Source organism: Microbacterium sp. R1, from assembly GCF_015159725.1.
In the GTDB taxonomy this organism is placed as follows: domain Bacteria; phylum Actinomycetota; class Actinomycetes; order Actinomycetales; family Microbacteriaceae; genus Microbacterium; species Microbacterium oxydans.
This window is the reverse complement of record NZ_JADDUD010000002.1, coordinates 1-225,816: the sequence shown is the minus strand read 5'-3', so window position 1 is coordinate 225,816 and position 225,816 is coordinate 1. Positions and strand designations below refer to the sequence as shown.

Annotated in this window: 219 protein-coding genes, 3 tRNA genes and 1 riboswitch (1 of these 223 only partly in view); of the genes, 122 read left to right on the top strand and 100 right to left on the bottom strand. The window is 67.9% G+C overall.

Annotation, left to right across the window (positions count from 1 at the left end):
* Together ILP86_RS12915 and ILP86_RS12910 are read right to left on the bottom strand one after the other, a co-directional pair.
* Nucleotides 1-470: the start of a beta-propeller fold lactonase family protein gene (locus ILP86_RS12915; RefSeq protein WP_193762143.1), read on the bottom strand. 640 nt of this gene lie to the left of the window's left edge; only the first 470 of its 1,110 coding nucleotides appear in the window; its start codon is at nt 468-470; its stop codon lies beyond the left edge, outside the window.
* Between the two features lie 10 nt (nt 471-480).
* Complete coding sequence (locus ILP86_RS12910) at nt 481-1,767, bottom strand: adenylosuccinate synthase (RefSeq protein ID WP_193762142.1); 1,287 nt, start codon at nt 1,765-1,767, stop codon at nt 481-483.
* Nucleotides 1,768-2,013: 246 nt separating this feature from the next.
* Here ILP86_RS12910 and ILP86_RS12905 point away from each other — a divergent pair, with 246 nt between their 5' ends.
* Together ILP86_RS12905 and ILP86_RS12900 are read left to right on the top strand one after the other, a co-directional pair.
* Nucleotides 2,014-2,997 (top strand): DMT family transporter, encoded by a 984-nt coding sequence (locus tag ILP86_RS12905; protein WP_227751226.1) that lies wholly within the window; start codon nt 2,014-2,016, stop codon nt 2,995-2,997.
* Nucleotides 2,998-3,056: 59 nt separating this feature from the next.
* Nucleotides 3,057-3,752, top strand: a complete 696-nt coding sequence (locus ILP86_RS12900; RefSeq protein WP_113680353.1) for a Pr6Pr family membrane protein — start codon at nt 3,057-3,059, stop codon at nt 3,750-3,752.
* Between the two features lie 50 nt (nt 3,753-3,802).
* Here ILP86_RS12900 and ILP86_RS12895 read toward each other — a convergent pair whose 3' ends face one another.
* Nucleotides 3,803-5,227 carry an NAD(P)/FAD-dependent oxidoreductase gene (locus ILP86_RS12895; protein ID WP_308431935.1) on the bottom strand — a complete coding sequence of 475 codons (1,425 nt, stop codon included), beginning with the start codon at nt 5,225-5,227 and terminating at the stop codon, nt 3,803-3,805.
* A gap of 287 nt (nt 5,228-5,514) precedes the next feature.
* On the opposite strand from ILP86_RS12895, the gene ILP86_RS12890 reads away from it, so the two are divergent.
* The 19 genes from ILP86_RS12890 to ILP86_RS12800 all read left to right on the top strand — a co-directional run bounded on the left by ILP86_RS12890 (nt 5,515) and on the right by ILP86_RS12800 (nt 24,323).
* Nucleotides 5,515-6,621 carry a radical SAM protein gene (locus tag ILP86_RS12890; RefSeq protein ID WP_193762141.1) on the top strand — a complete coding sequence of 369 codons (1,107 nt, stop codon included), beginning with the start codon at nt 5,515-5,517 and terminating at the stop codon, nt 6,619-6,621.
* Nucleotides 6,618-7,754 carry a DegT/DnrJ/EryC1/StrS family aminotransferase gene (locus ILP86_RS12885; RefSeq protein WP_193762140.1) on the top strand — a complete coding sequence of 379 codons (1,137 nt, stop codon included), beginning with the start codon at nt 6,618-6,620 and terminating at the stop codon, nt 7,752-7,754. Before ILP86_RS12890 ends, ILP86_RS12885 begins: the two co-directional genes overlap by 4 nt.
* A gap of 91 nt (nt 7,755-7,845) precedes the next feature.
* Nucleotides 7,846-8,250, top strand: a complete 405-nt coding sequence (locus ILP86_RS12880; protein ID WP_193762139.1) for an NUDIX hydrolase — start codon at nt 7,846-7,848, stop codon at nt 8,248-8,250.
* Between the two features lie 118 nt (nt 8,251-8,368).
* Nucleotides 8,369-8,587, top strand: coding sequence for a hypothetical protein (locus ILP86_RS12875; protein ID WP_058630877.1), 219 nt, complete (start codon nt 8,369-8,371; stop codon nt 8,585-8,587).
* A 24-nt stretch (nt 8,588-8,611) separates the two neighbouring features.
* Nucleotides 8,612-9,643: a hypothetical protein gene (locus tag ILP86_RS12870; protein WP_058630878.1), complete on the top strand. Its 1,032-nt coding sequence runs from the start codon at nt 8,612-8,614 to the stop codon at nt 9,641-9,643.
* Between the two features lie 54 nt (nt 9,644-9,697).
* The gene (locus tag ILP86_RS12865; RefSeq protein WP_058630879.1) at nt 9,698-10,417 is read left to right on the top strand and encodes a hypothetical protein; all 720 of its coding nucleotides are present in this window, start codon (nt 9,698-9,700) and stop codon (nt 10,415-10,417) included.
* Nucleotides 10,418-10,553: 136 nt separating this feature from the next.
* A complete protein-coding gene (locus tag ILP86_RS12860; protein WP_193762138.1) occupies nt 10,554-10,877 on the top strand; it encodes a hypothetical protein in 324 nt (107 codons plus the stop codon).
* Nucleotides 10,874-11,872 (top strand): NAD(P)-dependent oxidoreductase, encoded by a 999-nt coding sequence (locus tag ILP86_RS12855; RefSeq protein WP_193762137.1) that lies wholly within the window; start codon nt 10,874-10,876, stop codon nt 11,870-11,872. Before ILP86_RS12860 ends, ILP86_RS12855 begins: the two co-directional genes overlap by 4 nt.
* Nucleotides 11,817-12,800 (top strand): Gfo/Idh/MocA family protein, encoded by a 984-nt coding sequence (locus tag ILP86_RS12850; protein ID WP_058630882.1) that lies wholly within the window; start codon nt 11,817-11,819, stop codon nt 12,798-12,800. Before ILP86_RS12855 ends, ILP86_RS12850 begins: the two co-directional genes overlap by 56 nt.
* 1 nt (nt 12,801) lies before the next feature.
* Nucleotides 12,802-13,458, top strand: coding sequence for a deoxynucleoside kinase (locus tag ILP86_RS12845; protein WP_061018800.1), 657 nt, complete (start codon nt 12,802-12,804; stop codon nt 13,456-13,458).
* An 80-nt stretch (nt 13,459-13,538) separates the two neighbouring features.
* Nucleotides 13,539-13,832, top strand: a complete 294-nt coding sequence (locus tag ILP86_RS12840) for a hypothetical protein (RefSeq protein WP_046748057.1) — start codon at nt 13,539-13,541, stop codon at nt 13,830-13,832.
* 335 nt (nt 13,833-14,167) lie between these two features.
* A complete protein-coding gene (locus tag ILP86_RS12835) occupies nt 14,168-15,133 on the top strand; it encodes a MoxR family ATPase (protein WP_046748192.1) in 966 nt (321 codons plus the stop codon).
* 26 nt (nt 15,134-15,159) lie between these two features.
* A complete protein-coding gene (locus ILP86_RS12830) occupies nt 15,160-16,047 on the top strand; it encodes a DUF58 domain-containing protein (protein ID WP_058630885.1) in 888 nt (295 codons plus the stop codon).
* Nucleotides 16,034-16,525 (top strand): hypothetical protein, encoded by a 492-nt coding sequence (locus tag ILP86_RS12825; RefSeq protein ID WP_058630886.1) that lies wholly within the window; start codon nt 16,034-16,036, stop codon nt 16,523-16,525. Before ILP86_RS12830 ends, ILP86_RS12825 begins: the two co-directional genes overlap by 14 nt.
* Complete coding sequence (locus tag ILP86_RS12820; protein WP_227751225.1) at nt 16,516-17,502, top strand: VWA domain-containing protein; 987 nt, start codon at nt 16,516-16,518, stop codon at nt 17,500-17,502. Before ILP86_RS12825 ends, ILP86_RS12820 begins: the two co-directional genes overlap by 10 nt.
* Nucleotides 17,499-18,539, top strand: a complete 1,041-nt coding sequence (locus ILP86_RS12815) for a VWA domain-containing protein (protein WP_061018804.1) — start codon at nt 17,499-17,501, stop codon at nt 18,537-18,539. Before ILP86_RS12820 ends, ILP86_RS12815 begins: the two co-directional genes overlap by 4 nt.
* 215 nt (nt 18,540-18,754) lie before the next feature.
* Nucleotides 18,755-22,261 carry a PKD domain-containing protein gene (locus ILP86_RS12810; RefSeq protein WP_193762136.1) on the top strand — a complete coding sequence of 1,169 codons (3,507 nt, stop codon included), beginning with the start codon at nt 18,755-18,757 and terminating at the stop codon, nt 22,259-22,261.
* 170 nt (nt 22,262-22,431) lie between these two features.
* Entirely contained in the window at nt 22,432-23,223 is a 792-nt protein-coding gene (locus ILP86_RS12805; RefSeq protein ID WP_193762135.1) for a hypothetical protein, read from the top strand.
* Nucleotides 23,220-24,323: a hypothetical protein gene (locus ILP86_RS12800; protein WP_227751224.1), complete on the top strand. Its 1,104-nt coding sequence runs from the start codon at nt 23,220-23,222 to the stop codon at nt 24,321-24,323. The genes ILP86_RS12805 and ILP86_RS12800 overlap by 4 nt, the downstream gene beginning before the upstream one ends.
* Nucleotides 24,324-24,339: 16 nt before the next feature.
* Here ILP86_RS12800 and ILP86_RS12795 read toward each other — a convergent pair whose 3' ends face one another.
* Both ILP86_RS12795 and ILP86_RS12790 read right to left on the bottom strand, forming a co-directional pair.
* Nucleotides 24,340-25,335 (bottom strand): hypothetical protein, encoded by a 996-nt coding sequence (locus ILP86_RS12795; protein ID WP_227751223.1) that lies wholly within the window; start codon nt 25,333-25,335, stop codon nt 24,340-24,342.
* Nucleotides 25,336-25,402: 67 nt separating this feature from the next.
* Nucleotides 25,403-26,374 carry an alpha/beta hydrolase gene (locus ILP86_RS12790; RefSeq protein ID WP_193762134.1) on the bottom strand — a complete coding sequence of 324 codons (972 nt, stop codon included), beginning with the start codon at nt 26,372-26,374 and terminating at the stop codon, nt 25,403-25,405.
* A 203-nt stretch (nt 26,375-26,577) separates the two neighbouring features.
* Between ILP86_RS12790 and ILP86_RS12785 the strand changes: the two genes are divergently transcribed.
* Nucleotides 26,578-26,988 (top strand): pyridoxamine 5'-phosphate oxidase family protein, encoded by a 411-nt coding sequence (locus ILP86_RS12785; RefSeq protein WP_046748050.1) that lies wholly within the window; start codon nt 26,578-26,580, stop codon nt 26,986-26,988.
* Between the two features lie 36 nt (nt 26,989-27,024).
* On the opposite strand, the gene ILP86_RS12780 is transcribed toward ILP86_RS12785, so the two are convergent.
* Entirely contained in the window at nt 27,025-27,732 is a 708-nt protein-coding gene (locus ILP86_RS12780; RefSeq protein WP_046748049.1) for a ZIP family metal transporter, read from the bottom strand.
* A gap of 194 nt (nt 27,733-27,926) precedes the next feature.
* On the opposite strand from ILP86_RS12780, the gene ILP86_RS12775 reads away from it, so the two are divergent.
* Together ILP86_RS12775 and argG are read left to right on the top strand one after the other, a co-directional pair.
* The gene (locus tag ILP86_RS12775; RefSeq protein ID WP_141368099.1) at nt 27,927-29,192 is read left to right on the top strand and encodes an MFS transporter; all 1,266 of its coding nucleotides are present in this window, start codon (nt 27,927-27,929) and stop codon (nt 29,190-29,192) included.
* Nucleotides 29,193-29,400: 208 nt separating this feature from the next.
* Nucleotides 29,401-30,846, top strand: coding sequence for an argininosuccinate synthase (argG, locus tag ILP86_RS12770; protein ID WP_113680344.1), 1,446 nt, complete (start codon nt 29,401-29,403; stop codon nt 30,844-30,846).
* 76 nt (nt 30,847-30,922) lie between these two features.
* On the opposite strand, the gene ILP86_RS12765 is transcribed toward argG, so the two are convergent.
* Nucleotides 30,923-31,591, bottom strand: coding sequence for a GntR family transcriptional regulator (locus ILP86_RS12765; RefSeq protein WP_113680357.1), 669 nt, complete (start codon nt 31,589-31,591; stop codon nt 30,923-30,925).
* A gap of 233 nt (nt 31,592-31,824) precedes the next feature.
* On the opposite strand from ILP86_RS12765, the gene ILP86_RS12760 reads away from it, so the two are divergent.
* The 5 genes from ILP86_RS12760 to ILP86_RS12740 all read left to right on the top strand — a co-directional run bounded on the left by ILP86_RS12760 (nt 31,825) and on the right by ILP86_RS12740 (nt 38,633).
* Nucleotides 31,825-32,475, top strand: coding sequence for a TetR/AcrR family transcriptional regulator (locus ILP86_RS12760; RefSeq protein WP_193762133.1), 651 nt, complete (start codon nt 31,825-31,827; stop codon nt 32,473-32,475).
* The gene (locus ILP86_RS12755; RefSeq protein WP_193762132.1) at nt 32,472-33,182 is read left to right on the top strand and encodes a hypothetical protein; all 711 of its coding nucleotides are present in this window, start codon (nt 32,472-32,474) and stop codon (nt 33,180-33,182) included. The genes ILP86_RS12760 and ILP86_RS12755 overlap by 4 nt, the downstream gene beginning before the upstream one ends.
* Entirely contained in the window at nt 33,179-35,014 is a 1,836-nt protein-coding gene (locus ILP86_RS12750; RefSeq protein ID WP_193762131.1) for a YhgE/Pip domain-containing protein, read from the top strand. The genes ILP86_RS12755 and ILP86_RS12750 overlap by 4 nt, the downstream gene beginning before the upstream one ends.
* A 137-nt stretch (nt 35,015-35,151) precedes the next feature.
* Nucleotides 35,152-37,815: a penicillin acylase family protein gene (locus ILP86_RS12745; protein WP_374706396.1), complete on the top strand. Its 2,664-nt coding sequence runs from the start codon at nt 35,152-35,154 to the stop codon at nt 37,813-37,815.
* A 56-nt stretch (nt 37,816-37,871) separates the two neighbouring features.
* Nucleotides 37,872-38,633, top strand: coding sequence for an alpha/beta fold hydrolase (locus tag ILP86_RS12740; RefSeq protein WP_046748041.1), 762 nt, complete (start codon nt 37,872-37,874; stop codon nt 38,631-38,633).
* Nucleotides 38,634-38,680: 47 nt separating this feature from the next.
* Here ILP86_RS12740 and mnhG read toward each other — a convergent pair whose 3' ends face one another.
* Genes mnhG through ILP86_RS12710 form a run of 6 tightly spaced genes read right to left on the bottom strand, consistent with a single transcriptional unit; the run spans nt 38,681 to nt 45,035 of the window.
* A complete protein-coding gene (gene mnhG, locus ILP86_RS12735) occupies nt 38,681-39,070 on the bottom strand; it encodes a monovalent cation/H(+) antiporter subunit G (protein WP_046748040.1) in 390 nt (129 codons plus the stop codon).
* Nucleotides 39,067-39,336 carry a monovalent cation/H+ antiporter complex subunit F gene (locus ILP86_RS12730; RefSeq protein ID WP_021200077.1) on the bottom strand — a complete coding sequence of 90 codons (270 nt, stop codon included), beginning with the start codon at nt 39,334-39,336 and terminating at the stop codon, nt 39,067-39,069. Before ILP86_RS12730 ends, mnhG begins: the two co-directional genes overlap by 4 nt.
* A complete protein-coding gene (locus tag ILP86_RS12725; protein ID WP_058630899.1) occupies nt 39,333-39,923 on the bottom strand; it encodes a Na+/H+ antiporter subunit E in 591 nt (196 codons plus the stop codon). The genes ILP86_RS12730 and ILP86_RS12725 overlap by 4 nt, the downstream gene beginning before the upstream one ends.
* Nucleotides 39,923-41,473 (bottom strand): Na+/H+ antiporter subunit D, encoded by a 1,551-nt coding sequence (locus tag ILP86_RS12720; protein WP_045262651.1) that lies wholly within the window; start codon nt 41,471-41,473, stop codon nt 39,923-39,925. The genes ILP86_RS12725 and ILP86_RS12720 overlap by 1 nt, the downstream gene beginning before the upstream one ends.
* A complete protein-coding gene (locus ILP86_RS12715; RefSeq protein ID WP_046748038.1) occupies nt 41,470-42,066 on the bottom strand; it encodes a Na(+)/H(+) antiporter subunit C in 597 nt (198 codons plus the stop codon). Before ILP86_RS12715 ends, ILP86_RS12720 begins: the two co-directional genes overlap by 4 nt.
* Nucleotides 42,066-45,035 (bottom strand): Na+/H+ antiporter subunit A, encoded by a 2,970-nt coding sequence (locus tag ILP86_RS12710; RefSeq protein WP_193762129.1) that lies wholly within the window; start codon nt 45,033-45,035, stop codon nt 42,066-42,068. The genes ILP86_RS12715 and ILP86_RS12710 overlap by 1 nt, the downstream gene beginning before the upstream one ends.
* 120 nt (nt 45,036-45,155) lie before the next feature.
* Here ILP86_RS12710 and ILP86_RS12705 point away from each other — a divergent pair, with 120 nt between their 5' ends.
* Entirely contained in the window at nt 45,156-46,655 is a 1,500-nt protein-coding gene (locus tag ILP86_RS12705; RefSeq protein WP_193762128.1) for a hypothetical protein, read from the top strand.
* Between the two features lie 19 nt (nt 46,656-46,674).
* On the opposite strand, the gene ILP86_RS12700 is transcribed toward ILP86_RS12705, so the two are convergent.
* On the bottom strand, nt 46,675-47,736 hold the full coding sequence (locus ILP86_RS12700; RefSeq protein WP_193762127.1) for a LacI family DNA-binding transcriptional regulator: 1,062 nt from the start codon (nt 47,734-47,736) through the stop codon (nt 46,675-46,677).
* A 60-nt stretch (nt 47,737-47,796) separates the two neighbouring features.
* Between ILP86_RS12700 and ILP86_RS12695 the strand changes: the two genes are divergently transcribed.
* The gene (locus tag ILP86_RS12695; RefSeq protein WP_193762126.1) at nt 47,797-49,035 is read left to right on the top strand and encodes an MFS transporter; all 1,239 of its coding nucleotides are present in this window, start codon (nt 47,797-47,799) and stop codon (nt 49,033-49,035) included.
* A gap of 3 nt (nt 49,036-49,038) precedes the next feature.
* Here the strand turns inward: ILP86_RS12695 and ILP86_RS12690 are convergent, their stop codons facing one another.
* Nucleotides 49,039-49,686 carry a response regulator transcription factor gene (locus ILP86_RS12690; protein ID WP_179516375.1) on the bottom strand — a complete coding sequence of 216 codons (648 nt, stop codon included), beginning with the start codon at nt 49,684-49,686 and terminating at the stop codon, nt 49,039-49,041.
* Nucleotides 49,683-50,879 carry a sensor histidine kinase gene (locus ILP86_RS12685; protein ID WP_193762125.1) on the bottom strand — a complete coding sequence of 399 codons (1,197 nt, stop codon included), beginning with the start codon at nt 50,877-50,879 and terminating at the stop codon, nt 49,683-49,685. The genes ILP86_RS12690 and ILP86_RS12685 overlap by 4 nt, the downstream gene beginning before the upstream one ends.
* A 115-nt stretch (nt 50,880-50,994) precedes the next feature.
* Between ILP86_RS12685 and ILP86_RS12680 the strand changes: the two genes are divergently transcribed.
* Both ILP86_RS12680 and nucS read left to right on the top strand, forming a co-directional pair.
* Complete coding sequence (locus tag ILP86_RS12680) at nt 50,995-51,873, top strand: GAP family protein (protein WP_058630906.1); 879 nt, start codon at nt 50,995-50,997, stop codon at nt 51,871-51,873.
* Nucleotides 51,874-51,929: 56 nt separating this feature from the next.
* Nucleotides 51,930-52,625: an endonuclease NucS gene (gene nucS / locus ILP86_RS12675; protein WP_045262658.1), complete on the top strand. Its 696-nt coding sequence runs from the start codon at nt 51,930-51,932 to the stop codon at nt 52,623-52,625.
* A gap of 10 nt (nt 52,626-52,635) precedes the next feature.
* Here the strand turns inward: nucS and ILP86_RS12670 are convergent, their stop codons facing one another.
* The gene (locus tag ILP86_RS12670; RefSeq protein WP_113680437.1) at nt 52,636-53,058 is read right to left on the bottom strand and encodes a response regulator; all 423 of its coding nucleotides are present in this window, start codon (nt 53,056-53,058) and stop codon (nt 52,636-52,638) included.
* 143 nt (nt 53,059-53,201) lie between these two features.
* Between ILP86_RS12670 and ILP86_RS12665 the strand changes: the two genes are divergently transcribed.
* Nucleotides 53,202-53,867 (top strand): HAD hydrolase-like protein, encoded by a 666-nt coding sequence (locus tag ILP86_RS12665; RefSeq protein ID WP_058630908.1) that lies wholly within the window; start codon nt 53,202-53,204, stop codon nt 53,865-53,867.
* A 125-nt stretch (nt 53,868-53,992) separates the two neighbouring features.
* Here ILP86_RS12665 and ILP86_RS12660 read toward each other — a convergent pair whose 3' ends face one another.
* Nucleotides 53,993-54,199 carry a cold-shock protein gene (locus ILP86_RS12660; RefSeq protein ID WP_017203899.1) on the bottom strand — a complete coding sequence of 69 codons (207 nt, stop codon included), beginning with the start codon at nt 54,197-54,199 and terminating at the stop codon, nt 53,993-53,995.
* Nucleotides 54,200-54,844: 645 nt separating this feature from the next.
* Here ILP86_RS12660 and ILP86_RS12655 point away from each other — a divergent pair.
* Nucleotides 54,845-55,669: a shikimate 5-dehydrogenase gene (locus ILP86_RS12655; RefSeq protein WP_258546250.1), complete on the top strand. Its 825-nt coding sequence runs from the start codon at nt 54,845-54,847 to the stop codon at nt 55,667-55,669.
* A gap of 25 nt (nt 55,670-55,694) precedes the next feature.
* The gene (locus ILP86_RS12650; RefSeq protein WP_193762124.1) at nt 55,695-56,438 is read left to right on the top strand and encodes an aspartate/glutamate racemase family protein; all 744 of its coding nucleotides are present in this window, start codon (nt 55,695-55,697) and stop codon (nt 56,436-56,438) included.
* On the opposite strand, the gene ILP86_RS12645 is transcribed toward ILP86_RS12650, so the two are convergent.
* The gene (locus tag ILP86_RS12645) at nt 56,409-56,846 is read right to left on the bottom strand and encodes an SRPBCC family protein (RefSeq protein WP_046748027.1); all 438 of its coding nucleotides are present in this window, start codon (nt 56,844-56,846) and stop codon (nt 56,409-56,411) included. The two genes, ILP86_RS12650 and ILP86_RS12645, sit on opposite strands and share 30 nt — an antisense overlap.
* Nucleotides 56,847-57,039: 193 nt before the next feature.
* Between ILP86_RS12645 and ILP86_RS12640 the strand changes: the two genes are divergently transcribed.
* Both ILP86_RS12640 and ILP86_RS12635 read left to right on the top strand, forming a co-directional pair.
* Nucleotides 57,040-58,368, top strand: a complete 1,329-nt coding sequence (locus ILP86_RS12640) for a cytochrome P450 (RefSeq protein ID WP_193762123.1) — start codon at nt 57,040-57,042, stop codon at nt 58,366-58,368.
* Nucleotides 58,369-58,473: 105 nt separating this feature from the next.
* The gene (locus ILP86_RS12635) at nt 58,474-59,658 is read left to right on the top strand and encodes a zinc-dependent alcohol dehydrogenase (protein WP_058630980.1); all 1,185 of its coding nucleotides are present in this window, start codon (nt 58,474-58,476) and stop codon (nt 59,656-59,658) included.
* A gap of 56 nt (nt 59,659-59,714) precedes the next feature.
* Here the strand turns inward: ILP86_RS12635 and ILP86_RS12630 are convergent, their stop codons facing one another.
* Complete coding sequence (locus ILP86_RS12630) at nt 59,715-60,017, bottom strand: hypothetical protein (protein WP_193762122.1); 303 nt, start codon at nt 60,015-60,017, stop codon at nt 59,715-59,717.
* Complete coding sequence (locus ILP86_RS12625; protein WP_156172634.1) at nt 60,014-60,184, bottom strand: hypothetical protein; 171 nt, start codon at nt 60,182-60,184, stop codon at nt 60,014-60,016. Before ILP86_RS12625 ends, ILP86_RS12630 begins: the two co-directional genes overlap by 4 nt.
* Before the next feature lie 153 nt (nt 60,185-60,337).
* Here ILP86_RS12625 and ILP86_RS12620 point away from each other — a divergent pair, with 153 nt between their 5' ends.
* Together ILP86_RS12620 and ILP86_RS12615 are read left to right on the top strand one after the other, a co-directional pair.
* Nucleotides 60,338-60,580 (top strand): hypothetical protein, encoded by a 243-nt coding sequence (locus ILP86_RS12620; RefSeq protein ID WP_046748024.1) that lies wholly within the window; start codon nt 60,338-60,340, stop codon nt 60,578-60,580.
* The gene (locus ILP86_RS12615; protein ID WP_193762121.1) at nt 60,580-61,575 is read left to right on the top strand and encodes a Clp protease N-terminal domain-containing protein; all 996 of its coding nucleotides are present in this window, start codon (nt 60,580-60,582) and stop codon (nt 61,573-61,575) included. Before ILP86_RS12620 ends, ILP86_RS12615 begins: the two co-directional genes overlap by 1 nt.
* A 268-nt stretch (nt 61,576-61,843) precedes the next feature.
* Here ILP86_RS12615 and ILP86_RS12610 read toward each other — a convergent pair whose 3' ends face one another.
* A complete protein-coding gene (locus ILP86_RS12610; protein WP_193762120.1) occupies nt 61,844-62,425 on the bottom strand; it encodes a hypothetical protein in 582 nt (193 codons plus the stop codon).
* A complete protein-coding gene (locus ILP86_RS12605; RefSeq protein ID WP_193762119.1) occupies nt 62,403-64,118 on the bottom strand; it encodes a cytochrome bc complex cytochrome b subunit in 1,716 nt (571 codons plus the stop codon). Before ILP86_RS12605 ends, ILP86_RS12610 begins: the two co-directional genes overlap by 23 nt.
* Before the next feature lie 179 nt (nt 64,119-64,297).
* Nucleotides 64,298-64,362, bottom strand: a riboswitch (guanidine-III (ykkC-III) riboswitch).
* A gap of 138 nt (nt 64,363-64,500) precedes the next feature.
* On the opposite strand from ILP86_RS12605, the gene ILP86_RS12600 reads away from it, so the two are divergent.
* Together ILP86_RS12600 and ILP86_RS12595 are read left to right on the top strand one after the other, a co-directional pair.
* Nucleotides 64,501-64,785, top strand: coding sequence for a hypothetical protein (locus tag ILP86_RS12600; RefSeq protein WP_046748021.1), 285 nt, complete (start codon nt 64,501-64,503; stop codon nt 64,783-64,785).
* A gap of 138 nt (nt 64,786-64,923) precedes the next feature.
* On the top strand, nt 64,924-66,075 hold the full coding sequence (locus ILP86_RS12595) for a calcium:proton antiporter (protein ID WP_193762118.1): 1,152 nt from the start codon (nt 64,924-64,926) through the stop codon (nt 66,073-66,075).
* Between the two features lie 24 nt (nt 66,076-66,099).
* Here ILP86_RS12595 and ILP86_RS12590 read toward each other — a convergent pair whose 3' ends face one another.
* Nucleotides 66,100-67,944: an MOSC domain-containing protein gene (locus tag ILP86_RS12590; protein ID WP_193762117.1), complete on the bottom strand. Its 1,845-nt coding sequence runs from the start codon at nt 67,942-67,944 to the stop codon at nt 66,100-66,102.
* Nucleotides 67,945-68,145: 201 nt separating this feature from the next.
* Here ILP86_RS12590 and gap point away from each other — a divergent pair, with 201 nt between their 5' ends.
* Together gap and ILP86_RS12580 are read left to right on the top strand one after the other, a co-directional pair.
* Entirely contained in the window at nt 68,146-69,177 is a 1,032-nt protein-coding gene (gene gap, locus ILP86_RS12585) for a type I glyceraldehyde-3-phosphate dehydrogenase (RefSeq protein ID WP_061016303.1), read from the top strand.
* Nucleotides 69,170-69,724 (top strand): peroxiredoxin, encoded by a 555-nt coding sequence (locus ILP86_RS12580; RefSeq protein WP_193762116.1) that lies wholly within the window; start codon nt 69,170-69,172, stop codon nt 69,722-69,724. Before gap ends, ILP86_RS12580 begins: the two co-directional genes overlap by 8 nt.
* Before the next feature lie 9 nt (nt 69,725-69,733).
* Here the strand turns inward: ILP86_RS12580 and ILP86_RS12575 are convergent, their stop codons facing one another.
* Complete coding sequence (locus ILP86_RS12575; RefSeq protein WP_193762241.1) at nt 69,734-75,709, bottom strand: LPXTG cell wall anchor domain-containing protein; 5,976 nt, start codon at nt 75,707-75,709, stop codon at nt 69,734-69,736.
* Between the two features lie 236 nt (nt 75,710-75,945).
* Between ILP86_RS12575 and ILP86_RS12570 the strand changes: the two genes are divergently transcribed.
* From ILP86_RS12570 to ILP86_RS12555, 4 genes are all read left to right on the top strand, one after another.
* Complete coding sequence (locus ILP86_RS12570; protein WP_058630918.1) at nt 75,946-76,443, top strand: MarR family winged helix-turn-helix transcriptional regulator; 498 nt, start codon at nt 75,946-75,948, stop codon at nt 76,441-76,443.
* The gene (locus ILP86_RS12565) at nt 76,440-77,243 is read left to right on the top strand and encodes an SDR family oxidoreductase (RefSeq protein ID WP_113680422.1); all 804 of its coding nucleotides are present in this window, start codon (nt 76,440-76,442) and stop codon (nt 77,241-77,243) included. Before ILP86_RS12570 ends, ILP86_RS12565 begins: the two co-directional genes overlap by 4 nt.
* Before the next feature lie 305 nt (nt 77,244-77,548).
* Nucleotides 77,549-77,815, top strand: a complete 267-nt coding sequence (locus ILP86_RS12560; RefSeq protein WP_193762115.1) for a hypothetical protein — start codon at nt 77,549-77,551, stop codon at nt 77,813-77,815.
* Nucleotides 77,812-78,114 (top strand): hypothetical protein, encoded by a 303-nt coding sequence (locus tag ILP86_RS12555; RefSeq protein ID WP_058630921.1) that lies wholly within the window; start codon nt 77,812-77,814, stop codon nt 78,112-78,114. The genes ILP86_RS12560 and ILP86_RS12555 overlap by 4 nt, the downstream gene beginning before the upstream one ends.
* A 17-nt stretch (nt 78,115-78,131) precedes the next feature.
* Here the strand turns inward: ILP86_RS12555 and ILP86_RS12550 are convergent, their stop codons facing one another.
* Complete coding sequence (locus ILP86_RS12550; protein WP_193762114.1) at nt 78,132-78,770, bottom strand: hypothetical protein; 639 nt, start codon at nt 78,768-78,770, stop codon at nt 78,132-78,134.
* A 146-nt stretch (nt 78,771-78,916) separates the two neighbouring features.
* Here ILP86_RS12550 and ILP86_RS12545 point away from each other — a divergent pair, with 146 nt between their 5' ends.
* Nucleotides 78,917-79,885: a GNAT family N-acetyltransferase gene (locus ILP86_RS12545; RefSeq protein ID WP_193762113.1), complete on the top strand. Its 969-nt coding sequence runs from the start codon at nt 78,917-78,919 to the stop codon at nt 79,883-79,885.
* Nucleotides 79,886-79,938: 53 nt separating this feature from the next.
* On the opposite strand, the gene ILP86_RS12540 is transcribed toward ILP86_RS12545, so the two are convergent.
* Nucleotides 79,939-80,154 carry a hypothetical protein gene (locus tag ILP86_RS12540; protein ID WP_193762112.1) on the bottom strand — a complete coding sequence of 72 codons (216 nt, stop codon included), beginning with the start codon at nt 80,152-80,154 and terminating at the stop codon, nt 79,939-79,941.
* 171 nt (nt 80,155-80,325) lie between these two features.
* Nucleotides 80,326-81,744: an MFS transporter gene (locus ILP86_RS12535; RefSeq protein WP_193762111.1), complete on the bottom strand. Its 1,419-nt coding sequence runs from the start codon at nt 81,742-81,744 to the stop codon at nt 80,326-80,328.
* A gap of 95 nt (nt 81,745-81,839) precedes the next feature.
* On the opposite strand from ILP86_RS12535, the gene ILP86_RS12530 reads away from it, so the two are divergent.
* Complete coding sequence (locus tag ILP86_RS12530; RefSeq protein WP_058630926.1) at nt 81,840-82,895, top strand: LacI family DNA-binding transcriptional regulator; 1,056 nt, start codon at nt 81,840-81,842, stop codon at nt 82,893-82,895.
* Nucleotides 82,896-82,898: 3 nt separating this feature from the next.
* Here the strand turns inward: ILP86_RS12530 and ILP86_RS12525 are convergent, their stop codons facing one another.
* Nucleotides 82,899-83,831, bottom strand: a complete 933-nt coding sequence (locus ILP86_RS12525) for a nucleoside hydrolase (protein ID WP_141368124.1) — start codon at nt 83,829-83,831, stop codon at nt 82,899-82,901.
* 113 nt (nt 83,832-83,944) lie between these two features.
* On the opposite strand from ILP86_RS12525, the gene ILP86_RS12520 reads away from it, so the two are divergent.
* The gene (locus tag ILP86_RS12520; protein ID WP_193762110.1) at nt 83,945-84,793 is read left to right on the top strand and encodes a ribokinase; all 849 of its coding nucleotides are present in this window, start codon (nt 83,945-83,947) and stop codon (nt 84,791-84,793) included.
* 136 nt (nt 84,794-84,929) lie between these two features.
* Here ILP86_RS12520 and ILP86_RS12515 read toward each other — a convergent pair.
* Nucleotides 84,930-85,012: transfer RNA gene (locus ILP86_RS12515), tRNA-Leu, on the bottom strand.
* A gap of 145 nt (nt 85,013-85,157) precedes the next feature.
* On the opposite strand from ILP86_RS12515, the gene ILP86_RS12510 reads away from it, so the two are divergent.
* The 7 genes from ILP86_RS12510 to pknB are packed head-to-tail and all read left to right on the top strand — an operon-like array spanning nt 85,158 to nt 94,018.
* Nucleotides 85,158-85,883: a DUF3662 and FHA domain-containing protein gene (locus tag ILP86_RS12510; RefSeq protein ID WP_058630930.1), complete on the top strand. Its 726-nt coding sequence runs from the start codon at nt 85,158-85,160 to the stop codon at nt 85,881-85,883.
* Nucleotides 85,880-86,398, top strand: coding sequence for an FHA domain-containing protein (locus ILP86_RS12505; protein WP_046747993.1), 519 nt, complete (start codon nt 85,880-85,882; stop codon nt 86,396-86,398). The genes ILP86_RS12510 and ILP86_RS12505 overlap by 4 nt, the downstream gene beginning before the upstream one ends.
* A 7-nt stretch (nt 86,399-86,405) precedes the next feature.
* Nucleotides 86,406-87,710: a PP2C family serine/threonine-protein phosphatase gene (locus tag ILP86_RS12500; RefSeq protein ID WP_046747992.1), complete on the top strand. Its 1,305-nt coding sequence runs from the start codon at nt 86,406-86,408 to the stop codon at nt 87,708-87,710.
* Nucleotides 87,707-89,092: an FtsW/RodA/SpoVE family cell cycle protein gene (locus ILP86_RS12495; RefSeq protein WP_046747991.1), complete on the top strand. Its 1,386-nt coding sequence runs from the start codon at nt 87,707-87,709 to the stop codon at nt 89,090-89,092. Before ILP86_RS12500 ends, ILP86_RS12495 begins: the two co-directional genes overlap by 4 nt.
* Nucleotide 89,093: 1 nt before the next feature.
* Nucleotides 89,094-90,548 carry a penicillin-binding protein 2 gene (locus tag ILP86_RS12490; RefSeq protein WP_046747990.1) on the top strand — a complete coding sequence of 485 codons (1,455 nt, stop codon included), beginning with the start codon at nt 89,094-89,096 and terminating at the stop codon, nt 90,546-90,548.
* Complete coding sequence (locus ILP86_RS12485; RefSeq protein ID WP_218867881.1) at nt 90,545-92,284, top strand: serine/threonine-protein kinase; 1,740 nt, start codon at nt 90,545-90,547, stop codon at nt 92,282-92,284. Before ILP86_RS12490 ends, ILP86_RS12485 begins: the two co-directional genes overlap by 4 nt.
* Before the next feature lie 45 nt (nt 92,285-92,329).
* Entirely contained in the window at nt 92,330-94,018 is a 1,689-nt protein-coding gene (gene pknB / locus ILP86_RS12480) for a Stk1 family PASTA domain-containing Ser/Thr kinase (protein ID WP_058630932.1), read from the top strand.
* 48 nt (nt 94,019-94,066) lie between these two features.
* On the opposite strand, the gene ILP86_RS12475 is transcribed toward pknB, so the two are convergent.
* Genes ILP86_RS12475 through ILP86_RS12465 form a run of 3 tightly spaced genes read right to left on the bottom strand, consistent with a single transcriptional unit; the run spans nt 94,067 to nt 95,674 of the window.
* Nucleotides 94,067-94,699: an aminodeoxychorismate/anthranilate synthase component II gene (locus tag ILP86_RS12475; protein WP_061016328.1), complete on the bottom strand. Its 633-nt coding sequence runs from the start codon at nt 94,697-94,699 to the stop codon at nt 94,067-94,069.
* Nucleotides 94,696-94,851, bottom strand: a complete 156-nt coding sequence (locus tag ILP86_RS12470; RefSeq protein WP_046747986.1) for a membrane protein — start codon at nt 94,849-94,851, stop codon at nt 94,696-94,698. The genes ILP86_RS12475 and ILP86_RS12470 overlap by 4 nt, the downstream gene beginning before the upstream one ends.
* A gap of 28 nt (nt 94,852-94,879) precedes the next feature.
* The gene (locus tag ILP86_RS12465) at nt 94,880-95,674 is read right to left on the bottom strand and encodes a class E sortase (protein WP_058630934.1); all 795 of its coding nucleotides are present in this window, start codon (nt 95,672-95,674) and stop codon (nt 94,880-94,882) included.
* 103 nt (nt 95,675-95,777) lie between these two features.
* Between ILP86_RS12465 and ILP86_RS12460 the strand changes: the two genes are divergently transcribed.
* On the top strand, nt 95,778-96,017 hold the full coding sequence (locus ILP86_RS12460; protein ID WP_045263578.1) for a cell division protein CrgA: 240 nt from the start codon (nt 95,778-95,780) through the stop codon (nt 96,015-96,017).
* Between the two features lie 323 nt (nt 96,018-96,340).
* On the opposite strand, the gene ILP86_RS12455 is transcribed toward ILP86_RS12460, so the two are convergent.
* Both ILP86_RS12455 and ILP86_RS12450 read right to left on the bottom strand, forming a co-directional pair.
* On the bottom strand, nt 96,341-97,237 hold the full coding sequence (locus ILP86_RS12455; protein WP_193762109.1) for a rhomboid family intramembrane serine protease: 897 nt from the start codon (nt 97,235-97,237) through the stop codon (nt 96,341-96,343).
* Between the two features lie 21 nt (nt 97,238-97,258).
* Nucleotides 97,259-97,816 (bottom strand): peptidylprolyl isomerase, encoded by a 558-nt coding sequence (locus ILP86_RS12450; protein WP_046747983.1) that lies wholly within the window; start codon nt 97,814-97,816, stop codon nt 97,259-97,261.
* Nucleotides 97,817-97,963: 147 nt separating this feature from the next.
* On the opposite strand from ILP86_RS12450, the gene ILP86_RS12445 reads away from it, so the two are divergent.
* Nucleotides 97,964-98,470 carry a hypothetical protein gene (locus ILP86_RS12445; protein ID WP_046747982.1) on the top strand — a complete coding sequence of 169 codons (507 nt, stop codon included), beginning with the start codon at nt 97,964-97,966 and terminating at the stop codon, nt 98,468-98,470.
* 56 nt (nt 98,471-98,526) lie between these two features.
* Nucleotides 98,527-98,982 carry an aminoacyl-tRNA deacylase gene (locus tag ILP86_RS12440; protein WP_171011004.1) on the top strand — a complete coding sequence of 152 codons (456 nt, stop codon included), beginning with the start codon at nt 98,527-98,529 and terminating at the stop codon, nt 98,980-98,982.
* A gap of 22 nt (nt 98,983-99,004) precedes the next feature.
* Here ILP86_RS12440 and ILP86_RS12435 read toward each other — a convergent pair whose 3' ends face one another.
* On the bottom strand, nt 99,005-99,427 hold the full coding sequence (locus tag ILP86_RS12435; RefSeq protein ID WP_058630936.1) for an NUDIX hydrolase: 423 nt from the start codon (nt 99,425-99,427) through the stop codon (nt 99,005-99,007).
* Nucleotides 99,428-99,584: 157 nt separating this feature from the next.
* Between ILP86_RS12435 and ILP86_RS12430 the strand changes: the two genes are divergently transcribed.
* From ILP86_RS12430 to ILP86_RS12415, 4 genes are all read left to right on the top strand, one after another.
* The gene (locus tag ILP86_RS12430; RefSeq protein WP_061016333.1) at nt 99,585-100,031 is read left to right on the top strand and encodes a DUF1801 domain-containing protein; all 447 of its coding nucleotides are present in this window, start codon (nt 99,585-99,587) and stop codon (nt 100,029-100,031) included.
* Between the two features lie 45 nt (nt 100,032-100,076).
* Nucleotides 100,077-101,201, top strand: coding sequence for a Xaa-Pro peptidase family protein (locus ILP86_RS12425; RefSeq protein ID WP_061016335.1), 1,125 nt, complete (start codon nt 100,077-100,079; stop codon nt 101,199-101,201).
* A 103-nt stretch (nt 101,202-101,304) separates the two neighbouring features.
* Nucleotides 101,305-101,589 (top strand): HNH endonuclease signature motif containing protein, encoded by a 285-nt coding sequence (locus ILP86_RS12420; RefSeq protein WP_308431933.1) that lies wholly within the window; start codon nt 101,305-101,307, stop codon nt 101,587-101,589.
* 31 nt (nt 101,590-101,620) lie between these two features.
* Nucleotides 101,621-102,067 (top strand): GNAT family N-acetyltransferase, encoded by a 447-nt coding sequence (locus ILP86_RS12415; RefSeq protein WP_061016339.1) that lies wholly within the window; start codon nt 101,621-101,623, stop codon nt 102,065-102,067.
* Nucleotides 102,068-102,122: 55 nt separating this feature from the next.
* On the opposite strand, the gene ILP86_RS12410 is transcribed toward ILP86_RS12415, so the two are convergent.
* The 5 genes from ILP86_RS12410 to ILP86_RS12390 form a co-directional block, all read right to left on the bottom strand.
* A tRNA-Ala gene (locus ILP86_RS12410) sits at nt 102,123-102,195 on the bottom strand.
* Nucleotides 102,196-102,220: 25 nt separating this feature from the next.
* Nucleotides 102,221-102,294, bottom strand: a tRNA-Ile gene (locus ILP86_RS12405).
* 84 nt (nt 102,295-102,378) lie between these two features.
* Nucleotides 102,379-103,296, bottom strand: a complete 918-nt coding sequence (locus ILP86_RS12400; RefSeq protein WP_193762106.1) for a hypothetical protein — start codon at nt 103,294-103,296, stop codon at nt 102,379-102,381.
* The gene (locus ILP86_RS12395; RefSeq protein ID WP_058630950.1) at nt 103,293-103,982 is read right to left on the bottom strand and encodes a response regulator transcription factor; all 690 of its coding nucleotides are present in this window, start codon (nt 103,980-103,982) and stop codon (nt 103,293-103,295) included. The genes ILP86_RS12400 and ILP86_RS12395 overlap by 4 nt, the downstream gene beginning before the upstream one ends.
* Entirely contained in the window at nt 103,970-105,238 is a 1,269-nt protein-coding gene (locus ILP86_RS12390; RefSeq protein ID WP_046747974.1) for a histidine kinase, read from the bottom strand. The genes ILP86_RS12395 and ILP86_RS12390 overlap by 13 nt, the downstream gene beginning before the upstream one ends.
* 126 nt (nt 105,239-105,364) lie before the next feature.
* Between ILP86_RS12390 and ILP86_RS12385 the strand changes: the two genes are divergently transcribed.
* Nucleotides 105,365-106,075 carry a VIT family protein gene (locus tag ILP86_RS12385; protein WP_046747973.1) on the top strand — a complete coding sequence of 237 codons (711 nt, stop codon included), beginning with the start codon at nt 105,365-105,367 and terminating at the stop codon, nt 106,073-106,075.
* 70 nt (nt 106,076-106,145) lie between these two features.
* Here the strand turns inward: ILP86_RS12385 and ILP86_RS12380 are convergent, their stop codons facing one another.
* From ILP86_RS12380 to dnaA, 7 genes are all read right to left on the bottom strand, one after another.
* Nucleotides 106,146-106,550, bottom strand: coding sequence for a DUF3566 domain-containing protein (locus ILP86_RS12380; protein ID WP_017829919.1), 405 nt, complete (start codon nt 106,548-106,550; stop codon nt 106,146-106,148).
* Nucleotides 106,547-109,102, bottom strand: a complete 2,556-nt coding sequence (gene gyrA, locus ILP86_RS12375) for a DNA gyrase subunit A (protein ID WP_046747972.1) — start codon at nt 109,100-109,102, stop codon at nt 106,547-106,549. Before gyrA ends, ILP86_RS12380 begins: the two co-directional genes overlap by 4 nt.
* Before the next feature lie 43 nt (nt 109,103-109,145).
* Entirely contained in the window at nt 109,146-111,236 is a 2,091-nt protein-coding gene (gene gyrB / locus ILP86_RS12370) for a DNA topoisomerase (ATP-hydrolyzing) subunit B (protein ID WP_082108635.1), read from the bottom strand.
* Between the two features lie 118 nt (nt 111,237-111,354).
* Nucleotides 111,355-111,873, bottom strand: a complete 519-nt coding sequence (locus ILP86_RS12365; RefSeq protein WP_058630953.1) for a DUF721 domain-containing protein — start codon at nt 111,871-111,873, stop codon at nt 111,355-111,357.
* Nucleotides 111,866-113,056: a DNA replication/repair protein RecF gene (gene recF / locus ILP86_RS12360; protein WP_058630954.1), complete on the bottom strand. Its 1,191-nt coding sequence runs from the start codon at nt 113,054-113,056 to the stop codon at nt 111,866-111,868. The genes ILP86_RS12365 and recF overlap by 8 nt, the downstream gene beginning before the upstream one ends.
* Nucleotides 113,057-113,151: 95 nt before the next feature.
* On the bottom strand, nt 113,152-114,294 hold the full coding sequence (gene dnaN / locus ILP86_RS12355; protein ID WP_046747969.1) for a DNA polymerase III subunit beta: 1,143 nt from the start codon (nt 114,292-114,294) through the stop codon (nt 113,152-113,154).
* 494 nt (nt 114,295-114,788) lie between these two features.
* Nucleotides 114,789-116,183 carry a chromosomal replication initiator protein DnaA gene (gene dnaA / locus ILP86_RS12350; protein WP_046747968.1) on the bottom strand — a complete coding sequence of 465 codons (1,395 nt, stop codon included), beginning with the start codon at nt 116,181-116,183 and terminating at the stop codon, nt 114,789-114,791.
* A 316-nt stretch (nt 116,184-116,499) separates the two neighbouring features.
* On the opposite strand from dnaA, the gene rpmH reads away from it, so the two are divergent.
* The 11 genes from rpmH to ILP86_RS12295 all read left to right on the top strand — a co-directional run bounded on the left by rpmH (nt 116,500) and on the right by ILP86_RS12295 (nt 125,632).
* Complete coding sequence (gene rpmH, locus ILP86_RS12345; RefSeq protein ID WP_013584598.1) at nt 116,500-116,637, top strand: 50S ribosomal protein L34; 138 nt, start codon at nt 116,500-116,502, stop codon at nt 116,635-116,637.
* Nucleotides 116,638-116,643: 6 nt separating this feature from the next.
* Nucleotides 116,644-117,000 (top strand): ribonuclease P protein component, encoded by a 357-nt coding sequence (gene rnpA / locus ILP86_RS12340; protein ID WP_082108634.1) that lies wholly within the window; start codon nt 116,644-116,646, stop codon nt 116,998-117,000.
* Nucleotides 116,997-117,347, top strand: a complete 351-nt coding sequence (yidD, locus tag ILP86_RS12335) for a membrane protein insertion efficiency factor YidD (protein ID WP_046747966.1) — start codon at nt 116,997-116,999, stop codon at nt 117,345-117,347. The genes rnpA and yidD overlap by 4 nt, the downstream gene beginning before the upstream one ends.
* 3 nt (nt 117,348-117,350) lie before the next feature.
* Nucleotides 117,351-118,421, top strand: coding sequence for a membrane protein insertase YidC (gene yidC / locus ILP86_RS12330; protein ID WP_058630955.1), 1,071 nt, complete (start codon nt 117,351-117,353; stop codon nt 118,419-118,421).
* On the top strand, nt 118,418-118,909 hold the full coding sequence (locus ILP86_RS12325; protein WP_046747964.1) for a R3H domain-containing nucleic acid-binding protein: 492 nt from the start codon (nt 118,418-118,420) through the stop codon (nt 118,907-118,909). Before yidC ends, ILP86_RS12325 begins: the two co-directional genes overlap by 4 nt.
* A gap of 36 nt (nt 118,910-118,945) precedes the next feature.
* The gene (rsmG, locus tag ILP86_RS12320; protein WP_058630981.1) at nt 118,946-119,569 is read left to right on the top strand and encodes a 16S rRNA (guanine(527)-N(7))-methyltransferase RsmG; all 624 of its coding nucleotides are present in this window, start codon (nt 118,946-118,948) and stop codon (nt 119,567-119,569) included.
* Nucleotides 119,570-121,399: 1,830 nt separating this feature from the next.
* On the top strand, nt 121,400-122,275 hold the full coding sequence (locus tag ILP86_RS12315; protein ID WP_227751222.1) for a ParA family protein: 876 nt from the start codon (nt 121,400-121,402) through the stop codon (nt 122,273-122,275).
* On the top strand, nt 122,275-123,246 hold the full coding sequence (locus ILP86_RS12310; protein WP_174799742.1) for a ParB/RepB/Spo0J family partition protein: 972 nt from the start codon (nt 122,275-122,277) through the stop codon (nt 123,244-123,246). The genes ILP86_RS12315 and ILP86_RS12310 overlap by 1 nt, the downstream gene beginning before the upstream one ends.
* 60 nt (nt 123,247-123,306) lie before the next feature.
* Nucleotides 123,307-124,755 (top strand): sugar porter family MFS transporter, encoded by a 1,449-nt coding sequence (locus tag ILP86_RS12305; RefSeq protein WP_227751221.1) that lies wholly within the window; start codon nt 123,307-123,309, stop codon nt 124,753-124,755.
* Between the two features lie 9 nt (nt 124,756-124,764).
* Entirely contained in the window at nt 124,765-125,100 is a 336-nt protein-coding gene (locus tag ILP86_RS12300) for a hypothetical protein (protein ID WP_046747959.1), read from the top strand.
* Nucleotide 125,101: 1 nt separating this feature from the next.
* Nucleotides 125,102-125,632, top strand: a complete 531-nt coding sequence (locus tag ILP86_RS12295) for a GrpB family protein (protein WP_179516369.1) — start codon at nt 125,102-125,104, stop codon at nt 125,630-125,632.
* 85 nt (nt 125,633-125,717) lie between these two features.
* Here ILP86_RS12295 and trxA read toward each other — a convergent pair whose 3' ends face one another.
* From trxA to ILP86_RS12275, 4 genes are all read right to left on the bottom strand, one after another.
* Entirely contained in the window at nt 125,718-126,041 is a 324-nt protein-coding gene (gene trxA, locus ILP86_RS12290; protein WP_021201395.1) for a thioredoxin, read from the bottom strand.
* Nucleotides 126,042-126,106: 65 nt separating this feature from the next.
* Nucleotides 126,107-127,087 (bottom strand): thioredoxin-disulfide reductase, encoded by a 981-nt coding sequence (trxB, locus tag ILP86_RS12285; RefSeq protein ID WP_046747958.1) that lies wholly within the window; start codon nt 127,085-127,087, stop codon nt 126,107-126,109.
* A 118-nt stretch (nt 127,088-127,205) separates the two neighbouring features.
* Complete coding sequence (gene murJ, locus ILP86_RS12280) at nt 127,206-128,822, bottom strand: murein biosynthesis integral membrane protein MurJ (protein ID WP_193762102.1); 1,617 nt, start codon at nt 128,820-128,822, stop codon at nt 127,206-127,208.
* The gene (locus ILP86_RS12275; RefSeq protein ID WP_227751220.1) at nt 128,815-131,037 is read right to left on the bottom strand and encodes a DUF6049 family protein; all 2,223 of its coding nucleotides are present in this window, start codon (nt 131,035-131,037) and stop codon (nt 128,815-128,817) included. The genes murJ and ILP86_RS12275 overlap by 8 nt, the downstream gene beginning before the upstream one ends.
* Before the next feature lie 97 nt (nt 131,038-131,134).
* Between ILP86_RS12275 and ILP86_RS12270 the strand changes: the two genes are divergently transcribed.
* The 5 genes from ILP86_RS12270 (at nt 131,135) to ILP86_RS12250 (ending at nt 136,947) form a co-directional block, all read left to right on the top strand.
* A complete protein-coding gene (locus ILP86_RS12270; RefSeq protein WP_193762101.1) occupies nt 131,135-132,646 on the top strand; it encodes a methyltransferase in 1,512 nt (503 codons plus the stop codon).
* A gap of 28 nt (nt 132,647-132,674) precedes the next feature.
* Nucleotides 132,675-133,730 (top strand): LLM class flavin-dependent oxidoreductase, encoded by a 1,056-nt coding sequence (locus ILP86_RS12265; RefSeq protein WP_141368138.1) that lies wholly within the window; start codon nt 132,675-132,677, stop codon nt 133,728-133,730.
* 111 nt (nt 133,731-133,841) lie between these two features.
* Nucleotides 133,842-134,492: a dihydrofolate reductase family protein gene (locus ILP86_RS12260; protein ID WP_193762100.1), complete on the top strand. Its 651-nt coding sequence runs from the start codon at nt 133,842-133,844 to the stop codon at nt 134,490-134,492.
* Nucleotides 134,493-134,527: 35 nt separating this feature from the next.
* Nucleotides 134,528-134,950, top strand: coding sequence for a GNAT family acetyltransferase (locus ILP86_RS12255; RefSeq protein WP_061015202.1), 423 nt, complete (start codon nt 134,528-134,530; stop codon nt 134,948-134,950).
* 50 nt (nt 134,951-135,000) lie between these two features.
* Nucleotides 135,001-136,947 (top strand): collagen binding domain-containing protein, encoded by a 1,947-nt coding sequence (locus tag ILP86_RS12250; protein ID WP_179516368.1) that lies wholly within the window; start codon nt 135,001-135,003, stop codon nt 136,945-136,947.
* A 20-nt stretch (nt 136,948-136,967) separates the two neighbouring features.
* Here ILP86_RS12250 and ILP86_RS12245 read toward each other — a convergent pair whose 3' ends face one another.
* From ILP86_RS12245 to ILP86_RS12200, 10 genes are all read right to left on the bottom strand, one after another.
* Nucleotides 136,968-138,734 carry an alkaline phosphatase family protein gene (locus ILP86_RS12245; RefSeq protein ID WP_193762099.1) on the bottom strand — a complete coding sequence of 589 codons (1,767 nt, stop codon included), beginning with the start codon at nt 138,732-138,734 and terminating at the stop codon, nt 136,968-136,970.
* Between the two features lie 41 nt (nt 138,735-138,775).
* Nucleotides 138,776-139,822: an ABC transporter ATP-binding protein gene (locus ILP86_RS12240; RefSeq protein WP_193762098.1), complete on the bottom strand. Its 1,047-nt coding sequence runs from the start codon at nt 139,820-139,822 to the stop codon at nt 138,776-138,778.
* Nucleotides 139,822-140,622, bottom strand: a complete 801-nt coding sequence (locus ILP86_RS12235) for an ABC transporter permease (protein WP_218867878.1) — start codon at nt 140,620-140,622, stop codon at nt 139,822-139,824. The genes ILP86_RS12240 and ILP86_RS12235 overlap by 1 nt, the downstream gene beginning before the upstream one ends.
* Before the next feature lie 2 nt (nt 140,623-140,624).
* Nucleotides 140,625-141,452, bottom strand: coding sequence for an ABC transporter permease (locus ILP86_RS12230; RefSeq protein WP_046748493.1), 828 nt, complete (start codon nt 141,450-141,452; stop codon nt 140,625-140,627).
* Nucleotides 141,449-142,531, bottom strand: a complete 1,083-nt coding sequence (locus tag ILP86_RS12225; protein WP_193762097.1) for an extracellular solute-binding protein — start codon at nt 142,529-142,531, stop codon at nt 141,449-141,451. Before ILP86_RS12225 ends, ILP86_RS12230 begins: the two co-directional genes overlap by 4 nt.
* Before the next feature lie 41 nt (nt 142,532-142,572).
* Nucleotides 142,573-143,043 carry a DUF3830 family protein gene (locus ILP86_RS12220; RefSeq protein WP_017829890.1) on the bottom strand — a complete coding sequence of 157 codons (471 nt, stop codon included), beginning with the start codon at nt 143,041-143,043 and terminating at the stop codon, nt 142,573-142,575.
* Nucleotides 143,040-143,798 carry a gamma-glutamyl-gamma-aminobutyrate hydrolase family protein gene (locus tag ILP86_RS12215; protein ID WP_058630969.1) on the bottom strand — a complete coding sequence of 253 codons (759 nt, stop codon included), beginning with the start codon at nt 143,796-143,798 and terminating at the stop codon, nt 143,040-143,042. The genes ILP86_RS12220 and ILP86_RS12215 overlap by 4 nt, the downstream gene beginning before the upstream one ends.
* Entirely contained in the window at nt 143,795-145,285 is a 1,491-nt protein-coding gene (locus tag ILP86_RS12210) for an aldehyde dehydrogenase family protein (protein WP_193762096.1), read from the bottom strand. Before ILP86_RS12210 ends, ILP86_RS12215 begins: the two co-directional genes overlap by 4 nt.
* Nucleotides 145,286-145,400: 115 nt before the next feature.
* The gene (locus ILP86_RS12205) at nt 145,401-146,426 is read right to left on the bottom strand and encodes an Lrp/AsnC family transcriptional regulator (protein WP_046748496.1); all 1,026 of its coding nucleotides are present in this window, start codon (nt 146,424-146,426) and stop codon (nt 145,401-145,403) included.
* A 239-nt stretch (nt 146,427-146,665) separates the two neighbouring features.
* Nucleotides 146,666-149,266, bottom strand: coding sequence for a fibronectin type III domain-containing protein (locus ILP86_RS12200; RefSeq protein WP_193762095.1), 2,601 nt, complete (start codon nt 149,264-149,266; stop codon nt 146,666-146,668).
* Nucleotides 149,267-149,527: 261 nt separating this feature from the next.
* Here ILP86_RS12200 and ILP86_RS12195 point away from each other — a divergent pair, with 261 nt between their 5' ends.
* Nucleotides 149,528-150,955, top strand: a complete 1,428-nt coding sequence (locus tag ILP86_RS12195) for a CCA tRNA nucleotidyltransferase (protein ID WP_127012890.1) — start codon at nt 149,528-149,530, stop codon at nt 150,953-150,955.
* A gap of 42 nt (nt 150,956-150,997) precedes the next feature.
* Here ILP86_RS12195 and treZ read toward each other — a convergent pair whose 3' ends face one another.
* From treZ to ILP86_RS12170, 5 genes are all read right to left on the bottom strand, one after another.
* Complete coding sequence (gene treZ, locus ILP86_RS12190; RefSeq protein ID WP_193762094.1) at nt 150,998-152,749, bottom strand: malto-oligosyltrehalose trehalohydrolase; 1,752 nt, start codon at nt 152,747-152,749, stop codon at nt 150,998-151,000.
* A 78-nt stretch (nt 152,750-152,827) separates the two neighbouring features.
* Nucleotides 152,828-155,176 carry a malto-oligosyltrehalose synthase gene (gene treY / locus ILP86_RS12185; protein ID WP_193762092.1) on the bottom strand — a complete coding sequence of 783 codons (2,349 nt, stop codon included), beginning with the start codon at nt 155,174-155,176 and terminating at the stop codon, nt 152,828-152,830.
* Nucleotides 155,173-157,347, bottom strand: a complete 2,175-nt coding sequence (gene glgX / locus ILP86_RS12180; protein ID WP_141368149.1) for a glycogen debranching protein GlgX — start codon at nt 157,345-157,347, stop codon at nt 155,173-155,175. Before glgX ends, treY begins: the two co-directional genes overlap by 4 nt.
* Nucleotides 157,344-157,646: a hypothetical protein gene (locus ILP86_RS12175; protein ID WP_046748502.1), complete on the bottom strand. Its 303-nt coding sequence runs from the start codon at nt 157,644-157,646 to the stop codon at nt 157,344-157,346. Before ILP86_RS12175 ends, glgX begins: the two co-directional genes overlap by 4 nt.
* A gap of 135 nt (nt 157,647-157,781) precedes the next feature.
* A complete protein-coding gene (locus ILP86_RS12170) occupies nt 157,782-158,354 on the bottom strand; it encodes a dihydrofolate reductase family protein (RefSeq protein ID WP_058631916.1) in 573 nt (190 codons plus the stop codon).
* 70 nt (nt 158,355-158,424) lie between these two features.
* On the opposite strand from ILP86_RS12170, the gene ILP86_RS12165 reads away from it, so the two are divergent.
* The 4 genes from ILP86_RS12165 (at nt 158,425) to ILP86_RS12150 (ending at nt 162,491) form a co-directional block, all read left to right on the top strand.
* The gene (locus ILP86_RS12165) at nt 158,425-158,991 is read left to right on the top strand and encodes a TetR/AcrR family transcriptional regulator (RefSeq protein WP_113680729.1); all 567 of its coding nucleotides are present in this window, start codon (nt 158,425-158,427) and stop codon (nt 158,989-158,991) included.
* A gap of 76 nt (nt 158,992-159,067) precedes the next feature.
* Nucleotides 159,068-160,396 (top strand): transcriptional regulator, encoded by a 1,329-nt coding sequence (locus ILP86_RS12160; protein WP_193762091.1) that lies wholly within the window; start codon nt 159,068-159,070, stop codon nt 160,394-160,396.
* A gap of 110 nt (nt 160,397-160,506) precedes the next feature.
* Nucleotides 160,507-162,072, top strand: a complete 1,566-nt coding sequence (locus ILP86_RS12155) for an aldehyde dehydrogenase family protein (RefSeq protein ID WP_061017535.1) — start codon at nt 160,507-160,509, stop codon at nt 162,070-162,072.
* A gap of 62 nt (nt 162,073-162,134) precedes the next feature.
* Nucleotides 162,135-162,491, top strand: a complete 357-nt coding sequence (locus ILP86_RS12150) for a DUF779 domain-containing protein (protein WP_231728823.1) — start codon at nt 162,135-162,137, stop codon at nt 162,489-162,491.
* 68 nt (nt 162,492-162,559) lie between these two features.
* On the opposite strand, the gene ILP86_RS12145 is transcribed toward ILP86_RS12150, so the two are convergent.
* From ILP86_RS12145 to ILP86_RS12120, 6 genes are read right to left on the bottom strand one after another with little or no spacing between them, the layout of a single operon-like run.
* Nucleotides 162,560-163,315: an ABC transporter ATP-binding protein gene (locus tag ILP86_RS12145; RefSeq protein ID WP_193762090.1), complete on the bottom strand. Its 756-nt coding sequence runs from the start codon at nt 163,313-163,315 to the stop codon at nt 162,560-162,562.
* Entirely contained in the window at nt 163,312-164,109 is a 798-nt protein-coding gene (locus tag ILP86_RS12140; RefSeq protein WP_058631920.1) for an ABC transporter ATP-binding protein, read from the bottom strand. The genes ILP86_RS12145 and ILP86_RS12140 overlap by 4 nt, the downstream gene beginning before the upstream one ends.
* Nucleotides 164,106-164,966, bottom strand: a complete 861-nt coding sequence (locus tag ILP86_RS12135; protein ID WP_058631921.1) for an ABC transporter permease — start codon at nt 164,964-164,966, stop codon at nt 164,106-164,108. Before ILP86_RS12135 ends, ILP86_RS12140 begins: the two co-directional genes overlap by 4 nt.
* On the bottom strand, nt 164,963-165,925 hold the full coding sequence (locus tag ILP86_RS12130) for an ABC transporter permease (RefSeq protein WP_046748510.1): 963 nt from the start codon (nt 165,923-165,925) through the stop codon (nt 164,963-164,965). Before ILP86_RS12130 ends, ILP86_RS12135 begins: the two co-directional genes overlap by 4 nt.
* A 52-nt stretch (nt 165,926-165,977) precedes the next feature.
* Nucleotides 165,978-167,474: an ABC transporter substrate-binding protein gene (locus ILP86_RS12125; RefSeq protein ID WP_193762089.1), complete on the bottom strand. Its 1,497-nt coding sequence runs from the start codon at nt 167,472-167,474 to the stop codon at nt 165,978-165,980.
* A 28-nt stretch (nt 167,475-167,502) separates the two neighbouring features.
* Nucleotides 167,503-168,198, bottom strand: a complete 696-nt coding sequence (locus ILP86_RS12120; RefSeq protein WP_193762087.1) for a DUF1684 domain-containing protein — start codon at nt 168,196-168,198, stop codon at nt 167,503-167,505.
* Nucleotides 168,199-168,313: 115 nt separating this feature from the next.
* On the opposite strand from ILP86_RS12120, the gene ILP86_RS12115 reads away from it, so the two are divergent.
* Together ILP86_RS12115 and ILP86_RS12110 are read left to right on the top strand one after the other, a co-directional pair.
* Nucleotides 168,314-168,598: a DUF1778 domain-containing protein gene (locus tag ILP86_RS12115; RefSeq protein ID WP_113680745.1), complete on the top strand. Its 285-nt coding sequence runs from the start codon at nt 168,314-168,316 to the stop codon at nt 168,596-168,598.
* Nucleotides 168,552-169,094, top strand: a complete 543-nt coding sequence (locus ILP86_RS12110; protein ID WP_193762085.1) for a GNAT family N-acetyltransferase — start codon at nt 168,552-168,554, stop codon at nt 169,092-169,094. Before ILP86_RS12115 ends, ILP86_RS12110 begins: the two co-directional genes overlap by 47 nt.
* A 16-nt stretch (nt 169,095-169,110) precedes the next feature.
* On the opposite strand, the gene ILP86_RS12105 is transcribed toward ILP86_RS12110, so the two are convergent.
* Entirely contained in the window at nt 169,111-169,392 is a 282-nt protein-coding gene (locus ILP86_RS12105) for a DUF1905 domain-containing protein (protein ID WP_193762083.1), read from the bottom strand.
* Nucleotides 169,393-169,409: 17 nt separating this feature from the next.
* A complete protein-coding gene (locus tag ILP86_RS12100; protein ID WP_193762082.1) occupies nt 169,410-169,790 on the bottom strand; it encodes a DUF1761 family protein in 381 nt (126 codons plus the stop codon).
* 75 nt (nt 169,791-169,865) lie between these two features.
* Between ILP86_RS12100 and ILP86_RS12095 the strand changes: the two genes are divergently transcribed.
* Entirely contained in the window at nt 169,866-170,483 is a 618-nt protein-coding gene (locus ILP86_RS12095) for a TetR/AcrR family transcriptional regulator (RefSeq protein ID WP_308431932.1), read from the top strand.
* Nucleotides 170,484-170,725: 242 nt separating this feature from the next.
* On the opposite strand, the gene ILP86_RS12090 is transcribed toward ILP86_RS12095, so the two are convergent.
* On the bottom strand, nt 170,726-171,805 hold the full coding sequence (locus ILP86_RS12090; RefSeq protein WP_061018301.1) for a hypothetical protein: 1,080 nt from the start codon (nt 171,803-171,805) through the stop codon (nt 170,726-170,728).
* Nucleotides 171,806-171,815: 10 nt separating this feature from the next.
* Entirely contained in the window at nt 171,816-172,784 is a 969-nt protein-coding gene (locus ILP86_RS12085; protein WP_193762080.1) for a hypothetical protein, read from the bottom strand.
* Between the two features lie 135 nt (nt 172,785-172,919).
* On the opposite strand from ILP86_RS12085, the gene ILP86_RS12080 reads away from it, so the two are divergent.
* On the top strand, nt 172,920-173,933 hold the full coding sequence (locus ILP86_RS12080; RefSeq protein ID WP_193762078.1) for a hypothetical protein: 1,014 nt from the start codon (nt 172,920-172,922) through the stop codon (nt 173,931-173,933).
* Nucleotides 173,930-174,517 carry a GNAT family N-acetyltransferase gene (locus ILP86_RS12075; protein ID WP_193762076.1) on the top strand — a complete coding sequence of 196 codons (588 nt, stop codon included), beginning with the start codon at nt 173,930-173,932 and terminating at the stop codon, nt 174,515-174,517. Before ILP86_RS12080 ends, ILP86_RS12075 begins: the two co-directional genes overlap by 4 nt.
* Before the next feature lie 50 nt (nt 174,518-174,567).
* Here the strand turns inward: ILP86_RS12075 and ILP86_RS19920 are convergent, their stop codons facing one another.
* Together ILP86_RS19920 and ILP86_RS19915 are read right to left on the bottom strand one after the other, a co-directional pair.
* Nucleotides 174,568-175,614: a hypothetical protein gene (locus tag ILP86_RS19920; protein ID WP_350502269.1), complete on the bottom strand. Its 1,047-nt coding sequence runs from the start codon at nt 175,612-175,614 to the stop codon at nt 174,568-174,570.
* Nucleotides 175,509-176,843, bottom strand: a complete 1,335-nt coding sequence (locus ILP86_RS19915; protein WP_350502268.1) for a sulfatase-like hydrolase/transferase — start codon at nt 176,841-176,843, stop codon at nt 175,509-175,511. Before ILP86_RS19915 ends, ILP86_RS19920 begins: the two co-directional genes overlap by 106 nt.
* A gap of 128 nt (nt 176,844-176,971) precedes the next feature.
* Between ILP86_RS19915 and ILP86_RS12065 the strand changes: the two genes are divergently transcribed.
* Nucleotides 176,972-177,328 (top strand): hypothetical protein, encoded by a 357-nt coding sequence (locus tag ILP86_RS12065; protein WP_225855694.1) that lies wholly within the window; start codon nt 176,972-176,974, stop codon nt 177,326-177,328.
* A 6-nt stretch (nt 177,329-177,334) separates the two neighbouring features.
* Here ILP86_RS12065 and ILP86_RS12060 read toward each other — a convergent pair whose 3' ends face one another.
* Complete coding sequence (locus ILP86_RS12060; RefSeq protein WP_045262446.1) at nt 177,335-177,925, bottom strand: Lrp/AsnC family transcriptional regulator; 591 nt, start codon at nt 177,923-177,925, stop codon at nt 177,335-177,337.
* A gap of 150 nt (nt 177,926-178,075) precedes the next feature.
* On the opposite strand from ILP86_RS12060, the gene ILP86_RS12055 reads away from it, so the two are divergent.
* Genes ILP86_RS12055 through ILP86_RS12035 form a run of 5 tightly spaced genes read left to right on the top strand, consistent with a single transcriptional unit; the run spans nt 178,076 to nt 183,290 of the window.
* Nucleotides 178,076-179,659: an ABC transporter substrate-binding protein gene (locus ILP86_RS12055; RefSeq protein WP_046748521.1), complete on the top strand. Its 1,584-nt coding sequence runs from the start codon at nt 178,076-178,078 to the stop codon at nt 179,657-179,659.
* Between the two features lie 11 nt (nt 179,660-179,670).
* Nucleotides 179,671-180,732: an ABC transporter permease gene (locus tag ILP86_RS12050; protein WP_058631931.1), complete on the top strand. Its 1,062-nt coding sequence runs from the start codon at nt 179,671-179,673 to the stop codon at nt 180,730-180,732.
* Nucleotides 180,729-181,640: an ABC transporter permease gene (locus tag ILP86_RS12045; RefSeq protein ID WP_017203805.1), complete on the top strand. Its 912-nt coding sequence runs from the start codon at nt 180,729-180,731 to the stop codon at nt 181,638-181,640. Before ILP86_RS12050 ends, ILP86_RS12045 begins: the two co-directional genes overlap by 4 nt.
* On the top strand, nt 181,637-182,458 hold the full coding sequence (locus tag ILP86_RS12040) for an ABC transporter ATP-binding protein (protein WP_193762074.1): 822 nt from the start codon (nt 181,637-181,639) through the stop codon (nt 182,456-182,458). The genes ILP86_RS12045 and ILP86_RS12040 overlap by 4 nt, the downstream gene beginning before the upstream one ends.
* Nucleotides 182,451-183,290: an ABC transporter ATP-binding protein gene (locus ILP86_RS12035; protein WP_058631932.1), complete on the top strand. Its 840-nt coding sequence runs from the start codon at nt 182,451-182,453 to the stop codon at nt 183,288-183,290. Before ILP86_RS12040 ends, ILP86_RS12035 begins: the two co-directional genes overlap by 8 nt.
* Nucleotides 183,291-183,449: 159 nt before the next feature.
* Here the strand turns inward: ILP86_RS12035 and ILP86_RS12030 are convergent, their stop codons facing one another.
* Complete coding sequence (locus tag ILP86_RS12030; RefSeq protein ID WP_227751218.1) at nt 183,450-184,154, bottom strand: hypothetical protein; 705 nt, start codon at nt 184,152-184,154, stop codon at nt 183,450-183,452.
* 255 nt (nt 184,155-184,409) lie between these two features.
* Between ILP86_RS12030 and rpsF the strand changes: the two genes are divergently transcribed.
* The 4 genes from rpsF (at nt 184,410) to rplI (ending at nt 186,092) form a co-directional block, all read left to right on the top strand.
* On the top strand, nt 184,410-184,778 hold the full coding sequence (gene rpsF / locus ILP86_RS12025; RefSeq protein ID WP_021201450.1) for a 30S ribosomal protein S6: 369 nt from the start codon (nt 184,410-184,412) through the stop codon (nt 184,776-184,778).
* 5 nt (nt 184,779-184,783) lie between these two features.
* Nucleotides 184,784-185,296, top strand: coding sequence for a single-stranded DNA-binding protein (locus ILP86_RS12020; protein WP_045262453.1), 513 nt, complete (start codon nt 184,784-184,786; stop codon nt 185,294-185,296).
* 77 nt (nt 185,297-185,373) lie between these two features.
* Nucleotides 185,374-185,628 carry a 30S ribosomal protein S18 gene (gene rpsR, locus ILP86_RS12015; RefSeq protein ID WP_017829850.1) on the top strand — a complete coding sequence of 85 codons (255 nt, stop codon included), beginning with the start codon at nt 185,374-185,376 and terminating at the stop codon, nt 185,626-185,628.
* 11 nt (nt 185,629-185,639) lie between these two features.
* Entirely contained in the window at nt 185,640-186,092 is a 453-nt protein-coding gene (gene rplI, locus ILP86_RS12010) for a 50S ribosomal protein L9 (protein ID WP_045262454.1), read from the top strand.
* Nucleotides 186,093-186,163: 71 nt separating this feature from the next.
* On the opposite strand, the gene ILP86_RS12005 is transcribed toward rplI, so the two are convergent.
* On the bottom strand, nt 186,164-186,862 hold the full coding sequence (locus ILP86_RS12005; RefSeq protein ID WP_046748527.1) for a YafY family protein: 699 nt from the start codon (nt 186,860-186,862) through the stop codon (nt 186,164-186,166).
* Nucleotides 186,863-186,935: 73 nt separating this feature from the next.
* On the opposite strand from ILP86_RS12005, the gene ILP86_RS12000 reads away from it, so the two are divergent.
* Nucleotides 186,936-187,676 (top strand): alpha/beta fold hydrolase, encoded by a 741-nt coding sequence (locus ILP86_RS12000; RefSeq protein WP_193762072.1) that lies wholly within the window; start codon nt 186,936-186,938, stop codon nt 187,674-187,676.
* 13 nt (nt 187,677-187,689) lie between these two features.
* Here ILP86_RS12000 and ILP86_RS11995 read toward each other — a convergent pair whose 3' ends face one another.
* Nucleotides 187,690-191,373, bottom strand: a complete 3,684-nt coding sequence (locus ILP86_RS11995) for an efflux RND transporter permease subunit (protein ID WP_193762070.1) — start codon at nt 191,371-191,373, stop codon at nt 187,690-187,692.
* Between the two features lie 370 nt (nt 191,374-191,743).
* Here ILP86_RS11995 and ILP86_RS11990 point away from each other — a divergent pair, with 370 nt between their 5' ends.
* Nucleotides 191,744-193,879: a CapA family protein gene (locus ILP86_RS11990; protein ID WP_193762069.1), complete on the top strand. Its 2,136-nt coding sequence runs from the start codon at nt 191,744-191,746 to the stop codon at nt 193,877-193,879.
* 240 nt (nt 193,880-194,119) lie between these two features.
* Entirely contained in the window at nt 194,120-194,464 is a 345-nt protein-coding gene (locus ILP86_RS11985) for a hypothetical protein (protein WP_141368162.1), read from the top strand.
* 252 nt (nt 194,465-194,716) lie between these two features.
* On the opposite strand, the gene ILP86_RS11980 is transcribed toward ILP86_RS11985, so the two are convergent.
* Together ILP86_RS11980 and ILP86_RS11975 are read right to left on the bottom strand one after the other, a co-directional pair.
* Complete coding sequence (locus tag ILP86_RS11980; protein WP_193762067.1) at nt 194,717-196,294, bottom strand: chaplin family protein; 1,578 nt, start codon at nt 196,292-196,294, stop codon at nt 194,717-194,719.
* A 104-nt stretch (nt 196,295-196,398) separates the two neighbouring features.
* A complete protein-coding gene (locus tag ILP86_RS11975) occupies nt 196,399-197,415 on the bottom strand; it encodes a hypothetical protein (RefSeq protein WP_193762065.1) in 1,017 nt (338 codons plus the stop codon).
* Nucleotides 197,416-197,972: 557 nt separating this feature from the next.
* Here ILP86_RS11975 and dnaB point away from each other — a divergent pair.
* The gene (gene dnaB, locus ILP86_RS11970; RefSeq protein WP_082066285.1) at nt 197,973-199,346 is read left to right on the top strand and encodes a replicative DNA helicase; all 1,374 of its coding nucleotides are present in this window, start codon (nt 197,973-197,975) and stop codon (nt 199,344-199,346) included.
* 55 nt (nt 199,347-199,401) lie between these two features.
* On the opposite strand, the gene ILP86_RS11965 is transcribed toward dnaB, so the two are convergent.
* Nucleotides 199,402-200,238 carry a hypothetical protein gene (locus ILP86_RS11965; RefSeq protein ID WP_193762063.1) on the bottom strand — a complete coding sequence of 279 codons (837 nt, stop codon included), beginning with the start codon at nt 200,236-200,238 and terminating at the stop codon, nt 199,402-199,404.
* Between the two features lie 119 nt (nt 200,239-200,357).
* On the opposite strand from ILP86_RS11965, the gene ILP86_RS11960 reads away from it, so the two are divergent.
* Together ILP86_RS11960 and ILP86_RS11955 are read left to right on the top strand one after the other, a co-directional pair.
* Nucleotides 200,358-200,816, top strand: a complete 459-nt coding sequence (locus tag ILP86_RS11960) for a VanZ family protein (protein WP_193762061.1) — start codon at nt 200,358-200,360, stop codon at nt 200,814-200,816.
* A 182-nt stretch (nt 200,817-200,998) separates the two neighbouring features.
* Nucleotides 200,999-201,298 (top strand): DUF1330 domain-containing protein, encoded by a 300-nt coding sequence (locus tag ILP86_RS11955; protein WP_046748534.1) that lies wholly within the window; start codon nt 200,999-201,001, stop codon nt 201,296-201,298.
* 62 nt (nt 201,299-201,360) lie between these two features.
* Here the strand turns inward: ILP86_RS11955 and ILP86_RS11950 are convergent, their stop codons facing one another.
* The 4 genes from ILP86_RS11950 to ILP86_RS11935 form a co-directional block, all read right to left on the bottom strand.
* Nucleotides 201,361-202,482, bottom strand: a complete 1,122-nt coding sequence (locus tag ILP86_RS11950; protein ID WP_141368166.1) for a hypothetical protein — start codon at nt 202,480-202,482, stop codon at nt 201,361-201,363.
* Nucleotides 202,469-203,092 (bottom strand): RNA polymerase sigma factor, encoded by a 624-nt coding sequence (locus ILP86_RS11945; RefSeq protein WP_193762060.1) that lies wholly within the window; start codon nt 203,090-203,092, stop codon nt 202,469-202,471. The genes ILP86_RS11950 and ILP86_RS11945 overlap by 14 nt, the downstream gene beginning before the upstream one ends.
* 66 nt (nt 203,093-203,158) lie before the next feature.
* The gene (locus ILP86_RS11940; RefSeq protein WP_308431931.1) at nt 203,159-204,358 is read right to left on the bottom strand and encodes an MFS transporter; all 1,200 of its coding nucleotides are present in this window, start codon (nt 204,356-204,358) and stop codon (nt 203,159-203,161) included.
* A complete protein-coding gene (locus tag ILP86_RS11935; RefSeq protein ID WP_227751215.1) occupies nt 204,355-204,891 on the bottom strand; it encodes a Chromate resistance protein ChrB in 537 nt (178 codons plus the stop codon). Before ILP86_RS11935 ends, ILP86_RS11940 begins: the two co-directional genes overlap by 4 nt.
* 86 nt (nt 204,892-204,977) lie before the next feature.
* Here ILP86_RS11935 and ILP86_RS11930 point away from each other — a divergent pair, with 86 nt between their 5' ends.
* On the top strand, nt 204,978-205,592 hold the full coding sequence (locus tag ILP86_RS11930) for a trans-aconitate 2-methyltransferase (RefSeq protein ID WP_113680564.1): 615 nt from the start codon (nt 204,978-204,980) through the stop codon (nt 205,590-205,592).
* Nucleotides 205,593-205,617: 25 nt separating this feature from the next.
* Here the strand turns inward: ILP86_RS11930 and ILP86_RS11925 are convergent, their stop codons facing one another.
* Nucleotides 205,618-206,754 carry an epoxide hydrolase family protein gene (locus ILP86_RS11925; protein WP_193762057.1) on the bottom strand — a complete coding sequence of 379 codons (1,137 nt, stop codon included), beginning with the start codon at nt 206,752-206,754 and terminating at the stop codon, nt 205,618-205,620.
* 61 nt (nt 206,755-206,815) lie between these two features.
* Between ILP86_RS11925 and ILP86_RS11920 the strand changes: the two genes are divergently transcribed.
* Nucleotides 206,816-207,526: a YafY family protein gene (locus tag ILP86_RS11920; RefSeq protein ID WP_208644282.1), complete on the top strand. Its 711-nt coding sequence runs from the start codon at nt 206,816-206,818 to the stop codon at nt 207,524-207,526.
* Here ILP86_RS11920 and uxaC read toward each other — a convergent pair.
* Together uxaC and ILP86_RS11910 are read right to left on the bottom strand one after the other, a co-directional pair.
* Entirely contained in the window at nt 207,521-208,948 is a 1,428-nt protein-coding gene (uxaC, locus tag ILP86_RS11915; RefSeq protein WP_193762055.1) for a glucuronate isomerase, read from the bottom strand. The genes ILP86_RS11920 and uxaC overlap by 6 nt on opposite strands.
* The gene (locus tag ILP86_RS11910; RefSeq protein ID WP_193762053.1) at nt 208,945-209,991 is read right to left on the bottom strand and encodes a LacI family DNA-binding transcriptional regulator; all 1,047 of its coding nucleotides are present in this window, start codon (nt 209,989-209,991) and stop codon (nt 208,945-208,947) included. Before ILP86_RS11910 ends, uxaC begins: the two co-directional genes overlap by 4 nt.
* A gap of 116 nt (nt 209,992-210,107) precedes the next feature.
* On the opposite strand from ILP86_RS11910, the gene ILP86_RS11905 reads away from it, so the two are divergent.
* The 9 genes from ILP86_RS11905 to ILP86_RS11865 are packed head-to-tail and all read left to right on the top strand — an operon-like array spanning nt 210,108 to nt 219,073.
* Entirely contained in the window at nt 210,108-211,466 is a 1,359-nt protein-coding gene (locus tag ILP86_RS11905; RefSeq protein WP_193762052.1) for an extracellular solute-binding protein, read from the top strand.
* Between the two features lie 18 nt (nt 211,467-211,484).
* Entirely contained in the window at nt 211,485-212,414 is a 930-nt protein-coding gene (locus tag ILP86_RS11900) for a carbohydrate ABC transporter permease (protein WP_046748543.1), read from the top strand.
* A complete protein-coding gene (locus ILP86_RS11895) occupies nt 212,411-213,322 on the top strand; it encodes a carbohydrate ABC transporter permease (RefSeq protein ID WP_046748544.1) in 912 nt (303 codons plus the stop codon). Before ILP86_RS11900 ends, ILP86_RS11895 begins: the two co-directional genes overlap by 4 nt.
* The gene (locus tag ILP86_RS11890; protein ID WP_193762050.1) at nt 213,319-214,152 is read left to right on the top strand and encodes a sugar phosphate isomerase/epimerase; all 834 of its coding nucleotides are present in this window, start codon (nt 213,319-213,321) and stop codon (nt 214,150-214,152) included. The genes ILP86_RS11895 and ILP86_RS11890 overlap by 4 nt, the downstream gene beginning before the upstream one ends.
* The gene (locus tag ILP86_RS11885; RefSeq protein ID WP_193762048.1) at nt 214,149-215,267 is read left to right on the top strand and encodes a Gfo/Idh/MocA family protein; all 1,119 of its coding nucleotides are present in this window, start codon (nt 214,149-214,151) and stop codon (nt 215,265-215,267) included. The genes ILP86_RS11890 and ILP86_RS11885 overlap by 4 nt, the downstream gene beginning before the upstream one ends.
* Nucleotides 215,264-216,124, top strand: a complete 861-nt coding sequence (locus ILP86_RS11880; RefSeq protein WP_113680559.1) for a sugar phosphate isomerase/epimerase — start codon at nt 215,264-215,266, stop codon at nt 216,122-216,124. The genes ILP86_RS11885 and ILP86_RS11880 overlap by 4 nt, the downstream gene beginning before the upstream one ends.
* Complete coding sequence (locus tag ILP86_RS11875; protein ID WP_193762047.1) at nt 216,121-217,347, top strand: mannitol dehydrogenase family protein; 1,227 nt, start codon at nt 216,121-216,123, stop codon at nt 217,345-217,347. The genes ILP86_RS11880 and ILP86_RS11875 overlap by 4 nt, the downstream gene beginning before the upstream one ends.
* Nucleotides 217,344-218,582 carry a D-mannonate dehydratase ManD gene (gene manD / locus ILP86_RS11870; RefSeq protein WP_193762045.1) on the top strand — a complete coding sequence of 413 codons (1,239 nt, stop codon included), beginning with the start codon at nt 217,344-217,346 and terminating at the stop codon, nt 218,580-218,582. The genes ILP86_RS11875 and manD overlap by 4 nt, the downstream gene beginning before the upstream one ends.
* Nucleotides 218,579-219,073, top strand: coding sequence for a gluconokinase (locus ILP86_RS11865; protein ID WP_308431930.1), 495 nt, complete (start codon nt 218,579-218,581; stop codon nt 219,071-219,073). Before manD ends, ILP86_RS11865 begins: the two co-directional genes overlap by 4 nt.
* Before the next feature lie 26 nt (nt 219,074-219,099).
* Here ILP86_RS11865 and ILP86_RS11860 read toward each other — a convergent pair whose 3' ends face one another.
* Nucleotides 219,100-219,555, bottom strand: a complete 456-nt coding sequence (locus tag ILP86_RS11860) for an Lrp/AsnC family transcriptional regulator (protein ID WP_113680556.1) — start codon at nt 219,553-219,555, stop codon at nt 219,100-219,102.
* A 98-nt stretch (nt 219,556-219,653) separates the two neighbouring features.
* Between ILP86_RS11860 and ILP86_RS11855 the strand changes: the two genes are divergently transcribed.
* On the top strand, nt 219,654-220,277 hold the full coding sequence (locus ILP86_RS11855; protein ID WP_193762044.1) for a LysE family translocator: 624 nt from the start codon (nt 219,654-219,656) through the stop codon (nt 220,275-220,277).
* Between the two features lie 133 nt (nt 220,278-220,410).
* Nucleotides 220,411-220,899 carry a hypothetical protein gene (locus tag ILP86_RS11850; protein ID WP_193762042.1) on the top strand — a complete coding sequence of 163 codons (489 nt, stop codon included), beginning with the start codon at nt 220,411-220,413 and terminating at the stop codon, nt 220,897-220,899.
* A 343-nt stretch (nt 220,900-221,242) separates the two neighbouring features.
* Here the strand turns inward: ILP86_RS11850 and ILP86_RS11845 are convergent, their stop codons facing one another.
* The 6 genes from ILP86_RS11845 to ILP86_RS11820 form a co-directional block, all read right to left on the bottom strand.
* A complete protein-coding gene (locus tag ILP86_RS11845) occupies nt 221,243-221,470 on the bottom strand; it encodes an RNA-binding S4 domain-containing protein (RefSeq protein WP_017829834.1) in 228 nt (75 codons plus the stop codon).
* Between the two features lie 139 nt (nt 221,471-221,609).
* Nucleotides 221,610-222,467 carry a hypothetical protein gene (locus ILP86_RS11840; RefSeq protein ID WP_227751214.1) on the bottom strand — a complete coding sequence of 286 codons (858 nt, stop codon included), beginning with the start codon at nt 222,465-222,467 and terminating at the stop codon, nt 221,610-221,612.
* Nucleotides 222,468-222,538: 71 nt separating this feature from the next.
* Entirely contained in the window at nt 222,539-223,855 is a 1,317-nt protein-coding gene (locus ILP86_RS11835; RefSeq protein ID WP_308431929.1) for a HAMP domain-containing sensor histidine kinase, read from the bottom strand.
* A complete protein-coding gene (locus tag ILP86_RS11830) occupies nt 223,848-224,525 on the bottom strand; it encodes a response regulator transcription factor (RefSeq protein ID WP_193762039.1) in 678 nt (225 codons plus the stop codon). Before ILP86_RS11830 ends, ILP86_RS11835 begins: the two co-directional genes overlap by 8 nt.
* Nucleotides 224,526-224,575: 50 nt before the next feature.
* Nucleotides 224,576-225,139, bottom strand: a complete 564-nt coding sequence (locus tag ILP86_RS11825; protein ID WP_179515694.1) for a putative immunity protein — start codon at nt 225,137-225,139, stop codon at nt 224,576-224,578.
* A 5-nt stretch (nt 225,140-225,144) separates the two neighbouring features.
* Nucleotides 225,145-225,603 (bottom strand): DUF6194 family protein, encoded by a 459-nt coding sequence (locus tag ILP86_RS11820; protein WP_113680810.1) that lies wholly within the window; start codon nt 225,601-225,603, stop codon nt 225,145-225,147.
* Nucleotides 225,604-225,688: 85 nt separating this feature from the next.
* Here ILP86_RS11820 and ILP86_RS11815 point away from each other — a divergent pair.
* The coding region (locus ILP86_RS11815) for a MerR family DNA-binding transcriptional regulator (protein ID WP_193762225.1) at nt 225,689-225,816 on the top strand (128 nt) is incomplete at its 3' end.

Below are 225,816 nucleotides of genomic sequence, written 5' to 3'. Positions count from 1 at the left end.
TCTCCGGGAGGGGTGGGAGCGGGAGCATCGGGATCCGCGTCGTCCCCGAACAGGGCCGCGCGGAGTGCCGCCGCCGCATCCGCCTTCGCGGGGACGATGCGCCCTTCCGCGTCCAGCCCGAGTCTCACGACACGACCGTCGCCGTAGCAGCTGGCGATCAGCGCCGAGCCGTCCGGGGCGACCGCCACATGACACACGTACTGGCCGACCGTCGCGGGCGCACCCAGCGGGGCCAGCACACCCTCACCCGCACGGACGAACGCCTGCACCGCGGAGTCACCCTCCAGTGCCGCGTAGACGATGTCGAGGGTCGGATGCTGCGCCAGCCAGGACGGCGACGGAACCTCCACCGCAGTGCCACGGTAGGCGAGGGTGGATGCCTCGCGGCCCTCGTCCCCCGCGAGCAGGCCGATGCCCTCGGCCGAACCGTCCATCGCGGGGCCGTAGCCGCCGAGCCAGAAGCGCGTCATCGGGTGCGGATCAGTCGAGCAGGTCGTGACGGACGATGACCTGGTCGCGCTCCGGGCCGACACCGATCACCGAGATGCGCGTGTTGCTCATCCTCTCGAGCGCCAGCACGTAGTCCTGCGCCGTCTGCGGCAGGTCCTCGAAGGTCCGAGCGACCGAGATGTCCTCACTCCAGCCGGGGAAGTACTCCAGGATCGGCTTCGCGTGGTGGAAGTCGGTCTGGTTGACCGGCACCTCGTCGAATCGCTCGCCATCGACGTCGTAGGCGACGCACACGGGGATCTGCTCCAGGCCCGTGAGGATGTCGAGCTTGGTGAGCACGAGGTCGGTGATGCCGTTGATGCGCGTGGCGTAGCGCGTGATGGGGGCGTCGTACCAGCCCACCCGGCGCGGGCGGCCGGTCGTGGTGCCGAACTCGAAGCCCTGCTTGCGCAGCCACTCGCCCTGCTCGTCGAACAGCTCGGTCGGGAACGGACCCGAGCCCACGCGGGTCGTGTAGGCCTTGACGATGCCGACGATGCGGTCGAGCGCACCGGGACCGACGCCGGAGCCCGTCGCCGCTCCTCCTGCTGTCGCCGAAGACGAGGTCACGAACGGGTAGGTGCCGTGGTCGATGTCGAGCATCGTGGCCTGACCACCCTCGAACACCACGACCTCATCGCGGTCGAGCGCCTCGGCGATCAGGTAGCCCGTGTCGGCGAACATCGGCCGCAGCCGCTCGGCGTAGGAGAGCAGGTCTTCCACGATCTCGTCGCACGTGACCGCACGGCGGTTGAAGACCTTCACCAGCAGGTGGTTCTTCTGGTCGAGAGCGCCCTCGACCTTCTGGCGCAGGATGTTCTCGTCGAACAGATCCTGCACCCGGATGCCGACACGGTTGATCTTGTCGGCGTACGCAGGGCCGATGCCGCGGCCGGTCGTGCCGATGTTGCGCTTGCCGAGGAACCGCTCCGTCACCTTGTCGAGCGTGCGGTGGTACTGCGTGATGATGTGCGCGTTGGCGCTGACCTTCAGCCGCGAGACGTCGATGCCACGGGCGGCGAGCGCCTCCAGCTCGGAGAACAGCACCTCGAGGTCGATGACCACGCCGTTGCCGATCACCGGAGTGACGCCGGGCGACAGGATGCCGGAGGGCAGCAGGTGCAGCGCGTACTTCTCGTCGCCGACGACGACGGTGTGTCCGGCGTTGTTGCCGCCGTTGAACTTCACCACCCAGTCGGTGCGCTCACCGAGCAGATCGGTGGCCTTGCCCTTTCCTTCGTCGCCCCACTGCACGCCGACGATAACGATTCCTGGCATGGGTAACCCCCTGGCTTTCGCCGGGTTTGCACCGGCCGATGAGCTGGCCCTCTTCGGGCCGTCCCATCCTATCGAAGGGTTCCTCGACGACCCTCCGGCCGCTCGACCGCTCCGGTCGCGATATGACAGCCTCGGCGGCCGTTGAAGATGGAATATCGCGACCGGAGCGGTCGTCGTCCGAAATACGACGGGGGATGGCACTCGCGCGGCTCGCTCGATGTCGGACACCCCTGCCAGGATCGGAGGATGCCAGCAGCCGCATCCGGCGACCCCGAGATCACCTCCGACGGGATCCGTGCCGACGACGGAGCACCCGAGAAGCCCCGGATGCCCGCGAACCCCGGGACGCCGAAGAAGCAGGGTGCGCTCGTCCTCGCCGCCGCACTGGTCACAGTGGTGCTGTGGGCGTCGGCGTTCATCGGCATCCGCGGAGCGGGTCCGCACTACGACCCGGGCGCTCTGGCGCTGCTCCGCATGGCCGTCGGCACGGCCGTGCTGACGATCATCGCGATCCGACACGGCATCCGCATCCCCGCCCGACGCCACTGGCTGCTCATCGCGGTCTGGGGCATCGGCTGGTTCTGCGTCTACAACCTCGCGCTCAACAGCGCGGAACTGACCCTCGATGCGGGCACCGCTGCGATGGTCGTTAACCTCGCACCCCTCATGGTCGTGGTGTTCAGCGGACTGTTCCTGCGTGAGGGATTCCCGAAGCCGCTCGTGATCGGCGCACCCATCGCCTTCCTCGGGGTCGTGCTCATCGGCATGAACTCCACCTCCGGCGCCGGCCCCGACATCACGGGACTCCTGCTCGCCCTCCTCGCCGCTGTCATGTACGCAGGCTGCACGCTCGTGCAGAAGCGTCTGCTCACCTCGGGTGTCGACGCCACCACCCTCACGTGGCTCGGCGCGGGGGTCGGCACCGTCGCGCTGCTGCCCTGGATCGGCAACCTCATCGGCTCGCTCCAGACGGCACCGCTCGATGCGACGCTCTGGGTCGTCTACCTCGGCATCTTCCCCACGGCGATCGCTTTCACGACGTGGGCGTACGTTCTGCAGCGCAGCACTGCGGGGCAGACGTCGGCCACCACCTATGTCGTGCCGGCAATCGCGATCCTGATGTCGTGGGCGATCCTGGGGGAGGTGCCGACGCCGCTGATGTTCCTCGGCGGCGCGCTCTGTCTGCTGGGCGTGCTGATCACGCGTCTGCGGTGGCGGCGACGCGCCTGAGTCATCGCCCCCCACCGCCGCGGCCCGCGAGTGACGCTACAGTTTCGCTCGGAGGCGAAATGACGACCTGGTGGCCCTACGTACGACTGGCAGCATCGGTTCTGGCCGTGGCGGCGATCGTCGCCCAGCTGGTGCGCACTCTCGAGATCGCCCTCAGCTCGGAGACCGCGTGGGGCTCGCATCTGCCCACGGTCGTGGCGAACTTCTTCAGCTTCTTCACGATCCTCTCCAACGTGCTGGCGGCCGTGGTCCTCGCCATCGGCGGCATCTGGGCTCTCGCGAACCGGAAGACCACGTCGGCCGAACCGCGGTGGCTGGCGGTGCTCCTGGTGTGCGCCAGCACCTACATGATCGTCACCGGCGTCGTCTACAACACGCTGCTGCGCGGGATCGAGCTGCCCCAGGGCTCGACCGTCCTCTGGTCGAACGAGGTGCTGCACGTGGTCATCCCGGTCATCATGCTCGTCGACCTGCTCTTCGCGCCTCGCCGTCGGGCGCTCGGCTGGAGTGCGGTCGGGATCGCCGCGATCTTCCCGATCGTGTGGGTCGCCTACACGCTGATCCGGGCGAACCTCGTGATCGCGCCCGCGACAGGCGAACCATGGTGGTATCCGTATCCGTTCCTGAATCCCCACCTCAACGGCGGCTACGGGGGCGTGGCGCTCTGGGTGCTGCTGATCGCCGCGATCATCATCGCCACCGCCGCCTTCGTGGTCTGGGTCGGCCGGTTTCGGGGCACGCGCGACACCGCGTGACGATGCCCCTCCCCTCCACAGACGGAGGGAAGGGGCATAGACCGAGAGGCTCAGACTGCGGCGAGCGCCTCGCGGTCATCATCACGCGGCTGACCCGCGATGATCCGTGTCGTCTCGGTGGCGTCCGGATCGACGTCGAGATAGCGCTCGAGCGAATCGTCGAGCTCTTCGAGCCACGGCGTGTGGTGCACGACGGCGATCGTGCCCGTCATGACCGACTCGTAAGTGCGGTCGCGATAGCCCACGATGTCTTCCTTCTTGTCGTGCTTCCACGCGAGGAAGATCTCCACGACCCGGTCGATGTCGAACTCCGGGTAGTCGGTGAGCTGGAGGAGATCACGGATGTAGTCGGCCTGGAAGCGGATCTCCGCCGCGGCCGAGTCGATCTGAGCGAAACGGGCGCGCCACTCGGCGATGGAGGCCGCGCGCTCCTGCTCGTCGGGCAGTTCGAGACGGCCGAGGATGAGGTCGCGCACGTACCACGCCTGCACGTCGAACATGTTGAACGTGAACCACTGGTCCTGCGCGCCCAGGTAGGTCAGACGCGGATTCCCCTGCCACACGACACCCCGGTACAGCCCTTCGGGGTAGACGTTGTTGGGCGACGACAGGGCCAGGTCATCGGGCAGGAACGGGTACTTGTGCAGATATCCCGTACACAGGATGACCGCGTCGACATGCTTCGAGGTCCCGTCGGCGAAGAATGCCGTGCTGCCCTCGAAGCGCTCGACGACCGGACGCTCCTCGATGCCTTCGGGCCAGTCATAGCCCATCGGTGCCGAACGGAAGCTCGCCGTGACCGAACGGGCACCCATCTTGAACGCCTGGCTGCCGATGTCCTCCGCCGAGTAGCTCGACCCGATCACGAGCACATCGCGATCTGCGAAGGCCTCTGCGCCTCGGAAGTCGTGGGCGTGGCTGATGTAGCCGGGGAAGGTCTCGATCCCGGGGAAGTCCGGCACGTTCGGGAAGGAGAAGTGCCCGGTGGCGACGATGACGCGATCGAACTCCTCGACGTGCGACCGGCCGCTCGGCAGATCCTCACTGGTGAGGGTGAAGACCTCGCGCTCCTCGTCGAACTCGATCCAGCGCACCACGGTCTGGAAGCGGATCAGCTCCCGCACATCGCTCTTCTCCAGGCGTCCGGCGATGTAGTCCCACAGCACGGGGCGCGGCGGGTACGAGGAGATGGGACGGCCGAAGTGCTCGTCGAAGCTGTAGTCGGCGAACTCCAACGCCTCCTTCGGGCCGTTCGACCACAGGTTCCGGTACATGCTCGAATGCACGGGTTCCCCGAACTCATCGAGTCCTGTGCGCCAGGTGTAGTTCCACTGTCCGCCCCAGTCGGCCTGCTTCTCGAAGCAGACCAGCTCAGGGATCTCCGCCCCCGCGCGGGCTGCGGATTCGAAGGCCCGCAGCTGTGCCATGCCCGAGGGGCCGGCGCCGATGATCGCTACTCGTTCTCTATTCGTCACGTATCGTCCTCACACTTGCGTCATATATCGATGAGCGGCCGCATCCGAGCGAGGAACAGGTCTGTCCCGGTGGGAGCGGAAAGCTCGACCGACCCGGAAAGCGGCTGCTCTTCGACGTTAGCAGGGCCGGTGATCGGCCCCGGAAGCGACTTCGATCACCGGTCCGACTAGTCCTCTCCCGTCGAGGCAAGAGGACCTCCTGTCGATCTGGACCATCTGGATCTCGCATATCGAACGCTTCAGATCGGCGGGTTGCTCCGTGTGGATGAAGTGCTAGATTCGGTCGCGTGAATCCGATTGAGGCGTCTTTATACACACGCGGCCCGCTACGCGCAGTGATCGACCTCAACGAAACATGCAATCTGAAGTGCGACTATTGCCACGTCAACGCGGGGTTCATTCCGAAAGACGGCGTCGGCCCGACGCTGCCTCAGGCGCACTTCCGCTCCATTCTTGATGAGCTCAGCGAGATGGGCACTTTCGAAGTCACGCTCACCGGCGGCGAAGTGACGACGATGAAGGATTTCCACGAATACCTCGACATCGTGGCCGATTATCCGCACCTGACGTTTCAGATCATCACCAACGGCACGCTCCTGATGCCGAAGATGTTGAACCACATCGTCGGCTCAGGGGTCAGGCGCATCTCGCTCTCCCTCGACGGCGCAGAGGCGGCGAACGACAAGCACCGGGGCCAAGGATCATGGACCCGCGCCGTCCGAGGAATGCGGGCGGCTATCGAGTCCGGCATCACGGTGAACATCATCTCCGTCCTGACGAAAGACAACTTCCGTGAGTGGCGGAGCTTCGTGACGGACATGAAAGCGCTCGGCGCTTCGTCGATCGATCTCAGCCCGATGTGCCAGCTGGGGAGAGCACAGTCGTTGGACAGTGCCGCCCTCGACCTTCAGGATCTGCAGTGGTTGGAATCGGGTTTCCGCGCCTATCAGGATGATCTCCCCGAGAAGTCGACCAGCGTCAGGCTCAACCTGGGTTCGACGCGAGTCGGGCAGTGGGACGGCGAGCCCGCCCCGATCCACATCGTCCAGGACATGTATCCCGGAACTCAGATCGTCTTCCGTCTGAGCGGTACGACGACGTCGAACCGCATCATCGGCAAGAGTCAGGTGCTCGGGAACCATTACACATCCTCGGTGCGCGAGATGTGGAGTTCCTCCCACTCGGACAGACTTGCCTCCTTCCTGAACGCTCAGCAGGACGCCTCGCAGAATCTCACCAGCTACTACGGCATCAGCGTGCTCGCCCCGGAACGCGTCATCGACGCCGAGCTGCAGGCACTCCCCACCCCCGCCGACGGCTCTGCCGAGATCAATTGGAATGCGGATGAGTACCTCATCAGCGCCGGTATCGAGAGGAATGTGAACAACCGATGATCGAAGACTCCCTTGCACAGGAAGCCGGCGTGCCGTGGGCCGCACCGAGGCTCCGGTTCGACGATGTCAAGGGAGACCTGCAGAGCGTGGTCGAGGGTGACCAGTGGACCAGGGGGATGTACACCCGCATCCTCGAAGACCGCCTAGGGGATGCCGTCGGGCGGTACTGCGTGCTGACCTCCTCCGGCACCTCTGCGCTGATGGCCAGCCTGTTCCACGCGGCCGATCGCGGAGGCAGGAGAGTGGCAGTGCCCGACTTCGGCTATCACGCTGCTGCGCGGGCGGCGGCCCTGTCCGGCGCGACGCTCCATCTTCTGGATTCCTCGGCCGATACGCCGACGATCGACGCCGCAGCCGCCCTGAGCCTGAACGCCCCCATCACCGTGGGCATGCACTACATGGACATCCTGTTCAGCTCGTCGCTCGGAGATCTGCGAACGAAGAAGCGTCTGCTGATCGAGGATTCGGCAGCAAGTCTGCTCGTCCAGGACCGCGATCGTCGTGCAGGGACTCTCGGAGACATGTCTGTCATCAGCCTGCACGCGAGCAAACCGATCGCGGCCGGCGAGGGCGGGGCGATCTTCGTCGACGACCGCCAGGAAGCGGATGCCCTACGGCGGATCGTGCAGAGAAACGGTCTCATCGAGTCCACCACGTACAAGGTGGGAAGCTCCCAGTCGCTCAACGCCAACATCAGCGAGCTCAACGCCGTTCTGGGTGCCGCTTCGCTCGCACGGGCGCAACGCCATCTTCCCGACTTGGTGTCCTTGCGAAAGGACTTCATCTCCGCACTCGGTGCGGTGCTCGACGAGTCGTTCCCTGCGACGACCGTCCTCCGGTCGACCGATGCCGACTTCGGTCCGGTGTCGCTTCTCATGGAGAACGAGAGCCAGCGGGATCACGTGCTGCGCACCCTGCGCTCTCGGGGCATCCAGGCACGCGCGATGTGGTTGTACGCGGCCCATGATGACCCCGCGATACGCGCTGCGGTCGAGGGACCGATCGCGACGTTCCCCCGGGCGGACGACTGGCGACGCCGCCTCCTCAACCTCCCCTTCCACTGGGGGTTCACCTCTCAGCACTCGCGAACGATTCTGGAGGCGTTCGAGAGCATGTCGACGGAGACCCCCTAGCCGCATGTTGCGGATGCATCTGCTCCGGCTCCTCTTCCGGAGCAGTCACGTTCGCTTCCGATCGCCTACGGGAACCGCCAGATTCGCACCATTGAAGGCGGCGCAGCTGCGCGAATCCGCCTACGTGATCGCGTTCACCGCCGACGGGTCGCATGTGCTGCTCGCACCACGAGACGACGGTGCAGGGCTGGAGATCCCCGGAGGCGGACGGGACGCAAGGGAGTCGATCCGGGATGCGGCCCTGCGTGAGACTTTCGAGGAAACGGGCGTCACGATCGCGGGCGAGCTGAGAAAGCTGCTCGTGCATCTCGATTGGTTCTTCGACGAGTCCGATGGACGAATGTACGTCTCGAAGCAGCATTTCTTTATCGCATCGCTGCCGCCAAGAACACCTGTCAGCGACCAGTCCCTGCTCACCAAGACAAGCTCTGCCGGAGATCACCTGAATCCCAATGATGCAGACGTGATCGCGCTTGCATTTCAGAAGAGACTGTAATCGGGTGACCTTTCGCAAGAGCATCCTCTACTTTCGACCCCATTGCGATCGACATCCGCTGTGGTAGCGTCGCAGGCGTTGACCAGCTGTTGCTATAAGAGTTTGAAAGGTACGCATCATGAAGACGATCTCGAAAACCCTCGGAACCACCGCTGTCGCTGCCGGCGCGCTCGCACTCTCGGCTGTTCCGATCACGGTGCAGGCCGTGGTCAATTCCTCTGATGTCCCCAGCGCGGCCAACCGGGCAGGGCAGACGTCCGGCACGTCCTCCGTCGGTCCGACGGTGACGAACGGCCAGCACGTCACCACGCTCGCCGACCGGAAGATCATTCCGTAAGCAATCGTCAAGCTCGTCCCTCCGGTGGTAACCGCCCCCAGCTCCACGGCACTGACGCAGGCACTGTCGGCCGCGAACGAAGCCGTCACCGAGTACTCGATTCGCGAAGGTGTGAATCCTGCATTCGCGCTCCTCGTCGGCAGCGTCCCTACGGGTCTCGCCAACAGCAAGAGCGACATCGACGTCTTCCTCGTCACCCTCGACAACCCCGGCGGAGCCGCTGGGGGTGAATTGTATGCGAATCAATTCACCATCGGGGACAAGCGCGTCGATATCGAGACCTGGACGATCGGAGAGTTTGGCCGAACCGTTGCGCGTATTGTCGATGCTCTCCGCGTCGGGCAATCGCGAGTGCACGCGCTGGGGGAGATGAGATCACCCGATTTCGACTTCCTCAGTCGCGTGGTCTCCGCTGTCCCTGTGATCGGCGAAGGCTTCTACTCGTCGTGGGTGAGCGCGAACCTCCCCCGAGAGGGAGAGTACGAGCAGGTGCTGTCTGCACGATTCGCTCTCGAGGCCGCCGCAACGCTGGAGGATGCCGAAGGTTTCGCGGAGGCCGGGAACCGGGACGGTCTTGGATTCTCCGCCTCTCGGGCCACCAACTTCGCCGTGAAGTCGTGGGTGGCAGCGACCGGCGATGTGTACTTCGTCGACAAGTACGCCTTCACCCAGGCAGTTCGGCAGGGTATGCCCTCGGAGCAGTTGGCGCGCGCGCGAAGATTCGGTCAGTACGAGTGGATTCGTGAATCGGATCCGCGGTTCATGGAACTCCAGACGTTCCTGCAGGATTTCCTCATCGCCAGCCAGATCCTGTCCAACCGATTCCCGGTCGACCGATCGACCACGACTCCGAGCTTCCGCTCGAATCACATGCCGATTCAGATCGCGGACGGAGTCCTCCTGAATGAGGAGGGGAAGAACCATGTGCTGCTCTCCGTCGTCGCCGCGAAGGTCTGGCAGGCGCTGATCACCGGCGACGAAGCGTCCCTTCCTCCTGCGGACGTCGATCTCATCAGACCGCAGCTTGAGGCTGCCGGAGTGATCGAGCGCATCTAGACGGCGCTCGGGAAATCGTTCATCTGAACGCCGAACAACAAGAGGGATAAAAGCGTGAGCGGATACATCGTCGAACTCGAAGGCACGGACGGCACAGGGAAATCGACCGTCGCCGGCTCGCTGGCCTCGGAGCTCGGCGGGACGGTCTTCTCGCGCGTCACGGCAAACGCGGACACGTCGCTCGACCGCCTGACCCGAAGCGTCGGCACCTTCTTCGGTGAATCGCTGGACGATGTACCGGCGTTGGAGGTGCTCGCCCTTGCCGCCATCACTCAAGACGCGGCCATCCTCGAGAGTCAGGTCCTCCCCCACGTGCGCGCAGGTGGGGTCGCGGTTCTGGACTCGTGGTGGTTGAAGACGTCGTGCCGTTTCGTGATCGAAGCGGAGAATCTCGGCTATGAGCAGAGCCGCATCCACCGGATCGCCGGCTGGATCGACGATCTGGCCTACTGGCGCACGTGGCCGGATCTCACCGTCTACACCGCCGTCCTCGAACTCGACGACTCGACTGTGCGCGCACGTTACGAGCAACTCCCGGAGGAGCGGCGTGACATCGTCATCGGCAGGGACGGACGCAATTCCGTCGACCCCGATGAGTTCGTCGACTTCGTCTCACGCATACGACACCTCATCAGGAAGAAGTCGGAGGGGATCGATACATCGCGCACGTTCATGAACACCTCGGACGATCACGGTATCGCGTGCTCGAACGCGATCGCCGAGTGGATCCGCCTCGCGCAGAACGCAGACGGTTCCGGTGCGAGTGGTCATTGACTCCCGCAGCACCCTCGTCATCGATTTCGACGGGGCCATCGTCGATTCCGAGCCGATTCGGCGACGAGAGACGGAACGCTCGCATCGAGAGGGCGCGCCGAGGCAACAGACCTACGCACGCATCCAGGCCCTCATCATGCAGACGCCCCCGCGACCGGAAGCCCTCTCCTTGATCGCGCGTTTCCCCACGAAGGACATCGTGATCGCCACGAACAACCTCTCTGCCAACGTCCGCGAGTATCTGGATGCGTGGCTGCCCTCGCTCTCTGCCGCGTCCATCTTCAGTCGCCTCGACCTCGGCTTGGCCAAGGAGACCGAGGACTTCTGGCGACGGCTGGGAGCGATCCTGAATCGCCCCTCCGACACACTCCGCGTTTACGACGACAGCGCGGACGTCTGCGCGATCGTTGCCAAGGTCGGCATGCAGGTTCACCGCGTCGAGACCGGGGTGGCCGGATGAACGACGGCGCAGCTCCTCGCGTGCTCGTGGCCGGCGGGGCCGGTTTCCTCGGGAGCCATAGCGCGAAACGTCTGCGCCGAGATTTCCCCGAGTCCGTGATCACTGTGCTCGATCGCGAGGAAGGTCAGAACACCGACATCCGCGTCGACCTGACCGACGACCGAGCAACCATCGATGCCCTGAGAGACAGCGCGGACTACGACTGGGTGCTCAACTTCGCCGCTCTCTCTTTCGTTCCGTCGAGTTTCACCGAGCCTCGTCGGTACCTGACGAACAATGTCCTCGCCACCCAGAACCTCCTGGACGCTCTGAGCACGGGCGGCTTCCGCGGGAAGCTTCTGCATTTCTCGTCGTGCGAGGTGTACGGAGACGCCACGAGACCATCGACGAAGGCACCGCTGGTGCCGAAGAGCCCGTACGCCGCGAGCAAGGCGGCTCAGGAGCTGGTGCTTCGTGCCCACCACATCGCCTCCGGGGGCGCCTACGCGGCGACCATCATGCGGCTCTACAACATCTATGGGCCCGGGCAACAGCACAATCGGCTGTTGCCGTCCGTCGTCCACGCGGCCGCGACCGGCGAGTCGCTCGCGCTGTCCGGGGACGGCGAGCAGACGAGAACGTTCCTGCATGTCGACGACCTCATGGATCTGCTCGTCTCCGTGGTCACGGCTGACGCGACGCGCACCGCTGAGGAGCTGCGGATCTACAACGTCGCTGGACCCGACGTGTTGAGCGTCAATGATGTCGTCACCCTCGCCCGGCGAGATGCCGCCATCCCCACCGTGACGGCGCCCAGCACTCCGGCAGCGTTGCGAGTGTCGGTGGGGGACCCGATGAACGTCATGGACGATTTCCGGTGGAGCCCGTCGAGGACGGTCGCGGATTTCATACGGAAGTCGATCTCAATTGTTGTCCAATCCGAAGAAGTGGGGATAGATCGTGCGTCTGGGAATCTATGGTCTCGGTCAGGTCGTGTTGGAGAGGCACCTCGATGAGCTACGCGCTATCCCGGAGATCTCCGTCACCCACATCGCGACGCGGGACAGCGCGCGCTTCTATCGTGCGATGGAGACCTACCGTGGAGACATGACCCGCGTGGGGTCCCTCTCCGCGCTCGCAGGCCACCCCGACATCGATGCCGTGCTGATCGCGACCCCCGCGTCGGATCTCCTGTCATCGGCGGAAGTGGCGCTCCGAGCCGGCAAGCTGGTCTACCTGGAGAAGCCTCTGGGCGCGTCCTACGCCGATGCCCTGCGCATCACCGCATTGGAGGGCGCCCGGGATCGAATGGTGGTCGGCGACAACTTCTATTTCCAGGAGAGGTTCGTCGCGGCCATCGGTCACACGCACGCCGCATGGCTCCCGGAAAGCACCTCGGCCGATATCGTCGATTATCTGAGAAGGGGAGATCGGGTCCGCTTCCGGTCCGACATGGATCTCTTCAAGGAGCATATCGTCCACCCCCTGGCGGCGCTGCACAGGCTGGGCCAGCCGGTGCTCGACGCACATGTGCGATCTGCCCGGGTCATTCGTGACATCGAGATCGGACAGATCGTCGACATGCACCTCGTGTCCGGCGAATGGAACGGCACGATTCGAAGTGTCATCACCGACGCCTGGTCGCGAGACAGATACGTCTTCCGCGGCGAACGCGGCGAGGTCGTCATCGAGCATGTCCATGACTTCGAAACGGCAGCTCAGCTGGGCAGGAGCGTCTACAACGACTTCCTCGATGTCGACGGCGACTCGGTGCCATTGCGCTCTCCCGCCCCCAGTGGCATGTTCGAAGCCTGGAACGTGCTTCTCGGGCTCTCGGCCGGAGACCGCAAAGCCACCGCCGAGGCTCACCGCGTGCTCGAGGCGAGCCTCAACGCCGTTCGCATACGGGATGAGGCGCTTGCCCTGCTTCACGAAAGCAGCTGAGTTGCCTTCGGTCAGCATCCTCGGCTCGAGTGGAGCGGGTAAGTCGGTCATCCTCGATCGCTGCGCCGAGCTGGGCCCTCTCGCCTCCGGGCACGGCGAGTATTCGGTGGTCGGCATCGCGTGCCACGAGTGGGAAACCTGGGAGAGCTTCCTCACCGACCCCGGGCGTTACGCCTTCGCAAACCAAATGGAAGCACTGCGCAAGACCGTCGACACTCTCGTCTGCGTCGAACGACTCAGCGGCCCGTTCGATTACGTCGTGACCGATGCCTCGCCGATGCGCGTGAAGATGTACACGGAGATCATGTTCGACGTCGATCTTCTGTCACCGGAGGAGTTCGGCCGATGGCAGTCCGAATACCGTCACCAGCTCACGAGAATTCCTCGTTCCGCGGCGTTTCTGTATCTGGTTCTGGACACGGGAGAACGGGCCCTCCGAGATGGTGCGGGAGGACACGATGGACGCTGGTCCAACGGCGATCAGCTGAAGGCACTCCTCGACGCACGCTTCGACGATCTGCTCGCTGAGCGGCGAGCGACCGGCGAGCTCGGCGCCACGGTGGTCGCGTCGGCGACGCCGGCCGAGATGCTCGCGGACTTCCGGAAGCGACTTCTCGAGGATGCGCGGACCCGACACGATGGTCGAGCACGGGAGTAGACGAGATCATCCGCTGGATGTACGACGCCGGCACTCAGGGCCGATGCCCTGTGCTGCGGCCCCGTCCTAGCGTGGAAGACATGTCAACCACCGTCTCCCCTTCAGCCCTGTCCGCCCCTGCGACCTCGACCGCGAAAGGGACGGTCAGTCTCGTTCTCGGGATCTGCTCTCTCTTCGCCGGCTGGACCTTCTTCGCGCCGGTCATCGGACTCATCTTCGGCATCCTCTCGCTGCGTCACGAGCCGCAGGCACGCACCAGGGCCGGCTGGGGAGTCGCCCTCAACGCGATCGCCATGAGCCTCTGGGTCATCACGCTCGTCGTCGTCCTCGCATTCGGAGGGGTCGCGGCCGTCGCGACGATGTTCGGCCAGTGACGTCCGCCGCATGCATGACGCTTCGACGGATGCAGGGGGTCTGCACGACGAAACCTCCTGCATCCGCGATCGGTTCATGCAGGTGAGCGGAGCGTGATCGTCAGACCGCACACAGCCGGCCGCTCCGTCGTTGCGATTACGCTGGTCCGCGGGGGACAGCCGCGACGCGGGTCCCCGAACGAGGGAGCCTACCGATGACCGAGTCCTCCACGCCGGACCTGCGGACGATCTCCGCACCGCCGCCTCCGCCCGGCCCCGCGCAGACGCACCCGCCGACAGCTCCCGCCGCGCCCACCAACAGCGCACCCACCAACGCCGCGCCCACGGACGCCGAGATGGCCAGGGCCTCCGAGGTGCTGCGAGTCATCTCGACCTCGTACTCCGCGAAGATGGTCGGCCAGGACCGTCTTCGCACCAGCCTGCTCGTCGCCCTCATCGCGGGCGGACACATCCTGCTCGAGAGCGTGCCGGGACTCGCCAAGACCACCGCGGCGAGCACCCTCGCCGACACCGTGAAGGCGCAGTTCAAGCGCATCCAGTGCACCCCCGACCTGCTGCCGAGCGACATCACGGGCAACCAGATCTACGATGCGGCGACCGGCTCGTTCCGCACGGTGCTCGGCCCCGTGCATGCGAACTTCGTGCTGCTCGACGAGATCAACCGCTCCAGCGCCAAGACGCAGAGCGCCATGCTCGAGGCGATGCAGGAGCATCAGACCACGATCGGCGGAGAGATCCACCACCTGCCCAAGCCGTTCCTGGTGATCGCGACGCAGAACCCGATCGAGCAGGAGGGCACGTACGAGCTGCCCGAGGCGCAGATGGACCGCTTCCTGCTCAAGGAGATCGTCGAGTACCCGAGCCCCACCGAGGAGCTCGAGGTGCTCAGCCGCATCGACTCCGGCGTGCTCGACCCCGACCGGCACGTGACCAGCGCCGTCAGCCTCGACGACGTGCACCTGCTGCAGGATGTCGCGAGCCGCATCTACGTCGACCCCGCGATCCGCAACTACATCGTGTCGATCGCCTACGTCACCCGCAATCCCGCGCCGTACATCGGCGAGGAGCGCGCCCGCTTCATCAAGTACGGCGCGAGTCCGCGCGCGAGCATCGCCTTCCTGCAGGCCTCGCGCGCGCTGGCGCTGCTCAAGGGACGCGCGCACGTGCTGCCCGAAGACATCCGCGAACTGCGGCACCTGATCCTCCGGCACCGCGTGCTGCTGACGTTCGAGGCCGACGCCGAGGGCATCCGCAGCGAGGAGATCATCGACCAGATCTTCGCCTCGGTCCCGACCCCCTGACCCGGCGCCTCGGGACTCATCGCCACATGCCCAGCCTGATCACGCAGGTGAAGAGCAAGCTCTTCATCCATTCGACGCGCAAGTCGCTGCACGCGCTCGACGGCGCCTACGCGTCGTTGCTGCGCGGACGGAGCCTCGACTTCGAAGACCTGCGCAAGTACGAGTACGGCGATCAGGTGCGCGACATCGACTGGCGTGCGACCGCCCGGCTGGGGACGCCCCTCGTGAAGCGCTCGCGCGCCACCCGCATGCACACCGTGCTGTTCGTCGTCGACACCGGGCGCTCGATGTCGGCCCTCGCGGCGGACGAGCAGTCGAAGAAGCAGCTCGCGATCCTCGCGACGGGTGTGCTCGGCGTGCTGACGCTGCGTCACGGCGACGACTTCACCACTGTCTACGGCGACTCCGCGAAGGTGCGCCGCCTCGCACCGGGACGCAGCGAGGGCGCCCTCGAACACGCGCTGCGCACGATCGACAGGGCCGTGGACGAGAGCAGCGCCCCGAGCGATCGCGATGCCCTGCTCTCCTTCGTCACACGCACGATCGCCCGCCGCATGATCGTGGTGGTGATCACCGACGAGGCTCCCCTCACGAGCGAGACCGAGCGGATGCTGCGCCGACTTCGAGTGCAGCACGACGTGCTGTGGCTCACGCTGCGCGATGCCGAGCCCGTGCTCGATCACGCCACGGGGCGCATCCGCAGGGACGTCGACAGCCGATGGCAGGTGCCGGGTTTCGTGCAGGGCGACCGCGAGATCGTGCAGGAGCTGACCGCCCAGCGCGAGGCCGAAGCCGCGCACCTCGACGATCTGCTCACCCGCATGGAGATCAGCCACTCCACGCTGGACGGGCAGGACCATGCCGTCGCCCAGCTGCTGACGTTGCTGAACCGGAGGTCGAATGCCCGGCTCTGACGACCTCTACCCGCCGGCCCAGTACGGCTGGGGGTGGCTCCTGCTCGCGATCGGCATCCTCGCGCTGCTGGTGCTCGGTGCGTGGCTGTTGATCGCGCTCACGCGACCCCGTCGCACCCTCGCCACCGCGGACCCGAATGCCGGGCAGGCTCCGCTCATCATCGACGTGCTGTCGCAGCTGCGCACCGAGTACCTGGCCCGAATCCAGCAGATCGAGACGGACTACCGGGAACGGCGCCTGTCGGCGCGGCAGGCGAACGTCGAGTTGAGCAGGGTCGTGCGCGCCTTCGTGAACGAGTACAGCGGTCTGGAGGCGCCGGTGCTCGCACTCGACGACCTGGTGGCGCGCGGCGTCCACCCGGCTCTCATCGACGCGCTGGGCAGGCACTACTATCCGAGCATCTTCCGACCCGGCCCGGTGATCGACCCCGTGGCCGGCGCCGAAGCGGCGAGGACGGTGGTGCGCACATGGCACTAGCGAACATCTGGATGCTGGTGGGCGCGGTCGCCGTCGTGCTGGTGGCGCTCGCGATCGGGCTCGTTCTCGGACTCCGACGCGAGGGGCGTGCCGGGGCCGGAGACGCCGCCCGCGTCGCCCGCGCCGAACGCCTGCGCACACTGCCCTCGTTCCGCCGTGCCCTGACGCGACGGGCACTCGCGCTGTCCGGCGTCCTCGCGCTCGGCGCGGCAGCCGCGATCGTGTCGGGGGTGGTTGCCGCGCGGCCGATGTCGGCGCAGACCGTGCAGGCCGTCAACACGAGCCGCGACATCATGCTGTGCCTCGACGTCTCCGGCTCCATGACCGAGGTCGACGTCGAGGTGCTGAACGTCTTCGACGAGCTGTTGGACAGCTTCGAGGGGGAGCGCATCGGCCTGACGATCTTCAACAGCTCGCCCGTGCAGATCTTCCCCCTCACCGACGACTACGACTTCGTCCGCGAGCACCTGGCCAGCATGACCGAGAGCTTCGACTTCGTCGACCAGGTTCCGGAGCACTGGATCGGCACGCTCAACGGCAACGGCGCCTCCCTGATCGGCGACGGCCTCGCGGCCTGCGCGATGGGCTTCGACCACCCGGACGATGAGCGTTCGCGCTCGGTGATCTTCGCCACCGACAACGAGGTCAACGGCGCCTCGATCGTGACGCTGGAGGAAGCCGCCGCCTACGCCGCCTCGAAGGACGTGCGCGTCTTCGCACTGAACCCCGTCCAGGGCAAGGACGCCGATGTGAGCGCCGAGCTCAGCGCGGCAGCAGAGGCGACGGGGGGCGCCGCGTTCGGGCTGCGCGACACGACCACCGTCTCCGACATCGTGGACCAGGTGCAGGAGCAGGAGGCGACCGAGCTGCGCGGAGAGGCGCAGGTGGTCTGGACCGACACCCCAAACCTGTGGATCGTGGTGCTCTGCCTCAGCGTGCTCGGGTTCGTCGTGGTGCTGTGGAGGGTGCGACTGTGATCTTCCAACCCGTGCTCAACCCACTGCTGATCGCGCTGCTGTGCGCACCGGTCCTCGCCGTCGCCGTCTGGGTGCTTGTCCGTGCGCCGAAATCGGGCGGCGTGCCGATCGCGGACGGGCGCGCACTCGCCGGGCATCGTGCGCTGTGGGCCATGCGGCTGCTGCTGGTGCTCGCCTGCGTCGCGCTCCTGCTTCGTCCCGGCATTCCCGGCGGAGCCACGCAGACCCTCGCGACCGACACCGACATCGTGTTGGTGGTCGACACCACGGCGAGCATCGTGGCCGAGGACTGGGGCGACGGGGAACCGCGGCTCGACGGCATCCGCGAGGACGTGCGCGCGCTCGTGGAGGAGTACCCGGGAGCACGCTTCGCGCTCATCACCTCGGATGCCGCCGCCCAGCTGCGGGTTCCCCTGACCACGGACACCACCGCGCTCATGGGTTCGCTGCAGGTGCTGCGCCCCGAGGTCACCAGCCAGTCACGCGGAAGCTCGATCGGCATCGCCGCTCCGCTGCTTTCGGAGACGCTCGCCTCGGCGGCCGAGTCGTCTCCCGACCGCTCGCGCATGGTGTTCTACTTCGGCGACGGAGAGCAGACGGTCGACACGCCGCCGGAGTCGTTCAGCGCAAGCGAGAAGTACACCGATTCGGGAGCCGTGTTCGGCTACGGCACAGCCGAGGGCGGGCCGATGCGCATCACCACGGGCGGCGTCTCGGATCAGGGAGGCGACTACATCCAGTACCAGGGCGCCGATGCGCTCTCGGTGATCGACGAGTCGACCCTCGAGACGATCGCCGACGACCTCGGTGTGGAGTACTCGCATCGGACGGCGGACACCGCGCCCGTGCTTCCCGCTGCCCCGTCCACCACCACCGACTACGCCGATTCGGGCGAGGTCGGCAACGTCATCGAGCTGTACTGGATCGCCGCGCTCGTCGCCCTGGCCATCCTGGGCGTGGAGCTCGGGCGGGCGACCCTGCTGATCGCGCGACTGCGGCATCTCCGTGCTCCTCGGTCCGACGCAGCAGCGCGATAGCGAGCAGCCCTTCCATCTGGAAGCTGACACTCAGCAACCTCCGGATATCGGATGCTATTGTTTTACACGTCGCGGACTATCTCGGACGCGACGGGGGTTCGCAGATGCGATCCGACCGCGGAGTCACATGAGCTTGGGGAAGCTCCCGCGGTCGTTTCACGCTGCGATGTCATGTCGACTCTCACGTCGGCATCAGATCACTGGGGAAGCAAAACATGGGGAACAAGCGTGTTCTGAAGCGCGCCCGAAAGACCGTCATCGCGACGGTCGTCGGAGCCTTGGTCGTCAGCGGGCTCGTGTCGTTCGGTGGTGGAGCCGCCGTGGCTGCCGACGCACCGCCGACGTTGCCACCGCTGCTGCAGCGTGATGACAACGTCGTCACGTCGGATCCGATTCCGACGGTGCAGATCGACAACGGGTACGTCTGGGCGCAGACGACCATCGGCTCGACCGTGTACGCCGTCGGCAAGTTCGACAACGCCCGCGAGCCGAAGGCGAAGCCCGGCACCGCGCTCACAGCACGGTCGAACGTGCTCGCGTACGACATCAACACCGGCGCGCTCCTTCCGTTCGCCCCCACGGTCAACGGGGTGATCAAGGCCGTCGCCGCCTCCCCCGACGGCAGCCGCATCTACATCGGCGGCTCGTTCAACAAGGTCAACGGCAAAGACCGGTGGAACATCGCAGCCATCGACGCGAAGACCGGCGAGCTCGTGCCCGGCTTCATCCCCTCCATCGGCGGATCAGGCGTCTACGCGCTGGCGACTTCGGGCACGAGCGTCTACGCCGGCGGTCTGTTCTCGCAGGCCAACGGCACCGCGCGGAAGAACCTCAGCGCGTTCAACACCGCCAACGGAGCACTCCTCCCCTGGGCACCTCAGACCGATCAGCAGGTCGACGCCCTCGTGATGGACCCGGCCGGGATCGACACGATCATCGGCGGACGCTTCTCGCAGATCAACGGCGACACGGGGCTGCGCGGCATCGGTGCCGTCGACAAGGTCACCGGCGCAGTCGACACCGCATGGGAGCTTCCCGACACGGTCAAGAACGGTGTGGGCACGGGCCCTTCCGCGGGAAAGTCCGGAATCTTCGGCCTCGCGACCGATGCCACCGGGGTCTACGGCACAGGCTGGGCGTACGCGAACGCCGATGTCGCCAACCTCGAAGGCACGTTCGCTGCTGAAGCCGGGACGGGCAAGGTCCGCTGGATCGCAGACTGCCTCGGTGACCACTACGGCGTCTACTCCACCGGCAAGGTCATCTACACCACCAGCCACACTCACGCCTGCAGCACCATGGGCCTGCACCCGGAGCAGTCGCCGCGCACACACCGCTACTCCGAGGCCTTCACCGCCGATGCGCGCGGGACGCTCGGAACTCAGCCGGCGACGCCTCAGTACAAGGACTGGGCCGGAACGCCCTCGCCCTCTCCCTACGTGTGGACGCCCGACTGGGCTGTCGGTACCACGACCGGACTCGGCCAGGCCGGGTTGTCGATCACCGGCACGGGCAACATGATCTCCATCGGCGGCGAGTTCCGCTCCGTCAACAACGGACAGTTCGAAGGGCTCGTCCGCTTCTCGACCACGCCTCCCGAGGGCCCGAAGGACGGCCCCCGCCTCGCCGGCGAGAAGTGGGTGCCGACCGCGACTTCGCTCGTCCCCGGCCGCGTGAAGGTCACGATTCCCGCCAACTGGGACCGTGACGACCTCACGCTCACATACGAGCTGCGCCGCGCCGGCTCGACCACGCCGTTGTTCACCACGAAGATGGACTCCACCTGGTGGAACCTGCCAGCGGTGACCTTCGAAGACACGACAGCGCCGGCAGGTTCACAGCAGCAATACACGTTCACGGCCACGGACAGCAACGGCCACACGGTTTCGAGCAAGACGACGACTGCCACGGTGGCCGAGTCCACTCCGGCGTACTCCAACGCCGTGCTCGCTGACGGCCCCGAGTTGTACTACCCATTGGGAACCGTCGCACAGGATGTGGCGGGAACGAACAGTCCGATCCTCCGCTCAGGAGCAACTCCTCAGTCGTCAGGTGTGCCGAAGGGCGTAGCCGGTGCGACAGCCCTCGACGGCACAGTGACCGGGCGAGTCGACACGACCACGAAGGTCGCGGCGCCCTCGTCGTTCTCGGCCGAGCTGTGGTTCCAGACCTCGACGACCAGCGGCGGGTTGTTGTTCGACTTCCAGAGCTCGGCCACCGTGCTCTCGAAGAACTTCGACCGAACCGTCTACATGTCAGACGACGGCCGCCTGAACTTCGGGGTCTACAACGACGGCACGAAGGTTCTCACGACCGCGACGGCATACAACGACAACCGCTGGCATCATGTCGTCGCGTCGGTGAGCCCCGACGGAATGAAGCTCTTCATCGACGGGAAGCTCGACGGACACCTCCCCGGAGTGACCAAGGCGCAGGACTACAACGGCTTCTGGAAGATCGGCAACGGCAACCTGACCGGCTGGGCGAACGCACCGAAGACGACTCCCCTCCTCGGCAACGTCGATGAGTTCGCGGTCTACCCGTATGGCCTGACCGCGGGACAGATCAAGACCCACTACAGCGTCGGAAACGGCTCCACAGCCCCCGTCGCCGCCTATACGGCAACGGCGACCGGGCTCGACGCGGCCTTCGACGCGAGCTCCTCAGTACCCCCTGGCTCTACGACGATCGCGGAGTACCGATGGGACTTCGGTGACGGTTCGACCGCGGCCGGCAAGACTGCGGCGCACACTTATGCGGCGCCCGGAACCTATGAGGTCAAGCTGACGGTCACCGACAGTCAGGGACTCGTGGGATCCATCAAGAAGCCGGTTGTCATCCAAGGAGCCAACGTGGCGCCCACCGCATCGTTCGCACTCTCCGCGTCGGCGCTGACCATCACAGCCGACGCCTCGGCATCGTCCGACTCCGACGGCACGATCAAGAGCTACAGCTGGAACTGGGGCGACGGCACGACCGGCGAGGGCGCGGCGGCGAACCACACCTACGCGACGGCAGGCACGCGCACCGTCACCCTCACCGTGACCGACGACCTGGGCGGCGTGGCAACCACCACCCGGGAAGCCATCGTGACGGCTCCCGCAGCGCTCGCGAGCGATGAGTTCGAGCAGCCTTCCACTCGCGGCTGGGGTAATGCCATCGTGGGCGGCGCCTGGAAGATCGCAGGTGGAACGACGACGACGACCACAGTCGCCGACGGTTTCGGGAAGCTGAATCTGGCCGCAGGCGACACCCGGCACGCGACGCTGAACACGCCGTCGATTCCGAGCCCGGCTCTGGAGACGACCTTCCGCCTCGACCAGGCTCCCGCCGCGGGTGGTGCCTACATCGGCGTCATCGCACGGGACTCGACCGCCGGGAAGTACCTCGTTCGCGCGTGGCTCCGCCCCGACGGAACGATCTGGCTCGTCGCGCACCGCGACGGCACCGTGCTCGCCACCCAGGCCGTGTCCGGGCTCGCCTTCGCGGCGAACACCTCGTACACGCTCAAGGTCACGGTGACGGGCACAGCACAGGCGTCGATCAAGGCGAAGATCTGGGCGACCGGAACGACAGAGCCGACCGACTGGCAGCTCAAAGCGACGGACAACACGCCTCTGCAGCCGGGGGGTGGGGTGGGCCTGAGCGGCAACCGCTCCGGTAGCTCGACTGCCGCGGCAATCGTGTCCTTCGATTCCTTCCGCGTCACCGCGGCCGAGTAGCGCTCGGGGACGGGCATCGTCCCTCCTCATGATTCAGCCGGCCTCGGCACCCGAGGTCGGCTGAATCGCATCCTGAGGATCCCCGGATAGGATGTTCAGCGCTTCGTCCTGCCGCTTCGGGGACCAGAATCCTCGCGCTGAGCAGTCGTCGATCGGTAAGGGGGTTGGGCGTGACAGATCCGTCGGCACCCTCGACGACCGAGGTCGGACCCTCGACCACCACCGCCCGGGCGGCCGACCGCGCCGCCGCCCTTCTCCGGTCCAACCGCCACCGTCGCCGCGTCCGCCGCTGGGTGGCGATCGGGACGATTCCGCTCACACTCGCCGCGCTTCTCTTCGTGGGCAAGCTGCTGAGCATGTACGCCTTCGCGCACCAGGCCATCACCGCCTACGTCGTCGACGACTTCGCCGGCGCTGAGGCCTCCGCGCGTGGACAGGACTTCCTCAACTGGTTCGAGCCGTACAAGGCGCCCTTCAACATCGGCACGGCACTCGGTGCGGCCGAGCAACTCCCCGAAGCCCGTGTCCAGCTCGAAGAGGCGCTCGACCTCGCGACCGGCCTCGAAGTGTGCGCGGTGCGGATCAACCTCGCGCTGATCATCGAACGCATGGGCGATGCGGCCCGTGCGGACGGCGACGGCACGGGCGCAGCGGCGCTCTACGGCGAGGCGCTCGGAATCACCGTCGACACCCCGGAGGAATGCCGCAGCGACGAGGCACAGCAGCAGTCCCCCGACCCGCAGCGCGACATGTCCGACTCCCTCGACGGCACGGCGGACCGGCTGAAGCAGAAGCAGCAGGAGGAGCAGCAGCCCCAACCGCAGCCACAGACCGGCGAGAAGGAGCAGCCCTCCGAGGACAAGCTGCAGGGCCTCCAGGACAAGCTCGAGCAGGGCACGCAGGAGCGTGACCAGCAGCAGGGCGACGACCCCGGTGGCTCGGGGACGGAGAAGCCGTGGTGAGCGACCACGAGAGGCAGCGCGCTCGCTACCTCTCGGGCACCGAGGGCGCTCCCCCCGTTCCTCCGCCCGGGGGGTATCGCGGGGCGCGTCGTGAGGCCTGGGGATCGACGCCCGCCCCGCCCGTGGCGGTTTCCATGCCTGCGGAGGAGTCGAAACAGCCCGCGAACGCCCTCGGCTGGATCGCCCTCACCGCATCCATCCTCTTCGCGCTCATCCTGCTCGGCACCTTCGTCGCCGGCGGCACCGATCTCCTCTACGGGGTCACGATGCTCGCACTGCAGCTCGTGGTCGCCGGCGTGATCATCGCGGCGCTTTTCTCCGTGCGCGGACGGAAGCTCGGGGCGATCGGCCTGGTCATCGCGATCCTGTTCAACGTCGCGACGGTCGGCGGCATGAGCGCACTGCAGACCTCGGCCTCGGGCAACTACGAGGGCACGAAGACGGCCGCCCAGAGGCACGCGGAAGCCTATCCCGGGATCAAGGGCACCGATCCGCAGAAGGCGTTGTCTCAGCAGTCGCTCGACGAGGTGCGTGCGCAGACCGAGACGCTGTTCGCCGACATCCGGGCGCGACTCACCGACGAGTTCGGCTTCACCTGGACGCAGGTGGGCGATGAAGACCTGCGCCCGGAGCGCAACGGCTACGGCGGGGAGTCGATGCTGGTCGAGTTCACCTCCGCCGCCTGGGCGACCAACGAGCCTGTCCAGGGCTACGACCGAAAGCGCGCCGTGATGGCCGTGATCAGTGAGGTGGTCGTCGACCACGGGCTGTGGGACCTGTACTCGTTCAATGATCCCGCGGTGTCGGGCATCGACCCCGCGATGATCGCGAAGCTGTACGGCAGCGACGACCCGCGCACGCAGACCACGTGGGAGTACTACACCGAGAACTTCCCCGACCCTCTCCGCTTCTACGCCACGATCAATGACCTCTCGAACGATTCGGACGGCGGCTTCCGCACGGCACGGGAGGCGCAGAACGCGCGCACCGGCGAGCCGCTGGAAGGGCTCCAGCTGACGGCGATCGCGAGCGGGGTGCTCAGCGAGGCGGATCGTGCCGAGTTCCAGGAGAAGCTGAAGGACTACCCCGGCTTCGAGTGAAGCGCTCGACGGCCGTTCAGGAGCCGAGGGTCAAGAGCATCCGCGCCACCACGTACCTGGCGTGGCCGCGGGACGTGCGCGGGTCATACCCGAGCGCATCGACGAGCACGCTCAGGCGTTCCTGCACGCTGGAGTGGTGCCGCCCGAGCCGCGCGGCTGCGGCGCGCACGCTCCGTTCCTCGCTGACGGCGTCGAGAAGCTCCCGACTGCGCTCATCGAGTGCCGCGAGTGCCGCCGCATCAGGGTGGAGGGGCCCCCGCCCCGCAGCCTCGGCGACGAGCAGCAGACCACCGAGGTCGGCGGCATCGACCACCGGCTCCTCCGGGCTGGTCAGTCGCACGGCCACGAGCGCCGACGCCCACGACGCGGGAAGACCCTCCGCCGGGCCGACGATGCCGAGCCCCAACCGCAGGTCGACACGGTGCGGCCAGGCATCGACGGGCTGCATCTCGGCGTCGAGGATCGTCGCTCGCGTCAGGCCGTGCCGGGTGGCGACGACAGCCGAGGGATGCACCGGCAGCGGAGCGGGGTCGGGAGGAGAGGCGACGAGCCGCAGGGAGTCCGCAGCGATGCGGAGTCGAGGCAGTGCCGCTGCCCTCTCCTCCGCACCGGCATAGGAGCTGATGGCGAGTTCGACCGCGCTCTCGGGGCCGACCGATCGGCGCGCCCTGATGATCCCGAGGGCGAGACTGAGCCGTTCCAGGATCATCGCGTCGTTCGTGTGCGCATCGCCTTCGCGCTCGATCCAGGCGACCGCATCCGGTCCGCTCTCCCGTACCGGCCAGGAGTGAGACGGCTCGACGGGATCGATGCGCACCCCGTCGGCCCGCACACGCATGATCTGTCTGCCGTCACGCTGTCCGACGGTCGCGCCGCTCAGCACCGCCGCACCTCGCAGCATGCTCTCGACACCCACGGAGCGGGCGACCAGGGCGTCGAAGTAGGTGACGACCTTGAGCGTCTCGCTCGCATCCGGGTCGAGGGCGGTGAGACGCCCCAGCAGATCTTGCATGTCGGGCTCCATCGCACGGGGATTCCACCCTATGGGGTGGGAGTTCCCTCTTCCGGTCGACGCGGGCTCAGGAGAGCAGCCGGTTCACCCAGTCGTCGCGGGCGGCGAGCATGGCCTGCGCGACGGCCGTGTGCGGAGCGAACATGTCGAAGCCGTGGAACCCCCCTGCCCAGACGTGCAGTTCCGCCTGCACCCCGGCCTCCCAGAGCTTCGTGGCGTAGGCGACGTCCTCGTCGCGGAACACCTCCGCGCTGCCGCAGTCGATGAAGGCGGGCGGCAACCCGCTCAGGTCGGTCGCGCGCGCCGGGGCGGCGTACACGGAGACGTCGTCCGTCCCGACGCGATCGCCCAGGAGCGCGGTCCACCCCGTCACGTTCGAGCCCCGGTCCCAGACGCCGATCCCGTCGATCTGGCGCGTCGACACGGACTCGTCTCGGTCGTCGAGCATCGGGTAGATGAGCAGCTGGCCGACCAGTTCAGGGCCACGTCGATCGCGGGCGAGAAGGGCGGTGCCCGCGGCCAGCCCACCCCCGGCACTGCCTCCGCCGATCAACAGCCGGGAGAGGTCGATGCCGAGCTCCTCGGCGTGCTCCGCGGTCCACAGCAGGCCCGCGTAGCAGTCCTCCACCGGGTACGGATCCGGGAACTCGGGGGCGAGCCGATACTCGACGGTGACGATCACGCCGTTGAAGCGCTCCGCCCAGTCGAGGAAGCCGGCCACGCCGAGCCAGCGGTTGCCGATGATCATGCCGCCGCCGTGCGTGTGGAAGAACCCGGGGCCGGTGCCGGTCCTGCCCTCCTTCTCGATCACGGAGACGACGATCTCATCGCCACCATGACCCGCGATCGAGACGTCCCGTCGGGTGAAGCCGCGATCGGCGAGCACCGCGAAGATCTCGTCCTCCCCGCTCACCGGCGACTGGCGCAGCAGCGGGATCATCTCTGCCGTCAGGGTCGGCGGCAGCTGGTCGGCGACGAGGGCGAGAGCGGCCTCGAGCTCCGGGTCGAACGGCGGTCGCGCCAGGGTGGTGTCGGTCATCAGAACTCCTTTGTCCTCGGCCGCCATCGCAGCGGCTTCCCGCCAGCCTCGTGCACACCGCACCCGAGGGTAACCCGCCAGCCGAGGCCGATCCTGCGCCGTGCGTCCGCCGAGTGGCGGGTTCTCCTGCGCCGAGGGTGAGGACTCCCTTGAAGGGCATCGACGCCCTGGCTAGCCTGGCGCCACAGGGAAGGAGTGCACGCATGATTCGAGTACTCGACGAACAGCAGGCCTATGAGCTGCTGACCACGACCACGATCGGGAGGATCGGCTTCGTCCACGAGGAGCGGGTGCAGATCTATCCGGTGAACTTCGCGCTGTCAGGGCGCGATCTGGTGCTGCGCACATCGCCCGAGGGCGTCCTCGCCGATCTCACGCGAGAAGCCGCCACGCCGGCCGCGTTCGAGGTGGACTACCACGACCCGCTCGGCAGCACGGCATGGAGCGTGCTGGTGCACGGCACACTGTCTCGGGTGGCGGACGACGACGTCGCCGGCGTCGCCGCGCGCGTCAATCCGTGGGCGGGAGAGGATCGCGATCTTCCCCTCGCCCTCCAGATCGAGAGCATCGCCGGACGCAGCGTGCGCCGCGAATCCACGCGGGGGAAGATCTGAGCCGACCGCTGTGACGTCCTCCTGCTGAACGCGTGATCAGGAAGCGAGCGCCAGCCCCGCGGCGAGCGCGAAGCCCAGCACGGTCGCGAGTCCCGTGGATTCCTTGGCCTTGGACTGCGCCTCGGGGACCATCGAGTCGACCAGCATCACCAGCAGCGCCCCGGCTGCGAAACCGCTCGCCGCCGAGCGGAAGTCGTCGCCCGTGATGCTCGCGAGGCCGAACCCCGCGACGGTCGCGAGCGCGCAGACCACGGCCACGCCCGCCCACAGCAGCAGCACCCGCGACTTCGCCATGCCGCCTTCGAGCAGGTCGGCAGCCGAGCCGATCGACTCCGGCAGGTTCGAGACCAGGATGGCGACCACGAGCGCGATGCTGACCGGCTCACCGGATGCGAGTCCGATGCCGAGCACGAGCTGCTCCGGGATGCCGTCGAGCAGGGCGCCCACCGCGAGCTGTCCTCCGCCGGCCTGCTCCTTGGTCTTCGCCGCTCGGGCATCGAGGATGCGGTCGGCGATGTAGTAGCTGATCGCTCCCGCCGCGACACCCACCACGAGAGGGATGGGACCGGCGAGGTCGAGCCCTTCCTCCCACAGCTCGAAGGCGATCGATGCCATGAGAGCGCCGGCGCCGAAGCCCAGCACGATGCCGAGCCACTTCGGCGGCCACGTACGCAGCAGTGCGAGCACTGCACCGACGAACAGCGGTGCTGCTGCCACCGCGCCCCACAGGATTGCTGCGCCCATGTCCGACCTCCGTGCGCCTACTCTCCCACTTCGTCGCGCCTCCGCCGGCCCAGCCTCGGCGAAAACGGAGACGTGTCGCGCGTACCGCGGCGAGCCGCACCATGACACACCGTGTCGCGGGCGATGCTCCTCCGTTTTCGCATGGCGCGCGCACCGCCGATGCATAGGATGACGGGAACGGGAGCGAGGCGGAGATGCACGACAGACCGACCGAGGTGCTGCGCGTTCCGGCGTTCGCCCTCTTCTGGTCGTCGTCGACTCTCGGCGCGTTCACCGGCTCCGTGACCGCCGTCTCCTTCCAGGTCCTGATCGTCACGACACTGGGGGCCTCTGCGTTCGAGATCGGTCTGCTCAACGCCGCGAACGTCGTGCCGTACCTGCTGTTCGGGCTCATCGTCGGCGCCCTGATGGACCGCTGGCGGCGCAAGCCCGCCATGGTCATCGCGAGCATCGGCCGCGCGCTCACGCTGGGTCTCGTGCCGGTGCTGTGGTTCACGGGGACTCTGTCCGTGTGGTCGTTCGGCGCCCTGCTCCTGCTCTACGGCGCGCTCACGCTCATCGCCGATTCCGCTGCGCAGCCGATGCTGCCCCGCCTCGTCGGCCGCGATCAGCTGTTGGCGGCGAACGCGAGACTCGGTCAAGCAGGCACCGTCGCCCAGACGACGGGGCAGGCCTTCGGCGGCGCACTCGTCGGCTGGCTGGGGGCACCGTTCGCCATCCTGATCGATGCCGTCGCGTACGTCGTCAACGCCGTTCTCCTGAGCCGCATCCGTGTCGAGGAGGTGAAAGCGTCACGCCGCACCGACGGCCGGCACCTAGGGCACGACATCATGGAAGGCCTGCGCTGGACCTACTCCCACCGAACGCTTGCGCCCATGGCCGTGTCGGTGAACGTCTGGTTCCTGGGCAACAGCATCGCGCTGACGGCATTCGCGCCGTACGCGCTGCGAGAGCTCGGCGTCGGCGCACTGCTGTTCGGCGTCGTGCTCGCGATGGGTGGGCTCGGCGGCCTGATCGGGGCACTCCTCGCCCCCACGGCGGGTCGCCGGTTCGGAGTCGGCGGCGCGGTCCTCGCGGGGCGCCTGCTCTCGGCACTCGCGTGGACGACGGTTCTCGTCATCCCGCACGCCGAGAACACGACGCTCCTCGTCGTCGCCATCCCCCTGGGCGTGGGGCAATTCCTGTTCGGCCTCGGGATGGGGGTGGAGGATCCGAACGAGATGGGATACCGCCAGGCGGTCGCCCCCGACCAGATGCAGGGACGGCTGAACGCATCGATTCGCACCGTGAACCGCGTCACCTTCCTCGTCGGGGCCCTGATCGCCGGCGGTCTGGCGACGGCGTACGGCTATCGCGTGACGATCGCGGTCAGCGTGGTCGTCTTCCTCGTGGCGGCGATGATCGTCCTGTTCTCGCCGCTGCGCACCGCACGCCACGAGGATTCCGCTCAGTCGGGGTAGCTTCGTCGCAGCTCACCGGGCCGTGCCCGGCGAAAACGGAGACGTGTCCGGCGTGCCTCGGCGTGCCTCACCACGACACACCGTGCCGCAGCCGGTGCTCCTCCGTTTTCGCCGGAGGCCACACCAGACGAAGCCAGACCAAACGAGACCAGACGAGCCAGCTGAGGCGAGACGGGGCGACACGCCGCCCGCGGATAGACTGGGAGCCATGTCCAAGGTCCTCCAGTCCCTGCCCGTCGGCGAGCGCGTCGGCATCGCCTTCTCCGGAGGACTCGACACCTCCGTCGCCGTCGCTTGGATGCGCGAGAAGGGTGCCGTCCCCTTCACGTACACGGGCGACCTCGGTCAGTACGACGAGGACGACATCGCCTCGATCCCGGGCCGCGCGCTGGAGTACGGCGCCGAGGCGTCGCGCCTGATCGACTGCAAGACCGCCCTGGTCGAAGAGGGCTTCGTCGCCCTGTCCTGCGGGGCCTTCCACATCCGCTCCGGCGGCAAGACCTACTTCAACACGACGCCCCTCGGACGCGCGGTCACCGGCACGATGCTGGTGCGCGCCATGAAGGAGGACGGCGTCGACATCTGGGGCGACGGGTCCACCTACAAGGGCAACGACATCGAGCGGTTCTACCGCTACGGCCTGCTCGCCAACCCGCGCCTGCGCATCTACAAGCCGTGGCTCGACGCCGACTTCGTCACCGAGCTCGGCGGCCGCAAGGAGATGAGCGACTGGCTCGTCGCCCGCGACTTCCCGTACCGCGACTCCGCCGAGAAGGCGTACTCGACCGACGCGAACATCTGGGGCGCGACGCACGAGGCGAAGACGCTCGAGCACCTCGATGTCTCGCTCGAGACCGTCGACCCGATCATGGGTGTGAAGTTCTGGGACCCCTCGGTCGCGATCGAGACCGAAGACGTCACCGTCACGTTCGAGGCGGGACGTCCGGTCGCGATCAACGGCGTGGAATACTCCGACCCGGTCGCCCTGGTCATGGAGGCGAACACGATCGGCGGACGCCACGGCCTCGGCATGAGCGACCAGATCGAGAACCGCATCATCGAGGCGAAGTCGCGCGGCATCTACGAGGCACCCGCCATGTCGCTGCTGTTCATCGCCTACGAGCGCCTGGTCAACGGCATCCTCAACGAAGACACCCTCGCCACCTACCACGAGCAGGGGCGACGCCTCGGTCGCCTCATGTACGAGGGACGCTGGCTCGAGCCGCAGTCGCTCATGCTGCGCGAGTCGATCCAGCGCTGGGTCGGCCTCACGATCTCGGGCACCGTCACCATCCGCCTCCGCCGCGGCGACGACTGGACCATCCTCGACACCGTCTCGCCGAACCTCTCGTACGGCCCCGAGAAGCTGTCGATGGAGCGTGTCGGCGATGCAGCCTTCGGGCCGGTCGACCGCATCGGCCAGCTGACCATGCGCAACCTCGACATCGCCGACTCGCGCGCACGCCTCGAGCAGTACGCGGGACTCGGCCTCGTCGGAGGTGCGACCGGCGAACTGGTCGGCCGCGTGACCGCCGGGGAGTCCAGCGAGATCACCGAGTCCGTCCAGGGCTCGATCTCCGAAGCCGACGAGACGTTGGCCGACGCCGTCGACTCGGCCTCCGAGGGCGCAGCCTTCGACTCCGGCACCGACTGACACGACGACGGATCCACCGATGCGCCGGCGCCCTCGGGGTGCCGGCGCATCGTGCTTTCAGAGGTGCGGCTCGGGATCAGCGCGCTCGCGCCGCGGTGCGGTCGACGACACCCGGCAGCACATCGTCGAAGAGGATCACCAGGGCGGCCCGGACCTGCACCGCATCACGACGGACGATCGCCTCGCGGATCTCGCGCGTGGACCTCTCGTTCGCCGCCCAGTCGAACGACCCCGCAGAGCGCTGCGTGAAGCGCCGGATCTGCGGCCCGAGCAGTTCGATCACGGACTCCCGCAGGGCATTCCCCTCGAGACGGGCGAAGCCGATGGCGATGGTGCGCAACGCGACTCCGTAGGCCAGGACATCGCGCGCTCGTCCCGCGGCGGACATATCGTCGGTCAGCTCCACGAGATAGGCGACGTCATCCTCCTGGACGTGCGGCATCGCATGGCGCACCGAGCCGATCCAGCTGTCGCCGAAGAGGGCGATGGCATCGCGGATGTGGTCGAGATCGAGCGGCGCCACGCGGGTGGCGCCGTTGCGGTGCATCTCGACGAGCCCTTGTTCCGCCAGGCGCGCCAGGGCATGTCTGACGGGCGTGGCGGAGGCCCCCAGGCTCTCCGCCAGCTCCGCGTCGCGAAGGCGCTCCCCCGGCCGCAGCTCACCGTCGACGATCGCATCCCGCAACCGGCGATAGACATCATCGCTCTTCGTTCGGCGTTCCCGCACGACATCGATGCCTGCCAAAGCACACTCCCCCTCGACCACAGCGGTCCCCCACCACTTGAAAACGGTCGACACTCGCGTACCGGACGCTCACGCGTCCGAGACCGGCGCCATCCCCCGTGCGCGCTCACGCGCAACGCGTAACATAACACGCTTGGCTCCGTGACGGCTGCGCGGAAGCGGCACCTGAGGACGCTCTCCGAATGTGAAGAATAATCTTGCACAGCTATGTGCATGATCCGTAGCATGAGGTCATGACCACTCGTGCACCTCGTCGCGACGCCGTCGAGAACCGCGCCGGCATCCTCTCCGCCGCGCGCTCGACCCTGGCCGTCCAACCGCACGCCTCCATCGACGTCATCGCTCGTCGTGCCGGGCTCTCGCGTCGCACCCTCTACGGACACTTCGAGGACCGTGACGCCCTCATCCGGGAGCTCATCTCCAGCGGCACTCAGCGGTTCAACGCCATCGCCACCTCGATCGACGACATCGACGCCCGTCTCGCCCTCGCCCGCCTCGCCGCTCTGCTCTGGCACGAGGCCGCGCACGTGCAGGTGGCCGCGGCTCTCGCTCTCGATGAAGCGCACGTCGAGCACACGGCCGCCGCGCTGGCCCCGTTGCGCCGCACGGTGTCGGCACTCGTGCGACGCGGTCAGGACGACGGCAGCTTCCGCACGGACCTCGCCGCCCCCACCCTCGCGCGCCTCATCGAGGAGATGGCCCGCACCGTGATCTCGCGCACGGACGCGACCAGCACGGGTGCGGCTGACGTCGCCGTGCGGACCGTGTTGAGCATCGCCGGCCTCTCCTGGCGCGAAGCTGACGAGCTGCTCGCCTCGCACCCCGACATCGCCGCGGCCGCCGCTCCCACAGACTCCCCCATCGATCCGGAGGACCGCGCATGAAGATCTCGCTGCGCGATGTGAGCAAGGGCCGCAACGGCCAGGCGCTGCCCCCCATGTCGCTCGAGTTCCACACCGGAGCAGTGCGTTTCGCGATCGCCGAGACCGAACAGCGACCGACCGTGCTCGGCTTGATCGCGAGCGGCCGCATGCGTCCGGAATCCGGGCGCGTGAGCATCGACGACGCGGTCGACGCGAAGTCCCTGCGTCGACGCGTGGCCCTGGTCGACGCTCCGGATGTCAGCGACCCTCATCCCGACGTCGCCCTGGTCGGCGTCGTCGAGGAGGAGCTCATGTTCGCGGGCCTCGGCGCCACCCCGCTCCACGCACGGCGCTGGCTCGCTCGTCTGGGGTACAGCGAGCTCGCCGCCGCCCCCATCGGCACCGTCGATCCGGCGGCACGCGTGCGCATCCTGTGCGAGCTGGCCGTGCTCCGCTCCGGCGTCGAGGGCATCGTGCTCGTGTCGCCCGACCGTCACGGCGGCAGCCCCGATGGATGGTGGCGCATCGCCACGGAGTTCGCCGACCGCGGTTACGCGATGCTCGTGATCGTCGGCGGATCCGCTGCCGTGGCCCTGGAGCGGATGCACGAGTTCGACGCGATCAATGCCTCCGGACCGGTCGAGCCGCTCGTGTGGGACGAACCGGCGGACGATGCCGTCCCCGACATCGCGGACACCCACGCAGACGAGAACGGAGGCACGCGATGAAGGTTCCCGCCATGATCGCCGCCGAGCTCCGACGACTGACAGCGAGCAGGATGGGCATCATCGCCCTGGTCGCGCTGATCTGCGTGCCGATCCTCTACGGCGGTCTGTACCTCTGGGCGAACCAGGACCCGTACGCCAAGTTCCCCGAGGTTCCCGTCGCCCTCGTGGTGGACGACGAGGGCGCGCCCGCACCCACGACCGGCACGGAACCCGCGACGGGCGAGATCGTCAACTACGGCGAAGACGTGGCGGAGAACCTGATCAAGGGCAACGCGTTCGACTGGCAGCTGATGTCGGCGGACGAAGCCTCGGAAGCACTGCGCCACGGCACGGTCGACTTCACGGTGACGATTCCCAGCGACTTCTCCTCGGCCCTCACCTCGGCGGCGGGAACCGACCCGCACCAGGCGCGCATCGATCTCGAGACCAATGACGCGAACAACTACCTCGCATCGTCGATGGGCACGCAGGCGGTCGAGAAGATCCGCAGCTCGGTCGCCGAGATGGTGGGCAGCCAGGCCGCAGAGCGCCTGCTCACGGGCCTGAGCGACGTGCGCGACAAGCTCATCACGGCGACGGACGGCGCCACCAGGCTCGCCGACGGCGCCGGCACGGCGGCGACCGGGAGCATAACTCTGGCGGAGGGCACCGCGAAGCTGGCCGACGGCACGGCGCAACTCGCGACCGGGGCGCAGAGCCTCGCGAGCGGAGCCCAGCAGGTGAGCGCGGGCAACCGACAGCTCGCCGACGTCGCCGACCGCGCGGGGTCAGCGGTGCAACAGGCCGCGAACGCCTTGCCGCAGGTGCGCTCCGACATCGCGAACGCGCTGGCGCAGCAGGGCCTCACCCCCGAAGAGATCGACCAGGTGCTCGCCCGGCTCGATCCGCTGGGCGCGCGTCTGCAGGAGGGGAACACGCAGGTGCAGGCCGCGGTCGGCAAGGTCGATCAGCTCGCTGCCGGCGCCGCATCCCTCGCCGCGGGTGCGAACGAGCTCGCCTCCGGCGCCGGCACGGTCGCCACCGGCGCCTCCGCGGCGAACGACGGCGCGACGCAGCTGCGTGACGGACTGGCCACGCTGGCCTCCGGTACGGCCGAACTGCGCGACGGGCTCGCCCAGGGGGTGGACGCGATCCCCGCCTCGACACCCGACCTGCGTGCCCGTCAGGCCGACACGATCGCCGATCCCGTGAAGGTGTCGAGCGACAAGGTCGCCTCCGCGGAGGACTACGGCGCCGGGCTCGCCCCGTTCTTCGCCGCACTGTCGGCGTGGATCGGCATCTACGCGCTCTTCCTGATCGTCAAGCCGATCTCACGGCGGGCCATCACGGCCCTCCATTCCCCCGTCCGCATCACGCTCGCCGGCTGGCTCACCCCTGCGATGCTCGGCGCGGTGCAGATGCTCGGGCTCATGGGAATCCTCGCCGTCACGCTCGGCTTCACGTTCGACCACCCGCTCGGAACCCTCGGTGTGATGATCTTCGCGTCGGCCACCTTCACGGCGATCATCCTCGCGTTGAACGTGTGGCTCGGCTCGGTCGGACAGTTCCTCGGGCTGGTGCTCATGGTGCTGCAGCTCGTCACGGCCGGTGGGACCTTCCCCTGGCAGACGCTGCCGGCACCACTCGCCGCCCTTCATCATGTGCTGCCGCTGGGATACGTGGTCGATGCGATGCGCCAGCTGATGTACGGCGGCGACTACGCGCGGGCCGGGTGGGATCTGGCAGTGCTCGGAGTCTGGCTCGTCGGTGCGCTGCTGCTCGCGATGATCGGGGTGACCCGGATGACGCACCGCCGCACGCTGCGGGATCTGCAGCCGAGCCTGATCGGGTGATCGGTCGGGCGCTCGCGGCGGAACACCTCGCGGCGAGCGCGGAGGTGGATATGATGCGAAGGCGCGACCCTGACACGCGCACCGGGGCTCGGTGGGACTGAGTTCCACCTGTCTACCCGAAAGAGTTCTCGACGATGATGACCGATTCGCAGGAGTCCGCCGCACCCTCACGCCCCTCGCTGGGTGTCCGCATCGGACGCGTCGCGTTCCTCGTTGTGGCCGCGATCGTCGTGGTGGCCGTGGCTGCCGCGTTCTTCGTGACCTGGACGATCCAGCGCTCCTTCCCGCAGACCGACGGATCCATCGAGCTCGACGGCCTCCAGGCCGAGGTCACCGTGCAGCGCGACGACCGCGGCATCCCGACGATCACCGCCGACTCCACGGACGATCTGTTCTACGCCCAGGGCTTCGTGCACGCGCAGGACCGCTTCTTCGAGATGGACTTCCGCCGCCACGTGACGTCCGGACGGGTCGCCGAGATGTTCGGGGAGTCGCAGGCCGGAACCGACGCCTTCCTCCGCACCCTCGGCTGGCGCAAGGTCGCCGAGGCCGAGGTCGAGGCCATGGACGACACCACCCGCGGCTACTACGAGGCGTATGCGGATGGGGTGAACGCCTACCTGGCCTCGCGTTCGGGTGCCGAGCTCTCGCTCGAGTACGCCGTGATCGGACTGCAGAACCCCGACTGCGCCCCAGAGCCCTGGGAACCTGCCGATTCCGTGGCCTGGCTCAAGGCCATGGCCTGGGATCTCCGCGGCAACATCGAGGACGAGACCGAGCGATCGCTCCTCGCCGCCGGGCTGAGCACCGCTACCGACGGCAATGCCCCGGATGCCGCGACCACCGCGGACATGCTGGCGAAGCTCTACCCCGAGTACCCGTTCGCTGAGAACCCCGTGATCGTCCCGAAGATCTCGACCGTTCCGGCGCTCGGCACGGGAGCGGAACCCGCAGCCTTCACCCCCGGCGAGACCGAGGGTGAGGCGCAGCAGGCGTCGACCACCATCGACTGGGAGGAGACCTCGAACGTCATCGAGGCCGCCAGCGTGCTGGTCGGCGACGTGGGCGAGGGCATCGGCTCGAACTCGTGGGTCGTCTCCGGAGACCTCACCGAGACGGGGATGCCGCTGCTCGCGAACGACCCGCACCTCGGAGCCTCCCTCCCCTCCGTCTGGTACCAGGTGCAATTGAAGTGCTCGACCGTGGACGAGGAGTGCCCGTTCGATGTGGGCGGCTTCTCGTTCTCCGGGCTGCCCGGCATCGTGATCGGCCACAACCAGAAGGTCGCGTGGGGGTTCACGAACCTCACCACCGACGTCACCGACCTCTACCTCGAGCGGGTCGAGGGCGACCAGTACTGGCGGGACGGAGCCCTGGTGCCGCTGGAGGAGAGCACGGAGACGATCAAGGTCGCCGGCGGCGATGACATCGATCTGACCATCCGCTCCACCGTGCACGGCCCGATCATCTCCGGACTCACGGACGACTTCACGGAGATCGCCGATGACCCAGAGCCCGCGCTGGGCGTCGAGGCCTCCGCGCCGACCACTCCCGTCCCCGGGTCGGAGGACGCCGAGTACGCCGTGAGCCTGCGGTGGACGGCGCTCGATCCCGGGACGGCCGCGACGGCGATCTTCGCCCTCTCCACCGCGCAGGATTTCGATGACTTCCGCTACGCCGCGTCGCTCTTCGACGTGCCGGCGCAGAACCTCATCTACGCCGACACCGAGGGCAACATCGGATACCAGGCCCCCGGCCGCCTCCCCATCCGCGGTGCTGGCGACGGATGGATGCCCCAGCCCGGATGGGACAGCAGCTACGACTGGACGGGCTTCATCCCGTTCGAGGAGCTGCCGGTGTCGTACAACCCGAACTCGGGGTACATCGTCACCGCGAACAACGCGATCGTGACGGACGACTACGCCTACTTCCTCTCCCGCGACTGGGACTACGGCTACCGGGCGGCGCGGATCGCCCACCTCATCGAACGGCGGGCGGCGGTCGCCCCACTGACCGCCGACGACATGCGCGACATCCAGATGGACAACGAGATGTGGATCGGAACGCAGCTGGCGACCGCCATGGCCGAGGTCGACGTCTCCGGGGCAGACGCGTCCGATGCCGTCGACCTCTTGGAGGCCTGGGACGGTCAGAACAGCGCATCGTCGGCGGCCGCCGCCTATGCGAACGTGCTGTGGTCGAACCTGGTGCAGAACATCTTCGCCGAGCGCGAGCAGCCCCTCCCGATCGATGGTCAGGGGCGCCTGTTCACGGTCGTCTCCGCCATGCTGACCGATCCGTCCGACCCGCTCTGGACCAACGAGCAGCTCGACGTCGACGGGATGGAGCAGATGCTCGCGCTGTCGGCGGAGGAGGCCTACGACGAGCTCGCAGCCCTGCAGGGGACCACGATCTCGCGATGGAACTGGGGTGACCTGCACGCGATCACCCTCACCAGCGACACGCTCGGCTCGTCGGGGATCGCCCCGATCGAAGCACTGTTCAATCGCGGGCCGTTCCCCGTGAGCGGAGGAGCGTCCGTCGTGAACGCGACCGGATGGGAGCTCGGCGTCTCGTATGCGACGACGACGGTGCCGTCGATGCGGATGGTGGTCGATCTCTCCGACTTCGACGCCTCGACCTGGAACCACCTGACCGGTGCCTCCGGACACGCGTTCCACGAGCACTACACCGATCAGACCGCCGACTGGGCGGTAGGCGCCCAGAAGCCGTGGGCGTACTCGACGCAGGCGGTGAAGTCCGCAGCCGTCGACACGCTGGTGCTCAGCCCGGCCGACTGAACCCGAGGGTCGGAGTATCCGAGCACTGCCCCAGAATGCTCGGCTAGCGTGGATGGGTGCCAACCAGCTACCTCGCCCCCAAGGGCACCCCCGTCACGCTCCTGGAGTTCGAGCACGGAGGCGCGACCCTCATCGCCGAGACGTTCGGAGAAGGACCGCACACCTACCTGCTCCTGCACGGTATCGGCATGGGGCGCAGCGTCTACCTCGACGTGGTGCAGCGGCTCGATGGACGAGTCATCGCGGTCGATCTGCCGGGCTTCGGGGAGGCGCCAGAGCCCACGCGCACCCTCACGATGGAGCGGCACGCCGACCTGGTCGCGGCCTACCTCCAGCACGTGGACTCCGGTCCCGTTCTCGTGATCGGCCACTCCATGGGGAGCCAGATCGCTGCCGAGCTCGCCGCACGCCATCCGTCCCTCGTCGAAGGAGTGGTGCTCGCCGGTCCCACCGTGAACAAGGCGGCACGCAACATCGGAGCGCAGGCCCGCTACCTGCTGACCGACCTCATCGGCGAGCGGCCGCTGGTCATCTGGCGGGGAGCCCGCGAGTACCTCCGCGGCGGACCACACCTCTTCCGCAAGATGCGCGCAACGATCGTGCACGAGCCGGAAGACGCCTTCGTGCGCATCGAGTGCCCGGTGCTGGTGCTGCGCGGAGAGAGCGACCCGCTGGCACCGATGAGCTGGTGCCGCGAGATCATCGACGCGATCCCCGGAGCCGACCTCGAGGTGATCCCCGACCACGGTCACGGCACCCTGATCAGCGACTCCGAGCCCGCGGCACGCCTGATCCACGAGTTCGCCGCCCGCATCTGACGCCCGCGGGCTCTCCGTCGAGCGGCTCCCGGGATCAGACCTCGAGGTCAGCCGGCGGCGGGCGGGGTCTGCTTCGACTCGGCGAGTTCGTCGACCACGAGACCGCGCTGCTCGATGGTGCCGTTGCGATACGCCTGCCGTCCGACCATGTGCGCCGAGAGCGGAGCGGTCGCGAACTGCATGAGCACCACCGGGGCGACCAGCACGAACCCGAGCAGGATGCCGCCGATCGAGCGCTGCGACAGTGCGATGGCGATGCAGATGAGGAGGAGACCGAGAACCTGCGGCTTGGTCGCCGCGTGCAGTCGCGAAGGCACATCGCGGAAGTGCAGCAGCCCGACCGCAGCCGACAGGCACAGCACGGCGCCGAGCAGGATGAGCACGAGCACCGCCACGTCGATGACGGCGTCGGGGATCATGAGACCGAACACGTTCATGGTGTCGTGTTGTCCCTTCTCGCGACGAAGCGGGCGACGGCGATCGAGCCGAACACCCCGATGGCCGCGATGATCAGGAGCACCGGGATGTTGCGGGTGTGACCGTTGATGGCCATCTCCGCACCGATCACGCACATCACCTCGGTGAGGAGCACGTCGGAGGCCACGGCCCTGTCGAGGATCGACGGCCCGCGCACGATCCGGATCAGGGCGAGCACGGCGGCGATGCCGAACACCACCATGATCAGCAGCAGGAGGATGTTCATCGGGCACCGCCCTTCGTCAGTCCGAGGCCCGCACGCTCGTCGGCCTTGAGGGCACGATACTGAGCGGGGTCTCCGAGCGCACGCACGACCCGCTGCTCCCAGCGCAGCACGCCCGCACGCTGCTTCTCCACGTCGTCGAGGTTCCGGACGCCGATCACGTGCAAGTACAGGATCCGGCGGTCGCGGTCGGTCTCCACGACCAGCGACCCGGGGATCAGCGACGACACGACAGCGACGTGCGTCATGACGAGGTCGTCCGCGTAGCGCAGCGGCACCGCGATGATGGCCGTCCCCGGCTGTCGGCGGAAGTCGAAGACCTGCACGGTGACCGAGAGGGCGCCGCTCAGCACGGCGAACAGGAACTGCACCACGAAGAGCGCCGCGTACCAGAGGTTGATCCGGCCGGAGAGCGCGACGGTCGGCAGGCGGAACACGCGGGTGACGAAGATCGCGACGACGAGTCCCGTGAGGAACGACAGCACCGTGAACTGCGCCCACAACAGCATCCAGAGCACGACGAGCCACGCGAGGAACGGCAGCTGCACGCGGATGTCGCGCCACAGGTGACGCCGGGTGTCACGCGCCATCAGCCCACCTCGTCTTCCAGTTGCACGAGGCTCACGGGCTGCAGCAGTCCGGCGCCGATGCGGTCGCAGAGGGCGTACAGGGGACCGGCGAACACGGTCAGAGCGAGGGTCACAGCGACCATGCCTCCGGTCGCGAGGGTCATGATCTTCGGGATGCGGCGACGCTCCTGCTGCTCGTCGGCGGCGGGGGCGTTACCCAGGTAGGAGATGCGGCCCTCGGTCTCGGTGGAGTCCTCCTCCTCGCGCCAGAAGGCGAGGTTCCAGGCGCGCATCAGCGCGTACAGCGTCAGCAGCGAGGTGATGATACCGCCGAAGATCAGCACGATCATGATCGGAGTTCCGACGGAGGCCGCAGCTTCGAACAGCGCGAACTTGCCGATGAACCCCGAGAAGGGTGGCAGGCCGCCGAGGTTGATCGCGGGAACGAAGTACAGCACCGCGATGACCGGGGCGACCTTCAGCAGCCCCTTGACCCGCAGGATCGACGTGCTTCCCGCTCGGCGTTCCACGAGCCCGACGGCGAGGAACAGCGTCGTCTGCACGACGATGTGGTGAACGATGTAGTACACCGTCGCGCCGATAGCGGCGGGCGTCGCTATCGCGAGCCCGAAGATCATGTAGCCCACGTGGCTGACCAGCGTGAACGACAGGATTCGTTTGAGCTCTGCCTGCGCCACGGCGCCGAGCACTCCGACGATCATGGTCGCGAGCGCGATGATCAGCAGCAGGGTGTCGATGCTGTTCGAGGCGAAGAGCTGCGTCTCGGTGCGGATCAGCGCATACACGCCGACCTTCGTCAGCAAGCCGGCGAACACGGCGGTGACCGGGGCCGGAGCGGTCGGGTACGAGTCGGGCAACCAGAACGACACCGGGAAGATGGCAGCCTTGATGCCGAAGGCCACCACGAGCATCAGGTGCAGCACCAGCTGCGTCTCCTGGGGGAGCTCCGACATCCGCTCGGCGATCTGGGCCATGTTGACCGTGCCGAGCGCGCCGTAGATCATGGCGATCGAGGCGAGGAACAGGATCGACGAGACCAGCGAGACGACGATGTAGACCGCGCCGGTGCGGATACGGGACTCGGTGCTGCCCAGCGTGATCAGGACGTAGGAGGCGACGAGCAGGATCTCGAATCCGACGTACAGGTTGAACAGGTCCCCGGCGATGAAGGCGTTGAAGATACCGGCCGCGAGGATCAGGTACGACGGGTTGAAGATGGAGATCGGCGTCTCGTCGGTGCCGTCCGCCGCACCTTGGCCGATGGAGAAGAGCAGCACCGCGAGCAGCACGATGCTGGAGATCAGCACCAGGAGCGCGGCGAGCCGGTCGACATAGAGCACGATGCCGAACGGAACGGGCCATCCGCCGACCGACACCGCGAGCGGAGCACCCGAATCGACGACGACCAGGAGCACGGCGGCGATGATCGAGACGGCGGCGAGGGTGGCGACGGTGACGACGACCTGGAGGCGCGCGTTCCGGCCGAACACGAGAGTGACGGCGGCACCGAGCAGTGGCAGTGCGACGAGGAGGGGGACGAGGGCGGTCATGGCCTGCCCTCCTCGTTCTCGTCGTGGTCATCGGGTTCGTCGGGGCGCGGTTCTCGACCCTCGTCCGCAGCAGAGGGTTCGCTCCCCCAACCGGTCGGAGCGTCATACGGCGCATCGTCGTGGATGGAGGGGTGGTCCCGCATGTGCAGCACCGTGATCGGCGCGGTCTGCACGCCGACGAAGTCCGTGGTCGCCTCGTCGTCGTCCGTCTCGGATTCGTCGTCCATGAGGTCTTCGTCGGCATCGGTGCGCTCGCGCAGGGCGATGTCTGCCTCGTCGTCCTCGACCGTGTCGGCCTGTCCGAGCTGCCAGGAGCGATAGATCAGTGCGAGGAGGAAGGCCGAGACCGCGAACGTGATCACGATGGCCGTGAGGGTGAGCGCCTGCGGGAGGGGGTCGCTCATCTCGCCCTCGGTACCGAAGAACGGGGCGTTGCCCGGCACGCCCATCACGATCAGCAGCAGCAGATTGGTGGCGTTGCCGAGCAGCAGGAAGCCGATCAGCACGCGGGTCAGGCTGCGCTCCAGCATCGCGTAGACACCGCATGCGAAGAGGATGGCCATGATGACGATCAGGGTGAGGGAGACATCCATCAGCTGCTCCTCCCGCCCCGCGAGAGGAATCCTTCAGGACCGGGCGTGGTGCGCAGGGCGGCCTGACGGTCGACCTCGGCCCCGAGGCTGCGGAGCACGTCGAGCACGAGTCCGATCACGACGAGATAGACGCCCACATCGAAGATGGTCGACGTGACGAACTCCATGTGTCCGATGAGCGGGATCTCCCACTCCCAGAACGTGCTGGTCAAGGGGGCGAGGCCGAAGAACAGGGGCACCACGGCCGTGCCGACGGCCAGGATGAGGCCGGTGCCGAGGAGGCGTCCCGCGTCCGTCGGGGCCGCGGCTCCCAGCTCCCAGCGACCGCCGGCGATGTAGCGCATCACCAGCGCCATACCCGCGACGAGACCGCCGGCGAACCCGCCACCCGGCAGGTTGTGCCCGGAGAACAGCAGGAAGATCGACACCACGATGATCGTGTGGAACAGAATGCGGACGATCACCTCGAGCAGGATCGACCTGTTCTCGGGCTTCATCTTCTGGCCGCCGACGAGCCATGCCCGCGGGCTGCTCTCGTTCTCGGACGTCTGGAAGCGGATGCCCTCGGTCGTCTCGACGAGGGGGCGGCTGCGCGCGGCCTTGCGCGTGGCTCGCGGCAGGTTCTTGGTGGCGGCCAGCAGATCGGCGCGGTGCGTGACGAATACGAGGGAGGCGACGCCCGTCGCGGCGAGCACGAGCACCGAGAGCTCGCCCATGGTGTCCCAGCCACGCAGGTCGACGAGCGCCACGTTGACGACGTTCTTGCCGTGGCCGATCTCGTACGCGAGCTTCGGGAACGCCTCCGAGATCGGGTCGGCGACGCGGGACTGGGTGGCGACGACGGCCACGAAGGCCATCGTGACGCCCACGCCGATGGCCAGCAGGGCGCGGGGGATGCGCCCGACCGAGGCGTTGTGCTCGCCCATGCGCGCGGGAAGACGACGCAGCACGAGGGCGAAGGTGACCATCGTGACCGTCTCGACCAGGATCTGCGTGAGCGCGAGGTCGGGGGCGCCGCTCGTCGCGAAGAGCACGACCATTCCGAGTCCAGTGACCGAGACCAGCACCACGCCGGTGTAGCGCTTGCGCGCACGGACCGCGAAGATGCCGGCGATCGCCATGATCGGCGCGACGGCGATCTGCGCCGGAGTGTGCCAGAGGGACAGGTTGTACCGATCGATGTCGCTCGCGATCAGCGCCGTGACCTCGGCGGCGACGAACACCACGAAGATGGTGCCGACGTACACGGGCAGCGAGCCGCGCTGCGTGAGCGTCGTGCTGAGCACCGAGAGACGGTCGACGCCGCGCATGACGAAGTAGTACACGTCGGCCGCGGTGAAGCGCAGGATGCGAGCCTTGCGGTCCCAGGCGGTCCTGCGGGTGAGCAGGAACAGCCCGATGCCGAGCAGGATCGACAGGATCGAGATGCCCAGCGCCGGTTCGAAGCCGTGCCAGAGCGCCAAGTGGCCAGGGCCCTCGACGGCTTCCCCGGAGTGATCGAGGCCGGGAGTCGCCGTGAGGGCGTATCCCTGCAGAGCGGTGTCCAGGGCGGGAGCGCCGATGCCGGTGGCGAGGGTGACCCCCGCGAGGATGATCGGCGCGGACAGGAAGCCCACCGGCGGATCGGGCCATGCGGTGTCGGGAAGCTGCTGGCCCTGGTCGTCGCGCTTCTTCCAGAACGCACCCCAGAGGAAGCGCACACCATATGCCGCAGTCAGCATGGAACCGAGGACGATCCCGATCAGCGCGCCGAGACCCCAGGCGGAGCCGCCCTGCGCGTCGTCGAGGAGCGCGGTGAGCGTCGATTCCTTGGCGACGAAGCCGATGGTCGGCGCGATACCCGCCATGGAGGCGACGGAGATGAATGCCGCTGTGGCCATGACGGGCGCCTGCCGACCGACACCGGAGAGCTCGTTGATGTCACGGGTCGACAGTTGGCGGTCGATCACACCGACGATGAGGAACAGCGCCGACTTGAACAGCGCGTGGCCGATGACCAGGGCGAGACCGGCGAGGGCGGTCGCCTGCGTGCCGTAGCCGACGACGATCGCGAAGAAGCCGAGCTGGCTCACGGTGCCGAAGGCGAGGATGCGCTTGAGGTCGGTCTCCCGAAGCGCCTGGATTCCGCCGAGCAGCATCGTGACGATGCCGAGCGTGATGACGATCGGTCGCCATGTCGTGCTGAACGCGAAGATCGGGGCGAAGCGGGCGATCAGGTAGATGCCGGCTTTCACCATCGCGGCCGCATGCAGGTAGGCGCTGACCGGGGTGGGAGCCGCCATGGCACCCGGAAGCCAGAAGTGGAAGGGGAACAGCGCCGACTTGCTGATGGCCCCGATCAGGAGCATCACGATCGCGGCATCGATGAGCGGCCCACTGGGCGCGAGCTCGAGGATCTCGCGGATGCTCGAGGTGCCCGTGTCGACGACGAGCAGCACGACGCCGACGAACATCACGAGACCGCCGAGCGTGGTCACGAGCAGCGCCTGCAGTGCGGCACGACGGCTGGCAGCGCGCCGACGGTAATGGCCGATGAGGAGGTAGGAGAGGATGCTCGTGACTTCCCAGAACATGACGAGCATCACGAGGTCGTCGGTGAGCACGAGCCCGTACATCGCCCCGGCGAAGCCGAGCAGGACACCGGCGAACTGGCCGACCCCCGCGGAGTCCTCGTAGAAGTACCAGCGGCAGTAGAGGAGCACGAGCGCGCCGACGCCGGTGACGATCAGCGTGAGCACCCAGCCGAGCACGTCCATGTCCATGGAGAGGTTGAGTCCCAGCTGCGGGATCCACTCGACCGATTCGAACGGGACGGGGCCGTCGAGCACCCGCGGCGTCATGACGAGCGCGTGCACGAAGGCGGCTGCCGGAACGAGGGCGGCGATGGCGAAGGCCTGAGCTCCGAGCCAGCGCACCAGAACGGGCATCAGCAGCGACCCGAGGAGGAACACAGCGAGGAGCATCAGCATATACGCGGCTCCCTCAGGGCTCGTCGGCCATTTCGGCACAGGCGGGCGGGTGTCAGACCAGTTTACCGGCGCGAGAGGTTCCTGCGGTCCACAGTTGCACGATCGTGCGAGAGTTGGCCCATGCGGCGGGTCTGGGTGCGAGAGCTCGCGGGCTGGTCGGGAGCACTGGTCGTGGCGGTCATCACCGTCGCTCAGGTGGCTTCATCCGCCCGCGCTGAGCTGCTGTTCCGAGACGGAGATTCCCTGGTCGTGGGCATGTTCGCTCGGTCGCTGCTCTCCGGCGCACCCCTCGACTGGGCGATGTCGAGCGTACTGTTCCTGCCCGAGTCCGCGGTGTTCTCCGGGCTGGACGCCGCGCTCGGGCTCGATGTGAACGGATTGCTCACGGTGAATGCCGTGGTCAACATGCTGGCCCTCTACGGTGCACTCCGCGTCGCCGTAGGGCGTCGGCGGCACAGGACAGCCCCCGTCGCATGGGCGCTGCTCGGGATGGGCACCTTCGCGATCCTCGCCATGACCGATCTCTCGGGGTCCCGAGACGCCCTGGAGCTGGCCTCACTGCTGCTGACGACCACCTACTACGCCGCCACCGTGGTCGCCGTCGTCCTCTGTGTGGGACTGGTCCGTCGTGTGCTCGACCGAAGCGCAGGGGGTATCGGCGCACTGATCGCGCTCGGGGCGATCGCCGCCGTGTCGACGCTCTCGAATCCCCTCTTCGCCGCCTGGGCCACGGTTCCGCTCTCGCTGCTGCTCCTCGTGATGCTCCTTCGCCCGCCACGACGAACACGCACCGCAACGATCCTCGTCGTGCTGGTCATCGGCACCGCGCTGGGCTTCCTCGGACGCATTCCGCTTCGGGCATGGATCGCCAACTCCGGTGCCGGCTACATCCAGCCCGAACTCTGGACGGAATCCGCGGGCTACTACGGCGGCCTTCTCCTCGACCGCCTTGCGACGCCCGCAGGGATCTTCGGAGTCGTGGTCGTGGTGGCTCTGGTCGGCTGGGCGATCGCGAACACGGCACGCGTCGGAGACACCGGCTCCCGTTTCGTCGCCACGGTCGCGTGGGCCATGCCCGCTCTCGTCCTGGTCGGGGCGATCGCCCTCGGTACCCACGCCGCCCGTTACCTGCAGCCGCTCGCGTTCGGACCCGTGCTCGTGATCGTGGCCGCTCCCCATATCCCGCGGATGCCCGCCCGGGCACCCCGTGCCCTCACGGCCACCGCGGCCGTGCTCCTGCTCGTGGGCGGGGCGCTGAGCGTGCCTCGGCTCGTCGCGGCGAGCACGACGCCCGACCCCGATCTCACCTGCGTGACCGACTGGGTCGATGCCTCGGGCCGCATCGGCGGCGGACAGTTCTGGACCGTGCGGCTGCCGAAGCTGCATGTCGCCGATCCCCGCCACCTCGTGCAGGTCGATCACGAGCTCAACGCGTACGCATGGTTGGTGAACCGCGAGGACTTCGACGTCGACGGAGTCTCGTTCCTCGTCGAGGACTCCCAAACCGTCGCGTGGCAGCTCTCCACACCGGCGATACCCGACGATGTCGTCGAGTGCGGGCGATATCGCATCCTCGACTTCGGCGAACGCGTTCTGCCGCTCGGCTCACAGCACAGCTGAGCACTCGGCGAGGACGCCGCTAGCGCGGGACGGGGCCCGTCGTGGTGCCGGCTCGGAACACGCAGGTGAGGTGCTGCGTGTTCCCGGGTTCGCCACGCAGCATGCGGGCGATCTGCTCCCCGGCAGCGCGCCCCTTCTCGACCGCGGGCTGCACGCTGGTCGTGAGCGTGAGATCGCCGAGCCCGTCGACCTCGATGCCGTCGAAGCCCGCGACGGAGAGATCTTCGGGCACGCGGAGACCCAGCTCCTCGGCTGCGCGGATGACGCCGACCGCAAGCAGATCGCTCTGCGCGAGCACGGCCGTCGGTCGAGTGGCCGGGTCGGTCAGGAGCATGCGGCCGACCAGCACGCCCTCATCGATGAAGCTGCCGGACGCCGAGATCGCCGGCGCGTCCGGGAAGACCTGACGCATCCCCTCGAGACGGTGCACTGAGACGTCGACGGTCGCTTTCTCGACCCGTTCGGGCGTCACCAGCGCGCGCTCGCGCTCGCTGTCGAGCGAGAGGGTGACCAGCGCCACGTCCCGGTGCCCGAGGTCGTAGACGTGCTGGGCGACGTCAGCGGAGGCTGCGACGTTGTCGAGGGTGATGCGCGGGATGCCCTCTCCGGCGTCGCCTTCGATGACGACCACGGGCAGTCCGCGGCCGAGGACCACTTCGAGCGAGGCCTTCGTGCGCCCGGAACAGCCGATGAGCACGAAGGCGTCGACGGGGGCGTTGGTGATGGCTGCACCCTCCTCCCCCGGCTCGTCGCGCATGAGGAGGATGCCGGCGCTCAGGTCGGCGAGCCCGTCGGTGAGGCCGTCCATCATGGCGGTCGTCACGGGATCGAGGAATGCTGCACGCAGATGCCCTTCGAGCACCACGGCGACGATGCCACTGCGTCCTCGTCGCAGCGAGGCCGCACGAGGGTCCGGCCCCGCATAGCCGAGGTCGGCTGCGGCGGCGAGGACGCGCTCCCTCGTGGCGGCGGCCACGTTCGCCTTGCCGCTGAAGACGACGGATGCGGTGGAGGTCGCCACGCCCGCCTCACGTGCGACGTCGGCGATCGTGGGCCGACGCGGCGTCTCCTGGCTGCTCATACTTCGAGGATAGCTCCCCGCGCTTCCCTACGGTCGAATCGATTCGATAGGCTGTCCGGCATGGAAACAGCCCTCTCTCGTTCGCAGTTCGTGCGCTGGCGCGCGGCGATCTTCGCCATCTTCCTCGCGAGCGGCCTCTCGATCGCGACCTGGGCGTCGCGCGTGCCCGGGATCAAGGAGGCGCTGGGACTCGACAACGCGCAGGTCGGTCTGATCCTGCTCGGCATGGGCATCTCGTCCATCCTCGGCATCTCGACAGGCCCCGCGGTGATGGCACGTCTGGGCGCCCGGCGCGGGATGCTCCTCACGATGCTGACGTTCGCGCTCGGCATCGTGCTGGTCGGCCTGGGCGCGAACGTGTTCGGTTCCGTCCCCGTCGTCATCGTGGGCATGGTGCTGTTCGGCTTCGGCAACGGGTCGGTCGACGTGATGATGAACGTCGAGGCGACCGCGATCGAACAGCAGATGGGCAAGACGATCCTGCCGGTCTTCCATGCCTTCTTCAGCTTCGGCACCGTCATCGGTGCGGGGATCGGCGCTCTCGCCGCGCAGCTCGCCGTCGACGTCGCGACCCACGCCACGATCATGGGCGGGCTGATCGCCGTGATCGCGATCGTCTGCTTCTTCCAGGTCCCGGTGCGCGAGGCCGCCCTCGATCCCGCGGCGCATGAGAAGCCGGCCTTCCGCGTCCGCATGCACACGGCGCTCGAAGCGTGGCGCGAGCCCCGCACCTACCTCATCGGTGTGGTCATGCTCGGCATGTCTTTCGCCGAGGGCGGAGCCAACGACTGGATCGCCCTGGGCACCGAACAGGGTCACGGCTTCGCCGAGGGCACCGGAGCCGTATCCCTGGCCGTGTTCTCGGTCGGCATGACCGTCGTGCGCCTGTTCGGCGGTCCACTCGTGGATCGCTTCGGCCGCGTCCTGGTCCTGCGCATCCTCGCTGCGACCGCAGCGTCGGGCATCCTGCTGTTCATCCTCGCCCCCACCTTCCCGCTCGTGCTGGTCGGAGCCGCGCTGTGGGGAATCGGCGCATCGCTCGGCTTCCCGCTGGGCATGTCGGCGGCGGCAGACGACCCCGCCAAGGCCGCGGCCAGGGTGAGCGCGGCCGCCACGATCGGCTACATCGCCTTCCTCGGCGGCCCGCCGGTACTCGGAATCATCAGCGAGCACATCGGTCTGCTCAACACGCTGTTCATCCTGGTCGCGCTGGTCGTGATGTCCGGGCTGTTCTCGGGTGCTGCGCGTCCGCTCCGCGACGACGAGAAGAGCTCGGTCGCGACGGTCGCACAGGGCTGAGCGTCAGTCGTCGCGGCCGCGTACGAGCGCGGCCGCATGCGACCGACTGCGTGCGCCGAGCTTGGTGAGCACGTTCGAGACGTGCGTCTTGACCGTGGGGACCGAGATGCGCAGTCGCGCGGCGAGCTGGGCGTTCGACCACCCCTGCAGGATCCCGTCGAGGACGTCCTGCTCCCTGGCCGTCAGCTCGACCATCCCCTCGCGGCGCCTGACCTGTGCCGGCACGGCGGCGCTCTCGGCGACGGCGGCGAGCGCTCGGCGCGTCACCCGCGGATCGAGCGCGCCTTCGCCCGCCGCGATCGCCCGCACGGCCCCGCCGAGCGTGGGAGCGTCCACCGTCTTGAGGAGGAAGCCGACGGCGCCTGCGCGGATCGCCCCGAACACCAGGTCATCCTCGTCGAAGCTCGTGAGGACCAGCACGTCGCTCAAGTGGCGCTCGACGATCTCCGCCGTCGCCGATATCCCGTCGCGTCCCGGCATCCGCAGATCCATCAGGACCACGTCGGGACGCAACGCCGCGGCGTTGCGGACGGCGACATCGCCGTCCGCCGCTTCCCCGACCACCGTGATCCCCTGCGCCTCGAGCATGATGCGCAGCCCCGCCCTGATCGCGCCGTGGTCGTCCGCCAGCAGCACCGTCGGCTCGCTCATGCCGCTGCCTCCGTCGGGATGCGACCTTCCACCGACCATCCGCCGGCGACCGGCCCGGCAATGAAGGCGCCCCCCAGCGCGGCGACCCGTTCCCTGAGCATCTGCAACCCCCAGCCCCCATCCGCGGACGTGGACGCCCCGCTCGGCGAGCCACCCCTCGAACGCACCTCGACCCGCACCTCGGGTCCGCTCCTGCGGATGATGACGTCGACCTCGGCGCCGCTGGCGTGACGGATGCAGTTGTTCAGTGCCTCCCGCACGATGCGGATGACGGCCTGCTCGAGCGCGGAACCGACATCACCCACGTGATCGGCGACGAGTCGCACCGTGAGTCCCGCGCGTTCCGCCTCCTGCACGATCCCCTCGAGGTCCCCCCACCGCGGCGAGGACGCGGGACTGCCCTCACCGCGACGGAGCACGGAGATCATCGATCGCAGCGCCGCATGGGCATCGAGACCTGCATCACGCACGGCCTGCAGCGCTTCGCGGTCCCGCGGAGGATCGGGCGGCGTCGACAGGGCGGCCTCCGCGCGGATCGCCATCGCCATCACATGGCCGGCCACCACGTCGTGCAGCTCGCGCGCCATGGTCTCGCGCTCCCGTTGCACCGCCTCCACTCGGTCGCGCTCGGCGACGGCTGCGGCATGCTCCGCCCGCTGCCGGTGCAACTCCGCGAGCTCGTGCGCTTGGGAGACCGCCACGGCCCACCAGTAGTCGGTGCCGAAGATCGCTCCGAACTGCACTCCGATGAGGAACGCGACCGGGAACGACACATCGGTGAGCAGCCAGGCGCAGAGGAAGAGGACGACGGTCGCCGCCCCCAGCAGCGCCAGCAGCATCCTTCGCCCGCGGGAATCCGCCAGGAAAGCGGCCGTCCACAGGACGTCCAGGAGCACCACGAGGGTCCCGAGGCCCCCCACGGTGAGCAGGTCAGCGACGAACAGCAGGGAGACGAGCACGAGCACGGTCACCGGCATGCGCCGCTTGAAGAGGGCGAGCGCACAGGCGGGAAGTGCGAGCCCCAGCGCCCACCATGGGGACAGGGGCTCCTGCAGGAGCGAGAACGGCCCCCAGATACCCCGGAATCCGAAGGCCGCCATCACCACGGCGAAGATCGCCATGCCCAGCGGGTCCGCCCACCAACGGTGCCGGCGGTACCAGGCGCCGAATCCGCCTTCGACCTGCTCGTGCATGCCCTCATGCAACCACGACGGCCGCCGCCGCGCATCCGACGAAGGGATGAGTGGTTCTGCGGAGACGGTACTTTCGCCCGATCCGGATCCGTGGAGTGTCCGTGAACGTGGTGGCATGGAACTCTTCGGCGGACTGCCGCTCCCCCTCTCGCTCGCGCTCCTGGCGTTGATCGACGGGCTGAGCGTCGGCACACTCCTCATCCCGGTCTTCCTGCTGCTGCACCCGGGGCGGGTGCGCGCCGGGCGGATCCTGCTGTATCTGGGAACCATCGCCGCGTTCTATCTGGTCGTCGGCCTCCTGTTCCTGTGGGGCCTGGTGAACCTCGTCGACGTCGCGTCCGACTTCCTCGCGTCGCCCGCGGGACTGATCGTCCGGCTCGTCGTCGGAGCAGCGCTCCTCATCACGGCATTCGTGATGCCGACCGGCGGCAAGAACGAGAAGAACGCACCGGCGCCCGCACCGCAGACAGCATCCGCGCCTCCGGTGCCGCTTCGGGGAGGGACACCGGGCGCGCAGGATGCGAACGGCTCCCGCCTGGCTCCCCCGGATGCCGCGTCCGCGATCGCGACCGATCCTGCGCCTCGTCCCGGACGCATCACGCGGTGGCGGGAGCGGCTCCTCGACCCGCGCACCCGCGGCACCGCAGTGATGGCCGTCGCCATCGCCGCAGGGCTCGTCGAGATCGCCACCATGCTGCCGTACATCGTGGCGATGACCATGCTCGCGGATGCCGGCATCGACACGCCGCTGCGCGTGCTCTCGCTCGCGGGATACTGTGCGCTGATGATCCTGCCCGCGGTCGTGCTGCTCGTGCTGCGGATGGTGGCCGCTCCACTCGTGCAACGGCCGCTCGAACGCTTCGCCGCCTGGATGGAGCGCACCGGGGCGGAGAACACCGCCTGGATCATCGGCATCATCGGGTTCCTCATCGCCCGTTCCGCCGCCACCGAACTCGGCCTCTTCGAGGCGATCGGTTCGTTCCTCGACCGGTGACCGGCACACCCTCCGGGTGCGACCGCGCAGCGCTCCCGACGAAGTAGGCTCGACGGGTGCGTCTCGTCATCGCCCGCTGCTCGGTCGACTACACCGGTCGGCTCAATGCCCATCTTCCGCTCGCCACGCGTCTACTCGTGCACAAGGGCGACGGGAGTCTGCTCGTGCACTCCGACGGCGGCAGCTACAAGCCGCTGAACTGGATGAGTCCCCCGTGTTCTCTCTCGAACGAGACTCCGGGTGAGGAAGAGGCGAGCGCCGGCGTCGTCGAGGTCTGGCGGGTCACCCACAAGAAGACCGGTGACGCGTTGCGCGTGCAGATCTACGAGATCATCCATGACACCTCGCACGAGTTGGGCATCGATCCCGGACTGCAGAAGGACGGCGTCGAGGCAGACCTTCAGCGACTTCTCGCGGAGCAGGTCGAGCGCATCTCCGAGGGTGCGACGCTCGTGCGCCGCGAGTACCCGACGGCGATCGGGCCGGTCGACCTGCTGGTGCGCGATGCCGACGGCGCGGCGATCGCCGTCGAGATCAAGCGCCGCGGCGACATCGACGGCGTGGAGCAGCTGACCCGCTACCTCGAGCTGCTCGGCCGCGATCCACATCTCTCCCCCGTCCAGGGTGTCTTCGCCGCCCAGGAGATCAAGCCGCAGGCGCGTGTACTCGCCGAGGATCGGGGCATCCGCTGTCTGGTGCTCGACTACGACGACATGAAGGGCATCGAGTCGGGCATCCCCCGCCTGTTCTGAGCAGACGGCCTCAACGGACGGGGATGAGCCGCGGCGTCGGCCCCTCCAGACGCGCGATCGCGATCTTCACCTCGAAGATCTCCTGCTCGACTCGATCGAATCGCGCATCCACGCGGTCGAATCGCGATTCGAGACTCGCGAACCGTGCGCTGAACTTCGCATCGTGCGCATCGAGCTTCGCGTCCTGCGCGTCCTGCTTCGCGTCCTGCGCATCGAACCGTGCGTCGAGTCGTGCGTCCTGCGCCGCGAAACGCGCATCGAACCGCGCATCGAACTTCGCGTCCTGTGCATCGAACCGTGCATCGAGTCGTGCGTCCTGCGCCGCGAAACGCGCATCCATCCGGTTGATCGTCCAGCCGAATCCGCCGATGATCGCCACCAGCAGCGTCGCGGCCGTGGCCAACATCGTGATGATCTCCACCGACACGTACATACCCCCATTCTGACTCGCACATCCGCCGTTGTCACGACCTTATGTGGAGACATAGAGTGCTCACATGAGACGTGGATAAGCCCTGTTCGTGCACACCTGTGCAGGAAAGGCGACCGTCCTCTTCCGGGCCATAGGGTGGAGGGGTGCCTCACTCCCCTTACTCCTGCGTGCTGTGGGACGTCGACGGCACCATCGTCGACGCGTCCGTCGGCATCCTTCGCCGGCTCGACATCGCGCTCACGCACTTCGGCCACCCCGCGCCCACGCGTGAGCAGCTGGTGCACTGGATCGGTCCGCCCATGTTCCAGTCTTTCCAGGACCAGGCGGGAATGACCCCGGAGCAGTCCGCCGAGGCCGTGGCCTTCTACCGCACGCTCGGGAAGGCCGACGGCTACACGACCGATGTCGCGACCTATCCGGGCGTCGTCGAGCTCATCAACGAGCTGCACGCCGCCGGGGTGCCGCAGGCGACCGCCAGCTCGAAGCCCGAGAACCAGGTCGATGCCCTCGTCGATCACTTCGGCCTGCGCCCCGCGTTCCTGACCACAGTCGGCGCGACCCCCGACGAGTCGACTCTCGCCTCGAAGACCGACATCGTCGCCGAGGCGCTTCGTCGGCTGCGCGCGCTCGGCGCCGACACGTCACGACCGGTTCTGGTCGGTGACCGCCATCACGACGTGGAAGGCGGGAACGCCAACGACGTCCCCGTCATCTTCGTCGAGTGGGGCTTCAGCGACAGGCATGAAGGCGATGACGCCGCGTTCCGAGCGGCCTCGGTCGCAGAATTGCGCGCGCTGCTGCTGAGCTGACCCCGCCTCCTCCCGCTGACGGGTATCAGCCGAAGCGGCGCTGAGGACCTCAGAAAGCACAGAACTCCCCGCCGGATGACGCATCGGGGACGCGATCCGGTGGGGAGTTCTGTGTCGCGCCCGTCTCAGACGGGGCGGATGTTCTCTGCCTGCAGGCCCTTCGGACCCTGTGCCACATCGAACTCGACTCGCTGGTTCTCTTCGAGAGACCGGTAGCCGGATGACTGGATGGCGGAGTAGTGCGCGAAGACGTCAGCGCCTCCGTCGTCGGGGGAGATGAAGCCGAAGCCCTTCTCCGAGTTGAACCACTTGACCGTGCCCTGGGTGCTCATGTACTGCCTGTTCTGCTGATGAAGAAGCCGACGCAGGGATGCCCCGACATCGCTAACGCTAGTGGAGGAGGCCCCGAGCGGAATAGCCGCTGCAAGAAGGTAATCCAAATGTTGCACGAGCGGCATCCGCCCGTCATGCGTCGCTTCGCGACCCGCACGGCGCCTGAGGCGCCCCGAAAATGGTGTGGCCCTCACCGCGGGGGGAGCGATGAGGGCCGAAGACGACCGGAGGGTGCGTCAGGAACAGCTTAGCTCCTTTTCGACGCTCTTGTCCCCCTTTTGGGGGACAAATCTGAACTTCGGTGCGAGACTGGACGATAGCGGCCCCCTCGAGTAGCCCATTGGGGACTGAACTACTCGAGAGGGCCCAATCGCATGCACGGATCGTCTGCCCCTGGGGAGGGCCGCCGTCTCCTGGGGAGAGACGGAGACGATCAATCCCCGTGTGCATGCACCTTCACCATAGGGGAGGATGCACGATGTCGCCACGGACTCTCGTCCACGCGATATCGGAGAAGGTCGGGGTACTGATCCCGCAGGGATCGCAGGTTTCGGGCGGAGACGGGACTCACAGCACGGAGGCACCTCCGTCGTCCTCTCTCCCCCGAATCCGCGGGCTCCGTCACTCGCGAGTAGCCTGATGCGGTGACTCTGCTCAACAAGGACATGACGCTGTGCATCTCGCTCTCCGCACGGCCCAGCAACAACGGCACGCGCTTCCACAACCACCTCTATGAAGCGCTCGGGCTCAACTGGATCTACAAGGCGTTCGCCCCCACCGATCTCACGCAGGCCATCGCGGGCGTCCGCGGGCTCGGCATCCGCGGCTGCGCGGTCTCGATGCCCTACAAGGAAGACGTCATCGCCCTGGTCGACCGGATGGATCCCTCGGCGAGCGCGATCGACTCGGTCAACACCATCGTCAACGACGACGGTGTGCTCACCGCCCACAACACCGACTACTCGGCGATCGCTCAGCTCATCGAACGCGAGCACCTGGATCCTGCGAGCTCGGTGCTGCTGCGTGGGTCGGGCGGCATGGCCAAGGCGACCGCGGCAGCATTCCGGGACGCCGGCTTCTCGCGCGTGACCATCGTCGCCAGGAACGAGGAGAGCGGACGTGCGCTGGCGGACCTGTACGGATTCGACTGGTCGGCGGAGGTCGGCGAGGCCACGGCCGACGTGTTGGTCAACGTGACCCCGATCGGCATGGCCGGGGGCGCGGAGGAGCACGCGCTCGCGTTCCCCGAGGAGACGATCGCACGCGCGTCCGTGGTCTTCGACGTGGTCGCGCTTCCCGCCGAGACTCCGCTGATCGCCGCGGCTCGCACAGCGGGGAAGACCCTGATCACAGGAGCAGAGGTCGCGACACTGCAGGCATTGGAGCAGTTCGTGCTCTACACGGGCATCCGACCGTCCGCCGAGCAGGTGCGCGATGCCGAGGAGTTCATGCGCGCAGGGAACGCCTGACGGCGAAGAGGGGAGTGGTGCGTCGATGAAGACGATCGGTGTCCTGGGCGGCATGAGCTGGGAGTCGTCACTGGAGTGGTACCGGCTGGCGAACGAACGGGTGCGCGCGCAGCGCGGTGGCCACCACTCCGCTCGCATCCTGATGGACTCGCTCGACTTCGCGGAGATCGAGGCGATGCAGGCGCGTGGCGACTGGGACGCCGCGGGTGATCTGCTGGCGTCGCGCGCCGCAGCGCTGGAGGGTGCCGGTGCGGAGCTTCTCGTGCTCGCCACCAACACGATGCATCTGGTCGCCGACCGCATCCGAGCGGCGGTCGGCATCCCGTTCCTGCACATCGCCGATCCCGCAGGTGAGGCGATCACCGCCGCGGGCCTGCAGACCGTCGGGCTTCTGGGCACGGCCTTCACGATGGAGCAGCCGTTCTACGCAGAACGGCTCGCGCGGCACGGTGTCCGCACACTCGTCCCCGGCGCCGACGATCGCGCGCTTGTGCACGCCGTCATCTACGACGAGCTCGTGCACGGTGTCATCCGCGACGAGTCCCGTCGACGTTACGCGGAGGTGATCGAGCGCCTGGTGGGCGACGGCGCAGAGGGCATCGTCCTCGGCTGCACCGAGATCGAGCTGCTCATCTCATCCGGCGATGCACCGGTGCCCGTGTTCCCGACGACGGCGCTGCATGTGGATGCCGCGGTCGCCCTCGCTCTCGGCGGCGACGCCGCGGCCGATCGAGCGGACTCAGTCGGCGTGCCCCTGCGCGAGGTATGACAGGCGGTGGAGCGTCTCGGCATTGCGCCAGCGCAGGATCGGGGCGGTCAGGAACCGCGGGATCAGCGCCGCGGGCCCTGCGACGGGCTCCTCGTCGATGCGCACCTGACAACCGGAGGGGGTCGTGCGTGCTCGCAGCGTGACCGTCGCCTCGCCCATCGGCCAGCCGCGCGCCCTGAGCACGACCCGCCGCGGCGGATCCCACTCGCGCACCTCGGTCGTGTCGTCGAGCAGCACGGGCCAGACCCCGACGGAGTGATGCAACTGCGCCGCCACCGCCGGCCACGTCTCGTCGACGTCTCTCATGCGGGAAGCTCCGACCACCCATGCGGGGTAGAGCCAGCCGTTCGCGAGCACGCGGAACACGTCATCCGTCGTGCACGCCAGGTCACGGGTGTTCGTCGCCATGTCTCCTCCTTGCAGCGCCGTCCATTTGCAGCACCGTCTGTTTGCAGCGCCGTCTGCTCCTGCGGAGTCATCCTGCGCGGCATCCAGGCGCCAAGGGGACCCGCTTGACATCGCGGATCCGACGGAGATAGCACACTCCGATCCGGAGCGCTCCCCCCTGGAGGGATCAGGCGGCGCCTGGCACCGTCGGAGCATGTTGCAAAGACTGAGCTCACGCGTGGTGCAGGCCGTCACCGCGGTCGTCCACGACGATTCGCCCTCGCTCCTCACCCGGGGCTACGACTTCGGCGCACGCATCTGGCGGCGTGCGGAGCCCGGTGCACGGTCGGCTCCGATGCGACTGCTCGGAGACGACGCGGTGTTCGTGCGGGGAGTCGAGGGCATCGACCTGTTCTATGACGAGTCGCGCATCGCCCGCCACGGCGCCATGCCGAAGATCGTCCAGGAGACGCTGTTCGGACACGGGTCCGTGCACAGCCTGGACGGGTCGGCGCACCGACACCGCAAAGCGACGTTCGTGGAGGTGGCCTATGAGGATGCGCAGGTCGCGCGCCTGACTCCCTGGCTGGAGCGCGAGTGGAGAGTGGAGGAGGACGCCTGGCTCGATGGGGGAACCCGCAGTGCGTACGACGCGGCGGTCGGCGCCTTCGGCCGCGCGATCATGGGCTGGGCCGGGCTGCCGGGTACACCGGCAGCGAAGACCCGATGGGCGGCTCGGCTGGCGCAGATCGTCGACGGCTTCGGTGTTCCCTACTCACCCGAGTACGTGGCCGCCTTCGTGAACAGGATGTGGTCCGATCGGCATGCGGAGCGACTCATCGATGCCGTCCGATCTGGCTCACTGCACGCCGAAGAAGGCACAGCCCTGGCCGAGTGGGCCGACCACCGCGATCAGGACGGCTCGTTGCTCCCTGCCCGCCTCGCCGGCATCGAACTGCAGAACAGCATCCGCCCGATGATCGCCGCGGCGCGTTTCGTGGCCTTCGCGGCCAAGGAACTGCACGACAGGCCCGAATGGCGCGGGCGGATCGCCGCCGAGACCGTCGAACGGAATGCGCTGGTGAACGGGCCTCTGGCCGTGATGTTCGCGCAGGAGGTGCGGCGCACCGCTCTGTTCGTGCCCATGCTGCCCGGGCGCGCGATCGTCGACATCGAGATCGGCGACGTGCGGGTGCCGGCAGGCGGGCGCGTGGTGCTCGACATCCTCGGCACCGACACCGACGAGCAATCGTGGGCCCACCCGCATCGATTCGCACCCGAGCGGTTCACCGACGTCGAAAATCACGAGTCGATCCGCACCTTCATCCCGCAGGGCGGTGCCGACGTCGCCACCGGGCACCGCTGCCCCGGCGAGAAGCTCGTGATCGCCGGTCTCTCTGCGGCGATCGCCGTGCTGAGTGATCCGCGTCTCGACATCCTCGACACCGGACTCGAGGTGAACCGGCGACGACTGCCGACCAGACCCGCATCGGGCGGAGCGGTGCGCAAGAGCGGATCGACCCGCGGCTGTCCGTTCCACTGAGACGCGCGTCCGCACGTCAAGAGGCAGCTGTCAACCCGGTGGCCGGTCGCCCTGGGAGCGACGAGCGTGGCGCGGACGAACGAAGACCAAGGATCGGAGGACATCATGAAGGCATTGACCTGGCAGGGCAAGCGCACGGTGACGGTGGAGGAGGTTCCCGATCCGGTCATCCAGCAGCCGGAGGATGCGATCATCCGGGTCACGTCCTCGGCGATCTGCGGTTCCGACCTGCATCTGTACGAGCTGCTGGGCCCGTTCCTCGATCGCGGCGACATCCTGGGCCACGAGCCGATGGGAGTCGTCGTCGAGGTGGGTGCGGACGTGAAGACGCTCGCCGTGGGAGACCGTGTCGTCATCCCGTTCAACATCGCGTGCGGAGAATGCTACCTGTGTCGACGCGGCTTCCAGTCGCAGTGCGAGACCACCCAGGTGCGCGAGTACGGCAGCGGAGCCGCCCTCTTCGGGTACACGAAGCTGTACGGGCAGGTCCCCGGCGGGCAGGCGGAGTATCTGCGGGTGCCCCTCGCCGACTACAACCACATCCCCATCGCGAGCGACCTGCCCGATGAGCGGTATCTGTTCCTCAGCGACATCCTTCCCACGGCGTGGCAGGGAGTGGAGTATGCACAGGTGCCGGACGACGGAACCCTCGTGGTGATGGGGCTCGGTCCGGTCGGACAGTTCGTCTCCCGCATCGGACGGCACCGGGGGCACCGGGTGCTCGCGGTCGATCCGGTGCCGGAGCGTCGCGCCATGGCGGAACGCCACGGCATCGAGACGTTCGACCTCACCGACACGATCGTGGATGAGCTGCGGGACCTGACCGACGGGCGCGGCGCCGATTCGGTGGTGGATGCCGTCGGGCTCGAGGCTCACGGCAACGCGGGCGTCGAGTTCGTGCAGAAGGCGGTGGGCGTACTCCCGGATCCGGCGGCACGACAGCTGCTCGACAAGGCGGGTGTCGATCGTCTGGCCGCCGTCTACGCCTCCATCGACACCGTTCGCCGCGGAGGGACCGTATCGCTGAGCGGGGTGTACGCGGGCGACGCCGACATCATGCCGATGAAGACGCTGTTCGACAAGCAGATCACCCTGCGCATGGGGCAGTGCAACGTGAAGAACTGGGTGGATGAGCTGGTGCCCCTGGTCGAGGACATCGCCGACCCGCTCGGTGTGATGGACCTCACCACGCACAGTGCGCCCCTCGACGACGCGCCTGAGCTGTACCGCACCTTCCAGAAGAAGGAAGACGGCTGCATCAAGGTGGTGCTGCGCCCGTCGACGGTGTGACGCGAGCCTGACAGCCGCGATTGACAGACGCGGCTGTCAATCGTGGGACGGAGACCTCAGGCCCGGCGGCCGTGGTCTCCGTCTTCGCGATTCCCCTCGTCGACATCGGGTCGACGGGTGCCGATACCCGGGTCGTCGTTGTGTGTCGACTCGTCAGGCACCGTCGAGCGGGATCCGGGTTCGACCCCGACCGCCGACGCGGCACCGGAGTCGGCACCCGCTCCTCCGGCCGGTACGTCACCCGGGTCCGCTGGCCGGTCGCCCCCGCGCTCGGCGAGGTGCTGGGCGATCCGGGATTCGGCGTCGCCCTCGACCGGCGAGGTCGCCGCCTCCGGACGCGTTCCCTCGCTCCCGCTCATTCGGTGCCGTCCCTGAGGTCGGTGGGAGCGTCACCGCTGTGGCCCGCGCCCTCGTCTTCCGGAGTGAGGTCACCCTGGCCCTCTTCGCCCAGCTCCGCCTCGATCGGGTCTTCGCCCTGCGTCTCCGGCTGCTCGCCTTCGGTGGGATACACGTCGGGATTCGACATCCTGCACTCCTCTCGTCGGGAGGACCAGGGTGGAACGGAATCCGCGGGTCCGCAGGACCGTTGACACCCGGACGACGGGCGACTAATCCCGAACACGGAGAACGTGAGCAACCTTGGTTGACAGCGCGGGGATGAGCAACGTAGGTTGACAGCATGGAATCCCTCGAGGTCGCACAGATCGCTGCAGACACCACCGATCCCCGAGCAGGGCTGCGCGCGGTCGCATCTCTGCGCCGACTCGCGGATGCGCTCGAACTGCGGCAAGTCGAAGCCGCGCTGCGGTCCGGCATGAGCTGGCAGTCCATCGCCGACGCCCTGGGAGTGACCCGCCAGGCCGTGCACAAGAAGCACTCGAAGCGGATCGATCCGTCCATCGAGATTCCGCGGAGGGGATGATGAGCCGATTGGTGCAGGCGGCTGCCACGATGCACACCTTGTCGCTGGCCTCTATGGAAGAGGCCTCACGCTTCGGGGTGCGTGATACCGACATCGATCATCTTCTGCTCGCTCTGACAATCGACCCCGACACGGGTGGTCAGATCCTGCGCGGCATGGGTGCCGGGCTCGACACGGCCCGCGCGGCCGTCGCGGCTCAGCACGCCGCTCAGCTCGAATCCGTGGGCGTCGCCACAGGTGTGGACGAGCCAGGCCGCATCGTCTTCCACGAGACCTCGGGGTACGAGTGGACGGACCGGGCGCTCGCGGTGTGGACCGCGGCGTCGAGTGGCGGCCGCCGCGGCGACTCCGCAGCGGTGCTGCGCGCGCTCGTGGATGAGCCGAGCGGTCTCGTCGAAGAGATCCTGCGACGACTCGATGTCGACCCGGACGCGCTGAGATCTCGCCTCGACGACACGCGGGTCGTCGATCCCGCGCGAACAGACAGGATCGATGAGAACAGCTTCTCCGCTAAGCGTTCGATCTTCGTCCCCGCCCCCATCGAGGACGTGTGGGAGTTGCTGTCGTCGGCCTCCCGCATTCCCGAGTGGGATCACGGGGTGGGCGAGGTGGGCTCAGCGATCGCACCCACCGGCCCTTGGGAGGCACGGACGATCACCGTCCGCAACGGCAAGAACGTGTCCGTCAAAGACACCTACGTACGTCAGCGGATCTTCCTGGACCGGTTCGAGGACCGCGCATTCGTAACCTGGCGCTTCACCTATCCGGACGCGAGTGTCGACACGTCACGGGTGCTCGCATTCGCGATCGAACATGCCGCTGGGGGAATACAGATCCAGGTGACGCTCACGTGGGAGGTCAGGGGACCCCGACGAGGAATTCTGCACAGCATCCGGCGTCGCGTGCTCCGCCCCGTCCGGCGGCCGATCGCGCACGTCCTCACCTACTTCCAGCTCACCCAGACCGAGAGCGGCATCACGCGCGTGTTCCGCTGAAACCCCGGGTGGGCGCATCGCGCAGAACTCGCCGATGCGCCCACCGGGTCGAGTCCGCTCAGCCCTTCGCGCCCTTGCGGGGCTTGATGAACTCGGCCGGCGCGTTCTTCTCGCGCTTCGCGGCTCGCTTCTCCTTGAGTGTGAGCTGCGGTGCCTTCTTGGTCTTTCCGGACATGGTGTCTCGCTTCCCCTTCAGTGGCTGGCGTAACCTCCGACCATAGTGAGAATCCAGGGGAAGTCAAATTTCCTTTTGACCGGGAAATTTCCATCACTGACCGCCAGTGCGGCCCAGTCCTTCGAGAACCGCATAGGTTCCGAGCACCGGCGCCGCACCCGGCTCTGCGCCGTCGTCGAGGAGAAGGAGGACGTAGCCCGACTCCTGCGCCGCCCGCCCCCATCCCCGTGGCAGGTCGCTGATGCGATCGGCGAGGAGGGTCGGCCCAACACCGAAACCGTGAAGGTCACGCACCATCAGACTCCGGTCGCCTTGGAAAGCGACGCCGACACGATCGAACGCCCCGAGCGGCCCATCGAGAGGTGGCTCGAGGAGGCTCCATCCGCGCTCACGCAGATGCTCCGTCATACGCTCCGGATCCCCGTCGCCCATCCGGAAGCGCATCGCAGCGATCGCGACCCCGACTCCATCCAGAACGAGGAAGGTGCATTCCGATCTCGGAATGGAAGCATGCTGCCGCCGTGCACGTCGCACCGCGGCGATGCCGACGACGACAACAAAGGCCCCGAACGCTCCCGGAAAACCGCCCGACAGGAAGCCGAGCGCGACGCCGCCCGCGGCGAGTGCGTGCGCCGCGCTCGGACGCCAGCGGTCAGCCTTCTCGGGAGTCGGCATTCCCGCTGTCCACGGCCTCGTGCTCGGATCGTTCATCAACGGTCTTCTCCGGCTCCCCGTGGTGCCCGTGCCCCGCGTCGACCGCGTCTAAATCTGCCTGCGTGAGCGGCACCAGACGGTCTTCGAAGAACCACCGGGATACGGCCGAGCGCACGTTCTCGGTCCACGGGATGCGACCCTTCGCGTTCGGACGCACCACGAGCGGCTCGTAGATGTCGACGTCGATGAGCTTCCAGCGGTCGTACTCGTCGACGGGCTGGTGCACCTCGACGAACTCGCCGCCGGGGAGGCGGACGATACGGCCCGACTCGAAGCCGTGCAACACGATCTCGCGGTCCTTCTTCTGCAGCGCGATGCAGATGCGCTTGGTGATGAAGTAGCCGAGGATAGGTCCGAGGAACAGCAGCGCCTGCAGGGTGTGGATGACGCCTTCCATCGTGAGCATGAAGTGCGTCGCGATGAGGTCGGAGGATGCGGCAGCCCACAGCACGGCGTAGAAGATGACGCCTGCGACGCCGATCGCGGTGCGGGTGGCCGCGTTGCGGGGGCGCTGTGCGATGTGGTGCTCGCGCTTGTCGCCGGTGACCCACGCCTCGAGGAACGGGTAGATCGCGACCGTGACGATGAACAACCCCATGATGACGACCGGGACGATGATGCCGAACGACCAGGTGCGATCGAACATCACGACATCCCAGTTGGGGGGTGCGAGCCGAAGCGCACCGTCGGCGAACCCGATGTACCAGTCCGGCTGCGTGCCGGCCGAGATCGGCGAGGGGTCGTAGGGACCGTAGATCCAGAACGGCAAGATCTGGAAGAAGGTGCCGAGCACCACGATCACCCCGAACACGATGAAGAAGAAGCCACCCATCTTCGCCGCGTACACCGGCATCATCGGGTAACCAACGACGTTGTCGTTCGTGCGGCCGGGGCCGGCGAACTGCGTGTGCTTGTTGATGATCATCAGCATCAGGTGCACCACGATCAACGCGATCACCAGCATCGGAAGGATGAGGATGTGCAGCGTGTAGAGACGGCCGATGATGTCGGTCCCCGGGAACTCGCCGCCGAACAGCATGAAGGAGGTCCAGGTGCCGATCAGGGGGAGGCCCTTGATCATGCCGTCGATGATGCGCAGTCCGTTGCCGGAGAGCAGGTCGTCAGGGAGCGAGTAGCCGGTGAAGCCCTCGGCCATCGCGAGGATGAACAGCACGAACCCGATCACCCAGCTCAGCTCACGCGGCTTGCGGAACGCACCCGTGAAGAACACCCGGAGCATGTGGAGTCCGATGCCGGCGACGAAGACCAGTGCCGCCCAGTGGTGGATCTGACGCACCAGGAGTCCGCCACGGATGTCGAACGAGATGCGCAGGGCCGAGTCGAAGGCGGCAGTCATCTCCAACCCGCGCATCGGGGCGTAGGCGCCCGTGTAGTGCGTCTCGACCATCGACGCCTGGAAGAAGAAGGTGAGGAACGTGCCGGAGATGAACACCACGACGAACGCCCACAGGGCGATCTCGCCGAGCATGAACGACCAGTGGTCGGGGAAGACCTTTCGGCTCAGCTCCTTCAGGAGTCCGGAGACGCTGGTGCGCTCGTCGAGGTAGTTCGACGCGGCACCGACGAAGCGTCCGCCCAGAGGCGGCTCCTTCTTCTGCGCGGTCTGATCCAGAGTCGGAGACTCACGTGACATGATTCGGTCCTCTTCGGTGGTGGCGGGCCAGGGAGCTCTGAGGCTGCGCATGCAGGAACGCGCGCGACCGATCGCTAGCGCGAGACGTCCGCCGACGGGCGCGACGAAGAGGCGTCCACGGGGGACGGCGAGCGGGGTTCAGGGTGGTTCCACACGCACCTGGCAACACGGGACGACCTTCTGGTCAGTCTTGTCGCTGTGCGGGTACTGCGCCCTCGTCCGCCGGTTCAGGAACGAACCTGCCGCCAAGCTATCAGACAACGGACGGCTCCACGGGATCGGCCATCGTCGGACCGTGTTTGCTACCCTGGAGAGGACACGACGGCGGGGGACGACCTCCGACGGTGAGACAGACCGGGGACGACCCCGACAGGAGTCTCCCGTGAACCACCCATCCGCCTGGCCGGTCTGGATCGCATCCCGCGAACCCCGTACCGCCCGCGCCACACTCGTGCTGTGCAGCGCTTCGTTCGCGATGGTCAGCGCTGCGGCCCTCAGCGTCGGCCCGCAGGGGATCTGGCTCGAACTACTCCTCTCGACGGGATTCCTCGCGTGGGCGACCGCGCAATGGGTATGCGTAGAGCACCGTCGACGTCGCGAATCGGCGTTCCGCCGCGACGTGGAGCGATACATCCGCATGCTCTCCGAGTCCTCCGCTCCGGAGTGACAGATCGCCGTCGTTCGCGAGGCCACCGCCGCGACCGACCGCGTACCATCAGATGCAGTGCGCTGACTCAGCGCCGCGGCCGGGACGACCCGGTCGTGTTCATCATTCGGGGACGGCCCCACCCGAAGGAGTCCGGCGATGTCACGCACGGAACTGAAGACGTTGATCGGCCCGACGGATATCGTCCGCGTCGTCCTGGGATGGGGAGCCTTCGCCGCCCTCCTTCTCCTCCACCCGGTACTGGAGCCTCCCGTGCCCACCCCGGTGCTCGTCATCGCGCTCGCGGTCATCATCGCGGTGATCCTCGTCTGCGCGTTCGGCGTCGTGAAGCAGGCGGAAGCCCTCGCGCATCGCCTCGGAGACCCCTACGGCTCGCTGGTCCTCACGCTCTCGATCGTCATGATCGAGGTGATCCTGATCTCGGCCGTCATGCTCGGACCAGGCGAGCATGCGACCATCGCCCGCGACTCGGTCATGGCCGTCGCGATGATCATCCTCAACCTCGTGATCGGGCTCGCCCTCCTCGTCGGCGGACTCCGCCACCGCGGCATGGCCCACAACCGCACCGGCACCTCCGCGTACCTGTCCATGCTGGTCGTGCTCGTCGCGCTCGCCTTCGGCCTCCCCGCTCTGATCGGCACGGACGGGTCCTACACGGTGGCGCAGGAGATCCCGATCATCGTGCTCACCCTCGCGCTCTACGCGTTCTTCCTCTATCGGCAGATGGGCGCGCAGGCGGGCGATTTCACCGAAGTCGACCCGCGCCTGCTGCAGAACCCGCAACGCCAGGAGAACACGGAGGGGAACAGCGGGATCCGTGAGGTTCTCGCCGAGCATCGCACGGAGGTCCTCGTGCGGCTCGCCCTGCTGGTGGTCACCGTCATCCCGATCGTGCTCCTGTCCCACGACATGGCGGCACTGCTCGACGACGGGCTGGGCCGCCTCGGCGCTCCGGTCGCCCTCGCCGGCGTGCTCATCGCGGGCATCGTGTTCCTTCCCGAGTCGATCACCGCGGTCCGCGCCGCTCTGGGCGGAGAAGCTCAGCGCGTCACCAACCTCTGCCACGGTGCGCTCGTCTCGACGGTCGGACTCACGATCCCCGCCGTGCTGATCATCGGCATGTTCACCGGCCAGACGGTCGTGCTCGCGGAGTCTCCGGCGAACCTCTTGATGCTCGGCGTCACACTGCTGCTGTCGGTGACGACCTTCGCCGCGAAGCGCGTGACGGCGATGCACGGCGCCGCACACCTGGTGACCTTCGGGGTCTACCTCGTGGTCCTCTTCCGCTGACCTCCGAAGCGGAGTGCCCCGGAGTCACGTTCCGGGAGCCGCGCCGTCCAGGCGCAGAGGGGTCAGCGGCGCGGCACTGCAGACGGCGACGCGCCCTGGCCCCGGCTCGCACAACGGCTCGTTGAGGTACTCGAACTCACCGTGTGTGACGGTACGCACGCAAGTACCGCACACTCCGACACGGCATTCACTCGGCCAGTCGAGACCCGCACTCTCGGCGGCGTTCAACAGGCTTCCCGCCGCGGGCTCCCACACGAAGGAGCCCGCAGCCGAATCGACGCGCAACGGGACGTCGGCGCGAGGCACGCGCGGCGGCCCCCACTCCGAACTCGCCGGAGAGGAGAAGAGGTCGACGTGGACGCGCTCAGGAGCGAACCCCGACTGCACGAGCAGGGCGCGCATGGCGGCAGCGAAAGTCGGCGGACCGCATACCGAGGCATCCGCTTGCTCGAGATCCAGGTCGGCCACGATGGACGCCAGGGCCGTGGCATCGATCAGCCCCTCGATGGCCGTGAAACCCTCGCAGCTCTCCGGCGCCGGCGTGTCGGTGACATGGAGCTGTGCCGTAGCGTCCGTGAGCTCGGCGACCGCCCTGCATGCCTCCGCCCACAACGGCAGGGACGTCGAACTACGCGCGCTGTGCACGACTCGTATGCGTCCTGCTCCGCGTCGCGCGACGCGCGAGCGCAGCAGAGCCACGCTGGGAGTGATACCGATTCCTCCGCTGACCAGCAGGAGATCTCTCGATGCATCGTCGCCCCCGACGCCGTGGGGCCCCGAGACGAGTATCGTCTCGCCGACCTCACGGACATCGTGCAGCATCGTCGAAACGCGCCCGTCCCGCTTCACGCTGATGCGGAACCGCCCCGGTGCGGTTCCGGAGATCGTGTACGACCGCCAGTTGGGAGTCGGAGCGTCCGGAAGGTGCACCCGCACGTGGGTTCCCGGAGGAGCGGTCGTGAGCAGGTCGAGGGGGTCCGAAAGCCAGAGGCTGACGACGTCGTCGGACTCGTGCTCTCTGGCCAGCACCCGGGCAGCGCGCGGCCACCCGGACTTGCCCTCCAGACGTGCGACGGCGCCGGGCTCCTCGCGGACCGCGTCACCCACACGCACGGTGCCTCCGCCGATGACCCGAGCGTAGACGCCGCAGAATGCGTAGCCGTAGCGGCTGGCCAGCAGCGCGGGCACATTGAGGTCGGACACCCCTTCGACCGGGCGGATGGTGGTGGCGCGACAGCGGTCGGTCGGCTGGAACACCTCGAGCTCGGCCTCCCCGACGCGGATGCGCGCTCCCACGAGCTCGAACTCCTCGAACGGGGCCAGCCCGGTGAGGTAGAGGTTGGCCCGGAAGCGGCGACGATCGACGGGAACACCGGTCTCCCTCTCCAGCTCCTCGAGGGTCGCGAGGTTGATGATCGACAGATGCGCGTCCTCCCAATCCCAGAGTCCATCGGAGGCGGCCTCGACCAGGCGGGGCTCGCCATGATCCGCTCCGAGGGTTCGACGCAGGAGGTCGTCGATGGCGGCCGAATCGAACGCCCCGACCTCGCCGGCGAGCGACGACCCTCGCTTTCCTCGCGCCATACCCTCCGCTGTCTCGACGACCAGGGCGGGGGAGTCGGAGCCGTCCTCGACGAGGCCGAGTGAGATGCGGGCGAGGTGCTCGTGGCGGGCGAGGTGGAAGAAGTGCTCGCGAGAGAGCCATCCCATGGAGCTCGGAGTCGAGTCGCGGCGGGCTATCGCGAATGCCCGGTCCCCGCGCAGACCACGACCGGGATCGAGACGAACGGGGTCGCGTGCCGGCACGCCGGAGAGTCCCTTCACCGGATAGCGCACGATGCTGTCGATGGAACCTCGGCTCCTGGTCATGAACGTCCCTTTCCCCTGCTCTGACGATCGATCATCATCATCGGCTCTCGGATCGTCCCCACCCCTCGGTATTCCGGCATTGGATCTCGCGGTCGTCTCCGCTCGCGAGTGCACGGATCCGTGCCGACGTCTTCCGGCCGTGATATTTTTGGCATAGGCCAAAAATCGCATCACGCCGGAATCGGCACAGGAGGGAGCACTATGTCCACGAAGATCGCCATCAACGGCTTCGGTCGCATCGGACGGAACTACTTTCGAGCCCTGCTCGCGAAGCAATCGGATCTCGAGGTGGTCGCCGTCAACGACCTCACCGACACGCGCACGCTCGCGCACCTGCTCAAGTACGACGCGGCGAACGGCACCCTGGCCGGACCCGTGCAGCATGATGAGGCGCACCTCTTCGTCAACGGACAGGCGATCCGCGTGTTCTCGGAGCGCGATCCGCTCCGCCTGCCCTGGGCCGAGCTCGGTGTCGACATCGTGATCGAGTCCACCGGGCTCTTCACGAAGGCGGAACTCGCCGCGAAGCACGTGGAGGCAGGAGCCCGGAAGGTGATCATCTCGGCCCCGGCCACCGGTGACGACGGAACCTTCGTCCTGGGCGTGAACGAACACACCTACGATCCCGAACGGCACCACATCATCTCGAACGCCTCCTGCACGACGAACTGCCTCGCCCCTGTGGCCAAGGTGTTCCACGAAGCGTTCGGGATCGAGGCCGGACTGATGACGACCGTGCACGCGTACACCGCCGACCAGAACCTTCAGGACGGCCCGCACTCCGACCTGCGGCGCGCGCGCGCAGCCGGTGTCAACATCGTGCCGACCAGCACCGGGGCAGCCAAGGCGATCGGCCGTGTCATCCCCGAGTTGGAGGGCAAGCTCGACGGCTTCGCGCTGCGGGTGCCGGTGCTCACGGGATCCATCACCGACCTCACGGTCACCGCCTCGCGGCCCGTGACTGTGGATGAGGTGAAGGCCGCGTACCGCGCCGCCGCCGAAGGCCCGCTCAAAGGGATCCTCCGTTACACCGAGGAGGAGATCGTCTCCGCCGACATCGTCGCCGACCCGCACTCGTCGATCCTCGACGCCGGACTCATCCGGGTCATCGGCGATCAGGTGAAGGTCTCGGCCTGGTACGACAACGAGTGGGGGTACTCGAACCGCCTGGCAGACCTCACCGAGTATGTCGCCGAGCGGCTGCCGGCACGCGAGGAGGACGCGCGTGCCTGAGTCGACCATCGACACGGCGGCGTTCACCCTCGACGTGTCGGAATGGGTGAACAGCGCTCCGGTCAGCCCGGAATCGTTCCACGGACGGGTGGTGGTGGTCGAGGCCTTCCAGATGCTGTGTCCCGGATGCGTGAGCCACGGACTTCCCCTCGCTCAGCGCCTCCACGGCATGTTCGACCGCAGCGAGCTCGTGGTCCTGGGGCTTCACACCGTGTTCGAGCATCACGAGGTCATGGGAAGGGAGGCGCTCGAGGTGTTCCTGTCGGAGTACCGTATCGAGTTCCCCGTGGCGATCGACCGCCCGATCGACGGTCAGGCCATCCCCGCCACCATGCAGCACTACGGCCTCAGAGGAACGCCGTCGATGATGATCGTCGACAGGGAGGGGCGCGTGCGACAGATCGCGTTCGGCGCCGTGGACGAGCTGGCGCTCGGGACGTATCTGGGGCGACTCCTCGCCGAGCAGACTCCATACTCCGCCCCGTCGATCTCCGGCGGGGCGGAGCGGACCGGGGAGTCCTGCGACGTCGACGGTTCGTGCACCTGACGCCCAGGGCTAGCTCACGGCACCTCGCCGACGACGGATCAGGACCGCTCCCGCGAGGAGCAGCAGCACCCCGATACCGGCCAGCAGCGACGCGGAGGCTCCGTCCACCCCTGTCGTCGGGAGCCCGCCGCCACCGTCCGGTAGCGGGCCGGGGGGCACGACCGGGTCGGGGGGCAGGATCGGGTACACATTGGTGATGGACGCCGTCTGGGTCGTCGGCGGCTCTGCGTCCGCCACCGAGGGTGTCGTGATCGTCACGGTCTGACCGTCTCCGAGTCGGGACTGCTCGCCGTGGGCTCCGACGTCTCCGACCTCCGAGACCACACAGGTCGAGCCCAGTGGCAGAGCGTCGAGCCGCCCCTTCAGCTGGCTCTGTTCCGAGACGGTGATGATCCCGCCGGCGGGGAGCGCCAAGGGAACTCCCGCGACCGAGCATTCGAGTCGGAAGTCGAAGGTGGTGGGCGCCCGCCCTGTGTCGCCGACCACGACCTTCTGCACCGCGAGATCGCCGTCCTGCAGCAGGACCCCGGCCTGCACAGGGGCCACCGAGTACTCCCGGCCCCCGGCGTCGGTCCCCACGGCGCCCATCTGGTTCCATGCGATGCCGCCCGCGTCGGGGACGGCGATCGGGGCGAGGTCGGGGTAGGTGGTGGACTCGGGCACGTTCTGCGTCTCGTAGTGCAAAGACAGCACGTCGCCGGGGCCGAACGAACCGGTGGCGGTACCCGTGAAGTCGATCATGACGCGGATGCCGGTGACGTCCTCCCACGCTCCGCCGTAGGAGTCGGCCGGAGTCCAGGTTGCCGTGGTGTCGCAGAGCAGGTCGTCGAACCACGCAGAGGTGGGTCCGGTGCCCACACACGGGGAAGCGGAGGTGGTGACGTCGAGAGTGAACACCGCACCGCTGGGCAGCACGTTCGCGGTGAGCGAGTCGGGCAGGAGCACCGGCGCGTAGGTGCTGTTGCGCGCCGTGCCGGTCGCGAGCAGACGATCACCGATCCTCGGCAGGGGATCCACGATCGACACGGTCGGGAACCCGACGGTGCCCCCGTTCACGACGGACAGCCGCCAGTCGTCGGTCGCACCCACGGCCGTGTACGCGGCGCAGGGGGTGCGCGTGTACCCATCGGGGTCGAGCGGGCAGGCAGCGTCCGGATTGTTCAGGTTGACCTGCCCATCGACCAGATCGCCGTCGATCTCACCCTTGACGTACTTGTATGCGGCGAGCGCGCCACCGGACGATGGCTGCACGTAGTTCGTCGTCCCGCACTGGTCGGCGGCGAGATCCGGAACCGTGCCCTCGCCGTTGCCGGAGGCATTGGTGCAGGAGTCGAGGTCCTCAGCGGTGGTGACGACGAAGCTGTTGGTCGTGAACTGATCGAGAGCGAGCCCCGGAGCCAGCACCAGGTTCACCGTGATCGTGAAGACCTCGCCGGGAGACATGCGGTCACCGCCCTCGGGCCAGGTGAACGTCACGTTCTTGCCCGTGTCGTCGATCAGAGCCGACACGTCGGTGGAGAGCGTTCCTCCCGCAGAGGTCTGATAGGTGGGCGGTGAGAAGTCCCAGTCGAGGTACTCCGGCAGCTGATCGGTGAGCTGGTCGATCGTGACGAAGCCCGTTCCCGTGTTGGTGAACTGCAGCGTCCAGGGCAGGCTCGCGCCGATGGACACCACATGACTCGTTCCCGGCTGCGACTTCACGACGTCGAGCTGGTGGGTCCCCGGGTCGATGGCGAGCTCGGCGTCGCCTTGGTCTTCTGCCGCAGGGTAGAGGCCGTCGAGTCTCGCGCTCTCCGCGGTCGCCGCGTTCGGGACGGTGGCGGGCAGCACCAGGGGCGAACCGTCTCGCTGCGTGGTGAGCACCACGACGTCGAAGGAGAGCTGAGCAGTCCAGTCGTCCGGTGGCGCGTTGCGGGAGAACACGTCGCCCGCGGCGTTGCGGAACACAGCCCTCACCCCGACCACCGTCGCCGGATCGATTCCGGCGGGGAAAGCGGCCGTCGCAGCGAAGACTCCCTCCGCCCAGGTCGTCCCGACGAGGACGTCGATGCGCACCTGATCGGCGCCGGCGGGGAGGACCACGCTCAGTGCCGGATCGGGGGCGAGGCGCACGGTGTTCCAGAAGTCGGCGTCCGCATCGGTGATCGTGACCTGCTGCGTGGCGGCCGTCGAGACGCCGTCCGTCGCATCGAGCGTCACGGTGACCGAGTTCGCCAACTCGGTCTCGAGGATCGCGTCCGGGGTGATGCTCTTCGCGAGAGTCACATCGAGGAGCGCACCGATCAACTCGACCGTGTCCCTGGCCGTGTCGTTGGGCCTGGACGCAGAGCCGGAGGGGGTGAGCACCGGATCATAGGACTGGGCGATCACGTCATTGGCGACAGCGCCCGGCTCCACGAGCTGGCCGGCATCCGAGCGCTCGTACTGTCGCACGCGCGTCTCGATCTGCACCTCGAGAGCCTCTCCGGCACGGATGCTTCCACCGTCGGTCTCGGGGTCGATGCCGTGGAAGACGACACTGACACCGACCACGGTCGCGAGGTCGGCTTCGGCGAGCGCTGACGCTGCCGTGACGGACATCGTGCGCGTGCTCAGGGTGCCGTCGGCGCGATCCCACAGCGTGACGGTGGAGGTCGCCGGGTCGACCTGATCGGCAGGGTAGCTGAACGCGAGCGACAGCACGTCGAGCCGTTCGTAGGGGTTTGTCCCCGCGTCGTAGTCGGCTCCGTCGAAGGGGTCATCCGCCCAGGCATCGGCTGCGCTCACACACTGGTCCGCCGCTCCGGGCGTGCACGGGATCGGATCGGTCACGCGCACGTACGATGCGCGGGCTGTGCTGTCGTTCCTGGCGGCGATGTCGAACATCACGGTCGGATAGTTCGCGGGGTCCACATCAGCCGACTCCGGGATCGTCACGGTCGCCGGCGTGACGGTCTTGTCGACGGACACGAGCGGCGGCTGATCGATCAGCGTGATGTTGTCGCGCTCCGTGTCGCTGCCGTTCCCTGCCGCCGAGGTCCAATCCCCGCGCAGCGTGTTCCACACGACTCCGGGGTCGGCGTCGTTGAAGGTCTGGTCGGCGCTCACCCAGCGGTCGGCGGTGGCACTGTCGTCACGAACGACGTTGCGCAGCTCCCACGTGAGGAATGTCGGTCGGTACTGTCCGACGGCGGAGGTGGCGAGCCCGGAGCCGGGTTCCGGCCTGGTCGGGTCGGAGCTGGCGGTGCGGGCGGCGTCATCCGGACGGTAGACGAGCCGCACACCGGTGGTTCCGGCGGTCTGCTCCGGGGTGAGGGTGTAGCCGATGAACCCGTCCGCTCCCATCCACGAACCGCCGGGCGCAGAGATGGGTGTCCACGCGCCGTCGACGAACAGCCAGACCTCGGTGATGTCGTCCCAGGCCAGCAGCGGATCGTCGGCGAGGGTGACGGGGTCGATGCTCAGCAGATCGAACGCCTGGAAGACAGTCGTCGCCGCGCCGGCGGGATCGGTGTCCGGGGCGGTCGCGGGATCCGTCAGGTTGAGGACGTCGATCCCCGGGGTCCCCGTCCGCCACTCGTTGCGGGTGGACACGATGGCGCCGGACTGCGCATCGACGAAGTCGACGTCGGTGGTCTTGTCTCCGGTCTCGACCCAGCGCTTCTCGGCGTCGACTCCCGCGCCCTCGCCGGTCGCCGGCGTCTGAACGCCGATCGTGTCCTGATCGGTGACCACGGCGCTGTCGATGCCGTCGGGGAGGCCGTCGACATCGCCGTGGCTCTGCGCCGTGGCCTCGTTCTCGTACACGGTGGGTCGCTGCGCCGACTGCTCGTCTTCGGGATCGTCACGCGGGTCGGTGGGGCCCGATCCGTCGCGCAGGTCCGTCCGCGCCTCGAAGACGAGGTTCGGCTCGACGCTGAAGCCCTGGGCGAAGCCGTCCGGATTGTCGAACGTGAAGCGGACGCCGGTGACGTCTGCGGGCGTGTCCGGAGGTGTGAGGGCGGCTGCGAACTCCGCGCGGCTCATCTGGAACGTCTGCGCCGTCGCTCCGGTGCTCACCGTGGCGAGCGTGACCCAAGTGCCGTCCGGGCGCTGGTACTCGGCGGTCGCCGTGGTGTTCGGCGGCACCTGTGTCGGGGCGATGCCCACGAGGTCGAACGCGTTCCAGAAGTCGTCGACCTGGTCTTCACGCCAGGTGTCTTCGACGACGATCTGCGTCGGATCGACCTGCGCCACACCTGTCGCCGTCGTGGCGGTCAGACTTGCGACGACGCTAGTCCCCGGCTCGACCGCACCCCTCGGGCTGATCCGCTTGTCGAGCGCGACATCGATCTGCGGGAAGTAGACCGCGATGTCGGCGGAGGCGGAGTCATCTGCCGTTCCCACGTCGTTCGTAGCCGTGACGTCGATCGTGTTCGTGCGCTGATGGGTCGGCGCCTCGGTACTCACCAACGAGAGGGAAGGGTCGATCGCGACGTCGATCGTGGCGGCCGCGTTCGCGGGGATCTCCCCCGTGAACTCGATGACGAACCCGGTGACGGTCCCCGACGGCGGAGCCGGAGACGCGGAGTCGGCGAACGGCACAGGCGCCTGGGCGACTCCGTCGATGTACCAGGTGATGGTTCCCGCTGTCGCTCCCGCGGGATAGTCGACGCCGGACGGGAATCCGCCGAACACCATGTCCGCGTCGAAGAAGCCCAGATCCGAGATGGTGAGGCTGTCCACGGGACCGTTCGAGGTGTTGGTCGCCGTGAGCTCGGCGGTCGCCTCGCCCCCTGCCGCGAGCTCGGCGGGGGTGATCGTCTTGCCCGCGAGCACCCCGATCGTCAGCGGTCCGATCTCGTAGGGCGCGGTGGCGTCGTCGCTCGCCGTCGCTCCGCCCGGGGCGTTGACGGTCGAGGTGATGCTGTTGGTGACGGAGTCGCCGGTCGCGAGCGTGCTGCCGTCGTTGCGATCCGTGGCGCGTTGACCGACGGAGAACGCTGTGGACGCGGTCGCATCGGAGCCGATCGTGCCGCCCGAGTACGTCAGCCGGATGCCCCCGACGTCTGCCGGGGCGACACCGGTGGGAAGAGCCGGGGTGGCCCCTGGCGTGCCCGCCTGCCAGCTCCATGTGCCGGATCCCTCGTCGTAGACATAGGCGTCGACCTGCACGGCTGTCGCTGCCGGAGGCAGGGTCGTCGCCCCGAATCCCTGGAAGTCGACGACGCGGAACGGGTTGTCGGACGCCAGCGTCGTCGCGCCGTCGGCTGCCGTCGTCGGCTCCTGGATGACGAGCGTCTCCGCACCGATGTTCGACTGGTTCTGCGCGCCGAGCGTGATCTCCGACGTCTCGCCCGGATCGAATTGCTGGGACGCGGGCGTCCAGCTCTTGCTCGCCTCGACCCCGCTGACGGTGTCGACCGTGACGACCGCATCCGCGGAGTCCGTGATCGTCGCCGGCAGGTCGCCTGGACCGTTGTCCCAGTCGGCCGATGCCGTGTTCGTGACGGTGTCGCCGTTGTGCTGCCAGTCCGCGGGCAGATCGAGGGGTGCCCGGAGCACCACGCTGAGTTTGAGGGTTCCGCCCGCTTCCAGCCCGATGCCGCCATCGACCGGCTGCTGGAAGACCACGCGGACGGTGCAGTCGTCGCTGACCTCGACGGGGACGCCGTTCTCCTCGACGCACCCCGTGGTGGTCGCGGTGAGCGGCAGGTCAGACGGCGTATAGGAGGATCCGACGAACTGGAACCCCGCGAACTCCTCCGGGAGCGTGTCGGTGAGCACGACGTTGAGACAGTCGACGTCGTCGCAGACCAGGTCGACCGTGTAGGTGAACTCATCTCCAGGGCCGAGGGTGTCCTGCGTATCCAGCCCGTCGACGCGCTTGTCGATGCGGAGCGAGGACTCGGCCGCCTGGGCTGCGAGGGGAACGACGAGGCCCGCGCCGACCAGGGCGAAGACCGCGACGAGGGAGAGGAGGAATTTCCGCAGTCGACCCTCAATGGGCTGTGACGTCGTCGACATGGTGCTCGTTTCGTGGGGAAGCCACAAGGGCAACGAAGGAGTGCAGGCCGCCGACAGGTCGATGGATCAGTGATGAGGCCGGGTCGGAGACCACGTGTTCATGTTCTGGCGAGTATAGGAGCGCGAGTCCGCGTCGTTCTAGGGGGATTCTTCAGGTCCTCACCCTGCCGGGGTGAGGACGAGAGGCCACGGAAGCCAATAGTTGCCGCACGCAACTGAGCTGTTACCATGGACTCATGGCTGTCCACGACGAGCTCGATGACATCCGTGACGCGCTGGTCCGAGTGGTCGCGGAGTGGACGCAGAGCGAACTGCAGGTGCGGATCGCCGAGAGCGTCGACGACTCCCTCGACGCTCTCGAGGTGCGGGCCCTGTATCTGGTCGGCATGAGCGGAGGCTCCCTCGGATTCGGCCGCCTGGCCGATCGGGCGGCACTGTCACGTCCCACCACCTCGAAGCTGGTCTCGCGCATGTCGGCTCGAGGATTCTTCGACCGGATCCGATCAGGACGCACGGTCGATGTACGGCTGACGGATGCTGGCCAGGTGGCGTATGCGCGCCTCGTCGACGCCGGGCAGCAGATGGTCGGCGGAGCTCTCGCTGGGTGGTCCGTGCAGGAGATCACCCAGTTCCAGGCTCACCTCAGCCGATTCGTCGCCGCCCTCCCCGGGGCGACGCTCGCGACCACATCCCGGTCGTCCGATCTCGTCCCATCACCCCTGGAGGAAAAATGACCCGCACGTATGTCATCACCGGCGCCGCATCCGGTATCGGCGCCGCCACCGCCGAGTTGCTGCGCACGCAGGGACACTCCGTCATCGGCGTCGATCTGGCCGGAGTGGAGGTCACGGGCGACCTGTCGACGCCCGCAGGCCGCCTCGCCGCCGCGGACGCGGTGATCGCGGCTGCCGACGGAGGCATCGACGCGGTCATCGCATGCGCCGGGATTTCGGCGCCCATCGCCAAGACCATGGCCATCAACTACTTCGGCGTGACCGAGTTCCTGACTGCCCTGCTGCCGAGCCTGAGCCTGGCGGACCAGCCTCGTGCCGCGGTGGTCTCCTCGATGGCCTCGTTGCAGCCCGTCTCGGCTGATCTCGTCGATGCAGCACTGAGCGGCGACGAGAACCGCGCGCTCGAGATCGGGGACCAGCTCGCCGCCACGGCGGAGGGCGGGTTCCTGAACTACTCCTCGAGCAAGCGCGCACTGTCGCGGTGGGTCCGCCGCGCGTCCGTCTCGGAGGAATGGGCGGGCGCCGGCATCCCCCTGAACGCCGTCGCACCGGGAACCGTCATCACGGCGATGACCGCCGGATTGCTCGCGAGCCCTGAGGGACTGGCGCAGGTCGACGCCGCCGTGCCGATGCCGCTGAACTACCACCAGCCCGCATCCTCGATCGCCGAGCTGCTCGTGTGGCTGACGAGCCCGGCCAACACCCACATGGCGGGCCAGACCATCTACTGCGACGGCGGCGCCGATGCCGTGCTGCGCGGCGACGACATCTGGTCCTGGAACGACGCACCGCGCGACTGATCCCTGCCAGACGAGAAGGCCCGATCCGGTTCACGGATCGGGCCTTCTCGTCGTATCCATCACGCGGCGTCCCCCGCGGTTATTTTGAATGACTAAAAATAACGTGATACTGTCGGAGGGAACCGGACGGCCAGATCGTCTTTCCCTTCATCGACATCCGACAGCTCTTCGGGAAGGCACCTGGCCGCAGGACGAGCATGCCGTCCATCGGGGGCGCATCGCCCCAGGGTGGCTTCGGCGCGCCCGCGCACAGGACCGAGCGCGCCCGCATCCGACGGCGCCCGGCGAGACGAGAGGAAGCACTGATGAAGGAGACCCGAGACCGCTGGAAGCCGAACCCGGTGTTCAGTTCGATGCCGCATACGATGGGCCGAGGCTCCCGCGAAGACATCGTCTGGGAGGCTCTCGACCGGGTCAACGGCAAGCCCGCCCCCACGATGGGAACGATGCAGGCCGCGATGGGGAACGAGGCCCAGATCCGCATCGTCCATGACACGATCCGCGCCTATCTCGACGCGCACGGTCTCGACGACACCAGCGAGCTCGGTGTCCGCGCCGGAGACGTCGCATGAGGGGGAGGGCTGGCAAGGCCGACCTGACGATGCGGATCCGCCCGACCGAGCTGTGCCGCACTCCACCCGAAACACTGAACGGGGACCAGTTCATCGCCCGACTCGGGTCCGTCGGTCTCGGCAGCACCTCCTATGTGGTCGGACGTCGCGACCCGCACGCCCCGGATTGGATCGTGCTCGACTACGCCACCGGCGCACACGAAAGGGTGTGGAGACACACGGGCGGCGATGCGGCAGGCGTGCTCACCTACGTACTGGTCGACGACGACTCCTCGAAGGGGTACGTCTCGGCTGCCTGACGATCGCTGTCCGAGGGTCATCCGCCGAACACGACCACCGCTCCGGGCCGAGCACGCGCGGCCCGGAGCGCCACGGCGGCCAGGGCTCCGGTGGCGAGGATGCGCGTCAAGATCAGCACATTGGAGACCGTGATCATCGCGTTCTGGTCGGATACGCCGCCCGACATGACGGCGACCTCCATCAGCGAGCCCAGCACCACCGCGGCGAGCGCGATCGCCGGGATGAGCCTCCAGGGTGTCACCAGCGTGCTGCGCAGGACTCCGGCGACGATCGTCCCCGACAGCGCCAGCTCCACGAGGGCGTTCACGTAGATCGGCACGGCGGAGCTGAAGTCGAACGACGCCGTCAGCAGTAACGGGCCGACGGGCAGCCAGCCCGCGAGAAGAAAGAGGGAGACGACCGCAGCCCTCGGCAACCGCGGGGTGTCGTCACGGCGCGCAGCTCCGATCCCGGCGGCGACGAGCGCGAGGCTGAAGGCGAGGGTGGCCGCTGTCGACATCCCGACGAGAGCCTCGACATCGAGGGACCCGGGAAGACTGCGGAAAGCTGCCAGCAGAGCTGAGACGACGAACAGCCCGCCGGATGTCAGCCACCAGGGCGACCACCGCGATGACACGCCCTCGACCGTCACCCCCGAGGTCTCAGATCCACTCATCGCTCACCACTTCATCGTCGGGGACAGGTCCTGCACCCACCCTGTCAGATGCCGCGGGGAACCCACGAGTCGAGCGATCGGCCCAACCGCGTGGCAACCTGGATGAGGCACCGTCCGACCCCGAGCCGAGAGCGTCACGACCTCCGATGGATATCCGCATCACGCATGTCGACCCGCAGAACACCGCGCTGCTGAACCAGTGGAACGGCATCCTCAGCGGCGGATACGCGGCCGGACGCCGGAAGGTGTGGTCTCGCAGCGATGAGGCGACGCGTCGGCAGTTCCAGAACCCGCATCCGACCCGCAGGTCAGTGCTGTTGCTCGCGGAGATCGGCGGAGTGCCGGTGGGTGCCGCAGAGGCCCACGTGCACCCCGGAGATCCGGCCGACGTCGAGATCGCCGTTCTCGATCGCTTCCGTCGCCGCGGGATCGCCCGCGCCCTGCTCCGCGCTGTCCGCGACGCCGTGCGCGGCACCGCCACACTCGTGCGCACCGAGACGTACTCCGAAGCGGGGGTCTCGTTCGCGCAGTCGGAGGGGCTGCGGGTCGGTATGCGCGAGAGCCGGCAGGTGGTCGACCTGCCTCTGCCGGCGGGAACGCTCGAAAGCCTGCCCGCTGCGCACCCGGATATCGAGGTCGTCTCGTGGGTCGGCGCGTGTCCGGACGAGCTGCTCGCCGACTGGGCGCGGCTTCGCACGCACATGTCGGACGACGTGCCGATGGGCGACCTCACCCGAACTGCAGCAGCTGCCGACGTCGCAGCGGTTCGCCGGAACGAGCAGCGCATGTCGGAGCAGGGCTATGCGCTCGTGCGGAGCGTCGCACGAATCGAGGGGAACGCCGTCGGCTACACGGAAATCCTGCTGTCCCGGCCCGACCCGACGATCGTGCTGCAGGACGACACCTTCGTCGAGGAGCGGGTGCGAGGTCGCGGCATCGGCCGGGCCCTGAAGGTCGCCAATCTGCGACTGCTCATGACCCTCCCGGAGAGCTCGGCGTCACGATTCCTGCAGACCTACACGGCGCCGACGAATGCGCCGATGCTCGCCCTCAACCGATCGGTCGGCTTCACCGAGGTCGACGTCCTCACGGTTCTCGAAGGTCCGCTGGGCTGACGACTCGCTCCCGCATGCCGGGTCGATTCTCCGCGTGGTTCCGGTGCCCTCGGTCAGGCGACGGTGTCGGCCTCGGCATCGGCATCGGCATCGGCATCGGCATCGGCATCGGCATCGGCATCGGTGTCGTCGGGGAGGGACCCCATGCTCGTGGAGGACGTCGTAGAGGGGGCGAGTGAAGCGCAGGCCGCGAGTTCGAGCGCCGAGGTGCTGAGTCCGACGGCGGCGAGCGCGAGAGCGAAGCGAGGACTGGGGGTGCGTGAGGTCACGGGATGCCTTCCCTGAGGACGGGAACTTCCATCGTCGCGCCGACGACGGCGTACGGCATCCGCCGAAGGTAGGGACGATGTCGTCCTGCACACGGATGTTTCACGACCCACGCCTCGGAACCACCTCGGACCCCCGCCCGGATAAGGGCAGGGGTCCGAGCGCTACGCAACCTACCGGCGCACCAGTTCCGCGCTCACCGGCTTCGGGATGAACATCGAGAACACCAGGGCGCCGACGAGGACGACGGCCCCGGTGATCAGCGCCGCGACATACCCGCCCGCCGGCACCTCGCTCGAGGCGAAGGAGGTCTGCGCCGCATAGATGACGACGAAGCTCAGCCCGGCGCCGAGATTGATGGCGCCGGTGTTCAGGCCGGGGAGTGAACCGGGGCGATCCTTCGGCGAGAGCACGACACCCAGACCGTTGAGCATGATGTTGCCGATTCCCGCGTAGGTGATCCCGACCGCGATCGAGAGGAGGAGCAGCACGAATCGCGATGAGGTCTCCACGTTGGCGACCATGAGTCCGAGCACGAGCACGGTTCCGCCCAGCCCGATGCGCAGCATCGTGCGGTATCCGACCGTGGCTGCGAGCCGACCGCTGAGCGGACCCATGAGGAGCCCGGCGAGGGCGTAGGGCATCAGGATCCACAGCGACACCTCCTCCGCACTCATCGAGAGGTTCATCGCGGTGTCCTGCGCGAGTGCGGGGACCACGCCGTTCATGATCGCGAAGATCCCCGACAGGGTCAGGAGCGAGGTCGCGCTCAGTGCCCAGGTAGCCCTCTGCTTCAGCTGGAGGATCGACACGAGCGGATCCGCGATCCGTCCCTCGAGCTTCCAGAAGGCGGCGAAGGATGCAACCGCGACGATGCCGAGGACGACGACGAGCAGCAGGTCCGCGCCGGCGAGCTTGCCGAGCTCGTTGAGCGCGACGAGCATCGATCCCACCGAGACGACGAGCAGCAGCGACCCCCACCAGTCCATGCGAGGACGGTCATCGGCCATGGTCTCCGGGGCGAGCAGGCGCACGGTCAGGGCGGCGACGATCGCCACACCCGCCATGGTCCAGAAGATCGACGCGAAGCCGTGGTTCGTCGCCAGATATCCGCCGAGCAGAGCGTCACCTCCGGCGATCCCTCCGTTGACGGCGGTGACGACACCGAGGAGGGTGCCGTACGCCTTCGGATCCTTCACCGCGGCTCGCAGCATGATCAGGCAGAGCGGAACGACCGGTCCCGACACGCCCTGGATCAGCCGGCCGACGAACAGCATCGGGACGTTCGTGGCCAGCGCCGCCACGACGCAGCCCACGGCCATCACCACGAGCATGCCGACGAGAACCCGTCGACGTCCGATCAGATCACCCAGGCGGGGGAGGAACAGGGTGAACAGCGCGGCAGCTGTGAAGAACACCGTCTGGGTCGCGGCGATCTCGGTGGAGGTGGCGTCGAGTTCGCGCTCCATCGTCACCAGCGCGGGGCTCAGCATGCTGGCGTTGAGCTGGAACGCGAGGCAGGCGGCGAGGAGGGCGATCATCAGCGCCACCACGTTCGTCCGGGTGCGAACAGCTTCTGTGTGGTTGGTCATTGCTCACTTCTTCGTGTCTGGTGGGGGGGCTTGTCGGTGGTTGATCGGGGGCTGATCGCGTGCGTAATCCTTTACGCACGCCATATCTTTGACTGATGGTGTCGACGGCGGCACCGATGGGGGGTCGGGTCGTGGTGAAGAAGGCGTCGGTCACGCTGCACGAGGTGGCGGCAGCCGCCGGGGTGTCCATCGCGACCGTCTCGCGGGCCCTCAACGGGAAGGACCGCGTCTCCGGCCGCACCGCCGAGCACGTGGCCGAGGTCGCCGAGCGTCTCGGCTATCGCGTCAATCTCATCGGTCGCGGACTGCGGGCGGGCAGCGGTGCCACGATCGGCGTCGTGGTCCCGGTGATCAGCAACCCTTTCTACGGCGAGCTCATCCACCGCCTCGAAGACCATCTGCAGCGCCGCGGCTTCGATCTCGTCATCGCCGACTCGCACGGTGAGGTCGACCGCGAACGCGACCGTCTCCGCATGCTGGTCGAACGTCGCGTCGAGGGGATCTTCGTCGTGCCGTCCGATGCCGAGCTCTCGTACGACGCCGTCGCGGACACCGCCCGCAGAGTGCCGCTGGTGCAGCTCGACCGCCGCGTGATCGACCTGTCCGCCGACTTCGTTGGAGTGGACAACGACGCCGGCATCGATCTCGCCGTCGACCACGTCACCTCCCGCGGAGCGCGTCGGGTCGTGCTCGTCTCGGGCAACGACGTCACCTCGGTGGGCCGTGAGCGACGGGCCGCGTTCGAGGCCACGGTCCGCACCCGGTCGCTGTCCCGCGAGGACAACATCTTCGGCGAGTACCTGCTCGCCTTCGGAGAGCGGGCCGCGGAAGAGCTGCTCGCCCGCGGGCCTCTTCCCGACGCGATCATCGCCGGAGACGACCTCGTCGCAGCCGGCGCCATCGCGGCGTTGAAGCGCGCGGGCAGGAGCGTTCCCTCCGATGTGCAGGTGACGGGCTTCGACGGGACGATGCTCGCCGACGTCTGCGAACCGCGGCTGACGACCGTCGTGCAGCCGTTCGACGGGCTCGCCCAGGAGGCGACCGAGGCCCTGGTGCGACGGATGGAAGACCCCGAGGCCCCGTACGTGCTCCGTCGCCTCGCGCCGAGTCTGCGCGTGGCCGAGTCGACGACGCCCGCCGCTACGCACTGAACCTCATGCCAGCGCGCCGACGGCGTCGGTGACCAGGTTCCAGAACTTCGGCACGTCGAGGGTGATCGCGACGTCGGTGTTCGGCTCCTTGCCGAGCATGTCGTGGAGATCGACGCAGGTCGCACCGGCTGTGAACTCGCCCGTGGTCTCGATGTCCACATGGCAGCGCTGCACGGAGGCGACGGCGCGGTCGATCGCGATGGCCACGGTGATGGGGTCGTGCAGAGGGCCCTCGGGCATGCCCTCCGCCTTCTCGTAGGTGCTGCAGAAGAACCGGAGCAGCTCGACCCCGAAGGCTGCGGTGTCGTTGCCGACCGCACCGATGCGCTGGATGACCTCTTCGGTGATGAGGGCCTGGTGGGAGATGTTGAGCCCGACCATCGTCAGCGGCAGTCCGGAGGCGAACACGACGGCTGCGGCTTCGGGGTCGGCCCAGGCATTGAACTCCGGGTACGCGCCCACGTTGCCGCGCCCGGTCGAGCCGCCCATCCAGATGATCTCCTTGATCTGCGACGTGACCTCGGGGCGCTGCTGCAGCAGGAGCGCGATGTTCGTCAGCGGACCGGTCGGGATCAGCGTGATCGGCTCCGACGAAGCGGCGAGCGTGTCGGCGAGGAAGTCGACGGCGTGGCGGGGGTCGAGCGGCACCGTGGGTTCGGGGAGCACCGGACCGCCCAGCGCGTTCTCGCCGTGGATCCACGCCCCGGGGGTCAGTTCACGCGTGAGGGGCTTGTCGGCACCGGCGGCGACCGGCACGTCCGTGACCCCGGCGACCGTGAGGGCGATCCGCGCGTTGCGGGTCGTGTGCTCGAGGTAGCCGTTGCCGCCGACGGTCGTCACACCGCGCAGGTCGATGGCGTCGTTTCCGGCCGCGAGCCAGATCGCGAAGACGTCGTCGTGGCCCGGATCGCAGTCGAGAAGGACGGGAGTGGTCATGGTGCTCCTTTGCAGATGTTCGTGCGTAAACGTTTACACTTTCTTGCAGGAACGTCAAGTCGGGTGCACCGTCGTCGTTGCCTACCCCATCCCACGATCCGAAAGCCGCCGCCATGACCACCCCTGTCTCTCCCTCACTCGTCGTCGTCGGCAGCGCGAACGTCGACGTCACCGCGTTCGTCGACCGCCTCCCCACCGCAGGCGAGACCGTCGCCGGCGGAAGACTGTCCCGCGACCTGGGCGGGAAGGGCGCGAATCAGGCCGTCGCCGCCGCCAAGCTCGGCGGGAGAGTCCGCATGATCGGCGCCGTCGGGGATGACGCGGACGGGGCCTGGACCCGAGACGAGATGGATCGGGCCGGGGTGGACACCACCGACCTCCGCACCGTCGATGCCCCGACCGGAACGGCACTGATCGTCGTGGATTCCGACGCCGAGAACCAGATCGCGGTGTGCCCGGGAGCGAATGATCGGGTGAGTCTCGACGGCGTGACCTTCCGAGAGGAGGAGGCGGTGCTCATGCAACTGGAGATCGCGCTCAGCATCGTCGAAGAGGTCGCCGCAACGGCGCCCGGCTTCATCGCCGTCAACGCCGCTCCCGCCCAGCCGCTACCCGAAGCGCTGCTGAGCCGCGTCGATCTGTTCATCGTGAACGAGACCGAGCGCGAGCTCATGCCCGAGCTCGCCGAGGCCGAACTCGTCGCGGTCACCTACGGCGCGGCCGGCGCCGCCCTGTATCGCCGTGGCGAGGAGATCACCCGGGCTGACGGCATCCCCGCCGAGGCCGTGAACACGGTCGGCGCGGGGGATGCGTTCTGCGCGGCACTCGTGCTCGCGCTGCGCGCAGGGCACGCGCCTGCCGACGCTCTCGAAGCCGCGTGCGCCGTGGGGTCTGCGGCCGTGTCGCACCTCTCGTCGCAGCCGCCGTTCGAGCACCTGAGTCGGTACCTGCCGGTGCGGTGACGGGAGGCTCCGGATCACGAATCGGGCTGTCGTACTCCTCAATGAAACGAAGCTGACCCGGGAGAGGAGGTCCCATCGTGGAGCCGGAAAGAAGAAGGCCCGGCTTCCTCGAAAGGAACCGGGCCATCTTGAACTGTGCGCGAGGGGGGACTTGAACCCCCACGTCCTTACGGACACTGGCACCTGAAGCCAGCGCGTCTACCATTCCGCCACTCGCGCGAGTGGTCTCGTTCCGAAGAACTCAACTTCCCAAAGATATCATGCGTTTTCGGGCTCGTTGCACACTCGACGGGGGTCTTCGGCGGCGTTCCCCCAGGACACCTGGCTACGATGTCCCTACCAGCCGGCATGCCAGAGGAGCCCAGTGGGACTACTTGACAGCTTTGAGAAAGGTCTCGAGCGCGCAGTGAACAGCGCGTTCGCCAAGACCTTCCGCAGCGGCATCCAGCCCGTGGAGATCGCTTCGGCGCTGCGGCGTGAAGCCGACACGAAGGCCGCTGTCGTGAGCCGCGACCGCATCATCGCGCCCAACAGCTACATCGTTCGCCTCAGCGACGACGATGCGGAGCGGATGCGCGGGCTCGGTGGCGCTCTCACCGATGAGCTGCATGCCCTCCTCACCAAGCACGCCACGTCGCAGGGGTACAGCTTCGCCGGCCCGCTCTCGATCACCCTCGAGGCCGACGAGAAGGTCGCCACCGGCACGGTGCGCGTCAGCTCCGGAACGGTCGAGGGCCGCGTCAGCTGGCAGGCCGTGGTCGACGTCGACGGCCGCCGCCACTCGATCTCGCGCGCTCGCACGGTGATCGGACGCGGTTCGGATGCCGACATCACGATCGCCGACGCCGGTTCGAGCCGCAAGCACGTCGAGATCCTGTGGGACGGCGAGCGCGCCATGATGCGCGACCTGGGATCCACCAACGGCACGAAGGTGAATGGCCAGAAGCTGCGCGAAGCCGCGCTCCCCACCGACACCACGATCACGATCGGACGCACCGACCTGGTGTTCCGCATCGTCCCCGTGGCCGCCCCCTCGCGGCCGACGTCCCGAGGCGACGACGCCACCCGAGCGTTCGGAGCCCTCGGGTGAGTGAACTGATCCTCCTTCTGCTCCGCATCGGGTTCCTTCTCCTGATGTGGTTCTTCGTGTTCGGGGTGGTGTACTCGCTCCGGGCAGACCTGTTCGGAGTGCGCGTGCGCAAGCTGCCCGCCGAGGCGACCGCCGGAGCCCCCGCACAGGCGGCTGCGCCCGCGGCACCCGTCGCGAAGCCGGCTTCCGCCCGCCCCTCCACGGGCCCGGCGACGGTCGCGACAGCCAAGCGGCTCGTGATCACCTCCGGCCCGAAGGCAGGCCTGGAGCTGCCGCTCAGCGCCGACTCCCTCACGATCGGCCGCTCCAGCGAATCCGCTCTCGTGATCCGCGACGACTACACGTCCAGCCACCATGCGCGCCTGATGCTGCGCGGCGACGCCTGGGCGATCCAGGACCTCGACTCCACCAACGGCACCTTCGTCGCAGGCCAGCGCGTCTCCGGCTCGCCGGTCGCCCTCTCGCTCGGCACCCCCATCAAGGTGGGCGCCACGACCTTCGAGCTGCGAGCCTGACGCCGGCATGGTCTTCGAGGGCTCGAGCGTCGCGATCTCCCACACCGGGAAGGTCCGCTCCAACAACCAGGATTCCGGCTACTCCGGAGCGAACCTCTTCGTCGTCGCCGACGGCATGGGCGGTCACGCCGGCGGTGACGTCGCATCCAGCATCGCGATCCAGCGCCTCGAGCCGCTCGATCAGGCGTATGCGACGACGGAAGACGCACAGGCCTCGCTGCAGGCGGCGGCGACCACGGCCGCGGGCGACCTCATCCGTGCCGCGAAGGACCGTCCAGAGCTGGCGGGTCTCGGCACCACCCTCAGCGCGATCATCATGGTCGACGAGTACGCGGTCATCGGCCACATCGGCGACTCGCGCATCTACCTCTATCGCGACGACGCCCTGACGCAGATCACCGCCGACCACACGTTCGTGCAGCGTCTGGTCGACTCGGGCCGCATCACCCCGGAGGAGGCGCGCTACCACCCGCGCCGATCCGTGCTGATGCGTGTGCTCAGCGACATGGACTCCGACCCCGAGCTCGACATGTTCGTCATGCACACGCAGCCCGGCGACCGCTGGCTGCTCTGCTCCGACGGACTCTCCGGCGTGGTCGACGAGCCGCACATCCTCAAGGCCATGCAGCTCGGTCTCGCCCCCGGACGTACGGCCGACATCCTGCTCAAGCAGGCACTCGACGGCGGCGCGCCCGACAACGTCACGATGGTCCTGGTCGACGTCGGCGGACAGCACCCGATCCATTCGGGAACCCCCACGATCGTCGGCTCAGCGTCGAACCCCGACGGCGTGTACGTTCCTCCCGTGCGGGCTCCCCGCGGCAACTGGCTGCACCCGGTGCGACAGGCCGCGAACGAGCCCAGCCACTTCGAGCCGGCGCCCGAGTACCTCGAGGAGCTCATCGAAGAGGACCGTCGTCGCGCCAAGCGCCGGCGCCTCGGGTGGATCGCCGGCGCTCTCGTGGTGATCGTGATGCTCGGCGTCGCGGCCTTCGCTGCCTACAGCTGGACCCAGACCCGGTACTTCATCGGCGCCGATGAGGACAGCGTCGTGATCTTCCAGGGCGTGCAGCAGAACATCGGTCCGATCACGCTGTCCACCCCGATCCAGGACACCGACATCCTCCTCGCGAACCTGCCTCCGTATCAGCGGGCATCGGTCGAGCGCACGATCACCGCGCGCTCGCTGTCCGACGCGATGGCGATCGTGGACCGGCTCAAGGCGGGTGCCGACGCGAACACGATCGAGCAGACGCCGCTGCCCACCCCCATGCCGACCCCTGTCGAGACTCCGGCCGGGGGTGACGGATGACCACCGACGTCACAGCCGACACCAGCGTCATCAAGGCCCTCAAGCGCATCCGCATGCCCCAGAGCCAGCGCAACCGCGAGTTCTGGTTGCTGCTCTTCGCGTGTGCGATCAGCGGTGCCGCGCTCACGCTCGTCCAGCTGGGCGCGCTCGGGGTGATCGACCCGATGATCCTGGCGATCGGCGGTGGCCTCGCCGCCCTCGCGTTCGCGCTGCACATCGTGTTGCGCTTCGTGGCATCCGACGCCGACCCGTTCGTCGTACCGATCGCGACCCTGCTCACCGGACTCGGCATCGCGATGATCTACCGCATCGACATCGCCTTCAAGAACACCGGCTGGAACGCCTACTCGACCAAGCAGCTCGCGTGGACCGCCATCTCACTGGCCGGTGCGATCGTGGTCGTGATCCTGCTGCGCAACTACCGGATCCTCTTCCGATACACCTACATCTTCGGACTCGCCGGAATCCTGCTCCTGCTGCTGCCCTTCGTCCCCGGGCTGCGCATCCCCGACGCGAACGCTGCGGTGTGGGTGTCGCTCGGCGGGGCCTTCGCGTTCCAGCCGGGCGAGCTCGCCAAGATCTGCCTGGCCATCTTCTTCGCGGGATACCTCGTGCGCACCCGTGAGAGCCTGACGTCGGTCGGCAAGCGGGTCCTTGGCATCACCTGGCCACGCATGCGCGAGCTCGGACCCGTGCTGGTCGTCTGGCTGATCTCGCTCGGGATCATCGTCTTCCAGCGCGACCTCGGAACCGGAACCCTGATCTTCGGGATGTTCGTCGCGATGCTCTACGTCGCGACGGGGAAGACCAGCTGGGTGCTCATCGGCCTGACCCTCGTGGTCGCCGGCGTCGCGCTCGCGACGCAGATCCTCAGCTACGTGCAGGGTCGCTTCATCAACTGGCTCTTCCTCTTCGACGCCAACCAGGTCGACCCGGACGGCGCCGGGTACCAGCCCATGCAAGGGCTCTTCGGCCTCGCCCGCGGCGGTCTGATGGGCACGGGTTGGGGCCAGGGACGCCCCGAGGTCACTCCGCTGGCCCACAGCGACTACATCATCACCAGCCTCGGCGAAGAACTCGGGCTGATCGGACTGTTCGCGATCCTCTGCCTCTACATGGTGTTCGTCAGCCGCGGCATGCGCATCGGCCTCGCCGGTCAGGACGACTTCGGCAAGCTGCTCGCGACGGGTCTCTCGTTCACGATCGCCCTGCAGGTGTTCATCATGGTCGGCGGTGTCACGCGCCTCATCCCGCTGACCGGTCTGACCACCCCGTTCCTCGCGGCGGGTGGATCCTCCCTCGTGGCCAACTGGCTCATCGTGGCTCTCCTGCTGCGCATCTCCGACGGTGTGCGGCGCCAACCCCGGGTGGTGATCGGCTGACATGACGAAGGAACTCCGCCGCCTCAGCATCATCATGCTGTTCATGTTCATCGCGCTGTTCGCCGCGACCAGTTGGATCCAGGTCGTCGAAGCGGATGCGCTGGCCCAGAACAGCAACAACAAGCGCACCCGGCTCGACAGCTATGAGATCCAGCGCGGATCGATCATCGTCGACGGCGTCGCGATCGCGAGCTCGGTGCCGAGTGATGACCGCTACCAGTTCCAGCGCACCTACGCGGATGCTCCCATCTGGGAACCGGTGACGGGATACTTCAACCCGGCTCTGGGCTCGAGCACGGGCATCGAGAAGGCCATGAACGCCGAGCTCTCCGGCACGGGGTCGAATGCCTTCCTCGGCGAGGTCGAGCGCATCCTCTCAGGCCAACCGCAGCGCGGGTACAGCGTCGAGCTCTCACTGAACACCGCGGCGCAGCGAGCGGCCTACGAAGCCCTCGGCGGCCTCAAGGGTGCTGTCGTGGCGATGGATCCGAAGACCGGACGGATCCTGGCCATGGTCTCCACGCCCGGCTTCGACACGAACCTGATGGCCACGCACGATGCCGATGCCGCGAACGCCACCTACGACCAGCTCGTCGCCGACGCCAACAAGCCGCTGTCCAACCGCGCCATCGCCGGCGACCTGAATCCTCCCGGTTCCACGTTCAAGGTCGTGGTCGCCGCTGCGGCCTATGCGAGCGGCAAGTGGACCCCGGAGTCGACGCTGCCCAACCCGGCCGTCTACACCCTTCCCGGGTCGTCCAACCGCGTCTCCAACGCGTGGGGCGGCACCTGCGGCCCCGGAGAGACCGTCACGATCGCCGAGGCGATCCGCCTCAGCTGCAACATCCCCATGGCCGAGCTCGCGGTCGAACTCGGCGACGACGCGATCCGCGAGATGGCCGACAAGCTCGGGTTCAACCGATCGTTCGACACGCCCCTGACGTCGACACCCTCCAGCTACCCGCGGGCCCTCGACGACGCACAGACCGCTCTGACCGGTTTCGGCCAGGGAAAGGTCACCGCCACTCCGCTGCAGATGGCCATGGTCTCCGCCGGACTCGCGAACGACGGCGTCGTGATGAATCCGCGGATGGTCGACGCCGTGATCGGCAACGACCTCTCGGTCATCAAGGCGTTCCAGGACAGCGAGTTCGGACGTGCGATGGAGGCCGATGTGGCGAACGACGTGACCGCCGCGATGGTCGCGAGCGTCGCAACGGGAGCGGCCCAGGGTGCAAGAATAGACGGGATCGACGTGGCCGGTAAGACGGGCACCGCAGAGAACGGAAACAGGCCGCATACGTTGTGGTTCACCGGCTTCGCGCCGGCGAACGATCCAGCGGTCGCAGTAGCGGTCGTCGTCGAAGACGGCGGCGGACAGGGACAATCAGGCAGCGGCGACACCATCGCCGCTCCGATTGCGAAGAAGGTCATAGAGGCGGTGCTGGGCAGATGAGGCCGACGCAGGGTGTGTCGTTCGGTGGTCGTTACGAGCTGCAGTCGCGTATCGCGATCGGTGGCATGGGCGAGGTGTGGGAAGCGACGGATCACGTCATCGGACGTACCGTCGCCATCAAGATCCTCAAGGACGAGTACATGGGGGACCCCGGGTTCCTCGAGCGGTTCCGTGCCGAGGCTCGGCATGCCGCTCTCGTCAACCATGAGGGCATCGCCAGCGTCTTCGACTACGGCGAGGAGAACGGCAGCGCCTACCTCGTCATGGAGCTGGTGCCCGGCGAGGCTCTCTCGACCGTGCTCGAGCGCGATGGAGCACTCAGCGCCGACAAGACCCTCGACATCGTCGCCCAGACCGCGTCCGCTCTGCAGGCCGCTCACGCGGCGGGTCTCGTGCACCGCGACATCAAGCCGGGAAACCTGCTGATCACGCCCGACGGCCGCGTCAAGATCACCGATTTCGGCATCGCCCGCATCGCCGACCAGGTACCGCTCACCGCGACCGGCCAGGTCATGGGCACGGTGCAGTACCTGTCGCCCGAGCAGGCGTCCGGTCACCCGGCCTCCCCCGCCACCGACACCTACTCGCTCGGCATCGTCGCCTACGAATGCCTGGCGGGCAAGCGTCCGTTCACGGGTGAGTCGCAGGTGGCCATCGCCATGGCGCAGATCAACGAGCAGCCCCCGCCGCTGCCCCCGACCGTGCCGATCCCCGTCCAGAACCTCGTCATGGCGATGATCGCCAAGAAGCCCAGCGATCGCCCCTCGTCTTCTGCGACGGTGGCGCGCGCGGCTCAGGCTCTTCGCCGAGGCGACCTCAACTCCGCGGCCATCGCCGTGCCCGCGATCGCGACCGGCGGCATCGCCGGCGGAGACGACGCGACACGGATCCTGACGGCATCGGGAGACGACGGCACCACGCGCATCCTTCCCACCACGGCTCAGCTTCCCACCGAGGCTGCAGCCGAGGAGGAGAAGGAGAAGAAGAAGCGCAGCCCCTGGACCTGGCCGCTGATCGCTCTGATCGCTCTGCTGGTGATCGTGCTCGGCGGCACGTTGTGGGCGATGCTGGCGAACCAGGGCGGCGATGCCGATCCCACGGGTTCGCCGAGCAACACGCCGCCCCAGACCCAGACGCAGACGACACCGCCGCCGACCACTCCGACGCCGGAAGTGACGCGTGTGGACGTGACAGCCCTGAACCTGAACGGCATGGACTGCGGCGCCGCCACCTCCACTCTCAAGGAGGCGGGCTTCAACAGCGAGATCACCTGCGTCGACGGCGATCCTGCGCCGACCGATGCGGACGTCGGCAAGGTCTACCGCGTCGCACCGACCGGCAACGTCGAGACGACGCAGGCCATGACTCTCACGGTCTACGCGGCTCGTGCGGGCATCCCGACGCCGACCGACGCGCCGACGATCACCGGAAACCCAGTCGCGGGTTCGACGGTCACCATCTCCTGGGGAACCGGATTCACGTGCCCGAGCGGAACGACGCTTTCCGGCTACGTCGTGTCGGTGCAGAACGGCAGCTTCGTCTCCGGTGGGCCGAACTTCCAGCCGACGCAGCGCAACACGCAGGTGAAGATCGCCGACGCCGAGGGGCAGCAGCTCATCGTCACATACCAGGGCATGTGCTCCGGTGGCGATCAGCGCACTTCCGCGGCATCGCCCCCGCTCTCGGTGACGATCACGGCGGCCCCCGGCGACGGGGACACCGACACCGACGGGTAACCTGTAGTTCAGTTCAGCAAGCGTAGTTTTCCAGGGGGGTCATCCGTGTCCACAGAGCCACGAATCGTCGCGGGCCGGTACCGCGTCGACGAGCTCATCGGGCATGGCGGTATGGCGAAGGTCTACCGCGGGTACGATCTGACGCTCGGTCGAGACGTCGCGATCAAGATCCTCGACGCCGATCTGGCACGGGACACCACGTTCCGCAATCGATTCCGGCTCGAGGCCCAGGCCGCGTCACGGATGTCTCACCCTTCGATCGTCCGCGTGTTCGATGCCGGCGACCCCTCGACGAGCGACATCGGTTCCGACGAGCCGCCCTATATCGTGATGGAGCTCGTCAAGGGCACCCTCCTCAAGGACATCATCGCGGCGGGACCGGTGCCGGCGGCCGACGCCGTGCGCTATGTCGACGGCATCCTCGAGGCGCTCGACTACTCGCACCGCGCAGGCGTCGTGCACCGCGACATCAAGCCGGGCAACGTGATGGTGACCGACAAGGGTCAGGTCAAGGTGATGGACTTCGGCATCGCCCGTGCCGTCTCCGACTCGTCCTCCACGGTGGCTGAGACCACTCAGATCATCGGCACCGCCGCCTACTTCTCGCCGGAACAGGCCAAGGGCGAACCCGTCGATGCGCGAGCCGACCTCTACTCCACGGGTGTCGTCCTGTACGAGCTGCTCACCGGACGCCAGCCGTTCCGTGGCGAGTCGCCGGTGGCTGTCGCCTACCAGCATGTAAGTGAGACACCGGTCCCTCCGACCGAGGTCAACGAGGACGCTCCTCCAACGCTCGACCCGATCGTGCTGCGCGCACTCGCGAAGGATCCCTACCAGCGGTATCCGGACGCCGCTCACTTCCGCGCCGCCCTGGATTCCGCCATGACCGGCAATGCCCCGACGCGCAAGGAACTGGGAGCACTGACCAGCGAGCTGTACGGCGCGAGCCCGCGGCAGGCGCAGGAGACCGCGCGGTCGCTGCGGCAGTTGAGTGCGGACACCACCATGACCCGAACCCAGTCCGGACCACCGGTCGCCTGGATCTGGGCCGGAGTGGCACTGCTCGCGGTGCTGCTGGCATCGGTGCTGTTCTGGGTCGTCACGATCAGCATGCGCCCTCCCGAGGTGTCGAGCACGTCGCGAACGATCCCGAACCTCGTCAACGTGTCATCCGAGCGCGCACAGGACGACCTCGCGAACCTCGACCTCTCGTCGAAGATCGTGATCGAGACGAGCTCCGAGGTCTCCGAGGGAAACGTGATCCGCACCGACCCCGAGGCGGGGGTGTCGGTCGAGGAGGGCTCCACGGTCACGCTGTACGTCTCCAAGGGCGAGGAGACGGTCGTGATGCCCAAGATCGAGGGCATGGCACTCGACGACGCCACGAACGCGCTGAAGGCCGCCGGGCTCGAACTCGGAACGGTCATCCAACGCAACGACAAGGCGTTGGCCGCGAACACGGTCATCTCCGCCAGTGAGAAGGCCGACGCCGAGCTCGATCCGGGAACCGTCGTCAACCTGGTCGTGGCCAGCGGCACGGTGACGCTCACCGACCTCGCCGGCTGGACCGTCGACGCCGCCACGGCCAACCTCACCGATCTCGGCCTGGTGGCCGTGCCGACGGAGACGGCCGAGTGCCCGGCCACGGAGCCGCCGACCGTGCACTCCATGTCGGTCGCACCCGGTGACGTCCCGGTCGGCTCGTCCGTCCAGATCTTCTTCTGCACCGGTTGACGCGCAGGTCCCGGTGACGCTCAGCCGCCGGTGAGCCGGACCGTACCTTCAGCGTGACAGGGGGTGCAGCGTCTCGGCGCGCGCGACCGCTCCGTCGTCGCCGCACAGTTCCAGCCAGTTCGCCAGGAGTCGGTAGCCGCCCTCGGTGAGCACGCTCTCCGGGTGGAACTGCACGCCCCACACCGGCAGGTCGCGGTGGGCCAGCGCCATGACCGTCCCCTCCTCTGTCCAGGCCGTCACCATGACCTCGGGTGGCAGGTCGGAGGCCGCGAGCGCGAGCGAGTGATACCGCCCTGCATCGAACGGCGAGGGGATTCCTGCGAACAGGGGAGAAGCGTCGTGCGTGACCGACGAGACCATCCCGTGCATGAGTTCGGGAGCTGCGGTGACGGGAGTCCCGAAGGCCTCTCCGATCGCCTGGTGTCCGAGACACACACCGAGCGTCGGCACCCGCAGCCGCGTGGCGACGCGCACGGCATCGATCGACGCTCCTGCATCGGCAGGTGCACCGGGGCCCGGAGAGAGCATCACCGCGTCGTACGCCGGCACCAGCTTCTCGAGTCGGGCGGCATCCGTCGCATCCGCTTCGATCATGTCGGCGTCTGCGCCGAGCTCCTGCAGGTATCCGACCAGGGTGTGCACGAAGCTGTCGTGGTTGTCGACCACGAGCACTCGCGTCATTCGACGTCGACCTCGCCGGGGGCGATGATCGGGCTCACCCAGGGGAACACGTACCAGAACAGTCCGTAGAGCACGGCGGCGATGACGATCACGAGGATGAGCACCCGCAGCCACCACGGGCCGGGCAGCAGGCGCCAGAGGGCGGCGTACATCAGGCTTCTCCCTTTCGGATGTCCATGATCACACCGAGGGTGCGGCCGGCGGAGGCGGCGGATCGGTCAGAGCGGTCGGCGGACCCTCGGCGCGTGGCTGGAAGCTCTCGAACACCCCGTAGGCGACGATGCGCTCGGCCAAGGAGTACAGCGGAGAGCAGGCCGTGAGCGTGATGTACTGCTCCCCGGTCTGCTGCTCGGGCATCTGCGGCACGTCGGCGAGCACATCGGTCTGGCTGGGCTTCACGTACTCGAGCGTGCGGAACCGGTAGGTGTACCAGCCGTCAGGTGTCTCCACGACGATCGCGTCGTTCAACTGCAGCTTGTCGAGCTGGTTGAACGGCTTTCCCCACGTGGTCCGATGCCCGGCCAGCGAGAAGTTGCCGACCTCGCCCGGCATCTTCGAGTTGGTGTAGACCCCGATCCCCTGCTGGTCGAGCGTGCGGGCACGGCTCGTCCCGCCGAAGATCCCGAAGTTGTAGTCCGCGCCGAAACGCGGGATGTGCATCTGTCCGAACCACTGCGCATCGGCCGGGGCCGCGGGCACGGGGGGCACGTATGCCGTGGTTCCGTCGTCTTCCTCGACGACGGGCGGGAGCGCCGGGGGCTCGGCCTGTGCCAGCGCCTGAGACACGGCTGCACCCTCGTCGTTCTTCTGGGCGCTGATGATGATGTCGCCGATCCACATCTGCCACGCGACGAAGAGCAGGACGATCACGCCGGCGGTGAGGAGCAGCTCTCCGAGCACGCTCGCGAACGTCGCGCGCGAGCGCGGCCGCTGTCGCCGCGGACGCCGCCCCCCAGGCACGACGGATGCAGTCATGCGGTGATCATATCCGGGAACGCTGAGCGCGCGCCGTGGCCTCTCCGTCTGCGGCGGCATCCTGGCCTCGGCGGAGGACAGGTCTCATGGGTACAATGACGGAATGGCACGTGACCGCAAGACTGAAGAACCCGCCGTCGAGCGCGCCGAAGGCGACGCCGCTCCCAACGCCGTGTGGTTCAAGCCGGTGATGATCGGCTTCATGCTCCTGGGGCTCGTGTGGATCCTTGTCTTCTACATCTCCGGCATGCAGTACCCGATCCCGGGGCTGTCGAACTGGAACCTGGCGATCGGCCTCGGCATCGCGCTGATCGGCTTCCTGATGACCACTCGCTGGCGCTGACGCCTCCACTTCTTCCAGAAAGGCCCCCTCGCATCGCGAGGGGGCCTTTCTCATACCCATCCCGGATTCCACTCCGCTCCGGTGTACAGCGGCAACGCCACCGAAGGTCGTAGGCGGGTTCCCGGAGTGAGCATCGGGAGGGACCCGCGAAGCGGGAGGGAGCCCGTTCTGCGAACGAAGGGAATCCGCCTACGACCGTCCCCCGGAGATGCCCGCCCACAAGTCCACCCAGAGCGAAAGTTATCCACAGGTCCATCCACAGCCTGGGGAGAATTACACCGGTGTTATTCACAGGGGTTAACAACCCTGTTAACAACTCGGGATCAGGACAAAAGGATGAGCGGCGGCACGAAGGCGACGACGACGATCAACAGGACGACCAGCGCGGACAGCAGAACGATCTGCAGGGTTCGCTGGTCTCGGCGCTTCGTCTTGACATAGATGAAGGCCACCAGCGCGCCGATGACGACTCCGCCGAGGTGCGCCTGCCAGGAGATCCGTCCACCCCCGAAGACCAGCCCGTAGACGAAGTTGATGCCGAGGATGACGAGAAGCCCGGTGACATTGGCGCCGAGGTGCCGGCCGACGATGAGCAGAGCGGCCATCATGCCGAAGATCGCTCCCGAGGCCCCGACCGTGGAGGTCAGCGGGGCGAGCACCGCCACCATGACCGAGCCGCCAAGACCGCTGATGAGGTAGAGGGCGAGGAACCGGACGCGGCCGAGCATGGGCTCGAGGCTCTGTCCGAGCATCCACAACGCGAGCATGTTGAGGGCGAGGTGGATGAAGCTGCCGTGGGCGAAGACGGCGGTGAGCAGTCGCCAGGGCTCGAATGGCAGCGGCGAGAGGTTCGGGTACAGATACGGGGCCGCGAAGAGCATCTGCCCGGTGATCTGCTCGCCGATGCCGGGGATCAGCTGAACCAGTCCGATGAACGACGTGACGGCGAGGAGAGCGTAGGTGACGACCGGCTTGCCGCTGCGGGCCATCGCCATGGTCGCGCCGCTGCCGCCCCAGCGCCGAGCCGCCTTCTTCTGAGCGGGGGTGCGGTTCTTCTTGTCCGCGTTCATGCACTCGGGACAGATGACGCCGACAGCCGCCTGCGTCTGGCACTCGGGGCAGATGGTGCGCATGCACCGCTGGCAGAGCACGAAGCTCTGCCGATCCGGATGGCGGTAACAGAAGTTGTCGCGATTGCTCGTGAACTCTGGCGTGGTCATCCGGATCGGCCGCAGCTGTCGTCAGGCCGCGACGATGTCGATCGACTGCAGCACGACAGGCTCGACCGGACGGTCGCCCGGGCCGGTCTGCACGGCGCCGATCGCGTCGACGACTGCGCGGGAAGCGTCATCGGCGACCTCGCCGAAGATCGTGTGCTTGCCCTGCAGCCACGGGGTGGGGTCCGTCGTGATGAAGAACTGCGAACCGTTGGTGCCCTCGGGCTTGCCGGTGATGGCGTTGCGACGCAGGCCGGCGTTGGCCATCGCGAGGATGTACGGCTTGTTGAAGTCGAGCTCCATGTTGATCTCATCGTCGAAGTTGTAGCCGGGGCCGCCGACGCCCTGTCCGAGCGGGTCGCCGCCCTGGATCATGAAGTTCGGGATGATGCGGTGGAAGATGACGTCCTTGTAGAGGGGTCCGTCGCCGGGCTTGCCGGTGGCGGGGTCGGTCCACTCCTGGGTGCCGTCGGCGAGGCCGACGAAGTTCTTGACCGTCTTCGGTGCGTGATCGCCGAAGAGGTTGATGACGATGTCACCGTGGTTGGTGTGCAGGGTTGCGACATGAGAAGCGTGAGCCATGCCTTCATTCTCGCAGAGCTTCCGGTGAGTTGGCCGAGGCCTGTACCCCTGATCAGCCGAAGAAGCAAGGGTCGGGCGATTCCCTCCCGGCTTCCAGCCTGTCGTGGCAAGATGGGGAACCCGTACTCCAATGGACAGGAGAGCATCGTGAGCCTCAGCCGCAAGCGGAAGAAGGAACTGCGTCGTCTTCAGAAGGAAGCGAACCAGCTCTGGGAGAACCAGCAGGTGCTCGTCGGTCACGCCGCCGATGTCGCCCGGGAGGCCGGACGTCAGCTCGGCAGCCTCAATCGTGAGCAGGTCGTCCCGGTCATCCAGGACACGTACAACCGTCGCGTCGCCCCGGTCGTCGACCGTGGCGTCAAGATCGGCAAGCACGTCGTCGACGACAAGGTCGTCCCGATCGTGGGCGGAGTCGTCGGTTCCGCCCTCACCGCGTGGGATGTCGCCAACGCGAAGCGTCACGGTGTGGCCGTCCCGGCACCCCGCGGTGCTTTCGGGAAGAAGCAGAAGTCGGGCCCGGGTCTCGGCTCCGTCATCGCTATCGTCCTCGGCGCGGCCGCGGCCGTCGGCGTTCTCTACGCCGCTTGGCAGGCACTGCGCGCCGACGACGAGCTCTGGGTCGCGGACGACCCGCTCGCCGCACCCGACGCGTGACCCCGTCCGATATCGCCTCCGTCGCCCCGGGTGACGGAGGCGATCGGCATGCGCGGGTGCGTGAAGCGGCCGCAGCCCGCGGTCTCGAGATCGAGATCCGTGAGCGCCCGGCGGCAGGCAGCCTGTTCGAGGCAGCCGAGCTCCTCGGCATCCCGCCGTCGGGCATCGTCAAGACACTCGTCGTGAAGCGCTCCGACGACACGTTCCTGTTCGCGCTGATACCGGGCGGACGCTCGATCTCCTGGCCGAAGCTCCGCGCCCTGGTCGGAGTGAACAAGCTTCGGCTTCCGGAAGCGGAGTTGGCTCTCGCGGCGACAGGCTACGAGCGCGGCACCATCGTCCCGATCGGCAGCACCACCGACTGGCCGATCTACGCCGACGAGTCCATCGTCGGTCAGCGCATCGCCATGGGTGCGGGGGCCCACGGATACAGTCTGTTCGTCGACGCAGACGACCTGATCGCCGCCTACGGGGCGACCGTCGCAGACATCTCCGTTCCCGAAGAGCGCTGACCCCGGCCGGGGCTCGGTCGGTTCAGAGGATCCCGGCCATCCGCATGGCGATGTCGACCAGCCGCACCCGCTGCAACTCGGCCACCGCCTTCACCGGAAACCACTCGGCCATGTCGGTCGAACCGCCGGTCTCGAAGCGCAGCTTGCCACCGGTGACCTCGGCTCGGTAGACGATGCGCAGCGTGTGCAGCGGTTCTGCTGCCTTCTGCACTCGACGACCCGCGGGAATCACACGGGAATGGATGCCGAGGAGCTCGCCGACCTTGACCGTGTAGCCGGTCTCCTCGCGGAGCTCTCGACGTACGGCGTCTTCCGGAGATTCACCCGGCTCGAGCCCACCCCCGGGCATCGTCCACGCGACGCGACGACCCTCCGTCCAGCGCGCCAACAGCAGCCGTCCGTCGTCATCGGTGACGACCGCGTACGCCGCGACACGCAGGTCCATGGACACACCCTATCCGTCAGCGAAGGCGGTCGATGACCGTGCGTCACGCTCCGGAAACCGACGGTCCGCTCCGATCGATCAGGAATCGAGAAGCGCTCTGTCCTCCGGCCTCCGTAATGTGATCTCCACAACGGACAGCACCAGGAGAGGACCGATCATGGCCGAGAAAGAGAAGAACTTCAGCGCCGAGGAACGCGAGGCCATGCAGGCTGCCGCGAAGGAAGCGCGCACGCGCCGCTCCAGGGCGAAGAAGTCCCCGGAGGAGCTCCGCGCCGCGGGGGAGGCCGACATCAAGGAGGCGATCGAGAAGCTCACACCCGAAGACCAGGCCCTGGCGAAGAAGCTGCATGACCTGGTCTCCGAGGTCGCCCCCGATCTGGTCCCCCGCACCTACTACGGGATGCCGGCGTGGGGTCGCGACGGCAAGGTGCTCTGCTTCTTCCAGCCGGCCAGCAAGTTCAAGGTCCGCTACGGAACGTTCGGGTTCGAACCGATCTCGAACCTCGACGACGGAACCGTGTGGCCGACCGCCTATGCCGTGACCGACCTCACGAAGGCCGACCTCGAGTTCCTGGGCGAACGCATCCGACAGGCGATCAGCTGACGACACCCTGCTGCCCCGAGGCTGCTCGGGCAGTACCGTTGAGCCGTGAGCACTCTGCCCTTCCCCGCATCCGTGTACGCCGCCCGCCTCGCCGACGCCGCAACGCTCGCGGCTGAAGCGGGAATCGATGCCGTCATCGTGGGTCCCGGACCCGACCTGCAATACCTGCTGGGCGTGGAGGGCGACACCATCGAGCGGCTCACCGCACTCGTTCTCGGTCCCGGAGTCACGCCCACGGTGGTGGTGCCGCGGATGGAACTCGCCAAGCTGCGAACCACGGCCGCCGGTGAGCTCGGCATCCGCGTCGCGGACTGGGTGGACGGAGAGGATCCCTACGCGCTGGTCGGCGAGGCAGCGGGTGCGGTGGCACGCGTCGGTGTGTCCGACGCCCTCCCCGCCCTGCACGTCATCCCGATCGGTGAGCGCCTGGGTGTGCGCCTCGAGCTCGCCACACCGGTGCTGCGCGAGAGCCGCATGATCAAGGATGCCGAGGAGATCAGAGAGCTGCGCCGTGCCGGAGACGCCATCGACGCGGTGCACCGGCGCGTGCCTGAGTGGCTTCGTGCCGGACGCACCGAGCGCGAGGTGGCTGCCGACATCGCCGAGGCGATCGTCGCCGAAGGGCACCGCACGGTGGAGTTCGTGATCGTCGGATCGGGCCCGAATGGTGCGGACCCTCACCACGAGGTCTCGGACCGCGTGATCGAAGAAGGCGACGTGGTCGTGGTCGACATCGGTGGGGCTGTCCCGAGCGGCTACAACTCCGATAGCACCAGGACATACGTGGTCGGAACCCCCGACCCCGCCGCAGCTGAGCGCATCGGAGTGCTGGTGCGCGCGCAGCAGGCTGCGGTCGATGCCGTGCGCCCCGGAGCCACCGCCTCCGAAGTGGATGCCGCAGCGCGAACCGTTCTCGACGAGGCGGGCCTCGGGGAGGCGTTCCTGCACCGCACCGGCCACGGAATCGGAGTCTCGGTGCACGAAGAGCCGTACATCGCGCCTGGCAACGATCTGGTGCTCCGCGAGGGCATGGCCTTCAGCATCGAACCTGGTATCTACTTCGCCGGCGAATGGGGTGCCCGCATCGAGGACATCGTCGTCGTGACGGCCGAGGGTGGCCAGCGACTGAACGTCGCACCGCACGGGCTGACTTCGGTCGGCTCCGACTGAGACGCACCCGGATATGCAGCGCCGTCGCAAGGTATCGTCCGCCAATGCGTCGCCGGCGACCCGCGCGCGCTACGCCCGACGTCGACAGAATCGCCTCGCGCGCGTGGACAACGACCTCACCGATGAGCAGTGGTGCGCCCTGATGGACGCCTGGGGCGGGTGCGCGTACTGCGGGGGAGACGGCGCCGCTCTGCAGCGCGACTGCATCCAACCCGTGTCCCGCGGCGGCCGCTACACGCTCGAGAACGTGGTTCCGGCGTGCGCCTCCTGCAATGCGAGCAAGCACAATGACGAGGTCACGGGCTGGCTGCGCCGCAAGAAGCTCGACGAAAGGACATTCCTCGTGCGGCACGCCACGATCCTCCGGGAGCTTCGACCCGCCGAATGAAGCCGGTGCGCGCACTCGCTACTCTCGACTCATGACGACGATCGCTGCGATCACTGCCGAGGACCGCCCCGAATGGGAGGTGCTCTGGAAGGGGTACCTGTCCTTCTATGAGACCGACCTCGATGACGCGACCACGGCGGCGACCTTCAGGAGACTCGTCGACCGCGGATCGGGGATCCGTGGTGCGATCGCCCGCGATGACAACGGCGTCGCGGTCGGCATCGTCCACTGGCTGACGCACGCCGGCACCTGGACGATCACGGACTACTGCTATCTGGAAGATCTCTTCGTCGCGCCAGACGTGCGCGGCGGTGGTGTCGGCAGGGCGCTGATCACTCACGTGCGCGCATGGGCGGAGCAGCACGGGTCGTCCAAGCTCTACTGGCTCACAGCGGAGTCGAACACCACGGCGCGGGGCCTCTACGATCGTGTCGCGTCGCGGTCGGGCATGATCCACTACGAGATCGATCTCGACTGAAACGGTGACCGAAGGAAAGAAGCCCCCGGCAGGTGCCAGGGGCTTCTTCATCCTGTGGAGCCTAGGAGATTCGAACTCCTGACATCCTGCTTGCAAAGCAGGCGCTCTACCAACTGAGCTAAGGCCCCGTGAGGGATTTCTTGAGTTAAGGAGTGGGGCTACCAGGACTTGAACCTGGGACCTCTTCATTATCAGTGAAGCGCTCTAACCGCCTGAGCTATAGCCCCGTCAACCTCCAAGACTTTACCGGAGAAAGACGGAAAATCCGAATCGAGGGGGAGCGCCCGGGAGTGTCTCCCCCTCGATCGTCTTCAGCGACCCGGTCGGATGGTCGCGGTGCCGGCCGAGAGGGAGACGTCGATCGTCCTCCGCGAGCTCGACGCCTCATCCACTTCGGCGTTCAGCGTGCCCGCGCTGATCTCCTGGGAGATCGCGTACTCGACGTCGGGAACGGTCAGATCGAGAGTGCCGGCACTGACGTCGATGGATGTCAGCGCGGGAGGCGTTCCCGTCAGCTCCACGGTGAGATCACCCGCGGAGACACCGAGGTCGGCCTGGGCGATGCCGTCGAGCAGGATGTCGGCACGACCGGCGCTCATCTGCACGTCGAGCTCTTTCGCGGCTCCTTGGATGTCGAGAGCACCCGCGTTCACACTGACATCGAGGATCCCGAAGTCTCCGGCCACATCGAGGCTGCCCGCATTGAGGTTCAGGTCGGCATCGAGTCCCGCGTCGCGAAGGCTCTCCGGGAGCGTGAGCACAGCGACCTCCTCCTCACCGAACCAGCCGCCGATCCACCATCCGAAGACCCCCTGCGGGCTCCGCACGACCAGCTCGTCGCCGTCACGTTCGAATCTCCACGGGGTACCGCGTCCGTTCGTGATGGCGAGTGTGGCCTCGTCGCCGTCGCCGAACTCGACCCGCATGCTGCTGGCGTCGGCGGAGAGGTCGATGCTCTCCAGCCCGGCGACACCCACGCTCTGCACGGAGTCGGCACGGTTCGAAGTGGCGATGGTGCCGACGGCTGCCGCGGCTGCTGTTCCGCCGGCGCCGAGAAGTGCGAGCCCACCGACCACCGCCGTCACGACCATGACCGCGGTCGCACCGGACGAGCGGCCGGCGGGAGGAGGGGTCGGAGCCGCGTGCGGAGCGTCAGACTGCGGAACGGAGGCGGGTGGCGGGGTGAGCGGGGTGTGTCCGCCCTGGTCCCCGTTGTTGTCGGTGGTCATCGTGCCACTCCTGTCTGGCCGGTCGGCGGCGTCGTGCCACCGGTGTTCTCGATGTGGGCGAGGGCGGCGAGCACACGGCGGTTGCCCGACTCGTCCTGTTCGAAGCCCAGTTTCTGGAAGATGGAGGTGATGTGCTTCTCGACGCTGGCTTCGGAGAGGAACAGCAGTCCGGCGATCGCCTGATTCGACTTGCCCTCGGCGATCAGTGCGAGCACGGTGCGCTCGCGCTCGGTGAGCCGCAGCATCCGATCATCACGGTTACGCCGTGTCAGCAGCTGGGCGACGACCTCGGGGTCGAGCACGGTGGCTCCCTCGGATATCCGCTGCACGGAGGCGAGGAACTCCGAGACGTCGGCGACCCGATCCTTCAACAGGTAGCCGAGAGGGCCACCCTGCGCCGCGATCAGGTCGGAGGCGTAACGCTCCTCGACGTACTGGGAGAGCACGAGGATCGCGAGCGACGGGTGGGTCGACCGCAGACCGAGAGCGGCCCGGATCCCCTCGTCTGTGAAGGTCGGAGGGAGACGCACATCCAGGATGCATAGATCGGGTGCCTCCGTGACGACGGCCTGGTCGAGACCCTCGATGTCGGGAAGAGCGGCGACCACCTGGTGACCGGCGTCTTCGAGCAGACGGACCAGGCCCTCGCGCAGCAGGACCGAGTCCTCGCAGATCAGGATGCGCACGGGACGCTCACCTCCAGGCTGGTGGGACCGCCCTGAGGACTGTCGAGGCGGAAGGTTCCGCCGGCGGCGAGGATGCGGTTCGCGATGCCGTCGAGACCACCGCCCGGCTGCACCTGCGCTCCTCCGATGCCGTTGTCCTCGACCCGCGCCCACAGCGTGTTGCCGTCACGCAGCCGCACGACCACACGGGCCTCGCTGGCTCGGGAGTGCTTCGCCGCGTTGGTCAGGGACTCGGCGATCGAGAAGTACACGGCGGCCTCGGCCTCGCGACTGCACCGACCGTCCATCCGCACGTCGAGGTGCACGGGGATGTGGGAGCGTCCCGCGAGTGCCGACAGTGCGGCGTCGAGCCCCCGGTCGTCCAGCACGGAGGCATGTATGCCGCGTGCGAGCTGACGCAGCTCGGTGATGGCCGCCTTCGTCGAGGTGTGAGCCTCGTTGATGAGTTCCTTCGCCGCACCGGGATCGCTGTCGATCTTCTGCTGAGCGAGCCCGAGCGTCATCCCCACGGAGACGAGACGGGGCTGGACTCCGTCGTGCAGATCGCGCTCGATGCGGGTGCGCTCGACATCGGCGGCGCGCACGGCCCCCTCGCGCTGGGCCGTCGAGGTACGGACACGCTCGGTGAGCTCCGTCTCCCTGCTGCGGATGACGATCGCGAGCGACAGGGTGCGATGCAGCAGTGCGAGGCCGATGATCCCGACGACGCAGGCTGCGATGCCCAGGATCCCGATGAGCGGGGCCCACTCGGCAGGAATGCCCCCGCCGCCGAACGGTCCCATCACGGAGTCGACTCCGGTGAGCGGTGCGAACGAGACGACGATCGACCAGATCAGGCCCCAGAACAGCCGAAGCACGACCCACCCGAGCACGGCGGAGATGGCGAAGTTGGCGACAGCGCGCCACATGCGTCCATCGATCGCCTGCCGGCCCAATGCGCGCAGCCATCCGACGAAGCCGGGGCGGTCGCGTGGCTGCAGCCGCAGGGGGCCGACCGGAGTCCGGTACAGCGACCCGACCCGAGCGATCTCGAACCAGCCGAGACCGTAGAGGGCATAGACCAAGCCGACGAGCAGGACCAGACCGATACCGGCGACGAAGAGGAGTCCGAGTCCGGTACCGAGGAGGCCTCCGAGCGTGCCGAAGATGGCGCCGCCCAGGACGCCGACGCCTGCCAGATGCAGGATCGTGAGGAAGATGCGCAACGGCGGCTTCACCGCTGTTGCGGAAGCCGGGGTCGCAGTCTGAGTGGTCATGGTTCCAAGGTACGGCGGTGGGGGAGGCCACGACAGCGAGCCAACCGGACACTCCGATTCGGGTTTTCCGTAAGAGTTCCCGTGATCGTCGCGGTTCGACCACGACGGTTCTGCTTCACTGGGGGCATGAGTACGCATGAGGGGGAACCGCACGGCACCGGTCTCGGTCAGCGACTGAACTGGCTGCGCGCAGGAGTGCTCGGCGCGAACGACGGCATCGTCTCGGTCGCCTCACTCGTCGTCGGGGTGGCCGGCGCCACGACCGACAACGCCGCACTTCTCACAGCGGGAATCGCCGGCCTCGTCGGAGGCGCGATCTCGATGGCCCTCGGCGAGTACGTGTCGGTGAGCAGTCAGCGTGACAGTGAGAGGGCACTGATCGCGAAGGAGCGCGAGGAGCTCCGTACGATGCCGGCCGTGGAGCTCGACGAACTCACCCAGCTCTATCGCGACCGCGGGCTCTCGCCGGAGACAGCGCGCCAGGTGGCCGAGGAGCTCACCGCGCACGACGCCCTCTCCGCCCATCTGGAAGTGGAACTGGGCATCGATCAGGATGACCTCGTGAACCCGTGGCACGCGGCGCTCTCCTCCGCGGTGGCGTTCACTCTCGGAGCACTGCTGCCGTTGCTGGCCATCCTCCTTCCCCCTCCGGAATGGCGCGTGCCCGTGACGTTCGTCGCAGTGCTTCTCGCGCTCGCGGTGACGGGAACCCTGTCGGCGAAGATCGGCGGCTCCGCTCCGATGCGCGCATCCATACGGCTGGTCGTCGGCGGCGGACTCGCACTGGCGGCGACCTGGCTCATCGGCACCCTCCTCGGTACGACCGGCGTGGTCTAGCGATCCCGCGCCGAGCAACGACGAAGGGCGGGTGCCGCAGCACCCGCCCTTCGTGGATCCGTACCGAGGATCAGTTCGACATGAAGCCGACCAGCAGTCCGCCGGTCACCTTCACCGCGAGGTTGTAGATTCCGGCGACCACGGCGCCGAGCACCGTGAAGACGATCAGGTTCAGGATCGCCACCACGGCGGCGAAGGCCATCACCTGCGGCAGTCCCACGACCTCGGACAGCACGAACGTGTTGTCGGTGATGCCGAGCAGGAAGCTCTCCGCCGTCGTCATGATCCCCGTCGCCTGGAACACGAGGAAGATGAGGAAGAACGAGACCATCGTGACGACCGCGAGGGCCACGGCTCCGAGGAACGAGAGCTTCACGGCCGACCAGAAGTCCACGTAGACCAGTCGGAGGCGTACCTGCTTTCCGCTGGTCTTGCGGGTCGACTTCTTCGCCAGCTTGTCGGCCACTGTGCTCATGCGTCTGTATCCTCAGGGGTCTGGGTCGTCTCGGGGGCCTGGGTCTCTGCGTCCTCCGCATCGGCCTCTTCTTCGGCGAGGCCGCGCTCACCGTTACGGGCGATGGCGAGGATGCGGTCGGCCTCCGTCGTACGGGCGAACACCACTCCCATGGTGTCTCGACCCTTGGCGGGGACCTCGGCCACGGCAGAGCGTACCACCTTGCCGCTGGACAGAACCACCAAGACCTCGTCGTCCTCGGAGACGATCAGACCACCCGCGAGAGTGCCCCGATCATCGTTGAGTTTGGCGACCTTGATGCCCGTTCCGCCGCGACCCTGAACCCGGTACTCCTCCACCGCGGTGCGCTTCGCATAGCCGCCGTCGGTGACCACGAAGACGAACTTCCCCGGCGCGGCGACGGATGCCGAGAGCAGGCAGTCCTCATCGATCTTGAACTTCATTCCGCGGACACCGGCCGTCGCCCGGCCCATCGGGCGCAGGGCTTCATCTGTCGCCTCGAAGCGCACCGACATGCCTCGACGGCTGATGAGGAGGATGTCGTCCTCGGCGTTCACGAGCAGCGCGCTGACGAGCTCGTCCTCCTCGTTCAGACGGATCGCGATGACACCGCCCTGACGGTTGGTGTCGTAGTTGTCGAGACGGGTCTTCTTGACCAGTCCGTCACGCGTCGCGAGCACCAGATAGTCCGCCACCTGGTAGTCGCGAATGTCGAGCACCTGGGCGATGTTCTCGTCGGGCTGCAGGGCGAGCAGGTTCGCCACGTGCATGCCCTTGGCGTCGCGACCGGCCTCCGGCACCTCGTACGTCTTCGCGCGATAGACGCGACCCTTGTCGGTGAAGAACAGCAGCCAGTGGTGCGTGGTCGTCACGAAGAAGTGCTCGACGATGTCGTTCGCCCGCAGCTGGGCACCCTTGACGCCCTTGCCGCCGCGGTGCTGCGAACGGTAGTTGTCGCTGCGCGTGCGCTTGATGTAGCCCTCGCGCGTGACGGTGACCACCATCTCCTCTTCGGCGATGAGGTCCTCCATCGAGACGTCGCCGTCGAAGCCGTGCAGGATGTGGGTGCGGCGCTCGTCGCCGAAACGCTCGACGATGCCGGTCAGCTCTTCCCGGATGATGGTCCGCTGACGGCCCTCGTCGGCCAGGATCGCCTTGTAGTCGGTGATCTGCGCCTCGAGCTCGTTCGCCTGATCGATGATCTTCTGACGCTCGAGGGCTGCGAGCCGGCGCAGCTGCATCTGCAGGATCGCATCGGCCTGGATCTCGTCGATGTCGAGAAGCTTCTGCAGGCCCTCGTTGGCGTCGGCTGTTGTCTGCGAACGACGGATCAGCGCGATGACCTCGTCGAGCGCATCGAGCGCCTTCAGGTACCCGCGCAGGATGTGCATGCGCTTCTCGGCCTCGCGAAGGCGGAACTCGGTCCGTCGCACGATCACGTCGATCTGGTGGGAGATCCAGTTCGAGATGAACCCGTCGATCGCGAGCGTCCGGGGGACGCCGTCGACGATCGCGAGCATGTTCGCGCCGAAGTTCTCCTGCAGCTGCGTGTGCTTGTACAGGTTGTTCAGCACGACCTTGGCGACCGCGTCGCGCTTGAGCACCACGACCAGGCGCTGACCCGTGCGGTCCGACGACTCGTCACGGATGTCGGCGATGCCGGTGATCTTGCCGTCACGGGCGAGGTCGCCGATCTTCACCGCCACGTTGTCCGGGTTGACCTGGTACGGCAGCTCGGTGATGACGAGGCAGGTACGACCCTGGATCTCCTCCACATTGACGACCGCGCGCATGGTGATCGAGCCGCGGCCGGTGCGGTAAGCCTCGTGGATGCCCTTGGTGCCGAGGATCTGCGCGCCAGTCGGGAAGTCCGGGCCCGGGATGCGTTGGATCAGGCCTTCGAGCAGTTCCTCGCGGGAGATGCCGGGGTTGTCGAGTGCCCAGAGCGCCGCGTCGGACACCTCGCGCAGGTTGTGCGGCGGGATGTTGGTGGCCATTCCGACCGCGATGCCGACCGAGCCGTTGACGAGCAGGTTCGGGAAACGGGCGGGCAGGACCGTCGGCTCCTGCGTCTGGCCGTCGTAGTTGTCGGTGAAGTCGACGGTGTCTTCTTCGATGTCGCGCACCATCTCGAGCGCGAGCGGAGCCATCTTGGTCTCGGTGTATCGCGGAGCCGCGGCACCCATGTTGCCGGGGGAGCCGAAGTTGCCCTGCCCGAGGGCCAGCGGATACCGCAGAGACCACGGCTGCACCAGTCGCACGAGGGCGTCGTAGATCGCCGAGTCACCGTGCGGGTGGTACTGACCCATTACCTCGCCGACCACACGGGCGCACTTCGAGAACGACTTGTCAGGACGGAATCCACCGTCGTACATGCCGTAGATGACACGGCGGTGCACCGGCTTGAGGCCGTCACGCACATCGGGGAGCGCACGCCCCACGATGACGGCCATGGCGTAGTCGAGGTAGCTGCGCTGCATCTCCGACTGCAGGTCGACCTGATCGATCTTGCCGTGGTCGTGTTCCGGCTCGGTGCGTTCTTCGTCAGTCATCAATCAATCTCTCTGTCACACATCTGGTCTGAGCCCGCGGGCATCAGATGTCGAGGAAGCGGACGTCCTTGGCGTTGCGCTGGATGAAGCTGCGTCGGGACTCGACGTCTTCGCCCATCAGCACACTGAAGATCTCGTCGGCCGCGGCCGCGTCTTCGATGGTGATCTGCTGCAGGGTGCGAGTGGTGTGATCCATCGTCGTCTCCCACAGCTCCTTCGGGTTCATCTCACCGAGACCCTTGTAGCGCTGGATGCCGGCATCCTTCGGGATGCGCTTGCCGTTCTCGATGCCGTGCTTCAGCAGGGCGTCGCGCTCGGCGTCGCTGAACACGTACTCGTGAGCCGAGTTCGACCACTTGAGCCGGTAGAGCGGCGGCATGGCGAGGTACACGAAACCGGCCTCGATGAGCCCGCGCATGTAGCGGAAAAGGAGCGTCAGCAGCAGGGTGGTGATGTGCTGACCGTCCACGTCGGCATCGGCCATCAGCACGATCTTGTGATAGCGCGCCTTCTCGATGTCGAACTCTTCGCCGATGCCGGTGCCGAAGGCCTGGATCATCGCCTGGACTTCCTTGTTGCCGAGCGCCTTGTCGAGACGCGCGCGCTCCACGTTGAGGATCTTTCCTCGGAGGGCCAGGATCGCCTGGGTGTGAGGGTCTCGACCCTGCACGGCGGAACCACCGGCCGAGTCACCCTCGACGAGGAAGATCTCGCTGATCGACGGATCCTTGCTCGTGCAGTCCTTGAGCTTGTCCGGCATGGCCGCCGACTCGAAGACGCTCTTGCGACGCGCCGTCTCACGGGCCTTCCGCGCGGCGAGACGAGCCGTGGCCGCATCGATCGCCTTGCGGATGATGTTCTTCGCCTGGTTCGGGTTGCGCTCCAACCAGTCGCCGAGCTGGTCGCCGACCACTTTCTGCACGAACGCCTTCGCCTCGGTGTTGCCGAGCTTCGTCTTGGTCTGTCCCTCGAACTGGGGCTCGCCGAGCTTGATCGAGATGACTGCGGTCAGTCCCTCGCGCACGTCGTCGCCGGAGAGGTTGTCGTCCTTCTCCTTGAGGAGGTTGTTCGCTCGCGCGTATTTGTTGACCAGGGTCGTCAGTGCCGCACGGAAGCCTTCCTCGTGCGTTCCACCCTCGTGGGTGTTGATGGTGTTGGCATAGGTGAACACGTTCTCGGTGTACGAGGTCGTCCACTGCATCGCGACCTCGAGCGAGATCTTGCGCTCGGTGTCCTCCGACTCGAAGGCGATGATCTCGTCGTTGACCACTTCGGCGTGGCGCACCTTGTTGAGGTACTCGACGTAGTCCACCAGACCGCGCTCGTAGAAGAACACATCGCCGGGCTGCTTGGTGACGGTCGCGCCGTCCTCCTCGACCTCGTAGGCCGACGACTCGCGCTCGTCGCGCAGCTCGATGCGCAACCCCTTGTTGAGGAACGCCATCTGCTGGAACCGCGTGCGGAGGGTGTCGTAGTCGAACTCGGTCGTCTCCTGGAAGATCTCCGCGTCGGGCCAGAACGTGATGCTCGTCCCGGTCTCGTCGGTCGCCTCGCCCTTCTCGAGCTTCTGCTGGGGGACACCGCCGTCGGCGAAGCTGTGCCGCCAGACGAAGCCCTTCTGCTTGACCTCCACGTCGAACCGCGTCGAAAGGGCGTTCACGACGGAGGAGCCGACGCCGTGCAGTCCACCGGAGACGGCGTACGCGCCGCCGCCGAACTTTCCGCCGGCGTGCAGGATCGTGAGGACGACCTCGACCGTCGACTTGTTCGGGTCCGACGAGTGCGGGTCGACCGGGATTCCTCGGCCGTTGTCGACGACGCGCACGCCGCCGTCGGCGAGCATCGTCACCAGGATCGTGTCGGCGTATCCGGCCAGCGCCTCATCGACCGAGTTGTCGACGATCTCGTAGACCAGGTGGTGCAGGCCTCGGGGACCGGTCGACCCGATGTACATGCCAGGGCGCTTGCGCACAGCCTCGAGGCCCTCGAGGATCTGGATCGAATCCGCGCCGTACTCTCCGGGCTGCTTCGCCTTGGGTGCGGGCTGTGGAGTCTGGGTCCCTGAGCCAGTCGAAGGGGCGGGGGTTCCCCCGGTGTTCGATTCCGTCTCGTCAGCAGGGGATTCAGGCGTCATCAGAGGGCATTCTCCACATCGATATCACGAACTCCCATTCTAGCGGAGTTTCGTCGAGAAATGCCGCTCAACGGCCGTGTGTGGGCCTCTGAGCGTTTCGACCCCCTCGGATGGTGCCCTACCCGTAGGTATCGCGTGGGCCCCGTCCTGGAACGGCTCTGGGACCCCATTTCCACGAGGGGACGTCCGGTCCGATGAACCGGAGGTTCTCCACGCCCGCATCCGGATACCGTCGACCGATCTCCGTGAGGATCGTCGCCCGCATGAACTGCAGGTTCTTCGCCCACGCCGTCGAATCGCACTTGACGGTGAGCAGACCGCGCTCCAGAGACACCGGCTCCGAGTGCTTCGCGGTGTCGGCACCAGCGAGGTCGGCCCACTGCCGAACGAGGTCCTCCCGCGCGAGGGTGATCTGCCATCCCGAGTCCCGACTCAGCTTGTCGAGCACGGCGCCGAGCGCGCCGGGATCGCGCCCCGGCGTGAACGGCGCGTTGTCGTCGTCCGTGGTGATGCGCCGCTTGCGCTTCCAGCTCTTCGAGCTCGGCTGCAGGCCGCGCAGTCGCAGGTACGTGCCGATCGTCTCCGGGACGTCAGCCGGCGGAGTGGAGACCGGGGGAGTCGATGCCGCGTCAGTCATCCGTCCCCCTCTCGTCGCTGATCGTTCCAGCGCTGATCCGCACCACGTGCGCGTGCAGTACCTCGGGGATATCCTCCTCCACCGCTGCCGTCACCACCACCTGTTCGTATCCTGCCGTCAGGGCGGCGAGGCGCTGTCGACGATCGGCATCGAGTTCCGCGAAGACGTCGTCGAGGATGAGGACGGGATCTCCGGCCGGGGACTCGCTGCGCAACAGCTCGGCCGAGGCCAGCCTCAGCGCGAGGGCCACAGACCACGACTCGCCATGCGATGCATAGCCCTTCACAGGGAGGTCGCGAACACGCAGCACGAGGTCATCGCGATGCGGACCGGTGAGGGTGAGTCCGCGGTCGAGTTCGTTCGACCGCTTCGCCGCGAGCGAGGCGCGGAACAACTCGGCGATGTGCCCGGGATCTCCGAGCCGGTCGACCGATGATCCGGCGTTTCCTCCGTCCGCGGCATCTTCGCCCTCTTCGGGATCTCCTCCGCCGACCGAGAGGGCCCATTCCAGCTGCGGGCGGTGGTCGGCCCCGGCGATCGCCTCGTACGCATCGGCGACCGGCTGCTGCAGATCCACGGCCAGCCGCTGTCGAGCGGTGATGATCTCCGAACCGAGGGAGACGAGCTTGTCGTCCCACACATCGAGAGTGCTCAGCGCCTCGCCGCGGATTCCCCTGGCCCTGGCCGACTTCAGGAGCGCGTTCCGTTGCTTGAGCACACGGTCGTAGTCGGCGAGGACGGCGGCGAGTCTCGGGGTGCGCTGGATGAGGAGCTGATCGGTGAACCGACGACGAGCCGAGGGATCGCCTCTCACGATCTGCAGGTCCTCCGGAGCGAACAGCACGACGTGTGCATACCGGGGGAGCTCGTTCGGCTTCGACGGCGACCCGTTGATGCGCGCCTTGTTCGATCCCTGCCGGTTGACCTGCACCTCGGCGAGGACACGGCGCTCCCCGTGAGAGAGGCGAGCCCTGATGACGGCGAACTCCTGTCCGTCGCGGACCATCGGTGCGTCCGAGGAGACACGATGGGACCCCAGAGTCGCCAGGAACACGACCGCTTCGGCGAGGTTCGTCTTGCCCTGGCCGTTCCTGCCCACGAGGACGTTCGGACCGCGGTGGAGAGCGAGTTCGGCGGTCGCGTAATTGCGGAAATCGACCAGACTCAGGTGCTCCACAATCACGGAGTCAGCCTACCTTCGGTGTCCGACACCTGATTCAGTGTCGGTGAATCTCGGGGATGGGGAGGCGTTAAGCTCCCTGCTCTCGCCGAGCGGGGTCAGCGCAGGAGGAGGTTGGGCTGCAGCAGGTACTTGAACGAGTCGAGGCCGGCCTGATCGACCGAGGTCTGACTCGTGATGAGGACCGGGCTGAGCTTGTTGGCGTTGTCGCTCGATGTGAAGGTGACGCGCACGAACTCGCTCTTCACGGCGCCGAGAGCCTCGATCAGGTACTGCGGATTCAGTCCGAGCGTGACCTCGTCACCGCCGGAGAGGATCGCGTCGACCGACTCGGAAGCGCGCGCATGGTCTCCGCCGGAGGCGTCCATGGTGACGCTGTCGTTCGAGAACGTGAAACGCAGCGGAGCGGCGCGATCGAGGACGAGCGATACGCGGCGGACCGCTTCGACCAGGTCGGCGGTGTTCACGACCGCGTAGTGGTCCGTCTGCTCGGGGAACAGACGACGCACCGGCGGGAAGTTGCCCTTGATCAGGAGCGAGGTGACGGTCTTGTTTCCTGCGGTGAACGCGATGATCTCGCGGTCGCCGGCTCCGGAGAACGCGACCTGGATCGTTCCGGCGTGTCCGAAGGTCTTCCCGACCTCCAGCAGCGTGCGCGCGGGAACCAGCGCGGTGGCCTCGACCGCTTCACCGTCCCACGGCACGTCTCGGAGCGAGACGCGGTAGCGGTCGGTGGCGACAAGACTCAGGGTCTGGCCGGAGACCTCGAGCTGCACACCCGTGAGCACCGGCGTGACGTCATCGCGTGAAGCCGCGAATCCGACCTGCGCGATGGCGGTGCCGAAGTCGTCGGCGGGAACGACTCCCGACGAGCCGGTGACCTCGGGGATGGACGGGTATTCCTCGACCGGCATGGCGGCGAGGGTGAACCGCGCGGAGCCACAGGTCACCGCGATGCCGCCGTCTTCCTCGACCGCGATCTCGATCGGAGCGTTCGGGAGGCGGCTGGCGATGTCCGAGAGAAGTCGACCGTGGACCAGGATCGTGCCCGGGGTCTCCACCGTGGCCTCGATGGTGGTTCGAGCGGAGGCCTCGTAGTCGAATGCCGAGAGCGTGAGGCCGGAACCGTCCGCCTCGATCAGCACTCCCGCGAGGATCGGCTGTGGGTTGCGCTGCGGCAGGAGCTTGACGACGAACGAGACAGCCTCGCTGAAGACATCGCGGTTGACCTGAAACCTCACGGGTGCTCCCTTGTCGTCGAACTGTGACGCGTCGTCGTCGGCCCTGCCGGTGCAGGGCTTCCCATGCTAGCCCCACAGTCCGGCGTATCCCTACGCCGAGGTTCCTGTCATTCGACGGTCGGCTCTCCACACCGTCTGGTGATCGGATCGCGCCCTGAATGACTTAACTCCTTAACGGTGTTAACAGCTGTGGATACTGTGGATAAGTCGGTGGATAGCAAGAGCGAGTAGGGAACTACACAGTTGTCAGTTGTGGAAACCCTGAGGAATCCGCGGGTTGGCGGGGGTGAGGTGCTCGAAGCCCCTCCCGGAGTTATCCACAGGTTTGGGTGATCGACCCACATTCGTCCCGATCGAATCCACGGTCATCCACAAGTTATCCACATGTGCATAGAGGTATCAATCGAGAGATCAGAACCCCTGTCCGGGTGACAAAAAGGGGAGGTCCGCACCCGATCAGGTGCGGACCTCCCCTTTTTCCGAGACGCGGCGTGTCAGCGCCGTCCCAGCTGGGTCGTGATCTCGGTGACCTGGTTGTAGATGGAGCGACGCTCCTTCATGAGCTCGCTGATCTTCTTGTACGCGTACATGACGGTCGTATGGTCGCGGTTGCCGAACAGCTGCCCGATCTTGGGGAGGGAGAGGTTCGTCCGTTCCCGGCACAGGTACATGGCGATCTGTCGAGCGGTGGCGATCTGCTGCGAGCGGCTGGACCCGTACAGGTCGTCGACGGTGAGCTTGAAGTACTGCGCGGTCGCCGTGATGATGTCGGTCGGCGAGATGATGTTGTCCTCTGCCGTGTCGATGATGTCGCGCAGCACGGTCTGGGCGAGCGCGATGTCGAGAGGCGATCGATTGAGGCTCGCGAACGCGGAGACGCGGATCAGTGCCCCCTCCAGCTCGCGGATGTTGGATGACACCACCGTGGCGATGTACTCGAGCACCTCGTCGGGGATGTGCAGAGACTCGCTCTGGGCCTTCTTGCGGAGAATGGCGATGCGGGTCTCCAGGTCGGGCGCCTGGACGTCGGTGATGAGACCCCACTCGAAGCGGCTGCGCATCCTGTCCTCGAAGCCGGTGAGGAGCTTGGGAGCCACGTCGCTGGTGATGACCACCTGCTTGTTGTGGTCGTGCAGGGTGTTGAACGTGTGGAAGAAGGCTTCCTGGGTCTCGGCCCGCCCCTGCAGGAACTGGATGTCGTCGATGAGGAGGATATCGACTTCCCGGTATCGCGCCTGGAAGGCAGCACCCCGGTTGTTGGCGATGGAGTTGATGAAGTCGTTCGTGAACTCCTCGCTGGAGACGTATCTGACCTTCACCCCCGCGTAGAGGGACTGCGCGTAATCGCCGATGGCGTGGAGGAGGTGGGTCTTGCCCAGTCCGGAGTCGCCGTAGATGAAGAGGGGGTTGTACGCCTTGGCCGGTGCTTCGGCGACCGCGACGGCGGCTGCGTGAGCGAAGCGGTTGGATTGTCCGATCACGAAGTTGTCGAAGGTGTACTTCGGGTTGAGGCGCGACTCGTGGCGCATCGGGGTGGGCGCAGGCTCCATGGGGGATTCGCTGCGCGTCTGCTCCTGACGGCCGAAGTCGCCGACGGCGATCGGCGCGGTCTGCTGCTCGGCGAGCTCGTGGTTGACCACGACGCGGTAGGAGGTGACCTCCTCGCCGATGTGCGAGAGGGCCTCCATGATCGGGAGACGCAGACGCTTGTTGATCTGCGCGGCCGTGAGATCGTTCGGAACCTCGAGATAGAGCGTGGCCGACATCACTCCGGCCGGGACGGCCAGGCTGAGGAAGCCCTGCAGTTGGGGTGTCACCCGGTCGTCGTCGACCAGAAGCTCCTGCACCGTGGTCCAGATGGGGACATCGGGCTGGGCAGGTGAGGACATGACGCTCCGGACGGGTGATCGAGGCGGGGTCTACGTGCCGTGTCCCCTGTGGATAACTTAGGATGCCACGGTAGTCATCCCGGCTGTGAACGGCAACCTGCCCTTGGAATCACGCGGGCGTGTTGCGTCGACGCGAGGTCCGGAGGTTGTGGATAATGGCTGTGCACCCGGTACCGCGCGACGGCTCCGTGAGAGCCCAGATTTGCTCTGTGCGCCGGTAAGACGTACCCTTACTTGGTTGACTTATGCCATTTTTGGCAGTACCCCATGTCTCCGGTCGAAGTGAACCCGGTGGCAGCATTCCCGGAGTGATTCCATGAGCAAGCGCACCTTCCAGCCCAACAACCGTCGTCGCGCCAAGAAGCACGGCTTCCGCGCCCGCATGCGTACGCGTGCCGGCCGTGGCATCCTCGCCGCCCGCCGCGCGAAGGGCCGCACCGAGCTCTCTGCGTAGTCCGCTGTGCTCGCCCGCCCGTATCGGCTGACTCGCGGGAGCGACTATCGTCTGGTCGTTCGTCGCGGATCCCGTTGTGGCGGGGCGCGTGTCATCACCTCGGTGTTGACCACGGGCGAGAACAGAGCCGCGAGGTTCGGATTCATCATCAGCAAGCAGGTGGGCACCGCAGTGGTGCGCAACTCCGTGCGTCGTCGGCTCAAGGCGGTGTGTGCGGAGGCGCTTCCACGGGTTCCTGAGGGCACGGATGTCGTCATCCGTGCCCTTCCTGCGTCTGCGACCGCCTCTTACGCGGAGCTCCGAGCCGATGTCGATCGGTGCCTCCGCCGCCTGGAGCCGGCGGCTTCCGCGGTGTCGGCATGACCGCCCTTCCGGCGTCGTCCGTCGGGACCGCACATCTGCATGCGCAGGACCTGGTGCGGAGCATTCCGGTGATCCCGCGGAATCTCGTGCTGGGGTTCCTCACCGCCTACCGCAAGGTCATCTCGCCGATGTATGGAGATGTCTGTGCGTACTACCCCAGCTGTTCCGCCTACGCTGTAGGTGCGGTGCAGCAGCACGGCGCAGTGAAGGGGGCGGCGCTCTCCGCATGGCGCATCCTCCGCTGCAACCCCTGGACCACCGGCGGCGTCGATGACGTCCGTCCGCACGAACACTTCCGTTACGACCTGACCGCACACGGTTTCGTCGTCCCTTCCCGAAAGGACTGATCGGTGGGTCTTGACCTTCTGCTCGCCAGCGCGACTCCCAGCCCTCAACCGGCGGGGGGTGGCTTCGATCTGATCGGCACCATCCTGTGGCCGCTCAAGTGGGTGGTCGAGCTGATCCTCGTCGCCTGGCACTGGCTGCTGACGGCTGTCGGTCTGCCCGCGGCCTCCGGCATCACCTGGGTGCTGTCGATCGTCGGACTCGTGATCGTCGTCCGTGCTGCTCTCATTCCGCTGTTCGTCAAGCAGATCAAGAGCCAGCGCAAGATGATGGAAATCGCTCCTGAACTGCGAAAAGTTCAGGAGAAGTACCGCGGCAAGAAGGATCAGCTCTCTCGTGAGGCCATGAGCCGCGAGACCATGGCGCTGTACAAGAAGCACGGTACGACACCGATGTCGAGCTGTCTGCCGCTTCTGGTGCAGATGCCGATCTTCTTCTCGCTCTACAGCGTGCTGAGCGATGTCAGCAAGCACGCTCGAGACAACATCGGTGGTGTCGGTCTCCTCAGTCCGGAGCTGACGAAGGAGTTCTACGACGCGAAGCTGTTCGGTGTGGCGTCGCTGCACGAGACGCTGGGTAACGCGATCGATGCGCAGAACACGACGGCCATCATCATCCTGGTCACGCTCGTGGTGCTCATGATCGGGTCGCAGTTCTTCACGCAGCTGCAGATCATCTCCAAGAACCTGTCGCCCGAGGCCAAAACCGGCCAGGCGTACCAGATGCAGAAGATCATGCTGTACGTGTTGCCGCTGGGCTTCATCTTCTCGGGTGTCTTCTTCCCGCTCGGCGTCGTCGTGTACTGGTTCATCTCGAACCTCTGGACCATGGGTCAGCAGTTCCTCGTCATCCGCGAGATGCCCACTCCCGGTTCCGAAGCTGCCAAGGCACGCGAGGAACGTCTTGCACGCAAGGGCAAGGCGATCGATTCCTCCGGCAAGGTCGTTCCGATGGCTGCCTACGAGGCTGAGCAGCAGCGTCTGCTCGAAGAGGCCGAGAAGGCGAAGGCAGAAGCACCGAAGCGTCAGCAGCCGGTCGGCAAGAAGCGTGCGAAGAAGAAGGGGAGCGGTTCATGAGCGAGACCATGACCGACAACACCGAGCCGACTGTGGCCCAGCTCGAGAATGAGGGAGACGTCGCGGCGGACTACCTCGAGGAGCTTCTCGACATCGCGGACATCGACGGTGATCTGAACCTGGATGTGCGGCAGGGCCGGGCATACGTCTCCGTCGAGGCTGAGGGCGATGCGCTGGCGTTGCTCTCCGCTCCGGAGACCGTGCAGGCTCTGCAGGAGCTGACTCGTCTCGCGGTGCAGAGCAAGACCGGTTCCTTCTCACGACTGATCCTCGACATCGCAGGCTCGCGCGACACGCGTCGTCGTCAGCTGGAGACCCTGGTCGACGCCGCGGCCGCCAAACTCGACGAGGGTTCCTCCCAGGCATCTCTGCCCTCGATGTCGAGCTATGAGCGCAAGCTCGTCCATGACATCGCCGCCGACCGGGGCCTTGTCTCCGAGTCCTACGGCGAGGGTGCTGACCGTCACACGGTCCTGCGCCGACGCTGACGTTTCACGTGAAACATCGGTCGAACGGGGACGATCATGAGTGATCTCGAGCAGGAGCCCTCTTCCGCTGCAGGTCTCTTCGGGGATCGTATCGACGTGGCGCGTGCCTTCACGGCTGCTCTTTCCCGCGAGGGGGAGGAGCGCGGCCTCATCGGCCCCCTCGAGCTCCCGCGCCTGTGGACGAGACACATCCTCAACAGTGCGATCGCCGCTCCGCTGTTCCACGGTTCGGTGGCGGATATCGGTTCGGGGGCCGGCCTACCGGGTCTCGTGCTCGCGATCGCGCGTCCTGATGTGCAGTGGACGCTGATCGAGCCGATGGAACGACGGGTCATCTGGCTCAACGAGCAGGTGGAGGCGCTGGATCTGTCCAACGTCGTGGTGCTGCGAGCTCGCGCGGAGGACGTACGTCCTCCGGAGGGCTTCGATGTGGTCACTGCTCGTGCGGTGAGTGCGCTCCGTACCTTGATTCCGCTGACCGCACCGCTGGTTCGTGACGGTGGCGAGCTCACTCTGCTCAAAGGCATGAATGCAGCGAACGAGATCGATGCCGCACAGAAGCAGATCAAGAAGTTCCGCCTCTCGGACGTTCGCGTCGAGGTGCTGGGTGAGGGAGTCATCCCCGAGACGACTCGGGTGATTCGCGCGCGCGTCCGCTAGTCACGTCTTCATCGAAGGGGGATGTTTCACGTGAAACATCCCCCTTCGTGTTCATCGGCAGGGTCTCATCGCTCGGGCATCACCGTCTCCGTGCTTTGGCGCCCGTAATGCCTCGCTCCGCGCGCGACCAACCAGGGCTATCACGACCTCGACGAGACCGACTGCCCATCTGAAAGCGGATTCGCGCGCCGCACGCAGCGTGATGTTCGCCGGGAGGGGAGGCCCTATCGCCGCAGCTCCCCAGTTAGGACACCTCACCATCGCCATCGGCATCGGCATCATGTCGCTCGAATGGTTCTGCATCGCTGGGAGAGGCTCGGAATCGTTGTGCACTACGTCTCGTGAGCACCACTAGCCAGGCATCCTCGTGCGCTGCGTCGTGATGGCTCTGGTGCCGTCCGCGTACGCGGTGTTTCACGTGAAACGGGTACGCCATAGAGGGGGAGTTCCGGGCGCGCGGCGTCCTGGGAGGAGAGTTGTCGACTCGGTCATCTGGCGTGTAGCCCCGTAACATCCGTGGCGCGACATTCGAGGCACAACACCCCTGGCGTGAAGCCCTGGCATAGACCCGGGGCGTTCGGGTTGCGCTAACCCCGCATGATGGGGCGGTCCACGTGAGAGCTCGGTGGCCGGGAATCGTCCGGACTAGGTTCAAGTGAATCCCGACATCGAAGGGTGGCGGCTTCATAATGTTGCTCTTCTACCGTGTTTCACGTGAAACATGCAGATCGGACCGCTGATGAAGCCCTCTCCGTCGAGGAGGGGGCTTGCTCTGCGCGGTAGAGAACAGATCTGTCGCGCGCCCAAGTCCCTGAGACTAGACGGAGTGTCGCAGGCAGCCGGCGGTGAGATGCTCCTGGTGGCTGCTCGGTGGATGGCCTACGACGGCTTCATGGTCTTGCCTCTCGACGGTGTTTCACGTGAAACATGCAGACCGGACCACCTATGCCGGCCCTCTGGTCGAGGAGAGTGGGCTGAGTCATCCTCTGTCGCGCGTCCGGTCCCTGACAACAGACGGAGTGTCGCAGGCAGCCGGCGGTGAGAAGCTCCTGGTTGCTGCCCGGCGGATGGCATACGACGGCTTCGTGGTTTCGCCGGTCGACGGTGTTTCACGTGAAACATCCAGACCAGACCGCGTGTGACGGCCCTTTGGTCGAAGAGAGTGGGCTGAGTCATCCTCTGTGCGGTAGAGAACAGATCTCGACGTGCGCCGGAAGCGCCTGAGGATAGACGGAGTGTCACAGGCACCCGGGGGATAGAAGTTGTTGGTGCTGCGAGTCGGACGGCGCCCGCCGGCTCTGCCGACACAGGGACGTCTGAAACCACATGCGTGGCGCAGCGCAGGGGGAGTTCCTCGCCGTGGCCGGCCAGAGGCGTGAGGACCACCCCCGTCTGGGTCAGTGGGTGGTGACACCGAAACATGACCGGCGTGGCGGTGCCGAGCGCAGCGAAGCTCGTCACTCTGTCGGCGATTCCATCTGACGGCCCCGGCACACTCCGTCTACTGTGGAGACTCCTGCAAGTGGGGTGCGCTGTACCCGCCAGCACCGGGAGAGGGCAGCCCGGCAGGCTAGCTGTCGTCATCATCGCCACAGTGCGCACTGTTTCACGTGAAACATCCGCCAAGCGATGCGGGGAGCGGAGCGCGAGAAGCCGGTCTGGCGGAGACTGGCCGCGGGAACAAGGACCCCGACGTACTTCGCTCGAGCTGCGACAGTGCTCTCGTCATCGAACGTCTCTGCTTGCGATTAGAGTGGAACGCGGCCCCGAAAGGAGTGGATGTTTCACGTGAAACCATCCGAGAAGACATCCTCGAGCGAATCGTTCGGGATGGACACGCCGCTTGCGCGGGAACTCGCTGACCTCTCCGCCCGCAGGCGCGCACTCGAAGGGGTTGCCGTGGAGTTCACCGGCGAAACCCGCGTTCTCACGGTGTCGAACCAGAAGGGTGGCGTGGGAAAGACCACCACCGCCGTGAACATCGCTTCCGCACTGGCAGGGATGGGCGGGAAGGTGCTGGTCATCGACCTCGACCCGCAGGGAAACGCATCCACAGCCCTGGGAGTACCCCACAGTGCTGAGGTCTCCAGTGTCTACGACGTGCTGATCGACGAGCTTCCGCTGGCAGACATCGTGCAGCAGAGCCCGGAGGATCCCAACCTCTTCTGCGCACCGAGCACGATCCACCTCGCGGGGGCGGAGATCGAGCTGGTCGCGCAGGTCGCTCGAGAGCATCGTCTTCGTCGCGCGCTCGACGTGTACCTCGCAGAGCACCCGATGGACTTCGTCATCATCGACTGCCCACCCTCCCTGGGCCTGCTCACGATCAACGCCTTCACCGCCGCGACAGAGGTTTTCATCCCCATCCAGTGCGAGTACTACGCACTGGAAGGATTGAGCCAACTGCTCGGCAGCATTCAGATGATCCAGAAGCACCTGAACCCGGTGCTCCACCTCTCGACGATCCTGCTGACGATGTTTGATGGGCGTACCCGTCTGGCACAACAGGTCGCGGAGGAAGTGCGGACGCATTTCCCCGAGCAGGTGCTGGAGACCGTGATCCCTCGATCCGTACGGGTATCCGAGGCCCCGAGTTTCGGCCAGACCGTGATCGCCTACGACGCCCAATCCGCCGGCGCGATCGCATACCGTGAGGCCGCTGTTGAGATCGCGTCGCGCAGAGCGACGCAGAGCAAGGAGAAATGATGGCGAAGCGCACTGGACTGGGCCGGGGCATCGGTGCCCTCATCCCCACGGCGGATCAGTCGGAACGTCCCGTCGATGTCTTCTTCCCGGGCGCGAGCCTGCGACAGACGAGCACCGAGGCGGCTCCCGTGGCCGATGCCGAGGCGCCGGAGCTCGAGAATGTCCCCGGCATTCATCTGGTCCAGGTCGACCCGAACAGCATCGTCGCGAATCCGCGTCAGCCTCGGACGCACTTCGACCCCGAGGATCTCGCAGAGCTGGTGCACAGCGTCCGCGAGTTCGGGGTGCTGCAGCCCGTCGTGGTTCGAAAGAACGCCGATGGCGAGTACGAGCTCATCATGGGGGAGCGCCGCACGCGCGCCGCGCGCGAGGCCGGCCTCGACGTCATCCCCGCGATCGTCCGTGACACCGCAGACGAGGATCTGCTGCGCGACGCCCTGCTGGAGAACCTCCACCGTTCAGAGCTGAACCCGCTCGAAGAGGCCTCTGCATACCAGCAGCTGCTCGACGACTTCGGAATCACCCAGGAGGAACTGGCCACGCGCATCGGCCGTTCCCGCCCGCAGATCAGCAACACGATTCGACTGCTGAAGCTCCCCGTCCCGGTGCAGCAGCGGGTGGCTGCCGGAGTGCTCACTGCCGGGCACGCGCGAGCGATCCTGAGTCTCGAGACACCGGAGTCGATGCAGCGCCTTGCGGACAAGGTCGTGAATGAAGACCTCTCGGTGCGCGCGACGGAGGAAGCGGCGAAGGCACAGCCCCGTGCCGGGTCGTCCGCGAAGCCGACCCCGGGTGCGCGACGCGCGTATCTGGATGAGGTGGCCGGCAAGCTCGGCGACCGTCTCAACACGCGTGTGAAGATCGCACTGGGAGCGCGAAAAGGGCAGGTCACTATCGATTTCGCTTCCATCCAGGATCTCAATCGGATTCTCGAGGAGCTCGGAGAAGGCGGTTACGGCTCGTCGAAGTGAGGTCCCGCCAGCGGCAGCGCTAGCCTAGACTCGCGTCATCGTGACGACGAGGGGGATGTCATGTCGAGAACAGCCGGTCCAGCAGCCATCAAGCGCCGTGTGATCGCGGTCAGCATCGCCGCCGCGTTGGGTGGATTCCTCTTCGGATTCGACACCGCAGTGATCAACGGGGCGGTCGACGCGCTCGCGGGCGACGTCTCCGGATTCGACCTCGGTACTGCGCTCAAGGGATTCGCCGTGTCGTCGGCCCTCATCGGCTGTGCCGTGGGCGCGTGGTTCGCCGGCCCCGTCTCCAACAAGTACGGACGCATCCCCGTGATGGTGGTCGCGGCCACGATGTTCTTCATCTCCGCGATCGGATCCGGTCTCGCCTTCAGCGTCGTCGACCTCATCATCTGGCGGGTGATCGGGGGACTGGGAGTCGGAGCCGCCTCCGTGATCGCGCCGGCGTACATCGCCGAGGTGTCACCCGCAGCGATCAGAGGTCGCCTGGGCTCGCTGCAGCAGCTGGCGATCGTCACCGGTATCTTCGCCGCGCTGCTCTCCGATGCGCTGCTCGCAGGCATCGCCGGCGCGGCGGACCAGCCGCTGTGGGGACTCACCGCCTGGCGCTGGATGTTCATGGTCGCCGCGATCCCTGCGCTGGTCTACGGACTGGTCTCGCTGCGACTCCCGGAATCTCCGCGCTATCTGGTGCGCAAGGGCGAGCTGAAACGGGCGGCAGACGTGCTGGAGACCGTCACCGGCACGGTCGACGTCCAGGGCAAGATCGAGGAGATCACCGGCACGATCAACACGGAGCGCTCGGAATCGTTGCGTGATCTGCGTGGTAATCGCCTGGGGCTGAAGCCCATCGTCTGGATCGGCATCCTGCTGTCCGTTTTCCAGCAGTTCGTCGGTATCAACGTCATCTTCTACTACTCGACGACGCTCTGGCAGTCGGTGGGCTTCGATGAGTCCAGTGCTCTCCTGACCTCCGTCATCACCTCGGTCACGAACATCGTGGTCACGATCGTGGCGATCCTGCTCGTCGACAGGGTCGGTCGCCGGATCATGCTGCTGGTGGGCTCGGTCGGCATGACCGTGACGCTCGGCCTCATGGCAGTGGCCTTCTCGTTCGGCACACTGGATGCGCAGGGGACGGCGACGCTCCCCGACCCGTGGGCCACGATCGCCCTGGTCTGTGCGAACGGATTCGTGGTGTTCTTCGGTGCGAGCTGGGGGCCGCTGGTCTGGGTTCTGCTCGGCGAGATCTTCCCGAACTCCATCAGAGCCGGAGCCCTCGCGGTGGCCGCAGCGGCACAGTGGGTCGCCAACTTCTTCATCTCCACCACCTTCCCGGCCTTCGCCGAGATCGGCCTCACGTTCGCCTACGGGTTCTACGCGTTCTTCGCGCTCCTGTCGTTCTTCTTCGTGTTCTTCAAGGTGCCGGAGACCAAGGGCAAGGAGCTCGAGGACATGACGGAGAACATGAAGGTGGAGCGCCGGCGGGGTCCGCAGCCGACGTAGGCTGGGAGTATGACCGAGTCCGTACAGCGCCGCGCCAGCCTGGAAGTGTTGCGCGCCGAAGCGTCGGACGAACTCGCGGTCCTCATCCAGGAGCGGCTTCTCGGCGGAGAGGATCCGTGGGAGTTCATGGAGGAGCTCCCGAGCGTCGACGAACTCGTCGTCTACCTGCTGCGCGCCGACAACATCAATGCGAACGACGGTGTGCGCCCCAACGCGGCCAGGCACTACCGGGTGCTGCGGCAGATCGCCCTGGAGTACCCGGAGCTGACCTCGGCCGTCTGGGGCCTCCTCGACGAGAAGCAGCGCCATCGCCGCTGGGACCCGACCGTCGCCGACGCCTCCTGACGTGGAGGTCGTGCTCGTTCCGCATGACCCGACGTGGTCGGAGACCTTCGTACATGTCGCGGCGGAACTGCGCAGGCATGGGAATCCGGACTGGCTCGTCGAACACGTCGGATCCACGGCGATCCCCGGGATGAGCGCGAAGCCGATCATCGACGTCGCGGTGCGCATCGCCGATGACGAAGACCTCGAGCTGCATCGACCTGGGCTCGAGGCCGCAGGATGGGCGGTCGGGAGCAGTGTGCGAAGCCATCGGGTGATGATCATCGAAGAGAACGGTGTACGTACGCGAATCGCCCACTTCTTCGAAGCCGCCGATTGGGATCAGGTGAACCAGCGCATCCTTCGCGACTGGCTGTTGCAGAATCCGGAGGATGCCCGGCTCTACGAGCGGGCGAAGCACGCTGCGGTTGACGCCTCGCGCAGGGGAGACGAGTCGTACAACGCGGGGAAGACCGCGGTGGTTCAGCTCCTCGTCGACCGTGCACGTGCTGCTCGCGGGCTGCCGTCGGTCTCCGTGTACGACAAAGACTGACCAGAGCGGTCCGCGGGACGACTCGGGGCGGACACGAGAAAGGGCCGCACCTCCCCGGGAGGTGCGGCCCTTCGTCTCGGGGGACTCAGCCGATGAACGCGGCCAGGTCCTTCTCCAGCGCGAACTTGGGCTTCGCGCCGATGATGGTCGTCTTGACCTCACCGCCGTGGAAGACCTTCATCGCCGGGATCGACGTGATCTGGTACTTCATCGCCAGCTCAGGGTTCTCGTCGACGTTGAGCTTGAGGATGGTGATCTTGTCGGGGTTGTCCGCCTGGATCTCGTCCAGGACCGGTGCGACCATACGACACGGACCACACCACTCGGCCCAGAAGTCCACCAGCACGGGACCGTCGGCCTGCAGAACGTCCTGCTCCCAGGTCGCCTGGCTCGTAGCCTTTGCACTCATCAGAGTTCTCCTTGATTCGAGGTTCGCCTGCTACAACAGCGGGCGAGGGAAAAGTGTTCCCGCCCCTACGCGGTGGCGGTGAGGATCTCCGCGGCCTCGGCGGCCGGAACCTCCACGGAAGGGTCTTCGAGGTCGGCCAGGAAGTGCTCCGCGTCGAGAGCAGCGACCGTGCCGGAGCCGGCCGCCGTGATGGCCTGACGGTAGGTGGGGTCGATCACGTCACCGGCAGCGAAGACTCCCGGAACCGACGTCTTCGACGAGCGGCCGTCGACCCAGATGGTGCCTTCCGGCGTGAGCTCGAGCTTGTCGTGCACGAGGTGCGTGCGCGGGTCGTTGCCGATCGCGATGAAGAGCCCGTCGAGCGGGAGGTCGCTGAGCGTGCCGTCGACCGTGGAACGCAGCTGCACACCGGTCACGGAGTCGCCTCCGAGGACCTCGGCGACCTCGCTGTTCCACACGAACTCGATCTTCTCGTTCGCGAAGGCGCGCTCCTGCATGATCTTCGAGGCCCGCAGGGTGTCCTTGCGGTGGATCACGTAGACCTTGTCTGCGAAGCGGGTGAGGAACGTGGCCTCTTCCATGGCGGAGTCGCCACCGCCGACGACGGCGATCGTCTTCTCGCGGAAGAAGAACCCGTCGCACGTGGCGCACCAGGAGACGCCGTAGCCGGAGAGGCGCTCTTCGCCGGCGATGTCGAGCTTGCGGTACGCCGAGCCGGTCGCGTAGATGAGGGACTGCGTCTCGTGCTCCGCACCGCTGCCGAGGATGACCTTCTTGACGGGCCCCTCGAGCTGGAGTTCGGTGACATCGTCGTAGACGACCTCGGTGCCGAACTTCTCCGCCTGCTCCTGGAACTTGGCCATGAGCTCAGGTCCCTGGATCCCCTCGGGGAAGCCGGGGTAGTTCTCGACCTCGGTGGTGTTCATCAGCTCTCCGCCGACCTCGACGGAGCTCGCGATGAGCAGCGGCTTGAGGTTCGCCCTGGCCGCGTAGATGGCAGCCGTGAATCCGGCGGGGCCGGAGCCGATGATGATGACCTGACGCATGTGATCTCCGTCTTAGAAACTGCAGTCGAATGACCTTCGAATGCTTCAACCCATGGTAACCGCGAGGCATTCCCTGCGCAGGGTGGGGCGCAGCGGCGGAGCGGGCTGGGTGGGTGGATCAGCGCCCGGGGAAGAACCGGCGGACGAGAGCAGTGCCGGCCTTGAGCTCGGGGGCGCGCATCACGGCGAGGATTGCGACGTAGACGACCACCACGACGAGGCCGATGATCGCGGTACCTACGGCGCCCTGGATCTTGTCGACCATCATCCATCCTGAGGTACCGCCGAGCAGGACGAATGCTCCCCAGCCGGCCAGCCCCGCCGGGATGCCGGCGATCGCGAACCGGCCGATGGCCGACATCCAGGAAGCCACCTGAAGGCCACCGATCTTTCGATGCAGCAACCAGGTGGCGAGGATCGTCTGCAGGATGCTCGCGATCGACTGTCCGAGCGCGACCGCAGCGGCGAGCGACGTCAGAGGGATGATCCCCGCCTCTCGCATGCCGAGGGCGACGAGAGCGGTGACGACGATGAGGACGCACTGGATGATCGTGAACCAGAACGGGGTCCGGGTGTCGTCGTAGGCGTAGAAGGTTCGCTGCACGATGAAGAGGATCGTGAGGGGGATGAGTCCGACGAGGTAGGCGATGAGCACCAGAGCAGCCGCCTGAGCGTCGTCGGCGGAGTCAGTGAATACACGGGATGCGGGGATGGCGGCAGCGGCGACGGCGGCGGCCGCTGCCACGATGAAGAACAACAGGGTTCGAATGCTTCGTGCGATGTCGGCCCGGACCTCATCGTCGCGTCCGGCGGCGGCGTGGCCGCTGATCTGGGTGAAGTACGGAGTCCCGATCGAGAGCACGATCACCGAGTACGGCAGCATGAAGATCAGCCAGGCGTTCGCTGTCACCGTGGCGGACGCGCCGAGACCGGCCACCTCACTGACGATGTACCCCTGAAGAACCCCGGCGGAGAGGCTCGCGAAGGCCATGAGGAACGTCCAGCCCGCCAGGCGACCGACGTTGCCGAGCCCCACCCCCCGCCAGTGGAAGTCGGGTTTCAGTGCGAGGCCGGTGCGACGCCAGAAGACGAGGAGGACGACCGCCTGGAGCGCGATGCCGAGGGTGGCAGTGGCGCCGAGCAGGGTGATCATCTCCGGCGTCCAGTCGGAGGCCTTCGTGGACACGGGACCGAACAGTGCTCCGAGCGCGAGGAAGCCTGCGATGGACACGATGTTGTTGACGACAGGAGCCCAGGTGAACGGACCGAAGATCTTTCGTGCGTTGAGTGCCTCGCCCAACATGGCGTAGAGGCCGTAGAGGAGGATCTGCGGCAGGCACCAGTACGCGAGTGCCGTGGCGAGGGCGAGAGTGGACTCGTTCGCCTTGCCGGCGACCAGATGCACCAGCCATGGAGCTGCTGCCGTCGCGAGTCCCGTCACCACGACCAGAACGACCGTGCCCAGGGTGAACAACTTGGAGATGAAGGCGTTGCCGCCGTCGGCGTCCGCCGTCGCCTTGACGATCTGCGGGACGATCACGGCCGTGAGGATCCCCACGGAGATCAGGGAGAACACGCTGTTCGGAAGCTGGTTCGCGTAGGTGAACGCGTCGGCCGCTTCGGATGCGACAGATCCGAGCACACCGACGAGGACGATGCTGCGCAGGAGCCCGGTGACGCGTGAGACGAGGGTGCCGGCGCCGATGATGGCGCTCGCCCGGCCGAGGCTACTCATTCGTATCCGGGGTCGAGGACGTGTCGTGGGCCGATGACGTGCCGTTGCTCGGTGTCCCATCCGGTCGGGCGTTCACGGCGTCCTCTTCCAATGACTCGATCTCTGCTTCCACAGCCGCCTCCTCGGCGGCCTCGCGGCGCTTGCGGCGGACGGTGCGGATCACGCCGAGCACGATGAGGAGTGCGGCGAGGCCCCCGAAGACGATGAGGCCGATGGTCTCCCACTCCGCTCGTACAGCTACCCTGATCTTCTGCTGATCCTGGATCTGCACGCCGGTGGGGCTGTAGAGGCTGAGGCGCAGGTCGACCTCGCCGCTGCCGACCCGTGCGGACACCGGGACCTTGACGCGCTTGGTGGAGTTCGCCTCGACGACCGTCTCCGTCACCGGCTTCACCTCGAGTCGAGGGTCGGTGGGGGAGACGAACAACTGCACCGTCACCGGCCACGGCAGGTCGTTGCGCACGGCGATCGGCAGATCAGCGTTGGCGGTGAGCAGTTGGATCGTGCTCGACGGGGGGATGCTCACGGCGGCGAGCGTCTCCGAGGTGCGCTTCTGGTGCTCTTCGACCTTCTTCGCGAAAGCCTTCGCCGACGATCCGACGGACAGCGTCCGGAGGATCCTGATGCGTTCAGGGCTCAGCAGTACCTGCGGGTCAGCGAGGATCGACGAGAAGGCGGTGAGCGTTCCCTCGTCGGCCAAGAGGGTCGTCACCGCTGCCGCACGCGCGGGATCGGCTTCCGATGTGAGCGCGGCCGATGCGGGCGGGGTGGCGCGCAGTGCCGAGAGTTCGAATCCGATCGAATCGGCCGTGGAGATCGCGTCGCGCAGCGCGTCCGCATTGCGGTTCTCGTCGCGGTCGAGCCCGATCAGCAACGGGGCACCCGCGACGCGGCTCTCAGCCAGTGTCAGGAGCGCGGCGGCTTCGGCCAGGAGCCGTTGACGATCGACGGAGTCGGCCTCCGCGGCGACCTGGGAAAGAGTCTGCGACAGGCCGCTGTCGGTGACCAGGAGGTCGTGCCCGCCGACGGTGGCGTGCGCGGCGCTCTGTCCGTCCAGCGCTGCGGAGGAGACGATCGTGCTCGTCCCCCCACCCAGGTAGCTCGCGAAGGTGTCGAGATCCTCTTCTCGCAGCTCGTCGTCCGGCCACAGGATCTGAGGGAGCGCGCCATCGATCGCCGTGAGCTCCGCGTCGTCGGGCAGCTGAGGAGTGCCGGTCGGGCTGGGTGTCGGGCCCGGTGTCGCGGTCGAGTCCGCCGTCGGCGACGACGTGGCAGGCGTCTGCGGAAAGTCGGCGGGGTTCAGGAACGTCGCCAACGTCGTCGGCTGCAGCAATGCGGGTAGACCCGCCTGCGCTTGCGCCGTCGCATCCGCATCACCGAACTGCAGTGCGAACCGCGTGTTCGGCAGAGCTTCCAGTCGGTCGAGCCAGTCCCGCGCGGTCTCCGGAGCCGCGGAACCCAGAGCGCGGATTGCGGCGAGAATAGCGGGATCGATGGCGAGCACCGCAGTGGTGCCGGCCACACCGTCGAGCTGAGCGGTCAGGGCCCCCTCGGGTCCGGTGAGAGTACTGAGTTCCTCCGCGCTCAACAGCACGCCGTTGTCGGGGGTCGCCGTGAGCGGGACCATGACGCCGACCTGAGCGGTCTGGGAATCGGCGACAACGAGCACGCTGGTCGCCGTGGCCTCGACCGTCGCCGTACGATCCTCAGGTGTGTTCACCGTCTTGGCACCCGTGAGCTCCGCCCGCAGCGGGTAGACACCGGGGGCGAGGGCGCCGAGGGTCTCGGCAGGGACGAAGACCGTGGTCATGCCGGAGGCACCGGCGTCGAGCGCGGCCGTCGTGTCGGAGCCGATCGTGTCGAAATCGCCCGGTGCCTCGCCCTCATCGAGCCAGTTCGTGACCGAGGCTTCGTCCGTCAGGGGAGTTCTGCTGAGCTCCACCTGCACCTGACCACTCGACAGCTTCGATTCCGTCTCGTTCTGCACCGTGAGCATCGCCGTGGTGGAGGAGCCGGGGGCGACGAGGCCGCGCAGACCCGCGGAGACATGGAAGGCGACGCTCGCTTCCTCGTCGGAAGCGGACCCGCCGGCGGCGACGGCCGTGCTCGGTGCGACGACAGCGCACGCGCCCAGCACGATAGCGAGGACGGCGGTCCTGCCGGCGAGCCTTCGCAGGCGCGCACGGAGGCCGTGCTCGGGGGTGATGGCGGTCATGAGGGTCTTCCTCGAACGCCCGGAACGGGGCTGCTCGTGAGTACTGACCTCCTGATTCTAGGAGGCACAGGGAAGGAGAACCCTGAACACGCGTAGAGTGACGGCCGTGTCCGACACCCCCACACCTCACCCAGACCCTCTTCGCACCTCCGCGCTGGCCGCTGATCTCGATGCCGCCGACTTCCGGTCCGCACCTCTCCGTCGCCTGTGGGGCGAGGAGGCGGACGACGCCCTCGCCAGGGGGATGCGCGAGCCGATCCTGCGGGCCATCGCCGAGGACTCCGGAGTCCTGGCCACCCTCGGCCGTCTGCTGGTACTCGGCATGAGTCAGCCGCGTGCGGCGGTCGCCGCCGCGCTGCCGAACCTCGGAGTGGACGGACTCCAAGCGCTCGGACTCGCCACCGCGGATGCCGAGGTGGTGACCCCGACGGCCCTGTTGCGTCCGCAGTCCTTCGTGGATGCCGAGGGTGTCGGCGAGTGGTGGATCGCCAGCGACCTCGACGAGGTCGCCCTCGACGGCCCTCTCCCCGCCGATCATGTGCTCGGCGTCGGTGGAGCCTCGCGCACCCTCGCCGAGACGATCGTGCCCATCCAGGTCGATCGCGCTCTCGACCTCGGCACCGGGTGCGGGATCCAGGCGCTCCTCGTCGCCCGTCGTGCCGGCACGGTGGTCGCGACCGACATCTCGGTCAGGGCACTGGCGTTCGCCGAGCTCAACGCGCGGGTCAACGGGGTGACCAACATCGAGTTCCGTCACGGCAGCATGTTCGACCCCGTCGCGGGCGAAGCGTTCGATCTGATCGTCTCCAATCCGCCGTTCGTCATCACACCGCGGGTGGAGGGCGTCCCCGCGTATGAGTACCGCGACGGCGGACTGGTGGGCGATGCCCTCGTCGAGCAGTTCGTGCGGAGCGCTCCGGCGCATCTGACGCGGAACGGAATCGCGCAGCTGCTCGGCAACTGGGAGTCGCGGGCAGGGGTCACCGGTCTCGCCCGTCTGGAGGCCTGGGTGCCGAGCGAGCTCGACCTCTGGGTCGTCGAACGGGAGGAGCTGTCGCCGTTGGGGTATGCCGAGCTGTGGATCCGCGACGGGGGCACCACCCCGCGTGACCCGGCATTCACTCCGTTGCTGACCGCCTGGCTCGATGATTTCGCCGCCCGCGGCGTGACCTCGATCGGCTTCGGCTACGTGCTGATGCGTCGAGGTCTGTCGTCCCCTCCACTCCGGCGCACGGAGCGGCTCTCCCAGCAGGTGTCGAACGTCGGTGCCGCGCTCGGAACCGGGCTAGTCGCGCATGACGCGCTCGCCGAGGGGATCCCCTCGACACTGCTGACGGCGCCCGATGTCACCGAGGCCCGCCACCTGCTGCCGGGCAACGACGACCCCAGCGTCATCGAACTGCGACAGGGTGGCGGTTTCGCGCGCACCGTGAACGTGGACCCTGCGCTCGCCGGGTTCGTCGGGGCCTGCGACGGCGACCTCACCGTGGTGCAGATCGTCTCGGCCCTGGCCGACCTCTTCGAGGTTCCCCTCGCAGACCTGTGGGCCGAACTCGAGCCCCGCATCAGATCGCTCGTGCTGGACGGCATCCTCGTACCGGGGGAATAGCTGAGGGATACATGCGTTGGAATAGATCATGAAGGCTTTCGGATTCCTCTCCTTCGGGCACTATGCAGACGTGCCCGGCTCAGCGACCCGCACCGCGGGCGACATGCTGAAGCAGACCATCGAGATCGCCGAGGGCGCAGACGAGATCGGTGTGAACGGCGCCTACGTGCGCGTGCACCACTGGGCGCGTCAGGCCGCCTCGCCGATGCCCCTGCTGAGCGCCATGGCCGCGCGGACGAACCGCATCGAGGTCGGGACGGGCGTGATCGACATGCGCTACGAGAACCCGTTCCAGTTCGCCGAGGAGGCCGCCGCTCTCGACCTGATCTCCGACGGCCGCATCGCCCTGGGCGTGAGCCGCGGTTCACCCGAGACGGCTCTGCGCGGCTATGAGACCTTCGGATACGTCGACGAGGAGGACACCGAGCGGGGCAGCGTGATCGCTCGGGAGAAGTTCGACCTGTTCCTCCGTGCGATCGACGGCGAAGGTATCGCCCCCGGAGATCCCCGCATGGTGGGTGCCGGCCGCTACCTCGCGATCGAGCCGCAATCCCCGACCCTGCGCGACCACATCTGGTGGGGATCAGGTTCGCGTCCGACGGCGATCGAGACCGGCCGCAAGGGACTCAACATGATGAGTTCGACCCTGGTGACCGAGGCCACAGGGCAGCCTTTCCACGAGTTGCAGCGCGAGCAGATCGACCTCTTCCGCTCGGCCTACAAGGAAGCAGGGCACACGGGCACGCCGCGCGTCTCCGTCAGCCGCAGCGTGTTCCCCCTGGTGTCCGACATGGACCGCGCCTACTTCGGACTTCGCAGCGAGGAGAACGCCGATCAGATCGGCATCATCGACGGATTCCGTTCCACGTTCGGCAAGACCTACGCGGCAGAACCCGACGTGCTGATCGAGCAGCTCCGACAGGACGAGGCGGTGATGGCGGCCGACACGCTGATGCTGACCATCCCGAACCAGCTCGGACCCGAGTACAACCTGCACGTGCTGGAGTCGTTCGCGAAGCATGTGGCTCCGGCGCTCGGGTGGAAGCCGAACACGGAGGGTCCCGTCCAGGGCGATCCGGTCTGAGCGGGATCGCCGCTCTTGACACGAGTCGCTTGACACGGAGCGTTGGAGCACTGACGCTGGGGAGGCTGCGCCGATCGACGCAGCCTCCCTTCATGCCTTCGGAGGCAGACCATGACCCGTGTTCGCGTCGATCTCAACATCTCGCTCGACGGCTTCGCCACGACGACGGACCAGACCCCCGAGAACCCCTTCGGTGAGGACTGGGGCCGGCTGACGGCGGCGTACACGGCCACGCGCACGTTCCACGAGCGTGTCTTCCTCGACACCAGCGGGGCGGGAACGACAGGCGTCGACGAGAAGTACGCCGCGCACTACTTCGAGAACATCGGCGCCGAGATCATGGGCGCCGGGATGTTCGGGCTCCACGCCAACCCGGGCGACCCGGACTGGCGCGGCTGGTGGGGCGAGGAGCCGCCGTTCCACGCCCCGGTGTTCGTGCTGACCCACACCCCGCGGCCTTCGATCGAGTTCGCCAACGGCACGAGCTTCCACTTCCTCTCTGCTTCTCCCGAGGAGGCGCTGCAGAAAGCGGTCGAGGCGGCCGCCGGAGCGGACGTGCGGATCGGTGGAGGACCCACGACCGTGCGCGAGTATCTGCGCGCGGGGCTGGTCGACGACCTGCACGTCGGCATCACCCCGATCCTCATCGGCAGCGGGATCCGACTCTGGGACGACCTGCGCGGACTCGAGTCCGGTTACCGCGTCACCTCGGAGGTCGCGGAGTCGGGCGTCACGCACATCACCTTCTCCCGCGAGGATTGACGCCCGCAGCAGGGCGGGTCTGGGAGGCTGGACCGGTGCGCATCCGACCCTTCCACCCTGAAGACACCGATGCCGTCGTCGCCCTGTGGGAGGCGGCGGGGCTCACGCGGCCGTGGAACGATCCTCGGAAGGACATCGCCCGGAAGCTGACGGTGCAGCCCGAGCTGTTCGTCGTGGCGGAGGACGAGACGGGGCGCATCCTCGGCTCGGTCATGGCGGGCTACGACGGGCATCGCGGGTGGATGAACTACCTCGCCACGCAGCTCGACGCGCGAGGACTCGGAGTGGGCAGGGAGCTCGTGGCCCACGTTGAGGCCCGTCTGCGCGACCTGGGATGCCCGAAGGTGAACCTGCAGGTGCGTTCCGGCAACGCGCAGGTGGTCGACTTCTACCGCAGGCTCGGCTACGAGATCGATGACACGGTCGACCTGGGCAAGAGGCTCATCCCCGACGTGTGATCGCGGAGAATTCCCTTCTCGACGATCCGGTATACCAGTACTCTGACCGCATGCGTCTGCGTCGTAGGGGGATCATCGCCGGAGTCATCGGGCTCGTCGCCGTGCTCGTCGGCGCCATCCCCGCTGTTGCCGCCACCACGTCATGGGCCACTTGGCAACCGCTCGCGGGCACTGGAGGTGCCTTCACGACGACAGTCCAGGTGGCACCCCACCCTGCACTCACCGCCACCATGACCAGCGATTCGCGCGCAGGCCAGGTCGGCGTGATCACCGGTGCATCCACGTGGCTGGCCGAAGGGACCCCCATCGGAGCCGAGTACGGATCCAGCAGGGATCAGCCGTACCTGAACTTGCGGCCCAGGGCCGACAACGCCACGAGCCCGTCGACGACGACCTATTCGTTCGCCGCGCCGACCCCGACGTCGGGCTGGGCCTTCGCGTTGGGTGACATCGACTCCGACAGCGTGCGGATCCATGCCGTCGCTCCTGACGGGCACGTGCTCACAGCGGCGGAGATCGGCCTCAGGGACCTCTTCAACTACTGCGCTCCCGGGGTCGTGGGAAAGCCCGCGTGCACCGGCGCGGTCGGCGACGTGCCGACATGGGATGCCGCGACCCTCACCCTCACCGGGAACGCGGCAGCTGCCGACACCAACGGATCCGCGGCGTGGTTCGAGCCGTCGACTCCGATCCGCTCCCTCAGCTTCATCTTCACCCGGCGATCCGGTCTTCCCGTCTACCAGACGTGGTTCGTCTCGGCTGCGAATGACATCCGAGGATCGGTCGTCGACGTGGACACCGGGGCGCTGGGCGGTGTCGCCCTCGCACTCACCGACGGCAACGGCACGATCGTGGGCAGGACGACCACCGCGCCGGACGGCACCTACTCGTTCCCCGGGTTCATCGCCACGGACGGCTACCGGGTGAGTGTGACGGCACCGCAGGGCAAGATCGCGGTCGGTGAGACGACGACGTCGGTGAACCTCAGCAGCGGCAATGCGGAAGATGTCGACTTCACGGTGCGCGACATCGTGCCGTCCCCCGTCACCGGGCGCGTGGTGGACACGGAGGGAAACCCCATCGCCGGCGTCGTCGTGACGATCGACGCACAGACCAGGACCACCGACGCCGACGGCAGATATTTGTTCGACATGGTCCTCGATGGGCTGCAGGAGGTGACCATCACCGTTCCAGCCGGGTACGCCGTCGACACGGCGCCGCCGGGCTTCGTGGTCCCGGCGGACAACGAGGATCTGATCACACTCACCGACTTCGTCATCGAGGCGAACCCGAGCCTGAGCGGGGTCGTCCGATGGAACGGCGGCGGTGTGCCAGGCGTCACAGTCACGGCCGTGCAGCAAGGGGGCGGCACCCTCACCACGGTGACAGGCGCGGATGGAGGCTACACGTTCCCCCGCCTTCCGGCCGGCAACTACACGGTCACGATGACGACGCCCGATGGCTACGCCGCGACATCTCCGCTCAGCCGCACAGCACCGGTCGCGGAGATGGACGTCACAGGCGTGGACTTCGACCTCGCCCGGCTGGGGGCGCTCGACGGCACGGTGCGCACCGACGGCGGTGAACCCGTCGGAGGTGTGGTGATCGATGTCTCCGGTCCCGTCCCGGCACAGCTCACGACGGGTGCCGACGGCACCTACAGTCTCGGCAGCCTCCCTCCGGGCAACTATGAGCTGATCGTGCGCGCGCCCGAGGGCACCACGATCGTCGGGGCGGGAACCCGCAGCGTCATGATCTCCGATGTCGGCGAGTCCGTCGAAGGACAGGACTTCACCCTCGCCGCGGCCGTCGTCCCACCGTCACCGTCGCCGTCACCCGAGCCGTCGACCGGGAGCTCGAACAGCAACGGCAGTGGTCGCATTCCGGCGACCGGCCTCGGTGCCGAGACGTTCGCCTGGGCGGCAGGTGGTGCCGCGGTGATCCTGCTCGGGGCGACTCTTCTGGTCGTCGCCCGCCGTCGCGCCGGCCGGAAGTAACGCGGCGCCCGCTTTCGTGGTCAGCTGCCCTCGGGCGGTCCGAACAGCTCTTCGCCGTGCTCGTGGAGGAGCTTGTAGGCGTCGGCGAAGGTCTCCGGTTCCGGCTCCCCAGGTTTCCCGTAGCGCGCGAGGAGCAGGCCGAGCAGTCCGCGTGCGGGCGGAGTGAGCGGCTTCAGCTGATCCTTCTCACCGGGCTGGGGTGCCGTGTCCTCCGGATTCGGAGGCGTGTACGCGGGCGTGGTCACCGGCCAGTCGGACGGGTGCCGGGGTTTGTCGAGATTCACCACGTTCAGGAGAGTGTTCGCCGACGCGTCCCGGTCGTTGAGCGGCTTGAGTCCGTGCAGGCGCGAGAGGGTGGCGGTCACCGAGCCGTGATGCATCTCGTCGTGGATGATGCTGCCCCGCTTCGTGTAGGCCGACACCGCGATGGCCGGGACACGGCAGCCCAGTCGATCGAACGTGAAGCCCATCTCGCCCGGCCCGGTATCGGGGGTGGGCTTCGTCACGGCGGGCGGCGGCACGTGGTCGTAGCAGCCGCCGTGCTCGTCGAACGTGATGAGCAGCAGAGTGTTGACGGCGTTCGACCCCTTCGGGGAGGCACTCGTGCGCACCGCCTCGTAGATGTCGTGGATGAGCCTGTCGCCCGCCCGCACATCCGAGATCGCGCTGTCGAACACGGGCTCGCCGTCGACCTCGCTCTCACGCGGCGACCCGAAGGGCGGATGGAAGTCGTTGTGGTCGTAGACCATCCGCGGCTCGATGAAGGCGTAGGCGGGGAGGGTGCCGGCCTTCGCCTCGGCGTAGAAGTCCTCCATCGTGCCGAAATGGTCGGTACGCCAGTACTTCTCCAGCACCGCGGCATGCAGCATCCCCGTGAACGAGACGAGCTGGAGCTTGTCGATGTAGATCTTCCAGCTCACCTTCTCGTCCTCGAGCCGATTGAACACCGTCGGCGCGGCCGGCGCATCCAGCCATTTCCGGTAGCCGCCGCCGGCCTGATTGGTCACGAAGCCGTGAGACGTGGAGGCGTGGAAGAACGAGCGGTTGCAGAAGGTCTGGGAGGGAACGCCGGCATACCAATGGTCGAACACCGCGAACTCCGAGGCCAGCGTCGACAGCACCGGCAGCATCTCGGGCGAGAACGAACCCATGATGTGCGCGGCCTCTTCGGGCTTCGGATCTACTCCCTTGCGCAGACGCCGGAAGTTGATGATGTAGTCCTCGAGGAAGCCCGACATCGTGGCCTTCTCGCCGTGGGTTGGGGCGTTGAAGGGGGCGGTCATCTCGTCGACGAAGAGGTCGGCGTTGGTCTTCGGGTCGACCGTGCCGAAGATCTGCGTGTTGACGTGCGGATACTCCTCGCCCGGATCCGGGTCGGGGAGGCTCATGATCCGGTCGGTGTCACCGGTGTACACGTGTGCATCGACGACCGTGCCATCGGACGAGGTGTTGCTGTACGAGCCGAAGTCGAGCCCCTCGAACGTCTCACCCTGCGGCAGGGTCTGCTTCGAGTAGAGGTAGCCGAGCAGGTTGTCGAACGAGCGGTTCTCGCCCATCACGACCACGAGATGGTCGAACCCCGGCTCGCTGCGCGGAGTGAGGGCGGCGAAGGGGTCGGCGTCGGCCACGAAGCCGTCACGTGCATTGCCGGCGATCGACGCGCCGATCGCTGCCCCACCCGCGCCGCCGACGACCGCGCCCGCGAGAGCTGCTCCGCCGACCTTGAAGAATCCCCGGCGGGAAGCATCGCGGGGAGCATCGGGGGAGGGGGACTCTTCTTCGGCCATGTCGCGATCCTACGACCGCGGGACGGTTGCCGTAGGGAGGACTAGGCGGCGGCGGCGATCCAGAGCACGGCGCCGTCGCGCCAGCCCAGACCGGCCCTACCCTCAGGGATCGGCTCCTCGTGCCGCGGGCGGACGACGCGCATCCGCTTACCCGCAAGCTCCACGATGTAGACGATGTCGGCGCCGCGGTAGACGTGCGCGACGACCTCGACGCTCACCGGGGCATCCGCACCCACGACGGGGGAGAGGCGCAGGTCCTCCTGGCGGAGCACCACTTCTCCCGCTCCATCGGGACCGGCGCCGGTCATCGGCACCTGGATCGTGGTGCCGTCGAGGGTGGCCACCGCTCCGGAACGGGTCGCCGGAAGCAGGTTCGCCGCGCCGATGAAGTCCGCGGCGAAGGGGGTGCGGGGAGCACCGTAGAGCTCGGCGGGTGCGCCCTCCTGCTCGATCACGCCCGCGTTCATGAGCACGATGCGGTCGGAGAGGCTCATCGCCTCCTCCTGGTCGTGCGTGACGAACACGGTCGTGAGCCCGAGCGTGCGGTGCAGCTCCTTCAGCTCGACCTGCATGTCCTCACGCAGACGGGCGTCGAGGTTCGACAGCGGCTCGTCGAGCAGCAGTACGCGGGGCTCGAACGCGATGGCACGGGCCAGAGCCACGCGCTGCTGCTGTCCGCCCGAGAGCTGCGCAGGCATCCGATCGGCGAGGTGGCCCATCTGCACGCGCTCCAGCGCCCGCACGGCGAGCTCCTTCTGCTCGGCCTTCGACTTCTCGCCGGACATCCGCAGGCCGAAGCGCACGTTCTCGGCGACGCTCATGTGCGGGAAGAGCGCATAGCTCTGGAACATCATGCCGAGGTGCCGCTTCTCGGGCGGGAGCTTGGTCACATCCTGCCCCGCGATCTCGATCGTGCCGCTCGTCGGCGACTCGAGGCCCGCGATGCAACGCAGCAGCGTCGTCTTCCCGCACCCCGAGGGGCCGAGCAGGGAAACGAACTCTCCGGACTGCATGGAGAGATCGATGCCCTTGAGCACCGAGGTCCCCTTGAAGTCCTTGGTGAGTGAGGTGATGGTGAGTGTTGTCATCAGACGAACAACCTTCCCAGGCCGATGATGCGTTCGAGCACGATCATGAGGACGACGGTGAGCAGGACCATCAGGGTCGAGACGGCCGCCACGGTGGGCGACGTGCTGAACTCCAGCTGGCCGTAGATGGCGATGGGCAGCGTCTCCAGCTGCGGGGTGCGCAGGAAGAGGGCGATGACCGCATCGTCGAACGAGATGTTGAAGGCGAAGAAGGCGCCGGCCGCGATACCGGGACGGGCGATGGGGAGCACGACCAGGCGATAGCGATTCCAGGTGCTGGCGCCGAGGGTGCGCGCCGCCTCTTCCGTGAAGTGGTCGGCGCGGGTCATCACCCCGGTCACGGTGCGCATGACGTAGGGGATGGCGATCACCACATGGATCGCGATCAGCACACCCACGTTCGGCGCCCCGATCGTGAGGGACGAGATGGACAGCGCCCCGATCGCGAGGATGATCGTGGGGATCGTCAGCGGCGACATCAGCAGACCCTGGATGGCGGCACCGCCGGGAACCTTGAAGCGCGTGAGCGCGAGCGCAGCCGCGGTGCCGATGGAGGCGGCGACGATCGCGACCGTGACGCCGACCAGCAGGCTCAATCGGAACGGCTCGAGGTAGGTGTCGGAGGTGAGCGCCTCGACGTACCAGTCGAGGGTGAAGCCCTGACCGGGGAATGTCAGGAAGCGGTTCTCTCCGATGGAGGCACCGGCGACCACCATGAGCGGCACGAGCATGTACAGCGTCACGACGACGCCGAGGATGATGGCGAGGACCCTGCCGAGGATCGGAACGGAACGGACCATGGTCACACCTTCTGCTTCCCGAGTCGGGACGTGGCCGCGAGCACGAGCATGACCCCGGCGAACAGCAGCACGGCCTGCGCGGCCGCGAACGACCAGTCGAGGTTGGTGGTCGCATCGATGTAGATCGTCTGGGCGAACACCGGGATCTGCGCTCCGCCGATGAAGCGCGGGGTGATGAACGAGCTCACCGAGAGGACGAACACGAGCGAGGCGCCGGCCACGATGCCGGGGATCGCGAGGGGGAGGACGACGTGCCACAGCGTGCGCCAGAACCCGGCGCCGAGGGTGCGTGCGGCTTCTTCGAGCTGCGGGCGGATACCCGAGATCACGCCGAGGATGCTGAGCACCGCGAACGGCAGGAGCACCTGGACCATCGCGATCACGACGCCGGTCTCGGTGCCGAGGAAGCCCTGTGTGCCCCCCACGAGGAACTCGGCCCCGGGGATCTTCATCAGCAGCCCTGACGGGCCCATCAGGACCACCCAGCCGAACGTGCGGACCACGACGCTGGTCATGAGGGGCAGGATGACGACGATCAGCAGGAAGGAGCGCACCTTCGAGCCGGCGCGTGCCATGACGTAGGACAGCGGGATGGCGATGATCAGCGTGATCACCGTCTGGATCACCCCCAGGCGGAGCGAACGGAGCGCCGCCTGGAGGTGATATTCACTCGTGAACAACCGGGTGAAGTTGTCGAGGGTGAACCCGCCTGCCGACGACTGCACGCTCATGAGGAGCATGCCGGCCACCGGGGTGACGAAGGCGAGCGCGAGCAGCACGATCGCCGGCAGGAGCAGGAGCCAGGGCTCCCTACGGGTTCGCACACTCATTTGGTGATCAGCGCATTCCACTCATCGGTCCAGGCCGGTCGCGAAGCCGCGACGTCGCCGGGAGCGTAGACGACGACCGTCTCGAGCTCGTCGCCCGTCAGCACGTCGTCAGCGGCTTCGTCGGAGAGCTCGGTCTTGGTGTTGACCGGCGAGTACCGCATGTTCTCCGCGAAGACGGCCTGCGCTTCGGGGCGCAGTTCGAAATCGATGAAGAGCTTCGCGAGGTCGGGGTTGTCCCGGCCTTCGACCACGTTCGCCGTGATGAGAGAGGCGGTGACGCCCTCTTCCGGGACGATGAACTCCACCGGAAGGCCCGCGTCCTGCAGCGTGCCGGCGTAGTCCATCGCGTACGGTGCGAGCCACGTGTCGCGCTGTGCGAACGCGGTCTGCAGATCGGGCGAGGTCGGGACGACGATCGCGTCACCCGACGACGCCAGCGCACCCAGGTCGGTGATCGCCTGCGAGGTGTCGTCGATCCCGCCGCCGAGGGCGTCCGCGACACGGAGCATCGAGAGCACGCCGTACGTGTTCGAGAAGTCCGTGAGTGCGACGTGACCGGCGTAGGCCTCGTCGAACAGGTCGAGCCACGAGGTGGGCGCAGGAGCGTCGGCCTCGGTGTTGTAGACGAGTCCGATCGGTGCGAGCTGGATGACCGGGCCTTCACCGCGCTCGAGCCCGGCGGTCGCCAGGTCGATCAGGTCGCCGGTCTCGGAGAGGTCATCCGCGGCGATCGGGGCGATGAGCCCCTGCTCCGCAGCGGTGAATTCCTGCCCGCCGGAGAAGTGCACGACATCGATCTGCGGGCTCGCCTTCTGGGCGGTGACCTGCGCGAGGGCGTCGGCGCTGTACAGCGTGATCAGCTCGACCTTGGCGCCGGTCCCCTCCTCGAAGGGATCGACGACGGCCTCGATGAAGGCCTTCTCCCAGTCGCCGCCGAACGACGTGACCACGATCGTCTCGCCGGCGAACTCCTTGTCGCCGCCTGACGCTGCGGTGTCGTCACCGGTCGAGCATCCGGCGAGGACGAGGGCACCGGTGGCGACGAGCGCTCCGGCGGTGAGGATTCTTCGGGTATTCATGCACTGCTCCTTCGGGATGGGTCCAGCACTGAGTGAACGCCTTAGACCAGGCGTCCGATGGTGAGCTGCTTCGCTCCGTCGATGCGGATGGCCGCGCTCTCCTTGGCGAACTCGGCGAGTCCTTCGGTGATGCCGCCCCAGATGTTGACGGGTGTCCATCCGAGCGGGCCGAGAGTACGGGCACCACGATCGTAGAAGACGCCGATCTCGTACCACTCGAACGGCAGGCCGCCCATCTGCATCGGACGCTGCCAGTACCACTGCAGGTCACCCGGCGCCGGCACGACCTGCTGGTTCTCGAACGGTACCTTCTCGGGGTCGAAGTTCTGCGCCTCCTCGGGAAGGCCGACCATGACCTCGGGGCCCGCGTACATGGCGTGCATCGCCTGCATGGTGACCGGCTTCTCCAGCGCACCCCACATGGCCTCGCACGTGCGAGGGGCGAGGTCCTCGAACAGGGTGGCGACGGCGCGGACGCCGTTCTCGTACTCGAGGAAGACCTGCTTGGTCATCGTGTTCCTTTCTCTGCCGCGGGGTGTTCCGCTGCTCTTTCACGGGCGGCCGAGACGAACGCCGCGAACAGCGGCATCTCCTCTGCGGCCTCATCGGGGGCGATCATCTTCTCGGGGTGCCACTGCACAGCCCAGAACGGCCAGTCGCCGTCGGCCTCCACTGCTTCGACGATCCCGTCCGGTGCCCAGGCGACCGGGCGGAGGCCGGGTGCGGGGGCGTCGATCGACTGGTGGTGGATGGTGTTCACGGTCCGCTGTCGGGTGCCGTAGAGCGAGGCGAGGCGACTGTCCTCGGCGAGGAGGACCGGGTGCCGTGCCGCGAGCTGCTGGTCGGCGCCGCGCACCGGCTCGTGGTGCTCGGTGGCCGGGATGTCGACGAGGAGTGTGCCCCCGAAGGCGATGTTGCTCACCTGGAGCCCGCGGCAGATCGCCAGGACGGGGATCCCCCGGCGCCGAGCACCGAGTGCGAGCGCGATCTCATAGCCGTCGCGGGAGGGGTCGTAGTTCTTCCCCTCCTGCGGCTCGGCACCGTAGCGGGAGGGGTGCACGTCCTCGCCGCCGGAGAGCACGAGCCCGTCGAGGCGGTCGAGCACCTCGTCGACCCCCGCCGTGGGAGGCAGCAGCACGACCGCACCGCCGGCCGCCTCGACGGGAGAGGCGTACTCGGTGCCGAGGGTGTGCGCCGGGCGACCGCTGCCCAGGTCGGTGTCGATGGAACGGCGCCAGGTGGTGATGCCGATGAACGGGCGGGTCACGAGAGCTCGATCCAGGTGGTCTTCAGGTCGGTGAACTTCTCGAGGGCGTGCAGGCTCTTGTCTCGTCCGAAGCCCGACCCCTTGACGCCGCCGAAGGGGATCGTCATGTCGCCCTCCTCGAAGCAGTTGACCCAGACCACGCCAGCCCGGAGCCGCCGAGAGAGGGTGTGGACGGCGTTCAGATCGTTGCTCCAGAGCGCCGCGGCGAGGCCGTACTCGGTGCCGTTGGCGATGGCGAGCGCGTCTTCCACGTCGTCGTAGGCGATGACCGAGAGCACGGGTCCGAAGACCTCGCGCCGGGCCACCTCGTGCGCGGGCGTGACGCCGAGCACGACGGGGGCGAAGTAGCTGCCGCCGTCGACGGCCTGGAATCGCTCGGCGCTGCCGGCGGCCAGCTCCGCGCCCTCGGCCTGGGCGCGCTCGACGAAGCCCGCTATGCCCGCGAGCTGCTTCTCGCTCACGATCGCCCCCATCGAGGTGGACACGTCGAACGGGTCGGCGGGAAGGCTCGTGCGGGCGACCTCGGCGGCGATCTCCAGGGCGAGGTCGCGCTGGGAACGCGGTACGAGCAGCCGAGAGGATGCCGTGCACATCTGGCCCTGGTTGTAGAAGCAGCCGTCCGCAGTGGCGCGGACAGCACGCTCGAGATCGGCGTCCGGCAGCACCAGGCTCGCGGTCTTGCCGCCGAGCTCGGGCCAGACGCGCTTGCCGTTCGACGCGGCCGAGTAGCCGAGGAACATGCGGCCGACCTCGGGTGAGCCGGTGAAGGTGACGACGTCGACGTCGTGGTGCTCGCCGAGTGCGCGACCGGCGACCTGCCCGGTGCCCGGTGCGACGTTGAGCACGCCGGCGGGGATGCCGGCCTCGTGGGCGAGCTCGGCCAACCGGAGTGCGGAGAAGGTCGTGTGCTCCGCAGGCTTGAGCACCACGCTGTTGCCGACCGCGAGTGCCGGGGCGAGCTTCCAGGCGGTCATGGTCAGGGGGAAGTTCCATGGCACGACGGCCGCGACGACGCCGGCCGGTTCGCGGGTGACGAGCGCGAGGCTGTTCGGGGCGGTGACGGGCAGCTCGTCGAGCACCTTGTCTGCCGCCTCGCCGTACCAGCGGAAGCAGTTGACGACGGCGCGGAGCTCGGTCTGCAGCGCCTCGCGCACGGGCTTGCCCATCTCGAGGGAGATCGTGAGGGCGAGTTCTTCGGCGTTGTCGTGGATCTTCTGCGCGAAGGCGATCAGCAGCTGGCCACGCTCCCTGGGGGCGATGCGCGACCAGGCGCCCGAGTCGAAGGCCGTGCGAGCCGACCGGACGGCGCGGTCGACCTCGGCGACGGATGCGGTGCTGATCGGCGGAAGGGCACGACCGTCACGGGGGCTCACCGGGATGAGGGGTGCAGCCGAGCCCTCCTCCCACACGCCGTCGATGAACATGCGCGTGCGCAGGGGCAGGGTCGCGACGCGATCCGCCCAATCGTCTCCAGTAGCCGTGAACACGGTGGTCCTCTCCAGGGGTGATGGCCCTGGAGAGGATACTTGCTCTATTTCGCCACTAGGTCAAGCTGTTAAGAACGATCTCGCCATTTCGTTACATGTCAGTAACAGAATCAGACTACAAGCGGATCGCGCCGGTGGGCATATCGTTGGCCAGCGCCTCGGGTGCCTCATCGACGATCAGCGATCCGCGCAGCACCGGAGTGATGACCACCAGCGACTCCACGACTTCGAGGCCCTCGTGACCGGCCACCGCCGGGCCCGTGAGGAAGTCGTAGAACTCATCGGCGTCCTTCACGAGCACGTTCGCGAGCAGCTGTGAAGTGCCCGTGGTGGCGGCGATGAACTTGACCTCGGGCGCGGCCGCCAGAGCCGTGCCGACCTTCTCGAGGCGCGCCATCGGCACCCGAAGCCACACGAGCGCCTCGAGGCCCAGTCCGAACAGACTCGGCACGACCTCGGTGCGCGGATGCATGAGACCTCGACGGCTCAAGGACTCCATGCGACGCCGCGTGGTCGTCACGTTCAGCCCCAGGGAGCGGGCGAGCTGAGCCACCGGCATCCGACCGTCCTTGAGCAGCAGTCGGATGAGGGCCTCCTCGTCCTCACTCAGGGAGTCGGCGGGATCGACCTCGGAGCCGGAGGACTCGTCGAGCATTCGGGCCTGCTCGTCGCTGAGAACCCCTGCACGCCAGTCGTGCCCCGACCGGAAGAACTTCAGCACCGTCGTGACATTGATCGAGTCGATGCCCTCGAGCTCGGGGAAGTCGGTGAACAGCAGCTCGCGGATCGAGGCGTCATCGTGAGGGAGCAGCATCCCGGCGATGTCGCTGCTGCCCTCGAGCACCGAGACCGAGGAGGCATCCGCGCGCCGGGCCAGGGTGCGCGCGACCTGCCACAGCGCGTGGGGTTCCGTCGTGATGCGGAAGAGCACTGCGCGGGCATGCAGCACTCGGGCGGGGTCGACGTATGTGGAGACCCGCACCAGTCCGCGGTCGAGCAGCCGTTGCCCTCGCCGGGCGACCGTGCGCTCGGGCAGGTCGACCACGCGGGCGATCTCACCCCACGACGCGCGGCCGTTCACCTGCAGAGCCGCGGCGACGATCCGATCGGTCTCGTCGGCCATCACATCGTTCGCGGGCACGTGCTCTCCTTCACCGGGGACTCGGTGGAAGGTTATCTCAGTCGGCGGTGCCGTCGCGTGGCGGGGAGGGCTGGGTGGCTGGGGCGGCTGGGGCGGAAACGGAGACGATCCGAGCAGCGCAGGGCGTGTCGCGGAGCGACGCGCCGGGTGCAAGCCCATGGATCTGGGTTTTCGCCGGCTTCAGCGGCTGGGAGAGGGGCGCCGCCCGGGCTCGAGGCCCGGGCGACGCCCCTCTCGGACTACTCCGCCTCGGTCGTGTCTACCGTGGCGTGCCGGCGACGGCGGCGCATCGCGAACAGGCCGAGGCCCGCGGCGAGGAGCACGACGGCAGCGGCGATGTAGGGAAGGCTGTCGGCTCCCGTGGTGGCGAGGTCGCCGCCTGCGGATCCGCCGTTACCTGCGGATCCGCCGTTACCTGCGGATCCGCCGTTACCCGCGGAACCGCCGTTACCCGGTGTCGTCGCTCCGCCACCGGACGCGGCCGTGACGCTCAGAGCTGCAGTGACCTCGGTGCCGTCGGGCTGGATCACGGCGAGCGTGTGCGCACCGGCCGGAGTGTTCGCCGGGATGGTCACCGTGCGCTGGAACGAGCCGTCCGCATCGGCGGTGCCCGTGCCCAGCTGCACCGGGTCGGAACGCAGCTCGAGCCGCAGCTGAGCGCCCTCTGCGAAGCCGCTGCCCGTCACCGTGACCGTGCCACCGGCCTGCACGGATGCCGCGCCGAGTTCGACCTTCGCCGGAGCCTCGGGCTCGGGGGTGACCGGAGGTGTGACGCCGGCCTCGGTCACCCACTTCTCGCCCGCATCCGACTTGGTCACCGTGAACGTGTCGTAGACGGCACCGACGGGGAGGTCCGTCGTGGTGTCCGGCTGCTTCTCGGCCAGGTACGACCGGTAGACCAGCTGATTCTTCGAGACGTCGATCACCTGGTAGGTCGTCACGCCCTGACCGCGCAGCACCTGGGTGGCGCCGTTGTTGGTCCAGACGTTCTTCTCCGGCGTCTCCAGGTCGTAGTGCTTCGCGCCCGAGTTCGAGACGACGTAGACCGGGCCCGTGGTGAGGCCGGGGGTCTCGGTCGCGTCGGTGTTCACGTATCCGCGGGCGTACGTGTGGTCGTGTCCCATGAGAACCAGGTCGATGTCGTTGCGCTGGAAGACCGGCAGCCACTCGGCGCGGAGGATGGGCTCATCGCGCCCGGCCGAGGCCGAGAACACGGGCTGGTGGAACGTGACGACGTTCCACTTCGACGGGCTGTTCTGCAGCAGCAGGTCGAGCCATGCACCCTGGAAGCGCGTCCACAGGGTGCCGATCTGCGACGAGGGGCACTCCGCCCCCGTGCACGACGGGAGGCCGGCCGGGGTGAGGAACGTCGTGTCGCGAGTGGCGTTCAGGGTGATGAAACGCACGCCCTGGTAGTCGGTGTAGTACGCGGTCTCTGCGGCGAACGAGCTCCAGTGGTCGAAGAACGCGCGGTACTGCTGCGCGACCTCGGAGTCGCCCTTCGCCAGGTTCGCCAGTTCGCCGATGGAGCTGGTCGACGGGTTGTTGCGCGGGTACTCGAACGCCGCCTTCCACGCCGTGAGCAGCTTGTCGCCGGAGTACTCGTGGTTGCCGGGGGCGGCCATCACGTTCGTACGGACGGCCGAATCCTTCATGCCCTTGAACCAGTTGACCCACTCGTTCTCGTTGCTCGACGTGTTGATCAGGTCACCCGCGTGCACGGAGCCGATCGAGCGGGGAGCCTGCGCCTCGGCCTGCTTCACGACGCTCGGCCACGTGGTGTCCAGACCGATCTGGGCGTCGCCGTAGTAGATGAACTGGAAGTCGGTCGCGGACGGATCCGCGGTGCGGAAGGTGAACCAGTCGCTCCAGCTTCCGGGCAGGCCGACGCGGTAGCGGTACTCGGTGGCAGCGGTGAGACCCGTCACCGTCGCCGAGAAGTGCTTGTTCGGGTTGCCGTTCACGACACCAGCGTCGTACGCGTCGACTGTGCGGGTCTCTCCGCCGGCGGACGGGGCGATCTCGACCTGTCCGACCGTGTGCGAGGCGTCGCCTGCGAGCCAGGAGAACGACTGCGAGACGGCCGGCTGTTCGGTCGGGGTGAGGATGACGCGCGTCGGCGGCGCGACGACGGGGGTGCCAGGTGCGGAGGCCTTCACGAGGGTCAACGCGGACATGTCGAAGAAGATGTCGGAGCTGGTTGCGCGGTCCTGGAACAGCGACACCGCGATCGTGTTGGTGCCGTCGTGCAGGAGGGTTCCCTCGGCGCTGAACGTGCTCGTGAGCGGGTCGCCGTTGCCATCGCCCGCGTACTCGACGTTGGTGGTGTCGGTGATCCTGCCGTCGACGTAGCGGGCCACCTCCTGGCCGTTGATCCACACGATGATGGCGTCGTCGTAGGTGATGGTGCTCTGTAGAGCGGCGACCTGCTCGGCGACGCCTGCCTCGAGCTCGAACGTCGTGCGGAAGAAGTAGGTCGGCACGGTCGGGGCCGCCGTGCCGTCGAGGTAGTGGTTGAGCAGGGTCTTGGGCGTCTGCGGGCCGACCGGTGCGAGCTTCCCGCCCTTGGCGCCGAACGAGCCCGGAGCCGTCTTCCACGCGCTGTCGTCGTAGGCAGGCAGTGTCCAGTCGCGGAGGGCTGCGGGTGCGGGAGACGGGTCGGATCCGTCGTCGAGGTAGTGCCAGGCGGTGTCGCCGGTGATCAGTGAGCCCGTCGGCACTTCGGGGTCGGGGGCGGCAAGAGCCGCGGGGGCGACGACGGCGCCGCCGAGCAGGGCGAGGAGCGCGACGGACGTCAGTCCGCGACGCCGCCACCGCACCGCAGGGGTGGGGGAGGTCATGTCAGTCCTTCGAGGTGGGGTTTCCGTGCTCAGCCGCACGGGGCCCCTCCACCCCATCGAAACGGGATGACCGGGCGCTGACCTCCTGGCGACCGGGAGGTGAACTCCGTTCACGATGTCGCCCGGCCGAAACGGAGACCGACTGCGCGGGGAGCGGCGTGTCGAGGGATGGCGCGCCGGCGCGCGGACGGATGGTCTGGGTTTTCGCCGGGGCGGGAGACGGCCCCGGCGCGGACGGCTCGCCCCGGTACGCTGGAACCCATGCTCAACATGGCTGACGGCCTCGCTCGTCTCGGTGCGCTCGCCGAGAACCCGGTCGTCCGCACCCTGGCGACTGCCTTCGACGAAGCGGGCTTCGACCTCGCGGTCGTCGGCGGTCCGGTGCGTGATGCCCTGCTCGGCCGTGACACGCACGATCTCGATTTCACGACGAACGCGTCCCCCGACGACATCCTGGCCATCGTCACGCCCATCTCCACCGCGCAGTGGGACATCGGTCGCGCGTTCGGCACGATCGGCGCACGCGTGCAGCGTGAACAGGTCGAGATCACGACCTATCGCGCGGACAGCTACGACGGCGTGACCCGCAAGCCCACCGTGGAGTTCGGCGACACCATCGACGGCGACCTCGTGCGCCGCGACTTCACCGTGAACGCCATGGCGCTGCAGGTGCCGTCCGTGAAGCTCGTCGACCCGACCGGCGGGGTGGAAGACCTCATCGCCGGCGTCCTGCGCACGCCGGCGGATCCTCGGGTGTCGTTCGGCGACGACCCGCTCCGGATGCTGCGCGCCGCTCGCTTCAGCGCCCAGCTCGGCTTCCAGGTCGAGGAGGCGACGGCCGCGGCGATCACCGAGCTGCGCGAGACGCTGAAGATCGTCAGCCCCGAGCGCGTCCAGTCCGAGCTGGTGCGCCTCATGCAGACCGACGACCCGGTGCGCGGCATCCGCGTGCTGGTGGACACCGGGCTGATCGACGAGTTCCTCCCCGAAGTGACCGAGCTGCGCCTCGAAGTCGACGAGCACCACCACCACAAGGATGTCTACGAGCACTCGCTGACCGTGCTCGCCCAGGCCATCGAGCTCGAGCACTCCCGTCATCCCGGAGCCGTACCGGATGTGCCGCTGCGCATCGCTGCGCTGCTGCACGACATCGGCAAGCCGCGCACGCGCAAGCTCGAGGCCGGGGGCGTCGTCACGTTCCACCACCACGACGTCGTGGGTGCGCGGATGGCGCGCAAGCGGCTGCAGGCGCTGCGTTTCGACACCGAGACCACGAACGCCGTCGCCACGCTCATCGAGCTGCACCTGCGCTTCTTCGGCTACGCCGAGGGGGCGTGGACGGACGCAGCCGTGCGCCGCTACGTGCGCGATGCCGGCGACCTGCTCGAACGCCTGCACATCCTCACCCGCGCGGATGTGACCACACGGAACAAGCGCAAGGCCGGCCGTCTCGCGAGCGCGTACGACGACATCGAGTCGCGCATCGCCGCGCTCCGCGAGCAGGAGGAGCTCGACGCCATCCGCCCGGAGCTCGATGGCAACCGCATCCAGCAGGTGCTCGGGATCGGACCGGGCCGCGAGGTCGGTGAGGCCTATCGGTTCCTGCTCGACCTGCGCCTGGACGAGGGTGTGCTCGGTGCGGACGTCGCCGAGCAGCGACTGCGCGAGTGGTGGGCTGCGCGCGACTGACTGCGCACAGTGGCCGCACTGTGGTGGCCGCACTGTGGCGGCTCAGACCAGGGGCGAGGTCGCGATCGCTGCACTGTCGGGCGGCAGCGTCACGAGCGAGTCCTCCCGACGGAACCCCGACGTGGAAAGCAGCACCCTGGTGCGGGCTCCCACGTCGAACGCCTGCGACGTCGATGCGAGGTTGACCACCACGGAGAGGTCTCCACGGTCGATGCGGTAGACCCGCCGTTCGGGCGTGCCGTCGGTCTCTCGGACCTCCACCGCGGTGTGCGTGGAGTCGGGGTCGGTGAGGGCGGGCCACTCCCTTCGCAGCGTCACGAGGTCGCGGTACAGGGTGAGCATCCGCGCGTGCTCCGGATCGTCGAGCTCGCTCCAGTCGAGGTGGGAGCGGGCGAACGTGTCGGGGTCCTGTGGGTCGGGCACCGCATCCGGATCCCACCCCATGCGGGCGAACTCGGCGGTCCGCCCCTCGGCGACGGCGCGGCCGAGCTCGGGTTCGGGGTGCGAGGTGAAGAACTGCCAGGGGGTGGATGCACCCCACTCCTCGCCCATGAAGAGCATCGGAGTGCCGGGGGCGGTGAGGGTCAGGACCGCAGCGACGGCCAGGCGATCCGGAGAGAGGGTGGCGGAGAGGCGGTCGCCTGCCGCGCGGTTGCCCACCTGATCGTGGTCCTGCGCGAAGGTCACGAGTCGCCACGTCGGCACTTCGGGTGGGATCGGCGCGCCGTGGGGACGTCCGCGGAAGGACGAGAACGTGCCGTCATGGAAGAACCCGTGCTCGGTCACCTTCGCCAGGCCATTCTCCGCGGCGAAGTCGGCGTAGTAGCCGCCGGTCTCCCCCGTGAGGGCCACATGGACGGCGTGGTGCCAGTCGTCTGACCACTGCGCGGTCAGGCCGTAGCCACCGGCCTCACGGGGCAGGATGAGCGTCGGATCGTTGAGGTCGGACTCGGCGATCAGGGCGAGCGGACGATCGAGCTGCACCGACAGCGCGTCGACGCGTTCGGCGAGTTCGCGGAGGATGTGCACAGGGCTCTGATCGTGCAGAGCATGCACCGCATCGAGACGCAGCCCGTCGACATGGAAGTCCTGCAACCACATCAGGGCGTTGTCGATGATGTAGTCGCGCACGGCCGGTTCGTCGAGGTTGACCGAGTCGCCCCACGCCGTGCTCTCGCCCTCGCGCAGGTAGGGGCCGAACAGGGGCAGGTAGTTGCCGCTCGGACCGAGGTGGTTGTAGACCACGTCCTGCACCACGGCGAGCCCGTGCCCGTGCGCGGCATCCACGAACCGCTGGTACGCGGCAGGGCCCCCGTACGCCTCGTGCACCGCGTACCAGAGCACTCCGTCGTAGCCCCAGTTCCAGCGCCCGTTGAAGGCGTTGACCGGAAGCAGCTCGACGTGCGTCACCCCCAGCTGCACCAGGTGAGGCAGGCGCGTGATCGCGGCGTCGAGCGTCCCCTCCGGCGTGAACGTGCCGAGGTGCAGTTCGTAGACCAGGCCTCCGGCGAGCTGCCGTCCCGCCCATCCCGCATCGCTCCAGGCGAAGTCGCCGACGTCGAACGCCGCGGATGCCGCGTGCACACCGTCGGGCTGTCGGCGAGAGCGCGGATCCGGCCGCAGCTCGGGATCGTCGTCGAGGAGGAATCCGTAGCGCTCGCCGGTTTCGAGCTCGTCGCCGGCTCGCCACCATCCGCCTGACGCCGGATCGAGATCGGTCTGCGTCGTGCTGCCGTGTCGAGAGGTTCGTCTCAGCCGCACCCTGCTCGCCTTCGGTGCCCAGACCTCGATCATCGATACCCCGCCGTCATCGACACCCCGCCGTCATCGATACCCGCCGTCACCGTCGTGCCGTCATCGAGCACACGGATTTCATCGGGCGAGCTCGAGCAGAGCCACCGGATACGTGTCCAGCAGCTCGGCCAGCCGGACCGGCCCCGGTCCGATGCGTCGGCCGGTCAGCAGATCGGTGGCGGGGAGGTCGGGGCGCATCATGACAGTGTCGCCCCATCCTCCGCGGCGCGCCAGCCCCATCGGAAGACGGGTGGCCACGACGGTGATCCCTCCGCGATGAGCCGCGACAGCGTGGTCGGCTGCCGCGCCCTCGACGACAGCGGGACGGTAGAACCGGAACAGCTCGGGGTTGTCTCGACGGGCGCGCAGTGCTCGCGACGTGACGAGCAGCTTCGCCCGCGCAGAGTCGTCGACGGCGGGGAGGATGCCCCGCGCGACCTCCGCGTCGAGCTCCGCGAGCATCCGCCTCCGCAGCTCGAAGTCGACCGGTCGACGGTTGTCGGGGTCGACGAGGGAGAGGTCCCACAGCTCCGTGCCCTGATACACGTCGGGGACGCCGGGCGCGGTGAGCTGCAGCAGCTTCGCGGAGAGCGAGTTGGAGCGGCCGGCCGCCAGGATCTCGTCCACGAAGCGTTCCAGGATCGGGGCGGCTTTGCCCTCGAGCGCCTGCGCGATCGTCGCGAGGCCCTCCTCGAACCGCGCATCCGGATGCTGCCAGGTCGTGGCCTCCGCGGCCTCGCGTGCCGCCTTGGTCGCATAGGCGAGGAAACGCTCGGAGGAGAGGGGCCACGCACCGACCGCCGCCTGCCAGAGGAGGGCATCCAGCGGACCGTGGCCGGTGGTCGCGATGGTGCGGAGTTCACCCAGCACCTCGGCCCAGCGCTCGGGGATCTCGGAGAGGACCGACAGTCGGGCGCGCACATCCTCCGAGCGCTTCGTGTCGTGCGTCGACAGCGTGGTCATCGAGTGGGGCCAGGCGCCGAGCCTGGCGTTCTGCCGCCGATGGAAGTCGTCGACCGTCACGGCGGGGATCGCGGGGTCGGCGCCCACCTCAGTGAGCGTTCCCAGTCGGGTCAAGCGGTAGAACGCGGTGTCCTCGACGCCCTTCGCCATCACCGCTCCAGTTACCTGAGGGAAGCGCTGCGCGACCTCGAGTCGGGGGTCGGACAGCAGCGGCTCGAGCTCGGCGAAGGCCGCCGAGACGTCGGGGCGGCGTCGACGGGCCTCGGTGAACGCGACGCGCAGATGCTCGCGCCCCTCGGGGAGGTACGAGCGATAGACCGGGAAGCACGCCACGAGTTCAGCCAGGGCGTCATCGGCGTGCACGATCCCGTGGGGCAGAGTGCGCACGAGCCGGCGCACCTCCGCCTGCAGCAGCCCGTCGGCGATCATGCGCTTGGTGTCGTGGATCAGGTCAGGCCACGCGGGGGCGGCCGGGAGCCCGGTCTCCGCACGCAGCCTCTCGTCGAGACTGTCGAGAGCGTCGACTCCCGCACGGTCGACGAAGAGCCGATCGATGTCGGCGAGAGCGTCGTATCCGGTCGTTCCATCGGTGCGCCACCACGCGGGCAGGGCTTCGCCCGGTTCGAGGATCTTCTCGACCAGCGTGTACGCCCGCCCCGTCGCGTCAGCCAGGCGCTCCAGATATCCGGTCGGATCGACGAGCCCGTCGGGGTGATCGACACGCAATCCGTCCGCGAGCCCGCTGCGGATCCATCGGATGATCTCGCGATGCGACTCCGCGAAGACGTCCGGCAGCTCGACTCGGAGGCCGGCGAGCTCGGAGACGGCGAAGAACCGTCTGTAGTTGAGATCGGTGTTCTGCTCCTCCCAGTAGCGGAGGTCGTAATGCTGGGCGGCGAGCAGTGCGGGAAGGTCGTCGGCCAGCTGCGCCGTGCCGGGGGCGAGCGGCAGCACGTGCTCGAAGTACGTCAGCACCCCGTCGGGCGCGTCGGGTGCCGGGGTCGTGTCGACGGCGAAGAGGCGCTCGGTGATCGCCTGTTCCGGTGATGAGCCCAGGATCGGCAGGATCAGACGCCCACCGCCGGCCGCCCAGTCGATGTCGAAGGCCGCCGCGACACGGGTCTCCCTCCCCAGACGCAGCACCTCCCACCACCAGGCGTTCTGGCGTGGGGCACCGACTCCCATGTGGTTGGGCACGATGTCGGCGAGGATCCCGAGCCCTGCGGCCCGAGCGGCGGCGGCGAAGCGCTCGAGTCCTTCCTCGCCTCCGCGCTCGGGGTCGACGCGTCCGTGGTCGACCACGTCGTAACCGTGGTTCGAGCCGCTGACCGCCGCGAGCACGGGGGAGAGGTACGCCCAGGAGACGCCGAGGTCGGCGAGGTAATCGGTCACCCCTGCCGCGGAGTCGAGGGGGAAATCGGCGGTGATCTGCAATCGGTAGGTGGAGAGCGGACGCAGGGTCACGACGCCGCCTGCCCGCTCTGGGCGCGGAGGGAGGCGTCGACCGAGTCGTCGGCGGCCTCCGGCACTCCGTCGATCTCCTGCAGCACCAGGGTCGCCTTGCCGTCGAGCGGGATGCCGTCCCCGGGCTCCAGCGCGCGATCCGCGGCCAGTTCGCCTGCGGTGTCGACGACGATCCGCCATTGCGCACCGTGGCGCTCGTCGGGGATGACGAGGTCGATCGGCTCGTCGCCGCTGTTGAAGTAGACGAGGAAGTTCACGTCGGTGACGGGGCGCCCTCGCGAATCGTTCTCGCGGATGCCCTGTCCGTTGAGGAACATCCCCACGGAGCGCCCGAATCCGGAATCCCAGTCCTCCGGGGCCATCGGTCGGCCATCGGGGCGCAGCCAGACGACGTCGGGGATGCGGTCGTCGTCGGACCGGCCGGGGCGACCGTCGAAGAAGCGGCTGCGGCGGAAGGTGGGATGCTCACGGCGGAGTCGGGCCACGGCGGCGGTGAACTCGACGAGGGGCAGGTCGGCCGCCTCCCAGTCGATCCAGGTGAGCTCGTTGTCCTGCGCGTAGCCGTTGTTGTTGCCGTGCTGCGTGCGGCCGAGCTCGTCGCCGTGGGAGATCATCGGCACGCCCTGCGAGAGCAGCAGCGTGGCGAGGAAGTTCCGCTGCTGACGCGCGCGGCGCCGGTTGATGTCGATGTCGTCGGTCGGTCCCTCCGCGCCCATGTTGTCGGAGCGGTTGTGGGATTCGCCGTCGTTGTTGTCCTCGCCGTTCGCCTCGTTGTGCTTCTCGTTGTACGAGACGAGGTCGCGCAGGGTGAAGCCGTCGTGCGCAGTGACGAAGTTGATCGAGGCGACGGGTCGTCGGCCGGAGTGCTCGTACAGGTCGGCGGACCCGGTGAGGCGGGAGGCGAACTCGCCGAGTGCCTGCGGCTCACCGCGCCAGAAATCGCGCACGGTGTCTCGGTACTTGCCGTTCCACTCCGTCCACTGCGGCGGGAAGTTGCCCACCTGGTAGCCCCCGGGGCCGATGTCCCACGGCTCGGCGATGAGCTTCACCTGCGAGACGATCGGGTCCTGCTGCACGAGCTCGAAGAACGCCGCGAGGCGGTCGACGTCGTAGAACTCGCGGGCGAGGGTCGCCGCGAGGTCGAAGCGGAACCCGTCGACGTGCATCTCGGTCACCCAGTAGCGCAGCGAGTCCATCAGCAGCTGCAGGGCATGCGGGTTGCCCGCGTTCAGACTGTTGCCCGTGCCGGTGTAGTCCGTGTAGTAGCGCTTGTCCTCTTCGAGTCGGTAGTACGCCTCGTTGTCGATACCGCGCATCGAGAGCGTCGGGCCGAGGTGGTTGCCCTCCGCGGTGTGGTTGTAGACCACGTCGAGGATGACCTCGATCCCGGCCTCGTGCAGGGTGCGCACCATCGCCCGGAACTCCTGCACCTGCTGGCCGTGCTCGCCCGTCGCGGAGTAGGTGTTGTGCGGGGCGAAGAACCCCAGGGTGTTGTAGCCCCAGTAGTTCGACAGCCCCTTCTCCTCGAGCACGGAGTCGTCGACGAACTGGTGCACGGGCATGAGCTCCAGCGCCGTGATGCCGAGGCGCTGAAGGTGCTCGACCACGGCGGGGTGGGCGATGCCGGCGTAGGTGCCTCGGAGCTCTTCGGGGATGTCGGGATGCCGCTGGGTGAGCCCCTTCACGTGCGCCTCGTAGATCACGGTCTCGGCATAGGGGGTCTTCAGCGGTCGATCACCCGCCCATTCGAAGAAGGGATTGACCACGACGCTCTTGACCATCGCGGCCGCGGAGTCGTCGTCGTTGCGCGAGTCGGGATCGCCGAAGTCGTAGCCGAAGAGGGGCTGGCCCCAGTCCATCCGCCCGGCGACGGCCTTGGCGTACGGGTCGAGCAGCAGCTTGTTCGCGTTGAAGCGCTGCCCCTGGGCGGGGTCGTACGGTCCGTGCACGCGGTAGCCGTAGAGCTGCCCCGGCTGCACCGTGGGAAGGTAGCCGTGCCAGACGAACGCGTCCACCTCGGTGAGGGGCACGCGGGTCTCCGTGCCGTCCTCATCGAACAGGCACAGCTCGACGCGCTCGGCGCCTTCGCTGAAGAGGGCGAAGTTCGTCCCCTGACCGTCGAAGGTCGCCCCGAGCGGATATGCGGTTCCGGGCCAGATCTCGCCGCTCATCCGGCGACGGTGTGGTTGCGGGTGCCGGCTGCCATGGCATCGACGATACTCACTGCACGCTCGAAATCGTAGACCTGCGCGACCTCCACCGATCGGGGATACGGGTGGCCCAGATAGCAGACGAAAAGCGGTGGCACGACGTCGATGTAGCCGACGGGACGATCGTGGCTGACGACGTAGCGGTCGAAGCCGACGCGCTCGCACACGGCTTCGACCGCGGGCCGGTGAGCCGGGCTGTCGGCGGGGTGCGCGGAGGCGTGGCGGGCAGAGCCAGTGGGGGTGGGGGTTCGGACGTTCATGGCGCCTCCTGACTCGTGGGGTGCTCCCACGCTAGGAACCAGACCGCCCTTCGGGAACACCGTTGCCAGGGCGGCGAGGAGGAGGTATGGCGCGTCGTCCTCCTCGCCGTCCGGGCGTCAGGTCTCGTCGGGATGTCAGCTCTCGTGGGGGCGGCGTTGCAGTTCCGTGACGACGACGCCCGAGTCGTAGGCGACCGTCTGCACCGCATCGAACCGCTCGGGACGGTAAGAGCGCTCACGGAAGAGCGGGATGCCCGCCCCGAAGAGCAGCGGCTGCCGCTTCAGCACGAGTCGATCGATCTCGTCTGCGAGGGTTGCCGCGAGTGCGCCGCCGCCGCACAGCCAGATCGCTGCTCCCTCCTCCTGCTTCAGGCGTCGCACCACCGACACCGGGTGCTCCGCTGTCACTTCGAGGTTCTCGCCGTCCGCTGTTCTCGTACTGCTGAACACGATCTGGCGGAGGTGTCGATAGGGACTCGACAGCCCGCCCACGGCGTAGGTGTTCCACCCCATGAGGACGGTGTCGAACATCTCGCGCCGCTGCGGAACCCCGAGGGCTTCGGCGGCGACGGTCGGCAGCGTGTCGGCGAAGCGGGCATTGATGCCGTCCATGTGGTCGCCCTCGATGAGGAACGCGTCGAATTCACCGTTCGGACCGGCGATGTACCCGTCGAGGCTGACGGCGGCGTAGTACACGAGCTCTCGCATGGTTCTCCAATCACTACATCTGTAGCGGTTACAGTACAACAGGCGTAGTGATTGCGCTAGGGTTCCTTCCATGGTGAAGAACGACTCGCGACGACGGACCATCGCGGATGCGGGACTCGCCGTGCTCGCACGCGAAGGATCACGGGGGCTCACGCACCGCGCCGTCGACGTCGCCGCTCAGGTCCCGATCGGCACGACGTCGAACTACTTCCGCAGCAGGGACGCCCTGATCGAAGGACTGGTCGAGCGGATCGGGGAGCGTCTCGCACCGAGCGCCGATGATCTCGAACGCCGGTCGAAGGCTGCCCCGGGACCCGCGCTCTTCGCCGACTACCTCCGCGACATCGTGCGACGCCTGACCGACGATCGGGACGTGACGCTCGCGCTGTTCGAGCTGCGGCTCGAGGGCGGTCGGCGGCCCGAGGTCGCAGCCGTCCTCGGTGCGTGGCAGCGCGCCGGGTTCGACGCCGACGTGGCTTTCAACACCGCGGCGGGACTCCCGGGAGGACGCCGCGAGATCGCCCTGTTCCACTATGCGATCGATGGACTCCTGCTCGACAGGCTCACGACGCCCATCGATCAGGAGACCTCCACCGACGACGTCATCGACGACCTGGTCGCCGGGCTCATCCGCTGACCCGGCGGGGTGTTCCCTCGGGGGCGCGCTGCTCGTACACTGAGGCAACGCACGCTCTCGACGATCGGAGACCGCTGTGTCTGCGCCGTGGCAGGTATCCCGCGAGTCGCTTCCCCCGACATCGCGACTTCTCATCGAGCGTGCGCACGAGGAGCTGCTCGCCGGGAACCTCGAAGACCGGCGTCTTCAGGAGGTGCGGCCACTCGTCCGGGAGTCGTGGGAGCGGGCATGGCGCAGTCGCGTCGGCCCCGAGGGCGCTCCTCCTCTCGATCTCGTGAGCGACGAGCTGGACGCCTATCGGCTGGCGCATCCGCTCGCCTCCGTCATGGACATGATCCGTGCCCTCCTGCTGCCCGGCGAGGCCCAGGACGCCGGCGTCGTCATCGCCGTCGGCGACCAGGCGAGCCGTCTGCTGTGGATCGAGGGCGACAGGCAGCTGCGGTCGCTCACCGACGACATGGGCTTCGTCGCGGGAGCGAACTGGTCGGAGGATGCCGTCGGCACCAGCGCACCCGGAACCGCTCTGGTGCTCGGACAGTCCGTGCAGATCCGCGGCGCGGAGCACTACAACCGTCTCGTGCACCCCTGGTCCTGCACCGCGGCTCCCGTCCGCGACCCGGAGACGCACCGCGTGCTCGGGGTCATCGACATCACCGGGGGAGCGGAGGTCGTCTCGCTGCAGGCACGGCTGCTCGTGGATGCGACAGCCCGCGCCGTGGAGTCGGAGCTGATGGTGGCGCGTCTGCGGGCGCGCAGTGAGGCGCACCGGCCTCGTGCGTCGGCTGCGAAGTCCCGGGTGCCGGCAACGGCGCGGGCGACACTTCACGTGCTCGGACGCGATCGGGCCCGATTGGAGACGGAGTCGGACCACGAAGAGTCCGTGATCGAGCTCAGCGCCCGTCATGCCGCGATCCTGCTGATGCTCGGCGTGCACCGACAGGGACTCTCGGCCGAGCGCCTGTGCGAGCTCGTGTACGGACCGGGCGTCTCGCCCGACACGCTCCGCCCCGAGATGGTCCGGCTGCGGAAGGTGCTCGAGCGCACGGCTCCCGACCTCGTGCCGGAGTCGCGACCGTACCGCCTTCCCGTCACCCTCGACACCGATGCGCACGACGTTCTGTCGCTGCTGGACCGAGGTGCCCACAGGGTGGCGCTCACCGCCTACCGAGGACCGGTGCTGCCCGAGTCGACGTCGCCGGGTGTGGAGGAATTCCGCGAGTCGGTGCGCGCGGCGCTGCGGGAGGCGATGCTGTCCGAGGCGAGTCTCGACGTGCTGCTCTCCTATGCGGAGATCCCCGAGGGCCAGGGTGACGCCGAAGCCCTCCGCCTCGCGCTGGAGATGCTCCCCGCCCGGTCGCCGAAGCGCGCGGGACTGGTCGCGCGGATCGAGCGTCTCGAGGCCTGAGCCTCTGCAACCGGTCGCAACGTTGCGCATCGGGTCGCAACGTCGGTCGACCTAGCTTCGGGGAAGAGCCGCAGCACCGAAGCGCGGCGCACCCGTCGAAGGAGACCCCCATGACCATCGTCGAAGAAGACGTGTCCGTCGCCCCATCGTCCACCGCATACGCCGCCCCCGGGCAGCCCGGAGCCGTCGCGAACTATCGGGCGCGCTACGGCCACTACATCGGTGGCGAGTTCGTGGAACCCGTCAAGGGCCAGTACTTCGAGAACGTCAGCCCCGTCAACGGCAAGCCCTTCACCGAGGTCGGGCGCGGCACCAGCGAAGACATCGACCGGGCGGTCGAGGTCGCCTGGCAGGCATTCGCCGGCTGGGGCAAGACGAGCCCAGCCGAGCGGTCGGTGATCCTCAACCGCATCGCCGACCGCATCGAGCAGCACCTGGAGGAGATCGCGGTCGCCGAGACGTGGGAGAACGGCAAGCCCGTGCGGGAGACGCTCGCGGCCGACATCCCTCTCGCGGTCGATCACTTCCGCTACTTCGCCGGAGTGCTTCGGGCTCAGGAGGGCGGCATCAGCCAGCTCGACGAGAACACCGTGGCGTACCACTTCCATGAGCCGCTCGGCGTGGTCGGACAGATCATCCCGTGGAACTTCCCGATCCTGATGGCGGTGTGGAAGCTGGCGCCCGCGCTCGCCGCAGGCAACTGCGTGGTGATCAAGCCGGCCGAACAGACCCCGGCCTCACTGCTGTTCCTGTTCGACATCATCGGCGACCTTCTGCCCGCCGGCGTCGTCAACATCGTCAACGGGTTCGGCATCGAGGCGGGCGCTCCGCTCGCGCAGCACAAGCGCATCCGCAAGGTCGCCTTCACCGGAGAGACGACGACCGGGCGACTGATCATGCAGTACGCATCGCAGAACCTCATCCCGGTGACGCTCGAACTCGGAGGCAAGAGCCCGAACGTGTTCTTCGAAGATGTCGCCCGCTCGACGAAAGACCCGTTCTACGACAAGGCGCTCGAGGGGTTCACGATGTTCGCGCTCAATCAGGGCGAGGTCTGCACCTGCCCGTCTCGCGCCCTCATCCAGCGCTCGATCTACGACGGCTTCCTCGCCGACGGCCTGGAGCGGGTGGGCAAGGTCGTGCAGGGCAACCCGCTCGACCCCGCCACCATGATCGGAGCTCAGGCGTCGAACGACCAGCTGGAGAAGATCCTCAGCTACATCGACATCGGGAAGCAGGGCGGTGCGCGGCTGCTGACCGGTGGCGAGCGCGTCGACCTCGGCGGCGATCTCAGCGAGGGCTACTACGTGGCTCCGACCGTGTTCGAGGGCACGAACGACATGCGCATCTTCCAGGAGGAGATCTTCGGCCCGGTGCTGTCGGTCACCTCGTTCGACGGCTTCGACGACGCGATCTCGATCGCCAACGACACCCTGTACGGACTGGGCGCCGGGGTGTGGAGCCGCAGCGGCGACACGGCCTACCGCGCGGGACGGGCGATCGAGGCCGGACGGGTGTGGACCAACACGTATCACCAGTACCCGGCGCATGCGGCATTCGGCGGATACAAGCAGTCCGGCGTCGGACGGGAGAACCACAAGATGATGCTCGACCACTACCAGCAGACGAAGAACCTCCTGGTCTCGTACGCCGAAGGCCCGATGGGCTTCTTCTGAGTCACCTCTCCGGGCGGGCGCACGAGCGTCCGCCCGGACATATTCTCTGAAGGGAATGAACCGTGATCGGCGACGAGACCGTGGAACGCGTGGCCGTGACGGAAGCAGCGGCATCGCTCGTGCGCGACCTCACGGCCCAGCATGGACCCCTCATGTTCCACCAGTCCGGCGGCTGCTGCGACGGCTCATCACCCATGTGCTACCCGGTCGGCATGTTCATCACCGGGCAGGGCGACGTACTTCTCGGGGCGCTCGACGTCGGCCTGGACCGGCCCGTCGAGGTGTACATGTCGGAATCGCAGTTCGAGTACTGGAAGTACACGCACCTGACGATCGACGTCGTGCCCGGCCGCGGTGCGGGTTTCAGCGTCGAGGGCCCCACCGGCATGCGATTCCTGATCCGCTCCCGGATGCTCTGACCTACTCCGGTCGCGATATGACAGCCGAATCGGCGAATCCAGCTGTCATATCGCGACGGGAGCGGCACTCAGCGCGGCAGCCGCGGAACAGCGTCGACGAGCGCCCGCGTGTAGGGGTCCTGTGGAGCGTGCAGCACGTCGGACGTGGCGCCCTGCTCCACCACGCGGCCGTCCTTCAAGACCACCGTCCGGTCGCAGGCCGAGGCGATCGCGGTGAGGTCGTGCGACACCATCACGAGCGAGAGGCCGTTCTCGCGGCGCAGTCGATCGAGCAGTTCGAGCACCTGCACGCGAGTGGTCACATCGAGCGCGCTGACCGGTTCGTCGGCGAGCAGTACCCGGGGGCGGGAGACCACGGCTCGGGCGATCGCGATGCGCTGACGCTGTCCACCGGAGAACTCATGCGGGTATCGGCGTGCGGTGTCGGCAGGAAGCCCGACCGCGTCGAGGGCCTCAGTGATGCGGCGCTGGGCATCCGCACCGGACGCCAGCCCCAGCGACCGCAGCGGTTCGCCGACGATGCGGTCGATGCGCTGTCGGGGGTCGAGCGAGGAGTACGGGTCCTGGAAGATCGGTTGCACGCTCGCGCGGAAGCGACGCACCTGGGCGCGGTCGCGCGGGCTCAGGGCGGTGCCCTCGAACAGCACCTGCCCGCCGAGCGGGGTGGCGAGCCCGAGCAGCAGTCGTAGGATCGTAGACTTTCCCGCACCCGACTCGCCGACCAGGCCGAGCGAGTCGCCTTCATCGATGCTCAGAGAGACGTCGTCGAGCACGCGACGGGATCCGTAGGCGAAGCTGGCGCCGTGCAGTTCGAGGAGCGTCATCGTCCGCCCTCCTCGGCGTCGAGAAATGCGTCCAGAGCCCGGGCGCTGTCGACCAGCATCCGCGTGTACGGCTCGGCCGGCTCGTGCAGTACCTGCGCGACCGTACCCGATTCGACCACGAGGCCGTCGCGCAGCACGACGATGCGTTCGACCATGCGCGACACCACGGCCAGATCGTGGCTGATGAACAGCAGCGCCATGCCGCGCTCGTCGACGAGGCGTTCGAGCAGCGTGAGCACGCCGTCCTGCACGGTCACATCCAGCGCGGTGGTCGGCTCGTCGGCGATGAGCAGCTGCGGGCGCGCGGCCAGGGCGATGGCGATGGCCACACGCTGACGCTGACCGCCGGAGAGCTCGTGCGGGTAGGAGCGGGCGATGCGGGTGTCGGTCAGGGCGACCTCGCCGAGCGCGGTGGCGACGGCCTTCGCGAGCTCACCGCCACGCAGCCCGAGATGGCGTCGCAGGGGCTCCGCGATCTGACGCCCCACCCGCATCAGCGGATCGAGCGCGGTGAGGGGCTCCTGGAACACGATCTGAGCGACGGGACCGCGCAGCGGACGCAGCTCCGCATCCCGCGCGCCGACGACCTGGTGCCCGCCGAGCAGCACCGAGCCCGATGCGCTGAGGGCGTCAGGGAGCAGGCCGGTCACCGCGAGCGAGGTCAGCGACTTGCCCGAGCCGGACTCGCCGATCAGCCCCAGGCGCTCACCCGCCGCGAGGGAGAACGAGACATCGCGCACCAGCGGCCCGGAAGCAGCGCGGACTGTGAGGCCCGTGACGTCGAGAATGCTCATCGGCTCCTCCGGCGGGTCGGGTCGGCGAGGTCGCGCAGACCGTCGGCGAGGAAGTTCACACCGAGCACCAGCGCGATGATCGCGATACCGGGAGCGATGGCACCCACCGGGGCGACGAGGACGGTGCCCTGCGCTTCTTGCAGCATCCGTCCCCACGATGCGTTGGGCGGCGGGGCACCGAGGCCCAGGTACGACAGGCTCGCCTCGGCGAGCACCGCGGCGCCGAACTGCAGCGCGAGACTCACGGCGAGGGTGGGGGCGATGTTCGGCAGCACGTGCTGGAACACGATGCCGAGCACCCCGGTACCGCTCGTGCGCGCGGCGGTGATGTACTGCTCCTGCAGCACGCGGCGCGCCAGGATGCGGGTGAGGCGGGCGACGACCGCCGACATCGCGAGTCCGATCGCGAGCACCGCCGACCACAGCGACGCGCCCTGCACGGCGACGACCAGCATCGCGAGCAGCAGCACGGGGAAGGCGATCACGACGTCGAGTCCCGCCGAGAGCGTGTCGTCGACCCAGGGGCGGGCGAAGGCGGCGATCAGCCCGATGATCGTGCCGAGGAGTGCGGCGATCGCGACGGCACAGGTGCCGACGATGAGGGCGATGCGTGCGCCCCACATCAGCTGCGAGAACAGGTCGCGTCCGAGCCGGTCGGTGCCGAGCAGGTGCAGCGCGCTGGGCCCTTCGAGGCGGCCGCCACTGGTGTCGGCGAGCGGATAGGGCAGCCAGAACAGCGACACCAGAGCGATCAGCACGATGAGACCCGTGAGCACGATGCCGATCAGCAGCGTCGCCTTCGGACGTCGCCGCACGGGTACGGATGCGGTGACCAGCTGTTCGGCGACGCGGCTCATCGGTTCCCCGAGACGCTCGTGCGCAGGCGCGGGTCGATCAGGCGCTGCAGGATGTCGGCGGCGAACCCGACCAGCAGCACGAAGAGGGTGCTGACGACGAGGACACCCTGGATCACCTGGAAGTCATGCTGCTCGATGGCCGACAGCAGCAGGCTTCCGAGTCCGGGCAGCGTGAAGACGCTCTCGACGACCACCGCGCCCAGCAGGGTGGTGGACAGCTCGATGCCGAGCACCGCGACGACCGGCACCGCGCCGTTGCGCACGCCGTGACGCAGCAGCGCCTCGCCCATGCCGGAACCTCCGGCTCGGGCGGTGCGCAGGTAGTCGCTGCCGAGCACATCGAGGGTGGCCGAGCGCACGTAGCGGCTGAGGGATGCACTCATGACGATCACGATCGTGATCACCGGCAGCGCGAGTGAGCGCAACGCGTCGGCCGGGTCCTCCCAGTCCTTGCGGGGAAAGCCGCCGGAGGGCAGCACGCCCAGTCCGAGCGCGAACACCCAGACCAGCACCACGCCGACCCAGAACACCGGAACCGCGACGCCGAGCTGCGCGAACCCCGACAGCACGATGCCGTACCAGCGGTCGGACTTCACCGCGGCGGTGATGCCGATCACGAGCGAGACGAGCAGTGCGATCGCGAAGGCGATGAGCGTGAGCGGAAGGGTCACGGCAAGGCGATCGGCGATGTCCGGTCCGACCGGACGCGAGCTGAGGAAGGACTCGCCGAGATCGAAGCGCAGCAGTTGGCCCGCCCACGTCGTGAACTGCTGGAGCAGCGGCTGGTCGGAGCCGACCTGGGCTCGCGCGGCCGCGATCTGTTCGGGGGTCGCATTGACCGAGAGCAGGGCATTCGCAGGGTCACCGGGGAGCAGGCGCAGCAACACGAAGATCGCGATCATCGCGACGACGAGCGAGATCGCGAGGAACGCGAGGCGGCGCAGCAGATAGGCGAGCATGGCTTCTCAGGATGACGTGGGGGATGCCGACGCGCGGCATCCCCCACGCACGTCAGGACTTGACGATGTCGTAGGCGAAGAACTGCGAGTTCAGGCCGTTGACGGGGTAGCCGCTGAGGTCGCTGGAGGCGACCACGATCTGCGGGTACAGGTACAACCATACGCTCGCGGCATCAGCGGCGATCTTCTCGTTGACCTGCTTGAGCAGGGCGGTCTGCTCATCGGTCGTGGCTGCCTGCTCGGCGTCGGCGACCCACTTCTGCACGTCGGCGTCGTTGTAGCCCCAGTAGAAGTCGGGGTTGCCGTACCAGACCACATCGCGGTCGTTCACGTGCTCCTGCAGCGTCGCCTGGAAGTCCTGCTCCTTGAAGACCTTCGTGTACCACTCGTCGGCGCTGATCGTGTTGATCTCGACCGTGATGCCGACCTCGGCGAGCTGCGACTGCAGGAACTCCGCGACGGCGGGGTGCGGGTCGTAGCTCGGGGTGTCGAGGGTGAAGGTGAACCCGTCGGCGTAGCCCGCCTCCGCGAGGAGCTTCTTCGAGAGGTCGACGTCGTACGGGTTGACCTGCGTGAGGTCCTCGTACCAGGGGTCGGTGGGCGGCACCATCGAGCCGATCAGCGTGCCGTAGTCGCCCCAGATCGACTCGAGGAGCTTCTTCGTGTCGATCGCGGAGTAGATGGCCTTGCGCACGAGAGTGTTGTCGAAGGGAGCGACGCGGTCGTTGAAGGCGAGCAGCTCCTTGGTCGTGGACGTGCCCTCGCTGACGACGTAGTCGTCGGAGTCGAACTGCGTGAGCGAATCGGGACTCTGCACGCTGGTGATGACGTCGATCTCGCCGGTGACGAGGGCGTTGTTCTCGGCCGTCGCGTCGGTGAAGTACGTGTAGACGACCTCCGCGTTCTTGGCCGGGTCGCCCCAGTAGTCGTCCCAGCGCTCGAGCGTGAGGGTCGAACCCTTCTTCCACTCGTCGAGCGTGTAGGGGCCGGTGCCGTCTTCGGTGCTCGTGATGTCGCCGGCCTCGTCGTTCACGATCCAGACGTAGCTGAGGTTGTACAGGAACGAGATCGATCGCTGCGAGAGCGTGAACACGACCGTCTTGTCATCGGGGGTCGTGATGTCGGAGATCGTCTTGAAGCTCGACTTGCGGGCGGAGACCGAGTCCTCGGCGGTGACGGCCTCGATGCTCGACTTCACGTCGGCGGAGGTGAGCGGGTCGCCGGAGTGGAAGGTCACGTCGTCGCGCAGGGTGATCGTGTACGTCAGGCCGTCGTCGGACACCTGGGCATCTTCGGCGAGGAGCGGCTCGACCTCGCCGTCGTCGGTCAGCCGGTACAGGCCTTCGTAGACGTTTCCGGTCAGCGCTTCGGTCACGCCCTGGCCGCCGCCCTGGGTGTTGCTGAGGTTGGTGGGCTCGTACAGCGAACCGATGAAGATCGTGGCGTCTTCGCTCGCGGTGCCGTCGTCGTTCGCGCCGGACGCGCAGCCGGCCACGAGGGCGAGCGTGGCGACGGCGCCGAGCGCGCCGAGGATGCGGGTTCTTCTCATGAGTACTCCAGGGTGAGCGGGTGCGGCGTCACGCCGCGTAGATGTCGAAGCCGTCGCGGAAAACGACGTTCTTCTCGCCTGCTCGGATAGGCAGGGGGAAGCGGTTGGATGCCGGCGGGAGCGGGCAGTTGTACTGGGCGCTGAAGCCGCAGGGAGGCACGAAAGCGCGGTTGAAGTCGAGGACGACGGAGCCTTCGTCGTCACGCAGCTCGACGAACAGGAAGCGCCCGGATCCGTAGGTCTCCGATCCGTTCGTCTGGTCGCCGAACACGAGCAGCAGCGTGCCGCCGTCGTCGAAGGCGGCGAGGGTGTACTCGTGGCCGTCGAGCTCGAGGCGGATGTCGCCGGGGACGACCAGGTCGCGCGTGCCGCCGTTGTCGCGGATGTGCTCGAACGACACCCTGCGGTCGCCGGAGACCGGGGTGAAGTGTCCTTCGAGCACCCATGCCGGGTCGTACTCGTAGGTGTCGATGCGGTCGAAGGCGCGGATGGCGGGGGATTCGGCGTCCCAGACGCGCAGACCGTGCTCGGCCGCGCCGGTCTCGATGTTCGTGCGCTCGATCGGCGTCACGGTGACCGTGTCGGCCGCGGCGCGCTGTTCGGCGTCGAAGTCGGGGCGCTCCCCGGTCCAACGGGTCTCGACCAGGGCGAGGTTGCCGGTCGCGGACGTGACGGCGGTGCGGCGCTCGGCCTGCCAGTGGGTGTGATCTTCGCGTTCAGACATCACTTTCAATTCTCTTGCATGCAGAACGCGGTGGGGTCGGGCGCGTCACTCGGGGTAACGCGGGTGTGGTCGCGGGAGATGACCAGTGTACGGAGATCTGCCGTACACTGATCCCATGACCGCATCTGCATCTCCGCTCAAGAGCGCCCGGCTGGAATTCCGCGTCACGGCGGATCAGAAAGCGGCGATCGAGGAAGCGGCCGCGATCGAGGGTCGCACGGTGACGGACTTCTCCGCGTCTGCGCTCGTGGAGCGCGCGCAGGAAGTCATCGAGCGCGAACGCCGATCGCAGGTCGACGCTGTACGGTTCGAGGCCTTCATCGAAGTCATGGAGCGTCCTGCGCGTTCCATCGATGGTCTGCGCGAACTGCTGCGACGCGAAACCGTCTTCGTTGACTGACTTCCTGACTCCGCGACCGCTCGCTGCCGGTGACCGGCTGTCGGAATTCCGTAGCGGCGAGGAGAGCCTCGATATCTGGCTGCGGGGCCGGGCGCGCTCGAACGAGAAGCGCGGGGCATCGCGCACAATGGTCTCCGCCACGCGGGAAGGGAGAGTGGCTGGCTACTACTGCCTGTCTTCCAGTGCCATCGACCGCGCAGACGGACCGCCGCCACTCGCCGCAGGTATGCCCGCGTCGATCCCCATCGTGCTGCTCGGGCGTCTGGCGGTAGACCTCGAGTATGCGGGCCGCGGGCTCGGCTCCTCGCTTCTGCAACACGCGACCATGCGGGCGCTCGAGGCCGCGGAGGCGATCGGCGTCCGGGCGATCCTCGTGCACGCGATCAACGACGAGATCGTGCCGTTCTACGAGAGATTCGGCTTCACGACATTCCCGGAGGCCCGGCGCACGCTCTTCCTCCTTGTCAAGGACGCGCGCGCGACCCTCGCCATCTGAGGCGAGTGGAGAGACCTCACCCGTTGAGGCGCTCGGTGAGATGCACCGTCACCTCGTCGCCGTCGCTCTTGCCGATGCGCTTGCGGATCGCGGCCGCGATCGGGAGCTTGTGCGTCCCGTCGCCGAGCGCCATGAAAGCTCCCCGGAAAGGCTCGCCGTCGACGGTGCCGGCGACCTTCACGAGTCCGCGCGTGCCAAAGATCGTCGCGGAGTCGCCGAGTTGCACGCAGGTCCAGGTATCGCCTTCGCGCACCTTTCCGAGGGTGGCGGTGAACGTGATGTCGAGTGGCGTGAGCATGGCAGTCTCCTTCTGGATCAGAGGAACGATCCGACGATCGCCCCGATGATGACGAGTTTGAGGGTCCAATCGAGCAGGTGGATGCCCGCCGCAGAGGGTGCGGTGCCCTCGTGTACGACACCGCCCATGAGCAGGGTGAGGGGGAGCGCGCTCAAAGCCAGCCCGAGGAGGGCCCCGGTGCCGATGCCGTGCCACCCGGCCGCGAGCATCAGACCGGCCACGAGGCACGAGGCGATGAGGCTGCAAAGCACGACGGATGCCATCTGCGCGACGACCGGAAGGCCCGGTCGGGGTGTGCTCGTCCGTGAGATGACGGCCGAGACCGGGGGCAAGGCGTACAGCGCGGCGCTCGCGATGAACGATGCCAGCGTGGCGAGGGCGACGGCCAGAATGATCATGTCGACTCCTTTAGTACTTGCTGGTACTCAAAGTAGATCCGCAGCGCGGAACTGTCAAGTACTAAACTCTCAGGCGTGACTACGACGCCTCGAACCCCAGGGCGCCCCGCCGGTCTCACCGGTGATGCCCTGCTCGACACCGCCCGCGATGTCTTCCTCGAATTCGGGTACGCCGGGGCGTCCATGGACGAGGTGGCGAGGCGAGCGCGCATCTCGAAGGCGTCGCTGTACCGGGAGCACGACTCGAAGTCCGCTCTGTACGCGGCTGTCGTACGACACTGGGCGCTCGCGGGGCGAGACGCCATGCGACCCGCTCTCGAAGCGCTGAAGGCGAACCCCGACATCCGGGCGGGGCTCGTGACGCTCGGTGAGACCATGCGCGCCGGAATGCTGAGCGCTCCGGTCATGGCGATGCGTCGCCTCGTGATCGCTGAGGCCCCCGCTCATCCCGAGGTCGCGCGAGATTACCTGGCGCAGAGCTGGGACACCAACATCCGCAATCTCGCTGAGGCGATGACCGAACTCTCCGATACGCACGGACTGGTCGTCGACGATGCGGAAGCCCTCGCGAGCGAGTTCACCTGGCTGGTCGTCGGTGCGCCGCTGAACGCCGGGCTTCTCGGTGGGGAGGGCGCTGCGCAGCCGGTGACCAGGGCCGTCGACCTGTTCTTGACCGCCTACGATCGTCGCTAGCTCGGAGCCAGGTACGTCGAGTCTCAGTCGCAACATATTGCAACCTCTGCCGGTATACCATTTGGGCATACGCCCAGCAGCGTCAGTCCCCAGCTGACCGTGGGCGGGGCGGCTCAGCCGTCATGCGGAGGGAGAGCGGATCTCTTTTCGATCCCGAGGGGGGATGGGGTGGGAGCTCGGTCCCCAGCCGGCACCCACCCCCACACTCGGGCTCTCCGCCACCGCCGCTCCGGCGCGATAGCTCAGTTCAGTCTGCTCAGGATCCAGAACCCGACGATCGCGACCAGGACGATGAAGGGTATCCACGTCCCTCCCCGCTTCAGGCGACGGCCCTGCGGTGCGACGCCCGGTGGTGGGGTGAGCATGCCCGCAGGCGGGGCGAACGGGAGTGCGGGCGTCGACGGCAGCGCCGTGGCCGCTGTCTCGGCCGCGAGGCGTTCGTCGCGCCACCGCGCCCACTGATCGAACTTCGTCAGCAGTGCTCCGACGGTGCCGAACAACCAGGCCCAGGTGGCGGGGTCGAGGGTCGCGACCTTGCGCTGCGTGTACAGGAACAGCCAGTCGTCGACGATCTCCACGTCGAGCTCTGCGGCGTTGTCGATGAACCGCGCCATGATGTCGGGCGTGAACAGGTACAGCGCATCGCGTTCGTATCCGCGGGGGCAGTAGAGCGTGAAGTGCTCGTCGAAGTCGCCTTCGAGCGACAGCCGTTGGCTCTTCTGGAACGACGCCGGCAGATTCGATCCGAATCCGTTGTTGCCCTTGGCGTCGAGCACGATGTTGGGCAGCGGCACATCGAGCTTCACGGCCACGTACCCCCAGCGATAGGTCGTGGAGTTCTTCCCCGACTGCACCGTGTACTGGTAGTTGCCGAACTCGACGAATCGCGGCCTGGCGCCCCTGATCAGATCGGTCGCCTGCCGTGCGCGCCCCAGGTGGAAGATCATGCCGGGCAGTGGCGGGTCGGCGACCTTCGGCTCATAGGTCATGCCGTTCGCCTCGGCGAAGCCGTGCAGCCGGTACCGCCGCACCCGCGCGTTGCGGACGCTCATCCAGATCATCACCCCGACCGCGGCCAGGAGCAGCGCGATCAGCACGAGGGGGATCGCCGCGGCGGCGGGAGACTCGCCGAACGACGCCAGGCTCAGCACCACGCCGACGAGGGTCGGGATCAGGACGACCGCGGCGATCGCGATGGCGACGATCCCGATGATCGTGGAGGCCGAGGGTCCCCCGGTGGGCCGTGAACGGAGCTCGGCCGCGAAGGCACGCACCTTCGCGGGATCGACGGGGTCGGTGAGGGGGCGGGCGTCGAAGCTCATCGGCGGGCGCTCAGCTGTTCACCGTGTCGGCGCCCCAGGTGAGGTCGGCGCCTTCCGGGATGGGGAGGGCTTCCAGCCGCTCGTCTGCGCAGAGCGCCTCGACCAGTGCGGGGGAGCCGGCCACGATCCTGGAGTCGAAGTCGACCTCGCTGACCATGACCCAGGAGCGGTCCTCCGGCCACAGCAGGCTCGGGCTCTGCGCCGAGGGCGGGAACCCGTGCTCCTCGGCAGGGCGATCACGCCACGGCACCTGCAGCACCCACTCCGGATCGGCGAAAGCGCGAGGGGGTGCGGAGAACAGCACGTGGTCGCGGCCGGGCAGTGCGAACCTCGGGCCTTCGGAGATCTCCCTCGACAGGATGCCCTCCTGCCAGGTGGGCCTGCGGAAGACGTTGTTGAACGGGTCGCGTGCGCTGCGGTCGAGCATCGCCTGATGGTTCGGGTCGTCCGAGAACGCCAGGAAGGATCGTGAGGGGGTGATCCCGAAGAAACCGAGCAGTCCCCCTCGTCCCTCCCACAGCGCGGCGAACCCGGAGTCGGGGGTCTTGGTGTGGTCCACGAGGTGAGCGGCGATGGTCGCCAGGAGGTGCGGATCGAGTTCTCCCTCCATCGGGGCCGTGAACTCGCGACCGTCGGGAGCGATCCGCGCGCCCCAATCCTCCTCGGGCGGGGTGCGCACGATCCGCTGCCACTGCGCGAGCGGATGCAGGACCGTGCCGAAGACCGCGGCGGTCTGCGCCCAGGAGACCGGCTCGTCGACGAACTCAGCCATGAGTGCGCGCTGCGCGGGCTCGGGCATGCGCACCAGCTCGTCGGCCGTCGGGATCGTCCGACCGCGCAGCGACCGGGCGATGGCCGGATGGAAGATGCGTGCGTACGCGGGGAATCCGCGGGGCACCGTCCCGTGCATGGTCTCGTAGTCTGCGTCGAGCCGCTCGCGCAGCCACGCTCCCGCCGAGGGATTGGACATCCACTCCATGCCCCCACGCTACCCGCCACATCGTTCTACGCGCGGTCGGCGGACGCTGCGCAGATCTGACGCTGTGCTCTCCAGGGCCGGGCACGGCGGTAGGAACCGCGTCACGCGAGCCGACGGTGGTGGGGGAGGGTCCGAATGCTGAATCAGGCCGAAGCGGTGCCCGGTGAGCGGGTCTTCCATCGGAATCCGCTCCGCTCGGCAGTGGGAGCGGTCGTGCTCTCGGCAGTGCTCTCCGCGGCGACGCTCTTCCTGCTCCCGAGGTTCCTGCCGGGCACCATGAAGATCTCGACCCGCGGCGTCGTGGTGCTCGTGGTCGCGATCGCGCTGACCGTGGCCGTGTTCGCCGGATTCTTCTGGTTCCGCAACATCCGGATCGTGGTGCGCCCCCATGAGGTCGAGATCGGCAAGCCCGGCAGCCGTGAGACGTTCGCGAGGGCGACGACGGCCTTCCGCTCGAAGATCACAGAGCACCGCACGAACGGACTGCCCAGCGGAACGACGCGTGCCCTGGTCGTGCACACCGGTGACCGCGAGATCACGATCGAGCTGCCCGGCTACACGCGGCCGCTTTTCAACGAGCTGATGGCGACGCTCAACCCGATCGCGCAGCCGGTGTTCGATGACCCTGTCGCGGCCGCGAGGGCCGGAGCGCAGCTTCCGACGCAGTTCACGGTCGACGCCACGGGGGAGCGGCGCCTGGCTTCGCGCATCACGATCGCCGCGGTCGTGTTCCTCGTCATCGCCGTCGGCGTCGGACTGCTCGTGCTGGTGCCGGGCTTCGTCGAGGGCGAGCTCTCGGCGCTGATCCTGCTCGCACCGTTCGCCGCGGTCGCGGCCATCGCATTCGGAATCGGGGCTGTGCAGCGCCGACGCCTCGTGCGGTCGATCCCCGCCCTCGTGTCGATCGACACCCACGGCATCCGCATCGATGGCGTGGACAACCCGTACACGCAGCTCAGCCGCATCTGGCTGACCCCGCCGGCCTATCCGGTCAAGCGCCTGCGACTCGCACGCGCCGGAGGCAAGACGACCACCCACCTGCTCGCCTCCTCTCGTGTGGGGATCACACCCGACTACGGCGACCTCCTGCTCGCCGTACGTGCGAGGACGGCGCACCTGCCGGGCCTCCTCTCCCTGGATCTCGAATGACAAGGCAGGGAGGGCACGACCCCGAGTACCCGATCGGCACGGAACGACTGCTCCTGCGTCCGATCGCCGCCTCCGATGCCGTCGCGATGCACCTCTACAAGTCGGATCCGGATGCCGTGCGGTACGTGCCGTATGCACCGTTGACGCTCGCCGATGTCGAGCAGCGCATCGCGACGACCTGGTCGAACACGCACTTCGCGAAGGAGGGCGACGCCGTGTCCCTCGCCGTCGAAGAGCGCGGGTCCGGTGCCCTGGTCGGCGACGTCGTGCTGTTCTGGCGCAGCGAGACCGACCGATCCGGCGAGGTCGGGTACATCTTCGACCCGCGGGTCGGCGGCCGTGGTTATGCGACGGAGGCCGTCGAGGCACTGCTCGCGCTCGGATTCGACGGACTGGGTCTGCACCGGATCGTCGCGCGAATCGACGAGCGCAACACGTCATCGGCTCGCGTCGCCGAGAGGCTCGGCTTCCGGCGTGAGGCGCGGCTGGTCGAGAGCGAGTGGTTCAAGGACGAATGGACGACGCTGCTGGTCTATGCGCTCCTCGAGGACGAGTGGCGCTCGCGCAGCGCACCCCTGAGGTGATCGAGGGCGGCGGGGATCGGTGATCGCACGCCGCCCTGGATCAGGTTCGGCTACTGCTTGAGCATCGCCACGGCGAGCTTGTGCTTGTCGTCGATCAGGTGGGAGTGGTCGTCGTCTCCGAGGTCGATGCGCACCCAGTGCAGGGTTCCGGTGAAAGCGTTGCCCACCGCCTGGTAGTCGGGCGATACCGGTGAAGCCAGGTCGCAGCCGACGTCGACGGTCTCGTCGAAGGTGAATTGGAACGGGATCGTCTTGTGCACGCGACCCTCGCCGATCTTGTCGTCGCCGACGTAGAGCGAGACCGTGCCGCCCTTGGCGAGACCACCGCCGTCGTAAGCGAAGTGGGCCCGTACCTCCTGCTCACCGACCGGAATCTCGGTGTCGGAGCGAATGATGTCGACGTCGATGCCGAGCAGGTTGTAGGCGAACGCGAGGCGTCCGTCCTTCGTGTAGAACGACCAGCCGCCGTACGCCCCTCCCTGCGCGATGAGCACGCCGTCCACACCGGAATCGGGCACCGACACCTGTGCGGTCACCGTCCAGGACTTGTTCTTGATGTTGATGGTGGTGTTCTCGCTGAGTCGCTTCATGCCGGGGTAGAACTTCTGGGTGCTGCTGAGCGAGACGACCGGCCGGCCAGCGAGGTCGGGGTTGAACCGCTCGGCGGTGCGGATGTCGAGGGGAAGCACGTTGAACCGGGCTGCCTGGATGAGGAACAGCTGTTGCAGGTGGGCGAGCTTCTCCGGCTCCTGCTCGGCGAGGTCGTGGGACTGGGTCCAATCCTCGTCGACGTTGTAGAGCTCCCAGCGATCGTCGTCGAGACCGTGGTCGGAGCCGAGCCAGGGATCCTTGTGCTTCGCGACCGCCGTCCAGCCCTTGTGATAGATCGCGCGATTTCCGACCATCTCGAAGTACTGCGTCACGTGGCGTTCCTCTGCCGTGGCATCCGTGAAGGTGTAGTTCATCGCCGTGCCCTCGTAGGGGCGCTGGGTCACCCCGTTGACGCTCGTCGGCTCGGGGATGCCGGCGGCCTCGAGCACGGTCGGTGCGACATCGATGACGTGCGAGAACTGGTTGCGGATGCCGCCCTTCTCCACACCTCCGTTCGGCCAACTGACGATAGTGCCGTTGCGGGTGCCGCCCCAGTGGCTCGCGACCTGCTTGGTCCACTGTGGTCGGCCACGTACTGCTCGGTCTCGACGTCGTTCATGTGGTTGATCGTGAAGCCCTCGTTCGTCGTGCCGTGCATCGACCCCTCGGCACTCGCGCCGTTGTCGCCGATGATCACGTAGACGAGGGTGTCGTCGAGGATGCCGAGCTCTTCGTAGGCGTCGAGCAGACGGCCGACATGGTGGTCGGCGTAGGCGAGGAACCCGGCGTAGACCTCCATCTGACGTGCGAGAGCGGGCTTGATGAGGTCGCTCATCTCGTCCCATGAGGGGATGCCGGGGCTCCGCTCGGTGAGCACGGCATCGGGCGGGATCACGCCGAGCTCGAGCTGGCGGGCGAAGGTCTCCTTGCGGATCTCGTCCCATCCCTGGTCGAACTGCCCCTTGTACTTGTCCGCCCACTCGGCGGGCACATGGTGCGGGGCGTGCGTCGCGCCCGGTGCGAAGTAGGTGAAGGCGGGCACGTCGGGGGCGAGCATCTTCTGCTCCCGCGTCCAGGCGATCGCCTTGTCGGTCATGTCACCCATGAAGTGATAGCCCTGCTCGGGTGTGCCCCACGGCTCGACGGGTGTCGTGTTCTCGTAGATCGCCGGGTACCACTGGTTGGTCTCGCCGCCGATGAAACCGTAGAAGTACTCGAAGCCGTTGCCGGGGGTGGGCCATCCGTCGAACGGACCGATCGCGCTCGCCTGCCACACCGGGACCTCGTGGCACTTGCCGAACTGGGCGGTGTTGTAACCGTTGAGCTTGAGCGTCTCGGCGAGCGGAGCGCAGCTGTTCGGACGCAGCGAGTTGTACCCGGGGGCCGACGTCGCGATCTCGGTGATGCCGCCCATGCCGACCGTGTGGTGGTTGCGTCCGCTGAGCAGAGCTGCACGGGTCGGCGAGCACAGGGCCGTGGTGTGGAAGCGGGTGTACTTCAGCCCTGCAGCCGCCACGCGCTCGAAGTTCGGGGTGTGGATCGGGCCGCCGAAAGCGCTGGATGCGCCGAAGCCGACGTCGTCGATCAGCACGACGAGCACGTTCGGGGCATCTTTCGGCGGGCGCACGGGCGTGATCGGCGGGAAGGACGTGTCCGGGTCGGTCGCGTCGTAGGTGACCGTGCCCGTGTAGGCCAGATCGGGGATCGGAAGACTGGAACGCTGGGGCTCGGACATGCTCACTCCTACGGCTCTCAGCGAGCAGAGCAGCCCGCTTCGCGCTCAGCCTAAGCAGGGCGGTGCGGGGTGTCACCACCCGGGGCGGGTGACTTTGCGGGTGAGTTCCGACGGGCATAATCGAGGATGTGACTGCGACTGCAACCCTTCCCTCCCTCGACGGCCGCCGATTCCGGATGGTGTCGTCCACGACCTCGGCGGTCGACCCGGAATCCCCGAGCATCTTCGAGTACTTCGAACGCGACGGCGCGATCTGGGGCGGGTACGAGGGCGACACGGTCACCTTCGGCAAGTTCGTCGGCACCCGCACGGGCGACACGATCTGGGTGTCGTTCGTCCATGTGCTCAAGAGCGACGGCACGGTCGTGACCGGCGACGGCGAGAGCGAACTGGAGCTGACCGACGACGGCGGCATCCGTCTCGTGGAGCACTATGAGATGCACGGACTCCCGCAGCTCAGCGTGTGCGAGGAGATCTCGGCCTGACGCGGGTCAGCGCGGCGGAAGCGTGTCGCGCCCCGGCGAGGCGGGCGTCCACCGCGTCATGCCCAGTGGTGCGGTGACGCTGCTCCGTTCCGGAAGGTCGCCCGGCAGCAGGTAGGGGCGGCGGATCACCTCGTCGAGCACGACGACGCTGACCACCGTACGCACCTCGGGCAGCTGGGCGATCACCCCGGTGGAGAACTCGTGCACGCCGCTGACATCGACGGCCCGGATGAGGAGCATCGCATCGTGCTCGCCCGTCGTGATGGCGCACCATTCGACGTCCGGCATCTCCGTCACGCGTTCGCGGAACGACGCCCACGCCTGCGGCATCACCGTGACGAACACGAGCGCCCCGATCGACAGCCCGGCCTTCGCCTGATCCACGCGGGCACTGAAGCCGGTGATCACCCCGTCGTGCACGAGCGACTCGACGCGGGTGTAGGCGTTCGCGCGAGAGATGCCGACCTTGTCGGCGAGGGCGGCGATCGAGACACGACCGTTATCACGGAGCACTTCGAGGATTCTGTACGCCGTCTCGTCCAAGGGCGCGGCACTTCGTCCAGAATGCTTCGACTCTTCCGCATTCTTGCTGGACATATTGTTACCCACAATCGAGGTTCTGGACAGAGCGTGCCGAGGTGACCCGCTCTTGCTGGACACATCGTCGCATATGATGCGAATCTGATCCACGGTCGTCCACATCGGTGGCGGCTCACCCGAATGTACTCCTCGCCCTTGGAGGCCCTCATGTCGTCACGCCGTATCACGCCGGTCATCGCGCTCGGAGCCGTCGCGCTCCTCGCGCTCGCAGGTTGCTCGGGAGGGAACTCGGCGAACAACGGCGGGTCTTCCGGGAGCTCCGACTCCCTCGTCATCGACACCGCGTTCTCGATCGAGACCACCGACCCGGGTCACACCTACGACCCGACCGGCAACATGATCGCCAAGGCGCTCTACGAGACCCTCGTCGACTTCGAGGGCTCCGACGTCTCCACCCCGGTTCCGGGCCTCGCGTCGTGGGAGCAGAACGACGAGGCGACCGAGTTCACCTTCACCCTCGAAGGTGACCGCGTCTTCTCCGACGGCTCGCCCATCGAGGCGAAGGACGTCGTGTTCTCGCTGCAGCGCATCCAGGGCATGGAAGACGCCAAGCCCAACTTCCTCCTCGGCGGCCTGACCATCACCGAGGTCGACGACAAGACGATCCAGTTCACGTCCGAGACCCCGCTGCTGCAGCTGCCCGCGATCCTCGCGAACCCGGCACTCGGCATCGTCAACTCCGATGTCGTGATCGAGAACGGCGGCGCGACCGACGGCACCGACTCGGCGCAGAAGTTCCTCGACGGCGCATCCGCCGGCTCCGGACCGTTCGTGCTCGACACCCTCGACCTCAGCTCGCAGGTCGTGCTCACCAAGAACGACGAGTACAACGGCGACGAGGCGACGGACTACAAGCGCGTCGTCGTGCGCAACGTCTCCGAGAGCGCGACGCAGCTCGCCAACCTCAAGGGCGGCGACTCGATGGTCGCGATGGACCTGAACGGCGACCAGGTCGCCGGTCTCGGCGACGACATCACCGTCGACTCCGTTCCTTCCGGTCAGACCATCTTCCTGCTGCTGAACCAGGGTGCCGCCGGCGGCGACCTGGCGAACGTCAAGATCGCCGAGGCGATCCGCTACGCACTCGACTACGACGCACTGCTGGAGCTGGCCGGTGCCGGCTCCGTCCAGGCGACCGGCGTCATCCCTCCCGGGTTCGAGGGCGCGCTCGACAGCGGTGTGAAGCAGGACCTCACCAAGGCCAAGGCCGCACTCGCCGAGGCCGGATACACGGGGCAGACGCTCAAGCTGCAGTTCCCGAACGACTACCCGGTCGGCGGCGTGGAGTTCACCCCCCTCGCCGAGCGCGTGCAGGCCCAGCTCGAAGACGCCGGCATCACGGTCGACCTCGCCCCCGCGCCGTTCGCGACCGAGCTCGACGCCTACGTCAACGGCACCGAGGGCTTCGGCCTGTGGTTCTGGGGCCCGGACTACGCCGACTCGGCGAACTTCCTGCCCTTCGCTCCGGGTCTGAAGGTCGGCCTCCGTGCCGGCTGGGCGGCCGAGGCCAACCCGGAGATCGCGGGCATCGCCGCCGGTGCTGCCGCAGCGACCGACTCCGAGCAGCGCACGTCCGCGTTCACCGCGTTCGCCGAGGCGATGCAGGCCGAGGGTCCCTTCGTCCCGCTCATCGTCCCCGGTCGCAACATCTCGTCTGCCGACAGCGTGAAGGGCGCCGTGTACAACTCCGTGTGGGAGATGGACATCGCCGAGATCACGCCCGCCGGCTGATCGGACGACTCATGACGACAGTGGCCGTGCAGAGGCAGGCGCAGCGGCGCCGCTCGCCTCTCGTCGGGTACCTGCTGCGGCGGGCCGGCACCTCCCTGCTCCTGCTGGTGGGCGTGACGATCGTCACCTTCGCGCTCACCAACCTGGTGCCGGGAGACCCGGTCTCGGCAGCGCTCGGTGAGGGCGCGTCGCAGAACCCCGCGACGCGCGAGGCGTTCATCAAGGCGAACGGACTCGACCAGCCACTGTTCGTGCAGTACTTCATCTACATGGGGAACCTGCTTCGCGGGGACCTCGGCACGTCGCTGGTGACCGGACGCCCGGTCACCAGCGACCTCGCCACCGCCGTTCCCGCGACGATCGAGATCGCGATCGGGGCGATCATCGTCAGCCTCGCGGTCAGCATCGTGCTCGGCACGCTTGCGGCCTACCGCCGCGGACTCGTCACCGACCAGGTCATCCGCGTCGTGACGCTCGTCGGCCTGAGCGTGCCGACCTTCTGGCTGGCACTGGTCAGCTTCTATGTGTTCTTCCTCGAGCTGCGCATCGCGCCGGGCTCCGGCCGCATCTCGCCGTCGATCACGCCACCCCCGCGCGTGACCGGGCTCTACACCGTCGACTACCTCTTGAACGGCGACGCGGTCGGCTTCTTCGACGCTCTCGCGCACCTCGCCCTCCCGGTCATGGTGCTCTCACTCGTGACCATCGGCCTGCTGACCCGCTTCATCCGCACCTCGGTGCTCGAGGTGCTCGGCAGCGACTACGTGCGAGCCGCCCGCGCCAAGGGACTCCCGGCCATGCGCGTCATCCTCGACTACGTGCTGCGCGGAGCCTCGCTGCCGATCCTCACGGTGGTCGGCGTCGCATTCGGTGCCCTGCTCTCCGGCACGGTGCTCGTCGAGTCGGTCTTCGCGTGGCCGGGTCTGGGAACCTACGCCTACAACTCCGCCGCGAACCTCGACCTGCCCGGCATCATGGGCGTCGGTCTCGTGGTCGGCGTCATCTACCTCCTCATCAACTTCATCGTCGACCTGCTCTACGGCGTGCTCGACCCGAGAGTGAGGATCGCATGAGCCGCATCGCCGCAGCGACCCCTGCCGGACGCTTCCGTTTCCGCTGGCCGCGTGCCTGGCGCACCCCGCTCGGCATCATCGGCACCGTGATCGCCGGTGCGTGGATCATCGTCGCCTTCACCGCGCAGTGGTGGGTGCCGTACCCGCCGAACGCGCAGGTGCTCCCTCGACTACAGGCGCCGGGCATCGACACGCTCCTCGGCACCGACGGCAACGGCCGCGACATCTTCTCGCGTCTGATGACCGGCGCCACCGTGAGCCTTCCGCTCGCGCTCATGCTCGTGATCGCGGCCATGATCATCGGCACGCTCATCGGCGCGCTCGCCGGATACTTCGGCGGCTGGGTCGACGAGACCCTCATGCGCATCACCGATCTGTTCATGGCGTTCCCGACCGTGATCCTCGCGATGGTGGTGGCCGCCTCCCTCGGGCCGTCGCTGTTCAACGCCGTGATCGCGGCGATCGTGGTGTCGTGGCCGCAGTACTCCCGCGTCACCCGCAGCATCGTGCTGGGCCTGCGCGGGCAGAACTACGTGATCGCCGGTCGCCTGCTCGGCCACTCGCCGGCTCGCACGCTGTTCGTCGACATCCTCCCGAACATCGCCGGTCCGGTTCTGGTGCTCGCGACGCTCGACATCGGTGCGGCGATCCTGCTCCTCTCGGGACTCTCCTTCCTGGGCCTCGGCGCCCAGCCGCCGACGGCCGAATGGGGCTCGATGATCTCCGGAGCGATGCAGAACTTCGACGCCTGGTGGCTCGGAGTCTTCCCCGGTCTCGCGATCCTCACGGTGGTGCTGGCGTTCAACTTCCTCGGAGATGCGATGCGCGACGTGCTCGACCCGACCGCCGAGATCACGCACGAGAAGGCGGCGGAGCACAAGGCGTCGGCGACGGGAGTGGCCGCATGACCTCGGCGCAGGGAAACTCGTCCCTCAGCATCCGTGATCTGACCATCGACATCGGGCGCCCGCTCGTGAAGGGCGTCTCGCTCGAGCTCGAGGCCGGCCGCATCCACGGCCTCGCCGGGGAGTCCGGTTCCGGCAAGACCCTCACCTCGCTCGCCGTGCTCGGGCTGCTGCCGCGTCAGGCGCGCGTCGGGGGATCGATCCTGCTCGCGGGGGAGGAGCTGGTGGGCCTGAAGCGCCGCTCCCTCAACACGGTGCGCGGCAAGCGGATCGCCATGGTGTTTCAGGATCCGTCGGCGTCGCTGCACCCCCAGCTGCCCGTCGGTCGTCAACTCACCGACCACATGCGCGTGCATCTCGGGCTCAAGGGTGCGGCGGCGCGGGCACGCGCCGTCGAACTGCTCGAGACCGTGCAGGTGCCCAATCCGACGGAGGCGCTGAAGCGGTATCCGCACCAGTTCTCCGGCGGCCAGCGTCAGCGCATCGCGATCGCCTGCGCCCTCGCCTGTGACCCCGAGGTGCTGCTGGCGGATGAGCCCACCACCGCGCTCGACGTGACCGTGCAGGCGGGGATCCTCCAGCTGCTGCGAGACCTCGCCGTGGAGCGGAACCTGGCAGTGCTCCTCGTGACGCACGACCTCGGCGTGATGAGCGCGATCGCCGACAGGGTGGCCGTGATGAAGGACGGCCGGATCGTGGAGCTCGCCGATCGCGAGACCCTGTTCCGCGATCCGCAGCACGAGTACACGCGCATGCTGCTCGCGGCCCTCCCGGGTTCGCGCATCGATGAGGCACCGGAAGGGCAGGCCGCAGATGAGTGAGGTCGCAGTCCTCGACGCGCAGGACGTGGTCGTGCGCTACCCGGGCAACCCGCCGGTGATCGCCGTGAACGGCGTGTCGATCCGGGTGGCTGCGGGGGAGACCGTCGCCCTCGTCGGTGAGTCCGGCAGCGGCAAGTCCAGCCTCGCCCGTGCCGTGGTCGGCATCGAGAAGATCGCCGCGGGGACCGTGCTCTTCCGGGATGCTCCGGTCGCCCCGCTCGGCATCCGGCGGCGGGGGCTCGCGCTCACCGGCATCCAGATGGTGTTCCAGGACCCGGCGACCTCGCTGAACCCCCGGCGCCGGGTCGGTGACCAGATCGCCGACGGGATCGCCACCGCCAAGGCGCGGGGTGCCGAAGGGTCCACGGTCGAGGAGTGGCTCGAGCGCGTCGGGCTGCCGACGAATGTGAGCACCCGCTTCCCGCACCAGTTCTCGGGCGGGCAGAAGCAGCGCATCGCGATCGCGAGGGCGCTGGCGGCTCGGCCTTCGCTGCTCGTGGCCGATGAGCCGATCTCGGCGCTCGACGCGTCGACCCAGACGAGTGTCGCCGGCCTGATGCGCGACCTGGTGGCCGAGTCCGGCGCGGGCATGCTGTTCATCTCGCACGACCTCGCCGTGGTGCGCCGCATCGCCGACCGCACGTTCGTGATGTTCGGCGGTCGCGTGCTCGAGTCGGGTCCGACGGATCAGCTCTGGGCCGCGCCGAGGCATCCTTATACGCAGGCGCTCCTGGCGGCGATCCCCGAGCCCGACGGCGCCGGGCGCATCCCCGCCGCCCCCACGGTCGACGACCGCACCGTGTGGGCGGAGGTTCCCCCGGTCGCGTACTGACCCGCGGTGCCTCCTGCGAAAACGGAGACGACCCCTCCCTTGGGCGGAGTGTCGAGGTGCGACACTCCGCGCTGAGAAGGGATCGTCTCCGTTTTCGCCGGCGGCCCTGCGGATGCGGCCCTGCGGATGCAGCTCCTGCGGATGCAGAGCGCGCGGATGTCAGAGTGGTGCGACGATGTCCTGCTTCACGTCCCACTCGGTGACTTCCTGGATGCTCTCGATCTTCTGGCCCTCGACCTCGGTGGAGGCGTTGGCGGCGAGCACCGCGTAATCGCTCGTGACCTCGAAGACCATCGCGACGCTGGTGCCCTGCGCCTCCGAGGTGCCGGTGAGGAGGAACACGTCCTGGCCCAGACGCGTGCCTTTACCGGTGACGGTGTACTCGCCGGACAGCGTGTCGGCCACGCCCATCGGGTCGGACGCGTCGACGGCCTTCGCGGCCGTGCTGAGCGTGCTGATCTCCTGGTCGGTCGAGTTCTCGTCGGCGACCTGCCACTCGCCCGTCGCGGACTTGACCCACGCGTCATCGCCGATCACGATGACCGACCCGAACGTGGTGGTGGTCTCGACCGCGTCGTCGGCCGGGTTGTAGCGCGTGGTCGACTCCATGCCCAGGGTCGTCATCTTCGCGGAGAAGCCGGCGGTGTCGGTCATGGCGGCCGTGACGCACTCCGCGAGGGTGGCACCGTCGATGGTCGTGCCCTCCTTCAACTCGGGGCAGTCCGCCTGCGGTGCTTCCGCCTCCTGCGAGGCTCCGGCACTGGGCTTCTTCTCGGCGGTCGAGTCCGATCCGCTTCCGGTGCATCCGGTGAGCAGCACGGCGGCGGCGAGCACGACGCCGACCCCCCATTTGTTGACGCGCATCGCGTCCCCCCTCTGGTCGAACGCCCGATGACCGTCATCGGGCACTCTTTCCAGCATGCCAAACACCCCAGGAGTTCCCGTCACCACCGACCGCTGTGTCGGGGTCTTGTTCGCGCCCGCACCGCTCTTCCGCTAGACTGTCGAGGTTGTCTGCCTTGCGGCGTCCATTCGGGATTCCAGAGGCGGGCACGTGCACACACCCTCCTGCTCCCGGGAAATTCCCGAGAGCCGTTCTAGTCCGAAGGAGGTGGGTAAGTGACGCACCAGTACGAACTCATGGTCATTCTGACCCCCGAGATCGACGAGCGCCAGGTCGCACCTACGCTCGACAAGTTCCTGAAGGTCATCACCAACGATGGTGGCTCTATCGAGAACGTCGACATCTGGGGCAAGCGCCGTCTCGCCTACGAGATCCAGAAGAAGACCGAGGGCATCTACGCCGTCGTCAACTTCACCGCGACCAGCGCCGCCACGCAGGAGCTCGACCGTCAGCTGAAGCTGAACGAGCAGATCATGCGCACCAAGGTGCTCCGCGCTGAAGAGGCTCAGGCGATGATCGCTTCCGAGGCCAAGCGCTCCGAAGAGAAGGCTGCCCGCAAGGCCGCCAAGGCTGCGAAGGCCTAAGTCTCATGGCCGGCGAAACCGTCATCACCGTGGTGGGAAACCTCACGGCCGACCCCGAGCTGCGCTACACGCAGAACGGGCTGCCGGTGGCGAACTTCACCATCGCATCGACGCCTCGGAACTTCGACCGTGCCGCGAATGAGTGGAAGGACGGCGACGCGCTGTTCCTCCGTGCATCCGTCTGGCGCGAGTTCGCCGAGCACGTGGCAGGTTCGCTGACGAAGGGCATGCGCGTCATCGCGCAGGGCCGTCTGCGTCAGCGCTCCTACCAGGACCGCGAGGGCAACCAGCGCACCGCGATCGAGCTGGAGGTCGACGAGATCGGCCCCTCGCTGCGGTACGCGACCGCGCAGGTCACCCGTGCGGCCTCGACCGGCGGTGCCGGCGGCGGTGGCGGTGGACAGTCTCGCCCCGCGCAGCAGCAGGTGTCGGAGGAGCCGTGGTCCACGCCCGGCTCGTCGACCAGTGCCGATGCCTGGAGCACTCCGGGCAGCTTCGGCGACGACACCCCGTTCTGAAAACACTTCTCTGGCCCTGAGCTGGACCCCTGGGTCCCTGAGCTCGTCGAAGGGCCGCTCATCACTAAGGAAAAACTATGGCTGGAAAGTCGAGCGGCGACCGCCGCAAGCCGCGGAAGGGTGGCAAGCCCACCGCTCCCGCGAAGTCCATCCGGGTCGGTGTCATCGATTACAAGGATGTCGCCACCCTCCGCAAGTTCGTCTCGGAGCGCGGCAAGATCCGCGCCCGTCGTATCACCGGTGTCTCGGTGCAGGAGCAGCGTCTGATCGCCACGGCGATCAAGAACGCGCGCGAAATGGCGCTCCTGCCCTACGCTGGCGCCGGCCGGTAAGGGGTATCGAGATGGCAAAGCTGATTCTCACGAACGAGGTCGCCGGGCTCGGTAGCGCCGGTGACGTGGTCGAGGTCAAGAACGGGTACGCCCGTAACTTCCTCATCCCGCAGGGCTTCGCTACGGCGTGGACCCGCGGTGGCGAAAAGCAGGTCGCTTCGATCCAGGCCGCGCGTCAGGCACGCGCGATCCACGATCGTGACGACGCTGTCGCACTGAAGAACGCTCTCGAGGGCACCAAGGTGCGCCTCACGGTCAAGGCCGGCAAGGAGGGTCGTCTCTTCGGCTCCGTCAAGACCGACCACGTCGCGGATGCTGTCGCAGCCGCGGGCCTGGGATCGATCGACAAGCGCAAGGTGCACATCCCGTCGCCGATCAAGGTGACCGGTGAGCACGAGGCGACCGTGCGTCTGCACGACGATGTCACCGCAGTCATCACGCTGCAGGTCATCGCCGCCAAGTAAGCACACGCGGCAAAGCCCCCTGTTCTTCGGGACGGGGGGCTTTCTGCATCTTCGGATGAGGGAACGCCGCCTCAGAGGTCGCGGCCGTGCACGGGTCTGGCGTTCGCCGGCGGATCTCCGACCTCGTCGACGGTGTGGCCGGTGCAGGCCGCGGCTGTCACGCTGGCTCGTTCGACGCGCGAGACGGCGAACCACCGGATGGCATCGCGCAGTCGACACCAGCCGACCAGGTACCACCGCCCACCTGTGGAGGCGAACAACACGGGTTCGACGTCTCGGGTGGTCGCGACGCCGTCTCCCGAGGTGTAGCGGATGCGCACGACGCGCTGCTCCGACATAGCCTCCTCCAGCGCCGACCGGACCGCGCGCGACGGCGACGGGGGTGCGTCGACCCAGACGCGGTGGGCGAGCTCGTCCGCACCGGCGCGGGTGCGCGGGTCGAGGACGTCGATGATCTTGCTCACGGCGGCTGCGGCGAGATCGCCGTACGGGGCATCCGGGCTCGCCGACACGGCCGCCATCAGGGCTACGGCCTGCGCGGGCGAGAGCGTCACGGGTGGCAGGGATGCGCCCGCTGCCAGCCCGTAGCCCCCACCCGGGCCGGGGCGTGACCACAGCGGCGCGCCGCTGCGCCCGAGAGCGGCCAGGTCGCGCTTGACGGTGCGCACGGAGACCTCGAACTCGCGCGCCAGACGCTCGGCCGACACGCCCCGCGAACCGCTGCGGCGCAGCATCTCCGACAGGGCATGTAGTCGCTCCGCACGTTTCACGGGCGGACCATCACAGAATTCATGACATAGATAGTGACACACACCTGTCTGCCGTGCAGCGCAGGCTGGTGGCATGACACACACGAAGAGCAGCCCGACCATCCTTCTCATCGCCGGACATTGGCTGGGGGCGTGGGCGTGGGACGAGGTCCTCCCGCACCTGGACGATGACGGCATGCGCGCGTCCGCGATGACGCTGCCCGGCCTCGACGCGGACGACCCCGACCGCGCCGCGAGGACCCTCGACGACCAGACGGAGGCGATACGCGAGGAGCTCGCCCGACTCGGGGCTTCGGCGGAACGGCGCGCAGTGATCGTCGCGCACAGCGGTGCGAATGCTCCGGTCAGCCTGATCCTCGATCGGCACCCTGAGCTGGTCGCACGCGTCGTCTGGGTCGATTCGGGACCGCTCGCATCCGGGAGTGTGTTCGCGCCCGACCTGCCGCACGACGTGGACGAGCTTCCCCTTCCGTCCTTCGACGTGCTCGGGCAGCAGGCGAGCCTGGAAGGCCTGAGCCCAGAGATGCTCGCCCGCTTCCGTGAACAGGCCGTCCCCGAGCCGGGCCCCGTGCTGCGCCAGTCCGTCGAGCTCGTGAACGACGACCGTCGTGCCGTACCCACCACCCTGGTGTGCTGCTCGATCCGGAGCGGGCAGGTGCGGGAGCTGGCGCAAGCGGGTCATCCGATGTTCGCGGAGGTCGCCCATCTGATGGACGTCGACATGATCGACCTCCCCACGGGGCACTGGCCCATGTGGAGCCGGCCGGGCGACCTCGCCGAGCTGGTCCGGGCGGCGGCCGCCCGGACCAGCTGATCGAGTCGGAGCGCTACTCGCGCTCGCCTGCGACCTCGAAGATGTCGGTCGGGGTCTCGGCTGCCGCGGCACGCCGTTCCTCGCGCCGTGCGCGTCGCTCCGCGCGCTTCGCGATGCGGCGGTCCCGCCGGCGCTCCACCAGTGTGTAGAGGATCGGCACGAGCACGAGCGTGAGCAGCGTCGAGGACACGAGCCCGCCGATCACCACGATCGCGAGGGGCTTCGAGATGAACACGCCGCCACCGGTCAGCCCGAGGGACATCGGGATCAGGGCGAACACCGTGGCGGCCGCCGTCATCAGGATCGGACGGAGTCGCAGACGCGTGCCGTGCTCCACGGCGTCGTCGAGACTCGCGCCCGCCTCGCGGAGGCGGTTCACCAGGTCCATGAGCACGATCGCGTTCGTCACGACGATGCCGATCAGCATCAGCAGTCCGATCAGCGCGGGCAGGCCCATCGGAGTACCGGTGAGGAGCAGCCCGAGGATCGCCCCGGTCGCCGCGAACGGGATCGAGATGAGCAGCACGAGCGGACCACGGAAGTTGCGGAACGTCGCCACCATCACCAGCAGCACGAGCACGATGGCGCCGAGCATCGCCAGACCGAGCTGGCTGAACGCCTCGTCCTGCTGCGCCGACGCGCCGCCCTGTTCGAAGGTGACCCCTGCCGGCAGGTCGGTCTCGGCGATGGCCTTGTCGATGGCCAGTCCGGCGGCGGACAGCCCGCCCTTCTCCGGCGTCACCGTGAGCGTGATCTGGCGCTCACCATCGGCGCGTGTGATGGTCGGAGCAGTGAGCTCCTCCTCGACCGTGGCGATCGCGGCGAGCGGGATCGCGGTGCCGGTGACCTCGGCGGCCGCCTTCTGCTCGGCCTCGGCTGCCTCGGCCTCGGCCTGCTGGGCGGCGGCGTCGGAGCGGCTCTGACGCAGGGCCTTGATCTGCTCGTCGGCGGCCGTGATCCCGGACTGCGCGCCGTCGATCGCACTCTGGAGTGCGGCGAGCTGTTCTGCGCGCTCCGTCTGGGCCTTGAACATGGCCTCGTCGTCGGGGCTCAGCGGGTCCGCCGGAACGATGGGTGCTGCCGACAGCTCGGCCAGTTGACGGTTGAGGGCACCGATCTGGCCGGCCATCTCCGCGCGCTGCTTCGTGGCCGTGTTGATCTGCGAATTGAGTTCGTTCTCCGCCTTGACCTTGGCCTCGTTCGCCTTCGCATCGGCCTTGGCCTGGAGGGCGTCCGCTGCCGCCTTCTGCGCTTCGGCGGTCTGCTGGGGCGTGACCGGAAGCATGATCTCACCGAGCTTGTCGGCGGTGCGTGCCGATCCCGGCGTGCGCACGACGATGTCGCGCTCCTGGCCTTCGTACATGAGGGTGCCGACCGTGGTTCCGGACAGCGCCTCCTGAACGGCCTTGGCGATCATGGAGCGGTCGAATCCGAGGCGCGTGGCCAGAGGCTCGTCGACCTTCACGCGCAGCACCGGCTGTTCACCGGACAGCTCGCTCTTCACGGAGCGCACTCCGTCGGCGTCGGCCAGCTGCTTCTCGAGCAGGTCGCTCGCCGTCCGCAGCGCGGTGGGGTCGTTGCCCTGGATCTGGAGGGCGATGCCGTCACTCGCCCCCGCCAGGGAGGCGTCCTGCGCGGCGAGCTCGATCTCTCCGCTGTCGGGCAGCCCGTCGAGGGCCTTCTGCACCTGTGCTTCGACATCCGCGACCTCGGCGCCGTCCTCCACGCGGAGGTCGTACGTGATCGAGGTGGGTGTGCCGGGGGTCGGCACCGGGATCGACGTGGTGATGTCGGCGATCCCGTCGATCTTCCCGAGCGTCTTCTCGACGGGTTCCGCCGCGGCGACCAGATCGGCCGTGGCCTCCTTCGGCGGGGTCTGCACGACTTGGAGGCTCGCCTGGCCGGACGACCCCAGGAAGTCCGTCTGGATGAACGGGGTCATGCCGAGGGTCACGACCAGCAGCAGCGCGGAGGCCACGAGTGTGATCACCGGGTGCCGACGGGTCGCGTTGAGGGCCGGCATGAACGTGCGCTGCAGGCGGTCCGGAGCGGAGTGGATCTCGTCGAGCTCCGACGGGATGTCGCTCTCGCGGGCGGGTTCGGCGGAGGAGGAGGCCGTCCCGAGCGCTGCCGTCACCGCTGTCGTCGTCGCCGCGGCGGCAGTACTGCCGTCCTCGACCGACTCCGCCGACGAGGGCTGCGCCCCCTCGGGGGTCGACGTCCGGTGTCGGGGTGCCATGTTCAAGAACCACGAGGCGAGCACGGGCACGATGGTGAGCGACACCACGAGCGACGCGAGCAGGGCGATCGAGACGGTCACAGCGAACGGGCGGAACAGCTGACCGGCGATACCCGAGACGAACGCGATCGGAAGGAACACCGCGACGGTGGTGAGCGTCGATGCGGTGATGGCGCCGGCGACCTGCCGCACGGATGCGACGATGCCGTCGATCGTGAGCGGACCATCGCCGCGTCGCCGCGAGATGTTCTCGATCACGACGATCGAGTCGTCGACCACGCGTCCGATCGCGATCGTGAGCGCGCCGAGGGTCAGGATGTTGAGAGTGTTGCCGCTCCACCACAGGCCCACGAGAGTGATGAGCAGCGACAGCGGGATCGAGACCGCCGCGATGATCGTCGAGCGCCATGAGCGCAGGAAGGCCAGGATCACGAGCACCGCGAACAGCAGGCCGAGACCGCCTTCCACGGAGAGGTCGTGGATCGACTGCTCGATGTAGGGCGCCTGGTCGAAGATGGTGACGAACTCGGCGTCCAGGATCGGTGCGAGCCGGTCGAGCTCGGCGTTCACGCCGTGCGAGATGTCGACGACGTTGGCGCCCTGAGAGGGGATGACCTGGAGCGTGAGGGAGGGCTTGCCGTTGACGCGCGAGATGGTCTGCGCCGGAACCGTCTCGATCGAGACGTCGGCGAAGTCGGCCACCGCGACCGCGCCGTCGGGGGTGGGGACGGAGAGGGTCTGGATGTCCTCCAGGGTCGCCAGCCGGGATCCGACCGTGATCGAGAGCGGGCCCTCGGCCGAATCCGCCTGGCCGGCGGGGAGCGCCGCTCCGTGGGCCTCCAGGAGCGGTCCGAGTGTGGAGGGCTCGACCTTGAGGCGCGTGACGTCTGCGGAGCGGAGGTCGATCGTGATGCGCTGCGTCTCCTGACCGGCGAGCGTGACGTCGCGAACACCTGAGACGGTCTTCAGCGCCGGGACGACCGTCTGCTGCAGGGCGTCCCCGAAGGCCTCCTGGTCGCCGCTGGTCCCCGCGCTCAGCACCATCGCGGGCAGGTCTCCCGCGCCCCCCGAGGCCACGTTCACCTCGGTGCCGGAGGGGAAGCCGGGCTTCAGGGACTCCGCCGCGCTGCGGATGGTGCGCAACGTCTCCTCGTCGTCTTCGCCGAAGGTCCACTCGACGAGGACCTGCGCGTCGCCGGTCGCCGTCGTCGAGGTGACGCTGGTCACGCCGGGTACGGCGCGGACCGCCTGCTCCAGCGGCTCGGTGATGGTGCTCGCCATCTCCTCGGGGGCAAGACCCTGCGACTGCGCCGAGATGAAAGCCATGGGCGCCTGCAGCGACGGCATCAGCTCCTGCTTGAGCGAGTTCATCGATATCAGCCCGAGGGCGACGATCGCGAGCGTCGCGAGCGAGAGGATGAGGCGGTTCTTGAGACTGCTGCGGGTGAGGAACGACATGGCGCGGTGGCGTGCTTTCGTGTGAGGCGCGACGGACGGACAGGCGGACGCGCGGCGGGTGCGGCCGGCGGGCAGCCGCCAGTCGTCGGGCCGTACCGGTTCCCGCCCGGTTCCTGCACAGATCGATGAGAGGCGACTGCGCAGCGGCGACACGGTCGATGCTTCGAGCCTGCCGGTTCGGCCGCACCGGGACATCCCCCCGAGGGCTGATACCGGTCATCCCGCGGGACGATGATCGGCCGGGAAGAGCACGGTTGCGGGAACGTATGCGGTTCTGCATACACTCCCGCAACATCGGCTGCGCTTGGCTCGAAGGCATGAGTGCTCTCCTGGTGAACCCCACGTCTCGTCGCCGAACCGGCCTCCGCGCGTGACCGTGGTCTCGTCGCCACCCCGGGCGGCGTGGGGAGATGCCGCGAAGGGGCTGCTGATCGTCCTGGTGGTCTTCTGGCACGTCGTGCTGAAGACGTACCTGCAGGTCGATTGGCGCATCGGCATCCCGATCCCCGGTGTCTGGGGACTCGCCAGCGATCTCATCTGGCCGTTCCTGATGCCGTTGTTCCTGCTCGTCTCCGGCTACTTCGCCGCCGGTGCACTGGCGCGGCCGTGGGCTGCCGTGTGGCGACCTCGGGTCGTGCGCTTCCTCTACCTCTATCTGGTGTGGACCCTCATCCACATGCTCGCGATGTGGGCGTTCCCCGACTTCCCCACGTTCGTTCCCCGCAGCGTGTCCGAGTTCGTCGAAGGGGTGACGATCAGCCCGCCGAACACCTGGTACCTCTACGCGCTCGCGCTGTACTTCCTCGTGGCCAAGGGGCTGCAGCGTCTTCCGCGCTGGACGCTCCTGGTCGCCGCATCGGCGCTGTCTGTCACAGTCGCCGCCGGCGTGGTCGACGTGGTGAGCAATCGAGGCTCGCTCCTCTACAACCTGCTGTTCTTCCTGGTCGGGGCCTATCTCGCGCCGCGGATCGGTCGTTTCACGGCACGGCCGCGGCGTCTCGCGGCAGGGGTGCTCCTGCTCGCCTACCTTGCCGCCTACGCCGTGATGCGAGTGACGGGCGCGGAGCAGGTGCCCGGCGTCTGGCCGATCGTGTCGTTCGTCGGAGTGACGATGGGTCTCGCCGTCGCGACCCTGCTCCCGGGGGTGCCGTTGCTGGGGAGAGGGCTGACATGGCTGGGGGCACGCACCCTGCCGGTCTACCTCCTCCACATGCCGCTCCTGGTGCTCGCGGATGCCGCACTGGTGGGTCCCCTGTCCGACGCGGGGAGCGCCGCACAGCTCGTGGGCGCGCTGGTGCTCCCGCCGTTGCTGACGGGTGCACTCGTGGCGGCCTGCGTCTTCCTCGCGCGGCTCACGGAGCGCGATGGGCTGTCCTGGCTCTGGGATCTTCCCCGGTTGCGGGCCGACCGGAAGAGTGGTGCTGCTCGCCCGCGCATCCCCTGGCGCACTCCGGTGGCGGTGCTGGTGCTGGTCGCCATCGCCGTCGGGCTGAGCGCGGCGGCGGCGTTCCCGGCGCGCACGTCAGAGGCGCGCGCTTCGTCTGCGACGCGCTCGGGGGAGGTGAGCATCGGAGCGGTCGGGGACGTCCTCCTCTACGACGTGCAGCACGCCGTGCCGGATGATCGCGGCCGGGCATACTTCGACGATGTCCGGCCGTGGTTCACGGAGGACATCGTCACGGGGAACCTCGAACAGGCGATCAGCGCGGAGACCGGGTACGACAAGTGCGGCCGCAGCGCGAGCTGCCTGGCGTTCCGGAGCGATCCCGATGCCGCCGCCCACCTGCAGGGCTTCGACCTGCTCAACCAGGCCAACAACCACAGCCACGACTACGGGAGGACGGGTTTCGACGAGACGAGGACGCTCCTGCGTGCGGTGGGGATCGACGCCGTGGGGGAGCGCGACGAGATCGTCGTCACCCGCGTCGGGAGCACCTCGGTGGCGATGGTCGGATTCGCGCCTTACAGCGGCTTCAACCGCATCACCGACCTGCGGCACGTGCGGCAGCTGGTGCGCGCTGCTGCGGCGCAGGCCGACATCGTGGTCGTGCATGCGCACATGGGGGCGGAGGGCCCCGGCGCCGACGCGGTGACACCGGGCACCGAGTTCATGTACGGCGAGAACAGGGGAGACCCGATCGCGTTCGCGCACGCAGCGGTCGACGCGGGCGCCGATCTGGTGATCGGACACGGCCCGCATGTGCTCCGCGGGGCGGAGTTCTACCGCGGGTGTCTGATCGCCTACAGCCTGGGCAACTTCGGGGGCGGGGGAGTGTTCGGCGCCGAGGAGGAGACACGCTACGGCGCCTATCTCTCCGTCCGGCTGCGAGCGGACGGCAGCCTCGTGGCCGGGCGGGTGCGACCCGTGCGGTTCGAGTTCGACGGTGGCGCGCCGCATCCCGACTCGACCGGTCGGGTGACCGACCTGATGAACGAGCGGAGTCGGCGTGACTTCCCCGACACGGCGGCGCTCATCGACGAGGGCGGTGTGCTCCAGGTGCCATAGCGCGCGTCGGGGCTGGTCGAAGGTCGTCGAAGACTGGACGAAAGTCTCCCCGGTTCGGCGTAATGATCCGACCTCCCGTTCCATCTCTCAGGTGTGAGGGTTGCTCGGTCGAAAGGGGGCCGGGCATTGCGAGGGGTGAGGGAAATCGTGAGTGGTCGAAGCCCAGCGGATCGGCTTATCGATGAGTTGGAGGTCGAGTGCGGGGCGAGCGTGCAATGCGTCACGGATCGGGTCTCCGCCATGATGGGGATCGATATCGAAGTGCAGGTTCTCGGTGAGGCGGAATGGCAGGCGACGCCCAGGCACGTGTTGGTGGAGGGTGATCGCGCCAGGATCCCCGTCCGGGCTTCCGACCCGCGCTGGTACCGGTTGCATGTGGTCGTCCACGAACTCGCGCATCTGCTGAGCGGAGACTCCCGCTGCACCGCCCTTCCGATGTCGTTCGATCAGCTCCGGCGCCCCGCCCAGGCGCGAGTGCTCATGCATGCGGGTATCAGCGGCTTCGAGCCGGACGAACCGGGTGCAGACGAGATCGCCGAGCAGCAGGCCGATGTCCTCGCTCGTCGCCTGGGCGCCTTGCTCTGAACCATCGCGCGGGAGCGCATGAACCGCCCGGGCATCCGTCCGCACTCCCGGCCGGCACGCCGATAACCCGCTTCCGGGCGCGACGGATGCCCCGTGGGTGGGGATTCCACGGGGCATCCGCCCTTCTGCGCCGGCGTCGAACGACGGTGTGAGCTGGGGGCTACGACTCCGTCGACGTATGGGGTGGACGCAGCGGCGCACCGGCGGTGCGGGTCTCCTCCCCCGAGGACGAGCGCACCGCCGGCGTCATCGCTACGCCGTCAGCCGGCGGCGTCGCAGCAGTCCAGCGCCTCCGAGGAGAAGCAGGATCGCGGCGAGGGAGATCAGTCCTTCAGCGGGCGCTCCACCCGTCATCGCGAGTCCGTGGGCCTGGCCGGTGGTCGCTGCGCCCGAGGCGAAAGCGGCTCCGGACGTGCCGGGGGTCGAGCTGGCGGGGTTCGTGCCCGGGATGGTGCCGGGGTCGGTGCCCGGGTTGGTGCCGGGATCCGTTCCCGGGTCCGTTCCGGGATCCGTGCCTGGGTCCGTTCCTGGGTCCGTACCGGGGTTGGTTCCCGTGCCGGGATCGGTCACCGTGGCCTCGCCGATCACGGAGATGGCGTTGCCGCCGAGCGTGATCGGCACGTTGACCGGCAGCGCCACCTGGGTGCCGCCGAGGATGCCGTCGGTTCCGGTGGTGGTGTTGCCTCCGGTGGCCGGGGCGGGAGTGGTGGTCCCGCCGGTTCCGGTGCGGGTGACGGTGGCGTCGTCGAGGACGGAGATCGCGTTGCCGGTCACGCCGATCGGGGCGGTGACGGGTGCGGTGATCTGGGTGCCGCCGAGGACGCTGTCGGTTCCGGTGGTCGTGTTGCCTCCGGTCGCGGGAGCGGGGGATGCGGTCGCAGCCGCTCCGCTGCCCGTGGCCGAGGTGTCGCCGAGCAGGGAGATCGCGTTGCCCGACACCGTGACGGGTGCCGTGACGGGCGCGGTCGCCTGCGTGCCGCCGAGGATCGCGTCGTCGCCCGAGGTGCCCGCCGACGTGGCCGGAGCGGACGAGCCAGACGGACCGGCGGTGCCGGCGCCCGTCGAGCTCGTGTCGCCGAGCAGGGAGATCGCGTTGCCCGACACCGTGACGGGTGCCGTGACGGGCGCGATGACCTGTGTGCCACTGCCGACGCCGTCCTCACCGGACGTCGTCGATCCGGTCGGGGTGGAGGGCGCCGGTGCTGCGGCTCCCTGCCCGGTCGGAGCCGTGCTCTCGGTGTCGCCGAGAACCGACACGGCGTTGCCCGTCACGGTGATCGGCGCGTTGACCGCGAGCAGTGCCTGGCTGCCCGAGAGCACTCCGTCCAGGCCGTTCGTGGTCACGAGAGGCGCCCCGGCCGATGGGTCGGTCTGGGGAGCCGAGCTCTGGGGAGTCCCGGCCGGGGCGCTGGTCGTCGACGTGTCGGTCACGCTCACGGCGTTGTTCGACACGGTCACGGGAAGGTTGACGGTGACGGCGGCCTGAGTACCGGACGCCGTCCCCGACTCGCCGCTCGTCTCGGCAGGTGCTGGTGCTGGTGCGGGTGCTGGTGCGGGTGCCGGAGCGGGCGCAGGTGCCGGGGCGGGCGCAGGTGCCGGGGCGGGCGCCGGCGCGGGGGCTGGCGAGCTCGACACGACGGCGTCGCTCACCACGGAGATGGCGTTGTTCACGACGGAGACCGGGGCGGTGATCGCCGTCTCCGCCTGGGTTCCGGAGAGCAGTCCGTCGTCTCCGGTCGTCTCGGCCGCGTTCGCGACCGTCGCGCCGAAGAGCGTGATGCCCCCGGCGATGAGCGTGCCCCAGAGGGCCCGCTTCAAGGAAGTACGCATGATGGTTCTCCTGACTGGGTGGATCGTCTGATGGGTGCACGCGATCGGAGTGCGCGTGCAGCACGGCATCTGTCGTTCCTCGGAAGGAAAGACGTGACGATCCGTCAGTCAGGAGAGACGTCGGTGTCGGCGACCGGCGAGGAGGGTACCTGGTCGTCGGAAGCGCCGGAGGTCCGCTCGCCAGCACGGAGCGGAGAAGCGTTCGCGTCGCTGAGACGCGCGGGGGACGTGCCGCTTCCGCCGCCGGAACCGGCAGAGGAAGACGCGGGAACCGCGGTGCCGAGCGCGCCTCCGGGCGGAGACCCCGCGGGCACAGGAGTGGTGTGGTCGAGGGCAGCGGTGGTGCTCTCGATCGCTGAGCGCAGGGTCGATGGAGGTGCCACGGGGGCGGACCCCGAGGTCGGTGTCCCCGATGGTGTCGCGGCGGCAGGCTGCGTCGCGAGGACGGCGGCCGCCACGACCGCGGGTTCGGCGATGACGCCGGAGACCTCGCCTGGTTCCTGGATCGGTTCCTGGGTCGTCGGAGGATTCGTCGGGTCGATGGCTTCCAGTACGGGAGGGACGATCTCGTTCGTCACGTTCCCGAGGAGGGCCGTGGTGTCGTCGACGACATCGACCACGTCGCCGACCGCCGAGATCAGGCCGAGGTCGGAGGCGAGTCCGCCGACGACGGGGATGCCGGACACGGCCTCGAGAACCGGGTCGGTGATCTGCGAGACCGGCGCTCCGGTGAGGGTATCGGTGACCGGGGCGACGACGGTGGCCGCCGTCTCGGTCACGGCGTTCACGACGGGTGCCACTGTCGGCCCGACGACCGGTGCACTCGTGACCGGCTGCGTGACGGCGGCGACCACGGCGGGGGCGGCCTGCTGCACGGGGGCGACCACCTGAGTGACCACGGGAGCGACCACCTGCGTGACCACCGGAGCCACGGGGGTCATGACGGTGGACACCGTCTCGCTGACCAGTGTGGTGAGTCCGTCGAGGGGGCCGTCTTCCTGTTCGTCCGCGTGCGCGGACCCGCCCGCGAAGAGCACGGCGAGCGTCGTCAACGCGAGCACGCCGATGCCACCCCAGAAGACGCCGGCAGATATGCCGCGTCGGGTGGCTCGAGCGTCCACGTCAACCTCCCCCTCAGAAGGCCAAGCACGTGTGCCTCCCCCTCAGAAGGCAACGCCTGTCGACGCAGGTGCGTCGATTGCGGGTGACGATACTCGCGCGCAGGCGATCTGTCTAGGGGGTTATCCGCGGGTTTCTGCGGATGTCAGCGCGTGACGCGCCCGAGGAAATCTCGGCTTGACTTTCCCCAGGTTCTACACATCCCGAACGCGCAGAGGGCAACCTTCAACGCCCGATTTAAACTGATTTTCATCCACAGCCTGGGGAATCGATAAAAGCCTGTTCAAACCCGATAAAAAAGTTTGGATACGCGCTCCTCCACGGGGTTATCCACACCCGTTGTGCACAGACACTCCAGGCTTGTTCGCACGCTCTCCACAGAGTTATCCACAGGCCGTCTTGCATGGGGAAACAGTCGCTCGTAGCGTGGGCGAGCGACCGAATGTCGGAAGCCTCTGTTCTGCTGTTCAGGACGGCGTGAGCGCCGAGACCCGAGGGGCCCGCCCCCGGACGTCGCACCACGACATCGCATCGGAAACGTCGCATCGAAGGGAAGACTGTGTCGATCGCCGACATCTCAGAGGAGCGCATGGGCGCGAAGCGCGCGCCGGAGCGCACGCCTCCCCACGATCTCCTCGCCGAGCAGAGCGCCCTGGGCGGAATGCTCCTGTCGAAGGACGCGGTCGCGGATGTCATCGAGACCCTCAAGGGCGCCGACTTCTACATCCCGAAGCACGAGCTGATCTTCGAAGCGATCCTGTCGCTGTATTCGCACGGCGAGCCCACCGACGTCGTCGCCGTCACCGATGAGCTCATCAAGACCGGCGAGCTCGGTCGCGCCGGCGGCGCCGACTACCTGCACACGCTGACGTCGATCGTCCCCACGGCCGCGAACGCCGGCTACTACGCCGGTATCGTCTCGGAGCGCGCCATCCTGCGCCGCCTCGTCGACGCCGGCACCCGCATCGTGCAGCTCGGCTACGCCGGTGAGGGCGATGCGACCGACATCGTCAACAACGCGCAGGCCGAGATCTACTCGATCACCGGATCCGAGACGGCCGAAGACTACGTGCCGCTGCAGATCGCCGTCGACGCCGCGCTCGAAGAGATCGAGGCTGCCAGCGGTCGCGACGGGTCGATGACCGGGGTGCCGACCGGCTTCAAGGAGCTCGACGAGCTCACCAACGGCCTGCACGGTGGTCAGATGATCGTCGTCGCCGCTCGACCCGCCATGGGTAAGTCCACGCTCGCGCTCGACTTCGCGCGCGCGGCGTCCATCGGTCACAACCTCCCCTCCGTCTTCTTCTCGCTCGAGATGGGCAAGAGCGAGATCGCCATGCGTCTGCTCAGCGCCGAAGGTGCCATCCCCTTGCAGAACATGCGAAAGGGAAATCTCGACCCGCGCGACTGGACCACGGTCGCCGCCACGCGAGGACGCATCAACGACGCTCCGCTCTACATCGACGACAGCCCCAACATGACGCTCGTCGAGATCCGGGCGAAGTGCCGTCGCCTCAAGCAGCGCGAGGGCCTGCGCATGGTCATCATCGACTATCTGCAGCTCATGACGTCGGGCAAGCGCGTCGAGTCGCGTCAGCAGGAGGTCTCGGAGTTCTCGCGAAGCCTCAAGCTCATCGCCAAGGAGCTGCAGGTTCCGGTCATCGCCCTGTCTCAACTGAACCGTGGTCCGGAGCAGCGCACCGACAAGAAGCCCGCCATCAGCGACCTGCGAGAGTCCGGCTCGATCGAGCAGGACGCCGACATGGTCATCCTGCTGCACCGCGACTCGGTCTACGACAAAGACGTGCGTCCCGGTGAAGCCGACCTGATCGTCGCCAAGCACCGTAACGGTCCGACCGCGACGATCACGGTCGCGTTCCAGGGGCACTACTCGCGCTTCGCCGACATGGCTCCCGGCGGCGACTTCAACTGAGTGCGAATCCTCCCTGATGAGGCGTCGCCACGCGGGGAGGGGCGGAGACCGACGGTCAGAGGGCGAGCAGCCGATCCGCACGCTTCCTGTCGATGCCTCCGCGCCATCCGGAGAGCGGCGGTGTGATGTCCGACCGCGGACCGCCAGCCCACGCGTCCGCGACTTCCCCGCGCGACACGAATCGGTCCCAGCTCGGGGGCAGCGTGCTCGGCAGCAGACCGTACTCGGCAAGTCCGATGAGGATGCCGTACCGCTGGTACTTGTCCGTTCCCGGGATGACCTTGGCGCGGGCGACGGCCTTCTCGAGTCCGCCCGCCGTCGTGCCGGCCGGCTGCGAGTCGATCACCTCGATGAGGGTGCGCAGTCGCTCGCGGTCCTCCTGCGTCGGAACGGGAAGTCCCATCATGGCAGCGGTCTCGAGGTCAGGGAGATAGCGGGCCGGCTGTTCGTTCCACGCCCAGCCGAGCGCGATTCGCAGCAGCACCTCGGTCGCGTCGAACTCATGAGCCTCTCCCTGCCCTCGCGCCAACCCGCAGTCCGGGAGGCCGTCGACGTCGACGGGAGCGGTCGCGAGGTGTCGTGCCCAGGCGAAGGAGATGACGATCTGGCGTCCGTGTGCGGCGCTGCCGAGGCCCGCGACGAAAGCGCCGAGCACCGCATCCTCGTCCAGCGCCGAGGCGGCGGTGATCGAACGTTCGAAGACATCGGCGGGAGTGGGACGCTCGACCGCGCGGATCGGCCAGCCGAACGATGACGCCGCCGCCACATCGCCGGAGTCGTCCGTACGGTCGGCCCCGGAGATGCCGCCGGTCCGTGTGAAGCGGTATCCGTACAGTCGCATGAGGACGTCAAGCTCGGCTCCGGCGGGAAAGCGGCGTGGTGCGGTGATCACCTCGCCAGGCTAGAGCACATCGGCAAGGGCACCTCGGTCAGGTAGCCGCCCCGACCCGCGACGCTCTACAGCCCGAAACGCATACGCTCACGCAACATCGGATGCGGTGGGGTGGACGTATGAACCCCTCTGCTCGCCCTCGCGCATCCTCCGGTCCCCGGCTGCTCGTCGCGGGTCTCGCAGCGCTGGCGGTCGTCGCCGTCACACTGACACCGCGCCGATTCGCGGGTCCTGCCCGCGCGCTCTTGATGGACTTCGCCCACGTCTTCGCCGCGCCGCTGGTCGAACCGATGAGCTATCTCCAGCTGGAGAGCATTCTCAATGCTCTGCTCTTCGTGCCGCTCGGAGCCGCAGTGGCGCTCGCGCTCAGCAGGCGCCTCTGGATACTCGCGCCCGTGCTGGTGTTCGGTACGTCGTTCGCGATCGAACACGTACAGGCCTCGATACCCGGTCGCGTTCCCGACGTGCAGGACATCGTCTGGAACACGGTGGGCGGCGTCGTGGGAGCAGTCGTGGTGGGGATCGTCCGAACAGTTCTCCGGCCGATCCGCCGATCTCGCGCTGGCGACGGAGAGTAGTCGTTGATGCTGCTCCGGTAGCGGTCAGCCCGGTCCTGGCCCGCACGAACACCGAGTCGGCGCCGAGCCTGCGTTCGAGCGGAATCGGCAGGATCGAGTCGATCGTCGGCGGTTCTCGGCCTGGTCGGACATACGCCGGTCGCTCAGGATGGATTCTCCGAGATCGACGGGAGAGCATCACGGTGACTGTCTATTGGGTGAACACGTTCACGAGCATTCGAGATCACGAGACGCTTGCGCGGTACGTCGAGCGCGCAGGTCCCGCGATGCGGGCCGGGGGCGGAAGGTTCCTCGCGCGGGGTGCGCCTCTCGCAGTGCTGGAAGGCGAGTCGGCGTTGCGCACGACGATCATCGAGTTCCCGGATCTCGAGGCTGCGGTGGCGGCGTACCATTCCGAGGCCTATCAGGAGGCGCTGCGCATCCTCGGTGATGCCGCGACGAGGGAGATCCGGGTGATCGCGGCGGTGCCGGCGGCGGACTGAGCCCGGCGACAGTGCGCCTCCGCACCCGAGGGGATGCGGAGGCGCACTGCGGAGTGCCGGGCTCAGCCCACCGGTTCCGTCGTGAAGGTCACCGCGAAATCCGGAACCTCCTTCGGGAGGAAGGATGCGGAGCCGACCTCGACGGGAGTGGTGTCTTCGATGGACACGTTCCCGGGACCGGGGGGAACCCGGAGCAGGAACTTCTCGATCCGGAGGATGGAGCCGGTCGGGGGATTGACCGTCAGGCGGAAGCGGGCGTCGTCGGTCTCGTACACCAGGATCTTGTCGGCGGAGGCGTCGTTCTCAACGGCCATCCCGTCTGCCAGGGCGAGTGCCTCCAGGAACGTCGCGCGATACTCCGGGGAGGCGGAGAGGATGGGCACTGAATGTCCGAGTTCGTTGAGCATATGCTCCGCGGCGGGGATGTCGAGCCGTTCCTCGATGCTCGCGTACAGTCCGTTCGACTCCGGTTCGCCGTCCATGGGCATCCTCGCCGCTTCTGCTTTGGCAGCGATCAGTTGATCCTCCATGCCGGTCGTCCATGCGGCGAGGAAGGCCGCGGGGTCCGACGGGAAGTCGGTGGTCGACACCGGGAGTTCCCCGATGGGAGGGGCGTCGACGTCGACATCGCGCACCGTGAGGGGCTCCGCGCCGATGGGGAAGGATGACCCGTAGTACGAAGTCCAGGCGCGGTGGACGGCCGTGGCGTCGCCGTAGGTCTCGGTGGCGTGCAACTCGGTGTGCGACGTCTGCGACGAGCTTCCGTCCGCCGCATGGAGATACGTCACAGCCGATTCGGTGACGACGGCACCCGTGGCATCCGTCCTGAAGCTGCCGAACGGAGGGGACTGCTCATTCCGACCACCGACGAGGCGCAGGTGTCTGGTCGCCATGGTCACCTGGACCGGCTGCGCGGCAGCCGATCGGATGGAGGCCGCGGTCTCGTTGAGATAGGTCGATGCCGAGGCGGCCGGCGGTTGGCCGACGACTCCCGGCGGGATGAGTACGGAGGCGGCGACGGCGACCGCGGCGACCGCCGTGCCCGCGAGGGAGATCCCGATGATCCGTCCGAGTGGGCGGCGACGTCGCGACTGCGCGATCGCCTGGTGGAGGGCGCGGCGAGGTGCCTGCGGCGATGTGGGGTAGGTGGGCTTCATCTCCCGCACCGTGTCAAGGATGTCCATGGATGGTCTCTTTCTCGGCAAGTCGAATGTGGGTGGTCGCCGCGCGCGGCCGGTGGGGTTGAGCCGGCGACGGCGGGGGAGGAGCGGCGAGCTTCGCCCTGATGCGGCTGAGGCGTGAACGCACGGTACCGACCGGGATCGCGAGCGCCGCGGCGATCTGCTCGTATGTGAGATCGCCCCAGGCGTGCAGGAAGAGCACCTCGCGGTCACGGGCCGTCAGCGCGGCGATGCGGGGGTAGAGGCGCTCGATCTCGCCTGCTGCATCGAGCTGCGAGGAGGAGCGGTCGTGATCGTCGGCAGCCACCTGGTCGTGCTGACCGACGGACGCCTGCAGCGCGCGCCAGTGTTGCGCCTGGGCCCTTCGGTGCTGTCCGAGGACATTCGTCGCGATGCCCATCAGCCAGGGCAGCGCGGAACTCCGCGTCAAGTCGTAGCGCCTCCGCTTGCGGAACGCGATCAGGAACGTCTCGCTCACGATGTCATCGCTCGCAGCCGGTCCGACGCGGCGGGCGACGTAGGCCGAGACGGCGCCGATATGTCGCTCGAAGATCTCGGAGAACCGTTCCGCGGCCTCGAGCGATTCGCGGATGATGTCGTTGTCGTTGCTCACACTAGGTATTCGTCCGGCACGGAGATCCGGTTCCATCGGGCGGCCTGCGTCGGCGACGAAAGTGCATCAGGTGTCGCTCTCCGCCCGCTCTCCTCCCGGTGATCGCGGCAGGACCCGGGTGGTCGCTCCCGAAGCGGCGACCACGACCGCGAGTGCCGCGAGACCCCAGGGAAGCGTCGCCGCCACCGCGACGGCTCCGACCAGCAGCGGCCCACCGGCATCGCCGAGCTCGCGGCCGAGTTCGGCCGTGCCCATCGTGCGCCCCATCCGTTCGGGTGGTGTCGTCTCGGCGAGATGCGCGAAGGCGAAAGGCGTCGAGATGCCGATCCCGATGCCGAGCAGGCCGGCGGCGACGTAGAGACACGGGAGCACGGGGACGAACGCGGCGACCAGGATGCCGGCCGTGATCACCGCGAGGCCGAGTGTCATCGCGGTCCGATCGCTCAGGCGGCCGCTGTCGCGGAGCCTGCCCGCCCAGGGCTGGGTGAGTGCCGAGCTCAGCGCCAGAACCGAGGCGATCACGATGCTCGCGAAGAGGGGAGCACCTTCACTGCTGGCGAGAGCGGGGAGGAAGCCGATCGCCGCACCGAGCGCGCCGGTGGACGCGGCGAGCACGAGCGTCGGGATGAGGAAGCCCCGCTCCGTCGTCTGACGGACCAGGTCGGCGACCGTGTACCGGGGTCGAGGCAGCGGCTCGAGTCGGGGCAGGGAGATCGCCACCCAGATCGCGGTGAGGACGGCGAGCGCGCTCAGGCACGTGAAGAGGAGGGGGAAGCCGCCCCGGAAGATCAGTGCGGCGCCGAGGAGAGGACCCAGTGTGTAGCCGAGGCCCTTCCAGGACCCGTATCTGCCGAAGTATCGCCCCTTCGCGCCGGGGGCCGCGAGCCGTGCGACCGTCGCCGAGGAAGCGGGCGAGAACGCCGAGGCTGCGGCGCCCTGCCCGAGCCGTGCGATCGCGAGGGCTGCCGTGCTCGACGACCACACCCCGACGAGCGATGCGACGCCGAAGGCCAGAAGCCCGAACACGATCACCGGCTTGGCGCCGATCCGGTCGGACAGCGAGCCGAAGACGGGTTTGAGGAACACCTCGGCGAGGTCGTAGATCGCCAGAAGCGCTCCCAGACGCAGGAGGTCGAGACCGATGTCCCCGCCGGTCGCCCCGATGCCTGCGGCGATGCTGTGGGCGCCGAACGCCGTCACGAAGCCGGCTGCATACAGCGGTGCGACCTGGCGGGTCGCCGGTGCGGCGGCGGTCGGCAGGCTCACGCGTGGACGGCCTGGTAGACGAGGTCGGCGAACCGGGCGAGATCCTGAACGTACGCGGCCAACTCGCGGTCGGCGTCCTTGGACGAGGCGGAGTCGAACACGTCGCGGGCGCGGATCGTGCGGTGCCAGCGCTGCAGTCGGTCGAGGCTCTGCTCTTCCTCTTCGAGCTCGGCCAGCGTGAACTTCTTCTTCTCGATCTCACGCGCGATCTCGGCGCGGTACTTCGCGCAGTCGGCGACGAACTCCGCCCAGTCGTCTGCTCTCGCGGCGTCGAAGAGCTTCCGAAGTGCGGCGGTGTCACCGCCGTCGGCCTGGGTGCGAAGCACGAGGATGTCGCCGTTGCCGCGCTGTGCGAGCGCCCGCGCCCGGTCGACCCCCTCGACGCACGCAGGCACATCTGGCGTGACCCAGGTGCCCTGCCCTGCGGGTACCGCACCGAACTGACGCAGCTCGCGCCAGACCGCGACGCGATGCCGCGAGGGTGATGCGGGTACCTGCACCAGGAGCACGAGCCAGCCATCCGATTTCGTCACACTCGAAACTGTAACAGGTGTTACATCCATCTATGGGCGAGACCTCGATAGCGTGGAGTCCGATCATCGCGAGAGCGGGGAGGGCCATGGCTCAGCAGGAGACGGAGGATGCGCGCGTGCGCGACGGGTATGCGGCGCGTGCGGTCGAGTACACGGAGCTGTTCGGCGACATCGCGCAGATGGATGACGTCGACCGGGAGCGCATCGGTCGCTGGGCGGACGGCGTCGACGGACGCATCCTCGACGTGGGGTGTGGTCCTGGACACTGGACGGCGTTCCTCGTCGAGCGCGGTGCCGATGCCGAGGGCATCGACCTGGTGCCGGACTTCATCGCCGGTGCCTCGGCGCGATTCCCCCACATCTCGTATCGGACGGCGTCTCTGGCCGATACCGACATCCCGCTCGGTTCCTTGGGCGGCGTGCTGGCTTGGTACTCGCTGATCCACGCGACTCCGGATGGGCTTCCGCATCTGCTCGAGGCCGCTCGCCGCGGGACCCGTGAGGGCGGACATCTGCTGGTCGGCTTCTTCGACGGGGCGGACGGGCAGCCTTTCCCGCACGCCGTCACGACGGCGCACTACTGGTCGGTGCAGGGTATGTCGAACCAGCTCGAGCGCGCCGGCTTCTCGGTGCTCGACAGCGAGACCAGGGTGCAGGAGAGAAGGCGCCCGCACGCATCGATCAGCGCGGTCGCGATCTGATCGATGCGCACGGTGCCTGAGCGGATCAGGCGAGACCGCGGAAGAACCTGCGGATGTCGTCGGCCAGCAGCTCCGGCTCCTCCATCGCCGGGAAGTGCCCGCCCGCGGCGAACTCGCTCCAGTGGTCGATCGCACCGGCGGGATCCATCGTGCGCCGGATCAGGGGATGCGCGTCGAAGACGGCCCAGCCGGCGCGCACCCCGGAGGGCATGACGAAGTCCAGCTGGGCGTGCTCCGACTCGTAGAAGAACTGCGCGACTGAAGCACCGCTGCGGGTGAACCAGTAGAGACTCACGTTCGTCAGGAGCTGGTCGCGGTCGACATCCGGCGCCCCGTACCCGCCGTCGATCCTGCGCTTGAACTTCTCCACGATCCACGCGAGCTGGCCGACGGGCGAGTCGGTGAGGGCCGGTCCGACCGTGTCGGGTCGATGGTTGTGCATGCCGATGTAGCCGCGTTCCGCAGCGCTCGCAGCATGTGCGGCCTCGAGCTGGGCGAGCTCTTCCTCGGACAGACCATCGGGGGCGGGGAACATGGTGCCGACCAGTCCGAGCCACACGCGGTCGCTGGCGAAGTGCGTGCCGATGACGTGCTCCGGGTGCAGCGCGGCCAGTCTGCCGATGATGCCGGTGCCGACGTCCGTGCCGTGCGCCGCGAACCGGTCGTAGCCGAAGCGCGTCATGATCTCGGTGTAGGCGTCGGCGGTTCGAGCCAGATCCCACCCGGTGCCGGAGAGCGGGTTCGAGAACCCCAGTCCGGGCAGGGACGGGATGACCACGTGGAAGTCGTCCGTCAGCAGCGGGATCAGTCGCTGGTACTCGATGAACGACGCCGGCCAGCTGTCGCTGAGAAGCAGAGGCGTGGCTGCCGGGTTCGCCGAGCGCACATGGAGCACATGGAACGTCTGACCGTCGACGACCGTCGTGAACTGCTCATGCGCGTTGAGGGCCCTCTCCTGCGCCCGCCAGTCGAATCCATCGCGCCAGTGATCCGCGAGCTCCTGCAGGTAGGGAAGCGGGATCCCGCGGCTGAAGTCGGTGCGATCGTCACGTCCGGGAACGGGGAGCGGCCAGCGCGTGCGGGTCAGACGATCGTGCAGGTCATCGATGGCATCCTGCGGGATGTCGATGCGGAAAGGGCTGAGGGAGGTGTTCTGTGTCATGCTGTTGACGCTCTCAGGCAATGCGGAAGACCAGCTTCCGCATTTGCTGAGAGGATCAGACATGCTCGAGACCTCGGCCCGTCTGCTGGAACTGCTGTCATTGCTTCAGCTCAGACGCGACTGGACGAGTTCCGCACTCGCCGACCGACTGGGTGTGAGCACGAGGACCGTGCGCGCCGACATCGGCAAGCTCCGCTCGCTCGGTTATCCGGTGGATGCGCGCCCCGGCGTCGCGGGCGGATACCGCCTGGCCGCCGGAACCGCGATGCCTCCGTTGCTGCTCGACGACGACGAGGCGGTCGCGGTCGCCGTCGGGCTGGGGGTGGCCGCCACCTGGCGGCTCGGCGTCGAAGAGACCTCGCTCACCGCCCTCGCGAAACTCGAGCAGGTCATGCCCTCGCGACTGCGCCGTCGCGTCGACGCGATCCGTGAGGCGACGAGTGTGGTTCCTGGGGCCGAACCCCCGCTCGACCTCGCGGCGCTCAGCACGGTCGCCGCGGCCGTCCGTGCCCATGAACGGCTTCGCTTCGGCTACACGAAACCCGGCGGAGACGAAGAGAAGCGGCACACCGAACCGCAGCGCCTGGTGAGCTGGGGGTCGGTCTGGTACCTGCTCGCGTGGGATCTCGATCGTGACGACTGGCGCATCTTCCGCGTCGATCGCATGGTTCCACGGGCGTCGACCGGTGTGCGCTTCCGGCCCCGCGCGATCCCGGAGGGCGACGTCGTCGAGTACGTCGTCCGCAGGGTGACGAAGGCGTCCACCTCATGAAGCTGAGGCGGTACCCCCGGGCAGGCGGAACGTCGTCCTCGGGATGTCGTCCACGAAACGGTGCGCCAATGCGAAGGCCTGTTCTTCGGTGAGCCGGTGCTCGGAGACGAGTGCCGCCAGGTAGCCGGCGTCGAGTCGTCGGGACATGTCGTGGCGCGCGGGGATCGAGCAGAAGGCCCTGGTGTCGTCGACGAATCCGCTGGTCTTGGTGAACCCGGCACTGTCGGTCACCGATCGCCGGTAGCGCGAAATGGCGTCGGGGGTGTCGAGGAACCACCACGGCGCACCGGCGTAGACGGACGGATAGAAGCCCGCCAGCGGGCCGATCTCGCGGCTGAACGCGGTCTCGTCGACCGTGAACAGCACCAGGCGGAACGTCTCGTTCGTGCCGAAGTCGTTGAGGATCGGGGTGAGCGGTCGCGTGAAGGCGGCGACGTCCGGCAGATCGTGTCCGCTGTCCGGGCCGAACCGCGCGAGCGTGTCACGGTGGTGGTTGCGGATGACGCCGGGGTGCAGCTGCATCACGAGTCCGTCTTCGGACGACATCTCGGCCAGCCGGTAGAGCATGTTGCGACGGTAGGCGTTCGCGTCTTCCGTGGTGGCGTCGCCCCGGAGCCCGGCGGCGTGGATGCGCTCTGCATCGGCGCTCGTGAGCGGCTGCGACCCGGCATCGAGCACGCCGGTGTCGGTCGCTGTGCCGCCCGCTGCCCGGAATGCGGCACGGCGGCGGCGCAGGGCCTCGAGCAGCCCGGCGTAGTTCCCGGCATCGGTGCCGGCAGCTTCCGACAGCTCCGCGATCGCGATCGTCCAGCCCGCAGCCGATGGGTCCATGTAACGGTCGGCACGGAACGTCGGGAGCACATGCCCGTGGAAGGACGGATCGTCGCGCAGTCGTGCGTGAGCTGCGAGGTCGTCGGCGGGGTCGTCGGTCGTGGCGAGCACCTCGATGCGGAAGCGCTCGAACAACGCACGTGGGTGGAACTCGGCGGTGCGCAGCTGCGAGTCGATGTGCGCGTAGAGCTCGTCGGCGTTGCCCGCACTCGGCTGCTCCGTCACCCCGAACACCTCGGACAGCGAGGTCTCGAACCAGTAGCGCACCGGGGTTCCGAGGAAGACGTCCCAGTTCGCGCAGAACGCCCGCCATACCTCCTGCGGATCAGCGGGCGCGGCTCCCCGGCCCAGCGCGTCGAGGGGCACGCCGACTGCGTGGAGCAGACGCAGCACGTAGTGGTCGGGCGTGATCAGCAGTGTCGCAGGGTCTGGGAAGGGCTTGTCGTCGGCGAGCAATGCAGCCTCGACATGGCCGTGCGGGGAGAGGATCGGCGCCGCGGCGACGGCGTCGTACAGCCTCCTGGCGAGCTCTCGCACGCCGGGATCGGCGGGGAGGAGTCGGTCGACGTGCGGGCTGAGTTCTCTGCTCATGATTCTCCTCCAGGGGTACGGCGCGGTGCGGAGCCGGTCGACTCCCGCACGGTCAGATGGGTCGGCAGCGCGGCGATGTGGCGGCGGGTGAGTGCGCTCGCGCCGATGCGCTCGCTCTGCAGTCGATCGAGCAGCATCGATACCGACAGCCGTGCGGCCTGTTCGACCGGAGCGGTGAGGGTGGTCAGCGGCGGGTTGCAGAAGTCGGCGCCGAAGATGTCGTCGCAGCCGACGATGCTCATGTCCTCCGGAACGCGAACGCCGCGTTCCTTGAGCCGGATGAGCATGCCGATCGCGAGGAGGTCGTTGAAAGCCACGCACGCGGTGGCGCCGGTGTTCAGCGCAGCATCCGCCGCGGCCGCGCCCGCCTTCGTGCGCGGCTGGTACGGGCCCACCTTCGTGTGCTCGATCCCGAGGCGCTCGCACGCGGCCGCCACGGCACGCCAGCGGAGGTTGCTCGCCCAGCTGGTGGGGGGACCGGCCACGTAGCAGATGCGTCGATGGCCGAGCGAGGCGAGGTGCTCGACCGCCTGGTCGAACCCGAGCGGTGTGTCGATGAACACCGACGGCACTCCCGGCACCGCCCGGTTCAGCGCGACCAGAGGAAGCTCGGCGCTGAGCTCGGCGAGCCGCTCGTCGGACAGGCGGGACGCGGTGAGGATCGCCCCGTCGTAAGAGCTGCGCAGCTCTTCGAGCGTGCTCTCCTCCATCTCGGGCGACTCCTCGGTATGCACGAGGATCTGGGAGTAGCCCGCCACCCGCAGGGCCTGCTGGGTGCCGCGGATGATGCCGAAGTAGAACGGGTTGGTGACGTCGGATACGAGCACGGCGACCATGCGGGTCGATGGTGTCGCCGAGGCGTTCGACGCGGTGACGGGGGTGTAACCGAGGTCCTTCGCGATGCGGATGATGCGCTCGCGGGTGTCGGGGTTCCCGCGACCGGGGACGGCGAGTGCGCGCGAGGCCGTGGAGATCGCGACGCCGGCGGCATCGGCCACGTCTGCGAGGGTCGGCCGGTGCGGAGGCGGTGTGAGGGACGACATGGGGCAACAGAATCACAGGATGGCAATTACTGGCAATGGATTGCTAACAATTGCCACGCTTGCCTACCTTGGCGGAGACGCAGTCACGTCCACTCACTGTCTCGAAGGAGAGTTCAATGAAGTCTCGACCCCTGATCGCCCTCGGGGCGATGACCGCAGCAGCGATCGCGTTGACCGCATGCTCGGGATCCGGCGCTGGTACGGATGACGGCGGCACCAGTGGCGCTGTCGATGGGACAGGCCAGACGCTCACCGTGATGATGGCCGCGAACGGCCTCTACCCCGAGCAGCAGAAGGAATGGTTCGGGAAGGTCTCCGATGCGTTCGAGGAGAAGACCGGAGCCACCGTCGAGTTCGAGACCTTCGCCAGCGCCAACGACGAGCTCACGAAGATCCAGACCTCCGTGCTCTCCGGACAGGGCCCCGACGTCTACGGTCTCGGCACCACCTTCACACCCACCGCCTACGCCACGGGAGCCTTCGTGAAGCTCACCGATGCCGACTGGGACAAGGTCGGGGGCCGCGACCGCTTCGTGCCATCCACCCTGGGTATCTCCGGCCCGAGCGAGGACGACGAGATCGCCATCCCGTTCGTGAGCCGTCCCTTCGTGATGGCCTACAACACCGAGCTGCTTGCCGCCGCCGGCATCGAGGAGCCGCCGACGACCTGGGATGAGCTGACGGCTGCGGCCGCGAAGATCGAATCCGGTGATGTGCACGGCCTCGCGATCGGCTACGCCGACAGCTTCGACCCCTGGAAGTTCGTCTGGGGGATGAGCGTGCAGGCAGGCAATCCGCTGATCGACGTCGACGCCAAGAAGGCGGAGATCGACGACCCAGCCGTGGCCGCTGCGTATGACACCTACTTCGGCTGGTACCAGGACGGACTCGTCGACCCGGCATCGGTCGGGTGGAAGAACGCGCAGGCCGTCGCCGCCTTCGCCGAAGGGAAGGCCGGCTTCCTGCCGATGACCTCGGCGAACTCCAAGCCCACGTTCGCTGGCTCACCTGTCGCCGACTCCTACGCCTACGCGCTCCTGCCGACCATCCCGCCGGGGGAGACCGAACTTCCGAAGGGCGGCAAGGAGGCAGCCAGCATCCTCTCCGGCGACAACCTCGTCGTCGCGCAGTATTCGCCGAACCAGGATCTCGCATTCGCGTTCATCGAGATGCTGACCAGCACCGAGTCGCAGCTCGACTACTTCGACACCTTCGGAGAGCTGCCCACCGGCGTGGAAGCCGCCGCGCAGGTCGAGAAGGACAACCCCGATCTGAGCGCCAACGTGCAGGCCGCCTCGCAGTCGGTGGCCACCCCGTTCACGGGCGCCTGGGGGGACACGCAGCTCGCCCTGACCAACGTGGTCGTCCAATCGCTGCCCGCCCTGCAGGGGGGATCGCTCAGCCAGAGCGCGATCGCCGCATCGATCGCCGAGGCTCAGGCGAGCGCGCAGTCGGCGCTCGACAAGTCCAAGTAGCGACGCGAGGACACTCACATGGCGATCGCCACCGACACGCGTCGGAAACGGACCGACGACACCCCGCCGAGCGAGCGGCCCCGCCCGCTGTGGATGCTGCTGCCCGGCGGGGTGCTGATGACACTGCTGATCCTGGTGCCGCTGCTGCTGGCCTTCTGGATCTCGATGCTCGACCTGGACCAGTACACGATCCGGCAGTGGCTGCAGGCGCCGTTCGTCGGATTGGGCAACTTCGTCGAGGCGTTCTCCTCCTCGCCGCTGCTGCGCGGGATCGGGCTGAGCGTCAGCTATGCGCTGATCGTGTCGGTGGCGGCGATCCCGATCGGAGTCACGGCGGCGCTGGCCACGCAGAACGCCTTCCGCGGTCGCGGGCTGGTGCGCTCCGTCTACCTGATCCCGTACATCCTCCCCGCCTTCGTGGTGGCCACGGTCTTTCGGGCGATGTTCCAGCCCGAAGGAGTGGTCGACGAGGCATTCGGCGTGTTCGGGGTCGACCCGGGGCTGTGGCTCAACGGGCCGCAGAGCTATTGGACCCTGGTCATCGCGCAGCTCTGGGTGAGCTGGCCGTTCGTGTACCTGTTGACGCTGGCCGGACTGCAGGCGGTGGATGCGGAGGTGCACGAGGCCGCGGCGCTCGACGGCGCGGGGTGGGGCATCAAGCTGCGCAAGGTCATCCTCCCGTATCTGCGCGGATCGATCCTGCTGGCATTCATCCTCACCTTCCTGCACAGCATCAACGCCTTCACGATGCCGTTCGTGCTCTTCGGGATACCGGCGCCGGTCGATGTCGAGGTGCTGCCGGTCCTCACCTACGTCACGGCGTTCCAGAGCTTCCGGTTCGGCCTCTCGGCGGCCATGGCGGTGGCCTCGCTCGCGATCGTCGCGATCCCCCTGTTCATCTACCTGCGCGCCGTGCGCCTGGACACCGGAGAGGACGCGAAGCGATGAGCGCCACCACCACGATCGCGCAGGTCAACCCGCGCCGGAGCCGCCCCGGCGGTCACAGCCAGGTGGATCGGCTGCTGCCGCGCCCGCTTCTGGCTGCCGCGAACATCGTCCTGTGCCTGCTCGTGTTCGGGCCTGTCTCGTACATGCTGTTCGCCTCGATCAATGCGGATGTCGCGGTCGCCGGCGGCGCGTACTGGCCGACCGAGCTCCGGCTCGACAACTACGTCAAGGTGTGGCGCAGCGTCGATCTCGCGGGAGGGCTGGCCAACAGCCTCCTGATCTGCGGCGCGGTCGCCGTCGTCTGCGCGGCCGTCGCGGTCTCGATGGCGTGGGTGTTGGTGCGCTTCACCTTCATCGGACGCGTCACGATCCTTCGAGGACTGCTCGGGCTGCAGTCGGTCCCCGGCACGCTCATGCTGCTTCCGGTGTTCGTGATGTTCTCGACGCTCTCATCGGTGCTGCGCATCCCCACCATCGGCACCCACTGGTCGGTGTTCGTCACTTATCTCACCTTCGCGCTGCCGTTCTCGACCTGGGTGATGGTGACGTACATCCGCGGACTGCCGCGCGAGCTCGAGGAGGCCGCGCGCATGGACGGTGCCTCGAACTTCCGGGTCCTCACGCGCATCGTGCTGCCGCTGAGCTGGCCGGGGATCGTGGTCTCCGCGATCTTCGCATTCCTGCAGGGCTGGAACGACGTGCTGTTCGCCTCGGTCATGACCAACCGCGACAGCCGCACCGCCGCGGTGGCCCTGCAGATCTTCGGCGCGACGCAGGAGACGGGAGCCGTGCCCCTGTACGGCCAGATGATGGCGGCCTCGCTCATCTGCGCGATCCCCGTCGTCGTGCTCTACCTCGTGTTCCAGCGTTATCTCGTAGGCGGTCTCACCGCAGGAGGAGTGAAATGACCCCGTGGAAGCTCTCAGGATTCGGTGACGAGATCGATCCGGACCCGGCCGTGCAGATCGCCGTGCTCCAGGCGCTCGGCGCACAGCACATCGAGGTGCGCAGCGCGTGGGGGGTGAACATCGTCGATCTCGACGAGTCTCAGCTCACGCAGCTCGCGTCCGTGGTGCGCGAGCGCGGCATGGCGGTCTCGGCGATCGCGTCGCCGATCGGCAAGGTCGATGTGTCCCTGCCGGTCGAGCACGAGGTCGGTCGGCTGCAACGGGCGATCCGGGCAGCCGAGGTGCTGGAGACCCCGTATGTCCGCATCTTCTCGTTCTTCCGCGCGGAGCACCTCTCAGCGGACGACATCCGCGACGACGTGCTCGTGCGCATGACAGCGCTCGCCCGCACCGCCGAAGCGGCCGGGGTCACCCTCGTGCACGAGAACGAGAAGGACATCTACGGCGACATCCCCTCGCGCGTGCTCGACGTGATCGAGTCGGTCGGCTCCGACCGGCTGCGCGTCGCCTGGGACAACGCCAACTTCGTCCAGGTCGGCGTCCGGCCGTTCACCGACGGCTACGCCAAGCTGCGGCCGCACCTCGAGTATCTGCAGCTGAAGGACGCTCTCGCCGCGACGGGTGAGGTCGTACCGGTGGGTGACGGCGACGGCGAACTGCGCGAGACCCTCACCGCCCTGCGCGACGACGGCTACGCGGGGTTCGCCTCGCTCGAACCGCACCTCGCCGACGTCAACGCGCTCGGCGGCTTCTCGGGGCCCGAGGCCTTCGGGCGTGCCGGGCGAGCCCTTCGCACACTCACAGACGAGATCGGAGTCACCCTCTCATGACCGACGCAATCCTCGACGTCGCCATCGTCGGATGCGGCATCATCGGCGTCAACCATGCCAGAGCGATCGCGGTCACCCCGGGTCTGCGCATCGTCGCGGTCGTCGACGAAGTGCCGGCCGCGACCGATCGGCTGGCCGACCTCATCGTCGAAGAACTGGGCGGAGAGCGCCCATCCACGCACGCCGATATCGAGTCGATCCCCGACGACATCGATGTGGTCGTCATCTGCACCCCGAGCGGTTCCCATGTCGAACTCGCCGAGAGGGCGGTCGCGCGGGGGATGCACGTCGTGCTCGAGAAGCCCCTCGACGTGTCGATGGAGCGTGGTCGCCGGCTGGCCTCGATCGCACGGGACGCCGAGGCGCACGGCATCCGGATCTCGGTGATCAGCCAGCACCGCTTCGACCCGGGCGCGGTGGCCGTCGCTGAGGCCGCCCACACCGGACGCCTGGGGCGGATCACGAGCGCTGTCGCCTCCGTGCCCTGGTGGCGCTCGCAGGAGTACTACGACTCGGGTGCCTGGCGTGGCACGTGGGAGCTCGATGGTGGAGGCGCCGTGATGAACCAGGGCGTGCACACCGTCGACCTGCTGCTGTGGTTCCTCGGCACCCCCGTCGACGTGTTCGCCCACACCGCGCTGCTCGCGCATGAGCGGGTCGAGGTCGAAGACGTGGCGGTCGTCACGGTGCGCTTCGAGTCGGGCGCGCTCGCCGTTCTGCACGCCACGACCGCCGCCTTCCCTGAGCAGCCGGTACGGCTGGCCGTGCACGGCGCGCAGGGGACCGGCATCATCGAGAACGACCAGCTCGCCCGGTTGTGGGTCGACGGCGAGACCGCCGACCGCAGCGTCGACTGGGTGCCCGAGGGGCATCGGCTCGGCGACGACCGTGACCCGCAGGCGTTCGCCGAGGGTCACGCCCGCCAGTACGCCGACATCGTCGGGAGCATCCGTGAGGGGAGAGCCTCGCGGGTCGGCGTACCCGAGGCACTGCTGGCGCTCGCCGTGGTGCGCGGCATCTACGTGTCGGCGACCACCGGCTCTGCGGTACGCGTCGCCGACCTGATCGACGGCACCGTCGACGATGCGGACGTGCGGACGGGAGGCATCGCATGAAGTTCTCGGTGTTCACCGCGGCGACCCCCGACTGGGAGCCGGCAGAGGCGGCTCGCCGCATCGCCGCGATCGGGTATGACGGCATCGAGTGGCGCATCACCGACCAGGACGAGGCCGACCCGCCCGGATTCTGGGCCGGGAATCGCGCGACCTGGCCGCTCACCGGGCTCGAGGGGTCGGTCTCCGAGATCGCCCGCATCACCCGCGAGGCCGGGCTGGAGTTCAGCGGCATCGGCGGCTACGCGCTCGCACCCGACCACGACGATGTGCTGCGGACGCTCAGGGCCACCGCAGAACTCGGTGCGCGTCAGGTGCGCGTGCGCATCCCCTTCAACGACACCCAGGACTATCGCACGGTGTTCGCGCAGACCAGGGGCGACCTGGAGTGGGCCTCCCGCGAGGCGGGGGCACTCGGCGTGAAGGTGCTCGTCGAGCTGCACCATCAGACGATCTCGGCGTCGGCGTCGGCCGCCCTCCGCCTGGTCGACGGCATCGACCCGCGCACCATCGGTGTGATCCACGACCTGGGCAACCTCGTGATCGAAGGGCAGGAGGACACTCGCGCCGGCCTGCAACTCCTGGGGGAGTACCTCGCGCACGTGCATGTGAAGAACGCCGTCTGGCAGCGCACCGGGCAGACCGGGCTCGACGGCGATGTGCGCTGGGAGTCGGCATGGGCTCCGCTTCGCGAGGGCATCGCCAGCGTGCCGGACTATTTCCGCGCCCTCGCCGAGGTCGGCTACGACGGCTGGGTGACGCTGGAGGACTTCTCGACGGATGCTCCGCTGGAGGAGCGCCTGATCGACGACCTCGCCTTCCTCCGCGCGTCTGCCGGCGCCGCCGGCATCGGATCGTGACCGGGCCTGCGCGCACGCAGCATCCCCCGCTCCGTGCCGCTCATCTGGGTCTCGGCGCCTTCCATCGGGCTCACCAGGCCTGGTACACCCAGCAGGCGAACGAGCGTGCAACCGCAGACGACGGGTGGGGCATCGCCGCTTTCACCGGGCGTGCCCCTGAGGCCGCAGAGCTGCTGTCGCGCAACGACGGCGTGTACACGGTGCTGGAGCGCTCCGCCGAGGGAGACCGGGCGACGACCGTGCAGTCGATCGTGCGGGCGGTACCCGGATCGGATGAGCGGGCCTGGCTCGACACTCTCACCGATCCTCGGGTCGCGGTTCTGACCGTGACGGTCACCGAGGCGGGGTACTCGGCCGGTTCCGGGGTTCCGCGGCGCATCGCCGACGGCCTCGTCGCGCGAGCGCGGGCCGGTGCAGGACCCATCGCGGTCGTGAGCTGCGACAACCTGCCGCAGAACGGTCGGGCGCTGCGGGACGTGGTGCGCAAAGCCGCCGGGCCCCAGGCTGTGCGACTCTCAGACATCGCGTCGTTCGTCGACACGGTGGTGGACCGGATCACCCCTGCCGTCACGCCGGCCGACATCGACGCCGTGCGGAAGCTCACCGGCCTCGACGATCCGTCCGCGGTGGTCACCGAACCGTTCGCGGAATGGATCCTCGCGGGTGAGTTCCCGGGCGGTGCTCCGGAGTGGGCGCAGGTCGGAGCCAGATTCGTCGCCGATGTCGGGCCGTACGAAGCGCGCAAGCTCTACCTGCTCAACGCCGGGCACACCTTCCTCGCCGCAGCAGGGCGGTTGCGGGGCTACGACACGATCGCAGAGGCGTTCGGCGATGCCGACCTGCGCGCCGACACCGAGGCGCTGTGGGCTGCGCAGCGCACCGCGGTCGACCTGCCGGTCGCGGAGCTCGACGGATGGCTCGACGATCTGCGCCTCCGCTTCTCGAATCCGCGCATCGCCCATCGGCTCGACCAGATCCGTCGGGACAGTCCGATCAAGGTGGCGCTTCGCCTCGTCGCTCCCCTGCGGAGACGCCGAGAGGACGGCGATGCCGCCGACGACGCGCAGCTGCACGCCGTGGAGAGCTGGATCCGCTCCCTCGTCGAACTCGACCCGACCGACCCCGCGACGGCCGTGATCGCCCGCACCATCTCCGCCGTGCCCGCGGCTGACCGCGCACGCACCGTCATCGACCACCTCACTCCCGAAGGGACCCTCGCATGAGCATCGACAAGGCTGAGGTCATCGTCACCAGCCCCGACCGGAACTTCGTCACCCTCAAGCTCACGACGGCCGATGGCATCTCCGGTCTCGGTGACGCCACCCTCAATGGGCGCGAGCTCGCGGTCGTCGCGTATCTCACCGAGCACGTCGTCCCGCTGCTGATCGGTGCCGACGAGGATCGCATCGAGGACACCTGGCAGTTCCTCTACCGGAGCGCGTACTGGCGCAGGGGACCCGTCACGATGGCCGCTGTCGCCGCGGTCGACATGGCGCTGTGGGATATCAAGGGCAAGAAGGCGGGGATGCCCGTCTACCAGCTCCTTGGCGGAGCCAGCCGCACCGGGCTTCTCGCCTACGGTCACGCGTCGGGCAAGGAGCTGCCTGAACTGTTCGACTCCGTGCGCGCGCACCTCGACCAGGGGTATCGGGCGATCCGGATCCAGACCGGTGTTCCCGGGCTCAAGGCCATCTACGGCATCGCTTCGCAGGCCGCCGACACCGGAGGGGGAGAAGCCCGCTATGACCACGAGCCCGCCCGCCGAGGCGCGAAGCCCGTCGAAGAGGACTGGGATACCCGCGCCTACTTGAACCACCTGCCGGGCGTCTTCGAGGCGGTGCGCAACGAGTTCGGCCCCGACATCCCGCTGCTGCACGACGGCCACCACCGGATGACGCCGATCCAGGCGGCGAAGCTCGGCAAGGCGCTCGAGCCGTACGACCTGTTCTGGCTCGAGGACTGCACCCCCGCCGAGAACCAGGAGGCGCTGCGACTCGTGCGCCAGCACACGACCACGCCCCTCGCGATCGGCGAGATCTTCAACACCGTCTGGGATTTCAAGGACATCATCCGCGACCAGCTCATCGACTACGTGCGCGGGGCCGTGACCCACATGGGCGGCATCAGTCCGCTGAAGAAGACATTCGACTACGCGGCGATGTACCAGATCAAGTCCGGCATGCACGGGCCCACCGACATCTCGCCGGTCGGCATGGCGGCGGCGATGCACCTCGGCCTCGCGATCCACAACTTCGGCATCCAGGAGTACATGCAGCACGGCTCGCGTACCGACCAGGTGTTCCAGCAGTCCTTCACCTGGCGTGGCGGACTGCTGCACCCCGGCGACAAGCCGGGCCTGGGCGTCGAGCTCGACGTCGACGAGGCCGGCAAGTACCCGTATGAGCGCGCTTATCTGCCCTACAACCGGCTGGCGGATGGAACGGTGCACGACTGGTGACCACCGAGTCTCGGCCGATCGTCGTCATGGGAGTGTCCGGGGTGGGTAAGACCACACTAGGTCGGGAGCTCGCCCGCCGGATCGGTGTCGCGTTCATCGATGCGGATGACCTGCACGGGCCGGCGAACATCGCGAAGATGGCAGCCGGGGTCCCGCTCGACGACGACGACCGATGGCCGTGGCTCGACCGGGTGGGGGCGGCGCTCGCCGCGGACCCCGGTGTCGTCATCGCGTGCTCGGCGTTGAAGCGCACCTACCGCGATCGGCTTCGGGCGTCGGCGCCGACGGTCGTCTTCGTGCACCTCGATGCGCCGCAGGAGCGGGTCGCGGAGCAGGCGACCGCACGGCGGGGCCACTTCATGCCTCCCGCACTGCTTGCGTCGCAGCTGCAGACGCTGGAGCCGCTCGGGTCGGACGAGGGCGGCCTCACTGCGGCGGTGGATGCCTCGCCCGCAGAGCTCGCGGAGCGCATCCGTCGAACCCTCGTCTGAGGACTTCCGGCGCTTTCGGACCGGCCTCAGGGAATCGGAACGGCCCGATCGGCGCCGAGCCGCTTCATCACCATGGTCGAGGTGAGGCGCTGCACGCCGGGGAGGGTTCCGAGCGTGTTGTCGTAGAGCTCCTGGTACGAACCCATGTCACGCGTGAGGATGCGCAGCATGTAGTCGGGGTCGCCGAACAGGCGCTGCGCCTCGACGACGGCGGGGATCGAGACGACGGCTTCCTCGAACGCGACGATCGTGTCCTTGTCGGTACGCCCGATCGTCACGAAGACGATGGCTTCGAAGGTGAGGCCGACGGCTGCCGGGGCGACCACCGCCCGGTAGCGTTCGATCGCTCCGGACTGCTCCAGCTCTTTGAGTCGGCGATGGCAGGCGGAGAGGCTCAACCCGACCTGCGCGGCGAGATTCGTGGCACTCATCCGACCGTCGTCCTGCAGTAGCGAGAGGATCTCCCGGTCAAGTGCGTCCATGGTGACAATTCTTGCAGGTGAAGCCGTCAGTCGCCCGAAGAATCGAAGCACCTTTCGCGTGATTCTTCGTAGTCTCTTCCTCGAATCGAGGAGAACCGATGGATATCGCGCTGGTCATGCAGTTCTGGGTGGTCGCCGTCATGCTCGCGCTGACGCCGGGCGCCGATTGGGCCTATGCGATCTCCGCCGGCCTGCGTGCTCGCTCGATCGCGCCATCGATCCTCGGGATGATCGCGGGTTACACGGTCGTGATCGTCGCCGTCGCCCTGGGGCTCGGCGCCCTGGTCACCGCGTATCCCGTCACTCTGACGACCCTGACGGTGGTCGGCGCGCTCTACCTGATCTTCCTCGGGGCCACGACTCTCGCCAGTCGTCCTGCCCCCATCGCGGAGAGCGGCGAGCCGATCGCCACGGGCGGGTGGGCGCAGTTCCTGCGCGGCTCCGGCGTGAGCGGCATCAACCCGAAGGGCCTGCTCCTCCTGCTCGCGCTGCTGCCCCAGTTCACGAGCGCGAGCGGATGGCCGTCGACGACGCAGATGCTCGCGCTCGGTGGCCTGCATCTGCTCAACATCGCGGTCGTGTACACGACCGTCGGGCTGCTCGCTCGCCGACTGCTGCGGACGAGGCCCCGCGCGAGCTCCGTCGTCACTCGGATCGCCGGCATCGCGATGACGGTCATCGGCGTCGGCATCCTGATCGAGCAGGTGATCGAGTGGCTGTGACGGCAGAGGTCTCTCACCAGGGCACAGGTCGTCACCAGCGCACAGGGCTTTTCCCCGGTGGATGCTGACCTCTCCCAGACAGCGCGGAGGTAGCGTCGAGGGGCGCCATCGACCGGCGGGACAGGAGGACCACGTGACGACGACGGGACGGACGACCACGGCCCTGCGGCTGCTGCTGCCCGCGTTCCTGCTCGGCGCGATCATCGCGATCTCGTTCCTCGAGGCGCCGCTGAAGTTCCTCGCACCCGGCGTCACGATCCCGATCGGGCTCGGCATCGGGCGACTCGTCTTCACCGCGCTGAATGTGCTCGCCGGCATCGTGCTCCTGGTGCTCACGTTCGTGAGCGTGCGAGCACGGGCGGGACGCGGGCCCCTCATGATCCTGGGCGGGATCTGGCTGGTCTTCGTCGTCGAGGTCGCACTCATCCGTCCCGTGCTGAACCGGCGCAGCGACCTCGTGATCGCGGGATCGGAGGCGCCGGGCACCAACGGGGCGCACTACGCGTACATCGCGGCCGACCTCACGATCGTCGCCCTCCTCGTGGTGCTGATCATCGTCAACCGCGCGAAAAGTGCTCCCTCCACCCGGCACCGTATCCTGACCGAAGCCCGTCGCGCGTAATGGTCCCGCGCATTCAACGTCTTCTCTGCGGAGGCAGCGCACCTCCACCGGTCATCTGATCGGGACGCCGCGACGACGGACCTCAGACCTCGTCGGTCGGCGAACGGCAGTGTGTTCGACCCGTGCCCTCCTCGGCGCGGTGCAACCGCCGGCCGGCGCACGAGGGCACGGCTGGGGAGTCGTGGCCCTCGGGGCGGGGTGTCCCGTTCGTTCCCTCGCGGACCGCACACCCCGCCCACTCGACCTCCCCGGAGGAATGGTCGCGAACGGCGGGGTGATGTTCCTCCGCTACCGGACCGCCTGAACTGCGGCCGCGGACCGGTCGGCGATCAGCGGGCCGAGGTCACGGTCGGACGCGGACGGTGCGTCCCTCGAACGACACGAGGTCGCCGTCGCGCAGCTGTCGTCCGCGGCGTCGATCGATCTCGCCGTTCACGGTCACGTACCCGTCGATGATGACCTCTTTGGCGTCGCCGCCCGAGTCGAGCAGGCCGGCGAACTTGAGGAACTGTCCGAGGCGGATCACCTCACCGCCGATGGAGATGTCGTCGATCGGGTCGGAGTTCGTCATCCTTGAATGCTAATCGGACTTGCGTGCTGATCGGCTTCGCCACCGCAGGACGCGATGGTGCCGCCGCCCCGGTGGGGAGCGGCGGCACCATCATGCCGGGCGTCTCGGGTCCGCCCGACAGGACGCGGCCCGCACCGACTCAGTCGATGTCGGTACCGACGACCGCGAAGTCGGCGTCGAACTCGATGTCGATCGATCGGCTGTCCGCAGTGAGCACCGAGGCGTCGTAGGGGCTCACGTCGTCGCCGTCGACATCGAGGTCGGTGATCATGCCCTCGGCCTCGGCGAGTGCGGCGGCGACCAGTGCGCGGATCGTCTCGTCGTCGAGGATGAGCGTCGGGCCGGTGTCGTCGCCGTCTGCCGCGTCGGTGGAGGCGACGGTCGCCGCGAGCTCCTTGTCGACGCGGATCTCGGTCTCATCTCCCGCCGCTGTGCTCAGCTGCACCTCCCAGGTGCCGTCACGCTTCGCGTCGATCGAGGTGACGTCGCCGTCGGCCGCGCCGCGTGCGGCATCCGCGATCGCGATCAGCTCGTCGGCGGAGGCGGAACCGATGCCCGTCACCGGGCCACGACCGTTCGAGGGGGTGTCGCCGCGGTCGTCGCTCCTGGGGCCGTCACCGGGACGACCGTGATCCTCGCTGTCGTCCTTGCGGGGGCCGTCCGACACCGAGGAGCGGTCGTCGTCGTCGAACTCGTCGCCGATCGCCGCGCCGATGGCGATGCCGCCGCCCGCGAGGACCACGGCTGCCGCGATGCCGCCCCCGATGACGAGCGCGCGCTTGCGGCCGGCCTTCGGGGATGATGCCGTGGCACCGGGGGTCGGCTCGGCCGCCGGGAACGTCGGGTGCTCGCCGGCGCCGGGCGCGGGTGCCGTCCCGGCCGGGGGTGCAGGGGCCGTCGGCGCCGCTGCGGCATCGGGAGTCGGGGCCACCGGCACGGTCGGCGCGTCCGGCGTGCTCTCGGGCGTCTGGTCGGGAGAGGGTGTCTTGTCGTCCATGACTCGATGCTCTCCCGCGGGCGCTGAAGCCTCCCTGAAGCGTCCTGAAGGACTCTTCAGGAACCCGTCGCTCAGGCGCCGCGGGGGAGGGTGAGGACGAAGCGTGCGCCGCCCCATCGGGAGTCGTCGACCGTGAGAGACCCGCCGGATGAGGCGGCGATTCCGCGCGCGATCGCGAGCCCGAGGCCGCTGCCTCCGGCGTCACGGCTGCGGGCCTCGTCGAGCCGGACGAAGCGCTCGAAGATCCGCTCCCGCTCCTCGGCGAGAACCCCGGCTCCGTCGTCTTCCACCGTCACGAACACGTATCCGTCCGAGGGGATCACCGCGATCGCCACCCGACCTCGACTGTGGCGGGCGGCATTGTCTGCGAGGTTGCGCACCAGCTGGCCGAGCAGGCGCGGGTCGCCGTGCACCCGTGCGGCATGGATGCCGGTACCGTCGACGTCGAGCCCGGCCGCGCGGAGTCGGCGCACCTCGCCGAGCGCGATGTCGTCGAGGTCGACCGCCTCGTCGAGCGTGCTCGCACCCTCGTCGAGGCGGGCGAGAAGCAGCAGCGATTCGACGATGCCCTGCAGTCGGAGCCCCTCTTCCGAGACGACCTCTGCGAGCTCGCCGATGCTGGTGACCTCGGGGTGGGCCTGGGCGAGCTCTGCGTGCTGGCGGATGGTCGCGAGCGGCGAACGCAGCTCGTGCGAGGCATCCGATACGAATCGGCGTTGCGCGGTGGCAGATGCATCGAGCCGGTCGAGCATGCCGTTCATGGTGGTCGCGAGTGCGGCGATCTCGTCTGCTGTCTCGGGTACGGGAACGCGCTGGTGAAGGCGCTCGGCGGTGATGCCGTCCACTTCCTCACGGATGCGCTCCACCGGTCGGAGCGCGCGGCCCACGACGAGCCAGGTGGTCACGGCCACGAGCAGCAGCAGCAGCGGGACCGCGATGGCGAGCAGCGTCGCGACCGTCGCCAGGGTCTCTGCGTCGTCGTCCATCGAGACCGCGAGCACGAGCGTCTGATCGCCGTCGATGTCTTCCGAGACCACCAGGACGGTGTCGCCGTCGACGGTGGTCGTCTGCGGGTCGTCGTCTGCGGGGAGCGGGGTCGAACCCAGTTTGTCGCGAGCCTCCTCGCTCGCGGCACGTACCGAGCCGTCCGGACCGAGGATCTGCAGGATCTCGTCTTCGAGAGCGTCCACCCCCTTGCCGCCCGGCCCGCCGGCACGTTCGGCGAGCTCGCTGAGCCGCTGCTCGGCCGCGCGCTCGGTGCTGTCGTGGACGCTCGCGCTGAGCACGCCGTAGAACGAGAAGGCTCCGATCAGCAGGGCGACGGCGACGACGACGGTGGCGCCGAGCGTGGTCCTGCCGCGCACGGAGCGCCAGCCACGGCTAGCCACCGTTCGCCGCCAGCCGGTAGCCCGCACCGCGTATCGTCTCGATCGCCTCGCGCCCGAACGGCTTGTCGAGTTTGCGACGCAGATGCCCGACGTAGACCTCGACGATGTTGGGGTCGCCGTCGAAGTCGTCGTCCCAGACGCCGTCGATGAGGGCGCGTTTGGACAGCACCTGTCCGCGATGGCGCATCAGGTACTCGAGCACCGAGAACTCCCGCGCGGTGAGGCTCACCGGGGTCTCGCCGCGCCAGACCCGGTGGGCTGCGGGGTCGAGCCGCAGATCGCCCGCCTCCAGGATCGCCGGGCGGGCGACGGCTCCACGGCGCACGAGGGCGCGGAGCCGTGCGACGAGGATCGCGAACGAGAACGGCTTGGTGACGTAGTCGTCGGCCCCGGTCTCGAGTGCCTCGACCTGGTCCCACTCGCCGTCCTTCGCCGTGAGCATCAGCACGGGCGTCCAGTTCTCCTCGGCGCGCAGTGCTTCGCAGACCTTCCATCCGCTCATGCCCGGCATCATCAGGTCGAGCACGATCGCGTCGTACCGCGTCTCGCGTGCACGCCAGAGTCCGTCGACGCCGTTGTGCGCGACGTCGACCGCGAAGCCCTCGGCCTCGAGCCCGCGGCGCACGCCTTCGGCCAGGCGCACCTCGTCGTCAACCACCAGGATCCGCATTCCTCCAGTGTGGTCGGTCGACGCTGAATCCGGGCTGAAGCGGTCGAGGATCAGGTGGAGAGGTGTGCCTGGATCTCGAGGATCACTTCGCCGAGGGCTCCGGAGGAGAGGAGCCCGGGCCCGAGGGGTCCGGCTGTATCGGTGCCCAGCGGTGGGAGGGTGCGCAGGGCTGCAGCGGCTTCGGGAGAGAGGTGTGCGAGTTGCCATCGCACCTCTGCGGCACGGGCGTCGGATGCACGGGCGTCGGTGGCGTCCGGGTGTGCCCGCTCGACGGCCCGCGCGGCGTAGGCGGCTGCCCCGAGAGCATGCGCACCCATGTGCGCGACCCCTGCGGCCTGTGCCGCGGAGCGGGCGGCGGCGGTGCCGGCAGGGGTCACGGCGCTGCGAGCAGCCCTGCCCGCGACGAAGCGACGACGGATCTCGCCCGCAGCCGTGAGCTCGCCCCGCGCGAAGGCGCGCGTCCTGGCGATGGCATCGCGCGCACGGTCGTCGTCCGGGGCCTCGGTCTCGAACAGCGGCAGCACGCGCTCGGCGCAGTCGGCCGCCCACACCGCGACGATCCGACGGTCGGTCTCGGTCATGCCCTGAAGAGTCATGCCCTGCGGAGTCGACATGGGGTTCACCTCGTCCGTCGTCCGGTGCGAGCGCGCGCGGCCTCGTGCGCCTCGCGGAGAAGGGCGAGCACGGCACCCTCCGTCGCCGCTGCGGGGTTGATCACGCACACCCAGCCGGCGGTGCCGTACAACGGGTGAGGCCGGAAGACGTCGACCGCCGTCGGGTCGGTGTCGCCGCCCGTGAGAGACCCCGCCGCGATGATCGACTCCGCGCGCTCGCGTCCGACGTGGATGTTCACCCGGAAGCGCCCTGGAGCGTCCAGCGCGGAGGACGTGTCGTCGGGATAGTCCTTCGTGATGATCGTCCCGTACGGCTGCGTGCGCTCCGGCATCCGGCCGTCGGGCGCGTGGTAGAAGTATGCGTCTCCCCATGACAGTTCGGGGAAGTCGCTGCCTGCCTCCGGGGCGACGACGAGCACGCCGTCGAACGAGCGGACCTCTTCGATGATCTCCTGCATTTCCATCCTTCAATGCTGAGGCTGATGTGCTTATGTGGGCTCAAGGGCCGGAAAGACAAGGAGGCACGTGCAGAACCCTCAAGAGCAGGTGATGACCACTGCGGCGCTCGGACGGCTGGTCGGCTACTCGACGCAGCAGGTGCGCGACCTCGAGCGACTCGGTGTGCTCCCCGCCGCGGAGCGCGGTGCGAACGGGTACCGGCGGTATCGGATGCCGCA

What these genes read in the sequence shown, in the direction of transcription:
- ILP86_RS12910 (WP_193762142.1), bottom strand. Translation starts at nt 1,767, where the DNA reads ATGCCAGGAATCGTTATCGTCGGCGTGCAGTGGGGCGACGAAGGAAAG.
- ILP86_RS12905 (WP_227751226.1), top strand. Translation starts at nt 2,014, where the DNA reads ATGCCAGCAGCCGCATCCGGCGACCCCGAGATCACCTCCGACGGGATC.
- ILP86_RS12900 (WP_113680353.1), top strand. Translation starts at nt 3,057, where the DNA reads ATGACGACCTGGTGGCCCTACGTACGACTGGCAGCATCGGTTCTGGCC.
- ILP86_RS12885 (WP_193762140.1), top strand. Translation starts at nt 6,618, where the DNA reads ATGATCGAAGACTCCCTTGCACAGGAAGCCGGCGTGCCGTGGGCCGCA.
- ILP86_RS12875 (WP_058630877.1), top strand. Translation starts at nt 8,369, where the DNA reads ATGAAGACGATCTCGAAAACCCTCGGAACCACCGCTGTCGCTGCCGGC.
- ILP86_RS12860 (WP_193762138.1), top strand. Translation starts at nt 10,554, where the DNA reads ATGCAGACGCCCCCGCGACCGGAAGCCCTCTCCTTGATCGCGCGTTTC.
- ILP86_RS12855 (WP_193762137.1), top strand. Translation starts at nt 10,874, where the DNA reads ATGAACGACGGCGCAGCTCCTCGCGTGCTCGTGGCCGGCGGGGCCGGT.
- ILP86_RS12840 (WP_046748057.1), top strand. Translation starts at nt 13,539, where the DNA reads ATGTCAACCACCGTCTCCCCTTCAGCCCTGTCCGCCCCTGCGACCTCG.
- ILP86_RS12835 (WP_046748192.1), top strand. Translation starts at nt 14,168, where the DNA reads ATGGCCAGGGCCTCCGAGGTGCTGCGAGTCATCTCGACCTCGTACTCC.
- ILP86_RS12830 (WP_058630885.1), top strand. Translation starts at nt 15,160, where the DNA reads ATGCCCAGCCTGATCACGCAGGTGAAGAGCAAGCTCTTCATCCATTCG.
- ILP86_RS12825 (WP_058630886.1), top strand. Translation starts at nt 16,034, where the DNA reads ATGCCCGGCTCTGACGACCTCTACCCGCCGGCCCAGTACGGCTGGGGG.
- ILP86_RS12820 (WP_227751225.1), top strand. Translation starts at nt 16,516, where the DNA reads ATGGCACTAGCGAACATCTGGATGCTGGTGGGCGCGGTCGCCGTCGTG.
- ILP86_RS12810 (WP_193762136.1), top strand. Translation starts at nt 18,755, where the DNA reads ATGGGGAACAAGCGTGTTCTGAAGCGCGCCCGAAAGACCGTCATCGCG.
- ILP86_RS12795 (WP_227751223.1), bottom strand. Translation starts at nt 25,335, where the DNA reads ATGCAAGATCTGCTGGGGCGTCTCACCGCCCTCGACCCGGATGCGAGC.
- ILP86_RS12790 (WP_193762134.1), bottom strand. Translation starts at nt 26,374, where the DNA reads ATGACCGACACCACCCTGGCGCGACCGCCGTTCGACCCGGAGCTCGAG.
- ILP86_RS12785 (WP_046748050.1), top strand. Translation starts at nt 26,578, where the DNA reads ATGATTCGAGTACTCGACGAACAGCAGGCCTATGAGCTGCTGACCACG.
- ILP86_RS12780 (WP_046748049.1), bottom strand. Translation starts at nt 27,732, where the DNA reads ATGGGCGCAGCAATCCTGTGGGGCGCGGTGGCAGCAGCACCGCTGTTC.
- ILP86_RS12775 (WP_141368099.1), top strand. Translation starts at nt 27,927, where the DNA reads ATGCACGACAGACCGACCGAGGTGCTGCGCGTTCCGGCGTTCGCCCTC.
- argG (WP_113680344.1), top strand. Translation starts at nt 29,401, where the DNA reads ATGTCCAAGGTCCTCCAGTCCCTGCCCGTCGGCGAGCGCGTCGGCATC.
- ILP86_RS12760 (WP_193762133.1), top strand. Translation starts at nt 31,825, where the DNA reads ATGACCACTCGTGCACCTCGTCGCGACGCCGTCGAGAACCGCGCCGGC.
- ILP86_RS12755 (WP_193762132.1), top strand. Translation starts at nt 32,472, where the DNA reads ATGAAGATCTCGCTGCGCGATGTGAGCAAGGGCCGCAACGGCCAGGCG.
- ILP86_RS12750 (WP_193762131.1), top strand. Translation starts at nt 33,179, where the DNA reads ATGAAGGTTCCCGCCATGATCGCCGCCGAGCTCCGACGACTGACAGCG.
- ILP86_RS12745 (WP_374706396.1), top strand. Translation starts at nt 35,152, where the DNA reads ATGACCGATTCGCAGGAGTCCGCCGCACCCTCACGCCCCTCGCTGGGT.
- mnhG (WP_046748040.1), bottom strand. Translation starts at nt 39,070, where the DNA reads ATGAACGTGTTCGGTCTCATGATCCCCGACGCCGTCATCGACGTGGCG.
- ILP86_RS12730 (WP_021200077.1), bottom strand. Translation starts at nt 39,336, where the DNA reads ATGAACATCCTCCTGCTGCTGATCATGGTGGTGTTCGGCATCGCCGCC.
- ILP86_RS12725 (WP_058630899.1), bottom strand. Translation starts at nt 39,923, where the DNA reads ATGGCGCGTGACACCCGGCGTCACCTGTGGCGCGACATCCGCGTGCAG.
- ILP86_RS12720 (WP_045262651.1), bottom strand. Translation starts at nt 41,473, where the DNA reads ATGACCGCCCTCGTCCCCCTCCTCGTCGCACTGCCACTGCTCGGTGCC.
- ILP86_RS12715 (WP_046748038.1), bottom strand. Translation starts at nt 42,066, where the DNA reads ATGGATGTCTCCCTCACCCTGATCGTCATCATGGCCATCCTCTTCGCA.
- ILP86_RS12710 (WP_193762129.1), bottom strand. Translation starts at nt 45,035, where the DNA reads ATGCTGATGCTCCTCGCTGTGTTCCTCCTCGGGTCGCTGCTGATGCCC.
- ILP86_RS12705 (WP_193762128.1), top strand. Translation starts at nt 45,156, where the DNA reads ATGCGGCGGGTCTGGGTGCGAGAGCTCGCGGGCTGGTCGGGAGCACTG.
- ILP86_RS12700 (WP_193762127.1), bottom strand. Translation starts at nt 47,736, where the DNA reads ATGAGCAGCCAGGAGACGCCGCGTCGGCCCACGATCGCCGACGTCGCA.
- ILP86_RS12695 (WP_193762126.1), top strand. Translation starts at nt 47,797, where the DNA reads ATGGAAACAGCCCTCTCTCGTTCGCAGTTCGTGCGCTGGCGCGCGGCG.
- ILP86_RS12690 (WP_179516375.1), bottom strand. Translation starts at nt 49,686, where the DNA reads ATGAGCGAGCCGACGGTGCTGCTGGCGGACGACCACGGCGCGATCAGG.
- ILP86_RS12685 (WP_193762125.1), bottom strand. Translation starts at nt 50,879, where the DNA reads ATGCACGAGCAGGTCGAAGGCGGATTCGGCGCCTGGTACCGCCGGCAC.
- ILP86_RS12680 (WP_058630906.1), top strand. Translation starts at nt 50,995, where the DNA reads ATGGAACTCTTCGGCGGACTGCCGCTCCCCCTCTCGCTCGCGCTCCTG.
- ILP86_RS12670 (WP_113680437.1), bottom strand. Translation starts at nt 53,058, where the DNA reads ATGTACGTGTCGGTGGAGATCATCACGATGTTGGCCACGGCCGCGACG.
- ILP86_RS12660 (WP_017203899.1), bottom strand. Translation starts at nt 54,199, where the DNA reads ATGAGCACCCAGGGCACGGTCAAGTGGTTCAACTCGGAGAAGGGCTTC.
- ILP86_RS12650 (WP_193762124.1), top strand. Translation starts at nt 55,695, where the DNA reads ATGAAGACGATCGGTGTCCTGGGCGGCATGAGCTGGGAGTCGTCACTG.
- ILP86_RS12645 (WP_046748027.1), bottom strand. Translation starts at nt 56,846, where the DNA reads ATGGCGACGAACACCCGTGACCTGGCGTGCACGACGGATGACGTGTTC.
- ILP86_RS12640 (WP_193762123.1), top strand. Translation starts at nt 57,040, where the DNA reads ATGTTGCAAAGACTGAGCTCACGCGTGGTGCAGGCCGTCACCGCGGTC.
- ILP86_RS12635 (WP_058630980.1), top strand. Translation starts at nt 58,474, where the DNA reads ATGAAGGCATTGACCTGGCAGGGCAAGCGCACGGTGACGGTGGAGGAG.
- ILP86_RS12630 (WP_193762122.1), bottom strand. Translation starts at nt 60,017, where the DNA reads ATGAGCGGGAGCGAGGGAACGCGTCCGGAGGCGGCGACCTCGCCGGTC.
- ILP86_RS12625 (WP_156172634.1), bottom strand. Translation starts at nt 60,184, where the DNA reads ATGTCGAATCCCGACGTGTATCCCACCGAAGGCGAGCAGCCGGAGACG.
- ILP86_RS12620 (WP_046748024.1), top strand. Translation starts at nt 60,338, where the DNA reads ATGGAATCCCTCGAGGTCGCACAGATCGCTGCAGACACCACCGATCCC.
- ILP86_RS12615 (WP_193762121.1), top strand. Translation starts at nt 60,580, where the DNA reads ATGAGCCGATTGGTGCAGGCGGCTGCCACGATGCACACCTTGTCGCTG.
- ILP86_RS12610 (WP_193762120.1), bottom strand. Translation starts at nt 62,425, where the DNA reads ATGCCGACTCCCGAGAAGGCTGACCGCTGGCGTCCGAGCGCGGCGCAC.
- ILP86_RS12605 (WP_193762119.1), bottom strand. Translation starts at nt 64,118, where the DNA reads ATGTCACGTGAGTCTCCGACTCTGGATCAGACCGCGCAGAAGAAGGAG.
- ILP86_RS12595 (WP_193762118.1), top strand. Translation starts at nt 64,924, where the DNA reads ATGTCACGCACGGAACTGAAGACGTTGATCGGCCCGACGGATATCGTC.
- ILP86_RS12590 (WP_193762117.1), bottom strand. Translation starts at nt 67,944, where the DNA reads ATGACCAGGAGCCGAGGTTCCATCGACAGCATCGTGCGCTATCCGGTG.
- gap (WP_061016303.1), top strand. Translation starts at nt 68,146, where the DNA reads ATGTCCACGAAGATCGCCATCAACGGCTTCGGTCGCATCGGACGGAAC.
- ILP86_RS12575 (WP_193762241.1), bottom strand. Translation starts at nt 75,709, where the DNA reads ATGTCGACGACGTCACAGCCCATTGAGGGTCGACTGCGGAAATTCCTC.
- ILP86_RS12570 (WP_058630918.1), top strand. Translation starts at nt 75,946, where the DNA reads ATGGCTGTCCACGACGAGCTCGATGACATCCGTGACGCGCTGGTCCGA.
- ILP86_RS12565 (WP_113680422.1), top strand. Translation starts at nt 76,440, where the DNA reads ATGACCCGCACGTATGTCATCACCGGCGCCGCATCCGGTATCGGCGCC.
- ILP86_RS12560 (WP_193762115.1), top strand. Translation starts at nt 77,549, where the DNA reads ATGAAGGAGACCCGAGACCGCTGGAAGCCGAACCCGGTGTTCAGTTCG.
- ILP86_RS12555 (WP_058630921.1), top strand. Translation starts at nt 77,812, where the DNA reads ATGAGGGGGAGGGCTGGCAAGGCCGACCTGACGATGCGGATCCGCCCG.
- ILP86_RS12550 (WP_193762114.1), bottom strand. Translation starts at nt 78,770, where the DNA reads ATGAGTGGATCTGAGACCTCGGGGGTGACGGTCGAGGGCGTGTCATCG.
- ILP86_RS12545 (WP_193762113.1), top strand. Translation starts at nt 78,917, where the DNA reads ATGGATATCCGCATCACGCATGTCGACCCGCAGAACACCGCGCTGCTG.
- ILP86_RS12535 (WP_193762111.1), bottom strand. Translation starts at nt 81,744, where the DNA reads ATGACCAACCACACAGAAGCTGTTCGCACCCGGACGAACGTGGTGGCG.
- ILP86_RS12530 (WP_058630926.1), top strand. Translation starts at nt 81,840, where the DNA reads ATGGTGTCGACGGCGGCACCGATGGGGGGTCGGGTCGTGGTGAAGAAG.
- ILP86_RS12525 (WP_141368124.1), bottom strand. Translation starts at nt 83,831, where the DNA reads ATGACCACTCCCGTCCTTCTCGACTGCGATCCGGGCCACGACGACGTC.
- ILP86_RS12520 (WP_193762110.1), top strand. Translation starts at nt 83,945, where the DNA reads ATGACCACCCCTGTCTCTCCCTCACTCGTCGTCGTCGGCAGCGCGAAC.
- ILP86_RS12500 (WP_046747992.1), top strand. Translation starts at nt 86,406, where the DNA reads ATGGTCTTCGAGGGCTCGAGCGTCGCGATCTCCCACACCGGGAAGGTC.
- ILP86_RS12495 (WP_046747991.1), top strand. Translation starts at nt 87,707, where the DNA reads ATGACCACCGACGTCACAGCCGACACCAGCGTCATCAAGGCCCTCAAG.
- ILP86_RS12490 (WP_046747990.1), top strand. Translation starts at nt 89,094, where the DNA reads ATGACGAAGGAACTCCGCCGCCTCAGCATCATCATGCTGTTCATGTTC.
- ILP86_RS12485 (WP_218867881.1), top strand. Translation starts at nt 90,545, where the DNA reads ATGAGGCCGACGCAGGGTGTGTCGTTCGGTGGTCGTTACGAGCTGCAG.
- ILP86_RS12475 (WP_061016328.1), bottom strand. Translation starts at nt 94,699, where the DNA reads ATGACGCGAGTGCTCGTGGTCGACAACCACGACAGCTTCGTGCACACC.
- ILP86_RS12470 (WP_046747986.1), bottom strand. Translation starts at nt 94,851, where the DNA reads ATGTACGCCGCCCTCTGGCGCCTGCTGCCCGGCCCGTGGTGGCTGCGG.
- ILP86_RS12465 (WP_058630934.1), bottom strand. Translation starts at nt 95,674, where the DNA reads ATGACTGCATCCGTCGTGCCTGGGGGGCGGCGTCCGCGGCGACAGCGG.
- ILP86_RS12460 (WP_045263578.1), top strand. Translation starts at nt 95,778, where the DNA reads ATGGCACGTGACCGCAAGACTGAAGAACCCGCCGTCGAGCGCGCCGAA.
- ILP86_RS12455 (WP_193762109.1), bottom strand. Translation starts at nt 97,237, where the DNA reads ATGACCACGCCAGAGTTCACGAGCAATCGCGACAACTTCTGTTACCGC.
- ILP86_RS12450 (WP_046747983.1), bottom strand. Translation starts at nt 97,816, where the DNA reads ATGGCTCACGCTTCTCATGTCGCAACCCTGCACACCAACCACGGTGAC.
- ILP86_RS12435 (WP_058630936.1), bottom strand. Translation starts at nt 99,427, where the DNA reads ATGGACCTGCGTGTCGCGGCGTACGCGGTCGTCACCGATGACGACGGA.
- ILP86_RS12430 (WP_061016333.1), top strand. Translation starts at nt 99,585, where the DNA reads ATGGCCGAGAAAGAGAAGAACTTCAGCGCCGAGGAACGCGAGGCCATG.
- ILP86_RS12415 (WP_061016339.1), top strand. Translation starts at nt 101,621, where the DNA reads ATGACGACGATCGCTGCGATCACTGCCGAGGACCGCCCCGAATGGGAG.
- ILP86_RS12400 (WP_193762106.1), bottom strand. Translation starts at nt 103,296, where the DNA reads ATGACCACCGACAACAACGGGGACCAGGGCGGACACACCCCGCTCACC.
- ILP86_RS12390 (WP_046747974.1), bottom strand. Translation starts at nt 105,238, where the DNA reads ATGACCACTCAGACTGCGACCCCGGCTTCCGCAACAGCGGTGAAGCCG.
- ILP86_RS12385 (WP_046747973.1), top strand. Translation starts at nt 105,365, where the DNA reads ATGAGTACGCATGAGGGGGAACCGCACGGCACCGGTCTCGGTCAGCGA.
- ILP86_RS12380 (WP_017829919.1), bottom strand. Translation starts at nt 106,550, where the DNA reads ATGAGCACAGTGGCCGACAAGCTGGCGAAGAAGTCGACCCGCAAGACC.
- gyrA (WP_046747972.1), bottom strand. Translation starts at nt 109,102, where the DNA reads ATGACTGACGAAGAACGCACCGAGCCGGAACACGACCACGGCAAGATC.
- gyrB (WP_082108635.1), bottom strand. Translation starts at nt 111,236, where the DNA reads ATGACGCCTGAATCCCCTGCTGACGAGACGGAATCGAACACCGGGGGA.
- ILP86_RS12365 (WP_058630953.1), bottom strand. Translation starts at nt 111,873, where the DNA reads ATGACTGACGCGGCATCGACTCCCCCGGTCTCCACTCCGCCGGCTGAC.
- dnaA (WP_046747968.1), bottom strand. Translation starts at nt 116,183, where the DNA reads ATGTCCTCACCTGCCCAGCCCGATGTCCCCATCTGGACCACGGTGCAG.
- rpmH (WP_013584598.1), top strand. Translation starts at nt 116,500, where the DNA reads ATGAGCAAGCGCACCTTCCAGCCCAACAACCGTCGTCGCGCCAAGAAG.
- yidD (WP_046747966.1), top strand. Translation starts at nt 116,997, where the DNA reads ATGACCGCCCTTCCGGCGTCGTCCGTCGGGACCGCACATCTGCATGCG.
- ILP86_RS12325 (WP_046747964.1), top strand. Translation starts at nt 118,418, where the DNA reads ATGAGCGAGACCATGACCGACAACACCGAGCCGACTGTGGCCCAGCTC.
- rsmG (WP_058630981.1), top strand. Translation starts at nt 118,946, where the DNA reads ATGAGTGATCTCGAGCAGGAGCCCTCTTCCGCTGCAGGTCTCTTCGGG.
- ILP86_RS12315 (WP_227751222.1), top strand. Translation starts at nt 121,400, where the DNA reads ATGGACACGCCGCTTGCGCGGGAACTCGCTGACCTCTCCGCCCGCAGG.
- ILP86_RS12310 (WP_174799742.1), top strand. Translation starts at nt 122,275, where the DNA reads ATGGCGAAGCGCACTGGACTGGGCCGGGGCATCGGTGCCCTCATCCCC.
- ILP86_RS12305 (WP_227751221.1), top strand. Translation starts at nt 123,307, where the DNA reads ATGTCGAGAACAGCCGGTCCAGCAGCCATCAAGCGCCGTGTGATCGCG.
- ILP86_RS12300 (WP_046747959.1), top strand. Translation starts at nt 124,765, where the DNA reads ATGACCGAGTCCGTACAGCGCCGCGCCAGCCTGGAAGTGTTGCGCGCC.
- trxA (WP_021201395.1), bottom strand. Translation starts at nt 126,041, where the DNA reads ATGAGTGCAAAGGCTACGAGCCAGGCGACCTGGGAGCAGGACGTTCTG.
- trxB (WP_046747958.1), bottom strand. Translation starts at nt 127,087, where the DNA reads ATGCGTCAGGTCATCATCATCGGCTCCGGCCCCGCCGGATTCACGGCT.
- murJ (WP_193762102.1), bottom strand. Translation starts at nt 128,822, where the DNA reads ATGAGTAGCCTCGGCCGGGCGAGCGCCATCATCGGCGCCGGCACCCTC.
- ILP86_RS12275 (WP_227751220.1), bottom strand. Translation starts at nt 131,037, where the DNA reads ATGACCGCCATCACCCCCGAGCACGGCCTCCGTGCGCGCCTGCGAAGG.
- ILP86_RS12265 (WP_141368138.1), top strand. Translation starts at nt 132,675, where the DNA reads ATGAAGGCTTTCGGATTCCTCTCCTTCGGGCACTATGCAGACGTGCCC.
- ILP86_RS12260 (WP_193762100.1), top strand. Translation starts at nt 133,842, where the DNA reads ATGACCCGTGTTCGCGTCGATCTCAACATCTCGCTCGACGGCTTCGCC.
- ILP86_RS12250 (WP_179516368.1), top strand. Translation starts at nt 135,001, where the DNA reads ATGCGTCTGCGTCGTAGGGGGATCATCGCCGGAGTCATCGGGCTCGTC.
- ILP86_RS12245 (WP_193762099.1), bottom strand. Translation starts at nt 138,734, where the DNA reads ATGGCCGAAGAAGAGTCCCCCTCCCCCGATGCTCCCCGCGATGCTTCC.
- ILP86_RS12240 (WP_193762098.1), bottom strand. Translation starts at nt 139,822, where the DNA reads ATGACAACACTCACCATCACCTCACTCACCAAGGACTTCAAGGGGACC.
- ILP86_RS12235 (WP_218867878.1), bottom strand. Translation starts at nt 140,622, where the DNA reads ATGGTCCGTTCCGTTCCGATCCTCGGCAGGGTCCTCGCCATCATCCTC.
- ILP86_RS12230 (WP_046748493.1), bottom strand. Translation starts at nt 141,452, where the DNA reads ATGAGTGTGCGAACCCGTAGGGAGCCCTGGCTCCTGCTCCTGCCGGCG.
- ILP86_RS12225 (WP_193762097.1), bottom strand. Translation starts at nt 142,531, where the DNA reads ATGAATACCCGAAGAATCCTCACCGCCGGAGCGCTCGTCGCCACCGGT.
- ILP86_RS12220 (WP_017829890.1), bottom strand. Translation starts at nt 143,043, where the DNA reads ATGACCAAGCAGGTCTTCCTCGAGTACGAGAACGGCGTCCGCGCCGTC.
- ILP86_RS12200 (WP_193762095.1), bottom strand. Translation starts at nt 149,266, where the DNA reads ATGACCTCCCCCACCCCTGCGGTGCGGTGGCGGCGTCGCGGACTGACG.
- ILP86_RS12195 (WP_127012890.1), top strand. Translation starts at nt 149,528, where the DNA reads ATGCTCAACATGGCTGACGGCCTCGCTCGTCTCGGTGCGCTCGCCGAG.
- treZ (WP_193762094.1), bottom strand. Translation starts at nt 152,749, where the DNA reads ATGATCGAGGTCTGGGCACCGAAGGCGAGCAGGGTGCGGCTGAGACGA.
- glgX (WP_141368149.1), bottom strand. Translation starts at nt 157,347, where the DNA reads ATGAGCGGCGAGATCTGGCCCGGAACCGCATATCCGCTCGGGGCGACC.
- ILP86_RS12175 (WP_046748502.1), bottom strand. Translation starts at nt 157,646, where the DNA reads ATGAACGTCCGAACCCCCACCCCCACTGGCTCTGCCCGCCACGCCTCC.
- ILP86_RS12170 (WP_058631916.1), bottom strand. Translation starts at nt 158,354, where the DNA reads ATGCGAGAGCTCGTGTACTACGCCGCCGTCAGCCTCGACGGGTACATC.
- ILP86_RS12165 (WP_113680729.1), top strand. Translation starts at nt 158,425, where the DNA reads ATGGTGAAGAACGACTCGCGACGACGGACCATCGCGGATGCGGGACTC.
- ILP86_RS12155 (WP_061017535.1), top strand. Translation starts at nt 160,507, where the DNA reads ATGACCATCGTCGAAGAAGACGTGTCCGTCGCCCCATCGTCCACCGCA.
- ILP86_RS12145 (WP_193762090.1), bottom strand. Translation starts at nt 163,315, where the DNA reads ATGACGCTCCTCGAACTGCACGGCGCCAGCTTCGCCTACGGATCCCGT.
- ILP86_RS12140 (WP_058631920.1), bottom strand. Translation starts at nt 164,109, where the DNA reads ATGAGCATTCTCGACGTCACGGGCCTCACAGTCCGCGCTGCTTCCGGG.
- ILP86_RS12135 (WP_058631921.1), bottom strand. Translation starts at nt 164,966, where the DNA reads ATGAGCCGCGTCGCCGAACAGCTGGTCACCGCATCCGTACCCGTGCGG.
- ILP86_RS12130 (WP_046748510.1), bottom strand. Translation starts at nt 165,925, where the DNA reads ATGCTCGCCTATCTGCTGCGCCGCCTCGCGTTCCTCGCGATCTCGCTC.
- ILP86_RS12125 (WP_193762089.1), bottom strand. Translation starts at nt 167,474, where the DNA reads ATGAGAAGAACCCGCATCCTCGGCGCGCTCGGCGCCGTCGCCACGCTC.
- ILP86_RS12120 (WP_193762087.1), bottom strand. Translation starts at nt 168,198, where the DNA reads ATGTCTGAACGCGAAGATCACACCCACTGGCAGGCCGAGCGCCGCACC.
- ILP86_RS12115 (WP_113680745.1), top strand. Translation starts at nt 168,314, where the DNA reads ATGACCGCATCTGCATCTCCGCTCAAGAGCGCCCGGCTGGAATTCCGC.
- ILP86_RS12110 (WP_193762085.1), top strand. Translation starts at nt 168,552, where the DNA reads ATGGTCTGCGCGAACTGCTGCGACGCGAAACCGTCTTCGTTGACTGAC.
- ILP86_RS12105 (WP_193762083.1), bottom strand. Translation starts at nt 169,392, where the DNA reads ATGCTCACGCCACTCGACATCACGTTCACCGCCACCCTCGGAAAGGTG.
- ILP86_RS12100 (WP_193762082.1), bottom strand. Translation starts at nt 169,790, where the DNA reads ATGATCATTCTGGCCGTCGCCCTCGCCACGCTGGCATCGTTCATCGCG.
- ILP86_RS12090 (WP_061018301.1), bottom strand. Translation starts at nt 171,805, where the DNA reads ATGAGCTTCGACGCCCGCCCCCTCACCGACCCCGTCGATCCCGCGAAG.
- ILP86_RS12085 (WP_193762080.1), bottom strand. Translation starts at nt 172,784, where the DNA reads ATGGAGTGGATGTCCAATCCCTCGGCGGGAGCGTGGCTGCGCGAGCGG.
- ILP86_RS12080 (WP_193762078.1), top strand. Translation starts at nt 172,920, where the DNA reads ATGCTGAATCAGGCCGAAGCGGTGCCCGGTGAGCGGGTCTTCCATCGG.
- ILP86_RS12075 (WP_193762076.1), top strand. Translation starts at nt 173,930, where the DNA reads ATGACAAGGCAGGGAGGGCACGACCCCGAGTACCCGATCGGCACGGAA.
- ILP86_RS19915 (WP_350502268.1), bottom strand. Translation starts at nt 176,843, where the DNA reads ATGTCCGAGCCCCAGCGTTCCAGTCTTCCGATCCCCGATCTGGCCTAC.
- ILP86_RS12060 (WP_045262446.1), bottom strand. Translation starts at nt 177,925, where the DNA reads ATGTCCAGCAAGAATGCGGAAGAGTCGAAGCATTCTGGACGAAGTGCC.
- ILP86_RS12055 (WP_046748521.1), top strand. Translation starts at nt 178,076, where the DNA reads ATGTCGTCACGCCGTATCACGCCGGTCATCGCGCTCGGAGCCGTCGCG.
- ILP86_RS12050 (WP_058631931.1), top strand. Translation starts at nt 179,671, where the DNA reads ATGACGACAGTGGCCGTGCAGAGGCAGGCGCAGCGGCGCCGCTCGCCT.
- ILP86_RS12045 (WP_017203805.1), top strand. Translation starts at nt 180,729, where the DNA reads ATGAGCCGCATCGCCGCAGCGACCCCTGCCGGACGCTTCCGTTTCCGC.
- ILP86_RS12040 (WP_193762074.1), top strand. Translation starts at nt 181,637, where the DNA reads ATGACCTCGGCGCAGGGAAACTCGTCCCTCAGCATCCGTGATCTGACC.
- ILP86_RS12035 (WP_058631932.1), top strand. Translation starts at nt 182,451, where the DNA reads ATGAGTGAGGTCGCAGTCCTCGACGCGCAGGACGTGGTCGTGCGCTAC.
- ILP86_RS12030 (WP_227751218.1), bottom strand. Translation starts at nt 184,154, where the DNA reads ATGCGCGTCAACAAATGGGGGGTCGGCGTCGTGCTCGCCGCCGCCGTG.
- ILP86_RS12020 (WP_045262453.1), top strand. Translation starts at nt 184,784, where the DNA reads ATGGCCGGCGAAACCGTCATCACCGTGGTGGGAAACCTCACGGCCGAC.
- rpsR (WP_017829850.1), top strand. Translation starts at nt 185,374, where the DNA reads ATGGCTGGAAAGTCGAGCGGCGACCGCCGCAAGCCGCGGAAGGGTGGC.
- rplI (WP_045262454.1), top strand. Translation starts at nt 185,640, where the DNA reads ATGGCAAAGCTGATTCTCACGAACGAGGTCGCCGGGCTCGGTAGCGCC.
- ILP86_RS12000 (WP_193762072.1), top strand. Translation starts at nt 186,936, where the DNA reads ATGACACACACGAAGAGCAGCCCGACCATCCTTCTCATCGCCGGACAT.
- ILP86_RS11995 (WP_193762070.1), bottom strand. Translation starts at nt 191,373, where the DNA reads ATGTCGTTCCTCACCCGCAGCAGTCTCAAGAACCGCCTCATCCTCTCG.
- ILP86_RS11985 (WP_141368162.1), top strand. Translation starts at nt 194,120, where the DNA reads ATGATGGGGATCGATATCGAAGTGCAGGTTCTCGGTGAGGCGGAATGG.
- ILP86_RS11980 (WP_193762067.1), bottom strand. Translation starts at nt 196,294, where the DNA reads ATGCGTACTTCCTTGAAGCGGGCCCTCTGGGGCACGCTCATCGCCGGG.
- ILP86_RS11960 (WP_193762061.1), top strand. Translation starts at nt 200,358, where the DNA reads ATGAACCCCTCTGCTCGCCCTCGCGCATCCTCCGGTCCCCGGCTGCTC.
- ILP86_RS11950 (WP_141368166.1), bottom strand. Translation starts at nt 202,482, where the DNA reads ATGGACATCCTTGACACGGTGCGGGAGATGAAGCCCACCTACCCCACA.
- ILP86_RS11930 (WP_113680564.1), top strand. Translation starts at nt 204,978, where the DNA reads ATGGCTCAGCAGGAGACGGAGGATGCGCGCGTGCGCGACGGGTATGCG.
- ILP86_RS11925 (WP_193762057.1), bottom strand. Translation starts at nt 206,754, where the DNA reads ATGACACAGAACACCTCCCTCAGCCCTTTCCGCATCGACATCCCGCAG.
- ILP86_RS11920 (WP_208644282.1), top strand. Translation starts at nt 206,816, where the DNA reads ATGCTCGAGACCTCGGCCCGTCTGCTGGAACTGCTGTCATTGCTTCAG.
- uxaC (WP_193762055.1), bottom strand. Translation starts at nt 208,948, where the DNA reads ATGAGCAGAGAACTCAGCCCGCACGTCGACCGACTCCTCCCCGCCGAT.
- ILP86_RS11910 (WP_193762053.1), bottom strand. Translation starts at nt 209,991, where the DNA reads ATGTCGTCCCTCACACCGCCTCCGCACCGGCCGACCCTCGCAGACGTG.
- ILP86_RS11905 (WP_193762052.1), top strand. Translation starts at nt 210,108, where the DNA reads ATGAAGTCTCGACCCCTGATCGCCCTCGGGGCGATGACCGCAGCAGCG.
- ILP86_RS11900 (WP_046748543.1), top strand. Translation starts at nt 211,485, where the DNA reads ATGGCGATCGCCACCGACACGCGTCGGAAACGGACCGACGACACCCCG.
- ILP86_RS11895 (WP_046748544.1), top strand. Translation starts at nt 212,411, where the DNA reads ATGAGCGCCACCACCACGATCGCGCAGGTCAACCCGCGCCGGAGCCGC.
- ILP86_RS11890 (WP_193762050.1), top strand. Translation starts at nt 213,319, where the DNA reads ATGACCCCGTGGAAGCTCTCAGGATTCGGTGACGAGATCGATCCGGAC.
- ILP86_RS11885 (WP_193762048.1), top strand. Translation starts at nt 214,149, where the DNA reads ATGACCGACGCAATCCTCGACGTCGCCATCGTCGGATGCGGCATCATC.
- ILP86_RS11880 (WP_113680559.1), top strand. Translation starts at nt 215,264, where the DNA reads ATGAAGTTCTCGGTGTTCACCGCGGCGACCCCCGACTGGGAGCCGGCA.
- manD (WP_193762045.1), top strand. Translation starts at nt 217,344, where the DNA reads ATGAGCATCGACAAGGCTGAGGTCATCGTCACCAGCCCCGACCGGAAC.
- ILP86_RS11860 (WP_113680556.1), bottom strand. Translation starts at nt 219,555, where the DNA reads ATGGACGCACTTGACCGGGAGATCCTCTCGCTACTGCAGGACGACGGT.
- ILP86_RS11855 (WP_193762044.1), top strand. Translation starts at nt 219,654, where the DNA reads ATGGATATCGCGCTGGTCATGCAGTTCTGGGTGGTCGCCGTCATGCTC.
- ILP86_RS11845 (WP_017829834.1), bottom strand. Translation starts at nt 221,470, where the DNA reads ATGACGAACTCCGACCCGATCGACGACATCTCCATCGGCGGTGAGGTG.
- ILP86_RS11840 (WP_227751214.1), bottom strand. Translation starts at nt 222,467, where the DNA reads ATGGACGACAAGACACCCTCTCCCGACCAGACGCCCGAGAGCACGCCG.
- ILP86_RS11830 (WP_193762039.1), bottom strand. Translation starts at nt 224,525, where the DNA reads ATGCGGATCCTGGTGGTTGACGACGAGGTGCGCCTGGCCGAAGGCGTG.
- ILP86_RS11825 (WP_179515694.1), bottom strand. Translation starts at nt 225,139, where the DNA reads ATGTCGACTCCGCAGGGCATGACTCTTCAGGGCATGACCGAGACCGAC.
- ILP86_RS11820 (WP_113680810.1), bottom strand. Translation starts at nt 225,603, where the DNA reads ATGGAAATGCAGGAGATCATCGAAGAGGTCCGCTCGTTCGACGGCGTG.